The sequence below is a fragment of the Brevundimonas sp. CEF1 genome (genome assembly GCF_051353055.1).
GTDB lineage: Bacteria > Pseudomonadota > Alphaproteobacteria > Caulobacterales > Caulobacteraceae > Brevundimonas.
Window position 1 is genome coordinate 1276650 of the sequence record NZ_CP195593.1, and the last position, 219647, is coordinate 1496296.

The window sequence follows — 219647 nt, forward strand, 5'->3', positions numbered from 1 at the left end:
CGGATTCGTCAGCCTCGGGCTTGCCGCCCGGCGTCGCGGCATTGCGCGCCCGTCCTCGGGATTGCTCGGATGTCATGGTCGTACTCCTGGCCTCCGATACAGACGACCTCCCGGCAGGAATGGTTCCTTTCCACGCGCGAGACCCAGCTTGTGTCGGGGGCCGGTCTCAGCGGCCTTGCTCCCAAATACCGTCTGCTACGACGACCCAGGGGGCGCTCGTCCGTCTGTCGCCCGATACCCTGTACCGCCGGCGCCCCTTCTATCTCCTTCAGGCGGAGCCGGGGGCTTGGCGGCCGGTTTTGTCGCCTGGGTCAAGGCGCAGGCCGACGCCTGCATGGGTAAGGCGTTTTCTGCGAACGCGCCCTTGGGACGGTAGCGGCGGGGCGCATTCAAGCCAGGTGGTCCGCTCGATCCTCCCAACATCGGCCTGATTGACGCTGAGGGCGCCCTGCATCTGAAGGAATCGCAATCCGCCATGATCCTCTCCGGCGACCAACGTCTGCTTGCGACGCTTGCGTTCAGCCCAGGGCGAACAGGTGAACGGGGCGTGCGCCGGGTCTGATCCAGCCCTGGGCCAGGCCGGGCGTCTTCGGACCGGAGGGAAGGAAAGGGCGCTCTGGGGCGCTCCGCTTGGGAGCCCAGGGAGGACTACGCCATGACTTCGCTCGTCACTTTCGACTGCACCATTCCGGCTACGCCCTATGAGGAGGCGGCGGATCTGGACCTGTTGTCGGCTCTCCTGGAGCGGGAGCTGCCGGGATCGGGACGGGACGCCGCCGCCGCCCTGATCACGGACTTCGGGGGCCTGGCGGGGGTGGCGGCCGCGGACGCCGCCGCCCTGGCGCGAACCGGTCTGCCGCCCGGGGCTGTGGCCGGTTTCGCCAGCGTCAGGGCCCTGGCCGTGGCCATGGGCCGGGCCGAGGCCTGCAGGCGGCCCGTCCTCTCGTCCTGGAGCGCGCTCCTGAGCTATCTGCGCATCTCCCTGGCCCATGCCCCGCGAGAACAGTTTCGGGCCCTCTATCTCAACAAGCGCAACATCCTGATCCGCGAAGAGCTGAGGGCTGACGGCACTGTCGATCACGCTCCTGTCTTCAACGCGGGGCCCGCGCGGGTGGAGCGGCTGGGCCGGGTCCCGAGAATCCCGGAAACGGAAGCCTACGTAGACCTGGTCCTGTCCTGCTACCTCGCCCTGGCCGCAGGCCGGGACGTCCGTTCCGCCCGGGACTGCCGCAGCCGGGAGAGACGCCCATGATCCCGGACACAGGACGGGCTTCTCAGGACGAGGGGGTGGAGGATCTTCTGACGCGCAAGGAGGCGTCCGTCTTCCTGGCCGCCATGGGGGTGCGCCTGAAACCGGCCACCCTGGCGCGCCTCTGGTCCGTGGGCGGGAACGGGCCGCCATGCCGTCATGTGAGGTCGCGACCCTACTATCCCCGCGGCCTGTTGCGGGCCTGGGCCCTGGCGCAGATTTCCGAAGTTCGCACGGCTGCGCCGGCGGCCGCCCGGGCGCGTCGCCGTGGCTGACGAAGGGGGGCTCGGCGAGGAGGGCGCCGCCCCCGAGGGGCGTCTGCTGGTCTGGTCCGAGGTCCAGGCCCTGGTCGGCGTTAGCCGGACCACGGCCTGGCGCCTGCAGCAGACAGGGAGTTTTCCGGCCTCTGTCGCCCTCTCGCCCGGACGGGTGGGCTGGTGGGAGAGCGAACTGGAGGCCTGGCGGAAAAACCGCGAAAGACGGCGCTGGCGAAGCCCCGCCGTTCCGCGTCTCACGGGAGCGGGCTGGCGCAGCCGAAAACCCCGGGAGGAGGGTGATCTAGCGAAGCTTGCGCCGGCCACGGCCAAGACGTCGCCGCTAAAATCACGCCGGCCGCGCGGGACGGCCGTCCATCCTGACCAGATCGACTTCGACTTCTGATGCGGACGCCACGGGCTGGAACGGGCGCCGCTTAGCGGCTATGCGACCGGCCTGATGTTGAAGGGGCCAGGCATGCTGAAGCTTTTTCGTCTCGTGGCCCTCGTCGAGGGCGTCACGACGATCACTCTCTTCTTCGTGGCCATGCCGATGAAGCACCTTCTGGGGAATCCCGTCCTGATCCCCTCGACGGGCATGGCGCATGGACTGGCCTTCATCGCCTATGTTCTGGTCATGATCCCGGCCCTGGCGTCCAGCCGCGCCGATGTGTCGGGATGGCTGCGCACCGTCCTGGCCGCCCTTGTGCCGCTGGGAACCTTCATCAACGACAGCTATCTGAAACGGCTTCAGCGCCGTCGGCGCGCGCTCGGCTTCCTCTAGGCCATCTGCGGCCCCGGCTTGCGCCCGGGCGGGTTTCACGGTCACTGACGTCATGGGGAAATATGATCCGCTTCGCGACTACCTGAAGAGGCAGAAGATCGACGCGCTGGAACTGAGTTTCGCCGAGATCGAACTCAGGCTGCGCGCCATGCTTCCCAAGGGCGCGCGTCTTCCCGCGTGGTGGGCTGACGAGGTCGAACCGACGCCTCGCGAGGTGCAGAGGGAAGCCTGGCGAGCAGCCGGCTTCCGAGCCTGCCTCATCGCCGGCAAGGAACGGGTGAGATTTGAGCGTAGACGCTGATCGTCGAGAAGGGTCAGGCGCCCGCGTCCGGGAAGAGGACCCCGCCGGATGGTTCGCGATCGATCCTGCCGAAGAAGGGTTCTTCGGCCACCGGCTCCCGTGACGTCTTGACCGATCCGACCGAGCGATCGCCGTCGAAGACGTAGCCGGTCCGACCGCCGAAGCGGAGGGCTCCGGCCTCCTGCATCGCCGGTCCGTCCTCGACGGCCTCCAGCAGCTTCATCTCGACATCATGCTGATCGTCGCCCTCGATGAAACAGAAGTAGATCATGGGTCCTCCATGGACAGGGCTTGCGAGAGACGGCCGGGGCAGGGCGGGACCGGCCCCGGCGCAGATCAGCGAGCGAAGCGACGGCCGGCTTCGGCGCGCGGTTCATCGATCTGCAAGGCCCGGGCGAAGGGGGCCAGCTGCCAGAGGCCCGAAAGCCCGACAAGAATATAGACGCCGCGGGCGACCGCGGAGCCGTCGCCGAAGAGGGCCGAGACGAGGTTGAAATCGAAGGCGCCGACGAGACCCCAGTTCACGGCGCCGATGATGACCAGGAGAAGGGTGATGAGATTGACGGCTTTCATGGTCTGTCCTCCGGATGATGCCGATCAACCGGCCGGGCCCCCGTCCTTGTTCCGGCGAGACCGGTATCGGTCAGAGACGCCGGCCTGAGCGCGCCGGGCCGCCCGTCCTCGCGAGGCGGTGCGCCTTCTCTTCCGGCCGGCTCGAACCCGAGGGCGAGATCGGGGATTGATGTCATGGGGCCGAACGCCGCAGGAGGCGAAGACCGATGATCAGAAACCAAAAATCCGATGGGGCCGGGCCCCGCAGCGAGAGACGAGGAGGGGCCGAAGAACCCGCCCAGGGCGCTCCGGAGGCCGCTGCTCAGCAAGGCCAGGCCAAGCCGCTCGCGGCTCTGGCCGATGACGGGGCGGACGAACTGCTTATCGACGGTCAGGAGGAGGTGTTCTCCCGAACTGAAATCGAGAGCGGCCGGATCGAACATCATGTCGGCGAGGAGCGCGTCGCTCCAGTGTCGTCTTCCCGACGCACGCCTTCTGAAATAGGAACCCCAGCGCGGGCCATGGTTTGAGATGTCATGCCCCATCCCCTTCAGGTAAAGGACGCCCAGTGGCGCCGACGCGGCCAGGGCGCCAGGCCGATCTTCGACCCCGGCGCGGCCCCGGCCGGCGCCGATGAAGAGGCCGGAGGCGCACGCTCGGCCGCCCCTGCCGAAGATGGTCCTGAGGACCCCTTGCCGACGGAACCGGTACTCCAGCCGGGAGGGCCGCGTCTCACGCCGATCTTCTGGTACGGATGCGCGGCCGCCATCGGCCTGGTCATGGTCGTGGTCGGCCTCCTGAGCCTGTGAACAGGGCGGATCGTAAAAGGCGTCGGCTGTCGGTCGCAGAGGCGTCTGCCCCCCATATCCCCTATGAAAAAGGACCAGCATGCACCGGAATCCCCATGAAGCCTCGGCCAAGGCCGTGCGTAGCAACCGACCGGTCGAGGCCCAGTACGTGCGCCAGGGCCGAAAAGGGTCGCGGATCATGGCGGTCCTCTTGGGAGGTCTGGTGCTTACGGCTGTCGGCTTCGCCGTGGTCTGGGCCTTCTGGGCGGGTCCATTCGCCTCCGCCCCCGTGGATAACGGGACCCAGGTCGAAGACGCTGCGGCCTTCCAGCAGGATGCCTCTGCGACATTGGCCGATAATTCCGCTCGCGCGGGGACTACCGCCGACGAACAGCCGGCGACGTCGACGCCGTCACGCTGACGCCAGGATGCAGAGCTTTATCTTCGAATCGGACGCAGGGCCTGAGGGCAGAAGGATCAGGTGGGAATCGAGCCTTGCCTCGGTGCAGGAAGCCCAGGTGGAGGCGGTGCGCACTCTGGGCGAGCTTCTTCGCGATGACGGAGTCGTTTTCTGGAGCTCGCCCGAGGCGCGGATGACGGTTTCTTCGCCGCAAGGCGAGATTCTTTTCCAGCTGGTGCTGAGCTCGATGGGGACGGCGGCCCTCGCCGCTCTTGTACGGGCCGAGCGACGAGAGGACCCCGACGCCTGTCGCAAGTCCCTGTGGGAAATGCGCGAGATCGCCGCTGCGGCCGCGCTTCAGGATAGTCCCATGTCCGATCAGGAAGCCCTGCGCACGCTGGCCGCCATAGCGGCCTGGGTGCAGGCCGAGGCGCCGACCGACGGCGCGGCCTGCGGGGCTGCGATCGATCTTCTGGTCGATCTCACCGCCGGCGTTGATATAGACGCCCTGGACGACGCCGAGGCCCTGACCCTGTTTCGCCTGATCGAGAAGAGTCTGGTCGTCTGAGGCTCGTGGAGACCGTCAGTTGGCGAGCTCGATCCAGGTCGGAGCGTGATCGCTCGACTTTTCCCAACCTCGGACCTCGCGATCGACACTGGAGGCGCGGAGGCGATCAACCAGGGAGGGGCTGACCAGAAGATGGTCGATACGCAGTCCCGCGTTGCGGGCGTAGGCGTTCCGGAAATAGTCCCAGAAGGTATAGAGGGTCTCCTGCGGGTGGTGCAGCCGCAGGGCGTCCGTCCATCCCTGGTCGAGCAGACGGCTGAACACCTGCCGCGCTTCCGGTCGAAAAAGCGCATCCTCTGTCCAGCGCTCGGGTCTGTAGACGTCCGCCGGGGTCGGGATGATGTTGTAGTCGCCCGCCAGCACCACGGGCGCGCCGGTCTCGATCAGACGGGCGGCATGGGCGATGAAGGCGTCCGCCCAGTCGAGCTTGTAGTCGAAGCGGGGACCGGGCGCTGGATTTCCATTGGGCAGATAAAGGCAGCCGACGAGCACGCCGTTGATCGCCGCTTCGATATAGCGGCTCTGGCCCGGATCGGGGTCGCCCGGGAGGCCCCGGCGTGTCTCGTGGATAGGGAACTGCCTCGCCAGGATGGCGACGCCGTTCCAGCTCTTCTGGCCCAGCCAGATCGCCTCGTAGCCGAGGTCGCCGAGGGCCTGGGCGGGGAAGTTCGCCTGCTGCGCTTTGAGTTCCTGCAGACAGACCACGTCAGGACGGCTTGTTTCCAGCCAGCGCAGCAGTACGGGCAGCCGGCCGTTGATCCCATTGACATTATAGGTGGCGATCCTCACCGCAACTCCGGCCCTGAGAAGAAGTGTCGGCGGCGGTCGGCCGCAGCCGGGATTGGAGAGGCGAAGCACATGGCCTGTAAAGGCGGCTGGCGCGAAAGCCGTTGCGCCCGGAGTCTGTTCGACGCCCCTTCAGGAGCCCCCATCCGGCGGGGCTGAGGCCTGGATGTCCACGCGCAGGATTTCGCGGGCGAACGGGTCCAGAACGACCAGCCCCAAGCTGACAGGCTCCAGCCCGGGAGAGGACTGTTCAGCGAGCATTTCTGCGGCGAAACGAACCCCTTCGCGGTAGGCTACGGCGTCAGAAACGGCCTCATTCTCGAGCACCAGTTCCTTGTCCGATTGGGTGACGATATATCTGTAGAGCGCCATGACAGGCATCTATACGCAGCTACGTGAAGATCGGATGATTTCGGGTCAGTCACCGACACAGGGGCTTATCGCCAGGCTCGAGCAGCGGGACAGGATCAGTCCCGCCGAGCGGATAGCGCTGGAGCAGGCGCTCGACGCACCCGTCCTTCATCGCGCGGGCGAAATGATCCTTCGTGCAGGCGCCCGGACTGCCGATTGCCGTCTGCTTGTTTCGGGGCTCGCCGCCCGCATAAAGGTTTTCAGGAGCGGCGCGCGCTCCATCACCCAGCTTAGCGTTGCCGGAGATTTTCTGGACCTGCACGGCCTGGTCATGAAACAGGTGGACCACGGCGTCCTGGCGCTGACCGACTGCATCACCGCGGCCCTGCCTCACCGCCTTTTGGCGGATATGATCGAGGCCCATCCGCACCTCGGTCGGCTGTTCATGCTGGAGCTGGCCGTCGACGCGGCTATCCAGCGCGAGTGGTTTCACCGACTAGGCCGCCAAGATGCGCTCGGGCGGATGGCTCACCTGCTGTGCGAGCTCGACGCCCGGATCGCTATGGCGGGACTGGGGAACGAGGATGGATTCAGCCTGACCATGACCCAGGAAGATTTCGCCGACTGCCTCGGACTTTCATCGGTGCACGTGAACCGGACACTCGCCGAGTTGCGCTCTCGCGGCCTGGCGTGCTGGCGGGCCGGATGGGTCGAAATCCGTGACCGCGCCGGGCTTGTTTCCCTGGCGGGCTTCGATCCGAACTATCTTCGTCCGGACGCCGCGCCGATCTAGGGGCCGCGGCGGCTCAGTCGGTCTGGGCGATCCTCAGTCTGTGGCCTGGAGCGCCGCCGCGCTGCAGATAGGCCGGCTCGAAATCTGCCAGACCGACCAGCTGTTCCCAGTCGAGGACATGAGCGGACCGGCTCGCCAGTGTCGCCACGGATCGGAGGGCCTTCAGAGTCCGGTTGACGTGAACGGAGGTCATCCCCGTCGCGTCGGCGATCTGGTTCTGGGTCAGAGGGAATTCGAAAGAGTCCGCCCCGGTTTCGCGGACGCCCTGGCGCGTCGCGATTTCGCAGATGAGATGGGCGATACGCCCCACGGCGTCCCGACGACCTATGTTCACGATCCACTGCGACAGGACGGCGGCGTCGACCATGCAGTCCCGCCAGAACGCTTCGGCCAGGGCGGGGTGCCGGGCCGCCGCTGATCGCAGGGCCTGGTGAGGGACTTTGAGTATCTTCGTCCGGCTAAGGGCCTGCAGGGCGGAGGTCGCGCGAGGTTCCACCACGGACTGCAGATTGGCCATGTCGCCGGGAACGTGAAGCGCGGTGATCTGCCGGTCTCCGCGGACGTTCTGGCCGAAACGACCCAGCGCCCCCGTGACGACCAGGCTGGCGAATTCCGTCATCTCGCCCAGGGCGACATGGTCGATGTTCGCCTCCAGCTCGGACGGAAAGGCGGGCAGGTCCAGTACGGCCTGCTGTTCGACGGGCGTGAGCTGGGAGCGAAGGTTGAGACGGTTCAGAAAAACCTGAAGCCCGGCGCGGTTCTGATGAGGCAAACGATCACTCCGCCATGCAGCGGGAGCGTGCGCCCACGGCTGTCGAGGGCTGCGGGCTCTTCTCGACAGTGAGTCACCATGATCTGCGGGAGAAACGGCCGCACTAACCTATGATATAAAACGCCTGCCGGAGGATGGCGGCGGGCGGCAAATCGCCGGAACGTCGAACTTTTCGTCAGAAGCAGGCTCAGGGTGAAAACCAGACCGTCCGGCGCGAAGCCCAGAAGGGTTCCGCCGGAGCGCGACGGCGCCTCCTCATCGCGCCCGATTGCACTCCGGAGCGTGCAGGGATCAAAAGGCGCCCGGCCAAGTTGGGACTTAAGCAGGCAAGGAGACGACAATGCGCGTCGAAGTGTCCGGTACCGGACGCCATGAACCGTCAGCGGAAGTGGACATTTACAGTGGGCAATCACTTCGGGAGGTGAATTGTAATGCGGCTCGGCGACGTGTCAGCCCCTCTTCGGCGCGTCCCGGGCCGCATTTTGCGGGCGAAGGCCTGCGTTCTGGTCGCGGGAGGGCGGTGTTGAGGAAATCGGCTATCGAGCGGGCCTTCGAACTGGCGGATTCGGGTCGCTTCGCAATCCCCAGCGCAATACGAAAGGCCATGATCTCCGAAGGCTATACCCAGTCGGATGTCTTCACCCTCGAGGGTCGTGCGACCTGGACGCAGCTTCGCCGTCGGTGTCTGGCCGCCCGTGAACGGAGCGCGCGCTCCGGCAGCGCCTGCGCCGAGGATTCCAGCAATCCCGGTCGAGGAGCGGCGGCTTCACGGACGTGACGACGGCGCGCGCCCGCAGCGGCCCGCCTTTCGAAGTCGCCCGTCTTCTCAAGGCCAGGGGCGTTGCCTCGCTTCCTGGAAGCCCTTGTCGCTCAGTAAGAGGGCCCGGGCGGATTGTCCGAGAATCTGACCTTCGGCGTGATCCGACGTAGCGGCCGGGTGTCGAGGAGGTCCGGGCCGGTGTTTTCAGCAGGATCCGATACGGTTCGTCATCATGGGCGTCGCATCGCCCTCCATCAGAAGTTCACCCACAATCCTGCCCGTGCTTCTCAGGGCGTCCAGCCTCTCTTCGGCCTGATCCCATTCGCCTGCAGTCAAGCGGCAGGAGAGGGTTCTGCCCAGCCATTCGTAGTCGATGAGGAAGGTCTTGTCGGCCATGATGGTTCTCCCCTGGGGGTGACGGGGGTGGAGCGGTGATGCGTCCGGACCGAAGGCCGGACGCATCCCTGCTTGTCAGCGACGGTTTTCCCAGCCCCGACGGGAAGCCTCGGAATGGCCGCGGGAATCTCCGAACCAGCCGCCATGCCCGCGATCCGAACGTCCCGAGCGATCATCGTCGTCGCGATCTGAACGACCTCTGCTCTCCCAGCCGCGACGCGCCGCTTCGGCATGACCGCGAGAGTCTCCGTACCAGCCGCGGCCGTCGCCATCATCGTCGTCGCGTCCTCGGTAGGACTGCTCATCGCGGTCGCGGTCGCGGTCCGAAGACGAACTGCGCCCGCGCCCGTCGCCGCGGCCGGAGCGGTCGTCGTCGCTCATGAAGCGGCCCTGGTCGTCACGGTCCCGGTCGGAGGAGGCGTTGCGGCCGCGTCCGCCGCCGCCGCGGCCGGAGCGATCGTCGTCGCTCATGAAGCGGCCCTGGTCGTCTCGGTCCCGGTCGAGGGAGGCGTTGCGGCCGCGTCCGCCGCCGCCGCGGCCGGAGCGATCGTCGTCGCTCATGAAGCGGCCCTGGTCGTCACGGTCCCGGTCGGAGGAGGCGTTGCGGCCGCGTCCGCCGCCGTCGCGGCCGGAGCGGTCATCGTCGCTCATGAAGCGGCCCTGGTCGTCACGGTCCCGGTCGGAGGAGGCGTTGCGGCCGCGTCCGCCGCCGCGACCGGAGCGGTCGTCGTCGCTCATGAAACGGCCCCGATCGTCCCGGTCGCGGTCGTCATCGCCGCGCATGGACCGGCGTTCGTCCCAGCCGCGCCGAGCGGCCTGGGCATGACCGCGGGAATCCCCGTACCAGCCCCGACCGTCGCCATCGTCGTCGTCCCGGAAGCTGCGACCCTCGCCACGGCTGCGCGCGGCCATGGAGTGGCCCTCGGAGTCTCCGAACCAGCCGCCGCGACCACGGCCTCGTTCATTGTCGTCCCGGCGGTCGTCGTCGCGAGACCGGGAATAGGATCCACCGCGGCGATCATCATCGTCATCGCTGATGAAACGGCCGCGTTCGTCTCGTTCCGGACCTTGATTTCTGGGCATGCCATGCTCCTGGGTTGGGCGATTTTCGCCTTGAAGTTGATGAAATGACACGAGGTGCGACGGGCGCAGCCGGTCGGCCTCCTTCAACAGCCGACGCTTCCGTTCCAGAAGTCGGCGGCCCAGCGCGGCTGTGTCGACGCCGGCTGACTTCGCCTTGGCGAAGACGCCCGTCCGGGGCGCCTCCTCCTCAGCGACATGGTGTTTGATCTGCTCGGCGAGGACCTTGAACCGGGCGGCCTGGAGCGGATCTTCCTGGCTGCTCGCCAGCAGTTCGATGATGAGGAGCTTGGCGCAATCGTGCTCGACCTGGGCTTCGTCCAGCGCGTCCTCGGTCTCCTGGCCGTTCGCTGCGCGGCAAGCGGGGTAGAAGATCTCTTCTTCGAGCAGGGTATGGAGCGTCAGTTCCGTGCAGGCCTCTTGGATGATCGCGGCCTTGCGCCGGTCGGGGGCGGAATCGAACTCCGCGAACAGGGCCTCTACCCGCCGATGATCAGCCTTGAGCAGGTCGACGGCGTCGGCCTCCGGATCGGATGGGAGCTCCGGGGCCTTGCCGGTCTTGGGGGTTTGACCGGGTTTCCCCTGGTTCGCGGCGGCCGACGACCCGGCTTCCGCCCTGGTTTCGCCGGGAGGGGCCTTGGCGCCTGCAACGGACTTTCCCGACGTCGGGGAGGATGCAGCCGCGGCTGCGGGCGTCGGCGGTTTTGCGGTTGGAGAAGCGGCGTTTTCTTCCGGCGTCTGCATGACGGCTCCTGTCGAAAGGGGACAGGGGGCAAATCGGCCTTGTGGATGCGAGTTCCGGTCATGCCGTCCAGGTCCGAGCCGAAATCGCGAGCGCAGGTTTCAGCCGATCTGCCGGATTCTCTACTGCCCTGCATGCGCGGCTTTGCCGGTGGAATTCCGGTCTGGCGGGCTCAGGCGCCGCAGCTTGACGTTGTTGTTGGCGTCTGCGCTACGGGGTTCTCGTCAGGGCCTCGCGCCCCGAGGCGGCTTCGAAATTATTCGTCGGTCGATGCTCGCCGGAGACCTTATGTCGCATAGGCGTCTCATCAGGACAGGACGTGAAAGCGGGCCGCCGTCCGGGTGCGCCCCAGGTATTGGTTGCGTCCCCTCGAGGCCGGCCGGGTCCGGTGCAACTGTGAGCGCTAGGATCGCGCTGCGCGGGGACCGTTGTCCCTGAAGCGCCATTTCATCAACAGCACGCCGGACGCCATGGCCAGGGCGCAGGCGTTCGCGATCGTCACGGGCCAGGCCTCGGTCATGACGCCGTAGACCACCCAGAGGACGAAGCAGGTGACGGTCAGTCCATAGGTCTTGAGGCTGACGGCCGAGGCGTCCTTCTCCTTCCAGATCTTGACGCCTTGGGGCGCGAAGCTGGTGATGGAGCAGACGGCGGCGGCAGAGCCGACGATATTGGCGACGAGTTCACTCATATGGCCGCAACGTCAGGCGTCATCTGCTGTTCCTTGAGGTTCGGGTGCGCATGCGGCGACGACTAGGACCGGCTCTTGCTCTGGAGCGTGGCTTGCTCCTGCTCGCGCAGCCAGTTGTGCGCCTTGGTGGCCGCCACGGCGCCGTGACCCATGGCCACGCTGATCTGATCCAGGCCTTCCACTAGATCTCCTGCGGCGAAGACGCCCGCGACGCGGCTGTCGAAGACGGTGTCGGAGGTCACGCAGCCGGCCCCGGTGAGAGCGAGCCCGAGCTGCTCGGCCAGGATTGAACGCGGTCTGCATCCCAAGGCCGGGTAGATGACGTCGAACGTCAACGGCGCGCCGGTGACGAGACGGACGGCGATGTCATCGGCGCCGGGCTCTAGAGCGAGAAGGGCGCCGGTTTCCAGCCGGATCCCCGCATCCGCCAGGGCCCGGGCCTCGGCGGAAGAGAGTTCGGGGCGGTCGAGCGGCATGAGGGTGACGTTCTGGGAATACTCCCGCAGGAAGAGGGCTTCAGCCGCGCCATTGGTGTCGCAGCCGATCACCCCTATCCGTTTGCCGATGTGCTCATATCCGTCGCAGACCGGGCAGTAGCGCAGCACGCCCGCCCGGATCGCAGCCTCATGGACGGCTTCGGGCAGATCGACCTGGTTGAGAACCACGCCGGTCGCCAGGACGACGGCGCGGCTCACGCGTGTCGAACCGTCTGCGAGATGAAGGCTGAATCCGCTGGCTACGGCCTCGACAGCCGCCACCTCGGCCTCCTGGATGGTCGCGCCGTATTGAACGGCGTGGCGAGTCATGCGTGCGATCAGATCCGGTCCACGAACGCCCTCAGGAAATCCCGGAGCATTGTGTGTGAGGGGAATGCGCAGGGCCCGGCTCTTGCCGTCGTGCAGCACAAGAACATTCCGGCGGTATCGCGCCAGATAGAGGGCTGCGGTCAGGCCCGCGGGCCCGGCGCCGATGACGACGACATCGGGTTCAGAGGTCGGTTCTGTGTCTGCGGCCATGGTTTCGTTTCGAGGCGATGCCCCGTCCGAACAGATGACGAGGTTCGGCGTTCCATCCCGGCCCTTCCAGGACCGGGGCGACGAAAGCCGTCATCCGGAGGGCGGCCGCAGAGAGCTCAGCGAGCAGAAGCGATCAGGGAGCCGCAGTCTGCGTCCTCGGCCAGGCCGGGATCGATGAAGCCCAGGAGGGCCGCGACCGGACTGACGAGGGTGGCCAGGGCGCCGACCAGACCGCCCTGCGTAGCCACAGCCGAGGCGTCCAAGCCGAGGCGCGGGGAGGCGAGGGGGCCTTTGATCGTGATCGGCGCCCAGACACGCAGGAGGCGCGGCTTCTTGGTTTCGCCGTCGATCCGGAGGTTCATGGTCTCGGCGCCGAGATCGATGGTCCCCGAACCCTGGGCCAGGACCACGTCCGTGTCGATCACAAGGGTGCGAGAGGTTGCGACGCCGCCGGCCACCTTGAAATCCGCAACCGCGCAGCGAATGCCGGACGTGGACTGATCCCCGGAAAGGAGCTTGCCGAGCCCGGCGCCGACATTGATGCCCAGCAGTTCGGCGAAGGCCGATCGCATCTGACCCTGGGGCGCCACCAGGCTGATGGATCCCTTGGAGTTGGCCGCCAGATCGTGGATGGATGCGCCTGGCCCCTCCAGCCTGGCCCGCCCCAGAGCGCGTCCCGTCACCGTCGGGGCTCCCCCGCGCGCTGGGATGATCGACTCCAGGGGATAGCCGCTCAGGCGGAAGTCGACGACGCTGTAGGGAATGGACTTGCGGGCGTCGATGCGGGCCGTACCGTTGAGCTCTCCGCGATTGAAGGCGAAGGCGACGGGCTCGAGCTTCAGGATCCCATCCTTCAGGTCGGCCCCGAGGCTGACCTGCCGGATGTCGAAGGCGTTGGTCTTGACCGTACCGGCGCGGTAGGAGAGCGACCCGTCCATCCCGCGGAGCCGTTCCGTCCGCAGCGGGGCGTCGGGCAGAAGCTTTCCGGGCGCGCCCGAGGTTGCGACCGTCCCCTCGCCGGTGACCTGCGGTCGGGCGCCCAGGACGGCGGCGAGGTCGTCGATGTCCAGGGTGCGCGAGGTCAGTTTCGCGTCGACGCGGCGGCGCTCGCCGATCTTGTTGACTTCCAGGCTTCCGGAAAGGTCGGAAGAGCCGACCCGTCCGCTGACATTCGCAAAGCGGAACAGGGCGCCGTCCCGGCTCAGATCGCCCTTCAGTCTGTAGGGCGGCGTGTTGGGAGTGGTGATCCCGGTCAGGAGATAGATGTCGGCCAGGTCTTGCCCCTCCAACTCCAGCACCGCATTGAAACGCCCGAGGTCGAACGGCCGGGTGACGGCGCCCTCGGCCCTAAGTGTCGAGCCGGCCCCCGCCAGATCGGCGGTGAAGGCATAGGGGCGGTCGCGGCGGATGTTGACGAAGGGGCCGCCCGTGACCCGGAGGGTCAGGGGCGCGCCGTTCATCGTCCCCTTGCCGTCAAGCAGAAAGCCGCTTTCGCCCTCCTCGGGGGAGCGCGCCTCGCGCGCCGCGATCATGGCGTCGAGCTTCATGCCCCGTCGCTGTTCGTCCAGGGTCAGGCGGCCATCCTTGATGACCAGGCGCTGGATGACCGGAAGTTTCGCACCGCGACCGTCGTCGGGCCGCTCGGGGTGCAGGTCCCAGCTTCGGCGACCGTTCCCGTCCACGACAAGATGGACCGCCGGACGGGTCATCACCAGGGAGGACACCTCCACCTGACCCAGGAAGAGCCGTCGCAGCCGGACCGAGACGTCCATTTGTTCGACTTCGGCCGTGTTGCGATCGTTCGCCCAGGCGGGACCGCCGATGCTGAGGCGGCGCACCGTCGCCGAGGGCGTCCAGCTGAACAGCCTGACATCGAGGTCGCCGTTCAGCACGACCTCGCGACCCGTGGAGGCGGAGGCCGCCCGACTGATCGGCCCGCGCAGCCAGTTCCAGTCGAACAACATCAGAAACAGCAGGGAGCCCGCGATCAGTCCAAGACTGATCATGGCCGCGATGATCTCCGCCTTTCCCGGGCGCCGGACGGCCGACCAGACAGGATCCTGATCGAGGACATAGGTCTTGAGCCTGACTGCTCTCGCCCTCAACCCGCGCCTGAGGGAGGCCGCGGCGGAGCGCAGGGTCTGCGGAGCGGATTTGTGGCCTGGTTCGTCGATCAAGGTCGCCTCCGGTGAAGCTGGTCAACGCCTGAGACCGCAAAGGGCGCCATGGGGCGGAGCCTGGGAGGAGGATCGAAGACGATCGCCTTCGTGACGGCGGAACGGGCCGTGCGACACGGACATTAGGTCGGCATGCCCGAGCGCGCCTGATGCAAGCCGCGCGCCTTTAAAGGAAGACCCATGTCCGATCGCCTCGCCATGCAGGATCCGCGCAACCAGTATCCCAAGCCGCCCTTTCCGCGTCAGCCCCAGCCCGAACCCGGCCTGGCGGGCCGGATGATCCCGCAGCCCGACCATGGCGAGGACAGTTATGTGGGGCACGGAAGATTGAAGGGCCGCAGGGCTCTCATTACGGGAGGGGATTCCGGCATCGGGCGGGCGACAGCCATCGCCTATGCGCGCGAAGGCGCTGACGTCGCCATCGGCTATCTGCCGTCTGAGGAGAAGGACGCGCAAGAGGTGGTCGCCTTGATCGAGAAGGCCGGGGTGAAGGCCCTGGCCCTGCCAGGCGACATTCGTGACGAGGCATGGAATGCGACCATGGTCGCCCGGGTGGCGGAGGCCTTCGGCGGTCTGGACATCCTGGTCGTCAACGCCGGTCATCAGCAGTACCGGGAGGATGTGGCCGAGGTCTCGACCGCCGATTTCGACGCCACGATGAGGACCAATCTCTACGCCTTGCACTGGATTTGTCAGGCGGCAGCGCCTCATCTGCCGCCGGGCGCGGCCATCATCACCACCGCCTCGATCCAGGCCTATGAGCCCTCGGACATCCTGCTGGACTACGCGACCACCAAGGCCGGGATCGTCGCCTACACCAAGGCCCTGGCCAAGCAGATGATCGAGAAGGGCGTGCGGGTGAACGCCGTCGCGCCGGGACCCTTCTGGACGGTGCTGCAGCCCAGTGGCGGTCAGCCCCAGGAGAAGGTCGAGCAGTTCGGGGCCCACAGCGCCTTCGGCCGGCCGGGGCAGCCGGTGGAGATCGCGCCGGTCTACGTCCTGCTCGCCTCCCAGGAGGCCAGCTTCGTCACCGGAGAAGTCTGGGGCGTGACCGGCGGGGCCGGCGTCGGCTGAGCCGCGAACGCCGTCCGACCTGGAACGGCAAGGCTTGTTGGATCTTGGAACGAAATGCGCCCTGGCTCTGGGGCGGCGCTCGTGAGGGACGTCGTCCGTCCGTGGCGGCGGACGATTGAGAGGATCTGAAGGATGAAGTCCGCAGACCGCGGGTTGGGTTGGGAGATCGACTATCTGTCGGATCTGGGACGCGCATTCGGCGGCGCCCTGTTGTTCAGTCTCCCCTTGCTGATGACCATGGAGATGTGGGCCCTCGGCGTGTCGGCTGCGCCCGCGCGACGCCTCGCCTTCGTGGTCGCCGCCTTGCCCGTCCTCTACGGCCTGGCTCACTACGCGGGCTTTTCTGCGCGAAGAGGCCTGGTGAACAACAGCCTGGACACCCTTGTGGCGCTCGCCGTCGGGTTCACGACCTCGACGGCGCTTCTGGCCATGTTCAACGTCCTTGACGACTCCTCCCTGACTTCGGCGGTGGGGCAGATTTCGCTTCAGGCGGTCCCGGCCGCCCTCGGCGCCTTTGTCGCCCGTCGGCAGCTTTCAGGGGATGAGGAGGAGGGCGACGAGGACGATGCGTCCTACCCTGGCGAGCTCTTCCTCATGTTCGCCGGCGCCTTGTATTTCGCCATGAACCTGGCGCCGACCGAGGAGATGCGGCTGATCGCCTACCTGACGACTCCGTCAGGCGCCCTGGGGCTGCTGGTGCTGTCCCTGGCGCTTCTGCATGTCATCGTCTTCGAGGCCGGTTTCGCGGGGCAGGAAGAAAAGGAAAGCCCTCTTCGCGCCTTCCTGGACTTCACCCTGCCGGGCTACGCCCTTTGCCTTGCTGCGAGCTTCGCCATGCTGTGGGTGTTCGGCGCTGTAGACGGGCATGGCGCGGGCGCCGTCATGGCCAATGTCGTCGTTCTCGCCTTCCCAGCCGCCTTGGGCGCGGCGGCCGCACGGCTTCTGGTGTGACGATGAAGAACCGGGAGAAGCCCGCTCGCGAAAAGCTGTCACGGCTGCAGTGCGTCTGCGCCTTGATGGGTCTCATCGTCACCGCCGCAGCGATCGCGGTGCTAGCGCGATCCGCCTTCGCCGATCACAGGCCGCCCGACCTGACCGTCCTGCCACAAGCTCTTCGTCCTGTGGGAGCGGGCTGGGCGCTGGAGGTCAAGGTTGTGAACAACGGCGACATAACGGCCGCCGCCGTGGAGATAGAAGGGGAGACGGACGGGGAGAAATCCGGAGCTACGCTCGACTACGTGCCGGGACACGGCGAAAAGCGGGCGACCCTGGTCTTTTCCTCAAGTGGGAAGCCCCAGGCGCAAGTCCGCATCACGGGTTGGAGCGATCCATGACTCTCTATGAGCGCCTGCGAAGAGAGGACGACGCCGCCGGGAACCTTCGGACCTCGCCCGGCGCTGGTTCGATATGCAGATGCTTGGCGCCATTCTTCTTGTCATTCTAGGCGCTGTTCCGGTCGCCACGGGATTGTTCCTGATCAGCCGCGCTTTCAGACGCATCGGACGGGGATGGAGTCCGGGGGAGGGCGCATGAACTTCCTGCTTTTCGCTCTGGGACTCGTCTTCACCGCGGTTGCGGCGGCGGCGATCCGGTGGAGCCGCCGTCATCCGGGAGCGCCTGGGAAGAAGGCCGATGAAACGCCGCCAGACGCCTGACTTGCGAAGCGTTCGACACGGGCGGTCGTGTGGGCGCCCGCTGAGTTAGCAGTCGAATACGATCAGGCCCAAGGCTTAGGAGGTCTCAATGTCCGGAACCGGACACAACCGCTTTTATGTCTACGCCGAAGGCGCAGGCCGAGCCCATGGCCACGTGATCGAGGCCCCGAGCTTTGAGGCCGCGGCGGTCGGGTACGCCGAACTGTTCTTTCCTCCTGTCAACGCCGGGAATGAGGTCCGTCTCTTCGTGACGGATATGGAGGGAGGTCGGGAGCACTGCTTTGTCATCGACCTGGAAGACGGGCAGGCCGAAACCTGCGGCTGAGCCGTCGGCCCGGGTGAGACGCAGGGCAGGGAGCGAAACCCGTTTCATGGTGTTGATTCGGCGCGACGGGCGCGGAGCCCGTCCCGGAGGCTCGAAATGGCGTATCGCCCCACCTGGCAGGGACACCTGCGTCTGTCCCTCGTGACCTGCCCCGTCGCCCTTTACACGGCGACCAGTTCAGGGGGCGAGGTTCATTTCAATCTCATCAATCCCGAGACCAACAATCGTATTCGGATGATCACCACCGACCCGGACACGGGCCCGGTCGAGCGGTCGTCCCTGGTCAAGGGCTATGCCGTCGCCAAGGACGAATACATCCTCCTGACCGATGAGGAGATAAAATCCGTCAAACTGGAGAGCACGAAAACGATCGATATCGAGCGCTTCGTGCCGGAGGAGGAGATCGACCGCCTCTACTGGGATAATCCCTACTACCTCGCGCCGGCCGGAGCCCTGGCGGAGGAGGCCTTCGGCGTTATCCGTGAGGCCATGCGCTCGGAAGGCAAGATCGCTCTGGGGCGCGTGGTCCTGTCGACGCGGGAGCGTCTGCTGGCGCTGGAGCCTCGGGACCAGGGAATCCTCGCCTATTCTCTCCGTACGCGAGGGGAGGTCCGCGCGATGCGCGACGTGTTCGGAGCCATATCGGACAAGGCGCCCGATCCGGCCATGGTCGATATTGCGCGGCGGATCATCGAGCAGAAGGCCGGGCCCTTCGATCCGGACCAGTTTGTCGATCGATACGAGGAGGCGCTGAAGGCTCTGATCGCCTCCAAACAGAAGGGTCATAAGCCTGTTCGCGCCGCCGAGCCGGAGGACACCAATGTCGTGGATCTGATGGCCGCGCTCCGCGCCAGCCTGAAAGGTTCGGGCGCCGAACCTCGCAGGGGCGCGCGGACGGCCAAGCGGCCGGCCGCTTCGGAAAAGGGAAAGAGGGCCACGCCCCGGAGACGGGCGAGCTGAGGTTCGCCGGAACCCTGAGATGCTCGCCGCTCACGACTGACCGAAAGGCGACAGTCGCAACAATCCTTGGCCTAGCTCTTTCCGTTTTGTCGAAAGGGAGCTCGACATGAAGACCTACATCAAGATCGCGGCCGGCCTGACTGTCCTTGGTTTGCTGGCCGCCGCCTGCAGCAGGGACGCCGACCGGCGGGCGCGAGAAGCGTCCGGGGCGGAAGGGGAGCCTGTGGGGGAAGTGGGGACCTTGACTGATGTTCCTGCTGGACCGGGGACGTCAGGATCATCCAGTGAGGCGGTCAACGGGGCGGTTGCGACCGAGGCGCCGGGCTCCCCTGCGCTTCAAGGGTCGGGGACAACCACGCCGTCCCGAAGCACGACGAATCCGAGTCCGCCCGCTGCGACCAGTTCACCTCCGTCTGCTCCGGACTGAGTGAAGCGGCCTCGCTGGATGCCTGGGGCGCCGACCGGGCCTTCGTCGTTCCTTGCTGAAGCGTTCCGGGCAAGCGACGGCAATGCTGCTATGCTTGTTCGTGGCGTATTCGTGCTTGAAACAGCCTGAAACGCCGTTTTGAGCGAGGTTTCCGGCGCCCCCCTAGCGCCCCCCTAACGAGGTCAAACCTCAGACGCCCCAGGTTCACGTCCAGGCGATGGGCTCTATCTTGTTGTAAGATAAGGGGGAAAATGGTGGACGCGACAGGGATTGAACCTGTGACCCCCTCGGTGTGAACGAGGTGCTCTCCCGCTGAGCTACGCGTCCAGCGCAGAACGGCCAAATCAGAAAGGCTTGGGCCGTCGGGAGGCGCGATGTAGCCCGCGATTCCGACGACGGCAAGCCTCTTTGATCAAATACCGGCGGTGCGGACCCCTTCGGGCGTTTCCGTCTCGGGATCGCCGGGCAGCCAGGCGACGTGACCGTTGTAGATGTCCTCGTTCAGGATGCCTTCCTCCTTGGCGACCAGGACGGGGACCAGCATCTGGCCGGTGACGTTGGTGGCCGTGCGCATCATGTCGATGATCCGGTCGATGGCGACGATATAGCCGATGCCTTCCAGCGGAAGGCCCGCCGTCGACAGGGTCAGGGTCAGCATGACGATGGAGGTGCCGGGCACCCCCGCCGTCCCCAGCGACCCCAGAACCGCCGTCAGGCCGATCAGCACGTATTGGGTCAGCGTCAGGTCGATGCTGAAATACTGGGCGATGAAGATTGAGGCGATGGCCGGATAGATGGCCCCGCAGCCGTCCATCTTCACGTTGGCCCCCAAGGGCACGGCGAAGGCGGCATAGGCTTGCGGCACGCCCAGACGCTCGACCGTCTGGCGCAGGGTGATGGGCAGGGTGCCCAGCGAGGATGAGGTGGCGAAGGCCGTCTGCTGGGCCGCAAAGGCCCCGCGGAAGAAGCTGCGGACCTTCAGGCCATGCAGCTTCAGCAGGCCCGAATAGACGATCAGGATGTGGAACAAGCAGGCCGCATAGATGGCGAAGATGAACTTGCCCAGCGGCAGCAGGGCTTCCCAGCCATAGCCGCCGACGACCGAGCCGATCAGGCCGAACACCCCGAACGGCGTCAGTTGGATCACCCAGCGGGTGATGCGGAAGATCAGGGCCGCGCCTTCGTCCACCAGTCTCCGTGCGGTCTGCGCCCGGTCGCCGAGCGCCACCAGGGCCGCGCCCAGCAGGGCGGAGAAGAAGATGATCTGCAGCACCTTGCCCTCGGCCAGAGAGGCGAAGGGGTTGGTGGGGACAACGCCCAGCAGCACCTGCAGCGGCGTCGGGATGACCCGTTCCTTGACCTCGCCCAGCGGCAGGTCGGCCAGGCCGACGCCCGGATTGATGATGTGGCCGAAGGCGAAGCCGACCAGCACCGCCAGCAGGGAGGTGATGGCGAACCAGACCAGGGTCCGCACCCCCAGCCGAACCGCGCCCACGCCTTCGCCCAGCTTGGCGATGGAGCTGGCGATGGTGAACAGCACCAGGGGCGCCACCACCATGCGGATCAGGTTCAGATAGACGTCGCCGATCGGCTGCAACCAGACCACGGCCTGCTCGCGCAGGATCAGGCCGGCGATGATGCCCAGGGCGAAACCGGCGGCGGTGCGCTGCCAGAGCGGGATAGCAAAGAAGCGACGAAACATGACGACCTTTGGCGAGGAACGGTCGGTCTATGTGTTTCCCATGCGCACGGACGGCAACAGGAACGGGCGCAGATGAAGTGTAGAAGTTCTGTCAGTTCGTTTAGTTTTCCTTCTCCCCTTGCGGGAGAAGGTGGCCCGTCAGGGCCGGATGAGGGGTCTCGCTACGGCGGACGAAGGCGGCGAGAACTGAACGTCCCGCAACCCCTCATCCGTCCGGCTTTGCCGTCCACCTTCTCCCGCAAGGGGAGAAGGAAGCTTACCCCGCTATCACCTCGGCCAAGGCCGCCTCGAACCCGTCGTAGTGATCGATCACCACGTCCCCGCCCAGCTCCGCGCGCGGCACGTCGTTGTAGCCGAAGCCGACGACGATGCAGGCCACGCCCGCGTCCTTGGCGGCCTTGGTGTCGGTGGTGCTGTCGCCGACCATGACGCAGCGGGCCGGATCGCCGCCCGCCTTCTGCACCGCCTCACGGATATGGGCCCCGCTGGGCTTGCGGGCCGACACCGCATCCGGTCCGGCGATGAAGGCGAAGTGCCGGGTCAGGTCCAGCGCCTCGATCAGGGCCACCGACAGGTCGGTGCGTTTGTTGGTGGCGACGCACAGGATGGCCCCGCGCGAAGCCAGCCGCTCCAGCGCCGGAACCACGCCGTCAAAAACAGTGCTCTCGTCGGCGATGTGGGCCAGGTAGTCTTCGATGAAGCGCTCGAACAGGCCGGGCGCATGGGCCTCGTCCCAGGCCGCGCCCGCCTCCATGAAGCCGTGACGCAGCAGGGCCATGGCCCCATGCCCGACCAGATGCCGGGCCGAGGACATGGGCACGGGCGGCAACTCATATTGCGCCAGCATCCGGTTCAGCGTGCCGATCAGGTCGGGCGCCGAGTCCACCAATGTCCCGTCCAGATCAAAGGCGATGGTCCAGCCTTGCAGATCGCGTTCAGTGCTCATGTCGTCTCCCGGCTCGCGCAGGCCCCGGCAATGGGCTAGATCGCGCAGGACGACAAGCCGCCGGATCGATTCATGACCGCACTCCACCCTCGCGCCGCCATCATCCTTGCCGCAGGGCAGGGGACGCGGATGAAGTCGCCGCTGCCCAAGGTCCTGCACCCCGTCGGCCAGCGCGCCATGCTGGACCACGCTATCGACGCCGCCGAGGCCCTGGGTTGCGAGCGCATCGTCGTCGTGGTCGGCAGCCATTCCCCCGAGGTCCGCGCCCACGTCGAGAAGCGCCTAGGCGAAGACTCCATCGCCGTTCAGGACCCGCCGCTGGGCACCGGCCACGCCGTCCGCGCCGCCGAGGCCGTGCTGGGCGACTTCATCGGCCACGTGGTCGTGACCTATGGCGATGTGCCCCTTCTGAAGGCCGCCGACATCGAGCCGGTCTTCGCCGATCACCATGAAGGCGTCACCGTCATCGGCTTCGAGGCCCGCGATCCCGGCGCCTATGGCCGTCTGATCCTGCAAGGCGACGACCTGCTGGCCATCACCGAGGCCAAGGAGGCCTCGGCCGAGGTCTTGGCCGTCACCGCCTGCAACTCCGGCGTCATGGCCGCCCCGGTCGGCCTGCTGTTCGACCTGCTGGCCGAGGTGAAGAACGACAACGCCAAGGGCGAATACTACCTGACCGACGTGGTCGAGCTGGCCCGCAAGCGCGGCGCCCCGACCCGCGCCGTCTTTGCGTCCGAGGACTCGGTCATGGGCGTTAACGCCCAGTCCGAACTGGCCCAGGCCGAGGCCCTGTTCCAGTCGACCCAGCGCGAGCACTTCCTGGCGGCGGGCGTCACCATGTCGGCCCCCGAGACCGTCCACTTCGCCTGGGACACGCAGGTCGGCGCCGGCACGACCATCGAGCCGTTCGTGGTCTTCGGCCCCGGCGCGGTGGTGGCCGAGGGCGCGCGTATCGGCAGCTTCAGCCATATCGAGGGCGCCAAGGTCGCTACCGGCGCCGAGGTCGGTCCCTACGCCCGCCTGCGCCCCGGCGCGGACCTGGGCGAGGGCGTCAAGATCGGCAACTTCGTCGAGGTCAAGAACGTCCGCATGGACGCAGGCGCCAAGGCCAACCATCTGGCCTACCTCGGAGACGGCCATGTGGGGGCGAAAGCCAACATCGGCGCGGGCACGATCTTCTGCAACTACGACGGCTTCTTCAAACACCGGACCACGGTGGGCGAGGGGGCCTTCGTCGGCTCCAACTCGTCGCTGGTCGCCCCCGTGAGCATCGGCGCGGGCGCCATGGTCGGCTCCGGCTCGGTGGTGACCAAGGATGTCGCGCCCGGCGATCTGGCCCTGGGCCGTGCCGTACAGACGACGAAGCCGGGCTGGGCCGCCCGCTTCATGGACACGATGCGCGCAAAGAAGGCGGCGAAATCCCAATGAGCGACCAGCAGAAGAAGAACGCCGGCGAAGCCGCCGCCGCCTATGTCGAGGCCGGCATGGTGGTCGGTCTGGGCACCGGCTCCACCGCCGCCTGGTTCGTGAAAGCCTTGGCCGCGCGCAACCTGCCGGACTTGCGGTGCGTGCCGACGTCGGAGCGCACCGCTGATCTCGCCCGCGAACTGGGCCTGACCCTGTCGACGCTGGAGGACACGCCCCGCATCGACCTGACCGTCGACGGCGCAGACGAGATCGGCCCGGGCCTGGCCCTCATCAAGGGCGGCGGCGCGGCCCTGCTGCGCGAGAAGCTGGTGTGGGAGGCGTCTGAACGCTGCATCTGCATCGCCGACGCCGCCAAGGTGGTTCCGGTACTGGGGACCTTCCCCCTGCCGATCGAGGTCGTCGCCTTCGGCCACAAGACCACGGCCAACCGCATCGCCGACGTCCTGGCCGACCACGACATCCCCATGCCCGCCCGCGTCCGTCAGGCCGACCGCGGCCTGATCCGCACCGACGGCGGCAACCTGATCTATGACGCCGCCTGCAAGGTCATCGCGGACCCCGCCCGCCTCGCCGCCGATCTCAAGAGCCTGACCGGCGTGGTCGAACACGGCCTCTTCCTCGACCTCACCGACCTGGCCATCATCGGCACGGATGAGGGTGTCGAGACGATCAATCCCTGAGCTGAACTGTCATCCCGGCCGAAGCCTCGCTGCGCGAGGCGCAGAGCCGGGACCGCCCAAGACGCCGCCGTCAGCATTTCCTGAGGTCCCGGATAGCGGCTGCGCCGCTTCCGGGATGACGGAAGAGGGGGACGTCTTCGCCTTGCCCCCTCGCGCCCCGGCGCCTAAGTCGGGTCAGCGCTGCGGTTCAGCCGCACAGATTTCAGACGATTCAGACGAATTGGACTCACTTTTCGAGTCTGATCCCGGAGCCCCCGATGACCACGACCTACGACTACGACCTCTTCGTCATCGGCGCCGGTTCGGGCGGGGTGCGCGCCGCGCGCCTGACCGCTCTGGGCGGCAAGAAGGTGGCCGTGGCCGAGGAGTATCGCGTCGGCGGCACCTGCGTCATTCGCGGCTGCGTGCCCAAGAAGTTCATGGTCATGGCCTCGGAAGTCAGCCACGCGCTGGAGATCGCCGAGGGCTACGGCTGGTCGTTCGACAACGCCAAGTTCGACTGGCCCACCTTCCTGCAGGCCAAGGACGTCGAGATCGCCCGCCTGTCGGGCATCTACGCCGCCAACCTGGGCAAGGCGGGCGTTGATCTGGTCCACGGCCGCGCCGTGATGAAGGACGCCCACACGGTCGAGCTTCTCGCCAAGGACGGCAGCAAGCTGCAGACCTACACCGCCGAAAAGATCCTGATCGCCACCGGCGGCCGTCCGTGGAAGCCCGAGGACCTGCCGGGCGTCGAGCACGCCATCACGTCCGAAGAAGCCTTCCATCTGCCGGAACTGCCCAAGCGCATCTTGATCGCGGGCGGCGGCTATATCGCGGTCGAGTTCGCGGGCATCTTCGCAGGGCTCGGCGTCGAGACGACCCTGATCTATCGCGGCCCCAACATCCTGCGCGGCTTCGACGACGACGTGCGGGCCCATCTGGCGGGCGAGATCGAGAAGCGCGGCATCAAGGTCATCCTGGGCTGCCAGCATGCCTCGATCGAGAAGACCGAGACGGGCCTGGTCAACCATCTGGGCAACGGCATGACGCTGGAAACCGACGTAGTCATGTTCGCCACCGGCCGCGTGCCCTACGTCAAGGGACTGGGCCTGGAGAAGGCGGGCGTCGAGCTGAACGACGAGGGCGCCATCGCTGTCGATCCCTTCTCCAAGACCTCGGCTGACAACATCTGGGCCATCGGCGACGTCACCGACCGCATGAACCTGACCCCGGTCGCCATCCGCGAGGCCGTCGCCTTCCACGAGACGGTCTACAAGAACAATCCGCAGCACTTTGACTACGAAGCCGTCGCCACCGCCGTCTTCAGCCAGCCGCCGGTTGGCGTGGTCGGCCTGACCGAGGCCGAGGCCCGCCGCGCCTGTCCGGGCGAGGTGGACGTCTATGTGACCCGCTTCCGCCCGATGAAATACGCCTTCACCGGCTCGGACGAGCGGGTGCTGATGAAGCTGGTGGTCGACGCCGACAGCCAGCGCGTCGTCGGCGTTCACATCGTCGGCCCCGAAAGCCCCGAGATGATCCAACTGGCCGCCATCGCCGTGAAGGCTGGCCTGACCAAGGCCCAGTGGGACGCCACCTGCGCCGTCCACCCGACCATGGCCGAGGAACTGGTGACGCTGAAGGAGAAGCAGTCGCCCTCAGCGATGGCGGGATGATTTGCGGGACAGGGCGGCTTGCCAGTCGCCCCGTCCGAGCGCCTTATGCGGCCCAGCTTTCCCGGAGGTCGTCTTATGAAGTCCTGCCTGCTCGCCGCCGCCCTGTCGGCCCTGATGCTCGCCGGTTTGCCGGCCCTGGCCCAGACCGCCGCGCCTGCCGCCTATCAGAGCGCCGTCGCCGACAGCCTGCGCCCCGCCGACGAGGTCGCTCGCGATCCCCTGCGCCATCCGGCTGAAATTCTCGCCTTCGCTCAACTCCAGCCGGGTCAGCGCGTCTCGGACATTCGCCCTGGCGCGGGCTACTTCACGCGTCTGTTCTCTCGCGTGGTGGGCGAGGGCGGTCACGTCTACGCCTTCGTGCCGAACAAGACCGCCGAGCGCGAGAACCCGCGCGCCGACGCCCTGGTCGCCGCCTATCCCAACGTCAGCCGCGTCAACGGCGACCTGGACGCCATGACCTTCGACCAGCCCCTGGACGTGGTCTTCATGAGCCAGGAATACCACGACTTCCACATCCCCCGGTTCGGCGTGGACGTGACCAAGATGAACGCCGACATCTTCAAGGCGCTGAAACCCGGCGGCCTGTTCGTGGTCATCGACCATCAGGCCGCGCCCGGCGCCGGCAACACCGTCGTCGAGACCCTGCACCGCATCGAGGGCGCCCAGCTGCGTCGCGAGGTCGAGGCCGCCGGCTTCGTCTTCGACGGCGAGACCACAGCCGTCGCCAACCCCGCCGACGACCACACGTTGAACGTCTTCGACGAGGCCATTCGCGGCAAGACCGACCAGTTCGTCTATCGCTTCAGAAAGCCGGGTTGAACCGGCTGAAATCACAGGAGGAGTTGCCGTGCGTCCCTTCCTCTCGCTTCTCGTCGTCGCCTCGCTGGCGACGGCCGCGCCCTTGAGCGTCGCTTCGGCCCAGACGGCGCCCGCCGCCTATGAGGCCGCCCTGGCCAGCCCGATCCGCACGACCGAGGACCGGGCGCGCGACGTGGCCCGCCACGCCGCCGAGACCCTTGCCTTCGCCGAGGTGAAGCCGGGTCAGAAGATCGCCGACATGATCATCGGCGGCGGCTACTTCACCCGCCTGTTCTCGGCCGCTGTGGGGTCAGAGGGTCACGTCACCGCCTGGCAACCGGCCGAGTTCATCGGCTTCCAGGCCAGCTATGGCGAGGCCCTGGCCGCCGCCGCCGCCCTGGACAACGCCGACGCCATCAGCTCGCCCATCGGCGCGCCGGAATGGCCCGAGGGTCTGGACCTGGTCTTCACCGCCCAGAACTATCACGACCTGCACCTCAAGCCCTTCGCCACGGACACGGCGGCCAAGGTCAATGCGGCGGCCTTCAAGGCGCTGAAGCCCGGCGGCCTCTATGTCATCGTGGACCATGACGCGGCGACGGGGGCGGGGCCGGGCGCGCCCGACAGCCTGCACCGCATCGAGGTGGATCAGGTCAAGCGCGAGGTCGAGGCGGCGGGCTTTGTCCTGGACGGCTCCAGCGATCTTCTGGCCCGTTCCGACGACCCGCGCACGGCCAATGTCTTCGACCCCTCCATTCGCGGCAAGACCAGCCAGTTCATGCTGCGGTTCAGAAAACCCGCCTGAGACGAAACTGTCGAACAGGTGACTGGCGAAGCGGTCAGGGAGGGGCTAACCCTGCCTCAAAATCCATAAGGGAAACGCCTCAGATGACTCGCATCGCCTTCATCGGTCTCGGCAACATGGGCGGCGGCATGGCCGCCAATCAGGCCAAGGCCGGGCATGACGTGGCCGCCTTCGACCTGTCGCCCGCCGCGCTGGAACGCGCCGCAGAGGCCGGGTGCCGCACCGTCGCCTCGGTCGCCGAGGCCGTGAAGGACGCCGAGATCGTCATCACCATGCTGCCCGCCGGGCCGCACGTTCTCAGCGTCTATTCGGAACAGATCATCGGCGCCGCGCCGTCCAGCGCCCTACTGCTGGATTGCTCGACCATCGACGTGGAGACGGCCCGCAAGGTCGCCGGCCTGGCCAAGGAGGCGGGCTACGCCTTCGCCGACGCCCCCGTCTCGGGCGGCACGGCGGCGGCCGACGCCGGCACCCTGGCCTTCATGGTCGGCTGTGATGAGGCCGACTTCGCTCGCGTCGAACCGGCGCTGGACCCCATGAGCCGCATCACCATCCGCGCGGGCGACCACGGCGCCGGGCAGGCCGCCAAGATCTGCAACAACATGTTGCTGGGCATCTCGATGGTGGGCACCTGCGAGGCCATCGCCCTGGCCGAGAAGCTGGGTCTGGAGCCGGAACGCTTCTTCGAGATCGCCTCCAAGTCCTCGGGCCAGTGCTGGAGCGTCAGCAACTACTACCCCTGGGCCGGCCCGGTTCCGACCGCCCCGTCGAACCGCGACTACGAAGGCGGCTTCGCCACCGCCATGATGCTGAAGGACCTGAAACTGGCCCAGGACGCCGCCGCCAAGGCCGGCGCCACGACCCCGCTCGGGGCCCAGGCCGAGGCCCTCTACGCCCTGTTCAACGGCCTCGGCTACGGCGGCAAGGACTTCTCGGCCATGGTCCAGATGCTGCGCGGTCGTCTGGACACCCTGACTCAATGAGGCTTCACGGGGGGCTTTCGCTACTGGTCGGCCTGGCGGCGATTGGCCTGATGGCCGCCGCTCCGGCCGATCCGCCCTATCGCGTCGCGCCCGGCCTGTTTCAGGCGGAGGCGCCGGATCTGGGCCTGACGCCCGCGCAGGGTACGCAGACCTTCACCGTCTTCGCGCCGAGCGAGGCGACGGATCGGTTCAGCAACGGCGTGGTGCTGACGCCGTTCAAGGGGCGGCTCTACGCCCAGTGGCAGAGCTCGGCGCGGGACGAGGATTCCCCTGACACCTGGGTCGCTTACAGCCTTAGCGACGATGGCGAGACCTGGCGCACGCCCGTCGCCCTGGCCCATGCGGGCGAGGCCGGGGTAATGCGTTCCAGCGGCGGTTGGTGGACCGATGGCGAGACTCTGGTCGCCTACGTCAACGTCTGGCCTGACGGCTTCCAGTCGGGCGCAGGCGGCTATGCCGAATACCGCCTGAGCCGCGACGGCGAGACCTGGAGCGAACCGCGCCGTGTCATGGGCGCCGACGGCCGTCCGGTAGAGGGCGTGATCGAACAGGACCCGCATCTGATCGGCGGACGGCTGATGACCGGTTTCCATATGCGCCCCGGCATGATCGCCGGGCCCTTCTATACCGACGACCCGCTGGGCCTGACGGGCTGGACGCCCGGTCGGATGCAGAACCTGCCGCGCGACGCCAGCGGCGCGGCGGCCGAGCACGAGAAGCGCCTCAGTCGAGAGATCGAACCCAGCCTGTTCCAGCGCGACGATTGCGCCGTCATGGTCTTCCGCGACGAGGAGTTGAGCTTCCGCCAACTGGCGTCCGAAAGCTGCGACCGGGGCGTCAGCTGGACAACGCCGGTCCTGACCGACATGCCCGACGCCCGCGCCAAGCAGAGCGCGGGGAACCTGCCCGACGGGACCGCCTATCTGGTCAATGCGCCCAACACCGATCGTCCGCGCATACCGCTGGCCGTGACCCTGAGCGACGACGGGCGCGTCTTCGACCGCAGCTTCCTGCTGCGCGGGGCAGGGGACCTGCAACCCCTGCGCTACGAAGGCCAGTACAAGCGCCCCGGCTATCATTACCCCAAGAGCATCGTCTGGAACGGCGCGCTCTACGTCGGCTACGCGACCAACAAGGAGGACGTGCAGGTGACGCGGGTTCCGTTGGCGGCGCTGGAGGGGGCGGCGGACTAATGGGCCGGGTCGGTGTGAAAGACGCTCCTGGCTCTTGCACTGCAGTCATCCCGGCCGAAGCGAAGCGGAGAGCCGGGACCCAGGCGTTTAATCTTGGCGCGACGCCGCCTGCCATCCGCCGCCTGGGTCCCGGGTTCGGCTACGCCGCCCGGGATGACGGCGACAAACCGCCCGCGTCGGGTCGGGAGGTCCCGCAGGGCTGACGGTCGCGGGCCACTCAAAGTGAGAACCGTTATCAATTAAGGGGTTGGGACGTTTTGTCCGGCTCCGAACATGGACAACGCTGAACGGCGAGCGCAATTAGGCGCACAAAGCTGTATAAGCGAAAGAACTACCGTCTTGTTCGACTATAAAGCCGCCTTTCAGAACTCGGTGGAGCAGGTCCGCAGCGAAGGTCGCTATCGCGTCTTCGCCGACCTAAAGCGCGTGCGTGGTCAGTTCCCGCAGGCGGTGCGCCGCCGCGAGGACGGTTCCGAGCAGGACGTCGTGGTCTGGTGCTCCAACGACTATCTGGGCATGGGTCAGCATCCGGTGGTTCTGGACGCCATGACGAACGAGATCGAGGCCGTGGGCGCCGGCGCCGGCGGCACGCGCAACATCTCGGGCACCACCCGCTCGGCGGTCGATCTGGAAGCCGAGCTGGCCAGCTGGCACCAGAAGGAAGCGGCCCTGCTGTTCACCTCGGGCTATGTGGCCAATGAGGCGACGCTGTCGACCCTGCAGAAGATCCTGCCGGGCCTGATCATCTTCTCGGACGCGCTGAACCACGCCTCGATGATCGAGGGCATCCGCCACGGCGGCGGTCCGCGCCACATCTTCCGCCACAACGACCTTGAGCATCTTGAGGAACTGCTGGCCGCCGCCCCGCTGGGCGCGCCCAAGCTGGTGGCCTTCGAGAGCGTCTATTCGATGGACGGCGACATCGCCGACATCGCCGGCACCATCGCCTTGGCCAAGAAATACGGCGCCATGACCTATCTGGACGAGGTCCACGCGGTCGGCTTGTACGGCGAAACCGGGGCGGGCGTGGCCGAGCGCGACGGCGTCCTGGACGGCATCGACATCGTCGAATGCACCCTGGGCAAGGCCATCGGCGTCATGGGCGGCTATATCGCCGCCGACGCGGTGATCGTGGATGCGGTGCGCAGCTGGGCCTCGGGCTTCATCTTCACCACCAGCCTGCCGCCCGCCCTGACCGCCGGCGCCCTGGCCTCGGTGCGCCACCTGAAGGCCCATCCGGAACTGCGCGTCGCCCATCAGGAGCGCGCCGAGACCCTGAAACGCCGCCTGCTGGAGGCCGGCATCCCGGTCCTGCCCAGCGTCAGTCACATCGTCCCGGTCCATGTCGGCAACCCGGTTCACTGCAAGCTGATCTCGGACATGCTGCTGGAAGAGCACGGCATCTACGTCCAGCCGATCAACTATCCGACCGTGCCCAAGGGGACCGAGCGCCTGCGCTTCACCCCGTCGCCGAACCATGACGACGGCATGATCGACAAGCTGGTCGACGCGATGGACAAGCTGTTCTCGCACTGCAATGTGGCGCGCCGTCCGGTCGCCGCGTGACGATCGACGCTGAACTCGGCGAGGTCATCGTCGAGTTCGTTCGCAACGGAACCTATGTGAAGTGCTCGGCCGTCCATGTGGCCACGGGCGTCGAGGTCTCGGCCATGGGGCCGGCTCTGGAGCCGCGCGCGGTTGAACGGGTCGCCATCGCCAAACTGAAACGCGCCTTGGCGACCCGTCGCTGACCTTTGGCGTCAGGCCGCCTGACGACGGCGGTGCAGTTTCAGGGCCGCGCCGCTGGCCAGTAGAACGCCCAGCAGGATCATCGCCCATTCCGACAGGGTCGGCACCGGCGCGGGCGGCGCGTGCGGGGTAAGCGACATGGTGACAGCGCTGGCTTGAGCTTGAGAAGCACCCTCGGCCGGGGTGACGGACGTCTGAATGCATCCTGCGCCCGGCGTGTTGGTGGGCGCGTTGCTGACAGTGCCACGCGCTGTGCATCGGGCATTGTTGTCGACCGAAACCGCCGGGTGGATCGAGGTGAAATAGATGGTCGATACGCGGGTTTGAAGGTCGTTCGACGGCGTCATCGAAGCGCTGTAGGGCGCGCCGTTCGTCCGGTCGAACTTGAACTCGAACGCTGTAATGACGCCGCTGGCGTCGGTGCTGACATTGGCGAAGTTGATCACCATGTTGGGATCAAGGGCACCGGCGTTCAGCAGGGTGTAGGTGTTCTGGCCGTCGCTGAGTTGGAAGTCGTCGATCATATGGCCGACGTCGTCGGTCTGCACATTGAGATCGGGGTCTAGCGGGCCGAAGAAGGTGATCGTCCCGCTCAGGCGCTGGCCCGCGCCATAGGTCTTGCACACCCCCACCGGGCAGGCCGTGGAGTTGGTGCTCGCGGTGTAGGGCTCGCTCTGGACATAATAGGTGACCGGGGCGGCAGCCGCCTGGGTCGCCACAAGGCTCAACGCCGCAACGGCGTATCCGATCAACTGCTTCATGGTGGTTCCCCCTGATTTGGCGCTACCTTAAAGCTTGACGTTATCTCGCGCACTCAAATTGTAACATTGGTATCCCTAAGCGCGCGGCCAGGACCCGGCCACTAGATGTTGTGGTGTTCGGCGGCGCGGCCTAGATAGGGGCGCCGTTTTCGCTCCAGCCTTCGGGATGCCCGCCAGTGACCGCCTTCACCCACGACGCATACTTCTCCAAGAGCCTCGCCGACGCCGATCCGGCGATCTTCAAGGGCATCCAGGGCGAACTGGGACGCCAGAAGGAGCAGATCGAGCTGATCGCTTCTGAAAACATCGTCTCGCAGGCTGTGCTGGACGCCCAGGGCTCGGTCCTGACCAACAAGTACGCCGAGGGCTATCCGGGCCGCCGCTACTACGGCGGCTGCGAGTTCGTGGATGTCACCGAGGACCTGGCCCGCGAGCGCGCCAAGGAGCTGTTCGGCGCCGCCTTCGCCAACGTCCAGCCTCACTCGGGCGCCCAGGCCAACCAGGCCGTCTTCTTCACCCTGCTGCAGCCCGGCGACACCTTCCTGGGCATGGACCTGGCCTGCGGCGGTCACCTGACCCACGGTTCGCCCGCCAACCAGTCGGGCAAGTGGTTCCGCCCCGTGACCTACAAGGTGTCCGAAGACACTCATCTGATCGACTATGACCACGTCGCCGAAATGGCCCAGAAGGAGAAGCCCAAGCTGATCCTGGCCGGCGCCTCGGCCTATTCGCGTCACATCGACTTTGCACGCTTCCGAGAGATCGCGGACAGCGTCGGCGCCTATCTGATGGTCGACATGGCCCACTACGCCGGTCTGATCGCCGGCGGCGTCTATCCCGACCCCATCCCGCACGCCCACGTCGTCACCACCACGACGCACAAGACCCTGCGCGGCCCGCGCGGCGGCATGATCCTGTCCAACGACGCGGACCTGGGCAAGAAGATCAACTCGGCCGTCTTCCCCGGCCTGCAGGGCGGCCCGCTGGAGCACGTCATCGCCGCCAAGGCCGTGGCCTTTGGCGAGGCCCTGAAGCCCGAGTTCAAGGGTTATGCCCAACAGGTCGTCAAGAACGCCCAGGCCCTGGCCGGCGTCCTGGTCGAGCGTGGCCTGGCCATCGTCTCGGGGGGCACCGACAGTCACCTGATGCTGGTCGACCTGCGTCCCAAGGGCGTGACCGGCAAGGCCACCGAGCATGAGCTGGAAAAGGCCCTGATGACCTGCAACAAGAACGGCGTGCCGTTCGACACTGCGCCCTTCACTGTCACCTCGGGCGTCCGTCTGGGCACCCCCGCCGGCACCACGCGCGGCTTCGGCGAGGAAGAGTTCAAGCAGATCGGCCACTGGATCGCCGACGTCGTCTCGTCGATGAACGGCGGCGACGAAGCCGATCCGGCCGTCGTCGCGGGCGTCGCCGCCCAGGTGCGCGAACTGACCGCCCGCTTCCCGATCTACCGCTAAGGGAACGACTGGATGAAGTGCCCCTTCTGCGGAAACGCCGACACCCAGGTCAAGGACAGCCGCCCGTCTGACGACGGCGCGGCCATCCGCCGCCGTCGGTCCTGCCCGCAGTGCAACGGGCGCTTCACCACCTTCGAGCGGGTGCAGCTGCGCGAACTGGTCATCCTGAAACGGAACGGCCGCCGCACCCCCTTCGACCGCGACAAGCTGGAACGCTCGCTGGGCATCGCCCTGCGCAAACGTCCGGTCCAGCCGGATCAGGTCGAGCTGCTGGTCAGCCGCATCGTGCGCCAGCTGGAAAGCCTGGGCGAGACCGAGATCCCGTCGCACATTGTCGGCGACTTCATCATGAAGGCGCTGAAGTCGGTCGATGAGGTCGCCTACGTCCGCTACGCCTCGGTCTACAAGGACTTCCGCCACACCGGCGACTTCGCCAAATTCCTGGGCGACGAGGGCTTCGACGAGACCAAGCCCGACGACCCACGCTGATGCGCCCGCGCGTCACCCTGAAGCTGGCCACGTCGCTGGACGGCCGCATCGCCACGGCTACGGGCGAAAGCCAGTGGATCACCGGACCGGAAGCCCGCCAGCAGGGCCACCGCCTGCGCGCGACCCATGACGCCATCCTGGTCGGCGTCGAGACCGTGCTGGCCGACGACCCGGAACTGACCGTGCGTCTTCCTGACTATGCCGGGACGCATCCGCTGCGCGTGGTCCTCGACAGCCGCCTGCGCACGCCCGTGACGGCCAAGGTCGCCAGCGGAAACACCCTGATCCTCACCACAGCCCAGCCCCATGCCATCGGTCAGGCTGAGGTCGTGGCGGTCGCCGCCGCCGACGGCCGTCCCGCCATCGCCGCCGTCTTGGACGCTCTGACGGCGCGCGGCGTCACGTCGCTGCTGATCGAGGGCGGAGGCCGCGTCGCCGCCTCCTTCCTCACGGCGGGCGTGGTGGACGCCATCGAATGGTTCCGCGCCCCGATCCTGCTGGGCGGGGAAGGGCGGCCCTGCGTCGCCTCCCTGGCGCTTGCAAAGCTGGCCGACGCCCCCAAGTTCCGTCGTCTGGGCGTCGAGCCTGTCGGAGATGACCTGTGGGAGCGCTACGCGCGCTTCGACGGCTGATTTCAGACGATTCAGACTATTCAGACTATGTTTTTTGGGTCCGAAGGGACCGGAGTTTCCATGTTCACCGGCATCGTCACCGACATCGGCCGCGTCCGCAGCGTCCGCCAAACCGACCGCGACCGTCGCTATGAGATCGAGACCGTGTGGGACACGGCAAGCATCGACCTCGGCGCCTCCATCAGCCATGCGGGCTGCTGTCTGACCGTCACCGAGAAGGGCGAGGGCTGGTTCGCTGTCGAAGTCTCCGGCGAGACCTTGTCCAAGACCAAGCTGGGCGACTGGGTCGAGGGCGCCCGCGTCAATCTGGAGCGCGCCGCCAAGCTGGGCGACGAGCTGGGCGGCCATATCGTTTCCGGCCACGTCGACGGTCTGGGCGAGGTCGTTTCCATCACGCCGGAGGGCGGATCGCACCGCATCGTGGTCGAGGCGCCGGCGCCTCTGCACCGATTTATCGCGCCGAAAGGCTCAATCACCGTCGATGGGGTTTCCCTGACGGTGAATGGGGTGCAAGAGCGCCGCTTCGACTTGAACATCATTCCGCATACGTGGGATGCGACCACGCTCGGCGGCCTCTCGGTCGGCGACAAGGTCAACCTGGAGATCGACATGCTGGCGCGCTACCTCGCGCGTTGGCAGGAGACCGCATGATGAAACTGGCCGTCCACAATACCGACAGCCCGATCAGCCCGATCGAGGACATTCTCGAGGACGCCCGCAACGGCCGTCCCTACATCCTGGTGGACGCCGAGGATCGCGAGAACGAGGGCGACATCGTCATTCCGGCCCAGTTCGCCACCCCGGACCAGATCAACTTCATGATCCGCTATGCGCGCGGCCTGGTTTGTCTGGCCGTGACTGGTGATCGCGCCCGTCAGCTGCGCCTGCCGCCGATGGCCGCCGACAACCGCGAGAGCATGAAGACCGCCTTCACCGTCTCGATCGAGGCCAAGGAAGGCGTGACCACGGGTATCTCCGCCGCCGACCGTTCGCATACGGTTCAGGTCGCGACCGATCCCACGCGCGGCGTGGACGATATCGTCTCGCCCGGCCACATCTTCCCGCTGGTCGCACGTGACGGCGGCGTTCTGGTTCGCGCGGGCCATACCGAGGCCGCCGTCGACATCAGCCGCATGGCCGGCCTGAACCCGTCCGGCGTGATCTGCGAGATCATCAAGGACGACGGCGAGATGGCGCGGATGCCCGATCTCGTCGCCTTCGCCCAGCTTCATGGACTGAAGATCGGCACCATCGCCGACCTGATCGCCTATCGCCGCCGCACCGAGCGCTTTGTCGAACGCGTGCTGGAAACCCCGTTCGAGAGCGTTCACGGCGGCCCGTTCAAGCTGATCCTCTATCGCAACACCATCGAGGGCGCCGAGCACATCGCCCTGGTGCGCGGCGACGTCGACCCGAGCAAGCCGACCGTGGTGCGGATGCACCAGATCGACTTCGCCGCCGACCTGCTGGGCCATGTCGAGGCGCGTCAGGACTATATTCCGAAGGCCATGCAGGCCCTGACCGTCAATGATGGTCCGGGCGTCGTCGTCTTCCTGCGTGATCCGGGCCTGCACGGCTTGGCCGAGCGTCTAGGCGGCGCCGACAAGCCCGCCGCCGTGGATCGTTCGCTGAAAGCCTATGGCGTCGGAGCCCAGATTCTGCTCGACCTTGGCGTCAAAGACATGATCGTGATGAGCTCGACGCGGCCCAATCCGACGGCGCTGGAAGGCTACGGCCTGCGCATCGTGGGCTGGCGTGATATGGACGGAGAAGACCAATCCTGAACGACCCCACCCGCGTCCTGATCGTCGAGGCGCGTTACTACGACGATCTGGCCGACGCCCTTCTGGAAGGGGCGAAGGACGCCCTGCGCGCGCAAGGCGTGCAGTTCGACGTCGTCACCGTGCCCGGCGCCCTGGAGGTTCCGACCGCCATCGCCCTGGCCGAGGAAGCCGGCCGTTATCCGACCGCGCCGCGCTACGACGGCTATGTCGCCCTGGGCTGCGTCATTCGCGGCGAGACCTATCACTTCGAGATCGTCTCGGATCAGTCGGCCGCCGGCATCATGCACCTGGGCCTCAAGGGCCTGGCCATCGGCAACGGCATCCTGACGACCGAGGATGAAGACCAGACCTGGGCGCGCGCCCGGATGAGCGAAGGCGACAAGGGCGGCGGCGCCGCCCGCGCCTGTCTGGACCTGATTGCGCTGCGCAAGCGCCTGCGCGGAGGACGGGCCTCGTGACCGAGCCGACCAACACCACCCCGGCCACCGTCGCCGAAGTCATGGCCCAACTGGCCGAGGCCGATAAATCCCGCGCCGAGCCGCAACTGACCAGCCGTCAGCGCCGCGCCCGCACAGTCGCCCGTCTGGCCGCCGTCCAGGCCCTCTATCAGATGGAACTGGCGGGCGAGGGCGTCGAAGTCGTCGTCAAGGAATTCCGCAATCACCGCTTCGACGCCGACATTGACGGCGCGCCTCTGGCTGAGGCCGACGAGGATTGGTTCTCGGACATCGTCCACGGTGTGGTCGAGGACCAGCGGGCCATCGATGAGGCCGTCAAGGCGCGTCTGGCCTCCAACTGGCGCATGGAACGCCTCGACGCCACGCTTCGCGCCCTGCTGCGCTGCGGCGCCTGGGAGCTGAAGTCCAAGCCCGACGTGCCGCGTGAAATCGTCATCGACGAGTATGTCGAGCTGGCCAAGGCCTTCTTCGACGAAGCAGAGGCGAAGTTCGTGAACGCGGCGCTGGACGGCGTGGCGCGCGATGCCCGCGATTGACGTCGCTGGCGAATTTGAGACCATCCAGCGGCTTCTGAAGCCGCTGGCGCACCCGGAATGGGCGAGGGGGCTGGCCGACGATGTAGCCGTGCTGCCCTCGCGTCCGGGTCATGATCTGATCCTGACCAAGGACGCCATCGTCGAAGGCGTCCATTTCCTGCCGGACGACCCGCTGGACACGGTGGCGCAGAAGCTGCTGCGGGTGAACCTGTCCGATCTGGCGGCCAAGGGGGCCGAGCCCTTCGGCTATCTGCTGGCCTGCCACTGGTCCGAGCGTTGCGGCTGGCCCGAGCGCGAGGCCTTCGTCGCCGGGCTGCGACGCGACCAGGCCATTTTCGACATTTCCCTGCTGGGCGGCGACACGGTGAAGACGCCGGGTCCCGCCAGCTTCTCCGCCACCCTGATGGGCTGGGCGCCGTCCTCCTCGACCGTCAGTCGGGGCGGAGCGCGGCCGGGCGACCTGATCTTCGTCACCGGCACGATCGGCGACGGCTGGCTGGGGCTTCAGGCGGTGCAGGGCGCTCTGTCGCTGGAGCCTGAGCGCATGGACGCGCTGGAGGCCGCCTATCGCACCCCCATGCCGCGCGTCGAGTTCGCCACGGTCGTGCGCGGCCTGGCCACCGCCAGCGCCGATGTCTCCGACGGCCTGCTGGCCGACGCCGGCCATATCGCCCAGGCCAGCGGCATGGGGCTTGAGCTGGATCTGGAGGTTCTGCCCCTGTCGGCGGCGGCCCAGGCCTGGCTGGACAGCCGGGTCGATCCGCAAGGCGCGCTGGAACTGCTGGCCACCGGCGGCGACGACTACGAGATCATCCTCACCGTCCCGGCGGGGGCCGAGAACGCCTTGCGTCGCGAGGCCGAGCGCCGTCACCTGCGCCTGACCCGCATTGGTCGCGTGGTCGAGGGAAAGGGTGTGATCGTGCGCCATCTGGGACAGGTCATCACTCCGACCCGCGCCGGCTGGACCCACGACTAGGCAACGGAATCCTAACCGGGGCAGGGCAGGGTAAGTCTCATGCAACGTCGCGCCCTGATCCAGGCTGGAGCCTTCCTGACCGCCTCCGCGGTGGCTGGAGCCGCGCAGGCCAACGAAAAGGCTGCGCCAGCCGCCGCCGTCGTCAACATGACCGGGGTCGGCCTGCCGATCATCACCGACGGGCGGGTGCGCAACTACGTCTTCATCGTGCTGAAGCTGCATCTGGGACCGGGTCACACGGTCGAGGCGGTGCGCGCCAAGGAGGCCTGGCTGCGCGACGCCCTGATCAAGGCCGGGCACCGCACGCCCTTCGTCCTGCCCGACACCTGGCTGGCTCTGGATACGGCGGCGCTGAGCGCCAGCCTGATCCGCTCGGCCTCGACGCTGATCGGGCGCGGCGCCGTGACCCGCGTCGAGGTCGTCAGCCAGACCCCGCGCCGCCGCACGGGGATGCAGGGCGTCTAAAGCACAGCTTGAGAAACCGCTGTTGCTTCACGTCGTCGCATTTGCCACTGTTAAGCCGCAATTCCCGGGGGACGTGAGGTTGCGTCCGTAGGCGCACGGGGGGACCGGAAGGCGGTGAGAGGCGCAAAGCCCGTCCGCGCCAAGGATCCGTGTGCTTGTTGCACAAGGGCTTGGAAACGCCATGACGAACTATCTATGGCTGGTCATCGCGGCCGGCGCGCTGGGGGTGCTTTACGGCGCCGTCCAGACCGCCGCCCTGATGAAGGCCGGCACTGGTAACGACAGGATGCGAGAAATCGCGGCGGCGATTCAGGAAGGGGCCTCGGCCTATCTGAAGCGTCAGTATACAACGATTGGTATGGTGGGGGTCGTGATCTTGGTCGCGGCCTTTTTGCTTATCGGGCCCTGGGCTGCGCTCGGGTTCCTGATCGGGGCCGTGCTGTCCGGCGCGGCCGGATTCGCCGGGATGCTGATCTCGGTCCGGGCCAATGTGCGCACGGCCCAGGCGGCGTCCGAGAGCCTGTCGAAGGGGCTGGACCTGGCCTTCCGCTCGGGCGCCATCACGGGCATGTTCGTGGCGGGCGGCGCGCTTCTGGGCGTGTCCGGCTACTACGCCTTCATGACCCACGGCATGGGTTTTGAAAGCACCAGCCGCGCGGTCGTCGACGGCCTGGTGGCCCTGGGCTTCGGCGCCTCGCTGATCTCCATCTTCGCGCGACTGGGCGGCGGCATCTTCACCAAGGGCGCCGACGTGGGCGGCGACATGGTGGGCAAGGTCGAGGCCGGAATCCCCGAGGACGATCCCCGCAACGCCGCCACCATCGCTGACAACGTGGGCGACAACGTCGGCGACTGCGCCGGCATGGCCGCCGACCTGTTCGAGACCTATGCGGTGACGACCGTGGCGACCATGGTCCTGGCGGCCATCTTCTTCCGCAACCAACCCTATGTCGAAGTGATGATGCTGCTGCCGCTGGCGATCTGCGGCATCTGCATCGTGACCTCGATCATCGGGTCGTTATTCGTCCGACTGGGCAAGAGCGGCAACATCATGGGGGCCCTGTATCAGGGGCTGATCGTGACCGGCGTCCTGTCGGTCGTCGCGGTCTGGTGGGTCATCAGCCAACTGGTACCCGGCGCGGTCGAGACGTCCGGCGGTCTGCTGATCCAACCCATGAACCTGTTCTGGTCCGGCGTGGTCGGCCTGCTGGTCACGGCGGCCATCGTGGTCGTCACCGAGTTCTACACAGGCACCGGCTTCCGTCCGGTCAAGTCGGTGGCGAACGCCTCGGTCTCGGGCCACGGGACCAATGTCATCCAGGGTCTGGCCGTCTCTCTGGAATCCACGGCGCTTCCGGCCCTGACCATCATCGTCGGCATCGTCGCGGCCTTCCAGCTGTCGGGCCTGTTCGGCATCGCCATCGCTACCACGACCATGCTGGGCGTGGCGGGGATGATCGTGGCCCTGGACGCCTTTGGTCCGGTCACCGACAATGCGGGCGGCATCGCCGAGATGGCGGGCCTGCCGCCCGAAGTGCGCGTCTCGACCGACGCCTTGGACGCGGTGGGCAACACCACCAAGGCCGTCACCAAGGGCTACGCCATCGGTTCGGCGGGCCTGGGGGCCCTCGTTCTGTTCGCCGCCTATGTGGAAGACCTGAAGCATTTCTCGGCCGAAGCGGCGCCGGGCAGCTTCTTCCACGGCATGGGGGCGGTCGCCTTTGACCTGTCCAACCCCTACGTCGTCGTGGGCCTGCTGTTCGGGGGGCTTCTGCCCTTCCTGTTCGGCGGCATGTCGATGACGGCGGTGGGACGCGCCGCCGAGGCCGTCGTGGCCGAGGTGCGCCGTCAGTTCCGCGAGAACCCCGGTATCATGACCTTCCAGACCAAGCCGGAATACGGCCGGGCGGTGGACATCCTGACCAGCGCAGCCATCCGCGAGATGATCGTGCCCAGCCTGCTGCCGGTGCTGTCGCCGATCGTCCTGTTCGTCGTGGTCCTGTTCATCCAGCCGGACAAGGCCAATGCCTTCGCCGCCCTGGGGGCCATGCTGATGGGGGTGATCGTGACGGGCCTGTTCGTGGCCATCTCGATGACCTCGGGCGGCGGCGCCTGGGACAACGCCAAGAAGCTGATCGAGGAAGGCTTCACCGACAAGAACGGCGTGGTCCACGGCAAGGGCTCGGAGGCGCACAAGGCCGCTGTCACCGGCGACACCGTGGGCGATCCCTATAAGGACACTTCCGGTCCGGCGGTGAACCCGATGATCAAGATCACCAACATCGTGGCTCTGCTGCTGCTGGCGGTCCTGGCCAGCGGGAAGATCGTCTAACGAAAAAGGCCCCGAGGATCGCTCCTCGGGGCCTGATTTCTTCTCACCAGGAGGTTTAGTCCGGGCGGCGCTGGCCGGGGACGTCTTCCTCGGTGCGCGGCAGTTGGCCGCGGCCGACGTTGCCCAGCAGTTGCTCCAGGATGGTTAGCTGGCGGCCGCGGGTCGGCGTCTCGCGCCGCTCCATGGTGATGTCGCGGCCATCGGCGAGGCTGAGGGTGCGAACGGCGGCGACCTTGTCGTCGGCCTTGTTGAAGGTGATCTCGGTCACCGTGCGCTGCGACACCTCAGGCTTGTTGTAGGTGTATCGCTCGGTCATCTGGGTCATGTAATACCAGACAGTGTCGGGCTCGAAGGTCGAGGTCGTCGAGGGCGAGCCGAGACGCGCCAGGACGGTTTCCTTGGTATCGGTGCCGGCCACCACGTCCTGGGGCTTGGCGTCGATCGCCTGGAAGCCCTGTGTGGCGACAACGGGCGCGCAGGCGCCAGCAGCGGCTGCCAGCGCGACGACGGCGAAGATCGGTGTAAATCGGGGCATCAGCGTCCGCCTCAGCATAACAAGGTCTTTGACCTAACCGGCGCTGCGTCCTAGTGCAACGGCGCGGCGAAAAAGGGGCTGTTGCTCATGCTTAGAAATCTCTTCCGACAACGACCCGATGAGCGTCAGGGCGACGCCCTGTATGCCCTGGCGGTCGAACAGGCCCGCCAGCCGGCCTTTTACACCGCCCTGGGCGTGGCAGACCGGATCGACGCCCGCTTCGAGCTCTACACCCTGCACGTCCTGATTCTGTTCCTGCGACTCAAGCAGGACGGCGAGCGCGGCGAGGTCGCGGCTCAGAAGCTGTTCGACGTCTATATCTCGTCGCTGGACCACACCCTGCGCGAACTGGGCGTCGGCGACGTCTCGGTCGGCAAGAAGATGCGCAAGCTGGGCGAGTCCCTGTACGGTCGCATGAGCGCCTATGAAGGCCCGCTGCGCGCCGAGGACGTGGACGCCCTGGCCGCTTCGCTGGCCAAGAATGTCTATGAGAGCGCCGATGCGGCGACCGGACTGGCCTTGGCGCGTTACGCCGTGGCCTCACGTCAGAACCTGACGCAACAATCGTTTGAAGCTGTGTCCAAGGCTCCGGCCTGGGCGGAGATCGCTGCATGACCGACCTGCCTCCCTTGCCCTACAGCGAACCGCTGCGCCTGCATCAGATCGGCGCCGGCCTGGAGCGCCGTCTGACGCCGGACGCCGATGCGCGTAAGCGGATCGCCCGCGCTCTGGACCTTCAGGCGCTGGACGTCTTCGAGGCCGACATCAACCTGGTTCCCACCGTTTCGGGTTGGCGGATGGAGGGGCGGGTCGTCGCTGACGCCGTCCAGACCTGTGGCCTGACGCTGGAGCCTCTGCCGGTTCATGTCGATCGCAAGTTCTCGGTGCAAATGGTCGAGGCGAGCGAGCGCAACGCCGCCGATGAGGACGGCGAAATCGACCTGGAGCTGGACGACGATTCGCCCGATCAGATCGAAGACGGCCGTCTGGACCTGGGTCAGTACGCCGTCGAGCAACTGGCGCTGAGCCTGGACCCGTTCCCGCGCAAGCCGGGCGCGGTCTTCGAGCAGCCCAAGGAACCGGGTGAAATATCGCCTTTCGCTGTGCTGAAGGCCCTGCAATCCAAGGACGATTCCGGCGAAGGTTGACCTAGCGTCGGGCTGGTTGCATCCCAGGGTGCGACATTTGCGTCCTGCATCCCTATATGAAGCGCCGCGACAAGACGGCGACGGAGTCCATTTCCACTTGGCATCCCCAACACTGATCTCGCTTGACGCCATGGGGGGAGACCACGGTCCCTCGGTCGTGGTCGGCGGCGTGAAGGACTATCTCTCGCGGCATGACGGCGAGGGCGTGCGTTTCCTGCTGCATGGCGACGAGGCGGCGATTCGCGCCGAGATGGCGCGATGCGTCCTGTCCGACGCCGTCTGCGACGTGCGCCACACCGACAAGGTCGTGGCGATGGACGAAAAGCCGGCCCAGGCCATGCGCCGGGGCAAGGGCTCCAGCCTGTGGAACGCCATCGAGGCGGTGAAGTCGGGCGAAGCCGGCGCCGCTGTTTCCGCTGGCAACACCGGCGCCCTGATGGCCATTTCCAAGCTGTTGCTGCGCATGGCGGCGCCGGGGCTGGAGCGCCCCGCCATCGTCGCCAGCTGGCCGACGACGCGCGGCTACACCGCTGTTCTGGACGTCGGCGCCAACATCGGCAGTGACGCCAAGCAACTGATCGAGTTCGCCATCATGGGCGAGGCTTTCCAGTCGGCGGTGCATGGCGTGGCCAAGCCGAGCGTCGGCCTGCTGAACGTCGGTTCCGAAGACATGAAGGGCCACGACGAGGTGCGCGAGGCCCACGCCATCCTGCGCGAAGGCGGCATTCCCCTGAACTATCATGGCTTCGTCGAGGGCGACGACATCGCCAAGGGCACGGTGGACGTCATCGTCACCGACGGCTTCACCGGCAATATCGCCCTGAAGACCGCCGAGGGCACGGCCCGCTTTATCTCCAGTTTGCTGAAGGAGGCACTGACCTCGGGTCCGATCGCCAAGCTGGGCGCTCTGATCGCCATGCCGGCGTTGAAGCGCATGGCGGCCAAGATCGACCCCAACGCCATCAACGGCGGGCCTCTGCTGGGCCTGAACGGAATCGTCGTGAAGAGCCACGGCGGCGCCACGCCGCAGGGTTATGGAAACGCCATCCGCATCGCCGTCGATCTGGCGCGCAGCGACTACATGGCCAAGGTCGGGGCCAACCTGGGACGGCTCGCCGCCCTGGAGCAACCCACGCCCGCCGCCGAAACCATCGGGGAGACCCACCAGTGAGCGTCATTCGCAGCGCCGTGACCGGCGTCGGCTCCTTCCTGCCGGAAAAGATTGTCACCAACGCCGACCTGGCCAAGTTCGTCGACACCTCGGACGAGTGGATCGTCGAGCGCACCGGCATCCGTCAGCGCCATCAGGCCCGCGACGACGAGCCGACCAGTGATCTGGCCGTCGAGGCTGCGCGCCGTGCCCTGGCCGACGCGGGCAAGACGGCGGCGGACGTTGACCTGATCATCGTCGCCACCACCACCCCGGATCAGACCTTCCCCGCCACCGCCGCCATCGTGCAGCGCAAGCTGGGCGCGCCGGTCGGCATCGCCTTCGACGTTCAGGCGGTCTGCTCGGGTTTCGTTTACGCCATGAGCGTGGCTGACGGTTTTGTCGCGCGCGGCATGGCCAGGTGCGCCCTGGTCATCGGCGCCGAGGAAATGACCCGGCTGATGGACTGGTCCGACCGGACCACCTGCGTCCTGTTCGGCGATGGCGCCGGCGCCTTTGTGCTGGAACCGCGCGAAGGGCAGGGGATCAAGGCCGATCAGGGCGTTCTAGGCTTTGCGCTACGCTGCGACGGCTCCAAGGGCGACATGCTCTACGTCGACGGCGGCCCGGCCACGACCGGCACGGTTGGCCATCTGAAGATGCTGGGCAACCAGGTCTTCCGCCACGCCGTGGTCAACATCGCGGAAGCCATCGTCGGCGCGACCGAGGCGGCGGGCGTCGAAATCCCCGAGATCGACTGGTTCGTGCCGCACCAGGCCAACCAGCGCATCATCCGCGGGGTTGGCGAACGTCTGGGGCTGGACGAAGACAAGGTCGTCTCGACCGTGGCCCTGCACGCCAACACCTCGGCGGCGTCCATCCCCCTGGCCATGGATGCGGCCATCAAGGACGGGCGCATCAAGCGTGGGGATCTGGTGGTGATCGAGGCCATGGGCGGCGGTCTGACTTGGGGCGCCTGCGCCTTCCGTCTCTGATTTGCATTCAGGGCTTTGATTCGGGGCGACTTTGCCCTTCTATGCGTGCGGATTGACAGCGGAGAGACGCAGTGACGGGACAAGACACCCTGACCCGGGCGGATTTGTGCGAGGCGGTGCATGAAGAGGTGGGGCTTTCCCGCCAGGAATGCTCCGGTCTGGTCGAGCGCACGCTCGAACTGGTGGTCGAATCGCTGGAGCGCGGCGAGACGGTGAAGCTGTCCGGCTTCGGCGTCTTCCAGGTGCGCGAGAAGCGCGCTCGCATGGGGCGTAACCCCAAGACGGGCGAGCCGGCCGCGATCAACCCGCGCCGGGTCATCAGCTTCCGCGCTTCGCAGATCATGAAGAGCCGGGTCCACGACGCGGTCGTCGAGGACTAGTCTAACGTGGCCAAAAGCCCGAACGCCTTTCGCACCATTTCCGAGGCCGCTGACGAAGTCGGCGCGCCCCAGCACGTCCTGCGCTTCTGGGAGACGAAGTTCGACTTCATCGCCCCGGTCAAGCGTGCGGGTGGTCGTCGCTTCTATCGGCCCGAGGACGTCACCGTCTTGAAGGGCGTGCGGCGGCTGCTGCACGACGAGGGGCTGACCATTCGCGGCGTCCAGCGTCTGCACAAGGAGCAGGGGCTGGCCCGTCTGGCCGCCTACGGCGATCCGACGACGGCGCTGGAGATCGACGCCGACGTCGAGCGCGAACCGCTCGCTCCCGTGTCTGCTGCGCCTTTTGAAGCCGCGCGCCTGGGCGCGATTTTGGCCGACCTGGAGTCGGCGAAGGCGCGTCTGGACGCCGTTCTGCGCCGCTGAGGCGAACTTGTTGTTCAAAGAGCGTTTTAGCGTTTGCGGACTGCGGAATCGCCGTCTATACGGAGCGCCTTCGGAGCGTGGCGCAGCCTGGTAGCGCACTTGACTGGGGGTCAAGGGGTCGCAGGTTCGAATCCTGTCGCTCCGACCATTTCCTCAGGGAAATCGGTTGGTTAAAGGGGTCGCTTTCGGGCGGCCCCTTTTGCAATTGGGCGTCTGCGGGCCCGGCGAGCAAGTGTCGGGAATGGCGCGAATGCAGGCCTATTCGTTTGACGGGGCGTCATTCAGAAATCATAGATAATTCAATATTTCTGGAGGTCCCGTGGCGGGTTCAAGGCCTGGTTTTTCCTCGGACAGCATCGCCGACACGCTTGCCGTCCGGATCGTGCGGGGAGAGCTGGCGCCTGACGCCAAGCTGCGCCAGGAGCATGTCGCCGAGGAGTTCAGCGTCAGTCATGTGCCGGTGCGCGAGGCCTTCCTGCGGCTTGTGGCCAGGGGCTTGGCGGTCAGTCGGCCGAACGTCGGGGTGCGGGTCGCGCCGCTTGATCAGGCGACGCAGCGCGAGGTGAAGCTGATGCGCGCGGCCTTGGAGCCGTTGGCGCTGCTGCATTCGGCGCCCAATCTGACGCAGGACGACATAGGGAGGCTGGAAGCCTTGCGGTTGGCCTGCGATCAGGCGGACAACATCTATGACTGGGAGGCGGCCAATCGCGCCTTCCATCTGGGGACCATGGCCGCCTGCGGCATGCCGCGCCTGCTTGAGGAGGTCGGTAATCTACAACTGCACGGCTCGCGCCATATGCTGGCCCAGTACAAGGACCGGTGGAAGCCCCGGCCAGACGCCGATCATCGCGCCCTGATGGCGGCCATCCGAATGCGAGACGTAACGGCGGCGGTCGCCACGTTCGAGCGCCACCTGGCGAGGGCGGTTTAGGCCGGAACTGGCCGCCGCAATCCGTCGCGCGCGGCCCGGGGCGTCCGGGCAGGCGCGACGGTACGGTGGGGTGATCAGGCGGCCTGTTCTTGAGCGCGGTCCTGCATGGTCTTTTGGCAGGCGGCTGCCGCTTCCATGACCTCGGCGCGCTTCAGGTTGAGTTTGTTGAAGAGCAGGGCGTCCTTGTCCTCGTCGGGATTGTCGGCGGTCAACAGGGTGTCGCCGACGAAGATGGAGTTGGCGCCGGCGAAGAAGCACATGGCCTGCAGTTCGTCACTCATCTCTGACCGGCCGGCCGACAGGCGGACATAGGCCTGCGGCATCAGGATGCGGGCCGTGGCGATGGTGCGGACCATTTCGATCGGGTCCAGCGGCGCCATGTCGGCCATCGGCGTGCCCTTCATCGGCATCAGCATGTTGATCGGCACGGATTCTGGCGGCTCTTCCAACTCGGCCAGGGTGCGGAGCATGTCGATGCGGTCATCGGCGGTCTCGCCCATGCCGATGATGCCGCCCGAGCAGACATTGATCCCTGCCGCGCGAACGCGGTCCAGGGTGTTCAGGCGGTCGGCGAAGGTGCGGCTGGTGATGACCTCGGAATAGTAGCGTTCCGAGGTGTCGATGTTGTGGTTGTAGTAGTCGAGGCCTGCGTCCCGCAGCTGGGCCGCCTGGTCGTCGGTCAGCATGCCGAGGGTCATGCAGGTCTCCAGGCCCATGTCCTTGACGCCCCTGACCATGGCCAGGACGCCCGGCATGTCACGCGCCTTGGGAGAGCGCCAGGCCGCGCCCATGCAGTAGCGGGTGGCGCCTGCTGCCTTGGCCTTGCGCGCCTCGTCCAGCACGCGCTGGACCTCCATCATCTTCGACGCAGATAGTTCCGAGTCATAACGCGCCGATTGCGAGCAGTAGGAGCAGTCCTCGGGGCAGCCGCCGGTCTTGATGGACAGCAGCTTCGAGCACTGGATCGTGCTGGGTTCAAAATGGGCGCGGTGCACCGTGTGAGCGCGATGGAGAAGGTCCATGAACGGCATCGTGTAGATCGCGTGCGCGTCAGGCGTATAATTATCTATCATTATGTCTGTCTGCATGAAGATTCTGCGTGTCGCAGGTCAATCATAGATAACAAAATCACGTATTTTAGCATTGTGCATATAAAATATATAATTTGAACTTCCTGAAAAGCTTAGACGGCGGGGCGCTGCGCCGGCTTTCGCAGCGACGGCCTGACGTTTCGTGGGAGACAGCGTCGGCGCTGCGATGCACAAGGCGGCTTGTGGCGGCTGGATCGTCCGACAAAGTGGAGACGGCGCATGCCGCAGGTCAACGACACCGTCCATATCCGACTCTCGATCCGGGGTGTGGCGGGGCCATTCTGGCAGACCAATGCGACCATCGCCTCCGTCAGCGGAACGTCACTCTTGCTTGATGGATTCGATCGGCAGGTGCCGGCGGTGAAGTCGGAACTGAAGGCGGCGGGTCCGGGGCGCTGGACGCTGGACTGGGAGGTCAAGCGCCGACCGTGAGGGAAGAGCGCGCAGCGAACTGGGCTTCCAACTTCAGGCATTAGGGATTGGCGTCTCCATCGCGAGGCTTTCGCGTGTGTGGCGGGTGATGCCGTAGGGGGCATGTCGCGGCTCGCTCGAGCCCTCCATGATCGAGACGCCGGGGGCGGCGCAGGGTGACGGTGGCTCAAGAAAGATGTGATCAGCCTTTGTCGGAACCTTGCCCGCGCCTTCGGGTTGATAGGTTGATCATCGGGTGAAAACCGGATGATTGAGGTCAGAATCATCGTTCAGAGATGGACGAAGCTTGGCCCCCAATGAAAGCCCGACGCGCACCCCGAGAGGGGCAACGCCGGGCTTTCGCTGTATCTGGCCCCCTGGTTAGGCCCTATTCGCCGCCCGGAGCGCGTTCAGCCCAGCGCAGCAATGGGATCAGGGGCAGGCCCCAGCCGATGCCGGCGACCGTGAAGAAGATCAGGTCCAGCCACCAGATGTCCGGCAGCCGGTCGTTGATCGTCACCGCGCCCCAGACCCAGAAGGCAAGGAAGAAGAGGACGCCGATCGCGGCGACGAATCGGCGGGCCCGCGGCGGCATCAGCGCTTGCTCCGGAACAGGAAGAAGGCGACCAGACAGATCACGGCGGCGAGCATCGACCAGACCACCCAGAGCCAGTCGCCCAGCGTGGCCACGGCGAAGACGCGGATGGCCAGGAAGGCCCCGCAGCCGGCGCCGACGGCGGCGACCAGAATGGTCCCGCCCAGGCCGCGACGGCCGGTCAGCAGGTCGGCGATCCAGGCCAGGGCCAGGGCGCCGACGACGGCGATGGCGATATCCGTATATGGCGCCACGGGCGCTCCTTCAGAATGGTGCGACGCTCTGGCGTCGAAAGCGACTCGATCTTGCCGCGCTTGAGGGGCATACCGCCCCGGTCGCCCGGTGGGTTTGGCGACAGTGTATCGGGGCGAACGGCAGGCGTCGAATGAACCGTTTTGTAAATCAAGATCGCAGCCGCGCGGTGGCGTTGTGGCTGTTCTTCAGCGCGGCCATGGTTTTCGCCATGGTGGTCATCGGCGGCGTGACGCGCCTGACGGGCTCGGGCCTGTCGATCACCGAGTGGAAGCCCATCATGGGCGCCATCCCGCCGCTGAACGACGCCCAATGGACCGAGGCCTTCGACAAGTACAAGGCCATTCCGCAGTACGCCCAGGTCAACGCCGGCATGAGCCTGGGCGAGTTCCAGGGCATCTTCTGGTGGGAGTGGCTGCACCGTCTGGTCGGGCGTCTGATCGGCGTGGTCTTCGCGGTTCCTTTCCTGATCTTCCTGCTGCTGCGGCGGATGCCGAAGCGGTTGATCGTGCGTTGCCTGGTCCTGCTGGGCCTGGGCGGGCTGCAGGGCCTGATCGGCTGGTGGATGGTGTCCAGCGGCCTGTCGGAGCGGGTCGATGTGGCCCCAGAGCGTCTGGCGACCCACCTGGGCCTGGCCTTCCTGATCTTCGCCGGTCTGATCTGGACCGGGCTGGAGGCCTGGAGCGGGTCGGACCATTCGCGCTCGCCGCGCGGCTGGACCTGGGGCGCCGGGCTGCTGCTGGCGGCGGTGTTTGTTCAGTGCCTGCTAGGCGGGCTGGTGGCGGGGGCCAAGGCGGGCTTCATCTATACCGACTGGCCGATGATGAACGGGGCGGTCTTCCCGCCGGTCGAGTGGGGCAAGGGGGCGATCGCCTTCCTGCACGATCAGGGCCTGGTGCAGTTCAATCACCGCCTCGGCGCCTATCTGTTGCTGGCGGCGGGGACGGCCTATGCGATCCACGCCTGGCGTTGGCGGCTGGCAGAGGGGCTGGGCGTTTCGGCCTTTGTGCTGGCGGGGATGCTGTGGCTTCAGGCCGGGCTGGGGGTCGTGACGCTGATGCACGCCGTGCCGATCACGCTGGGCGCGCTGCACCAGGCGGTGGCGGCCCTGGTGCTGGGCGCGGCGACGGTCAACCTGTGGCTGGTTCGCCGCTCGCGCCCACGTCTGTTCATGAGCGGACCGCGTTCCACGGGCCTCTGATCGCGAAGGTCAGGCCGGGGTACATGATGTTCACGAACAGGACCTCGCCGTCCGGCGAGAACACGGCCCCGGCGAACTCCGAGTTCCCGGTGAAGACGTTGCGGGCGATGGTGTAGAGGCGGCCGTCGGGCGTCACGCCCTTGATGTGGTTGCGCACCTCGTCGGAATAGTTGTCCTCGCAGACGATCAGGTGGCCCCAGGGGGCGATGCACAGGTTGTCGCCCATGTTCATGGTGCGCAGGTCGGTGCTTTCGACGAACAACTGGATGCGGCCGGGGTTGCGGGCTTCGTCGGCGCCGCCTTCGTCGGGCGAGGGGACGTAGCGCATGATCTGGCCCCGGCGCAGCGGCCCGCCCGAGGTGGCGGTCAGATAGAGTTCGTTTTCGCCCCAGAAGATCCCTTCGCCGCGCGCCACCTTGACGGCGCCCGCCGCATGGCCGCGATGACGCAGGTCGTCCTTGGGCGATTCCACGTCGGTCATGTCGATCCACTCGACCTCGCGCCAGTCGTCGACCGACCAGGCGCGGGCGTCGTGGTTGGAACTGTCGGCGCCGGCCTGCCCCTTGAAGGCCATGGCTTGCAGACGTCCGCCGCGCGCCAGCTGGCCCGGAACGGTCGGGATGAAGCGGTAGAAGAGGCCGTCGCCCTGATCCTCGGTCAGGTAGGCGATGCCGGTGCGGGGGTCGATGCAGACGGCCTCGTGGTCGAAGCGGCCCATGGCCTTCAGCGGCACGGGATCGACCAGACCGGTCGCGTCGGCGGGGACCTCGAACACCCAGCCGTGGGACTTGGCGACGTCGGCGTCGGCGGGGGTCTCGACCGTCTCCTCGCAGGTCAGCCAGGTGCCCCACGGCGTATGGCCGCCGCAGCAGTTGGTCGAGGTGCCGGCGAGGGACAGGTGCTGACGCACGGTCTGGCGGGTCTTCAGGTCATAGATCAGGGTCGTCGTGCCGCCGGGCAGGGGGCGACCGTCCTTGTAGGTGTCGTAGGCCTTGGAGGCGTCCAGCAGGTCGAGGCGCTCATGATGGAAGCCGCCCGGCCCCATGTTTCGGTGAAGCGCCTTGGACCCCTTCAGTTCGTGATTGCGCACTAGGGCAAGCGTGGTGGGCGTCAGGGCGAAACAGCCCATGCCGTCGGGCTGGCCGGGGACCAGCAGGCCGTCGTCCATCGTCTCGCCGCTCTGGGAGATGACCTGATAGGTGAAGCCCTCGGGCAGATCGAGCAGGCCGTTGGGATCGGCCTTCAACGGGCCATAGCCCTCGACCTGATTGACGTAGGTTTCTTCGCCCGCCGATTGGGCGTGGACGTTGCGGGCGAAGCCGGCGAAGGCGAAGGCCGCAGCCCCGGTCGAGATCAGTTGGCGGCGTTGCAGGCGCATGGGGCAGGGACTCCGTTTGACGGTCGAGCTTAGACCGTCTGCGGACGACAGGGGCGATACGGTCGTGTGACGGTTGCGTGGCTGCGACGATTTGGGGCCCCTGTTCCTTCTCCCCTTGCGGGAGAAGGTGGCGGCCGAAGGCCGACGGATGAGGGGTTTTGCCGGCGGTCGCGAGACCCCTCATCCGACCTCTCTCCGCTCGGCCACCTTCTCCCGCAAGGGGAGAAGGAACTTCTTGAGTGCGCTATCGCCCTTCGGGCTGCTTGAGCGCCGGCGTCCGCCTCGCGAAATCGCGGGCGGTGGAAGGGCTGGGCGGGACGCCGGGCCTTCGCCCGGAGTGAGTGAGTAATACCGTTTCGACGAAGACCGACGCCCCGCGCGAAGAGTTGTTCATGAGCTCGGGGCAGGCGCCGGTCTTATCGGCTACCCCCGGCGCCCATGACGGGCAGGCTGCACCGGCGTGCAGTCCTGGAACGGTCCGCGTAACCCCCGCGACCCTGACCGGGACCTCTCTGGCGGACGGGTCGAACGCCCCGTCGCTAGGCCCCTGCGGCGTCTTGATTGAAGTGGGGTCTACCGCCCTTCGGGCTACTTGAGACCCCGAGATTAGCCCGCGTTCGCGCGCTGCCCCCTTCACTCCTGAACCCTCCGCCCGATCCGTCGCCGCCTTCCGCTGGGTGCTCCCTTGCCCGGCGCGCGCGATGGAGGGCGGGAGGTTCGACAAGACCCCCGTTCTCTCCGCTCCCGCCGCCGCTTCGGTTCGCCGGCCGAGCGAGCCCTCCCTTGCGACGGGACGAGGGGGAGCGTGGCATGGGTTGAGGGTGCGGCGAGGAGATGGGGGTTAGCGGCGGGCAATCCCTTTTGTTTTCTGGGATTGGCCGGGGGTGATGTGAAGGCTCAGCCCTTTCACCGCTCATCCCGGCGGACGCCGGGATCCAGTGAGAGCTCCGCGCGCAGCCTTTGCAGCCAAAGGACTGGACCCCGGCGTCCGCCGGGGTGAGCGGGTTTTTTGGGGGCGCAGGGTCGGATGAGGGGGCAGCCGTTTCTTCAAAGCGCGGCGAGACCCCTCATCCGTCGACCTTCGGTCGCCACCTTCTCCCGCAAGGGGAGAAGGATTTTTGTAGCGCTACGCCTAGGGAGGTTTTAGCCGATCTTTACCCGCGTCGCGGCTTCCGGCAGGTCCTCGCCGAAGGCGCGTTGGTAGAACTCGGCGATGGTGGGGCGTTCCAGCTCGTCGCACTTGTTCAGGAAGGTCAGGCGGAAGCTGAGCGCGAGGTCGCCGCCGAAGATGATGGCGTTCTGGGCCCAGGTGATGACCGTGCGCGGCGACATGACGGTCGAGATGTCGCCGTTCATGAAGGCGTTGCGGGTCATGTCGGCGACGCGGACCATGGCGGCGATGCGGCGCTTGCCCTCGGCGTCGTTCCACTCGGGGATCTTGGCGGCGACGATCTCGGCTTCGACGTCGTGGTCGAGGTAGTTCAGCGTCGTGACGATGTTCCAGCGGTCCATCTGACCCTGGTTGATCTGCTGGGTGCCGTGATAGAGGCCCGAGGTGTCGCCCAGGCCGATGGTGTTGGTGGTCGAGAACAGGCGGAACCAGCGGTTCGGACGAATGACGCGGTTCTGATCCAGCAGGGTCAGGCGGCCCTGGGCCTCAAGCACGCGCTGGATGACGAACATGACGTCGGGACGACCCGCGTCGTATTCGTCGAAGACCAGGGCGACCGGGCGTTGCAGGGACCAGGGCAGGATGCCCTCGCGGAACTCGGTGATCTGCTTGCCGTCCTTCAGGACGATGGCGTCCTTGCCGACCAGATCGATACGGCTGATGTGGCTGTCCAGGTTCACGCGGACCAGCGGCCAGTTCAGGCGGGCGGCGACCTGCTCGATGTGGGTCGACTTGCCGGTGCCGTGATAGCCCTGAACCATGACGCGGCGGTCGAAGGCGAAACCGGCGCAGATGGCCAGGGTCGTCTGCGGATCGAAGCGATAGCTCTCGTCGATCTCGGGCACATGGCTGTCGCGCGTGTCGAAGGCGGGCACGACCATGTCTGAATCGACGCCGAACGCCTCCCTGACCGTCACCTTGCGGTGCGGCTCCAGCGTGACCAGGGGATCGGGCGAGGCGTCGAGGGGAGAGGTCATGGCTCCCATCTAGTGCCCTCGCGCGCGCGGCTCAACACGCGCGCGAGGAAACTGAACGCTTATTCCGCCGACAGGGCCACATCGACATTGCCGCGCGTGGCGTTGGAATAGGGGCAGACCTGATGCGCCTTGTGGATCAGGTCATTGATCACCGCCTGATCCAGGCCGTGGTCGGTGACGTGCAGGGTGACGTCCAGGTTGAAGCCTTCGCCACGAGTGTTCTTGCCGAAGCCGACGCCGGCGGCGACCTTGGTGTCGGGGCCGACCGGGGTTCCCGCCTTGCCCGAGACCAGGCGCAGGGCGCCCAGGTAACAGGCGGCGTAGCCGGTGGCGAAAAGCTGCTCGGGGTTGGTGCCGTCGCCGCCCTTGCCGCCCATTTCCGTGGGGACGGACAGGCGCACGTCGATCTTGCCGTCGTCGGTGGCGGAGCGGCCTTCGTCGCGGCCGCCTCCCGAGGCGGTGGCGTGGGCGCGGTACAGGACTTCCATGAGGCGACTCCTTTGTGGATCGAAGGACTCGAATATGGGGCGCAGTCGTTCAGAAACAACGGTTCTGTGATTCGTGTAATCCGCAAGGCGCGTGTTAACAATTTGGCCATCACTTCCGTCGGGGAAGAGGCCATGCAGACGCACGCGCAGTTCTTTTGCTATGTCTATGACGCGCCCGAAGGCACGCCGAACATGTATGCTCTGGATGCGGACAGTTGGCCGGAAGCCGTCAGCGAGACGCGGCGCATGATGCTGGATGACGCGCGCAGCGCCTATGCTGAAATCTGGGACGGGGCGGGCGAGAGCGTCACGCGCATCGACGGGCCGCTGAAGCCGGGCGGCCTGCTGAGAAGCCTCAGGCGTGCCCGGCCTTCTTCAAGACTTTCCAGGCCTTGATGACGCTCTGAAGCTTGGCCTCCGCGCCCCGGTCGCCGCCGTTGGTGTCGGGGTGGAAGCGCTTGAGCATCTCGTGATAGCGGGCCTTGATCGCGGTCTTGTCCGCGCCGGGCTTGAGGCCGAGGTCGGTCAGGGCCGCCAGCTCGATCTTGCCGATGCGATGGACCTCGGCGGCGGCCGGGCCGGCCTGTTCCTGGGTGCGACGACCGAACAGGCCGAAGCTGTCGCGCCATGAGCCGGCGCCCTCGGTGTTGGCCGTGCCCATCTTGGCGGCGAAGGCGGCGGCCTCGCGCGTGTTCTTGCCCGCCTTCATCTCCCAGGTCGGGCGCCCGCCGGTCATGGCCTCGTTTTCCTGGGCCGCGCGGATCTGGCCCTCGCTCATGCCGGCGTAGAAGTTCCAGCCCTTGTTGTACTGGCCGGCGTGCGCCTGGCAGAATTCATAGAAGTCGGCCAGTTGCTCGCGCGACTTCGGCGCCTTGGCCGTCGCCGGGCGCGAGCAGTCCGGCCACTCGCACGTCTTCTCGCCCTGTTTCCGATGGAGGACGTCGGCCTCGGCCTTTTCCTCGTCGGGCTTGGGCGGCTTCACGCGGATGTCGGTGAAGCGAGGCTTGTATTCAAATGACGCGGACATCGCCCCCAGTGTAAGCTCGAATTGGACAGCTTCAAGGAACGACCGATGTCTGATGGCCCCGTGGCGGCACTTATCCGCGAAAAACTGACGGCGGCCTTTGCGCCTCATCGGATCGAGCTGGAGGACGACAGCTGGAAGCACGCCGGTCACCATCATGAAGGGGGCATGGACGCCAAGGACGGCGGCGAGAGCCATTTTCAGCTGACGATCGTGTCCGATGCGTTCGAAGGGCAGGGGCGGGTGGCGCGTCAAAGAGCGATCAACGCGGTCCTGAAGGATGAGCTGGCGGGTCCCGTTCATGCCCTGGCGGTGCGCGCCATGACGGCGGCGGAGGCGGGATAAGGACTGTTCGTGTCAATTTGATACGTACAAAGCCGTATTCACTTCGTCTTAGAACCTTCAACCTAGCGTTCGCCCCGACTGATTTGCAAAGGCGGGGGCTAGCGAATGGTAGGGTCTGACGGGATCAAGGGGTTAGACGGGCAGGCGCCCGGCGAAGCTGCTCAGGCGCTGACCGCGATCCTGCAAACCCACTACCTGCGCTATATGATCATCGTCAGCTGGGCCGTGGGCGTGGTGGCGACGGTCGGCCTGGTCCCCGGACTGCTCTGGTTCGCCGCCACCCTGGCGGCGGGCGCCCTGCGCGGGGAGGTCGAAAAGCGCGTCAGCCAGCGGGTCGGCGCGGGGTGGGGCATGGTCTTCCCCGCCGTGGCGACCGCAACGACGGCGGTCTGGGCCGTGGCGCCCCTGCTGGCCTGGTATTCGCCGTCGCCGTTCGGCCATGAGCTGGCCATCGCCCTGCTGGTCTCGGGCTATGTGCTGGTGTTCGCTCAGCTGCGCAGCTCGCCGCGCCAGGCCATCATGATTTCATCGCCCTATGGAGCCGCAGCGGCGATCATCGCCGTCAGCCTGATCGGCGGGCCGCTGTTCTGGCCGTTCGTGGCCCTGGTGCCGTTTACGGCGGCCAGCCTGTTCGTTCTGGTGACCATGACGATGCTGCGTGAGGATCGCATTCGCGCCTTCCAGGACCATCAGGCCCATCTGATCGAGGAACTGGAGGCGGCGCGCGATAAGGCGGACGCGGCCAATGAGGCCAAGTCCAGCTTCCTCGGGGTCATCTCGCATGAGCTGCGCACGCCGATGAACGGGGTGCTGGGCGCAGCGCAATTGCTGAGCGCGACGCGGCTGGAAGGGACCCAGCGCGAGTATCTGTCGATCATCCGCAACTCGGGCGACAATCTGCTGAGCCTGCTGAACGACATCCTCGACATGACCAAGATCGAAGCCGGCAAGATGAGCTTCGACGTGGTCGATGTGCAGGTGGATGACCTGCACCGTCGGATCACCGGCCCGTTCGAGGCCCAGGCCGAGGCCAAGGGGCTGACCCTGGTGTCGACCTTCGAGGGCGAACTGCCGGCGGTCGTGCGCGGCGATCCGCTGCGGGTCTGCCAGGTGGTGCAGAACCTGCTGTCCAACGCGGTCAAGTTCACCGACCAAGGCGAGATCCGCTACACGGTGCGCGGTCGGCGGATTTCGGATCGGCGGGTCGGCTTCGAGTTCTCGGTCAAGGACAGCGGCTCGGGCATTTCGCGCGACGATCTGGAGCGCCTCTTCCAGCCCTTCACCCAGGTCGACAACTCCTCGACGCGCAAGTTCGGCGGCACGGGCCTGGGCCTGACCATCGCCCAGCGCATGGCGCACATCATGGGCGGGGACATCGCCGTGACCTCTCGTCTGGGCGAGGGCTCGACCTTCACCTTGTCTATCGAGGGCGAGGTGGTCGAATGGAGCCGCGTCGAAGCCGTCGAGGCCGTCGACGCGGATGTCGAGGGCGGCGATCATCTGGATGTGCTGGTGGTCGAGGACCATCCGGTCAACCGCATGATCCTGGAGGCCTGGATGGGGTCGGCCGGGCATCGCACCAGCACTGCCGAGAACGGCCAGCTGGCGGTCGATCTGGCCAGGAATCAGCGGTTTGACCTGATCATCATGGACGTGAACATGCCGGTGATGGACGGCCTGACCGCGACCCGTCTGATCCGCGAGGGCGGGGGCGTGAACAATGACACGCCCATCGTCGTCCTGTCGGCCTCGGCCAGGCACGAGGACCATGAAGCGGGCCTGGCGGCGGGGGCCGACGCCTATCTGAACAAGCCGATTGATTTCCGCAGCCTGGCGGGTCTGATGGTTCAGGTCCCCGGCGGCCGCATGGCCTTGCGCCAGGCCGTGGCTTCGGGTGAGGAGGCGGCGGTCGCGGCCTGACCCGACGCTGTGAACTGACCGCTTGGCGCGCTTTGAGGCGCGCGGCGCCCCGCAGCGGAAAAAGCCTGCCCGCCGGGGCTTCCATTCCCGGGGGCAGACGCTAGACCCAAGGGCATGTCTATCCTGCACGAGACCCTGACCCAGACGGTCGCAGCCGGCGAAAAGCGGCTGACCGTCGACGCCGCCATTCTGGCCAAGCTGGCCGACATGGCCGGCGATCTGGCGATCAATCTGACCATCGCGGCGCTGATCTTCGTCGCCACCCTGTTCATCGCGCGCTGGGCGGCGGGGGTGACGCGGCGCGTGCTGGGGCGGATGCGGGCCTTCCGCCACGATCAGACGGTGCTCAGCTTCGCCGCCCAGGTCGTGCGTGTCGTGGTCATCATCATCGGCATGATCGCCGTGTTGCAGCGCCTGGGCGTGCAGACGACCTCGATCATCGCTGTTCTGGGCGCGGCCTCCCTGGCGGTGGGCCTGGCCCTGCAGGGGACGCTGTCGAACGTGGCGGCGGGGGTCATGCTGCTGGTGCTGCGCCCCTATCGGGTGGGCGAGGTGATCGATGTCGGCGGCGCCTCGGGCACGGTGCAGAAGCTGGACCTGTTCACCACCCAGCTGTCGAACGCCAACAACCACAAGATCGTCATTCCCAACTCCAAGGTCCTGAGCGACGTCATCATCAACCTGACCGGGCAGAAGACGCGGCGCATCGAGATCAAGTTCACGGTCGGCTATGGCGAGAACCTGAAGGACGCCTGCGACGTGATCGCCGGCGTGGCCAAGGCGCACGGCAAGGTGCTGAAGGAGCCGACGCCCTGGACCGGGGTGACGGCCCTGCTGGACAGCTCGGTCGAGGTCACCCTGCACGCCTGGGTCAATGTCGCCGACTGGTGGCAGAGCCAGGCCGATCTGATGCAGGGCGGCAAGGAAGCCCTGGACGCCGCCGGAATCGAGATACCCTTCCCGCATCAGGTCGAAGTGCCGGCCAAGGACGCCCAATTCGCCCGCATCGTCATGGCGCCGGCAGAACAACAGGAAGACTGACGCGTGCGTTACGACTTCGGATCGGACAATACGGCCGGCATGGCGCCCGCCGCGCTGGAAGCGCTGGCGACGGCCAACGGCGGCTTCGCGCGGGCCTATGGCGCCGACGAGGTCACGGCGCGGGCCGCCGATCAGATCCGTCAGCGGCTGGACGCCGACGCCGAGGTGCGCTTCGTCTTCAGCGGGACAGCGGCCAACGCCATTGCGGTCTCCATGCTGGCCCGGCCCTATGAGGCGGTGCTGACCCATCATGCGGCCCATATCTGCACCGACGAGACCGGCGCGCCGGGCTTCTTTGGCCAGGGTGTCGGCCTGATTGGCTTGCCGGGCTATTCGGGCAAGATCGACGGCCTGGCCCTGCGCGCGGCGCTGGAGGAGCCGGTGGTCGGCCATCGCCAGCCGGCGGCGGCGCTGAGCGTCACCCAGGCGACCGAATACGGCGCGGTCTATTCCGAGGAGGAACTGCGCCACCTGATCGAGCCGGCCAAGCTGGCGGGACTGGGCGTCCACATGGACGGAGCGCGGCTGGCCAATGCGGTGGCGGCGGGCTTCGACCTGAAGGACATTCCGCGTCTGGGCGTGGACATTCTGGTGTTCGGCGGGGCCAAGGCGGGCGCCAACTGCGCCGAGGCTCTGGTCATCTTCGACAAGAGCCTGACGCGGCGGATCGACAACCGACTGAAGCAGGCCGGGCAGACGGCGTCCAAGGGGCGGTTCCTGGCGGCGCCGATCCTGGGCCTGCTGGAATCGGGCGCCTGGGAGAGCGGGGCGGCCCACGCCAATCTGATGGCACAGCGTCTGGCCGAGGGCATCGAGGAACGCTCGGCCTTCGTCCTGGCCCATCCGGTCGAGTCCAACGCCGTCTTCGTGCGGATGCCGGAGGAGGCGCATCAGAGGCTGAACGCCCAGGGTTGGGCCTGTTACCAGTTCGACGACGGGTCCGTGCGGTTCGTCTGTTCCTGGGCGACGACCGAGGGCGCGGTGGACGAACTGCTCGAAGCCATCGCGAGCCTGAACTGAATGTCGGTCTCGCTCCGGCAAGGCGCCGCCCATATGCTGGAGCATGACGATGCGCGGTGAACGATCGGGCCGACGGGGCGACTCCACGGTCAAGGCCATGGCCGCCGGACAGGAGCCGGCCAAGCAGGAGGCACCGCCGACCTGGCAGGCGCTGACGGACCTGTTGCGCGTGGTCGGCCGCTCGGGCGCGCCGCAATTGCCGTGGCGGGTCGCTGGGGCCATCGGCCTGACGCTGGCGGGCAAGGGGCTGGGCGTGGCCGCGCCGTTGATCCTGGGCGCGGCGGTCAATCATCTGGCGGCGGGGCAGGGCGCGGCGGCGGCCGTGGGCTGGGGCTTCGCCGCCTTCGCCGTGGGCTGGGCTCTGGTGCGCTTCCTGTCGGCGGCGACGCCGCAGCTGTCGGACGTGGTCTTCGCGCCGGTGCGGGCGGCGGCGCAGCGCCGGACGGCGGCCGAGACCTTTGCTCATGCCCTCAGCCTGTCGCTGGACTTCCACCAGACCAAGCGGTCGGGCGCCCTGTCGCGGACCATGGATCGCGGGTCGCGGGCGGTGGACTTCCTGCTGCGGATTCTGGTGTTCAATCTGGGACCGACCGTGGTCGAGCTGGTGCTGGCGGCGGCGGTGCTGAGCGGCAAATACGACTGGCGTTTCGGCGCCGTGGCGATCGGGGTGGTGGCCGTCTATGCGACCGCGACCTTCGCCATGGCCAACTGGCGCCTGGAGCATCGTCGGGCCATGAACGCCGCCGACAGCGAGGCGGCGGGCCTGTCGGTCGACGCCTTGCTGAACTATGAGACGGTCAAGTCGTTTGGGGCCGAGGGGCGGGCGGCCGAGGCCTATGACCGTTCGCTGTCGACCTATGTGGATGCGGCGCTGAAGGCCAATACCTCGCTGGCGACGCTGAACCTGATCCAGGGCCTGATCATGAACGTCGGCCTGGGCATCATGGCCGTCATGGCCGGGTTCGAGGCGGCGGCGGGCCGGATGGGGCCGGGCGATGTGACGGCGGCGGTGCTGATCATGATTTCGCTCTATGCGCCGCTGAACATCCTGGGCTTCGCCTATCGGGAAATCCGTCAGTCTTTCATCGACATGGAGGAGATGCTGAAGGTGACGCGTCAGGCGCCGCAGGTGGCCGATGCGCCCGACGCCGTCGCCCTGCCGCGACCTGCGGGCGGGTGCGGGGCCGAGGTCGTGTTCGACCATGTGGGCTTCCGCCACGATGCGCGGGCGGCGGGGCTGGACGACGTCAGCTTCGTCACCCCGGCCGGGACGACCACGGCCCTGGTCGGGCCGTCGGGGGCGGGCAAGTCCACCATCGTCAAGCTGGCCCTGCGTCTGCTGGACCCGCAGGAAGGACGCGTGCTGATCGACGGTCGGGACGCCCGGTCGGTGACGCAGGCCTCCTTGCGGGCGGCGGTGGCCCTGGTGCCGCAAGACGTGGCCCTGTTCAACGACAGCATCCGCGCCAACATCGCCTTCGCTCGACCGGACGCCGACGAGGCGGCCATCTGGGCGGCGGCCGAGGCGGCGGAACTGGCCGACTTCATCCGCAACCTGCCCGAAGGCATGGAGACGCGGGTGGGCGAGCGGGGCCTGAAGCTGTCAGGCGGCGAGCGTCAGCGGGTGGGCATCGCCCGCGCCCTGCTGGCGGACCCCTGCATCCTGATCCTGGACGAGGCCACCAGCGCGCTGGACAGCCGCACCGAGGCGGCGATCCAGAAGACGCTGAGGAAGGCGCGGGCGGGCCGCACGACCCTGGTCGTGGCGCACCGTCTGTCGACTGTGGCCGACGCCGAGCAGATACTGGTGCTGAAGGCCGGGCGCATCGTCGAGCGCGGCGCTCACCATGAGCTGGTGGCGCGTCAGGGCGGGGAATACGCCAGCCTGTGGCGCAAGCAGACGCGCGGAGCGAAGAGCCAGGTTCAGTCGGACTGAGTCGCGCCCGGAACCTTGGCCTTCAGCACGTCCTTGAGGCTGGCCAGGACCTGGGTGCGGGCCTCGGCGGCCTCGGCCGGCAGGGACAGCAGCAGGCGCAGGGCCTGGGCGTGGACGGTGACGATGCGCCAGTCGAAGGGCCTGTCCTCGGGCGCGGCGTCGATCAGGTCGCACAGGTTGGCGGCGGCGGCGCACAGGTCCTTGAGTTCGAACGGACCGGCGGCGTCGATCACGGCGCTGGAATGGTCATAGGCCTGATCGAGAACGCGAGACGCCTCTTCGAGCGAGGCGGCTGGTTGAAGCGCCGCCAGAGCCGCGACCTGTTCCTCGATCACCGCCCGACTGCGGGCCTCCATCTCGGCCAGGTTGGCCTTGGCCTGGGCCAGGGCGACGCCGGCGCTGACGCCGCCAGGCTGATCGATCAGGGTCGACAGGCGAGAGCGGCGACGGTTGTGCGTGATGACGGTCATAGTTCGATCGACGCTCTGCGTTGGGCTTCGAATTCCGCCTTGCGCATTTCCTCGGCGCGACGCTCGGGGCCGTCCCAGGGAACCGCATGGAAACGACGATCAGGCCCGAAATAGTCGCCGACTTCAAGGAAGGGCCGGGCGTCGCGGGCGACCCACACGATGCGTTCCAGCAGAACGCCGGCGCTGAACGGCTTGGTGATCAGGAAGTTGGCGCCGCAATCGCGCGCCTCGCTGACCTTGGAGCGACGCACGTGGGCGGCGGTCATGATGACCGGGGCGAAGGCGTTGGGCTCCAGCCCCGAGCGACGCAGCCAGCGCACGAACTCATAGCCGCTCATGCCCGGCATCTCGCAGTCGACCAGGATCAGATCGACCGGATGATCGCGCAGGATGGCGATGGCCTCGGCGGCGCTGGCGCAGGCGTGACGCACCTTGATGCCGAAGCCGAGGATGGCCTGGGCCGTCAGTTCCAGGGCGAAGGGCGAATCGTCGATGACCATGGTCACCGCGCCCGCGAAGTTGAACACCGCGCTTTCGCGCAGGGATTCGCCGACCCCGTTCATGCCGCGCATGAAGAGGCCCCAAGGGTCAGAAGGGGCGAGAAACCGATTCGCATGGCGTCAGCTTCGGCGGCGCGAAGCCGCCGTGCAATGCGTGATCAGCCCAGACGGCCGATGGCGTAGAAGCGATCGGCGCGGGCCTTGCGGATCTGGTCCGCCGACAGCGACGACAGCGCCTTCAGTTCGTCTTCCAGAACGTCGCCGACCGTTTGGATGGCCGTCTCGCGCGCCGTGTGAGCGCCGCCCAGGGGTTCCGGGATGACGCGGTCGACGATCTTCATCGCCAGCAGGTCCGGGCCGGTGATCTTCATGGCGTTGGCCGCGTCCTTGGCGCGCGTGCCGTCGCGCCACAGGATGCCGGCCGCGCCCTCGGGCGAGATGACCGAATAGATGGAGTGTTCCAGCATCAGCACGCGGCTGGCGGCGGCGATGGCGATGGCGCCGCCCGAACCGCCTTCGCCCGTCACCGTGGCGATGGAGGGGACGCCCAGGGTCAGGCCGCGCTCGGTCGAGCGGGCGATGGCCTCGGCCTGACCACGCTCCTCGGCGCCCAGGCCCGGATAGGCGCCGGCGGTGTCGACGAAGGTCAGGACCGGGAGGCCGAACTGCTCAGCCATGTCCATCAGGCGGACGGCCTTGCGATAGCCCTCGGGGCGGGCCATGCCGAAGTTGTGGGTGATGCGGGTCTGGGTGTCGTGACCCTTTTCGTGGCCCATGACCACGACCGGCTGGCCGCGGAAGCGGGCCAGACCGCCCAGGATGGCCTGGTCGTCGCCGAACTGACGGTCGCCGTGCAGTTCTACGAAGTCGGTGAACAGGCCGTCGATGTAGTCGATGAAGTGCGGACGCTGCGGGTGGCGCGCGACCTGGGTGCGCATCCACGGGTCGAGATTGGCGTAGGTCTTCACCCGCAGGGCGTCGGCCTTCTTGCGCAGGGCGGCGATCTCGGTCTCGAACGAGCCGCTGGTCGGGGCCAGATGCGACAGCTCCGCGATCTTGGCTTCCAGCTCGGCGATGGGCTTTTCGAATTCGAGATAGTGCGTGGCCATAAGGCGTCCGTGAGGAGAAGCGCGGTTGGCGCTACGGAAAGCGGCGGAAACTAGTGCGGGGAACGCCCTGGGGCAAGCGGGGTTCAGAAAGCCTTGGGCAGACCGGCCTGTTTGAGCACCGTGTTGGCGGTGTGGCGGCTCTTGGAGCGGGGAACGATCACGGCGTGGACGACGTCGGGATGGCGCCATTTCTCGTGGCTGCCCTTGGCGTTCTCCATGCGTCGCCAGCCGGCGGCATGAAGGAGGGCGGTCAGTTCGGGGTAGAAGTCCTTGGGCATATGTTCAGAGATTGCTGGATACCCGAACGCTCAACGCACGGTCAGGCGGCCAGAACCTCAAAGCCGCCCGAAGCCTCGAAGCGGATCGGGACGGGGCCATGGATGTCGAGGTTCTCAGCCAGAAGCTCGGACGCGAACTGGCGGGCCAGGCTTTCAAACTCGGCCAAGGTCGCGGTTTCGATGACCAGGCCGGGAATGTCGGATTCGCTGCACCAGACCTCGGCTTCCGGGTCCCAGATCGCCTTGACGTAGAAGGTGCGTGCCATCTGCGAACTATGGGCGTTCAGTCGTCCTTCGCCAAGGGGTGCTTGGAATGGACGACCTGGGCCAGGCGGTCGGTGGCGACGTGGGTGTAGATCTGGGTAGTCGATATGTCCGCGTGGCCCAGCAGAGTCTGGACCACGCGCAGGTCGGCGCCGCCTTCCAGCAGGTGGGTGGCGAAGGCGTGGCGCAGGACGTGGGGGCTGACGCGGGCGGGGTCGATATTGGCCGCCAGCGCGGCCTGATCCAGCAGCTGGGCGAAGCGGCGGGGCGTCAGGTGGCCGGTCTTGCCGTGCGAGGGAAAGAGCCAGGCGCTGTCGGGCGTGTTCGGCTTGCGCGCGGCGTCGCGGGCGTCGAGCCAGGCCTTGATCGCCTGGCGCGCGGCGGCGTTGAGGGGGGCCAGACGTTCCTTGCCGCCCTTGCCGCGCACGATCAGATAGGCGGGGTCGCGGCGCACGGCCTCGACCTTGAGCCCCAGCAGTTCGGAAACGCGCAGGCCCGAGGCGTAGGCCATCTCGACCAGGGCGACGAGACGCAGACCCGCCGCGCTGTCGGCGGCGCCGGCGGCGGTCAGCAGGGCTTCGATTTCGTCGCGGCTGAGGGTCTTGGGCAGGCTGCGGCCCTGTTTGGGGGCGTCGATGCGGCGGGAGGGATCGTCGGTGCGCCAGCCCTCGCCAAGCGCAAAGCGATAAAACTGGCGCACGGATGAGCGACGACGGGCGGCGGTGGCGGCGGACAGGCCGCGCCGGGACAGGTCGGCGAACCAGGCCTCGACGGCTTCCTGAGACGCGCCCATCAGGCCGCCGGCGTCGGACAGCCAGGTCTCGGCGTCGGCCAGATCACGGCCATAGGCGGACAGGGTGTGAGGCGAGGCGTCGCGTTCGACCGCCATCATTTCCAGAAAGGCCTCGACCTGGGGCGTCATGCGGCGGGCTCAACAGAGGTGTGGAGCGAGCGGCTGTGTCGTGTAGAGGATAGTGGGACCATGCCTGCCGACGCCTCGCCCGATTCCTCGCCCTTGTCGCCTCACCTGGCGCTCGACCGCACCATAACCCTGGTGGGGCTGATGGGCGTGGGCAAATCGACCGTGGGGCGCAGACTGGCGCAGCGGCTGGGTCTGCCCTTCCATGACGGCGATCACGAGATCGAATCCGCCGCCGGAATGAGCGTCAGCGAAATCTTCGCCAGCCGGGGCGAGGCAGAGTTTCGGGCGGGCGAGGCGCGAATCATGCGCCGCCTGCTGGAGGGGCCGCCCATCGTCCTGGCGACCGGCGGCGGGGCCATGATGAACCCCGAGACGCGGGCCCTGATGAAACAGCACTCGGTCAGCGTCTGGATGCGGGCCGACCTGAAGGTGATCGCCGAACGGGTGCAGCGCCGCGACACCCGGCCCCTGCTGCGCGGGCGCGACCCGCTGGAGGCCCTGAGCCAGTTGGCCGAGGCCCGCTATCCCATCTATGCCGAGGCCGACCTGACGGTGGAGGTGGGCGGCGGCTCGCACGGCCAGGCGGTCGAGGCGATTTATCGAGAACTGCGGCGCCACGCCCGCGAGGAGAGCCAGAAATGACGACGACGATCCCGGTCGGAGGCGAGGGCTTCGCCGCCTATGAGGTCGTGGTCGGGCGTGGACTGCTGGAACAGGCGGGCGCGCGTGTCGCGGCGCTGAAGCCGACGCGGGCCTTCATCGTCAGCGACGAGACGGTGGCGGCCATCCACGGCGAGACGGTGCGGGTCGCGCTGGAAGGCGCGGGGCTGACGACCGGGATCGTCACGGTGCCGGCGGGCGAGGCGTCCAAGTCGTTCGAGCAGCTTGAGGCCGTTCTGGATCGGCTGCTGGCCGAGGGACTGGACCGCAAGAGCCTGGTCGTGGCCCTGGGCGGCGGCGTCGTGGGCGATCTGGCCGGGCTGGCGGCGGCCCTGTTCATGCGCGGCGTCGACTTTGTGCAGGTCCCGACGACCCTGCTGGCCCAGGTGGATTCCTCTGTCGGCGGCAAGACGGCGATCGACACGCCGCGCGGCAAGAACCTGATCGGCGCCTTTCACCAGCCGCGGCTGGTGCTGGCCGACATCGAGGCCCTGGCGACCTTGCCGGTGCGTCAGGTGCGCTCGGGCTGGGCCGAGGTGCTGAAGCACGGCCTGATCTGCGACGCCGCCTTCTTCGACTGGCTGGGCGGAGAGGGGGCCGCGGGCGCCGAGGGCGACCCAGACGCCCTGGAACGGGCGGTGATCCGCTCGGTCGAGATCAAGGCCCAGATCGTCGGCGAGGACGAGAAGGAGGCCGGGCGGCGCGCCCTGCTGAACCTGGGCCACACCTTCGGGCACGCGCTGGAGGCCGAGTTGGGCTTTGGCGACGCCCTGACCCACGGCGAGGCGGTGGCCCTGGGCTGCGCCATGGCGTTCCGGTTCTCGGCGCGTCAGGGGCTGTGCTCGGCGGCTGATGCGGTGAAGGCCGAGGCAGGGATCAAGGCGGCGGGCCTGCCGACGCGGCTGGCGGACGTCGATCAGGTCTTCAGCGTCGAGGCCCTGATCGGGCGAATGGCCGGGGACAAGAAGGCCGAGGGCGGGCGGTTGACGCTGATCCTGGCAAGAGCCATCGGTGATGCGTTTACGGACAAGAACGTGGATGCGGACGCGGTGCGGGCCTTCCTGATCGAGGAAGGCGCGGTGGCGTGAAGCTGAGCCCCGTCGTCCTCGAAGACCGCTTCGTCCGGCTGGAGCCGTTCACGAAGGGGCTGGAGGGCGAGGTGAGGGCGGCGCTGGACTGCGATCCCGAGGCCTGGAACGGCATGGTCAGCGCGGCATGCGGCGAGCATTTCGACGGCTGGTGGACGTCGGCGCTGAAGGCCATGGAGACCGGCTCGCGCATCGCCTTCGCCGTGCGGCGGTTGAGCGACGGGGCGGTGGTCGGCACGACCAGCCTGTATGAGATCAAGCCCGAGCATCGGCGTTGCGAGGTCGGCTCGACCTTCTATCGCCCGGAGGCGCGCGGCGGGCCGGTCAATCCGGCGTGCAAGCGGCTATTGCTGGACTACGCCTTTTCCAGCGGCGCGGTGCGGGTCGAGATCATCACAGACGCCCTGAACGCGGCCAGCGCGGCCGCCATCCGCAAGCTGGGTGCGCGCGACGAAGGCGTCCTGAAGAAGCACAAGATCACCTGGACCGGGCGCGTGCGCGACACGGCGCAGTTCGCGGTTCTGGATGAGGACTGGCCCGAGGTGCGGGCGCGGCTGGATGGACGATTGGCGAAGTTCGCCTAGTCCACCGCCCGGCACTCGGTCGGTTCGCGGCCGTCGGCGGTCCAGGTCGCCTGGACGCCCTTGCCGCGCAGTTCGTAACCGCTGGCGCGATACCAGATGCCGCTAGCGGCGCGTTCCTGGAAGAGATCGACCGCTTCGCCCGAGGAGTTGCGCACCGTCGCCATCTGGCGCGGATTGTCGAAGTCGACCGAGAGGCGTTCGCTGTTGTTGCACAGATAGACGGTGCGGATGACGCGGTTCAGGGCGCGGTCCTGAACCTCGGCGCCGGTGCGTTTGCGGGCGGTCTGGGCCTCGATGGCGCGTTCGCGCACGGCGTCGCCGTCAGTGGGGGCTTCGCGGGGTTCAGGGCCGCAGGCGGCGAGCAGGGCGGTCAGGGCGAGAACGGGGCCGGCGCGAAGGATCAGATGCGGCAAGCGAAGCGCCTCCAAGGTCAAGCTTGGGTTTTCAACGCCCTGCGGCGGCGCGCGTTCCGCGACGCGCCCGGAAGAAGGCGCGCAGGGCCTCGGCGGCCGGCTCGGCCATGACGCCGCCCTCGGTGGCGGGCCGCCAGTGGCAGGTCGGTTGATCGAAGAAACGCCCGCCGTGGATCACCGCGCCGCCCTTGGGATCGTCCGCGCCCCAGACCACCCGACCGATGCGGGCGTGGCTGATGGCGCCCGCGCACATGGCGCAAGGTTCCAGCGTGACATAGAGGGTGAGGTCGGTAAGGCGATAATTCTGCAACTTTGACGCTGCATCTCGCAATGCCACGATCTCGGCATGAGCGGTCGGATCATGGGCCGTTATGGGGCCGTTTTGCCCACGGCCAAGCACTTCGCCGGTCGATTCGTCGACAATTATCGCGCCGACGGGCACTTCGCCAGCTTGCGCCGCCGCTTGCGCCAAGTCGAGCGCCATGCTCATGAACCGCTCATCATGGATCGCCATCCCAAAGACAACGACAAGAAGCCCCGCTCCCGTCAAGACGACGGCCCGCGCGGCCCCCGTAAATTCGCCGACGCGCGCCCGGACAAGGGCGGCTTCGCAGACCGTAAAGGCCCGCCACGCGGCGACCGCAAGGACGATCGCGGCGACAAGCCCTTTGTGAAGGGCGCCGGCAAGGGCGGCCCGAAAACGGCGAAGGAGCCGGCCGCGCCGCTGCGCAGCGAGCGAATCGCCAAGGCCATGGCGCGCGCGGGCATCGCCTCGCGCCGCGAGGTCGAGCGTCTGATCGGCCTGGGCAAGGTGGCGGTGAACGGCCGCATCCTGGACACGCCGGCGACCCTGGTGACGCGCGACGACGTGATCACCGTCAACGGCAAGCCGATGGGCGCGGCCCAGGCCACGCGCGTCTGGCGCTATCACAAGCCGGCCGGTCTGATCACCAGCCACAACGACCCGGCGGGCCGCCCGACCGTGTTCGACGCCCTGCCCAGCGGCCTACCGCGCGTGATCTCGGTCGGACGTCTCGACCTGAACACTGAGGGCCTGCTGCTGCTGACCAACGACGGCGAGCTGAGCCGGGCGCTGGAAATGCCGGACACGGCCCTGGTGCGTCATTACCGCGCCCGCGCACGCGGTCGCATCACCCAGGCTGAGCTGGACAAGCTGAAGACCGGCTGCACCATCGAGGGCGTCCACTACGGCCCGATGGAAGCGACCATCGACAAGGCCAAGGAAAAAGAGGACGGCGAGCGCAGCTCCGCCAACCTGTGGATCAGCGTCTCGATCACCGAGGGCAAGAACCGCGAGGTCCGCAAGGTCCTGGAGTCGGTCGGCCTGACCGTGAACCGTCTGATCCGTCTGGCCTATGGCCCGTTCCAGCTCGGCACCCTGCCGGTCGGCGCGGTCGAGGAAATCGGCCCGCGCGTGATCCGCGAGATGCTGGCCGACCACATCCGGCCCGAGAACCTGCCGACCGGCAACAGCGTCTCGACCCCCGCGCCCATCCCCGGTCGCCGCACCTCCTCGCCCATCGTGACGGGCAAGTCGGGTTCGGCCATGTCGGACCCCTCGCGCAAGCCGAGCCGCGTCCGCGCCGCGACCGAGGCCCAGGCCGACGCGGTCGACCGCCGCGAGCGCCCGGCCAAGAAGGAAGGCTGGGCCAAGACCGGACCCCGGTTCGAGCACACCAAGACCTTCAAGCCGCGCGCCCGGCCTGAAGCCGCTCAGGGCGGCGAGTGGTCGGATCGTCCGCGCCGGCCGTTCAACCGGTCGGAGCCGCAACTGATCGACGACCGTCGCGCGCCCCGCGACGGCGCCAAGGGCGGCTTCAAGCCGCGCGAAGGCGGTTTCAGCGACCGTCCGAAGCGGGACTTCAAGCCCCGTGACGGCGCGCCGCGTTCGGACGGTGATCGTCCGCAACGCGACTTCAAGCCGCGCGAGGGTGGTTTCAGCGATCGTCCGAAACGGGACTTCAAACCCCGCGAGGGCGGTTCGAGCGACCGTCCGCAGCGCGACTTCAAACCGCGTGACGGGGCGCCGCGCTCGGGCGGCAAGCCTGGCGGCTTCGGCGGCAAGCCGGGCGGTTCGCGTCCAGGCGGCGGCAAACCCTTTGGCGGCAAGCCTTCGGGCGGTCGCGGCGGTCCGCGCGACCGAGGCTAAGGTCTGGACGGAGGGCTGACGATGGTCGAGGCCGAGGAGGGCGCGCGTCTGGCGGGCCGGTGCCTGTGCGGGGCGGTGACCTTCACCGCCACGCCGCTGGGCGGGATGCACGCCTGCCACTGCGAGAGCTGCCGTCGGATTTCGGGCGGGGTCTCGCTGAGCGTCAACTGCGGCGACAGCCTCGAGGTCGCCGGCCCTGTGGCGACCTATGACTCGTCGGAATGGGCGGAGCGTCAGTTCTGCCCAGCCTGCGGTTCGGGCCTGTTCTGGCGTCTGAAGGCGGGCGGGATGACCATGGTCTCGGTCCAGGCCTTCGACGATCCCTCGGCCTTCGCCTTCGAGGACGAGATCTACATCGACTCCAAGCCCGCCAACTATGACTTCGCCGGCGACCGCCCGCGCCTGACCGGCGCCGAGGTCGAGGCCCTGTACGCGCCGAACGAGGACTGACATGCGGATTGTCGCCGGAAGCCTGAAGGGGCGCGCCATCCTTGCGCCCGAGGGCCAGAACACGCGTCCGACCTCGGACCGGGCGCGCCAGGCCATCTTCAACGTGCTGGAACACGCTTCCTGGGGCGAGAGCCTGCACGAGATGCGGGTCATGGACATCTACGCCGGGTCGGGCGCCCTGGGCTTTGAGGCCCTGTCGCGCGGCGCGGCCTTCGCCCTGTTCGTCGAGATCGACGACGGCGCGCGCGGCGTGATCCGCGAGAATATGGACGCCTATGGCCTGTTCGGACGGGGACGGGTGCATCGCCGCAGCGCTATCGACCTGGGCGAGCGTCCCGGCTCGGTGGGCGAGGCCTTCGACCTGGCCTTCCTGGACCCGCCCTACGCCAAGGGCCTGGGCGAACAGACGCTGGAGCGGCTGCGTGAAGGTCAATGGCTGAAGCCCGGCGCCATTGTGGTGTTCGAGCGCGGCTCGGACGAGCCGGACATCGACACGCCGGGCTATGAGCGGCTGGACGCGCGCGACTATGGCGCCGCGCGCGTCCTCTTCCTCAGGGTTCTAGAAACCGCGCCCTGAGGTGCGGTTGTCCAACTGACTGCGCAGACGGGTCAGGCCGTCGCGATTGACGACATAGGGGCCGCCGTTTCGCGACTTGATGACGCCCTTGCGCTTCAGGCTGCGCCATTGCGCCAAGTCGCAGCCGTCCAGCACCCAGCCTTCGCGGGTGAAGCAGCGGGCGGCGATGATGCGACCCTGATCGTCGCGTTCCAGCAGGATGCGACCGCCCTGGGCCAGGGCGTGGAGCGTGCGTTGTTCCGCACGGGAGATGTTCATTTCAGATTGTCCGGGACAGGCGTCAGCGTGCGCCCGGCGTCGATCCTTCAGACGCGGGGCGTTACGAGCGGCCTCGGACGGGTTTCAGCGTCCGGGCCTCAGGCCGTGAACACATTCTCAGACATAAACAGTCCCAACAGGTGAGGGGCGAGAGATAGCGAGGCCGTGGCCCGGTTTCAATCGCCCTGGCGCAGCTTCCGGGCCAGGCCGCGCGCGCCGGCGGTGACGTCGGCCCAGGTGACGTCAAAGCCGTCGTCGTCGCCGAAGTAGGGATCGGCGACGGGCTGGCCTTCACGGCCTTCGACGTGGTCCAGCAGCAGGCTGAGGTCAGCGGTCGCGTCGGCCGGGGCGAGGCGGCGCAGGTTTGCGAAGTTGTCCTCGTCGAGGGCGATGATGTGGGTGAAACGGCGGAAGTCGGCGGGCTTCACCTGACGACCGCGCAGGGCGGAGATGTCGACGCCGTTCTTGCGCGCGACGGCCTGGGCGCGCGGATCGGGCGGATCGCCGAGGTGCCAGGAGCCGGTGCCGGCGGAATCGACGATCACATCCAGTCTCAGGCGGCGGGCCTCTTCGCGGAAGGCCGCCTCCGCCAGGGGCGAGCGACAGATGTTGCCGAGGCAGACGAAAAGGACGCTGTAAGTCATGACGTCAGGGTAACTGAACAGTGGGGACTGTGAATGCCCCCTGTGCTCCGCTCATCCCGGCGGACGCCGGGATCCAGTTCTTTGGCCAAGTCTGCAACGGGGAGATTGAAAGCGCTCTGGCACCATTTCTCACTGGATCCCGGCGTCCGCCGGGATGAGCGGGAGGGTGGGTCACCGCCTTCCGAACAGTTTCTCGAGGTCGTTGAGCTTTAGCTCGACATAGGTGGGTCGACCGTGGTTGCACTGGCCGGAGTGGGGCGTGGCCTCCATCTGACGCAGCAGGGCGTTCATTTCGGGGGCGGAAAGGACGCGGCCGGCGCGGACGCTGCCGTGGCAGGCCATGGTGCCGCAGACCTCGGCCATGCGCTCCTTCAGCGACAGGGCGGCGCCGTGTTCGGACAGGTCGTCGGCGATGTCGCGGATCAGGCCCTGAACATCGGTGTCGCCGAGCAGGGCGGGGGTTTCGCGCACCAGAACCGCGCCCGATCCGAAGGCTTCGACGATCAGACCCATCTCGGCCAGTTCCTCGGCCTTGGCGGCGACACGCTCGGCCTCGGCGGGGTCCAGTTCGACCACCTCGGGCGTCAGCAGGGCCTGACGGGTGACGGCGCCGGTCGCCATCTGGGTCTTCATCCGCTCATAGACGAGGCGTTCGTGGGCGGCGTGCTGATCGACCACGACCAGGCCGTCGCGGGTCTGGGCGACGATATAGGTGCCGTGCAGCTGGGCGCGGGCGGCGCCGAGCGGGTAGTCGATCAAGTCGGGCGGCGTCTGGGCGCCGGGTGCGATCTGGCCGGCGTGTTCGGCCTGGATCTCGCCCAGGGTGCGGAAGCTGGGTGCGGCGGCCTCTCCGCTCCAGGTGTGTTCGACGCGAGCCGAGCGTTCGTTGAGGCCCGGCAGGTTCTGGGCGGCGGCGGCTGGTTGCGACCAACCCTGCCAGCCGCTCCAGCCCGGCGCGGCGGCTCCGAACGACTGGGCCGTGGGCGAGGAGGGGCTGTAGAGGGCCTCGCCCGTATGCGGCCGGAAACCGGACAGGGCGTCGGCGGCGACCGTGGTCGAGGCGCGGTGCCCCGCCGCGTGCAGGGCGTGGCGCAGGGCGCCGACGATCAGGCCGCGCACCAGGGCGGGATCGCGGAAGCGAACTTCTGCTTTCGCGGGGTGGACGTTCACGTCGACGTAGAGCGGGTCGATGTCGAGGAACAAGGCCGCAGCCGGGTGCCGATCGCGGGCCAGGAAGTCGGCATAGGCGCCACGTAATGCGCCCTGCAGCAGGCGGTCGCGCACCGGGCGGCCGTTGACGAACAGGAACTGGTGCGCCGCATTGCCGCGCGAATAGGTGGGCAGGCCCGCATAGCCGGACAGACGCACGCCGTCGCGCTCTTGGTCGATCAGTAGGGCGTTGGCCTCGAAATCGCGGCCCAGCAGGGCGCCGAGGCGTTTCAAGCGGCCCTCGAAGCCCGGATGCTCGGCGGGCAGGCGCAGGGTCACCTTGCCGTCCAGCGACAGGGTGAAGGCGACGGCTTCGTGGGCCATGGCCTGACGCTTGATCTCTTCCGAGATGGCCATGGCCTCGGACCGCTCGGACTTCATGAACTTGAGGCGGGCGGGGGTGGCGTAGAAGAGGTCGCGGACCTCGACACGGGCGCCATGCGGGCCGGGGAAGCCGGCGGGGGCGACCGGGCGTTGGTCGCCGCCGTCCACGGTGACGGCCCAGGCGTCGGCCTCTTCGCGGGCTCGCGTCGTGATGGTCAGGCGGGCGACAGAGCCGATGGAGGGCAGGGCCTCGCCGCGGAAGCCGAGGGTGTGGATGCGCAGCAGGTCCACGTCGCCCGCGTCGTCAGGCTCCAGCTTGGAGGTGGCGTGACGTTCGACCGCCAGAGGCAGCTCGTCTTTCGGAATGCCCTTGCCGTCGTCGGCGATCAGGATGCGGGTCAGGCCGCCGCCGTCCGCCTGGATCTCGACGCGCGAGGCCCCCGCATCCAGCGCGTTCTCGACCAGTTCCTTGATGGCGCTGGCGGGGCGTTCGACCACCTCGCCGGCGGCGATGCGGTTGACGGTTTCGGGGGGGAGGCGGCGAATGGGCATGTGAGTCGCAAGATAGGCGGGCGGCGCGCAGGGCGCACCTCAATCCGCATTTTTGCACGAACGGGGCTTGAAGCTCTGTAATCGCAACTTATACTGTTGCAGTCCGAGCGGCGCGCCGACGGACAGAGCAACCGTTTCTGGACCTCGTGTCCAGCCCTGAAGATTGAACGAGGTCCTCCCATGAAGATCAAAGCCGCCATTCTGGCCGTTTCCGCCGCCGCCCTGCTGGCCGCCTGCAGCCCCGCCGCCGACAAGTCGGGTGCGCCCGCCGCTGACGCCGCCTCGACCGCCCCGGTCGAGCTGAAGGCCCCGGCCGGCGTCTATGTCATGGACCCGACCCACGCCTCGCTGCAGTGGTCGATCGGTCACAACACGATTTCCAACTACACGGCCCGCTTCAACAAGTTTGACGCCAAGATCACGCTGGACCCGGCCAACCTGGCCAACAGCTCGGTCGAGGTCAGCATCGACCCGGCCTCGGTCGACGCCAACTATCCGGGCGACTACACCGGCACCCACGCGGGCTCGGGCTTCAAGAGCTGGAGCGAGGACATCGCCAAGAACAAGAACTTCCTGAACGCCGGCGCCTTCCCGCAGATCACCTTCAAGTCGACCAAGGTCGAGCTGACCGGCACGCGCACGGCCAAGGTGACGGGCGACCTGACCTTCCTGGGCGTGACCAAGCCGGTGACCCTGGACGCCACCTTCGGCGGCGAGATCGAGAAGCACCCCTTCATGCAGGTCCCGACCATCGGCTTCGCGGCCGAAGGCAAGTTCAAGCGCTCGGACTTCGGCATGCCGGTCGGTCCGGTGGGCGACGAAACCACCATCCGCTTCGACGGCGAGTTCCTGCAGCAGGTCGCTCCGGCTGCTCCCGCTGCCTGATTTCTGATCCCTCTGCCGTCATCCCGGACAGCCGGCAGGCTGATCCGGGACCCAGGCATCGGATGAGAGCTCGAGGCTTCGGCGCTTGGGCTCTGCCGTCTGGGTCCCGGATCGCGCCTGTGGCGCGTCCGGGATGACGGATTTTCTTTGCGAGTTTGTGATGCCCGCCAGTCGCTACACCCCCGTCGCCATCGCCCTGCATTGGGCCATCGCGATCGCCATCATCGCCATGATCCCGATGGGCTGGTGGATGAGCGAGGCGATCAATGAGCCGGGCAGTCAGGCGCTGGCCTATCGCGTGTTCCAGATTCACAAGTCGGTCGGCTTCCTGATCCTGGCGCTGACGGCCCTGCGGCTGGTCTGGCGGGTGACGCACCGGACGCCGGGGATGCCGGCGGAGATGAAGACCTGGGAGACGTTCGCGGCGCGGGCGACCCATGCGGCCTTTTACGGCCTGATGCTGGCCCTGCCGCTGACGGGCTGGCTCTATGTTTCAGCAGGCTGGGCCGTGGCGACGGATACGCCGCTGGCCGTGGCGACCAGCTGGTTCGGCCTGTTCACCGTGCCGCACCTGCCCTTCATCGGCGAGGCGGCGGCGGGTTTGCGCCGGACCGTGGCCTATCAGGCCATGGGTGCGCACAGCCTGATGGCCTGGGGCGCGGTCGTGCTGATCGCCCTGCACGTCGGGGCGGCGCTGAAGCACCAGTTCATCAATCGCGACGGGGTTCTGGCCCATATGATCCCGGTGCTGAAGCACGGCGAGGGCCGCACCGCGCCGGAACCAAAACCCCTGCTGCGTAGGACCGAGCGTCTGGCAGGGCTGGGCTTTATCGCGGCCCTGGCCGTGGCGGGCGGCATCGCGGCCAAGCCCGCGCCTCTGGCCGAAGGGGCAGGGGCCGAGGTCCATGCTGCGGCGGCGCCCGCTCAGGCCGAGGCGGCGGTCACGCCGGGGACGGCGACGGCCTGGACCATCGATCAGGCGGCCTCGACCATCGAATTCACCGGAACCCACGCGGGCAAGGCCTTCAAGGGGCGGTTTGAGCAGTGGGAGGGCCAGGTCTGGTTCGATCCGGCCGATCTGGCGGGCTCCAAGGCCGTGGTTCTGGTGAAGACCGGCACAGCCAAGACGGGCGACGCGACCCAGGAAGGCAGCCTGACCGGGGCGGAATGGTTCGATCCGAGCGCCTATCCGACCGCGCGGTTCGAGGCGGCGACGTTCAAGGCCCTGGGCGGAAACCGCTATGAGGCGACGGGGACGCTGCGGATCAAGACCGTAAGCGTGCCTGTCGTGCTGCCCTTCACCTTTGACCAGGCGGACGGCGTGGCGACCGTGGCCGGCAGGCTGGAGCTGGACCGCACGGCTCTGGACCTCGGCATGATGTCCGACGCGGGCGGCGACTGGGTGTCCAAGGCGATTGGGGTGGAGATCAGGGTGACGGCGAGGCGGGCTGGCTAAACCCTCTTTCCCTTCCCCTCGATGGGGGAAGGGCAGGGATGGGGGTGTGTGCTCAAGGTTTCTGATGGAGCGCACGAGGCATGTCGTCTCCGGAGCCCAGTTGCAAACGGCTCTGCCGACACCCCCACCCAACCCTCCCCCATCGAGGGGGAGGGCTTGTTGAGTTACGATGATGGCGGAAGAGAAGGTGCTTAGGGGTTTGCCCGACTCCGCGCGGGGCGTTACAGCCTTCGGCTTCTTCCCGAACGTCCGAAGATTGACGCCATGCACGACATCAGAGCCATCCGCGACAACCCCGAAGCCTTCGTCGCCGGCTGGTCGTCGCGCGGGGTGGACGACGCCGCCGACGTCGTGGCCCGCATTCTGGCGCTGGACGTGGACCTGCGCGCCGCCCAGACGACAGGTCAAGAAGCCCTGGCCAAGCGCAACGCCGCCTCCAAGGCCATCGGCGCCGCCATGGGCAAGAAGGACATGGCCGAGGCCGACCGGCTGAAGGCCGAGGTCGAGACGCTGAAGACCGACATCGCCGAGGCGGGCGAGGCCGAAGCCGCCAAGGGCGCCGAACTGCGCGACCTGCTGGCGGGGTTGAAGAACCTGGCCGCCGCCGACGTGCCGGACGGCGAGGACGAAAACGACAATGTCGAAGTCCTGAAGTGCGGCACGCCGCGCACGACCGGCCCGGCCAAGGATCACGCCGACCTGGGCGAGGCCCTGGGCCTGCTGGACTTTGAAGCCGCCGCCAAGATGTCCGGCTCGCGCTTCGCCGTGCTGAAGGGCCAATTGGCGCGTCTGGAACGCGCCATCGGCCAGTTCATGCTGGACCTGCAGACGGACCAGCACGGCTATCTGGAAGTGAACCCGCCGCTGCTGGTCCGCGACAATGCAATGTTTGGCACAGGCCAATTGCCGAAATTCGAAGAGGACCTGTTCAAGACTGGTGACTTCGGCGCCGCATTCAGCGAACTCGCCCGTGAGATTGATGGCGCCGCCAAGCGGCAGAGCGAAGGCGACCTGTTTAGCTATTCGGTGAACGTCCGAGAACAGTTGGACGCTCGCTACCTCATCCCCACCGCCGAAGTCTCCCTGACCAACCTCGTGCGCGAGCAGGTTCTGGGCGAGGACGAGGTGGCGACGCCCATGCGTCTGACGGCCCTGACGCCCTGCTTCCGGGCCGAGGCCGGGTCGGCGGGGCGCGATACGCGCGGCCTGATCCGCCAGCACCAGTTTTCCAAGGTCGAGATGGTCTCCATCTGCCGTCCCGAGGACTCCGAAGCTGAGCATGAGCGCATGACCGGTTGCGCCGAGGCGGTGTTGCAGGCGCTGGAGCTGCCCTATCGCAAGGTGCTGCTGTGCAAGGGCGACATGGGCTTCTCGGCGCAGAAGACCTATGACCTCGAGGTCTGGCTGCCGAGCCAGAACACCTATCGCGAGATCAGCTCCTGCTCGAACTGCGGCGACTTCCAGGCCCGGCGCATGGACGCCCGGTTCAAGCGCGCGGGCGAGAAGAAGACCGAGTTCCTGCACACCCTGAACGGCTCTGGCCTGGCGGTCGGCCGCACCCTGGTTGCGGTGATGGAGAACTATCAGCAGGAGGACGGCTCGATCGCCGTGCCGAACGCGCTGCTGCCCTATATGGGCGGGTTGAAACAGGTTGGCTGATCCTTCTCCTCCTGCGGGAGACGGCGCTCAAGCAGCCGAAGGCGTTAGCGCTGAAAACCCTTCTCCCCTTGGGGGAGAAGGTGGGCCGCGCAGCGGCTCGGATGAGGGGTTGCTCAGACAGAAGATGCTAGTGGCGAGTGCAGACGACATGATTACCGGCCGGGGCGCGACCCCTCATCCGTCTGGCTTCGCCAGCCACCTTCTCCCACAAGGGAAGAAGGGCATCCTTGGTGCGCTATCGCCCTTCGGGCTGCTTGAGCGCGAATGATGCGAATTCTCCTCACCAATGACGACGGCATCGAGGCAGAAGGTCTTGAATGTCTTGAGAAGATTGCTCGCGCCCTGTCGGACGACGTCTGGGTCGTCGCGCCCCAGACCGAGCAGTCGGCCAAGGGGCGCGGGATCACCCTGACCGAGCCGCTGCGGGTCAATCAGCTGGGCGACAAGCGCTTCGCCGTGACCGGCACCCCGACCGACTGCGTCATCCTGGCGGTCAACGATTTGATGCCCGAGAAGCCTGATCTGGTGCTGTCGGGGGTCAATCGCGGCCACAACGTCGGCGAGGACGTCAGCTATTCCGGCACGGTGGCGGGTGCGCTGCAGGGCATGGCCTTCGGCATCCGCTCCATCGCCCTGTCGCAGTCGCTGGAGCGCTTCCACGACGACGTGGTGGCGCATTGGGAGACGGCCGAAGCCTTCGCGCCGGGCATTGTCTCCAAGCTGCTGGAGCAGAAGTGGGAGGACGGCGTGGTCATGAACGTCAACTTCCCCAACCTGCCGCCGGAACTGGTCAAGGCAGTCGAGGTGACCAAGCAGGGCTTCCGCGACATCGGCGAAATGCACGCCATTCGCCGCACCGACCTGCGCGGTCGCGACTACTACTGGATGGCTTTCCGCGGCGCGCCGCAGGAACACGCCGAGGGCACCGACCTGCGAGCCATGGACGAGGGCCGGATCTCGGTCACGCCGCTGCACATCGACCTGACGCACATGCGCAGCGTCAACGACCTGAAGAAGGTGCTGGGCGGCGCCCCGCCCAAGGGACCGCTGGAAAAATGAGCCTGTCGGACGACCGCGCGGGCCGGTTGATCCTGTCGCTGCGGCGCCAGGGGGTGACCGACGCGCGGGTGCTGAAGGCGATGGAATCCATCGACCGGTCGCTGTTCGTCCACGAGAAGTTCCTCGATCAGGCCTGGGAGGACCAGGCCCTGCCGATCGACTGCGCCCAGACGATCAGCCAGCCCTATATCGTCGGCTTGATGACCCAGGCGCTGGACGTCCAGCCGCGCCACCGCGTGCTCGAAATCGGCACCGGCAGCGGCTATCAGTGCGCGGTGCTCAGCCGTCTGGCGCGCTTTGTCTATTCGGTGGAGCGCTACAAGAGCCTGCTGACCGAGGCCGAGCACAAGCTGAAGCTGCTGGGCGTCGACAATGTCTTCACCCGCCACGGCGACGGGGGGCAGGGTTGGCCGGAACAGGCGCCCTTTGACCGGATCATGGTCACGGCGGCCTCGCCGCACGAGCCGACTGAACTGCTGAAGCAGTTGAAGCCCGGCGGCGTGCTGGTCGCGCCGGTGGGGCGAAGTTCGGTGCAGATGTTGAACCGCTATACCGGTCAGGACGACGGCAGCTTCCGCCGCGAAAGCCTGTGCGAAGTCCGGTTCGTGCCCCTGGTCGAGGGGACGGCCAAGGAGGGGTAGGGGCGTCCGTCCTCCTATCTCGTCATCCCGGAAATCGCGTAGCGATTATCCGGGACCGCTCAATGCGCCTGCGTCAGACTTGAAAGCGGTTTCCCATAGATCGGCCCATTGAGGGTTGGTTTGCTCGATGAGGTCGAACTTCCATTGACGACGCCAGCGCTTCAGGCGCTTCTCAAAATGAATGGCTGATTCAGCATCGTCGAAGACCTGATACCAGACTAATTATCGTAAACCCCACTGGCTGGTGAAGCCAGGGTAGGCGCACTCTCTATGTTGCTGGACGCGTCCAAGCAGGTCGGACGTAACGCCGACATAGAGCACGCCGCGCGGCGTGTTGGTCATTATATAGACGGTGAAGACCCTGTCTTCGCGCATGAGGCGGATGGTAGCGCTTCTGGCGGTCCCGGATAAGCCCTGCGGGCTTTCCGGGATGACGAATGACTGTTCGGGTTAACCTTTCCGCCCCACTTTGGCGCCGTTTGGCGGGTTGGCTTGGCGGCGCTTCCGGGGCACACCGGGGGCAGACGCAATTCAAGGTTAAGAAGGAGGGGCGCATGGGCGGCTTCACGGGCTGGATCAGGGCGGCGGTCGTTGTCGGCGGGGCGCTGACGGTTACGGCGTGTTCGACCTATCCGAACGAGCCGCGCTATTCGACGCGTCCCATGCCGACGGGGCAGGGCGCCTATCCGGCGCAGCCGCAACAGCAACCCGGCGCCAACCCCTATTACACCCAGCCGGCGCAGCCGCAGACGCCGCCGCCCGCGTCGCGTCCCTATGAAGAGCAGGGACCGCGCGCGCCGGCCGGCAGCATCGAAGGCGGCGGACTGCCGCCCGCCGGCGGTCCGGCCTATCCTTCGACGGGGGCGCCGGTCACGGTGACGCCGCCGCCGCCCGCGGGTTCGACCAGCATGCCGGGCGCGACCTATGTGATCCAGCAGGGCGACACCATTTCGGGCGTCGGTCGTCGCTTCCAGACGCCGGTGCAGATTCTGATCGACCTGAACGGCCTGGGGCCGCGCGGCGCCATCAGTTCGGGCCAACGCATCATCCTGCCGGACAGCGCGGTGGACACCGGCTCCGATCCCTATGCGACCGGCGCGTCGCCGGTCGGCGTGCGGACGCCGAATAACGGCGTGGCGCCCCCGCCGCCGCCGCCGCCCAGCGGCAACGCCGCCCTGCCGCCCGCGCGTGCGCCCGCTGTGACGTCCTCGACGCCGGCCTCGCCGGTCCAGGGCGCGGCCGTGGGTCAGGCCCTGGCGATGCAATGGCCGGTGCGCGGCGACATCCTGCGTCGCTTCGGCCCGGTGGGCATGGGCGAGCGCAACAACGGCGTCAATATCGGCGCCGCGGCCGGGGCCGAGGTCAAGGCCGCCGCCGCCGGGCGCGTGGCCTATGTCGGCGATGATCTGGTGGGTCAGGGGCTGACGGTCCTGATCGTTCACCGCGACGGCTGGCGCACGGTTTATGGCCATCTGGGCTCGGCCACGGTGCGCGACGGGGCCGAGGTTCGCGCCGGTCAGGCCATCGGCACGGTGGGCCTGACGGCGGGCGACGGCCGTCCCTCGATCCACTTCGAGACGCGCCAGATGCGCGGCGATGATCCGGTTGCGGTTGATCCGCTGAGCGTCCTGCCGCGCTGAAACCGAGCCGCCCGGCGTGTCCGGGCGGCATCGTCTCGGATCAGAGACGTCAGGCCGCGTTGCAAATCGGCACGGCGCGCCCTAGGTTCCGCGCCTCATTTTAATGGGGCCCCCGTTTCGAGGTTGGCCCGGTTCGGGGAGTTTCCATGCCTACTGGTTCCGAAGGCGGCCTGATGGCCATCGTGGTGCAGATCGCGCCGATCGTTGCGATCTTCATCCTGTTCTACTTCCTGATGATCCGTCCGCAGCAGAAGCGGATGAAGGCGCACCAGGCCCTCATCGCCGGCGTCAAGCGTGGCGACGAAGTCGTCCTGTCGAACGGCATGGTCGGCAAGGTGACGCGCGTTGAAGACGCTGAGGCCATGGTCGAGATCTCGCAGGGCGTGAACGTCCGTGTGGTCAAGTCGATGATCGCTGAAGTGCGCAACCGCACCGCCATCGCCGCCAACGACAAGGGCTGAGCGGCTCTCGCCGCTGACGCCCGCCCGAAATAGAGCCCTGACATGATTCAGCTTGCGCGCTGGAAAGTCGTCCTGGTCGTGCTGTCGCTCGTTGTCGGGCTGCTGCTGGCCTTCCCGAGCATGCTCAGCCAGGCGCAGCGCGACGCGCTGCCCGGCTGGCTGCCCAAGAACGGCCTGAACCTGGGCCTCGACCTGCAAGGGGGCTCCTACCTCCTGCTGGAGGTCGATGTGCCGGAGATGCGCAACAAACGCGTCACCAACCTGATGGAAGACGTGCGGGTCGCCCTGCGTGAACAGCAGGTCAACATCGGCGCCATGCAGCGCGAGACGGGCGGCGTGGTCGTGACCATCGCCGATCCCGGTCAGTTCGACACGGCGCTGACGGAGCTGCGCCAGTTGGCCCAGACCGGCGTCGCCGCCAACGGCCAGCCGGATCGCACGGCCACGCGCCTGAGCGGAAACCGCATTCGCTTCGCCTATACGGACGCCACGCTGAACAGCATGGGCGCGACAGCGGTGGATCAGTCCATCGAGGTCGTGCGCCGTCGTCTGGACAGCTCGGGCACCAAGGAAATCGCCATCACACGTCAGGGCGCGGACCGCATCGTGGTCCAGGCCCCGGGCCAGAGCGATCCGGCCGAGCTGGAACGTCTGGTCGGGCGCACCGCCCAACTGACCTTCCAGATGGTGGATACCTCGAGCACGGGCTTGCAGGACGCGGTGGCAGGGCGCGTGCCGCCGGACGCCGAACTGCTGACCGACGATCAGGGCACGCCCTATCTGGTCAAGAAGCGCATCCTGGTCTCGGGTGAAAACCTGACCCGCGCCGGCGTCGGTTCGGACCAGAACGGCCGCCCGGCCATCGACTTCCGCTTTGACGGCCAGGGCGCGCGTCGTTTCGGCGAGGCCACCGCCCAGAACATCGGCAAGCCCTTCGCCATCATCCTGGACGGCAAGGTGATTTCGGCTCCGACCATTCAGGGCGCCATCACCGGCGGGACGGGCCAGATCACCGGCAGCTTCTCGATCCAGTCGGCGTCTGAACTGGTCAACCTGCTGAACGGGGGCGCTCTGCCGGCGCCGCTGAAGGTCGAGGAACGCCGCGTCGTCACCGCCGAGCTGGGCGCCGACGCCGTTCAGGCCGGCATGGTCTCGACCATCATCGGCTTCATCCTGATCTGCGTCTTCATGATCGGCGCCTATGGCTTCCTGTTCGGCGGCGTGTCGGTGCTGGGTTTGGTGCTGAACGGCATCCTGATCATCGCCGCAATGTCGCTGTTCGGCGCGACCCTGACCCTGCCCGGCATCGCCGGTCTGGTGCTGACCTTCGCTGTGGCCGTCGACGCCAACGTGCTGATCTTTGAGCGGATGCGCGACGAAGCGCGGGCTGGTCGTTCGGTCATCGCCTCGATGGACGCCGGTTTCAACAAGGCCATGGGCACGATCGTCGACGCCAACCTGACCACCCTGGTGGCGGCGCTGATCATGTTCATGTTCGGCGCGGGGCCCGTGCGCGGCTTCGCCTGGACGCTGACCATCGGCGTCTTCACCTCCATGTTCTCCTCGGTGATGGTCGCCCAGGTCCTGCTTGGGTACTGGCTCAAAGTCGCCAAGCCCAAAAAACTGCCGATCGCGGAGTGATGGCGATGCGTGGATGGCCCCTCATCAAACTGCTTCCGCAGAAGACGAACTTCCGCTTCGTCAAATATGCGCCCGCCGCAGGCGTGATCTCGATCATCCTGTGCGTGGCGTCGATCGTCGGCTGCTTCTATCCCGGCCTGAACATGGGCATCGACTTCCGGGGCGGCGCCTCGATGGAAGTGTCCAAGCCCGCCGGTCAGGTGCTGGAACTGGATAAGGTTCGCGGCGCCGTCAGCGAACTGGGTCTCGGCGACGTCCAGGTTCAGGGCATCGACAGCGCCGCCAGCGCCATCGTTCGCTTCCAGATTCCCGAGGATGAAGGCCAGAGCGCCGTCGTCGCCCGGGTCGAGAAGGCGATCGACGAGGCTGTCGGCGAGGTGAAATACTCGGGCGTCAGCGTCGTGGGCTCCAAGGTCTCCGGCGAGCTGTTCACCAGCGGCCTTCTGGCCCTGGGCGCGGCCATCGTGCTGATGTTCATCTACATCTGGTTCCGGTTCGAGCCGCAGTTCGGTTTCGGCGCCGTGGCGGGACTGGTGCACGACATGATCCTGACCTTCGGTCTGATCGTCCTGTTCCGGTTCGAGTTCAGCCTGAACACAGTGGCGGCCATTCTGACCGTCATCGGCTATTCGATGAACGACACCGTCGTCGTGTTCGACCGTCTTCGCGAGAACCTGCGCAAGTACAAGACCATGCCCCTGCGCGAGGTCATCGACCTGTCGCTGAACGAGACCCTATCGCGGACCATCATCACCGGCGTCACGGCCGTGGGCGTTCTGGCCGTCCTGGCCATGTTCGGCGGCGAGGCTCTGTTCGGCTTCTCCATCGTGCTGATGATCGGCATCGTGATCGGCACCTATTCGTCGATCTATGTCGGCGCGCCGATCATCCTGCTGTGGGGCGTCAAGCGCGGCGGCTCCATCGACGAAGACGCCAAGCCGATCAAACTCGGCATGGCCAGCCGGCCCTAAGCTCCGGCTACCTGAAAAGGCTCCTCCTTCCCCCCGGCGGGGAGGGAGGAGTAAGGTCACGCTTCCTGATTCCGACCCGGGGAGGGGCGCATGGCCAAACTGCTTTCCAACTTCAGAACGACTTTCCTGCTCAGCATCCTGCTGGCGGGCGTCATGATCTTCGCCTTCGGCCGCATCGCGCCGGGCGGCTTCGATCTCGGCTTTGCCCAGGCGGCCTTCCGCTGGGTCCACGTCGTGGCCGGCATCCTGTGGATCGGCCTGCTCTACTACTTCAACTTCGTGCAGATCCGGGTCATGCCCGCGATCCCGGCCGAGCTGAAGCCCGCCGTCAGCAAGCATATCGCGCCTGAGGCCCTGTTCTGGTTCCGATGGTCGGCGCTGGTGACGGTGTTGGCGGGCATCGCCGTCCTGTTCACGCGCGGTCACGCCTATGCCCATGAAGTCCTGACCTTCGGCCTGGCCGGCGGTCTGAACGCAGGCGACCAGCAGTTCACCCTGATGGGGATCGGCGTCTGGCTGGCCATCATCATGTTCCTGAACGTCTGGGGCGTGATCTGGCCGAACCAGAAGCGGGCCCTGGGCATCATCGCCGTGGATGACGACAGGAAGGCCAAGGCCGCCCGCATCGCCATGCTGGGCAGCCGCACCAACCTCTTGCTGTCGCTGCCGATGCTGACCTCGATGGCCATGTATCAGACTCTGTTCGGCTGAGGCTTGCGCCGCAGGGACTTGAGGTCTTGGCCGCAATGGCCGATGGCCTTGCGCAATGACTGTTGATCTTGATGCCCAGGTCCGCGCCGCCGATCCCGACCGCTGGTTGTCCAGCCGGTTCGTGGCTGACGAACAGGCGCGCGCGGACCTGATCGCCCTCTACGCCCTCGAGGCGGAGCTTCTGGCCATTCCCACCCGCGTCACCCAGCCCATGCTGGCCGAGATGCGCTACACGTGGTGGGCCGAGCAGATGGAGGGCGTCTTCGCCAACACCCCGCGCGTCGGCCATCCCGTGCTGGAGGCCCTGACCGCCGCCGTCGCCCGTCATGGGCTGGAGCGCGCGCCCTTCGACGCCTTGATCGAGGCCCATATCGGCCGCGTGCATGGCGACCCGCACGATCTGGACGCCTTCTATGTCGGCCCCATGCGGGTGGCCGTCCATATACTGGCGGGCGAGGGGCATGAGGCGGCGGTGGCCGAGGCCGGGCGTCTGTGGGCCCTGTCGCAGACCGGGCGCGCGGACGAGGCGAGGGCGCTGCGATCCGTCGCCAACGTCGGACTTCGGACCCTGCCGGCCGCAGCCTTTCCCGCCACGGCCCACGCCGCCCTGGCGGGCTTTGATCACCCCGAGCCGGTCAAGCGGCTGCGTCTGCTGTGGGCGGTGTTGCGCGGGCGCGTCTAGTCGCAGAGGCCGCCGATCAGGCGGGCCAGCAGGGCGTTCAGGGTCTTCTGTTCATCGGTCGAGAGCGGCGCGAGGATGTCTCGCGCCGCTTCTTCGTGATGGGGCATGATGGTTTCGATCAGGTCGAAACCCTTGTCGGTCAGCCGGACCAGGGTGGCGCGGCGGTCGGTGGGGTGAGGGCGACGCTCGACCAGACCGGCCTTTTCCAACCGATCGATGCGGGCGGTCATGCCGCCGGACGACATCATGGCCGCCTCGAACAGGGCGGTCGGCGTCAGGCCTTCGGGCGCACCCGAGCGGCGCAGGGTCGCCAAAGCGTCGAACTCGCCCTGTTGCAGGCCGTAGCGGGCGTAGAGCGGAGCCTGGCGTTCGCGCGCGACCAGGATCGAGGCTTCGTGCAGGCGGCCCAGCGCCTCCATCGGCAGCATGTCCATGTCGGGGCGCTGAACGGCCCATTGGGCGGCGGCGCGAGAGGCTCTGTCGGGCATGGGTTATCTTGACATCGAGATACTTGAGGTCGAGAGAGTAGCGCGATTTTTCAGTGGAGTCCTCTGTCATGACCGCACGGTCCGAAGCCGAGCCGACGCGCGGCGCGTCCTTGCTGCTGCTGGCGGCCATCGGCGCCCTGGCGCTGAACCTGCGGCCGGCGATGGCGGCGGTCGGGCCGCTGTTGGATCTGATCGAGGGCGCGACGGGGATGGATTCCACCGCCGCCAGCCTGCTGACGACCTTGCCGGTGCTGATGATCGGTCTGGGCGCCCTGTCGATCCGGCCCCTGCGTCGGCGGCTGGGCGAGCGGCGCGGCATCCTGCTGGGCGCGTTGCTGATCGGCGGGGCCTGTCTGGTGCGGGCGGTGCTGACGGACACGGCGGGCCTGATCGCCAGCGCGGCGGTTGTCGGTGTGGGCGTGGCGCTTATTCAGGCCCTGGCGCCGGTCGTGATCAAGCGGGCGTTTCCGACGCGGTTCGGCACGGTCATGGCCCTCTACACCACGGGCATCATGAGCGGGGCGGCGGTTGCGGCGGCCACGGCGGCGGGGCTGGCCGAGGCGGTCGGCTGGGCCTGGACGCTGGCGCTGTGGAGCGCGCCTGCCTTTGTCGCGGCGGTTGTCTGGCTGATCGCCGCGCGCGATCCGGCGGCGGAGGAGCCCGACCGGAGCGCCGTCGTCGAGGTGGTGCATCCCGAAATCCCCTTCTGGAAGCAGGGCCGGGCGTGGAGCCTGATCCTGATCATGGGCCTGGGGACCTCGGCCTATACCCTGGTGCTGGCCTGGCTGCCGCCCTTCTATGTCGATCTGGGGCAGGCGCGGGCGACGGCGGGCTATCTGCTCAGCGGCATGACCGGGGCCGAGGTGGCGGCGGGCATTATCGTCTCGCTGGTCATCGGGCGCTTTCCTGACCGGCGCGGGCCGATCCTGACGGCGCTGATTCTGGCCCTGATCGGTCTGGCGGGGTTGATCATCGCGCCGGTGTCGTTGGCGATCCCGGTCGTCGTGGTCATGGGGCTGGGGATCGGGGCGATCTTCCCCCTGACCCTAATTCTGGCGATGGACCAGATCGACGATCCGAGCCGGTCCGGCGACCTGCTCGCCTTCGTCCAGGGCGGGGGCTACATCATCGCCAGCCTGTCGCCGCTGGCCGCCGGCCTGTTGCGCGATCACATGGCCGACCTGACCGGAGCCTGGGTCCTGATGGGCGTCGGCGTCGTGGTTCTGGGCGTGATGACCCTGGCGTTCCGACCGGGCCTGCCCAAGCTGCGTTGAGCCGACCCGGCCTTGTCGTTCAGGCGTCGCGCCAGGCCTTCAGGGCCTCCATGGCGCGGATGCTCTGCAGGCGCTTCTTGGCGCGGCCGCGTTCCTTGGGATGGATGCGCTTGCCGTCCTCGTCGACCTTGGGCGCTTCCAGCGGGGGCAGCAGGCCATAGTTGATGTTCATCGGCTGGAACTTGGAGCCGGCCAGGTGGCCGCCGGTGATGTGCTCGACCAGGGCGCCCATGGCGGTTTCCGGCGGCGGGGCCGACAGGTCGCGACCCAGGGCTTGCGCGGCGGCCAGACGGCCGGTCAGCAGGCCCATGGCGGCGCTTTCGACATAGCCCTCGACGCCCGTCACCTGACCGGCGAAGCGCAGGCGCGGCATGGCCTTCATGCGCAGCTGCTTGTCCAGCAGTTGCGGGCTGTTGAGGTAGGTGTTGCGGTGCAGGCCGCCTAGGCGCGCGAACTGGGCGTTCTGCAACCCCGGGATCATGCGGAAGGTCTCGGCCTGGGCGCCGTGCTTCAGCTTGGTCTGGAAGCCGACCATGTTGAACAGGGTGCCCAGGGCGTTGTCCTGACGCAGTTGGACGATGGCGTAGGACTTGACCTTCGGGTCGCGCGGATTGGTCAGGCCGACGGGCTTCATCGGGCCGTGACGCAGGGTCTCGCGGCCGCGCTCGGCCATAACCTCGATCGGCAGGCAGCCGTCGAAGTAGGGGACGTTCTCCCAGTCCTTGAACTCGGCCTTGGGGCCGCCCAGCAGGGCGTCGATGAAGGCTTCGTACTGCGCCTTGTCCATCGGGCAGTTGACGTAGGCGGCGGCGTCGCCGCCGGGGCCTTCCTTGTCATAGCGCGACTGACGCCAGGCGATGTCGAAGTCGATGCTGTCGGCGTGGATGATGGGGGCGATGGCGTCGAAGAAGCTGAGGCTTTCCTCACCGGTCATCTTGAGGATGGCGTCGGCCAGGGCGGGCGAGGTCAGCGGGCCGGTGGCGACGATGACGTTGTCCCATTCCTCCGGCGGCAGGCCGGCGATTTCCTCGCGCACGATGGTCACGAGCGGGTGGGCTTCCAGCTTGGCCGTCACAGCCTGGGAGAAGCCGTCGCGATCGACGGCCAGGGCGCCGCCCGCCGGGACCTGATGGGCGTCGCCGCATTCCATGATGATGGAGCCGAGCGCGCGCATTTCCGCATGCAGCAGGCCCACGGCGTTGAACTCCCAGTCGTCCGAACGGAAGGAGTTGGAGCAGACCAGCTCGGCCAGACCGTCCGTCTGGTGCGCGTCGGTCTTGATGCCCGGCACGCCGCGCATTTCGTGCAGGATGACGGGCACGCCGGCCTGGGCGATCTGCCAGGCGGCTTCGGAACCGGCGAGGCCGCCGCCGATGACGTGAATGGGCTGGGGAGTGGAAGCTGCGTTCGACATGGCGGCCTTCTAGCCGTCCGAAAGGCTTCCGTCAGCCTGTCATTGCGATGGGGTGGCGGACTGCCTGCGGTCTGGCTTATGACGGCGGCCAAGAGGAGCAGTCATGACCACGGCGTTTTCCATCGGCGAGGCTCTGGCCTCCGGTTTCAAGCTGACGCGGCGCCGGCCCTTGCAGGTCTGGGCCTGGGGCGTTCTGGCGGCGGCGCCGTCGCTGTTGTTCGGCGCGCTGACGCTGCGGTTTTTCGGGGCGATCTCCATCGAGGAACTGGCGGCGCGCGAGCCTTCGGCGAGCGTGATGGCGCAGATGGTCCAGTTTCAGGCCTGGTCCGGCCTGTTGAACCTGCTGCAGGCCCTGATCGCCGTGGTCATTGCCGCCGCCGTTTTTCGGACCGTGTTCTTTCCCGAGCGTCCGGCGCGTTTCGCGGGTTTGAAGGTCGGGATGGACGAGGTGCGTCTCGCCATCATCGGGGTGGCGATGGTGGCCGGCTTCTATGCCGCGGCCATCGTGATCGGCCTGATCGCCTTCGCCATCGGGGTGTCGTTGTGGTTCGTGTCCGAGGCGGCGGCGGTGGCCCTCGGCCTGCTGGTGGCGGCGGCGGCGGGTCTGGCCATCTGGGGCGTGGCGCTGCGCGCCTGTCTGATCGTGCCGGCCAGCGTGGGGTTGAACGATTTCGCCTTTGTCGCCGGCTGGCGGCTGGGCAAGGGGCAGGTGCTGCGGCTTCTGGGATTGAGCCTCGCCATCATCGCCGTCGTGATCGCAATCGAGCTGGCGCTGCTGGCCCTGGCGGCCGTGGTTCTGTTCCTGGTGGCGGGCGTCAATGTCTTCACCGTGGCCGAGATGCTGAAGCACGGCGCGCCGCCGGAGGTGGACTGGCCCGCCTTTGTCGGCTGGGGCCTGGCGGCCTTTGTGCCTCTGTCCTGGCTGCAGGGCTTTCTGGGCACGGTGATGCTGGCGCCCTATGCCGAGGCTTGCCGGTCGCTTCTGGCGCAAGCGCCGCAGGACGAAGCGCGTCCGGTTGCGCTAGGCTGATCAGGAATCGAGGACGACCGCATGACCTTTTCCGCCACTGACTGCGCCTTTGAAGGCTTCCGCCTGACGCGTCGCGCCCCCGTCGCCGTCCTGCTGTGGGCGGCGGCCTACGCTGTCTTCTTCGGCCTGCTGTTCCTGCTGGTCGGGCCGCACTTCGTCACCGTCCTGGCCGTGATCACGGACATCCAGGCGCAGGCGCGGAGCGAGCCGTCATTGGAGGAGATGGAGCGGCTGGGGCAGGCCTATCTCGCCATCGTCGCCTGGGGGGCGCCGTTGGGATTGCTGTTCAGCGCCGTGATCAGCACGGCCATCGCCCGCTCGGTCGTTCGACCCGAGGATCGCAGGTTCGGCTATCTGCGTCTGGGCAAGGATGAACTGCGGGTGCTGGGGGCCAGCCTGATCGTCGCCCTGATCATGTTCGTGGTCTTCATGGCGGGCTTTGCGGTCATCACCCTTGTCGCCGCCGGGGCGGTGGCCGCTCCGGCCCTGTGGCTGGCCGTGGTGCTGGTGTCGCTGGCTCTGGTCGCCTTGATGGCCTGGTTGTCGGTTCGGTTCAGCCTGGTCGTTCCGGCGACCTTTGTGGAGGGGCGGATCGCGGTGAAGTCGGCCTTCGCCATGACCGCAAAGAAGGTGTTCTGGCCGCTGTTCGGGATGGCGATCATCGCTTGGGTCATGGCCATGCTGGTGGGCCTGCTGGGCTCGGCCGTGGCGGCGCCGTTCACCCTGATGGTCGGCGGGAACGAGCGTCTGATCGCGATGCAGGGCGCCGGCGTTCCCAGCCTGCTTAGCGCCCTGGGGCCGATGCTGGCCGTGTCCCTGGTGGTCAACGCCGTGATGACGGCGGCGCAGGTCGTCATCATGTATGCGCCGTTCTCGGCCGCCTATCTGCAGCTCAAGGGGGCGCCGAACGCCTGACCGATCTGGTCAGGCGCTCTTGCGGGCGCGGGGCTTCTTCTGCGCCTCGGCCTTCTGAACTTCGGGCAGGGCGGCCACCCGCGCCTTGCGGCGCTCTTCGTGGCGGTCCAGCACCTCCTTGAGGTATTTGCCGGTCCAGCTGGCGGGGTTGTCGGCCACCTGTTCGGGCGTGCCGAAGGCCACGATCTCGCCGCCGCCGTCGCCGCCCTCGGGACCGAAGTCCAGCAGGTAGTCGGCGACCTTGATGACATCCAGATTGTGCTCGATGACGACGATGGTGTTGCCGTTGTCGACCAGTTCCTGAAGCACCTCCAGCAGCTTGCGGGTGTCCTCGAAATGCAGGCCGGTCGTCGGCTCATCGAGGATGTAGAGGGTCTTGCCGGTGGCGCGGCGGGCCAGTTCCTTGGACAGCTTGACCCGCTGGGCCTCGCCGCCGGACAGGGTGGTGGCCGGCTGGCCGACCTTGACGTAGCCCAGACCCACGCGCTCCAGCGTCAGCATCTTGTCGCGGATCGAGGGCACGGCGTTGAAGAAGCGCGCGGCCTCTTCAACCGTCATGTCCAGAACGTCGGATATGCTCTTGCCCTTGAAGACAATTTCCAAGGTTTCGCGGTTGTAGCGCTTGCCCTTGCAGACGTCGCAGGTGACGTAGACGTCGGGCAGGAAGTGCATCTCGATCTTGATGACGCCGTCGCCCTGACAGGCCTCGCAGCGGCCGCCCTTGACGTTGAAGCTGAAGCGGCCGGGGCCGTAGCCGCGCGCCTTGGACTCGGGCAGGCCGGCATACCAGTCGCGGATCGGGTTGAAGGCGCCGGTATAGGTGGCCGGGTTCGAGCGCGGGGTGCGGCCGATGGGCGACTGGTCGATGTCGATGACCTTGTCGAACTGCTCCAAGCCCTCGATGCGGTCGAAGTTGGCGGGGGCGTCCGAGGCGTTGTGCAGGCGACGCGCGGCGGCCTTGTACAGGGTCTCGATGGTGAAGGTGGACTTGCCGCCGCCGGACACGCCGGTGACGCAGGTGAACAGGCCGACCGGGATCTCGCCGGTGACGTTCTTCAGATTGTTGCCGGTGGCGCCGCTGATCTTCAGCATCCGCTTGCGGTCGACCGGACGGCGGCCCTCGGGCGGCAGTTCGATCTCGCGTGCGCCGGTCAGGTATTGGCCGGTCAGGGAGTTGGGGTTGGCCATGACCTCGGCGGGGGTGCCCTGGGCGCAGATTTCGCCGCCGTGGACGCCGGCGGCCGGCCCCATGTCGATGACGTAGTCGGCGGTCAGGATGGCTTCTTCGTCATGCTCGACCATCAGGACCGAGTTGCCGAGGTCGCGCAGGCCCATCAGGCTTTCCAGCAGGCGGGTGTTGTCGCGCTGGTGCAGGCCGATGGAGGGTTCATCCAGCACATAGAGGACGCCGGTCAGGCCCGAGCCGATCTGCGAGGCCAGGCGGATGCGCTGGCTCTCGCCGCCCGACAGGGTGCCGGAACTGCGCGACAGGCTGAGGTAGTCCAGACCGACGTTGTTGAGGAAGCGCAGCCGGTCGGTGATCTCCTTCAGGATGCGGCGGCCGATCTCGCGCTGCTTGTCCGTCAGGTGGTCGTCCAGGGTGGTGAACCACAGATAGGCCTTGGAGATCGACAGCCAGCTGATCTCGGCGATGTCGGCGACGCCCACCTTGACCGCCAGGGCCTCGGGCTTCAGGCGCTTGCCGCCGCAGACCTCGCAGGGCGTCTCGGACTGGTAGCGGCCCAGCTCCTCGCGGACCCAGGCGCTGTCGGTCTCGCGCCAGCGGCGTTCCAGATTGGGCAGGACGCCCTCGAAGGCCTTGGCGACCTCGTATTTGCGGGCGTTGTCGTCATAGACGAACTTGATCTTCTCGCCGCCCGAGCCGTGCAGGATGACCTTCTGGGCCTGTTCCGGCAGGTCGCGCCAGGCTTGGTCCATCGAGAAGCCGTAGTGCTGGGCCAGCGACTGCAGGGTCTGGGTGTAGAGCGGAGAGGGGCCGCGCGCCCACGGGGCCACGGCCCCCTTGTGCAGGGTCTTGTCGCGGTCGGGGATGACCAGATCGGCGTCAAAGGCCAGCTTGACCCCCAGGCCGTCGCAGGTCGGGCAGGCGCCGAAGGGGTTGTTGAATGAGAAGAGCCGCGGCTCGATCTCGCTGATGGTGAAGCCAGAGACGGGGCAGGCGAACTTCTCGGAGAAGACGATCTTGCGGGGCTCTTCGCCCTCAGCCGCATTGGCCCATTCCGCGGTGGCGATGCCGTCGGCCAGGTTCAGCGCGGTCTGGATGCTGTCGGCGTAGCGCGGCTCAAGACCTGCTTTGGTTACAATGCGATCCACGACGATATCGATGTCGTGCTTGAACTTCTTGTCGAGCGCAGGGGCGTCCTCGATGGCATAGAACTCGCCGTCGATCTTGAGCCGCTGGAAGCCTTGGCGCTGCCACTCGGCCATCTCCTTCTTGTACTCGCCCTTGCGGCCGCGAACGACGGGGGCGAGCAGCAGGATGCGCTCGCCGTCGGGCAGGGCGGTCAGCTTGTCGACCATCTGGCTGACGGTCTGGCTCTCGATCGGCAGACCGGTGGCGGGCGAATAGGGCACGCCGACGCGCGCCCAGAGCAGGCGCATGTAGTCGTGGATTTCAGTGACCGTGCCGACGGTCGAACGCGGGTTCTTGGACGTGGTCTTCTGTTCGATGGAGATGGCGGGCGACAGGCCCTCGATCAGGTCCACGTCCGGCTTGCCCATCAGTTCCAGGAACTGACGAGCATAGGCGCTGAGCGACTCGACGTAGCGACGCTGGCCCTCGGCGTAGATGGTGTCGAACGCCAAGGAGGACTTGCCCGACCCCGACAGCCCGGTCATGACGACCAGCTTCTCGCGCGGAATATCGACGTCCACGCCCTTGAGGTTGTGCTCGCGGGCGCCGCGAACGCGGATGAATTTGTGCTTTTCGGTCATGGAATCCGGGAACGCGGCAGACCCCGGAACGGTCCGAGGCGACGACGCTATATGGGGATCAATTCGCCCGAAACAGCAAGAACAATATGAGAACTTTCGCTCAGTCCTCGGGCGTCCAGGCGGGTTCGGGGTGGCGGTAACGTTCGCCGGGGCCGACCAGGACGCCGTTGGCGTTGGCAACGCCCAGTTCCAGGCTTTCGGCGATGCGGCGAGCGCGGACGATGAAGTGGTCGGCGGCGACGGGCGGGCAGAGGTCGCGGACGGTGGCCTCAAAGATCTGCAGCCAGCGGTCGAAGTGGCGGGCGTCGATAGGCAGGGGCAGGTGTTTGGGCATGGGCCGGCCCTGATAGACGCCGGTGGACAGGGCGACCGAGGACCAGAAGAGCTTCATCTGTTCCAGATGCGGCCCCCAGTCCGAGATGCGCTCAGCGAAGACGGGGCCGATGAAGTCGTCCTCGCGGACGCGGGCGTAGAAGCCTTCGACCAGGGCGTCGATCAGGGCCTCGTCGATGCCGGTCTCGTCCCGGATGCGCTGGACGGCCTCGGCGCGGCGGGCGGCGGCCTCGGCGCGGTCGGGCAGGGGCTTGTCGATGCGGAAGGCGACGGTTCGGTCGGGCGCGGTCATGGGGTGAAGATAGGGGCTCGGCGCCGCATCGCAAAAGCGTCGCAGGAGAATTGGGGTTGCGCTGCGAAAGATCAGCACCCATCCTTCTATTCAGCCAACGTATTTGACGAGGAGGCACGACGATCATGATCAGCGCTCTGGAAATCGGTTTCGCCCTTTCCGCTCCGCTCTTCGTGCTCGCCTATGTCCTCGCTCAACCCAAGCCTCAGCCCGTCCGCATCCGCGCTCGTGACGCTCAACAGCGTCGCCGCCCGCACGCCTGACGGTCACACCCTATTTGAAAATCTGAGCCTCGCCTTCGGGCGTGAGCGCACGGCCGTCGTGGGCCGCAACGGCGTGGGCAAGACCACGCTGCTGCGCCTTGTCGCCGGTCTGTCGGACCCCGTGGAGGGGACGGTGGCGCGCGTTGGAACGGTCGGCTGGCTGGCCCAGACCTATGAGCCGGGGCTGCGCGAGACCGTGGCCGATACCCTGGGGGCGGCAGAGCCTCTGGCCCTGCTGGCGCGGGTGCTGGCGGGTGAGGGCTCGGTCGAGGACATGGCTGAGGCGGACTGGACGCTGGAGGCGCGGCTGGACGCGGCCCTGGCTCAGGTCGGGCTGACGGGGCTGGCGCTGGAACGGCTCACGAAAAGCCTGAGCGGCGGCGAGCAGACGCGGCTGCGGCTGGCGGGGCTGATGCTGACGGGGCCGGACCTGATCGTGCTGGACGAACCGACCAACCATCTGGACGCCGAGGCGAGGGCTTTGGTGGCCCAGGTCGTCGGGCGCTGGCCGGGCGGGGTTCTGACGGTCAGCCACGACCGGGGCCTGCTGCGGCGGATGGACCGGATCGTCGAGCTGTCGAGCCTGGGGGCGCGGACCTATGGCGGCGGCTGGGACCTCTATGTCGAGCGGCGCGAGGCTGAGCGGGCGGCGGCGGAGCGTGATCTGGAAACGGCGGAGCGCGAGGTCGGGCGCGCGGCGCGCGAGGCGCAGACGGCGCTGGAGAAGAAGGCGAAACGCGACAAGGCGGGGCGGGCGCATCGGGTGGGGACGTCCGATCCCAAGATCCTGCTGGACGCCAAGGCGCAGCGGGCCGAGGAGTCCGGGGCGCGCGAGGGGCGGCTGGCCGAGCGCCGCCGCGCCGAGGTCGAGGCGCGACTGACGGAGGCGCGCGAGCGGGTCGAGCGGGCGCGATTGTTGTCCGTGCCGATGCCGTCGACGGGGCTGGCGGCGGGCAAGGCCGTGCTGGCGCTGGACGGCGTTGAGTGGCGCAGTGCCGAGGGGCGGCTGATCGTTGGGCCCATGTCGCTGCGACTGACGGGGCCGGAGCGGGTGGCGATCACAGGGGCGAACGGAGCGGGCAAGACGACGCTGCTAAAGCTGATCGCGGGCGAACTGGAGCCGACGGCGGGGCGGATCGAACGGCCTGTGACGGCGGCCCTGTTGGATCAGACGGCGGCGATCCTGAAGCCCGAGGAGACCTTGATCGAGGCCTGGCGGCGGTTGAACCCGGAAGGGACGCCGAATGACGCCCATGCGGCCCTGGCGCGATTCCTGTTCCGCAACACGGCGGCGCACAGGACGGTGGGGACCCTGTCGGGCGGCGAGCGGCTGAGGGCGGCGCTGGCCTGTGTGATGACGGGGGCGAAGCCGCCGCAGCTTCTGATTCTGGACGAACCGACCAACCATCTGGATCTGGACTCGATCGCGGCCATCGAGGCGGCGCTGGCGGTCTATGACGGGGCGCTGGTGATCGTCAGCCATGATCGGGACTTCATGGACAATGTCGGGGTGGGGCGGGAGGTGAGGCTGGAGCGGGCGGATCTCCGCGAGCGACGTGTCAAAGACCGTCCCTAGTGTGGCGCGGACGGCGGCCCAGGCTGGAGGAAGGGGGCGAGATTTTCGCAATCCCTGAAATTCATTGGGATTGGCGCGTCGGAATAGGTCAACTCCAGGCTTCGACCACGCCTTGGCGGCGGGCGCGGGCGGCGACGGGGCCGGTCGTGACGGGTTCGGCCTCGGCGCGGCCGAAAAGCCAGCCCTGGCCGTAGTTGACGCCGAGGTCCTGGACCGCGCGCGCGGCGTCTTCGGTCTCGATCATCTCAGCGATGGTGGTCATGCCCAGCGAGCCGCACAGTTCGACGAGATGGCCGATCAGGGTGCGGGTGCGGGCGTCGCGGTCGATGTCGCGCACGAAGGCCCCGTCGATCTTGACCGCATCGACGGAGAGCCCGCGCAGGTAGTCGAAGGCGGCGGACCCGGCGCCGAAGTCGTCGATGCAGACCCTGATCCCCGCGTCGCGCAGGGCGCTGAGGCGACGGTTGGCGGCGGCGATGTCGGCCAGGGCGGCGGTTTCGGTGACTTCCACGATCAGGCGGCGGCGGTTGTCGGGCTCGGACGCGGTCATGCGCAGCAGGGCGGCGACATAGGCGTCGTTGGCGAGCGACGCGCCGGAGACGTTGATGGCGATCTTGAGCAGGCCCGAGCCGGGCTGACGCAGGCGATGGACGATCTTCTCGGCCACAGCCAGGTCGAAGCTCTCGATCAGGGCCAGTTCCTCGGCCATGCGGATGGCCGAGGCGGGGCCGCCGCTCTGGCCGAAGCGGGCCAGGGCCTCGAAGTGATGCACGGCCCGCGTCTTCAGGTCGACGATGGGCTGATAGAAGAGGGCGAACTCGCGGTCGCGCACGATGCCGCGGAAGCGGTCGGCGTCTTTCAGCGTGCGCGACAGGGAGTCGGCGAAGCTGAGCTCGGGCTGGGCGTTGTTGTCCTTCAGGCAGCCCTCGATGGCGAAACGCATGGCGCGCAGGGCGCACAGGGCGTCGGAACCGACGGCGACTTCGTTGGTGCGGGAGGTCAGGGTCAGGCCCTCGGCCAGACCGGCCTCGCGAACCTCGGCCTCCAGGTCGCGGCCGTCGTCGGCCGGCTTGATCAGGGCATAGCGGCTGGCGGTCAGCTGGCCGGCGCTGACGCCGTCGTGCGAGGCCTGTTGCAGGCGCGCGCCGATGCGGGCGGCGACGCGTTCGTTGGCGGCGTCATTGGCGGCGCTGAGACCCTGAACCTCGATAAAGGCCATGGCCAGACGTTGCAGGGCGGCTCCGGTCTTGCCGTTCAGACCCTCGCGGGCCAGGGCCAGGAAGCCCTCGGCGTCAGCCAGGGGGAGAGCGGCGGCCTCTTCGAGCACGAAGGGCTCGCCCTGCCAGGTCAGGGCGCAGGACACGGCCGGGGCCAAATCCGGCAGGACAAAGGCGCGGAACAGGGCGCGCCGCACGCGCCCGTCGCCGCAGTCGGCAAGAATTTCCAGCGGCAGGCTGCGTGCGCCGCCGCTCAGGCCGCCAAGCGCCGCCTGGCCCGCCGCGCGGCTGGAGTAGGACAGAAGGTCGACGAAGGGGCGGCCGATCCAGGTCGCCGTCGACTGGTTCGCCGTCGGTCCCGCGCCCAGGGCGAAGGTGATCTGAGCCTTGTCGTCCACCTCGATCAGGGCGTCGGCGGCGGCGAAGGCCAGACCAAGAAGGCGGGATTTCAGGCTCATGCGACGACCATGCGGGGCAGGCCGTTAAGAAAGGGCTGTGACGGCGTCAGGCGACGGCAGGGCTAGGCCTTGCGGTTCAGGGCCACGGCGCGACCGTCACCCTCGGTGGCGCGGCCCGAGGCGCCGTAGCCGACGCCCTGGGCGCGGGCGCCCGCGACCTCGGCGGCGATGGTGCGGACCAGGCCTTCGGAGACCTGGCGGGCGGCGTCGACGGTCGAGGCGTGCTCGGCCAGGACGACCTCAAACGCCTGGGTCGCGGTGATCAGGGCGTCGCGAAGATCGGCGGGAATGACCGTCAGGAAGGCGGGGGCGGCCTTGGCCTGGGCCGACTCGCGGCGATAGAGGTTAGCCAGGTCCTGGGTCTCGGCCATGCCGGCGGCGACGTCCTGGGCGCGATGGGCGCGGAAGGCGTCGCGCTCGGCGCCGAGGCGCTCGGTGAGGGCCTGGGTCAGGTTGATCAGCTGCTGGGCGCGAAGGGTGGAGGTTTCGACGTCGGCGGTCACGCGGACTGCTCCTGCATCTTGAGCATTTCGGACATGACGGTGTCGGCCAGGCCGATGCCGCCGGCCTTGACGGTCTGTTTGGCCATGGCGTCGAGCAGGAAGCTGCGCCAGGTTTCCTCGCTGCTGCCGCCGCCGAAGGGGCCGTCGGTCTCCAGGCCCTCGAACATGGGCTTGAACATCTGGGACAGGAAGCTGGCCTCGAAGTCCTGGGCGGTCTTGCGCATTTGCTCGGGCGACTGGCCGCGATGGAGCGACGGGCTGAGCGGGTTCAGGGCGTTGGCGGCGACGGGCAGGGCGTCCATTACATGACCTCGATGTCGGCTTGCAGGGCGCCGGCGGCCTTGATGGCCTGCAGGATGCTGATCATGTCGCGCGGGCTGACGCCCAGGGCGTTCAGGCCATTGACCAGGGTCGAGAGCGAGGTTCCGCCGTTGACGATGCGCATCTGACGGCCGGTTTCTTCCTCGATCGAGACGTTGGATTGCGGCACCACGACGGTCTGGCCGCCGCGGCTGAAGGGCTCGGGTTGGCTGACCATGGGGTTTTCCTGAACCGAGACGGTCAGGTTGCCCTGGGCGATGGCGACGGTGGAGATGCGCACCGCGTCGCCCATGACGATGACGCCGTTGACCTCGTCGATGATGACCTTGGCCGGGGCGTCGACGCGGACCGGCAGGTTCTCGACCTGGCTGACGAAGCCGGCCATGCCCATGGTCTGGGGCGCGCGGATGGCGACCACGGTGCCGTTCTCGGCGAAGGCGCTGTTGGGATAGGACTGGTTGATGGCGGCGGCGACGCGCTGAGCCGTGGTGAAGTCGGGGTTGCGCAGGGTCAGGCGCACGATGGGCATGGCCGACAGGTCGAAGCCGGTCTCGCGCTCGACCACGCCGCCCGAGGCGATGCGGCCGGCGGTCGGCACGCCGCGCGTCACCGAGGAGCCGGAACCGCCCGAGGCCGAGACGGCGCCGGTCTGGACCGAGCCTTGCGCCACCGCATAGATCTCGCCGTCAGCGCCCTGCAGGGCCGTGACCAGAAGCGTGCCGCCCAGCAGGCTCTTGGCGTCGCCCATGGCCGAGACGGCGACGTCCAGGCGCGAGCCCGGCGTGGCGAAGGGCGGCAGGTCGGCGGTGATCATGACCGCCGCGACGTTCTTGGTGTTCAGGTTGGCGCCGCGGATGTTGACGCCCTGGCGCTCCATCATCCCTTCCAGCGACTGGCGGGTGAAGGGGGAGTTGCGAAGGCTGTCGCCCGTGCCGTTCAGGCCGACCACCAGGCCGTAGCCGACCAGCTGGTTGGTGCGGACGCCCTCGACCGAGACGATGTCCTTGATGCGCGACTGGGCCTCGGCCGCGTTCGGCGTCGTCGCCAGAATCAGGGCGGCGGAAGCGGAGGCGAGGAGGGCGGTGAGCAACTTCTGCATACGACAGACGTCCTGTTGAGGCGTTCGTGATTAACCATGCGAACTTCGTGCCGGTAGAAATGTCGTTTAATTTCAGTGGTCGGTTGGGGCTGCGCGGCGCCTTGGCGGCAGAATCTGCCGGGGCGTTAACCAAGCGGTGACGCTCGTGGTCGATGGTCCAGGCTGATCGGGAGCATGGATCATGAAGGTCACCGGCCCCTCGGGCGCTACATCGACGCAAGGCTCGCGCCCCACGAAGGCGGCGGGCGGTTTCAGTCTGCCGGCCAGCGGGGCGGCCTCGGGGCCGGCCTCGGCCGCCGCGACCGCTTCGGCGTCGAGCGTGGCGGGCGTGTCGGCGCTGATGGCCCTGCAGGGGGTGGAGGATGCTGTCGAGCGGCGGCGTCGGGCGATTCGGCGCGGGGGCGGTCTGCTGGACCGCCTGGACGAGCTGAAACTGGCCATGCTGAACGGCCAGGACGGGGCGCCGGCGCTGGAGCGGCTGGCGCGCAGCCTGCGCGAGGAGCGGCCGGATGACGCCGATCCCGGCCTGAAGGGCGTTCTGGATCAGATTGACCTGCGCGCGGCCGTGGAAATGGCCAAGGCGGAAGCGGCCAGGGCGCGCGTCTAGAAGGCTCTGGAAATGCTGGCGAAATGTCAGGTTTCCAGCGGTAAGTGAGGGCAATTTGCCACACTGACCCGACGTTAATGCAGCTTAACAAGAACGCAGACTCGCGAACGCCATTGCCGCGACTCTCCGCCTTGCCTATACGGCCCATGCGCCGCAGGGGGGCGCAGACAACTTGAGCGTGAGTGCGATGAACGCATTAGCGTCTGTGATCGAGGAGGGTTCGGTCATGTACCGTCCCACCGACGACGAGCCGTTTATGAACGAGCGGCAGCTGGCCTATTTCAAGGCCAAGCTCCTGGCGTGGAAGGATGACATCCTCCGCGAATCCAAGGGCACTGTCGTAAATCTGAAAGCCGAAACCGAGAACCACCCGGATCTGGTGGACCGGGCCTCGTCGGAATCCGACCGGGCGCTGGAGCTTCGGACCCGCGACCGGCAACGCAAGCTGATCTCCAAGATCGAGGATGCGCTGCGTCGGATCGAGGACGGCTCCTACGGTTACTGCGAGGACACCGGCGAACCGATCGGCCTGGGTCGACTGGAAGCCCGCCCGACGGCGACCCTGTCGGTCGAGGCCCAGGAACGGCACGAGCGCCGCGAACGGGTTCACCGCGACGACTGAGCGGCTGTCGCCGGCAAGGTGACGAAAAGTTCGGGAAAAGTCCCTGATTGAGCCATGTTGCGCTGCAATATGGGGTGGATCGGCACGATTTTACTGTCGATGTGCTTAATCTACCAAGGATGTTTCATGACCCGTTTTCTCGTCTCCCTGTCGGCTGTCAGCCTGCTGGCCCTCGGCGCCTGCGCCCAGACCAATACGCCGAAGCCGGTGAGCCCGGGGGCTGATCAGGTCATCGAGAAGACCGTCTTCGTCGCGGCCGAGACCCAGCCCTGCACCGCCGGGGTGGCGCGCACCACCTGCCTGCAGGTGCGCGAGACCGCCGATCAGCCCTGGACGCTGCACTATTTCGGCTATGAGGGCTTCCAGCATCAGCCGGGCGTGGAATACCGCCTGCGCGTTCGCGGCACGCCCGTCGCCAATCCGCCGGCCGACGCCTCGTCGATGCATTGGTCGCTGATCGAGATTCTGGACCAGAAACCCAAGCGCTGATTGGGATTCGGACGGCGCGTCTCTTGACTTCGGTCGAGACGTGATCGACCTAGACCCCTGTCGGAACGGCGTCGCATCCTGCGGGGTGCGACGCCTTTTCGGCGTTTTCAGAGACTGGACGCTCTGCCCGGATCGCCAAGGTTCGCGGCGGGCCGCCCGGCCGCCTTCGCTTTCAGGCTCGCAGGATCCTCATGTCCGTCAAGGTTCGTTTCGCCCCGTCGCCCACGGGTAAGCTGCACGTCGGCAATGTCCGCACCGCTCTGGTGAACTGGCTGTTCGCCAAGGGGCAGGGCGGCTCGTTCGTTCTGCGCATCGACGACACCGACCTGGCCCGTTCGACCCAGGAATACGAGGACGGCATCGAGACCGACCTGACCTGGCTGGGCCTGGTCTGGGACGAGCGTTACAACCAGTCCAAGCGGTTCGACCGCTATGAGGAGGCCGCCGCGCGGCTGAAGGCCTCGGGCCGTCTCTACGCCTGCTATGAGACGTCTGAGGAACTGGATCGTCGCCGCAAGGTGCAGTTGTCGCGGGGCCTGCCGCCCATCTATGACCGCGCCGCCCTGCTGCTGACCGAGGCCGAGAAGGCCGCCTATGAGGCCGAGGGCCGTCGTCCGCACTGGCGCTTCAAGCTGGAAGGCAAGCGCGTCGCCTGGGAAGACCTGGCGCGCGGTCACGCCGAGGTGGACACCGCCTCGATGTCGGACCCGGTGCTGATCCGTGAGGACGGCCTGTTCCTCTATACGCTGCCGTCGGTCGTCGACGACATCGACATGGACATCACCCACATCATCCGCGGCGAGGACCACGTCACCAACACCGGCGCCCAGATCGAGATCTTCGAGGCCCTGGACGCCAAGGTTCCGGGCTTCGCCCACATGCCGCTGCTGGTCGGCGCGGACGGCACGGCCCTGTCCAAGCGTCTGGGCTCGCTGTCGATCAGCGACATGCGCGATCAGGGCTATGAGCCGATCGCCATCACCAGCCACCTGGGCAAGATCGGCACCTCGGACAATCTGGAGATCGCGTCTTCGGTCGAGGCCCTGGGCCAGGCCTTCGCCTTCTCCAAGATGGGCCGCTCGCCGGCGCGTTACGACACCGCCGATCTGGACCGCCTGAACGCCCAGGCCCTGCACGGTCTGACCTATGCCGAGGCGCAGCCGCGTCTGGCGGCGCTGGGCGTCGATCTGGGCGAGGGCTTCTGGGAAGCCGTGAAGCCCAACCTGACCAAGTTCGCCGACGTGGCCGAGATGGCCAAGATCGTCACCGGCCCGGTGACGCCGGTGATCGAGGACGGCGCCTTCGCCGCCGCGGCGCTGGAGGTTCTGCCGGAGGTCATCGACGCGGGCGCCTGGTCGGCCTGGACGACGGCGGTGAAGGAGAAGACCGGGGCCAAGGGCAAGGGCCTGTTCATGCCGCTGCGTCTGGCCCTGACCGGACAGGCGCACGGCCCGGACATGGCGGCCATGGCGCCCCTGATCGGCCGTGACGCCATCGTGCGTCGCCTGAAGGGCGAGGCGGGCTGAGCCTTCGTTTCAATCGGATACAAGAAAGGCCGCCTTCGTAAGAAGGCGGCCTTTTTCGTTTCAGCTTCAGCCTGGAAGGCTGGATCAGCCGGCGTTGCAGGTCGCCAGGGCCTGCTCGTCCAGGGCTTCGCCCTTGTAGCTGAAGGCCGTGACCGGGCCGAGCTTGGCGACCACGCGGCGGCAGGCGCGGGCGGCGGGCTGGTTGGTTCCGCCCGAGGCGGTGCAGGACGCGCCTTCGCAGCGCCAGGCGGCGCCGTCGACGATGACGCGACCGGCCGGGGCCTTGGCGGCGTCGGCCAGGGTCAGGCTGGTGGCCGGGGCGTCGGCGAAGGCAGGAGTGGCCGCGAACAGAAGGGCGGCGGCGAGAAGAGCACGCATGGACAGGTCTCCGGTATGGGTAGGGCGCTCGCCCTTATGACGCCATAGTCCGTTTTCTTTTGAAACTGTCAATGCGGTTTCAGGATAACGGATCGACGTTTAGTGACCCACGTTTACTTACCGACGATCATGTTTCAAGTGCGGCGTATTCTCCGCCAATTTCATGGCGGCGACGGCTTCCTCGACCGTGTCGACGCTGATGTAGGCCTCCAGGAAGCTGGCCGGGGTCATGCCTTCGCGCACGCTGTGGCGGATCAGGGCGAAGTAGTTTTCCCAGAAGCCGTTCAGGTTCAAGAAGATGACCGGCTTGGCGTGCAGGTCCAACCGCTTCCACGACAGCAGTTCGATGGCTTCTTCCAGGGTGCCGATGCCGCCCGGCGCCACGACGAAGACGTCAGATTGATCGTACATCAGCTGCTTGCGCTCGTGCATCGAGGTGACGACCACGGTCTCGACGTCGTCGAACAGGCGTTCGCGGCTGCGCAGGAAGGCCGGCATGATGCCGACCACGCGACCGCCGGCCTCGTGCGCCGCGCGGGCGGAGGCGCCCATCAGGCCCACGCCGCCGCCGCCATAGACCAGACGCCAGCCCGCCTCGGCCGTCGCCTTGCCGAAGGCGCTGGCGGCCTGGACGTACTGCGGATCAGCCCCGTCGGACGAACCGCAGAACAGGCAGACCGAGCGGCCGTCGAAGGGGGCGATGGTGGCGGGCGGCAAAGACATGGGGCCTCGATACAGGAAGGAAGACAGGGCGGCGTCGGCCGCGCTATCTGAGGGAAACAGGCATATCGCTACGCGGGTCAGGATGAAACGTCGGATTGTCGTCGCAGGGATCGGCGCTGCATTGCTTCTGGCCGGGTGCGGGGAGGCGACGGAGGGCGTCAAGGGCGAGGAGGCCCGCCAGGACGGCGGCTGGACGGCCTCGCCGCGCATCCGCGTCGTGGAGCGCCAGGGCGATGGCGTGGTGGTGCGCGGCGAAGCGTCGCCGGGCGCCCGCGTCGTCCTGCGCGGCGGTCAGGACCTGGCCTTTGCGGTGGGCGCCGACAATGCGGGACGATTCGAGCTGCATGTCGGCCAACTGCCCGACGCCGTCATCATGACCCCCGAGGTTCAGATCGGTCAGTTTCCGGCGTTCGGCCCCGAGCGGCTTCTGCTGGCGGGCGAGGGCGCGCCCCTGGCGGCCTTGCTGGTCGAAGGCGGGGCCAGCCGGCGCCTGTCCAGAGGGCCGGTGCTGGATTCGGTGGATGGAGACGGCCGAGGACTGGCGGCGTCCGGCCGCGCTACGCCGGGCGGCCAGGTCAGGATCGTCGTGGACGGCGGGGGCGAGGTCACGGCCAGCGCGGATTCCGCCGGCCGCTGGGTCGCGGCCTTGCCGGGCCTTTCGGATCGCTCGGCCTCTATCGTCGTCGGCGGGACGAGCTTCTCCTATCCAGGGCCGGGGCCGGCGGAGGTCGATACGTCAGGCCGCATCGAACGGTCGGGCGAGGGGTGGCGGGTGACGCGCAGCCTGTCAGGGCGCGCGCGGCAGACGAGCTGGTTTCCGGACGCATAGACGTCTCGAAATGACACATTTAACCTTTGATTAACCAAACAAGTCGATCAACAGGTCTGTCTTCATTCTTCGAGGACACCCACCATCACCGAACGACTTCAGCCCGACGCGCCATGCGTCGGGCTTTTTTCTGTCCGCAGGGCGGGGCCTGGGATCAGTCGTTGCGGGCCAGGAAGCGGGGCAGGAGGCCGGCCACGACCTTGCGCCCGGCGTCGTCGGGCTGATCCAGCATGTTGCGCAGGGGCGGGCCGATCAGGGCCTCGCCAAAGGCGCTGAGGGCGATGAAGAGCACGGCCGAGCCGATCCGCTCGCGCGCCTCGCCGTCATCGCCCATTTTTTCAGCGATGGCTTCGACCAGATCGCCCACGGCGGCGCGGACGGGCTCCAGATGCGACAGGTCGCCGGACAGGGCGATCCAGGCCGCCAGTCGGCCGGCGCCGCCTTCGGCGAAGGCGTCGAACACGGCGTTGACCAATTCCAGCGGGGCGCCCTCGTCGGTGCGCAGGCGCGCGACGGCCGTGTCGAGCGCCTTGCCGAGGTCCGCCACCATCGACCCCATCAACGCCGATTGAAGGCCGGCGGCCGAGCCGAAGTGGTGGATCAGGTTGGCGTGCGTGACGCCGATGTCCGCCGCGACCGCCGAAAGGGTCACCGCATTGGGGCCGCCCGACAGCAGCAGGGCGCGGGCGGCGTCCACGGCCTCGCGACGGGCCTCTTCAGGCGAGCGGCGACGGCGACGCGGTTTTTCGATCGAGGCAATTGACATATCTGTAAATGACATTCATGTAGATAGTTAGTCGTCTTAGGCTTCCCCGAAGGAACCCGCAAGTGCAAGTCGCCTCAACCCTTCCCGCTTTCGAGCTTTCCGTCGCGCGGCGTCAACCGTCGCAGGTAGGCGCCCATCGCGTGCAACCGATCCGTGCGCTGCGCGCCATGCGCCGCCTGGTGGCCGACAAGGATGACACCGAACAGGTGTTCGAGATCATGAACGCCCTGTCCGGGCGCTCGCCCGAATGGGGCTATGGCCGGTTGCTGAAGACGCCGGAAGGCGGGCTTCAGGCCTATCGCCGCCTGGAGCTGGCCGACCGGCTGCAGGACCGGGCCTGGCTGGACCAGTTCGCGCCGGGATCGGTGGGGGCGGCCTATCGCGACTTCATCGACGCCCAGAACTTCTCGGCCTACGGCCTGGCCGATGAGAGCCGCAAGGTGGCCGACAGCGAGATCGAGGCGGCCCACCCGCGCGCCTGGTTCGCGCGGCGCATGCGCGACGTGCATGACATCTGGCACGTGCTGACCGGCTATCAGGCCGATGCTCTGGGCGAGGCCTGCCTGGTGGCGTTTTCCCTGCCGCAGACGCGCAGCGCGGGCTTCGGCCTGATCGCCTCCAGCATCGCGGTTCAGTTCATGCGGGCGCGCACCGGCTATCCATGCGCGCGGGCGGTGTTTCAGGCCTGGCGTGACGGCCGCCGCGCCGCCTGGCTGCCGGGCGAGGACTATGAGCGGCTGTTCGCCGAGCCGTTGGACGTGGCGCGGCGCCGTCTGAAAATCCCGACGCCGACCCTCTATCAGCGCGTCCCGCCGTCGGTGCGCAACGCCTATCAGGGCGGCAAGGGGTGAGGCGGGGCCTGTGGGCGTCGGCGGCCTGTCTGGCGGCGATCATCGCCTCGCCCGCCGTGGCGCAGGACGAGGCCCTGCTGGGGCGCTGGCGCACGCCGGCCCAGAACGGGGTGGTCGTCATCGAGCGCTGCGGCGCCGGTCTGTGCGCCAAGGTGGCGGACGCCGCCGCCCTGAGGGCCGACCCGGACCAGCGGGACGTGCGCAACCGCGACCCGGCGCTGCGTTCGCGTCCGATCAAGGGGCTGACGGTGGTGCGGGCGGCGTCGGGCGGGCCGAGGGTCTGGAGCGCGGGGCCTCTCTACGACCCGGACAGCGGGCAGGGGGCGGCGACGGGGACGCTGACCCTGGTCGAGGCTGACCGGCTGGCGGTGCGGGGCTGCATCGCGCGGATGCTGTGCCGGACCCAGACCTGGACGCGGGCGCGCTGAGCGCAACCCGGCCTGACGGACGACGCTTGTAATCGAGAGAGGCCGTCGGGGGGACCGTGTCGGCCGTGAGGAAAGAACCATGCTGATCTGGATTGGCGCGCTGGCCCTCGGGGCCTTCATCCTGACCTTCGTGCAGGCGCGGATGGCGGCGTGGACGCTGGCCGTCGCCGCCTGGATCGCGGCGGGCTGGGGCGCGCAGGTGATCGCGCCGACGACGGCGGGGATCATGGCGGCGGTGCTTGCCCCGATCTTGTTGTTGCTGAGCGTTCCGCCTCTGCGTCGCGCCATCCTGTCGCGCCCGGCCATGGCGGGCTTCCGCCAGATCATGCCCAAGATGAGTCCGACCGAGCAGGCGGCGGTTGAGGCGGGCAACGTCTGGTGGGACGCCGAGCTGTTCGCGGGTCGGCCGGACTGGAAGCGGCTGCTGGCCACGCCCGCGCCGGGGCTGACGGCCGAGGAGCAGGCCTTCCTCGACCATGAGACTGAACACCTGTGCGATCTGGCCAACGACTGGGAGACCACCTCGGTCTGGCAGGACCTGTCGCCCGAGGCCTGGGCCTACGCCAAGGACAAGGGCTTCCTGGGGATGATCATTCCCAAGGCCTACGGCGGCCTGGGCTTCTCGGCCTATGGCCACAGCCAGGTGATCCAGAAGCTGTCGACGCGCTGCTCGGCGGCGGCGGTCTCGGTCATGGTGCCCAACTCGCTCGGCCCGGCGGAGCTGTTGCTGCACTACGGCACGGAAGACCAGAAGAACCACTATCTGCCGCGCCTGGCGCGCGGCGAGGAAATCCCCTGCTTCGCCCTGACAAACCCCTATGCGGGGTCCGACGCGGCCTCGATCACCGACACAGGCGTGGTCTGCAAGGGGATGTGGAAGGGCGAGGAGACCCTGGGTTTCCGCATTAGTTGGCGCAAGCGCTACATCACCCTGGCCCCCGTCGCGACGGTGCTGGGGCTGGCTTTCCGGGCGACCGATCCCGATGGTCTGCTGGGCGGGGAAGCCGAGCCGGGCATCACCTGCGTCCTGATTCCGCGCGACCATCCGGGGGTGAAGATCGGGCGGCGCCACTGGCCGCTGAACGCGGTCTTCCAGAACGGCCCGACCAGCGGCGACGACGTCTTTGTGCCGATGGAGATGGTGATCGGCGGGCGCGAGCAGGTCGGCAACGGCTGGCGGATGCTGATGGAGTGTCTGGCCGCGGGCCGGGCCATCTCCCTGCCGTCGTCCAATGTCGGCATGTCCAAGCTGGCCGTGGGCATGGTCGGCGCCTACGTCGCCATCCGTCGCCAGTTCAACCAGCCCATCGGCGCCTTCGAGGGCGTGCAGGAGGCTCTGGCCCGGATGGCGGGCCATCTCTACGCCTCGGACTCGGTGCGGCGTCTGGCGGCGGCGGCGCTGGATCAAGGGGAGAAGCCCTCGGTCGTCTCGGCCATCGCCAAATATCATGTCACCGAGCGCGCCCGCATCGTCATCAACGAGGGCATGGACGTGGTCGGCGGCAAGGGCGTCTGCATGGGGCCGGGCAATTTCCTGGCCCGCGCCTATCAGCAGATCCCGGTCGCCATCACCGTCGAGGGCGCCAACATCATGACGCGGACCCTGATCATCTATGGTCAGGGCGCCATCCGCTGCCATCCCTATGTCCTGACGCTGATGCGGTCGGCGGGGGACGACGAGATCAAGGCGTTCGACGTGGCCCTGTTCGGCTATGTCGGCTTCCTGTTCCGCAACATGGCGCGGGCCTTCGCTTTCAGCCTGACCGGCGGGCAGTTGATCGCCGCGCCGTGGAATGCGGCGCCGCAGCTGAGGCGCTACTACCGGTCGGCCACCCGCTTCTCGACCCTGCTGGCCCTGGCCTCGGATCTGTCGATGGCCACCGTCGGCGGCGCCTTGAAGCGCAAGGGTGCGATGACCGGGCGGATGGGCGACATCCTGTCCCAGCTCTTCATCCTGTCCAGCGTGCTGAAGCGGTTCGAGGACGAGGGCCGACCGGCCGAGGACCTGCCCTTCGTCCACTGGGCGGCGCAGGACGCCCTGGCGCGGGCCGGGACGGCGTGGCGCGACCTGCTGGCCAATCATCCGAACCGGGGCGCTGCCTTGTTCCTGAAGCTGGTCGGGGCGCCGTTCGGGCTGCGGACGCCAGGGCCGAACGACGCCTGCGCCGCCGCTGTGGCCGGATTGATCCAGAGGCATGGACCGGCGCGGGACCGCCTGACCGCCGGGTCCTGGTCGGCGCGGATCGAGGTCGATCCCATCGCCGCGACCATCGTCGCCTTTGACCTCTATCCGCAGGTCGAGGCCATCGAGCGGCGTTTGAAGGACGCCATTCGCGCCGGCCGTATCGCCCGCGCGCCGCAGAACCTGACCCTGCTGAACGCCTGGGCCGTCGAGGCGGAGGGGCTGGACCTGATCAGCGCCAAGGAACGCGCGGTCATCGCCCGCTTCGCGACCTATGCCGATCAGGCGATCCAGGTGGACGACTTCCCCGCCGACTTCGACATGGCCGCCGGGATGGAGCGGCGTCAGGCGGCCGAGGCCGCGCTCCGCAAGACGACGACGAAGAAGGCCGCCTGATGAGCGACCGGTATCTGGATTTCGCCAACTCCGGCGTCGGCGGCTGGCTGACGGGGGCCCTGGGCCTGCCGCGTCCCGCGCCGCTGCAACGTCGCGCCGAGGAGGGGTCGGGCCTGGTCGGGCCTCTGCTGCTCGGGCCTGCCCATGGCGAAGAGGGGGGCGGGCGCATGGCGGCGACGCTGGAGCGTCTGGCTGCGGCCTCTAGGCAAAAGGTCCATGCCGAATGGTCGCCGGACGTGCGCTATGGCGGGCTGGTGTTCGACGCCTCGGACTGCGCCGACGCATGCGCAGCTCAGGGCCTCTATCGCTTCTTCCATCAGGCGATCCGTTCGGTGGCCCAGCATGGGCGGATCGTGGTGGTCGGAACTCCGCCCGAGCTGATGGCCGACGCCGAGGGCGAGGCGATCCAGCGCGGGCTGGAGGGCTTTGTCAGATCTCTGGCCAAGGAGGCGCGGCGGAGCATCGCCGTGCATGTGCTCTATGTGACACCGGGGGCGGAGGGTGCTGCGGAAAGCACGCTGGCCTTCCTGCTGTCGCCGCGCTCGGCCTATGTCTCGGGCCAGCCGATCCGCGTCGGCGCGCCGGTCGCGACGGCGGAAACGGGGGCGGGGCACAGGGGACGACGCGTGTTGGTCACCGGCGCCTCGCGCGGCATAGGCGAGGCGATCACCCGCCTGTTCGTCGCCGAGGGCGCGCAGGTCGTCGCCCTGGACGTGGCCGGGGCCGCGGAGGGGCTGTCGGCCCTGTCGGCGGAACTCGGCGTCGAGGCGTTGGCGCTGGACATCACGGCGCCCGATGCGGCCGAGGTCCTGTTGGCTGATGCGGGCGCGCGCGGCGGCTACGACGTGGTGATCCATAATGCGGGCATCACCCGCGACCGCACCATCGCCCGCATGGAGCCGCGCGAGTGGGACAGCGTCATGGCGGTCAATCTGACGGCGCCCCTGGCCATCACCCGCGCCCTGGTCGAGGGCGGGGGGATTCGCGCCAACGGTCGGATCATCGCAGTCTCCTCGTTGAGCGGGATCGCCGGCAACATGGGGCAGAGCAACTACGCCCTGTCGAAAGCCGCCTGGATCGGGGCGGTGCGGCGGCTGGCGCCGCAACTGGCGGGGCAGGGGCTCACCATTAACGCCGTGGCCCCCGGCTTCATCGAGACCCAGATGACCGCCGCCATCCCCTTCGCCATTCGCGAGGCGGGACGGCGGATGAACAGCATGGGGCAGGGCGGGCGTCCGGTCGATGTGGCCGAGACCATCGCCTGGCTGGCCGATCCGGCGTCGGGCGGGGTCAATGGACAGGTGGTGCGCGTCTGCGGTCAGAGCCTGCTGGGCGCATGACGGCGGCGGTCGAGCGGTTCGACGCGCCGCTGTCGGGCGCGGCTGTGGTCGGCGGGGCCCTCAATGGCATGATGCGGGGGATGCTGCGGGCCGAGGGAGGCGAGGCGGTGCTGCCGCGCCGGGTGCTGCAGCGCGAGGTCGGGCTGGGGGCCGAGGCCGTTGGCGCCTATGCCCGGCTGTGCGGCTTTGCGCCGGAACAGGGCGTGCCGATCACCGCACCGCACATCCTGGCCTTCCCGTTACAGATGCGGATCATGCTGGGGGCGGACTTTCCCTATCCGGCCATGGGGCTGGTGCATCTGCACAACCGCATCCGCCAGCAGGCCCGGCTGAACATCGGCGACCGGCTGACGCTGACGGCGCGGGCGGGCCGGTTCCTGAGCCACGACAAGGGGCAGGCCTTTACGCTGGAGACCACGGCGGTGCGCGACGGCGTGACGGTGTGGGAGGGAACGAGCGTCTATCTGCGGCTGGGGCGTCCCGGTCAGGGCGATCCGGCGCCGGTGCTGACGGGGGACGAGGCCGACCGGCTGGTCGAGGCCTGGACGGCTCCGGCTGATCTGGGCCGCCGCTATGCGCGGGTTTCGGGCGACGCCAATCCAATCCACACCTCAGCCCTGGGGGCGCGGCTGTTCGGGTTTCGCCGGGCCATTGCGCATGGGATGTGGACCAAGGCGCGGGCCGTGGCCGCCCTGTCGCCGCCGACGCCGTTGGACGCCGCCGAGGTCGAGGCGGCCTTTCGTGCGCCGCTGTTCCTGCCGGGACAGGCGGGGCTCTACGTGGGACCGAGCGGCGCGAGCCGTGATTTCGAGGTGCGCGACGCCAAAGGGGCGCGCGCCCATCTGCGGGGTCGCTTGACCCTTTCGCCTGAGGATAGTCTTGCATGCTGACCGCTTCCGCGCCGCGTCGGGTCGCCATTCTGGGCGGCAACCGCATCCCTTTCGCGCGGTCGAACACCGCCTATGCCGAGGCTTCCAATCAGGAGATGCTGACGGCGGCGCTGCAAGGTCTGGCCGACCGCTACGACCTGCACGGCCTGCGGCTGGGCGAGGTGGCGGCGGGGGCGGTGCTGAAGCTGTCGCGCGACATCGCCCTGACGCGCGAGAGTTTGCTGGACACCACCATCGGTCACGACACCCCGACCTATGACGTGACCCAGGCCTGCGGCACGGGGCTGGAGGCGGCCATTCTGGTGGCCAACAAGATCGCCCTGGGCCAGATCGAGGTGGGCGTCGCCGGCGGGGTGGACACCACCTCGGACGCGCCCATCGGGCTGAATGAGAAGTTCCGCAAGGCCTTGCTGGCGGCCAACCGCGAGAAGACCACAGGCGGGCGGATCAAGGCCCTTCTGGGCGCCGGTCTGACCGCCCCCTTCAAGCCCGAGCCGCCGCGCAACGCCGAGCCGCGCACCGGCCTGTCGATGGGCGAGAGCTGCGAGGTGATGGCCAAGCGCTGGGCTATCTCGCGCGAGTATCAGGACGCCCTGGCCGTGGCCAGCCACCGCAAGGCCGCCGCCGCCTGGGAGGCCGGGCTGTTCGACGATCTGGTCACGCCCTTCCGGGGGCTGAAGCGCGACAACAACCTGAGGCCCGACATCGACCCGGCGAGGCTGGCGACGATGAAGCCGGTGTTCGACCGCGCCAACGGCACGCTGACGGCGGCCAATTCGACGCCCCTGACCGACGGGGCCTCGACCGTGCTGCTGGCGAGCGAGGACTGGGCGAAGGCGCGGGGGCTGCCGGTTCTGGCCTATCTGCGCACCGGCGAGACGGCGGCGGTGGACTTCGTCAAGGGCGACGAGGGGCTGCTGATGGCGCCCGCCTACGCCGTGCCGCGGATGCTGGCCAAACTCGGTCTGACGCTTCAGGAATTCGACCTTTACGAAATCCACGAGGCCTTTGCGGCCCAAGTCCTGTGCACGCTGAAGGCGTGGCAGGACGAGGACTACGCCCGCACCCGTCTGGGGCTGGATCGCGCGCCGGGGGCCATCGACATGAGCCGGCTGAACGTCAACGGCGGCTCGCTGGCGGCGGGGCATCCCTTTGCGGCGACCGGCGGGCGCATCCTGGCCAATCTGGCCACCATGATCAACCGGCGCGGCGGCGGGCGCGGCCTGATCTCGATCTGTGCGGCCGGCGGTCAGGGCGTGGTCGCGGTGGTGGAGAAATGAGCGGGACGAACGCCCTCAGCCTCGCCGCCGCGGCCGAGGCCGACCGGCTGTGGGCCGAACGCTTCTGGACGAAGCAATATCGTCCGGGGGTCCCGCCGCGCATCGAGGACGAACTGGCGCGCTGGACCTCGGTGCAGCAGATGTTCGAGGCGGACTCGCGCCGCTTCGCCGAGCGGCCGGGCTATGTCAGCCTCGGCACGGCCCTGACCTATGGCCAGGTGCTGGCGGCGGCCAAGGCCTTTGGGGCCTGGCTGCAGTCGGTGGGAATCCAGCCAGGCGACCGGGTGGCGCTGATGATGCCCAATGGTCTGCAGTATCCGACGGCCCTGTTCGGGGTGCTGTTCGCCGGAGCGGTGGTGGTCAACGTCAATCCGCTCTACACGCCGCGCGAACTGCATCACCAGCTGAAGGACAGCGGCGCGGTCGCCATCGTGGTGATGGACATGTTCGCCAGGACGCTGGAGCTGGCGCGCGAGGGGACGGAGGTCCGCCACGTCGTGGTGACGTCGATGGGCGACATGATGCCGGGTCTGAAGGGCGTCGCCGTCAGCGCCATGATGCGCCATGTGCAGAAGCTGGTTCCGGCCTACCATTTGCCGGGCGCGCATCGCTGGAAGTCGCTGATGCGTCGGGCGCGGCGGCTGACCCTGAAACCGGTCGAGACCAGGCCGGAGGACATCGCCTTCCTGCAATATACCGGGGGCACGTCGGGGGTGGCCAAGGGGGCCATGCTGACCCACCGCAACATCCTGGCGAACACGATCCAGGGGCGGGTCTGGATCCTAGATCAGATCGATCAGAACGCGCCGCTGGGCAATGTCACCATGCTGCCGCTCTATCATATCTTCTCCCTGACGGCGAACCTGATGATGTTCACCGGGGCGGGGGGCAGGAACATCCTGATCGCCAATCCGCGCGATGCGAAGCGGGTGGAATGGATACTCAGGAAGGAGCGTTTCGTCGGCATGACGGGGCTGAACACCCTGTTCTCCAGCCTGTTGAAGACCGAGGCGTTCCGCAACCGCGACTTCTCGGATCTGAAGCTGACCATCGCCGGGGGCATGGCGACGCAGAAGGTGGTGGCCGAGGAGTGGGAGGCGGTGACGGGCGCGCCGCTGGTTGACGGCTATGGCCTGACTGAGACCTCGCCGGTGGTCTGTATCGGGCGGGTCGATCTGGAGCATCCCGAGACCATGGGATTTGACGGGACCGTCGGCTTGCCGGTGCCCTCGACCGAGGTTCGGATGCGCCGCGACAATGGAACATGGGCCGGGATCGACGAGCCGGGCGAACTGTGCGTGCGCGGACCGCAAGTCATGCTGGGTTACTGGAAGCGGCCGGACGAGACGGCCAAGGTTATTTCAGCGGACGGCTGGCTGGCGACCGGCGACGTCGGCGTGATGCAGGCGGACGGCCGGGTGCGGCTGGTGGATCGGATCAAGGACATGATCCTGGTCTCGGGCTTCAACGTCTATCCGGGCGAGATCGAGGACGTGGTGGCCAGCCATCCTCTGGTCGAGGAGGTGGCGGCGGTCGGCGTGCCTGACCCGGTGCAGGGCGAGAAGATCAAGATCGTCGTCGTACCGCGTTCGCCCGAGCTCACGGCGGAGATGCTGATCGCCCACTGTCGGGCGCAGCTGACCGCCTACAAGACGCCGCGCCTGGTCGAGTTCCGCAGCGAACCCCTGCCCAAGACGCCGGTAGGCAAGGTGCTGCGCCGCGAGCTGCGCTGACGTCTAGGCGGTTTCCGTTGTCGCCTGAGGCGAGCGCTTGCGCGTGATCAGCAGGCCGAAGACCGCCGCGAGGGGAAACATCAGCACGCCATAGACGGCGGCGGGCAGGGACATGTCCGGGACCATCAGCACCGACTGGGCGATGACAATGGCCAGGGTGGCGTTGTGCAGGCCGACCTCGAAGGCGCTGGCGATCGCCTGTTCGCGGTTGATGCGGAATAGACGCGGCACGATGAAGCCTATGCCCAGGCTGAGGACGCAGAAGCTGACGACGATGCCGGCCAGGGCGATGAAGTCGTCCTTCAGCACGGCGAAGTTGGACACGACCGCCCCGGCGATCACCAGGGTCAGGATGACGACCGAGGCCAGGCGCACCGGCTTGTCCATGGCGCGGGCGAAACCGGGCCTGAGCCCGCGCACCAGCATCCCCAGGCAGACGGGGGCCAGGACGATCATGAAGACCTCGATGGTCTTCTTCAGTTGCAGGCCCACGGTCATGTCGCCGGGCTGGAACCAGGCGATCGACAGGTTGACGATGACCGGCAGGGTCAGGACGGCGATGACCGAGTTGATCGCCGTCAGGCTGATATTCAGGGCCACGTCGCCCCGGAACAGGTGGCTGTAGAGATTGGCCGTGGTCCCGCCGGGCGAGGCCGCCAGCAACATCATGCCGACCGCCAGAACCGGCGGCAGACGGAACAGCAGCACCAGGCCGAAACAGACGGCGGGCAGAAGCAGCAGTTGGCAGGCGAGGGCGACGGCCACCGCCTTGGGCCGCTTGCCGATGCGGGCGAAGTCGCCGGGCGTGAGGTCCAGCCCCAGGCCGAACATGATGACGCCCAGCGCGACCGGCAGGCCGATCATGGCCAGAGGTGAATCCATGGTCTTTTCCTCCCCCGAGAAACCTCAGACCCGACCGGCGAGCGCGCGTCCCGCCGCCCGGCCCGAGAAGATGCACCCGCCCAGGAAGGTGCCTTCCAGGGCATTGTAACCATGCAATCCGCCGCCGCCGAAGCCCGCAGCCTCGCCTGCGGCGTATAGTCCCTCGAACGGCGTGCCGTCGGCCTTCAGCACCTGGCTCGACAGATCGGTCTGAAGCCCGCCCAGGGACTTGCGCGTCAGGACATGCAGCCTGACCCCGATCAGCGGCCCGGCCCTGGGGTCCAGCAGCCGGTGCGGCGTCGCCGTGCGCGCCAGCCGGTCGCCCAGATAGCGGCGGCTGTTGTGGATGCTCATGATCTGGAAATCCTTGGCGTAGGGATTGTCCATCTGGGCGTCGCGATCCTCGACCTGACGACGGATCAAGGCCGGGTCCAGCAAGGGCCGCTCGGTCAGGGCGTTCATCCGGGCGACCAGGGTGTCCAGATCATCGGCGACGACGAAGTCCGCGCCCTGTCGCTTGAAGGCGTCCACCGCAGGCGGCGCGCCCTTGCCCAGGCGCGACATCAGAACCTTGAGCCACTTGCGCTCGGTGATGTCGAGGTTCTGCTCCGACCCCGAAAGGGCGAACTCCTTCTCGAGGATTTTCTGGCTGACGATGAACCAGGAGTGGTCGTGTTCGGCCAGATCCGGCGTGGTGCGCAGATGCTTCAGCGTGGCCATGGTGTCGTGGCCGGGCAGGGCGGGCGAGGGCAGCCGCCGCCCCAGAGCGTCCAGCCACAGCGGCGACGGGCCGGGCAGGATGCGGATGGCGTGCCGGGGCCAGATCGGGGCCCAGTTCTGCACCCCCTCGACGTAGTGCCACATGCGGTCGCGGTTCACGAGCCGGCCTCCGGCCTCGCCCGCGATGTCCAGCATGCGCCCGTCGACATAGGCGGGGACGCCGGTGATCATCGACTTCGGCGGCGAACCCAGCCGCTCGGGCCAGAAGCGTCGCACCTTGTCATGGTCGCCGCCGATGCCGCCAGACGCCAGGACGACGGCGCTGGCCCTGAGGATGAAGTCGCCGACCACGTCACGGCTTGATGGGGCGCCGCGCAGCGCCGTGTCCGGGGCCAGGATCGCTCCCGTCACCCCGACGATGCGCCCACCCTCGACCAGCAGCTGATCGACCCGGCGCCGGTGGTGAAAGGTGAGGCGTCCGTCCCCAGCCGCCGCCCGCGCGCGATCAGCAAAGGGTTCCGACACCCCGGTCCCCGTGCCCCAGGCGACGTGGAAGCGCGGCACGGAATTGCCGTGCCCGAAGGCCTGGCCGCCGCCGCGCTCCGCCCATCCGACCATGGGGGTCAGGCTGACGCCATGCTGTTTCAGCCAGGACCGCTTCTCGCCGGCGGCGAACGCGACATAGGCACGGGCCCATTGGATCGCCCATTCGTCCTCGGCCAGCGGCCCGTCCAGACGGTCCCAGCTCGCGCTGCCCCGCCAGTCGCGCCAAGCCAGATCGAAGCTGTCGCGCACGCCCAGCTTTCGCTGCTCAGGGGAGTTGACCAGAAACAGGCCGCCGAACGACCAGAAGGCCTGGCCGCCGAGGTTGGCCGGGTTTTCCTGATCCACCAGGGCCACGCGCTTTCCAGCCTGCACCAGCTCATTGGCGGCGACCAGACCGGCCAATCCTCCGCCCACCACGATGACGTCCGCGTCCATATCCATCCCCGTCTAGATCGATAATTGACTAACACAATTGTCAATATGAAACGAGAGTTTCTTTGGCGAACATATCTGTCAATATGTATTGACAGATAGGTGAGTAGCATGATCGTCTGGACCTAACCGCTGCCGGCGCCGCCCCGGTCAGTGGAACGAAACTGGCGGCGTGGAAACGTTTGCGACCCGTTGGGGAACGGGGCGCTCCCTGGGGAGGGGTTTAGATGACGGCATCGGTCGTTCATGCGCGCTTGGCCGCGACTGTATCCATTCTTGCATTGACCATGGCGACGCCGGCCCTGGCCCAGACCGCGCCGGACAGCGGAGCCACGACGGTCGAGGACATCATTGTCACGGCCCAGAAGCGCGAGGAATCGATCCAGGACGTGCCGATCGCGGTCTCGGCCTTCTCCGCCGAGACTTTGGATGCGATGAAGATCGAGGGCGGCTCTGAGTTGCTGAGGGCGGTTCCGAACGTCAGCTTCTCCAAAAACAACTTCAGCATGTATAATTTCTCGATCCGCGGGATCGGGACGAAGGCGATTTCAGCGTCAAGTGATCCGGCGGTCGCCGTCAGCTTCAACAATAGCCCTATGATCCGCAACCGACTGTTCGAGTCGGAATACATGGACGTGAACCGGGTTGAGGTCCTGCGCGGACCGCAAGGCACGCTTTACGGGCGTAACGCCACGGCGGGCGTGGTCAACATGATTCCGAACTTGCCTGGTCCCGATTTTGAGGCCTTGCTCAAGGCTGAAACGGGCAATTATGGCACTGTGCGGGGGCAGGCGATGGTCAACATCCCCCTCGCTGAAAACTTCTGGGTGCGTGGCGCGGCGTCAATGACCAAGCGCGACGGCTTTGACTACAATACTTTCACAGAGTCACATGTGAATGGACGGGATCTCTATTCCACCCGCCTTTCAGCGGCGTGGGAGCCGAATGACAGGTTCAACGCCACCCTGATCTGGGAGCACTTCGGCGAGGACGATAATCGGTCGAGGACGGGCAAGAACCTGTGTACGCGGGATGAGGGACCCGCCCGGGTTGGAAACGTCGATATCCCGACCCTGGCTGACCGGGGGCGGATGAGTCAGGGCTGCTTGCCTGGCTCTCTGTATGATGACGCTGCCTATGGCGTTCCCAACGGCTTGGGGCTTTCCCAGATGTTGATCTTGAGTGGCATCGGGATCGGCTATCAACACCCGGATCTTGGCGGCGCTCCTGTATATGCATCACCTGCAGGAATAGACCCTTATGAAGGTCTGGCTCAATCTCGAAATCTTCGTGAAATATCGACCAGCTACAATCCAAAATTCGTCGCCGATAATGATATATTCCAGCTAAATTTGCGCTTCGATATTAGTGATAATATCACTCTGTATTCTCAAACTCTTTATACAGAAGATAGTTATTGGTCGACGCAGGACTATAATAGATACATCACAAATAACGTTTTCAACAGTACTGATAATCTTTACGGTATTTTTGGAGATCCTCTTGAGTCCGTCGCTCTGCGTGGTGGATTTTATAACGATCCGCAGTTGGGTCTGTCGTCGCGTATGGAATCGGCAGATCTGAGCCGCTCAGAGAATAGCCAGTTCTACCAAGAGTTCAGAATTCAATCTGTAGGAAATGAATTTTTCAACTATAGCATTGGTGCAAATTATACGAAATTTAAAACAAAAGACGACTATTTCGTATTCAATAATGTGTTCTCATTCCTTGCTGAATATTTCTACAATCGAGTTCCTAATTTCGAGAATGAATCTCTTATTACGCGCGGATGTATTGACGGCTCCAATGGCGAGTGTGTTGGGGTTGATTACTCTGACTTATCGAACCTTAATGGTGATGGTCACAACTATTTTAGAAGTAAGAATGAATCGGTAACGAAATCATTTGCCTTGTTCGGGGAGGGTTATTTCGACCTGAGCCCTGTTCATAAGCTAACAATTGGATTGCGCTACACGGACGATAAAAAGGTATTTACGCCATATCCGAGCCAGCTTCTTTTGGGGAGCGATGATAGCTTGGGTTACGGTAGCGTCACGGGTGGCAACGTCGTATCCGGATACCCGGCTATGCCGGATATTGTTCAAAATTGGCAGGCCTTGACGGGACGAGCAGTCTTTGACTGGAAGTTGAACGAGAACAGCCTGCTCTACGCCTCCTACAGTCGAGGATATAAGGGGGGCGGGGCGAATCCTCCCAGGGCCGATTTAAATGAGTCCGTGGTTCAGTATCAGCCCCTGGGTGAAACGTTCGAGCCTGAGTACGTCAATGCATTTGAGGTTGGTCTCAAGTACCAAAATTCAAGCGGCAGCTTCAGGTTTAATACAACAGCATTCTATTATGACTATTCTGACTATCAGATTTCTCAAATTGTCGATAGAATTTCGTTCAACGAGAATTTTGATGCTTCAGCCTATGGTCTTGAGTTTGAAACGATTTGGCGGCCGATTGATCGGTTGAGGGTGGACGCCAATGTGGGTCTTCTCAAAACGCGCATTGCTGATGGCGAGAGCTCCATTGATGTGATGAACCGAACCCAGGGCAATCCTGATTGGGTTGTTTTGCGTCCCTGGATTCAGGTTCCTTCGAACTGCATAGCGCCGAAGGCTCACGTCGAAACCATCTTCTCGTCCTTCCTGGGGACGTTGTTCTCGCCTTATGCGCTGTCTGCTCTTTGCGGCGGGAGCAGCCGGAATGGATCTTATGATCCCGCCTTCCCCTCTACATTCCCGTTCTGGCAGTACCTCGGAATTACCTACAATCCCTTTGAGGATGCGCCCAATGGAGGGCGCGGCTTTGCGGCCGATCTGAGCGGAAATGAATTCCCCAACTCTCCTCGCGTCACGGCCAGTGTCGGCGTTCAATACGAGTTTAATGTCGGTGCATGGGAGGTGGTGCCAAGGATTGATTATTATCGTCAATCATCGAGTTATTTCAGAGTTTACAACTCTGAATACGATCGAATTCGGGCTTGGGATAACCTTAACATCTCTCTTACCTTAGAGAATCCTGAAAAAAATCTTGTTATTCAGGCGTATGTCAAGAATGTTCTAGACGAAACTTCTATCGTTGACGCATTTACCAATAGCGATGACTCAATGTTAACAACAAATGTCTTCACGACTGATCCACGGCTAATTGGTTTGAGTCTATCAGCAAGATTCTAAATTTGTTTCTTGCAATCTTGGGTTATTGTTTTATGTTGATTGTGCAATCTTAATTGGTTGTTTTTGTTAAATGCTAGGAGGGTAAGATGAAAAATCTGGTCTGCGCGTTTGGCGCGCTTACTGTTTTTGCTATTGTGCCTGCTTCTGCTTCAGCTCAAACTTTTACACCTAATAATTTTACTAGTAATATTTCTGGCACGGCTGCTTTGTCTCATACCGTATCGCTTAGCTGTACTATTGCAGCAGGTGATATTAAGGTGCAAACTAAGGCGACATCTAGCAATGCTTCGCAAAGTGTGAGTGGCGTCACTCGTCCGTTTGCCCCTCTTATTCCTTGCGGCGCGGTAAGTGTTCCGTCGTACGCGCCCTGGAAGGTTGAGGTTCTGTCGGGTTCGGGTGGGACCTATTCTGCTCGTATCTTCGTCAGTGCTCTGACCATTTCCGGATCTCTCTGCGAGGGTTGGGTCAATGGCACTTTCACCAATGGTTCGCCGTCGAAGTTCATCGGTAGCGGCACGATCCCGGTCGTTAGCGGGTCCACCAGCCCGCCGAACTGCACGGTTTCGGTCAACCTGAACGTGCCGGGCATTACGGCTACTCCGTAGGCCATCGCTCGAAGGAGGTGCAGTCAAGCATGGCTTGGCTGCACCTCTTTTAATTCTAACGCAGTCCGTCGTGAGGTTTTCAGAAGCTGATGCGCCGCATAGGGTTCATGGCATTGCTTGGGTTGAGCGCGGTTACTACTTTCGGAAACGATTGGAATTTCTGTGGAGCGTACGTTGATTAGGTCGTTCATGGTCGCCGTTATGTAGCGATTGTGCGGCATGAGCTGTTATCTAATCATCAAGCATAGCCTGTATGTCACTTGCGCGGAGACGTATTAGTCGTGCTTTTAGTGGATAGTGTTTGCAAATCCTATGTGCTTGGCGAAGCGCCCGTTCTTGATGGGGTATCATTAAGACTTGAAGCTGGAACCTTGGCTGCTTTGGTTGGGCCGTCGGGTTCTGGGAAAAGCACGCTTCTCAATTTAATAGGTCTTCTGGATGAAGCTGATAGCGGTCAGATACTCGTCGATGACCGGTTAGTCTCTGCTCTCAACGCTACCGACGCGGCTCGCCTTCGCAATGAACTGATCGGTTTCGTTTTTCAGTCCTTTCATCTGCTGTCACGCCTGACGGCTTGGGAGAACGTGGCCTTGCCGCTGTTTCATCGCGGCGTGGGGCGAGCCGAGCGCAAGGCGCGGGCCTTGAACATACTCGAGCGTGTCGGCCTCTCTGATCGAGTTGATCATCGACCGGAGCAGATGTCGGGCGGTCAGCGTCAGCGAGTGGCCATCGCGCGCGCTCTTGTGGGGGAGCCGCGCCTGATCCTGGCGGACGAACCGACGGGAAACCTGGACAGCGTGACGGGGTTGCAGGTCATGGATCTGCTGCGCGCGCTGAATGGCGACCTGGGCGTCACCATTCTGATGGTCACGCACGACCGTGACATGGCCAAGCTTTGCGATAGGGTGATCGAAATCCGCGATGGACGGGTTCTGCCGCTGGGGGAGGCGGGGTGAAGGGCAGGGGCGTCGGTCTGGCTGAGTTGGCGCTGGAAGCGTTGGCCAATCTGCGCGGCCAGGGCCGCCGTTCCGTTCTGGCGCTTCTGGGCGTCGTCATTGGTTCGGCGTCCATCGTCGCCCTGATGAACATCGCCCATATTGCGCAGTTGGAAGCGATGAAGAGCTTTCGACAGACAGGCGTGGAGGTCCTGTCCGTGCAGAGCGAGGGGGCTGGAACCTTTGATCCTCTGTTGACCGAGGCCCTAGTGCGCCAGGATCAGTTCGCCGTCATGGCGGCTCCCTTCGCGGTGACGAGCCTGGACGCCTTCGCGGGAGAAAAGGCCAGCAGCGTGATGGCAGTGGGGGTGACGCCCGCCATTGTCGACATGGCCGGTCTGACGATTTCCGCCGGGCGGATGCTGCGTGAAGTGGATGACTGCAGCTCTGTCGCGGTCCTGGGGCAGAAGGTGACTGTGGACTTGTCGGTCCCCGGTGCGGCTGTCGGGCCGGGCAGCGTGGTTCACCTGGGAGCTTATGGTTTTACCGTTGTGGGGACGCTGACCGCCGTGCCGCCGCAGGCGCTCAGCCCTATTCAGTTCGATAGCGCCGTGCTCATTCCTCTGGCCTGCGCCCGTCGAATTCTTCCGGGCGACGGCGCCACGGGCGCGATGATCCGACTTCGACCCGAGGCGGATACGGCCGCCGCTGTGGCACGCTATACGGCCGCCCTTTCAACGCCCCAGGCGCCCGTCCGCGTGCAGGACGCCAAGACCATGATTGAGGCCATGAAGAAGCAGATGGCCATGCTGGGGGGCATCCTGGTGGCGATCGGCTCTATCTCGCTTCTGGTCGGTGGGGTGGGAGTCATGAACGTCATGCTGATGACGGTCATGGAGCGCCGGCGCGAAATCGGCCTTCGCGCCGCCATTGGCGCGACGCCTGGCGAGATCCGCATGATGTTTCTGATCGAGGCTGTGGTTCTGGCTCTGGGCGGCGGGCTGCTGGGCGATGGGCTGGGGGTTGGGATGACCTGGTTGGCGACCCTGTTTCTGCCCTTTGACTTTGCAGTGAGTTGGACGGTCCTGTTGCTGGGAGCGGGGGTGGCGACAGGCGTCGGGCTGGTGTTCGGTCTCTATCCCGCCATCGCCGCATCGCGCATTCAACCGATAGAGGCTCTGCGTGGGGGGTAGAATTCTGTTGTGGCTCGGCCTGTCGAGCGTCGTGGCGGTCGTGGCGGTCGTGGCGGTCGTGGCGACTGAAGCCCGATCGCAGGCTATGCCCAGGCCAGTTTCACCTGTGGTTCTGCCGTCGGGGACGCCCGTTCCGACGGGCGCGGCGCTGGAGCTGACGCTGGATGAGGCCGTCGCCTTGGCTTTGCGCTACAATCGCGACATTCGTTCAGCCTACCTGCAGCGGGTGGTCCAGCGCTTTGATCTGCGCGTGGCCGAGCGGGCCTTTGTACCGCAAGGAGCAATCGGCCTTGAGGTGGTGCAGCGTCGTAACGATGGTAAGGCTCAGGGCGAGGCCATCATCAGTCCTTCGGCGTCATGGCGCACGCCGCTGGGAGGAACGGTCGAGTTTGTTTGGGCGCAGGCCGATCCGCTGACCGACGACGGTTTTTCCTATGAGACGGCGGGCGTCAGTCTGAATCAGCCCTTGCTGCGCGGAGCCGGTCTGGCAGTCAACATGGCCCCCGTCCGCATCGCTCGTCTGCAGGAAGAGATCAATCGCCTGCAGTTAGAGGCCACGGTCGCCGGCACCGTCAGCACTGTCATCACCTCTTATCGTGGTTTGATCCAGACGCAGGAGCAGGTGCGTTTGGCCGAAGAATCTCTGGAAAGAACTCGCGCTCTGCTCGAAACCAATCGGGCCTTGATCGCGGCGGGGCGGATGGCCGAGTCGGACATCGTCCAGACCGAGTCCGGCGTCGCCAATCAGGAAGTCGCCGTCCTTCAGGCCCGCCAGCAGGTGGTTTCGGCCCAACTGGGGCTTCTGCAGTTGTTGGCTCTCAACTCCCGAACCAATGTCGTGGCGGTTGAGCCGATGACGGCGACGCGCGTCGAGGTCGATCAGAACAGTGCGCTAGCCGCGGCGTTTGCTTCGCGTATTGATCTTCTGGCGCAACGCAAGTCGCTGGAGCAGATGCGTCAGGCGTTGATCGTGGCGCGCAATCAACGGCTCTGGGATGTGTCGCTGCAGGCCTCGGCTGCGCGGGACGACGGTCCTCGCTTCTTTGACCAATTCCGTGAAACGGACACGAGGGTCGGGCTGCGGCTGAATATTCCGATAGGCGACCTGTCACGACGTCAGAACTGGCTTGCGGCAGAGACGGGAATGCAGACCGCCGAACTGGCGTTTGAAGAACTGAAACAGTCGGTGGAAAGCCAGGTGCTGGACGCCGTTCAGTCGGTCGAGGCCAACTGGCTTCAGGTGGAGGCGGCGCGGCGTGCGCGAGCCCTGTCCGAACGGGCGCTTGAGATCGGCCAGGAACGCCTGCGCTTTGGCAGGGCCTCGAACTTCGAGGTTCTGTCCTTGCAGGCCGACCTGCGAGCTGCCGATGTTCAGCAGTTGTCGGCCAACATCGCCTATCTCAACGCGCTGACGGCGCTTGATCAGCAAATCGGGAGCACGCTCGAGACATGGCGCATTTCCTTGAACGACTAGCCGGCCTGCCGCGGCGACGGTGGCTCTACGCCGGCGTGGCGGTCGTCCTCGGCGGCGGCTTCTTGCTCGGCATGACGCAGGGTGGGGACAAGGATGCGGGCGAGGCGCAGGCCGAACAAAGCATGGTGGTGCAGCCGGCGCCTTTCGTCGTGTCGGCCAACTTCACCGGGCGGATCGCTCCGGGAGATCGGATCGATCTGACCGCGCCGTTCGACGCCGTGGCGCTGCGGGTGAATTTCGCCTACGGCGATCAGGTCGAGGCTGGGCAGGTGTTGATCGAGTTGGACCCCGCCGACGTCAGTCGCAGCCGGGCGGAAGCCGAGAGCGCCTGGCTGAAGGCCGAGGAAGAGGCGCGCAGGATGGAGAACTGGGAGCAGGGGCCGGAGATGCGTCGGGCTGCTCGCGCCGTCATCGCCGCCGAAGACGATTTGAGCGATCTTGAGACCAAGCTGGCGGAAACCAAGGCCCTGTTTGATCGCGGTCTGGTGCCGCGCAGCGAATACGACAGCCTGCTGCAGCAGCGCCGCCAGCGCCAGACCAATCTGGCCGTGGCGCGCGAAGATCGGGTTGAGACCGCGCGTCGCGGTCAGGGCGGCGATCGTCGCATCGCCCTCTTGCAGCGAGAGGCGGCGCGGTCGCGTTACGCCTCGGTCGGTGGCGCCGAAGGTGCGGTTATTCGGACGCCAGAGGCCGGGGTCGTCGTGCGGCCCGATCAGGGGGGCGAAACGGGCGATCAGGGCGTCCATGCCGGCGGGCGTGTCTCCAAGGGGCAGTTGCTTGGCGTTATCGCCAGCGCGGGCGGTCTGGACGTGGTCTTCACCCTGGACGAGTCCGACCTGAATGCGGTCACGCCCGGCCAGAAGGCCGTGGTTACAGGGCCGGGCTTCGGCGGGCAGGTGCTGAGCGGCGTCGTGACGGGCGTGGCTGGGGAGGCTGATGCGACGCCAGGGTCAGGCAAGGCCAGTTTTGCGGCGCGTGTCCGCCTGGACCCGCTGTCCGAAGCCGCGGCGCGCAATGTCCGCATCGGCATGACCGCCAATATCGCCGTCGTCGCCTATGAGAACCCTTCGACGATGATCGTCCCGCCCCTGGCTGTTCAGGGCGCTGCGCCGGAGGCCTGGGTGATGGCGCAGTCGACGGGCGAAGCCCAACCGCGGCGTCGCGTGATCGGCCTGGGACGGGTCGGTCCGGACGGGGTGGAGGTCCTGTCCGGTCTCAAGCCCGGAGACCGGGTGTTCTGGACCGTGCCGCCGCAGAGCTAGGGCTGGGCCTAGGCCGTCAGGATGTCGGCGGCGTCCGGGTGGCGCTGGGCCAGGTTGTCGCGCCAGCACCATCGTCATCCGCCCGACGCACGGCGCGCCGGATTTCTGGAGGGGCGATCATGGATTGCTTCAGAAGACTGGATCAGCTCATGGCGAGTTCCTTTCACAGCCATGAAAGCGTGACTGATCCTAATCGGACGATACTGTCTTGCCGGTTCGGCATAAGGCGAGCCTAAGGGCGGCTTTATGCGCGCCTTATGCGCGGCGGCGCTTTCCGCATGGCCCGCTTAGGCCCTCAAGGCGTCTCTTCCGGCTCTCACTGAGCTGGAGGCTTTCGGCATGGCCGATGTGATCTATCTGGCGATCGGCGGCGGGGCCTTTCTGGTCTTCGCCGCCCTCGCTGCTGCGTTGAAGAGGTTGTGACATGGTGCTGAACGTCCTGTGGGGCGCCGGCGCCCTGGTCATCGCCGGCTATATGGTCGCGGCCCTGCTGCGCCCTGAGCGGTTCTGAGCGGAGCCGCCTTCTCATGAATATCCAAGGATGGGCGGAAATCGCCCTGACCCTCGGTCTGGCCGTCATGCTCGGCTGGCCGATCGGCGTCTATATGTCGCGCGTCTGGAACGGCGAGCGCACCTGGCTGGACCCGGTGCTGAAGCCGGTCGAGGGCCTGTTCTACCGCGCCGCCGGGGTCGATCCGGGCCGCAGCCAGGGCTGGCTGGGCTATGTCGGCGCCCTGCTGGCTTTCAACCTGGCGGGCTTCCTGCTGCTGTATGGCCTGCTGCGTCTGCAGGGCGTTCTGCCGATGAACCCGCAGGGGTTTGACGGCGTCAGCCCGCACCTGGCCTTCAACACCGCCGTCAGCTTCGTCACCAACACCAACTGGCAGAGCTATGGCGGGGAGGCGACGATGTCGACCTTCACCCAGATGGTCGGCCTGACGGTGCAGAACTTCGTCTCGGCGGCGACCGGGGCGACGATCGCGGCGGCCCTGGCCCGCGCCTTTATCGCCAGCCGCGGCGAGGGCGTCGGCAACTTCTGGGCCGACCTGACGCGCACCAGCCTCTATGTCCTGCTGCCCATCGCCTTCATCGTGGCCGTGGCTCTGGCCGGGCTCGGCGTGGTGCAGTCGCTGGCGGCCTCGGCCCAGGCGACGACATTGGAAGGCGGCCAACAGACGATCAGCCTGTTCCCGACCGCCAGCCAGTTGGCGATCAAGCAACTGGGCATCAACGGCGGCGGCGTGTTCAACGTCAACTCGGCCCACCCGCTGGAAAACCCCACGCCCCTGACCAATCTGATCACGGCGATCAGCATCAATGTCCTGGGCTGGGCGGCCTTCTTCGCCTTTGGCCGCAGCGTCCTGGCCAAGAAGGACGTGCGCGCCCTGGTGGTGGCGGCGGTCATCCTGCTGGGCGGCGCGGCCTCGGCGCTCTACGTCATTGAAACCCAGCCGGCTCCGGCCGCCATCGCCGCCAGCGTCGATACGTCGGTCGGGAATATGGAGGGCAAGGAGGTCCGCTTCGGCGTGCCGTCCTCGGTCGCCTGGGCGGCCCAGACGACCGGCGCCTCGAACGGCTCGGTCAACTCCATGCACGCCAGCTACATGCCGCTGGGCGGGGCTGTGACCATGTTCCTGATGCAACTGGGCGAGATCCTGCCTGGCGGGATCGGGTCGGGCGTCGCCGTCATGGTGTTGATGGCCATGCTGTCGGTCTTCGTGGCGGGCCTGATGGTCGGTCGCACGCCCGAATACCTGGGCAAGAAGATCGAGGCGCGCGAGATCCAGTTCGCCATGCTGTCGGTGCTGGTGGTGCCCCTGTCGGTGCTGGGCTTCTCGGCCGTCGCCGCCGTCCTGCCCGAGGCCCTGGCCGGCCTCCTGAACAAGGGGCCGCACGGCCTGTCCGAGGTCCTATACGCCTATACCTCGGCGACCGGGAACAACGGCTCGGCCTTTGCCGGTCTGACCGCCAACGCGCCCTGGTGGAACACCACCCTGGGTCTGGCCATGCTGCTGGGCCGGTTCGTTCCTGCCGTCGCGGTTCTGGCCGTCGCCGGCGCCCTGGTCGCCAAGCCCAGGCTGGCGCCCTCGACCGGCACCCTGCCCACGCATGGTCCGCTCTTCGTCGGCCTGCTGATCGGGGTGATCCTGATTCTCGGCGGTCTGCAGTTCTTCCCCGCCCTCTCGCTGGGTCCGATCGTGGAGCATTTCGACATGCTCCAGGTCGTGGCCCGGTTCTGATCGGATAATCCCATGACTCAAGTCACGCTCGATCCATCGAGCCCTCGGTCTTCGCCCGTCGCGGGCGGACTGACCGGGGCCATGCTCGGCCGGGCCCTCGGCGACGCCGTCGTCAAGCTGAACCCGACCAAGCTTCTCAGGAACCCGGTGATCTTCGCCACCTGGATCGTCGCCCTGCTGGCGACCGCTTCGGCGGTCGTGGCGGCGGCCAGCGGCCAGGCGGCGGGCTTCGCCGTCCAGCTGGCCCTGTGGCTGTGGGCCACGGTCCTGTTCGCCAACGTGGCGGAAAGCATCGCCGAAGGGCGCGGCAAGGCGGCGGCGGACTCCTTGCGCGCCACCCGTGTCACCACCAAGGCCAAGCTGATCGTCGACCCCAAGACCGGCACCGTGGTCCCGACCCCGGCGGGTGAGCTGGAGATCGGCTCCATCGTCCTGGTCGAAGCCGGCGACGTCATCCCTTCGGACGGAGAGATCATCGAGGGCGTCGCCTCGGTCAATGAGGCCGCCATCACCGGCGAAAGCGCGCCCGTCATCCGCGAAAGCGGCGGCGACCGCTCCGCCGTCACGGGCGGCACCACGGTCGTCTCTGACTGGATCAAGGTGCGCATCACCTCGGCTCCCGGCGCGACCTTCCTCGACCGCATGATCGCCATGGTCGAGGGCGCGGACCGTCGCAAGACGCCGAACGAACTGGCCCTGTCGGTCCTGCTGGCCGGCCTGACCCTGATCTTCCTGATCGCGGTCGCGGCCCTGCTGGGCCTGGGCGCCTATTCGGGCATCAAGCTGGACCCCATCGTCCTGGGCGCCCTGTTCATCACGCTCATTCCGACGACAATTGGCGGCCTCCTTTCGGCGGTCGGCATCGCCGGCATGGACCGGCTGCTGAAGGTGAACGTTCTGGCCACCTCGGGCCGTGCGGTGGAGGCGGCAGGCGACGTCGACACCCTGCTGCTCGACAAGACTGGCACCATCACCTTCGGCAACCGCATGGCCACCGAAGTCATCACCGTGCCGGGCGTTCGTCCCGAGGCGGCGATGCGGGCGGCTGTCATGGCCTCGCTGGCCGATGAGACGCCGGAAGGTCGCTCCATCGTCGAACTGGGCCGCAACGCCGGTGTGACGGGCGACCTACCTGTCGGCGCCAGGATTATTCCGTTCAGCGCCGTGACCCGCCAGTCGGGCCTCGAGGCTGACGGCCAGTCGTGGCGCAAGGGGGCGGTCGACGCCGTGCTGAAATCCCTGGGCGTGGACGAAGCCGCCGCGCCCGCCGAGTTCCGCGCCGCCGTGGACCGGATCGCCCGCTCGGGCGGCACGCCCCTGGCCGTGGTCGAGAACGACGTCCTGGTCGGGGTCATCCACCTGAAGGACGTGGTCAAGCCGGGCGTCAAGGCGCGCTTCGCCGATCTGCGCCGCATGGGCCTGCGCACCGTCATGATCACCGGCGATAACCCGGTGACGGCGGCGGCCATCGCGTCCGAGGCCGGGGTCGACGACTTCCTGGCCGAGGCCACGCCCGAGGACAAGATGCGCCTGATCAAGGCGGAGCAGGCCAAGGGCCGTCTGGTCGCCATGTGCGGCGACGGGGCCAATGACGCGCCGGCTCTGGCTCAAGCCGATGTCGGCGTGGCCATGCAGACCGGCGCCCAGGCCGCCCGCGAGGCCGGTAACATGGTTGATCTCGACAGCGACCCGACCAAGGTCATCGAGATCGTCGAGGTCGGCAAGCAACTGCTGATCACGCGCGGCGCCCTGACCACCTTCTCCATCGCCAACGACGTGGCCAAGTATTTCGCCATCATCCCGGCCATGTTCGTGGTCGGCCTTCCGTCGCTGGCGGCGCTGAACGTGATGAAGCTGTCCAGCCCGGAAAGCGCCATCCTGTCGGCGGTCATCTTCAACGCCCTGGTCATCATCGCCCTGATCCCGCTGGCGCTGCGCGGCGTGAAATACCGCGCCGTAGGGGCCGGGAAACTGCTGGGCCGCAACCTGCTGATCTACGGCCTGGGCGGTCTGATTGCCCCCTTCGTCGGCATCAAGCTTATCGACATCGTCATCTCCGCCCTCGGCCTGGCTTGAAGCCGGCCCTGAGCGACCAAGGAAACCACTATGCGTAAACCCAACTTCCCCAAGGCCTCCGGCTCCAATGATGCTCTATTCGGCGGCGCCTGCCTGGCGGCCATCATCGCGCTGGGCCTGTGCAGCAGCCCGGTCAAGGCCGAGGACAAGGTCGGACCCGACGTCGCCTTCAACGTCGCCGTGGCCTCCGACTACGTCTTCCGGGGAGTCAGCCAGACCGAGAGCGATTCGGCGATTTCGGCCGGGATCGATGTGACCCAGGGCCTGTTCTACGCCGGGGCCTGGGCCGGCAATGTCTCCTTTGCGGGGGACGCCGACACCGACGCCGAGATCGACCTCTACGCCGGGGTCCGGCCCGAGTTCGGCGGCTTCAACTGGGACTTCGGCCTGGTCAGCTATTTCTACGCCGGCCAGCCGGACGGTGCTGATTATGACTATGTAGAGCTGAAGGCTGCGACCTCGCGCGCTGTCGGCCCGGCGACCCTTGGCGCGGCGATCTACTATTCGCCCGACTTCTTCGGCGCGGCCGAGGACGAGGCCGCCTATGCCGAGATCAATGGCGCGATCAGCCCGGCGGACAGGTGGACGCTTTCGGCGGCGGTGGGGCGTCAGTGGGTGTCGTCCGACTTTGACTACACCACCTGGAACCTGGGAGCGGCCTATCAGCTGACCGAACATCTGGCGCTGGATGTCCGCTATTTCGACACCGACGAACACGACTTCGGCTCGGCCTATGACAGCCGCGCCGTGGTCAGCGTGAAGGCGACCTTCTGATGCTGAACCACATCCGCCCGGCGATCGTGATGATCGCCCTGTTCACCGGCGTTCTGGGCGTCGCCTATCCGTTCGCGGTGACGGGCGTGGCTCAGGCCGCCTTCCACGATCAGGCCGACGGCAGTCTGGTTCGCGACAAGGCGGGCCAGGTGGTCGGTTCTGCCCTGGTGGGCCAAGCCTTCGCTCAGCCCGGCTATCTGCATCCGCGCCCCTCGGCGGCGGGCGACGGCTATGACGCCTCGGCCTCGTCCGGGTCGAACCTCGGCCCGCTGAACCCGGACCTGATCGCCCGGGTCAAGACGGACGCGGACGCGCTGCGGACCGAAACGGGGGCGACGGTCATCCCCGCAGACGCCGTGACGACCTCGGCCTCGGGCCTCGACCCGCATATCTCTCCGGCTTACGCTGAGCTTCAGGTCGCCCGCATCGCCAGCGCGCGCGGGGTAGGGGAGGCGCAGGTGCGCGAGGTGATCCGAGAGCATGAGGAGGGCCGCACCTTTGGCGTGCTGGGCCAGCCGCGCGTCAATGTGCTGCTGACCAATATGGCGCTCGACGCCCGCTTCCCGCGTCCTGCGGAGGGCTGATGGCGACGCCCATCGTCCCGACGGACAAGACCCTGGCCGCCCCGCGCAAGCGTGGGCGGCTGAAGGTTTTTCTGGGCATGTCGCCCGGCGTCGGCAAGACCTATGAGATGCTGCGCGCCGCGCGCCGTCGTAAAGCGGAAGGCGAGGATGTGGTGGTCGGCGTGGTCGAGACCCACGGCCGCAAGGAGACCATGAGCCTGCTGCGCGGGCTGGAGGTCATGGCCCGCAACCCCATCGCCTATCGCGAGCGCACCCTGCTGGAGTTCGACCTCGACGGCGCCGTGGCGCGCCGTCCTGGCCTGCTGCTGGTCGACGAATACGCCCACTCCAACGCGCCTGGTTCGCGACACCCCAAGCGCTGGCAGGATGTGGAGGAGATCCTCGACACCGGGATCGACGTCTGGACCACCCTGAACGTCCAGCATCTGGAAAGCCTGTCCGACGTAGTGCTGCGCATCACCGGGGTGCGCCAGCGCGAGAGCGTGCCGGACAGCGCCCTGTCGCGCGCCGACGACATCGAGGTGGTGGACATCACCCCCGAGGAACTGCGCAAGCGTCTGGCCGAGGGCAAGGTCTATGTGCCCGAGACGGCGCGGCTGGCCTCGGACAACTTCTTCAAGGTCGAGAACCTGACGGCCTTGCGCGAACTGGCCCTGCGCCGCGCGGCCCAGACGGTGGACGACCAACTGACCGCCCGCCTGCGCGAGCAGGGCATGACGGGGCCGTGGGCGGCGGGCGAGCGGATTCTGGTGCTGATCGCGGGCGACGCCCTGGCCGGGCCACTGGTCCGCGCCGGGCGGCGGCTGTCCGACATGATGATGGACGCCCCCTGGACCGTGGCACACGTCGACCGACCCTCGGGCGCACGGCACGGCGTCGGCTCGGCGGGCAAGCTGTCGGACGCGCTGAAGCTGGCCGAGCAACTGGGCGGGCGAACCGTGGTGTTGTCCGGTGACGACGTGGTGCGGGCCGTCATGGATCACGCCCATCGGAACAATGTCACCCAGATCGTTCTGGCCAAGGGCCGCGACAGCCGCCTGTCCGAATGGCTGGGCCGGTCGCTGGCGGCCGAACTGCTGCGTCAGGCGCGCGGCGTGGCCGTTCACGTCATCACCGACGGGGCCGATCTGGAGGAGAAGACGCCGCGCGAGCCGCGTCTGCGTCTGACCGGCGGCTGGCGCGGCTATGCGGTCGGCGCCGCCTGCGTCGTGGCGGCGACAGGTCTCGCCCTGTTGCTGGACCGTACGTTCGAGCGCGTCGATCTGGGCGTCATCTACCTGTCGGCGGTGCTGGCGGCGGGAGTGCTGTACGGCCTGCGACCGGCGCTGGCGGCGGCCACGCTTGCCTTCCTGACCTACAACTTCCTGTTCCTGCAACCGAAATACAGTTTCGCTATCGGCTCTCCCACCGACGTCCTGACCTTGATCGTCTTCTGGGCCGTGGCCCTGACGACAGGCTTTCTGGCAGGCCGGGTGCGCGAGCAGGCGCGGGCGGCGCAAGGGCGGGCCTCGGCGGTCTCGGCCCTGTTGGCCGCCAGCCAGCGTCTGACCGGCGTCGGCGACCGCGCAGCCGCCGCGCGCATCCTGGCCGAACAAACCGCCGCCGCCGCGGGCGCCGGGGCCGTGGTCCTGCTGCCCGTGGACGACGAACTGACCCTGATCGCGGGGGCGCCGGGCAAGCCGGAACTGGGCGCCGAGGCCATGGCCGCCGCGCGCTGGGCATGGGAGAAGGGCGAACCGGCGGGCCACGGCACCGGCACCCTGCCGCAGGCGCGCTGGACCTTCCGCCCCCTGCAGGGCGTGCGCGACCGGGCGGGCGTGGCGGGGATCGAGGCGGCGGCCCTGTCGCCCGGCTCGGACGAGGAAAAACTGGCGCTCGCCCTATTGGATCAGGGGGCGGTCGCGGTCGAGCGCGCCGATCTGGCCGGGCAGGCGGTCGAGACCGAGACCCTGCGGCGCACCGACCGTTTCAGAGGCGCGCTAATGAACTCGGTCAGCCATGACCTGAGGACGCCCCTGTCGACGGTCCTGGGGGCCTCCACCACCCTGATCGACCTGGGCGACAAGCTGAAACCCGCCGTGCGCGGCGACCTGCTGCTGTCGATCCGAGAGGAGGCTGAGCGGCTCAGCCGCTATGTCGGCGACCTGCTGGACATGACCCGGCTGGAGGGCGGCGGGCTGAACATCCGCGCCGACTGGGTCGATGTGCGCGACGTGTTGAACGCGGCGGGCAAGCGGGTGGCGCGGCGTCTGGGGGAGCGCAGGATGACGCGCGACTTCCCGGCCCAGCTCAGTCTGGTCATGGTCGATCAGGGGCTGCTGGAACAGGCGCTGGTCAACATCCTGGAAAACGCCATCGCCTACAGCCCCGACGGCTCGACCGTCGAACTGGCCGCCTATGAAGATCGCGGCGCAGTCGTCATCTCCATCGAGGACGAGGGCGTGGGCATCCCCACCGCCGAGCTAGAACGGGTGTTCGACAAGTTCCGCCGCATGGAGGAACCCTCGGACCGCACCAAGGGCGCCGGTCTGGGGCTGGCCATCGCCAAGGGCTTCGTCGAGGCCATGAACGGCCGCATCGCCGCCGCCAGCCCGATCCAGGACGGAAAAGGCACCCGCATCCTGATCAGCCTGCCCAAGGCCGTCGTCACCCACCCGAGCCTGCTCTAAGGTCCGCCGATGGCCGCCATCCGCCCCCAGATTCTCGTGATCGATGACGAGCCGCAGATCCACCGCTTCCTGTCCCCGGCGCTGGACGCCGCCGGCTATGAACCGCGCCGCGCCGACAGCGGGCAGGAGGGCCTGCGCGGCATCGCCCTGTGGAGCCCCGACGCCGTGGTGCTGGATCTCGGTCTGCCCGACATGGATGGCAAGGACGTGCTGGCCCGCGCGCGTGAGTTCTATGCCGGCCCCATCATCATCCTGTCGGCGCGTGACAAGGAGGCCGAGAAGATCGCGGCCCTGGACCTGGGCGCCAACGACTATGTCGAAAAGCCCTTCGGCGTCGGCGAACTGCTGGCCCGCGTGCGCGCCAATCTGCGACAGGCCGCCCCGCGCGCCGAGATGCAGGGGCCGCTGACAGCGGGCGACGTGGTCATCGATCTGGAGCGCCGCCTGATCACCCGCGCGGGTGAGGCCGTGCGCGTGACGCCCAAGGAGTACGACGTCCTGGGCCATCTTGCCCGGAACGCCGGAAAGGTGGTCGGCCACCGAGACCTGCTGACCGCCGTCTGGGGCAAGGCTCACGCCGACGACACCCAGTATCTGCGCGTCGTCATTGGCCAACTCCGCCAGAAGCTGGAGGCCGACCCCGCCCAGCCGCGTCTGATCGCCACCGAGCCAGGGGTCGGTTATCGCCTGGTGGATTGATCCACGCCTCAAGGCGCGACGACGTCTAGCGGGCTAGAGGACGGCTTTTAGTCGGGTTGTCATTGTCTGCTTATGGTGGACAGCCAATGTCTCCTCTGGCGCATTGCGGTCCCTCTTTCGCGACTGATCTGGCTCGGACCGCGGGAGGTAGAGGGGGCATTGATCCTCTTTTGGGACGGGCCTAGCGTCGGGCTCCCAACGGAGTGCGGTCATGTCCATTCGCGGCCCCTGCGACGCCGGTCAGGTGCAGGGTGCCCGTGCGCCCGTCCAGTCTCTCACCGCCGCCCGCAAGCGCTGGGTTCTGATCGCCACGGTTCTGGGGTCCAGCCTGACCTTCATCGACGGCTCAGCTCTCGGCGTGGCCCTGCCGGCCATCCAGCGAGATCTTGGCGCCGGCCCGGCGGCCGTCCAGTGGATTTCCAACGCCTATCTGCTGACGCTCGGCGCGCTGGTGCTCATCGGCGGCGCGGCGGGCGACCGGTTCGGACGCCGCCGGGTCTTCCTGATCGGTGTGGCCGTCTTCGCCCTGGCCTCCATCGTCTGCGGTCTGGCGCCGACCGTTGAGGTATTGATCGGAGGCCGGGCCTTGCAGGGCGTTGGAGCGGCGCTGCTGACGCCTGGAGCGCTGGCCCTCATCGGTTCGACCTTCCCGCCGGAGGAACGCGGCAAGGCGTTCGGCGCCTGGGCGGGCGCCGGCGCCCTGTTCGGGATGGTCGGGCCGCTGATCGGCGGCTGGCTGTCAGACCACGCGGACTGGCGCCTTATCTTCTGGATCAATGTCCCGCTGGCGGCTCTGACGATGGTTGTCGCCTGGCGCGCCATACCCGAGAGCCGGGATAGCGACGCCCGTGGGCTCGACTGGCGCGGCGCTCTCCTGGCCATGACGGGCCTTTCCGCCCTGACGTGGAGTCTGACCGCCGCGCCGGATCGAGGCTGGGGCGATCACGCCGTCATCATCGGACTTGTCTGTGGAGGCGGAGCCTTTGCCGGGTTCCTGCTGGCCGAGATGCGCGAACGCTATCCCATGATGCCGCTTACCCTGTTCCGGTCGCCGGTCTTCAGCGGCATGAACCTGTTGACCCTGCTGCTCTATTTCGCGCTGGGCGGGGCGATGTTCTTCCTGCCCTTCGACCTGATCCGGGTCCAGGGTTTCAGCGCTACGATGGCGGGGGCGGCCATGTTGCCCTTTGCGGTGATCATGGGGCTCTTCTCGGGACTGGCGGGGCGCCTCGCCGACCGATTTGGGGCGCGGTTGTCGCTGGCTTTCGGCCCTTTTCTCGCGGGGATCGGTCTGGGCTTGCTTGCCCTGCCTGGGCCAGGCGCGGGCTATATTGATGGGCCTTTAGCGGGAATGACCGTGCTGGCGATCGGCATGACGCTCGCGGTTGGGCCGCTGACGGCGGCGGTCATGGGGGCGGTCGAGCCGGCGCGGGCCGGGGTGGCGTCCGGCGTGAACAACGCCGTGGCGCGCATAGCGGGTCTGCTGGCCGTCGCCCTGTTGGGCGCGCTTTTGTCTTCAGTGTTCGTCGACCGCGTGGGCGGCCCTGAGGCCCGGACGCTGCTCGGAGAGGTGATGGCGGGCGGAACCTACCATTCAGGCGCCGCCGAAGCCTTCCACGCCTCTTTCCGCGTCGTGATGTTGACCTGTGCGGTTTGCGCGGTAGCGGCCGGAATTGTCGGAGGCCTCACTGGGCCGAGGCGACGCTAGTGTTGGTTGGTGGAGCGGACAGCAGAGGCTGACCGGATCAATAAGTCTTGGTGGCGAGAGTTCGGCGTGCCTACAGTTTGGCTGCTCGACGGGCGCGAGCCTGACGTCCAGCAGCGTTCGCTCGGGTGGCCTTGTAGGCTGAAACCGGCTGAATGCGCTGCAAAGGACCGACAGGCGGGATCTGCCTAGTGGGTCATTTGGTGGGTATTAAAGGGAGAGTTTTATAAAACGCCTATAGTCAGCGCTTTAATGCCCCCGAGTGGCTCCGCGGGTAGAGGCTGGAAATAGTTTTCCATATCGTGTCGCCGAGGTGCGGTTGGTTCCGCGAAAACTGCTTCAATACAATGTGTTGTGTTTTTCATTTCGTTTCGAGCCGTTTCGGCGCGTTTCTACAAGCTTTTGTCTGGTGGATGGGAAGCTGGATGGGAAGGAGGGCTGTGGAAATGAAATGAGGAGCCACTAGAATCAGGTTTCCGGATTGATTTGCGGGGGGCGTGTTCATGGCTTTGAAGGTCAACAAGCTCACGGATCGAAGTGTCCGAGGCTTCAAGAGCAAGGGCTACTATTCCGACGGCGACGGTCTCTATCTCGTCGTCTCCGGGACCGGCGGACGCAGCTGGATCTATCGCTATCGTTCGGGTGGGGCACGAAGGGACCTGGGACTGGGTTCTTTCCTCGACGTCTCCCTGGTTGACGCCCGGCTCGCCCGTGACGCCGCGAAACGGGCCGTTGCGGCAGGGCGGGATCCTCTTGAGTGCGGTCAGTCCGCCCCCATTCCCGCGCCCGTGGCGCCTATGGATCCGCCCCGGCCGGTTCGGGTCGAAGGGCGGCCGACGCTGTTGGCGTGCTGGAAGGACTATGTGGCGGCCCAGGAAGGCGGCTGGCGGGGCCGAAAGACCAAGGCGGGCTGGATGCGCTCGATCGAGCGTCATGCCGCGGCCATCAAGAACAGGCCGATCGATGAGATCGACGTCGAGGCTGTGTTGTCCGTCGTTCAGCCCATGTGGCTGACCAAGGCCGAATCCGCGGGCAAGTTGCGCGAGCGGCTGGAGCGCGTGCTGGACTACGCTCGGGTCATGAAGCTGCGCACCGGAGAAAACCCGGCCCTGTGGAAGGGCAATCTGAACCACCTGTTGCCGCCGCGTCCCCGGCTGCAGCGCGGGCATATGCCGGCCATGCCCTATGTTCAGATACCGGCCTTCATGAAGCGTCTGGCAGACAGTCAGGGAATGTCGGCTCGGGCGCTGGAGTTCACCATCCTCACGGCGTCGCGGGAGACCATGACGCTTGAGGCGACCTGGGGCGAGATCCGGGACGACGTCTGGGAGCTCGACAAGAGCCGTATGAAGGAGCGGGCCTTTCGCCAGCCCCTGTCAGTCGGCGCCCTGGCCGTGCTGGAGGCGATCCGACCCGCGCGGGTCAGACCCAATCAACTGATCTTCCCGGGCCCCAAGGGCGGGGTGATGTCCAACATGGCGATGGACATGCTGTTGCGGGACCTGGCGTCGGGCTGCACGCCTCATGGCATGCGTTCGACCTTCCGGGACTGGGCGGGGGACGAGACGCATTACGCCCGGGAGGTCATCGAGGAATGCCTCGCCCACGCCGTCGGCGACGAAACCGAGCGGGCCTACAGACGTAGCGACGCCTTGCGAAAGCGACGGGAGGTCATGCAGGCTTGGTCGGCCTACTGCCTGCCTGGGTCGGTCTCGAGCGGAGCCTGAGCCTCAGCGTCCGGCGCCACGATCTCCAGCCAGTTGAGAATCAGGGCGGCGGGGGAGGCGGAGCGCCGCACGTCGAACTCCTCCTGGCCGCCGATCTGGACGCGGCAGACGGTGAAGGCCTCCCTATGGGACCGGCTGTTGTCCGTGAGGATGGAGGCGTCGGCGACATCGACGGCCAGCTTGATCGCCTGCTGAGTCCTGGGGAAACGGCGTCGTAAGACGCCTTCCTCGATCCCGTGGCCGCCGCTGCTCACGCGCGTCTGGACGCGCAGGATGGATAGTTCGGGATTGGCCAAGCCGACGAAGAACAGCAGCACGAAGTAGCCTGCCGCCTGCATGTCTCGGACTAGGTCGACTTTGGACAGGATCCGGCCGTCTTCCTGCGGTTCCCAGTAGGAGAAGACCGTCTCCATGGCGAAGGGCACCTGAGCGGCCATCGCGTGACCCGCGAAGGCGTTGACGCCCTGCTGGGCCACGCTCATCCAGCCGCGATCCGTGTCACGAAGCTCAGCGGCCCACGCCGCGAGGAATCCATCGTCGCCGGCCTCGGGAAGAATGGACAGCATCATCCGGTCAGCATTGATCAGCGGAATCCGCAGAGTGTCGGCCAGGGACCGGCGCCACATGGTGGACTTACCCGAGCCATTGTGCCCCGCCAGGATGATGGCGAGCGGTTTTTCTGTCTGCATCTGGGCGGCGAGAATGGCGTCTACCGCGACGCGGAGGCTGGTCAACCCGTGACCTTGAAGGTCCCGTTCTCCAGCACGCCGCGCTCCGTCTTGCCGTTCAGTTCGCGAATGAAGACGCCGGGACGGTCAGGGTCGGCGGAATAGAGCGGAACATCCTTGCGGGCGTAGAGACGGACGCCAGGGCGCATCAGTCGCTTCTTGGCGCGTTCAAGCGCTTCGCTGCTCATCGCCACATTGCGTTTGACATCGGCGGACGCGGGTTTGGGAGCGATAACCGTCACGCCGCTGAAGGTGACCTTGGAGCTCGCGCCCTTGGTCGCGCGCCGGGAAACCACAGAGCCGCGTTTCTGGACCGATTTCGAGGGCGTCGCGAAGGAATTGGCCATGGAGGGAAGATAGCCCGAGCTGACCGGCTTCGCCAGTGACGTGAACATGAACCGGTTGATCCAACGTTCAATCGCGGAACCTCCGCGTTTGCGGGAGAGTTTGCTAGCGGTCTTCGGAACGCCTTGGGTCTTGGTTTCTGTCGCGGTGAAGCCGCGGGGTGTTTCAAGCCGAGCTGTTCCACAGGGCCGGTCTTTTCCAAAGCGACGGGCGCCGTTATAGGCGCAGGCGTTCAAGGACCGGCGGCTCGATGCGCCGAAGAACGGGAGCAGGCTGAAACATGGCCAAATATGACCCGCTTGTTCGGTATCTGCGTCGTCAGAAGGCGCTTGAGGTTGAACTGAGCTTTCGCGACATCGAACGCATCTTGGGCGGCCTCCTGCCCAAGGCCTCGGCCAATCCGCAATGGTGGCTAGTCGATGGCGCCGCCTTGGCGCCGCCTCAACAGCGAGCGTTCGCCGAGGCGGGCTACAAGCCGGAGCTGGATTTCCACCTGGAGCGCGTCCGTTTCATCAAGTCTCTCGCGCCGGCCGCTGCGTCAGGGCGTGAAGACCAGGCTACGAGCTTTCACAGCTGATCGCGAAAGAGGCTTGGTGCGGCTGGAGGACACCCTCGTCTCCGTCCTGGATCGCTGGGCCGCACGACCGTCGAGGACTATCGGGTGTTGGACGCCTTGCGTGAGACGTCTCAGCCAGAGGACGCCGTCTCGGCGCCTTGAGCATGACCTGAGGGACCGGAGGCCTCGCTTGGGCGCGAAACGCCGGCGTCCCCGTGAGCCGCGCCGGGCGGGCCGTGATAGTGGCGTACAGGGTTCAGGTCGTCGCGCACGACGTAGAGAAAGCCAGAGCCTCCGAGCCAGAGCAGGCTGAACAGAAGGGTCAGGGTGAGTCCCGGACGGGCGCGTGGTGCGAGCCGCAGACCGGCCAGGGCGAGTAGGGGAAGGCCGACGCCATAGACCACGTGCACCGGCCATCCGAGCGTGCTGAAGCAGAAGATGGCGAAGGTGAGAACAGCGCCGGCGCTCATGAAACTCGCCGTCAGGACAGCGAGCCCGTCGAGAAGCGGATTCGCCCGGGGCGGCGGCAGCCGCCTGCCACGACGCTTGCCGGGCCGGCCTTCCCTCCATCGAACGGTGCGCGCCATGTCAGGCGCCGCTCTTCGGCGCCGGCTGAGTTTCGCGTCGCGCCAGCCAGAGGCGCATTCGCAGGATTTCCGTGTCGCGCGCCCGGATGAGGTCCTGGGCCAGCCCACGGGCGTCCTTGTCAGAGCCGTGCTGCAACTGGATCCGGGCCAGGGCGATTTCGCCCTCATGATGAGCGATCATGGCGCGCATGAAATCGACGTCGGCGTCGCCGGTCCAGCGGATGTCAGTGGCCTGGTGAAGATGTTCATTAGCCTCCTTGAAGGAGCGGGTCGAGGGCGTGTCTCCCGGGGCGTCGGCATGGCCAGCGTGCTCGTCGATCGGCTGGACGGCCGCAGCCGCCGGACGATCGGCCGAGGATTGACGCGACATCATGCCGAACAGAAAGGCTGCAGCCGCCAGGAAGGCTGCGATGAGGGTAAGCCAGCTAAGGCGTTTCATGGGCTTTATACCGGATAGGATGCGGGCGCCTGTCGATCGCGGTAGGCGAGCAGGCGCAGCGCGTTGAACACCACCAGGAGGGTGGAGCCTTCGTGCAGGGCGACGGCCGGGCCGATGCCGAGACCGAGGATGGTGGCCGGTACGAGGAAGGCGACCACGCCGAGGCTAACGAACAGGTTCTGGCGGATGACGGTTCGGGTGCGACGGCTCAGACCGACCGTGAAGGGGAGATTGGACAGATCATCGGCCATGAGGGCCACGTCGGCGGTTTCCAGAGCGACGTCGGAGCCCGCCGCGCCCATGGCCACGCCGACCGTGGCCGTGGCCATGGCGGGGGCGTCGTTGACCCCGTCGCCGACCATGGCGACCTTGGTCTCGGCGCGGAGGCGCTTGATCGCCTCGACCTTGTCGTCGGGCATGAGGTCGCCCCAGGCCTCCGTCAACCCGACCTGGCCGGCGATGGCTTCGGCCGCCTCCTGGTGGTCGCCCGAGATCATGATCATGCGCCGGACGCCTAGAGATCTCAGTCTTGTCAGGGCGTCGCGCGCGGCCGCACGCGGCGTGTCCAGCAGGCCGATCACGCCGAGATCGCGTTCGCCCTGGCGCACCACCATCAGGGTGCGGCCCTGGGCGCGAAGGCGATCGACCGCCTTGGTCGCCTGGGCGCCGAGAACCGGCACGCCGTCCGATCCGAACATCTCGGGCTTGCCGATCTGGACCGTGACGCCCTCGAGCTCGGCGGCGACGCCCTTGCCGGTCAGGCTCTGCAGGCTTGAAGCGGCAGGGACGGCGGCGCCGTCGAGACGCGCCGCGCCGTCCCGGGCGATCGCTTCGGCCAGGGGGTGGTCGCTGAGCCGTTCCACGGCGACCGCCACCGTCAGCAGGGCGCGTTCGTCGGCCCCGTCGACGGGGATGACGTCGGTGATCCGCGGGCGGCCTTCCGTCAGGGTGCCGGTCTTGTCGAAGGCGATGGCGTCGACGGCGCCGAGGTTCTCAAGCGGCGCGCCGCCCTTGATCAGGACGCCGGCGCGGGCGGCGCGGGCGACGCCCGACAGGACGGCGCTCGGCGTGGCGATGGCCAGGGCGCAGGGGCTGGCGGCCACCAGGACCGCCATGGCGCGGTAGAAGCTGTCGCGGAAGGGTTCGTCGACCACCACCCAGGCGAAGAGCAGGATGAAGGCCAGGCCCAGGACGAGGGGAACGAAGACGCGCTCGAACCGGTCGGTGAACCTCTGTGTCGGCGACTTCTGGGTCTCCGCCTCGCTGACCATGCGCACGACCTTGGCCAGGGTGGTGTCGCTGGACTTGCGGGTGGTCTCGATCTCGATGGCGCCGGCGCCGTTGATTGTACCTGCGAAGACGGCGGATGCGGCGAGGATGGAGGCGGGGCGGGCCCGGGCCTCGGCGAGATCGTCGACCGGCTGCTTGTCGACCGGCATGCTCTCCCCGGTGACCGGGGCCTGATTGACGCTGGTGGCGCCCTTGATGACGAAGCCATCGGCGGGCAGGCGTTCATTGGGCCTGACCACCACCACCTCGCCGACCTCGAGCGCCTCAACGGGTATTTCGATCACCTCGCCGTCACGCCGCACCCGGGCTGTGCGCGGGGCCAGTTCCGCCAGGGCTTCGATGGCGCGCTTGGCCCGGCCCATGGCGTAGTGCTCGAGGGCGTGGCCGAGGCTGAAGAGGAAGAGGAGCAGGGCGCCTTCCGCCCAGGCGCCGAGCGCGGCCGCGCCCGCCGCCGCCACCAGCATCAGGGTGTCGATCTCGAAGCGCTTGCGTCTGAGGTTGTCGATCGCCTCACGCACAGTGAAGAATCCGCCCAGGCCGTAGGCGCAGAGAAAGAGCGCGAGCGGGATCCAGCCCGGCAAGCCCGAGGCCAGTTTTTCCAGGGCGAAGCCGAGACCGAGGGCGCCGCCGGCGGCGAGGGCGAAGATCAGTTCGGTGTTGGCGCCGAAAATCCCTCCATGGGCGTGATCATGGTCGGCGTGATCCTCTTTCCCGTGGCCGTGGCCGTGGCCGTGGTCGTGGCCAGCGTGGTCGCCGGCGGCATGTTCAGACCTGGCCGAGAAGGGCTGAAGGGAGAAGGCGAGGCCGTGGCCGGCGAGCGTTTTCATCAACTGGTCGCGGGTGGTCCGGTTCTGGTCGAACTCGACGCGGACCGCGCCGGCGGCGTCTAGCCCGACCTCGAGGACGCCGGGCTCGGCCTTGAGATCGGTCTCGAGCGAACGGGCGTGCCGCGCGTGGCGCACGCCTTGGGTCCAGCCAACCAGGTGGCCGAAGCGCTGGCTGATCTCGGCTCCGGCCTGGAGCGCTTTGCGGCGCACCTCGTCCGGCGACAGGAGCTCGGGGTCGTAGTGCAGGCAGAGCTGGGGCCCGGAAGGGGATTCCGCGACATGGACCTGGGACAGGCCCGGAGCGCCAGACAGGCGTTTGACGAGCCGTTCCACGCAGGCGTCCGAGGCATCAGGCGCTTCGGGGAGAAGAACCGGTATGTCGAGTCTGACGGTACTAGGCATGCTTGAACTCCTCGGATGAGGGAGAGGGGGCTGAAGGCGAGGGCGGCGACTCCGCCTGAACGTCGCGCTCGTGCGAAGCGAGGCGAACGGCGGCGCCCGCAAGGAAGGCGAGCGCCGCAAGAAGAGCGGCGAGAGAGGTCACAAGACGCTGGCGATCCATGCTTCGCCTTAGGGAAGTTGGAAGATGACGCTGAACCAGCCGAACTGTTGGAGGCCCTCCAGAAGTTCAAACAGGGGCAGGGCCAGGAGAAAGACGAGGCCGTCTCTCAGGGTGCGAAGGAAGAAGGCGGGGCGGACCGTAAGTTCCGCCTCATCGCGCCACAGTCGGAGATCCGGAAGGAAACGCGGCGTCCGGAGGCGGTAACGTTCATAGGTCGCGCCGAAGGCGCCGGCGAGGAAGCGCTCCTCCCTTTCGACGACCGCCCGGAAGACCCCCCAGCAGGCCAGGGCGAACACCAGGCCGATGGTCAGGCTGCCTGACATGGCGCCGACGCCGAAGGCGCCGATGAAGCTGAAGACGTAGAGCGGATTGCGGCAGAGGGAATAGGGGCCGTTGGAGACGATTTCCTGTTTCTTGCGCCCCCCAATGTAGAGGGAGCACCAGGCGCGGCCGAAGATGCAGATCATGATGGCGATGAGGCCGAGATGTTCGACGGGGTGTTCAAATTCGGGGCGGGCCTTGACCAGCGGCGTCCAGGCCAGGAGGGCGAAAAGGCCCGCCAGGATGAAGAGCTTGCGCCATTTCTGGACGCCCTGGATGTCGATAGGGACGGCGGAGCCTTCACGCCCGTGCTGTTTGGGAGGATTCACGAGATTGTTCCTTCAACGGCGACGCTGCTCGCGTCGCGGAGGATGTCCATTCCGCCTTTGAAGGCGAGGCCTGCCGCTCGATTTGGCCAGGCCTGACTCAGGGCCGTGACCAGTCCGCCGGCGACGAGCATGCCGCCGTTCGAGGCGAAGTCATTGACGCTGAAGGTCTGCGCCGCCTCCAGGTTGACGTCGTCGCCGTCCTGACGCTTGAGCAGGACAAGGCAGATCAGGTTCACGACCGCCGATATGACGGCGAGACCCATCATGGTCCAGCCGACCGGTTCGGTCCCTACGATCCAGCGCCGTCCTACGGCCAGCAGGACGCCGGCGGCGAAGATCAACAGCATGATCCCCGACAGCCGGGCGGCGCAGGTCTTCCAAAACATCGTCCGGCCGATGGCCAGGATGCTTATCATATAAACCGCGGCGTTGGAGCCGTTGTCGAGCGGGTTGGCGAGGAGGGCGCTGGAGTCGGCGAACAGGCCGCCGACTCCGAGACCCACGAACAGGAGGACGTTGAGCGCCAGAACGACGACAAGCGTGCGACGTTGAAGCGTATCCTGTTCCCGGGATCCGCCCATCAGTCCTCGATCCCTTCCGCCTTGCGATGTTTGACGGCCTTGGCCGCGAAGGTCGGCAGCACCAGCAGCGTCAAGGCCGTGGCCGTCAGAAGACCGCCGATGACCACGGTGGCCAGAGGCTTCTGCACCTCGGCCCCGGCTCCGTGCGCCAGCGCCATTGGGATGAAGCCGACGATGGCCACCAGGGCCGTCGTCAGCACCGCCCGCAGGCGGCTGAAGGCGCCGAAGAGGGCGGCGTCGTGCGGGTTCTGACCCGCCTGCAGCCGCTCGCGAATGGCCTGCATCAGGACCAGACCGTTAAGGGTCGCGACGCCGGACACAGCGATGAAGCCGACCGCCGCCGAGACCGAGAAAGGCATGCCCCTGAGCAACAGGGCCAGCGCCCCGCCGACCAGGGCCAGGGGAACACAGGCGAAGACCAGTCCCGCCTCAGCGAAGGAGCCCAGCGCCATGAACAGCAGGATGCCGATCAGGACGAAAACCACCGGGATGACCAGGCCGAGCCGCTGTTCGGCTCGCTTCAGGTTCTCGAACTGCCCGCCCCATTTGAGCGAATAGCCGGTCGGCAGCTTGACCTGGGCGCCGACCCTGTCCTGGGCGTCCCCGACAAAGCCGCCCAGATCGCGGCCGCGGACGTTGGCCTGGACCACCATGCGGCGACTGCCGTCGTTGCGGCTGATCTGGTTCTGGCCCTCGGCCACCTGGATGCGGGCGATCGAAGACAGGGGCACCGTCAGACCGGTCGCCGTGGTGACGGGCAGGGCGGCGAGGGCGGCGGGGTTGTTCCGCTGCGTATCGTCAAGACGGACCACGACGTCGAAACGACGGTCCCCCTCGAAGATTTGTCCTGCCTCGGCGCCGCCGATCGCGGCCGAGACCGCTTCCGACACGTCTGCAGCCGCTAGGCCGTAGTTGGCGGCGGCGAAGCGGTCGACGCTGACCGTCAGGGTCGGCAGGCCGGACGCCTGCTCCACCCGCACGTCGGCCGAGCCAGGCGTGTCGCGCAGGGCGTTGGCCACCTGATCCGCCGTCTTCTGAAGCTGGGCGAAGTCGTCGCCATAGACCATGACCGCCAGATCGGTGCGAACGCCTGAGATCAGCTCGTTGAAGCGCAGTTCGATCGGCTGGCTGAACTCGAAAGCGTTGCCCAACTGGGTCGAGGCGGCCTTCTCTATGCGGGCGATCAGCTCTTCCTTCGGCAAGCGCGGATCGGGCCATTCCTTGCGCTTCTTCAGCACGATGACGGCGTCGGAGATGTTCGGCGGCATGGGGTCCACCGCCGCCTCGGCCGTGCCGGTGCGCGAGAAGACGGTCTTCACCTCGGGCTGGGCCTTGATGGCTCGCTCCAGCGCCATCTGCATGGCGAGGGATTGCTCCAGCGAGGCCGAGGGCACGCGCAGCGCCTGCATGGCGATGTCGCCTTCGTCCAGCGTCGGGATGAACTCGCGTCCCAGCAGGGTGAAGGCCAGGGCGCCGATCAGCAGGGCGCCGAAGGCCGAGCACAGCACCGTCTTCGGATGCGCGACGGCGGCGCGGATGGCCGGTTCGATCCAGCGGCGCGCATGGCGCAGCAGGAAGGTCTCATGCTCTTCCGCCTCGCCGTTCTCATCGACATGGACGGTCTTGGGCTCCTTGACCAGCAGGGCGGTCATGGCCGGGACGAAGGTGAAGGAGAAGATGAAGGCGCCGACCAGGGCCAGCATGACTGTGGCGCCCATGGGGATGAAGGTCTTGCCCTCGACCCCTTCCAGCATCAGCAGGGGGGTGAAGACCAGCAGGATGATCAGCTGGCCGAAGGCGGCGGGCTTGACCATCTGGCGCGCGGCGTTGGCGGCGACGCCCAGACGTTCGTGGCGGGTCAGGGCGCGGCCCACATCCGCTCGGCGCTGGCTGAGCATGAGCAGGGTGTTCTCGACCACCACCACGGCGCCGTCGACCAGAAGGCCGAAGTCCAGGGCGCCGAGGCTCATCAGGTTCCCGCTGATGCCGAAGCGGTTCATGCCGATGACCGCGAACAGGAAGCTGATCGGGATCATCAGGGCCGTGATCGTCGCCGCGCGGATGTTCCCCAGCAGCAGGAACAGCACGACGATGACCAGCAGGGCGCCTTCGGTCAGGTTCTTGGCCACCGTCTTGATGGTGGAGTTGACCAGGGCGCTGCGGTTCAGCACCGGCTCGGCCACGATGTCGGGCGGCAGGCTGGCGCTGATCTGCTCCAGCCGCTCGGCGGCGGCCTGAGCCACGGTGCGGCTGTTCTCGCCCGCAAGCATCAGGGCCGTACCGATGACCGCTTCATGGCCGTCGCGGCTGGCCCCGCCCAGACGCGGCGCCTGGCCGATTTCGACCACCGCCACGTCGGCGACGCGCACGACCAGGCCGTTGCGATTGACCACGGGCGCCTGGGCCAGATCCTCGACCGTCTGGGCCAGGGCGTCTGTACGCACGGTCAGGGCCTCGCCGGCCCGCTGCACGTATCCGGCGCCCGCCTGGGTGTTGGCGCGATCCAGGGCCTGGATTAGGTCGCCCAAGCCCAAGCCATAGCCGGCAAGCCGCGCCGGATCAGGGCGGACGGCGTACTCCTTCACATAGCCGCCGTTGACGTCGACGCCCGCCAGACCGGGCGCGGTCCGCATCCGGGGCGCGATGATCCAGTCCTGCACGGTGCGCAGATAGGTGGCGCGCGCCTGGGGCGTGTCGAGCCGCTCGCCTTCAGGCGTCAGATAGGCGCCGTCGGGTTGCCAGCCGGGGCGGCCCGCCCGCGCCGTCTTGGCGTCGAAGGGCTTGAGGTCGACCGTCCACATCAGGACTTCGCCCAGACCGGTGGTGATGGGCGACAGGGCCGGTTCGACGCCCTCGGGCAGGTTCTCGCGCGCCTGAGCCATCCGCTCGGCCACCTGCTGGCGGGCGAAGTAGATGTCGGTGGCGTCGCTGAAGATGACGGTGACCTGGCTGAAGCCGTTGCGGGTCAGGGAGCGGGTGCTCTGTATCCCCGGAATGCCCGCCATCGCCGTTTCCAGCGGGTAGGTGACCTGACGCTCCATCTGTTCGGGGGCCAGGGCCGGGGCCACGGTGTTGATCTGCACCTGCCGGTTGGTGATGTCCGGCACGGCGTCGATCGGCAGCTTGGTCAGTTGGAACAGGCCCCAGGCCGCGACCAGGGTCGTGGCGAGAACGATGAACCAGCGGAAGCGGACGGACGCCTCGATGATCGCTTTGAACATGATCGTCCTCCCTTAGTGGCCGTGCTCGGCTTCGCCCTTGGCCAGTTCGGCCTTGAGCAGGAAGGCGTTGGCCGCCGCGACGCGTTCGGTTCCGGTCAGGCCGCGCAGGATCTCGGTGGAGCCGCCGGCCTGACGTCCGGCCAGCACGGGCTGAGCGCGGAAACCGTGATCATTTCGGACGAAAACCACTGTGGTGCCGTCGACCGTCTGCACTGCTTCGGACGGCACGGTCAGGGCGCCGCCGGAAGGATTTCCGGTGACGACAGCGCCGGTGACGGGCGAACCCGCCGGCGGCAGGCCGCCGCCGTCCGGACGGGCGCGGATCACGGTCGCGCCGCTGTCCTGCAGGCCGGCGTCGGCCGCAACCCCGACCACCAGGGCGTCGAACTCGCCCTGAGGGCCGGTAACGCGCATGCGCGAGCCGACGCGGACCTGGGCCGCCAGTTGCGGCGGTGCGTTGAAGACCAGCTCGACGCGGGCCGGATTTGTCACCTCGGCGACCACGCCGCCCTGGGCGACGAAGCCGCCCGGGCCGACCTGGACATTGGTGACGACGCCCGAGATGGGACTGACGACGCTCATTCGTCCCGAGGCGTTGGGCGAACCGGCCGCCGTCGCGCGCGCCCGCGCGGCGCGGGCCATGGCCTCGGCGCTGGCGGCCTGGGCCTGGGAGGCCTCGACCTCCTGACGGGCGACGACGCCCTGGTCGGCGAGGTTGCGGTTGCGCTGGAAGGCCTGACGAGCCGCCGTCGCCGCCGCCGAGGCGGCGTCGATATCGGCGCGCAAGGCGGCGCCTTCGCCGCTGACGAGGCTGATCAGGGGTTGGCCCGCACGGACCGTCTGGCCCGGCGCCACCAGCACCCGCTCGACCGTGCCGCCGACCATGGCGCCGACGGCGGCCCGGGCGTCTGTCATGGCCTCGACCCGGCCGGACAGACGGGTTTCTCCGCCCCCGCCGCGCGAGACGGCGACGATCGAGATGCCGGCCGCCTTGAGCTGTTCGGCGCTGAGCTCGACGACGCCCTCGGGGGTCTCGCCTTCGTCGGCGTGGCCCGCTTCGCCCTCGGCCTGGTCAGCGGCCTTCGCCGGAGCGGCCTCTTCCGCCGGCGTCGCAGATGGTTTCTGCAGGGCCATATAGAGGCCCCCGCCGCCCAGAATGACCAGGGCGGCGACACCGCCGATCAGCAGGGTCTTGTTGGATGTCTTGGAGCGCATCAGGAGTTTCCTTGGAACGGGGCGCGGCCTTCCAGGCGCGCCAGATCGATTTCGGCGCGGACGCGCGATAGGCGAGCGTCGACGGCGGCGGCGCGAGCGTTGATCAGGGCGGTGCGGCTGACCCGCAGTTCGAGTTGGGAGATGCGCCCGGCATCGGCGCCGAGTCGCGACAGGCGATAGGCCTCCTCGGCCGCCTTCACTCCTGCATCGGCCGCCGAGACGCGGCTGCCGGAGGAGGCAAGGCGGGCCATCGCGGCTGATCGGTCTGCATGGGCGTCCTGCCGCGCCTGGAGAACGCGGGCCTCCGCTGCGCGGAACTCAGCCTGGGCCGCATCAATATTGCCACGGTTCCTGTTGAACAGGGGCAGGGGCAGGCTGAGACCGACGGTCAGGGCGGTCTCGTCCTCCAAGCCGTACCGTGTCACGCCGACGCTGGCGGTGACGTCTGGACGGCCGTCGATGCGCTCGACCTGGATGCGGCGCTCGGCGGCCGTGGCCTCCGATTCAGCCACCCGAACCGTCGGGGCGCTGTCGACCGGCGTCGGTTGGACGCTGACCGCGGCGTCGAGCAGGCTGGCGTCGATCGAGGTGGCCGGAGCGGGCAGCATGGCGACAGCAGTCAGGCGGGCGAGGGCGGCCTGGCGTTCGGCCAGGGCTTCGTCCAGACTGGCCCGGGCGGCGGCGGCTTCGCTCTCGGCCTGGACCCCCCGCAGGAGAGGCTCGCGCCCTTCCTCGACCAAAGCCAGGGCGGCGCGAGCGTCCGCCAGGGCCAGGGAAAGGCCTTCCTCGGCCAATTGGGTTCGGCGCTGGGCCGCCTCGGCCTCAGCATAGGTCAGGGCTAGGCGGCCGCCGGCGTCAATGAGGGCTAGGTCGCGCCGAAGAGCCGCTGATCCTGCCTCGGCCCGGGCGACGTTCACCCGCGCGGGCCTGCGCCCCCACAGCTCGAGATCCTGACTGAATGAGAGGCCTAGATCAGCTGCGCCGAAACCAGAATAGGGACCCGAGCCGCCGACATTCTCGGCGGTGAGGGAAAGATTGGGATTGGGGCGAACGCGGGCCTGTCGAACACGGGCTTCGGCGGCGTCGACCAAGGCGAACGCTTCGGATGCGGCCGGCGTCTGGTCCAGGCGGGCCAGGAGTTCGGCGTAGGAGGGTGCAGGCTCGGCCCAGGTCGGCCCGGCCGCAAGGGAGGCGAGCACGACCAGCGCGCAGCCGGTCGCGAGGCGCGGCCGACGACGAATTGTCGGAGACATGTTTGAATTTCCAGAATTAATTCAGAAGGAGGGCGCGCGATGGCGCAGGCTTCTGATCAGGCTCTGGGGGGGCGCTTGAGACCGTTGGGGGCGAAGGACACGGTCGTGTCATCGCCGGGGATGACACGCGGCGACGCCGCATGGGGCGCCGTCACATCGATTTCGGGGATGGCATGACGCTCGCTGGCCGTATGGTGGCAATGGCCGTGGGCGCAGGCCCCAGATTCGACGCCCTCGCCGCCATGCGTATCACTGGGATGAGGATTGAGCACCTGCTCGAGAGCGGGGATCTCGGGGGTGCAGGCTGCGGCGTCGGTCGCCGGAATCACGGCGAAAACGGCGATGACCAGGGTCAGCGCCGCAAAAATTCTCGCCAATCTGATCATCGACCAAGGCATCAAAGCCTAGCTAATAACGTCAAACGCCAATGGCAATCTGTTATAAGGTTCGCCCTGAAACGCAGAGCGCCGTCTAAAGACACAGCACGTTGCTTGCTGCAGCGGCGTCGCGCCCGGCTATAGCGCGGCCTTATCCTTCTTCTCATTGGTTTTGCGATGTTTTGTCACCGCGGGTCTGGGCGTCGGGTCTGTTCCGGATCATGAGGGCCGATCCGTAGTCCCGGGGATCGCGCGAGACATAGGCCGTCGCCGACGTACCGGAGTGATCCTGAGAAGACGGGCCGCCCAGGGCGAGCAGCGCCGCCTCCCAGGGGCGGTCAGGACTGTAGCAGGGGCAAATAGGATACAGCCCAGAAACAGACAGGCGGGGACCAGGAACCCGATCATGACTGGAGGGTGATCTGATCTGCTCCGAGCGCCGGCCGTGGGACGTCGATCGAGAGAGCAAGGGCGGTAGCGGGCGCCTTAGCGAATATGCCAGCCTTGAACGGGTGGCCGAACTGGCCGCGTTCATCGCCGAGCATGGCGCGCTTGGCGCGGAATTGCTCGACTACTATTGCGGCGACGTGGACGAGGGCGTGATCGCCCGCCTTGAAAACCAAAGCATTCGACCAGAACGCGCGCCGCTTCCCATCACCGATACGGCTACAAATCGCATTTCCATCCCTGCGGCGCCGTCGAGGCCAACGGCGGCGATCTGTAGCGCAGATCGTCGCATGGCTGGACGAGAAGGCGACAAAGCCAGAGTGGCGACGCCATGTCGAAGCCACCCGACAAGGCGAATTATTCTGAACGGAAGAGGCCACGTTACCACGCGGTCCTTTCCGTTTCCGCCCCAAAACCTCGGAGCCCCTCCCGATAAGATGGGATAGGAAAGATAAGAATGTCACTGGCGCGCAAGCGCGCCAGTGGTTTAAGAAACCGCCAAAACGCCAATATTGGCTATGCGTTTTGGCTAATCTGTAAACTGGTTCTGGCGGGGAGCCGCTATTTGCACCCTTGCCTACAAGGCATCACTGATGCCTAGCAAGTGTCTGCCAAGGTACAGCGCAACAAACAGAGCGCCTATGCCTAGCACCACCGAACCAGACACATAGAGGAATGCTTGCAAAACATGCCCACGTTCCCACAGGAGCGCCGCCTCAAGCGAGAATGTCGAGAACGTGGTGAAACCGCCTACGACGCCAGTAGTCAGAAACAGTCGCCACTGCTGGCTCATTCCGAACTTGAATGCGAACAGCTCAACCAACAGCCCCATGACGAATGAGCCGAGGACGTTAATCGCCATCGTACCGAACGGAAACTCCTCGCCCCATGTTTTTGCGGCCAGGAGATTGACGCCGTGGCGCATCGCGCCTCCGATACCCGATCCTAGAAAAACAATCAAAAATCCCATTTTGCCTCCATTGTGTTGTGAGGCGCGCGGGTTTCGCTCAATGGGTGGGAAAGGTCATATGCTCCCGCCATTGCGCGGCCAAGCGGCCTCTCGCATAGCAGGAGCTATCAGCCTTGCGGCGGTTATCGGGGAGCTCCATCCCCATCAACACTGATTATACGCCCAAAAGGATACGCAAGCTATCCCTTAAAGAGCCGCGTGAGCACGCCGCCCTTGCTGTCTCCATCCCAAAATCCCGAAGCCTCACCAAATCAAAGTGAAATCGTGGCGAAAGGCGGCGCAGACGCGCTAGACATCGGTATCGAACGCGCCTGCCCGTCAGATCAGGCAGCGCCAAAGCTCGGTTCGTTTAGCGCTAAGATTAGCACATTAGTGCAAAGCTCCCTGAAAATCGGTGAAAATACAGTGCCTTGGGCTAGTCGCTATCTGAGTCAAAATCAGAGACGGCTTGAAAGCGGGCGGATCGCTCGGATCGCCGGACCCGGGCGCTCGTGAGGTGGTCAAGACGGGAGCGCATGACGAATTGAGATCAAGGCGCTTCGTAATCGTGTGCTATGCTGGGGCTTTGAACACTACGCGCGTCTTCGACCCGGGACGCCGACTTTGGCGTCGGGACAACAGGTCAGCCTTGATATCGGTAAAGAGGGCCTCGCCCAGTTGGCCCCGACCCTGGCTAGAGGCTTTGATCGGGGCTGAGGGCAAACACCTGAAGGCGCAACGGCGCTGCCAAGGCAGGCTTATGGACGCCCATCCCAATCCATCCCCGGGAGGATGGAAACGGCTGCCAGATCGATGACGGCCCGACCTTTACGAGCTTTGTCCGCGGGGGGACCGGTGCATTGGAAGAAGAGTTCGATAGCGCGACCGCAAAACTCGCAATGACCGTCACAACAGTCTCGCATCAGGAGCGCCACCAGATCAGACAGGGCGGGGAAGACGGCGTTGTGAATTATTGATCGGCCGTTCCGGCGGCTGGCGATGAGGCCTGCCGCCTCCAAACGGCAGAGATGGAAGGAAACGCGCGAAGCCGGAGCATTGCCCATGCGCCTCGCCCCTTCCTTGAGATAGTTCAGGTCATGCCTCATGTATCAGGCGAGAACTGATGGTGGCGGCCTGATGCAAAACCGCCTGCCGGCCTGAATGGGAGGGGGGGAAGACCCTGCAATCGGGGACTACAGCTGCGGCGGGAAGGGCAGTTCGAACTCGGACCGTTCGGGCGCGACGCCGAAGGTGGCTTCGCCGTCACGGCCAGCGTACCGCCCCAGTAAGGTCGAGTAGGTGTAGAAGCGGATTTTCCGGGTGTCGGTGTCGAACGCCATGAACCTCAGCCAGCCCGCGCCTCCGTTGGCCGAACCCGCCGTACCGTCCGGCCCGACAGTATTGCCCTGGTAGTCCTGGATCAGCTGATAGACCGGATGCCCGGCGTCGTTGAGGTCGATCCGAAGGTTCTCGCCATTGGACACGCCGTCCACCGGGCGGGTGTAGTTGTGTCCGCTCAGGACCATGAAGATCATGGCGTTCTTGCGAATGAAACGATCCCAGACCTGGTCGGGGCCGAGGTTGTCGGCGCCCGGGAAATAGCTGTCGTAGCCGTTTGATCGCTCCTGCGCGTCAGGGCGCAGCCATTCGTGGGTGGTGATCATGACGGGAAGGCCGGGATGGGCGTCGATCACGCCCTGGGCCCAGGCCAGCGCGGATTGCGGGGGCTCCATCTCCAGCGACAGGTGCAGGTACGTCCGTCCGCCGCCGTTGAAGGTCTGATAGCTGTTCAGTCCATTTTCCGACGCGCCTCCGTACCAGGCCTTGCCGGCGAAATGGCGCGAGGTCGGTCCGAAATAGAGGCTCCATGTGCGGCCGCCAGCCAGCGGCTTGGAGGCGCCGGGGCCATCCTGGGTCCACCAGGAATAGTTGTCGTAATCGTGGTTGCCCGGAACCATGCCGAACGGCAGGCCGCTGCGGCTGAGGATCGAGATGGCGCGGTTGGCGATGTCCCATTCCTCGCGCGTGTCGAAGAACTGGTATTCACCCTCGGCGTCGGGGATCGCCCGACGGAACTGCCCGTCGCCATGCTGGACGATGTCGCCGACGAAGGTGACGAAGGCCAGGTTCTTGTCCTGCCGCGTATCGACCAGATAGCGCATCTGCTGGTCAAAGGTATCGGCGCCGCGTGGTTGCGGCAGGGTGATGTCGGCATAGTTCTGGGTGTCTGAAACGACGGCGACGGTGAAGATCTCGGACCTGGCCGGAACTGCAGGCGCAAGCAGCGCCCCGCCCAGCGACAAGGCGAGAGCCACGCTCGCGCCGATCCGTTTGAACATGTCCATGAGTCTGCCCCGAGCCTACGTGTTCGGACGCCCATAGCGATGCTGTGTGACGTTTTTCCTCCGGACGTCCGGAGCGTCGCAACTGATATGGATTTGTCGTGCAACCGACATCAGGCGGTGACGCTTGAGCGTCATCAGCCGCCTGTGAACCAGCAGACAGATACATTGATCGGCGCGGATATTCCGTCGTCAGGCCTTGCGTCCGAGGACGGATTCGGGGGGCTGACACGCAGGCTTCGCGGACCGCTGTTTCACTTCTTCCTGCGCCGGTCCGGGTCGCCGGCCGACGCCGAGGAAATGGTGCAGGACCTGTTCGTCCGGTTGTTGCGCCGCGCCGATCTGCTCAGCCTTGAAAACGTCGACGGCTATGTGTTCGAGGCGGCGGCCAACATGGTGCGGGACCGGGGACGCTATGAACAGGCCCGGGGGCAGGGACGGCATGTCGGGATCGACGACCTGGTCGCGCAGAGCGAGGCGCCCGGCGCCGAGCAGATCGTCGCGGGGAAGCAGCGGCTGAAAAGAATGCTGGCGGCTCTGAACGCCCTGCCGCCTCGCGCGCGCCAGGTGGTGATCCTGCGGCGGTTCGAGAACCTGACCTACCTGCAGATCGCGAGGCGGTTGGGCATATCCGTGAGCGCGGTCGAGAAGCATATGGCGCGCGCGATGGCGGCCTTGCGGCTGGATCTGGTCGAGGGGGATCGCTGATGTCCTCTCTCCTCCCTGAGCCGAGCAACGACGATCACGCCGACCTGGCCGCCTTCTGGTTCGCGCGGATGAACAGCGGCGATCCGACTCCTATGGAGGATGAGGCCGCGTTCCGACGGTGGTTGAACGAAGACCCCGACAACGCCCGGGCCTATCGCGGCTGCCAGCAGGCCTGGCGCCTGCTGGAGCTGGACGCCGGCGAGGCGCAGATGCTGGCGCTGCGAGCGGCCGCCCTGGGGCCCGGCGCCCGCCGCCTAACGCGACGACGCGCCTTGTTCGGCCTGACCGGCGGGGCCGTTGCGGCGTCATGCGGCGGGGTGTGGGTGATGACGGCGTCGTCGCCGGCCCGGGCGCTGATCTCGACGGAGGCGGGCCAGAGGCTGACCGCGCCGTTGCCGGACGGGTCGGAGGTGACCCTGGCGCCGTCCTCTCGGCTGCGCCTCGACTATGGCGCCGATCGTCGTTCGGCGGTGCTCGAGGCCGGCCAGGCCTACTTCCACATCCTGCCGGACGCCGAGCCCTTCGTCCTGCGCGTCGGCGACCGCCTTGTGACGACCGCACAGGGTCGGTTCCAGGCGACCCATGCGGATCTACGGCCGGAGGTGATCGTCGAGGAAGGGCGGTTGCGGTTGGTGGAAAGAGGCGGCGCAGGCGCGCATCTGTTCCTGACGGCGGGGCAGGGCGGACAGGCGCTGGGTGGCGAACTGCGAGCCGCGCCCGTCGATGTCGAGGCCGCGACGGCCTGGCGGATGGGGCGACTGGTCGTGCGCGATCGGCCGCTTCGCGAGGTGGTCGAGAGCTTCAATCGCTACGCCTCGGAACGACTGACGTTGACGGACGCGGCGGCTGGCGAGGTGCGCATATCCGGCTCCTTCCGTTACGACGGAGGGCAGGAGTTCGTCATGGCTCTGGCGCGCGGGTTCGACCTGTCCGTGCAGAGGACGGCGGACGGGGAATGGCGCATCGGAACGCCCGGGAAATCGTCTGACGCGGCGGCTACGCTTTGATGAAATTTCCACGACGGGGTGGGGGTCTGCAGGGCGCCTTTCGTTTCTGAGGGGGAGCCGCCGACGAGCGGCCGACCAGTTTTCAGGGGCTCCCATGTTCATTTCCAAGCCGCGCGCCGGCGCCTTCAAGCGCATGCTTCTGGCCTGCTCGGCCGTCGCCGCGGTCGCAGCGGCGACGCCGGTTCTGGCCCAGTCGCCGAACGGCGGCGCAGTCGTCTCCTTCGCCATTGAAGGCCAGTCGATGGAGGAGGGGCTGACGACCCTGGCCCGCACCGCCGACGTGCAGGTGCTGTTCGCGCCGGAAGCCGTGCGCGGCCGTCGCGCCAACCGCGTGGTCGGCGTCTTGGCGCCCGCCGAGGCGCTGCGCCGCATGGTGGAGGGTACGGGCCTGATCGTGACGCCGGTCGGGGCGCGCACCTTTTCTGTTGCAGTCGACCGCGCTGACGCCGGAACCGGAGACGTCACGGCCATCGAGGACGTGATCGTCACGGCCCAGAAGCGCGCCCAGCGAATCCAGGACGTGCCGCTGGCCGTCACGGTGCTGGACGGCGACGACGCCCAGCGCCGCGGCATAGACAGCGTGACCGGTTTGGTGGACGAGGTTCCGGGCGTCTCGGTCAACTACGCCTTCGGCGGCACCAACTACGGCCTGATCAGCATTCGAGGCATCGGCGGCGCCGATGACTACAAGCCCAACGGCAACCCCTCGGTCGCCCTTCATGTCGATGGCGTCTACCAGACCTCCAACGCCTATCTGGGCATGCCCCTGTTCGACCTGGACCGGGTCGAGATCCTGAAGGGACCGCAGGGCACCCTTTATGGACGCAACACCACGGCGGGCGTGATCAACGCCATCATCAAGGGGCCGGGCGAGGTGGTCGAGGGCGGCGGACGTCTCGAGATCGGCAGCCATGACTACACCGCCATGGAGGCCGCTGTCGGCGGGCCGCTGAGCGACAAGATCGGCGTGCGTCTGGCCGTCCTGGCCGAGCAGGGCGGGGGCTTCATGACCGGCGTGGGCGCGGGCGATCTGGCCGGCTATCGCCCGGTCATCGGCGGGGTCGTCCAGAGCCAGGTTCCGGCCATCGTCGATCCGGGCCGTCGCGAAGGCTTCGGCGACAAGGACCTGTTCGCCGGCCGGGCCACGGTCGCCTTCGACTTCACGCCGGACACCAACCTGACCGTGAAGCTGTTCGGCAGCCGCGACCGGGGCGACACGCGCCAGTACGACCGCATCTCGGCGGCGCTGGACAGCAACATCGCCAACGCTGGCGAGAACGACGACCCCTACGAGTTCTATTCGTCCGAATATCCGACCCAGAGCATCGACATCTACGGCGTGTCGGCCGCGCTGGCGCATCGGTTTGCTGACAACCTGAACCTGGCCGTGATCGGCAACGTCCAGGGCACGACCCGTTCGGTCCGGGGCAACGGCGACGGTTCGCCCTATCCGGCCTCGCGTTTCGACGCCGACGAGACGCTGAGCCAGGCGTCGCTGGAAATGCGCCTCAGCGACGACACCGGCGGCCGCCTGGACTGGATCGCGGGCGTCTTCTACGTCTCGGACGACATCGACTTCGACACCCACTGGACCAGCTATACGGCCCGGACCAAGTACGACAACCTGCACAAGCAGACCCGCAACAGCTTCGCCGTCTTCGGCCAGGCGGACTATGACCTGACCGACAAGCTGACCCTGTCGGGCGGCCTGCGCTACACGCGAGACGAGGCGACCTTCAGCGGTCGCAACGATGACCTGAACCCCTGGGGCATCTCGACCTTCACCACCACCTTCGCAACGACCAACCCCTTCATCTGGGACCGCGCTTTCGAGGACGACAATGTCTCGGGCCGGGTCACGGCCAGGTACGCCTTCACTCCGAACCTGAACGTCTTCGTCTCGGCGGGGACAGGCTATCGCGGCGGCGGCTTCGACGGCACCTCCATCTTCACCCAGGCCGAGACCCTGCCGTTCGAGTCCGAGACCGTCATCGCCTACGAGACCGGGCTGCGCTGGACGACAGCCCGCCTGCGCCTCTCGCTGGACGCCTTCAGCTACAGGTTCAAGGAGCTGCAGGCGACGACCCGCCTGGCCAACGACACCAATGGTCGCGCCAACGTCGGCGAGGCCGAGAGCAAGGGCGTGGAGTTCGCCGTCAACGCCCTGCTGTTCGAAGGGGCGAACCAGACGCTGGACCTGGATGTGGCGGCGGCCTTCCTGGACACCGAGATCATCTCCTTCAGCTCGGCGCGCGTGGCCGAGGTGCTGTCGACGGTCGGGGATCCCCTCCCGGGCGCGCCGGACGTGACGGCCACCGCCTCGCTGAACCACGGGCTGATGCTGGCCAACGGCTGGCGCCTGGACACACGGCTGTCGGTTTCGCACCACGGCGAGGAAAGCAACCGCCTGAACGCCGCGCCGGGCAATACGGCTGAGGCCTACACCCTGCTGAACGCACGGGTGGAACTGGAGAGCGCGGCCAACTGGGCGGTCTACGCCTATGGCCGCAACATCACCGACGAGGTCTACTTCCCGGAGCTGAACGGCGCGTCGCGGCTGGTCGGCGCCCCGGCGACCTATGGCGTGGGGCTGCGCTACAGCTTCTGAGGGTCCAATTGCGCCGTCGCTCTCACGTCAAGGCGACGGCGCATGCCGGGGGATGACCGAACAGTTCATATTGCTGCATTCTCGCTCGCGCGGCTGGAGGGTCGGTGATGTCGATGGGATGGAAGTCGGTCGCCGGCACCGTCGCTCTAGCGCTGATCGCCATGGCGCGGGGGGGCGTGGGGCGGGGGCGCCTGGGTGCAGAAACGCGATGCGCCGCCCTCGCTGCATGCCATCGTTTACCGCGATCTGGCGCTTGACGCCGATCAAGGCGTCCGTATCGAGGCTATTGAGGCGCGCTTCGCGCCCCGGCGGATCGCACTCGAGGCCCGCGTCCAGGCCGCGAATCGAGAATTGGCCGCCGCCATTTCCGCCAGCGACGGGGATGTGAGCGTCGTGCGGCCCGCCGTCGATCACTTCCATGACGCCATAGGGGAGCTTCAGCAGGCGACCATCACGCACATTTCCGAAATGAGAATGGTGAGACGCCGGTTCAGGCGGATCGGTTCGACGGGAAGCTGGTTGTCGCGATTCTCGCCGAGGGCGCATGAGCGTCGGTGACCCATAAGAGCCTTGAAGCCCGCGCCGCCCGCCGGCGCCGCTCGACAGCGCCGAGGCGTTGAGGGTGGGGAGGGCGCGCCTGCGCCTGATGACAGTCTCGCGACGCGGGAACTGCTCTCGGCCCTTGACCGTTCAGTCGTGGCCCTGCCTCCGAAATTGAAGGAGCCGCTGCTGCTGACGGCTATGGACGGCCTGAGTTAGGCGCAGGCCGCCGCGATTCTGGGCGTCTCGATCAAGACCGTCGAGACGCGCGTGGCCAGGGCGCGTCGCAGTCTTGCGGCCAGTCTGTCCAGGCTTCGGGACGTCTGAGGCGGACTTGGCCATCCGTCACGCCGGAATGGCGGTGCGGCGAAGGGTGCGGCGCCCTGTCGCGAGGGGCGCGGCTTTTTCTTGCGTAAATTTGATAAAAGGCTCGCGAGGCGGGCATAATCCAGGCGGAGTAGAGCATGAGGCTTCATAGACGGGCCCTCTTTGGCGGCGCGGCGGGGCTGTGGGCGGCTCAGGGGCTGATGCCGGCATGGGCGCAGTCGGGGTCGCGGGGACTCGCGCCGACGCTGCCGACCCTTGAAGGGCCAGAGGTTCGCCTCAGCGTCGGCCATTCGCCGTTCACCGTCGGCGGGCGCACCGGTCATGCCGTCACTGTCAATGGAACCGTGCCTGCGCCGCTGGTGCGGCTGCGCGAAGGGCAGAACGTCCGGCTGATGGTGACCAACACCCTGGACGAGGACACATCCATCCACTGGCATGGCCTGTTGCTGCCGTTCCAGATGGACGGTGTGCCGGGCATCAGCTTTCCCGGCATCCGCCCGCGCGAAACCTTTGTCTATGAGTTTCCGGTGATCCAGTCGGGGACCTACTGGTATCATTCGCATTCCGGCCTTCAGGAGGCGATGGGCCATTACGGGCCCCTGGTCATCGACCCGGCCGGGACCGATCCCGCGGCCTATGACCGCGAACATGTGCTGGTGCTGGCGGACTGGAGCTTCATGCATCCGCACCAGATCCTGGATAAGCTGAAGAAAAGCCCCGGCTATTTCAACCAGCAGCGCACCACCCTGGCGGGCCTGCTGTCCGGTGAGGACGGCGTCAGCCCGGCTGATCGGCGCATGTGGGGATCGATGCGCATGGATCCGCGTGACATCTCGGACGTCACCGGGACGACCTACACCTATCTGATCAACGGCCATGGCCCGCAGGAGAACTGGACGGGTCTGTTCCGGCCGGGAGAGCGGGTGCGGCTGCGCGTCATCAACGCCTCGGCTATGACCATCTTCAACGTGCGCATTCCGGGTCTGGCCATGACGGTGGTCAATGCCGACGGCGAGAATGTGCGGCCGGTCGAGACGGACGAGTTCCAGATTTCAGTGGCCGAGACCTATGACGTCATCGTCCAGCCGACCGAGGACCGCGCCTATACCATCGTCTCCGAAGCGGTCGACCGTTCGGGCATGGGGCGGGCGACACTGGCCCCCCGTATGGGCATGACGGCGGAGGTTCCCCCCCTCCGGCAGGTGCCGACCCTGACCATGCGCGACATGGGCATGGGAAGCATGGCCGGGATGGATCACAGCGGCATGGACATGGGCGGCATGGACCACAGCGGCATGGACATGAGCGGCATGGATCATTCCGCCATGGCGCAGGACGGCATGGGACAGGCCGCGCCCATGGATCATGGAAACATGGGCCATGACATGCGCAATCCCGACAATGCGCCGGCCAATATGGCGGTGGGCGTCGGGGTGGACATGGTGGCGCCGTCGCCCGCCAACCGTCTGGCTGAACGGCCCATGGGGCTGGAGAACGAACCGCATCGCGTGCTGGTCTATACCGATCTGGTGTCCCTGACGCCGAACAAGGATCAGCGGCCCCCGGCGCGTTCGATGGAAATCCACCTGACCGGCAATATGGAGCGGTTCATGTGGGGTTTCGACGGTCGAAAATTCTCTGAACTGGTCGAGCCTATCCGCTTCGAGCGCGACGAGCGCGTGCGGGTGACGCTGGTGAACGACACCATGATGTCCCACCCGATCCATCTGCATGGCCACTTCTTTGAACTGGTGACGGGCGGGCCGGCCGGGCATCAGCCGTTGAAGCACACGGTCAATGTCGCGCCCGGCTCCAAGGTCACTTTTGACCTGACCGCCGATGCGCCGGGCGACTGGGCCTTCCACTGCCACATGCTGATGCACATGCATGCGGGCATGTTCAACGTCGTGACCGTGCGACCCCTCGATGGAGACGCCGCATGATCCGGCTCGCGATCGGTCTTCTGCCTCTGATGGCCGCCGCAGGGACGGTTTCGGCTCAGGATCACAGTCAGCACCCGTCCGCCCAGAACGCGCCGCAGACCCCTGCGGCCACCGTAAGCGACCCACATGCAGGTCACGACATGAGCGCCATGACGTCTCAAGCCGCGGACCCTCATGCGGGGCACGACATGAGCGCGGCCCAGCGCCCGGCCCAGACTCCGGCTCAGACGCAGACCCCGGCTCCGACGCAGGCCGATCCGCACGCCGGCCACGACATGAGCGCCATGGCGCCTCAGGCTGCGGACCCGCATGCGGGTCACGACATGAGTTCCATGACGCCTCAGGCCGGGAACCCACATGCAGGCCACGATATGAGCGCCATGTCTCAGGCTGGTTCTCAGGCCAGTTCTCAGGCCGATCCGCATGCGGGTCACGACATGAGCGGCATGACCAGCATGGGGCCGCCCGATGTGCCGACCAGCGCCAATGACGCCGGACGTCCGCCTGTCCCGCCGCCGCCGGCTGCGGCGCTGTCGGGTCCGCGCCATGCGGCGGACGCCATCTTCGGCGAGGCGGCGATGTCGAGCGCGCGCGAGGTTCTGGTGCGCGAGAATGGCGATATTCGCACCACGGCCGTGGTCATTGATCGGCTTGAGGCCGGTTTCGGCGACGGAAACGAAAACTGGGCGTGGGATGTCGGCGGCTGGACCGGGGGCGACATCAACCGCTTCTGGTGGAAGTCAGAGGGCGGCGGCGACTTCGGCGGCGATGGCGAGGTCGAGGGTGAAGTCCAGGCGCTTTACAGTCGGGCTGTCGCGCCCTTCTGGGATGTCCAGGCGGGCGTGCGTCAGGACTTCCGCGAGGGTGGAGAAGACACGACCCATCTGGTGTTGGGCATCCAGGGACTGGCGCCCTATTGGTTCGAGGTCGACGGTGCGGCCTTTCTGTCGACCGAGGGCGACCTGACCGCACGTTTCGAGGCGGAGTATGACCAGCGCATCACCCAGAAGCTGATCCTGCAGCCGCGTGTGGAGGTCGAGGCGTCGGCTTCGGACATTCCTGAACTGCAACTGGCGTCAGGTCTGACCCATGTTTCGGCCGGAGTGCGCCTTCGCTACGAGTTCAAAAAGGAATTCGCCCCCTATGTCGGGGTCGAATGGAGCAGCGATCTGGGCGGCACCGCCGACCTGACGCGCGCCATGGGCGGGGAGCCCGAGCACACCCGGGTGGTCGTTGGTGTGCGTGCGTGGTTCTAAGGAGAAAAGACATGCGTAAATCCACCCTGCTGGCCGCTGTCGCGGCTGTTTTCATCGCCACGCCGGTTCTGGCCCAGCAACAGGGCCACGCCGGTCACGGCGACCATGGCTCTGCGCCGCGCGCCCAGGCTTCGGCGGCGACGCCGAGCGGCGTCGTCACCGTCCCGGCGGACGGGGCCATGCTGAATGGCTCGCCGCAGCGTTTCTCGGCGACTTTCCCTCAGCCGATGACCTTGCGCAGCGTCACCATCACGCCGCAGGGCCGTGCGGCCATTCAGGCGCCGGTGACGGCGGCGGCGGCGTCCAGGCAGGTCTCGACGGCCCTGCCGCGTCTCGCGGCGGGCAACTACACCCTGAACTGGACCGCTCAGGGCGCTGATGGGCAAGCCGTGAACGGCGCCGTGCGTTTCATGGTTCACTGACCCCCTGAGGCGAGCGATGACGCCGGATGATCCCGGCGTCATCGCCATTGCCTGACCGCCGCCATGACGACCGGGCGGCGCCTTCAGGAATTGCCTGTCCGTCCCGACGTCCGGCGCGGTTTGCCGCCGCGACGGACGCGCCACTGCACGAAATCGCGCTCTAGCCTGATCCAGAGCAGCACGAAGCCGGACAGGACGACGACGAGCGACAGGGCGCTGGCGGCGATGAGCAGCGGGTGGTTGAAGTTCTCGCCTGTCTTGAAGTCCAGAATGTGCAGGCGCCAGAAGAAGTCGTACAGACGCCAGACGGCGGACCGGCGCGTTATGACCTCGCCGGTGTCGGGCGAGACGTAGAAACGGGTTTTTTCCCGGTCATTGAAATCGACACGCCAGAGCGGACCCGTGCGACCTGTCTCGCGCTTGGCGTCGTTGAGCCGCGTCGCCGCGACGGCCTGGGCCCCGCCGCGATAAACAGCCGTCGCCAGTCGCCGGGCCTCGTCTGCTTCCAGCGGTGCAAACGTCTGACCCGTGCGCGCGTCCAGGGTGATCGGCGCGCCTTCCGTCGGTGTCAGCAGCCAGGCGGGGCCGCGCGGCGTCGATTTAAGCTCGGCGCGCGTCGGCGTCAGATTCCGCTCGGCGACGACCGCGTCGAGGGCGCGTATGCCGGTCAGGTCCAGCGCCTGGGGCTGCGCCGTCCGCACCCTGTGCTCGCCACGGACAGTCTCGATCGGAATGGCGGTCATGACCAGACCGCCGCCGACCCAGAACAGTATCTGCAAACCGACCAGAACCGCGATCCATTTGTGGATCTGGGCGGAAAGACGAAGCAGCTTCATTCGCTTGGAGCCACAGCGACCGGCGTCGTCAGACAGGAGAGGCCCGGACAGGCAAAGTCAGGACAGGCAAGGGTAGGGCAGGCGCGGCTGGTCAAGATTGATCTCCCCCTTGAGACTCGGTTGTCTGACCGACGCCGCGTTTCACCTTAACGCCGGAAAAGGCGGCGGCAAGATCGGCGCAGGGGGCTGTTCAAAGCCGTCGGCGGCGGAGCTAGCGACGCAGGTTCGTGCGGGCCAGTTCGACCACTTCGTCGCCACGTCCGTTGATGATCGCCCGCAGCATATAGAGGCTGAAGCCCTTGGCCTGTTCAAGCTGGATCTTCGGCGGCATCACCAGTTCCTGCTTGGCCGTCACCACGTCGACCAGCGCCGGGCCGGGGTGGGCGAAGGCTTCCATGAGCGCCGCATCGACATCGTCGGACGCCTCGACCCGGATGCCCTTGACCCCCATGGCGCGGGCCATGGCGGCGAAATCGGGGTTTTTCAGGTCGGTGCCGGTGTCCAGATAGCCGCCCGCCTTCATCTCCATGGCCACAAAGCCCAGAGAGCCGTTGTTATAGACCACCACCTTCACCGGCAGGTCGAGCTGCGACAGTGTGATGAAGTCGCCCATCATCATGGTGAAGCCGCCGTCTCCGGACAGGGAAACGACCTGGCGGTCGGGCGCGGCGGCCTGGGCGCCGATCCCCTGCAGCATGGCGTTGGCCATGGAGCCGTGGTTGAACGAGCCGAGCAGCCGCCGCCGCCCGTTCATCGTCAGATAGCGCGCCGCCCAGACGGTCGGGGTGCCGACATCGGCGGTGAAGATGGCGTCCTTGGCCGCGATCTCGTCGATGCGGCGGGTCAGATACTGGGGATGGATGGGGCGTCCCCGGACGGACGGGGTCGCAAGGTCGTCGAGCGCCTGACGCGCTGAGGCGTAGTGCTTTAGGGCCCGGTCGAGGAAGTCGCGGTCAGGTCTCGCCTTCAACCGGGGCAGGAGCGCCGTCAGGGTCTCGCCGACGTCGCCGACCAGACCCAGTGTGAGGGGGGCGCGCCGGCCCAGGGCGCCCGGATCGCGATCAACCTGAAGTATTCGCGCCTCCTTCGGATAGAAGGCGCGATACGGGAAGTCGGAGCCGAGCATCAGGACGGTGTCGCTGGACATCAGTGCGTGATAGCCGGACGAGAAGCCGATCAGACCTGTCATGCCCAGGTCGAAGGGATTGTCCCATTCGACATGCTCCTTGCCGCGCAGGGCGTGGACGATCGGAGCCTTCAGCCGCTCGGCCAGCTCGATCAGGGCGTCATGATGACCGGCGCACCCGCTGCCCGCGAGAATGGTGACGGCCTGGCTCTGATCCAGCAGGGCGGCGAAGCGATCCATCTCGTCCTCGGGAGGGAGAATCCGGGGCGGGCGGGGCGCCGTATAGCGGGGCGTTGCGGATACCGGCGACGGGGCCAGCGCCACATCACCCGGCAACACGAGGACGGCGACGCCCTTCTGTCCGATCGCAACGTTCAGGGCGCGGTGAAGCATTTCGGGAAGCTGGGCCGGATTGGAAATCAGCTCGACGAAATCCGCGCACTCCCGGAACAGCTCCTGGGGATGGGTTTCCTGAAAATAATTCAGGCCGATCTCGGAGGAGGGAATGTGGGCGGCGATGGCGAGCACCGGCACATGGTTGCGCTTGCAGTCGAACAGACCGTTGATCAGGTGCAGGTTGCCAGGGCCGCAACTGCCGGCGCAGACGGCCAGTTCCCCGGTGATCGCCGCTTCAGCCCCCGCTGCGAAGGCGGCTGTTTCCTCATGGCGCACCGACATCCAGTCGATCCGGCCCATGCGGCGCAGACTGTCGTTCAGTCCGTTCAGGCTGTCGCCGGTCACCCCCCATATGCGGGTCACGCCTGCGTCGGCGAGGGTTTCGGCGATAAGGTCGGCGACGGTTTCGGTCATTTCGAACTCCTCTGGCTGGCGATCCTGGCCAAACCTTGTGACGATCCCGCGACCGGATCGGACAGGGGGCGAGCGTCGCCGCCCGGGAGGCGGGATCTCTTCATGCGCGGAGGAGATCCCTGCCCGATACGGCTCAGGCGACAGGTGTCGAGGGGTAGCCGGCTTCGGCGAGCGCGGACTGGACCTGGGCTTGGTTCGAAACGGTGTCGACCGTGACCTCGCGTCGCTCGGTGGAGGTGTCGACCCGGGCGTCGGGGTCCAGGGCCAGGATGGCCTTCGTGACGCCGCTGGCGCAGCCTCCGCAGGCCATTTTCGGAATGCTGAGATGGATCATGGCGATCTCCTTGGGTTTGCAGGAAAACCACGGTCCGGCTTCCAACAGTGGCAATGTCAAGCCTCCGCCGGAATGATAATTCCGGGCTTGACCTTGCCACTGTTGAAAGGCCCATCCTGCCTGCGAAGGGCTGGTCAGCCGAGGCGTTCCCGGGCGCGGCGCCGGAATCGGTCCGTCCGCTCACTGAAGGGAGGCTTCGATGCCCAAGGGTTCCGACATTCTGGTCAGCGCGCTCGAAAACGAGGGCGTTGAACGCATCTTCGGCGTGCCGGGCGAGGAAAACCTCGATCTTGTGGAATCCCTGCGCAATTCAAAGATTGAACTGGTCCTGACCCGGCATGAGCAGGCCGCAGCCTTCATGGCCGCCACCTATGGCCGCCTGACCGGCAAGCCGGGGGTGTGTCTGGCGACGCTTGGTCCCGGCGCCCTGAACTTTTCGACCGGCGCCGCCTATGCCCATCTGGGGGCCATGCCGATGATCCTGATCACCGGCCAGAAGGCGATCATGACGGCCAAACAGGCGCGCTTCCAGATCGTGGACGTCATCGCCTCCATGCGCCCCCTGACCAAGATGACCCGGCAGATTCTGAGCGCCGCCAGCATCCCGACCGTGGTGCGCGACGCTTTCCGCGTGGCCATGGAGGAGCGCCCGGGTCCGGTGCATCTTGAACTGCCCGAGGACGTGGCGTCCGAGACGGCGGATGTCGCGCCCATTCCCATTCACGCCCTGGAACGGCCTGTCGCCACCGAGGCCGCCCTTGATCGGGCAGCCGGGATGATCCTGGCGGCGCAGCGCCCTTTGGTCATGATCGGCGCCGGGGGCAATCGTCCGCGACTGGTCGAACCGCTGTCCGCCTTTGTTCGCGCGACGGGCCTGCCCTTCTTCAACACCCAGATGGGCAAGGGCGCCGTGGATGGCGGCTCGAACCTCTACATGGGCACGGCGGCCCTGTCCGAAGGCGACTATGTGCATGAGGCGATCGGACTGGCTGACCTGATCATCGCCATCGGCCATGATACGGTCGAGAAGCCGCCGTTCCTGATGCGCGACGCCGGGGGGCCGAAGGTGCTGCATGTCGGGGTCCAGTCGGCGACGGTGGAGCAGGTCTATCATCCGGATGCCGAGGTGATCGGCGATATCGGGGCGACGGCCTCGGGGCTGGCCCGGCGCCTGTCGGGGCGACTGGCGCCCCAGACACGGATGCTGGAACTGCGCCAGAGCATCTTGGCGCGCATTGCAGACCGGGCGGACGAGGATCGCTTCCCGGTCACGCCACAGCGCCTGGTGCGCGATGTCCGCGCCGTCATGCCGGACGACGGGATCGTCTGTCTGGACAACGGCATGTACAAGATCTGGTTCGCCCGGAACTACCGGACCCATGTGGCCAACACCCTCCTGCTCGACAATGCACTGGCGACCATGGGGGCGGGTCTGCCGTCGGCGATGATGGCGGCGATGCTGCATCCCGACCGGCGGGTCATGGCGGTGTGCGGCGACGGCGGGTTCATGATGAACTCCCAGGAGATGGAGACGGCCGTCCGTCTGGGCCTCGATCTCGTCGTCCTGGTCCTCAACGACGGGGCCTATGGCATGATCCGCTGGAAGCAGGCGGTCGACGATTTTCCGGATTTCGGCATGACCTTCGGCAATCCGGACTTCGTGCGCTACGCCGAGGCCTACGGCGCCAAGGGCTCCCGCGTGACGTCGGCGGCGGATCTTGGCCCTGTGCTGGAGGCCGCGTTCGCCGGCGGCGGCGTTCACCTGGTGGACTGCGCCATCGACTACTCCGAGAACACCCGGGTGCTGGTCGATGAGCTGAAGACCCGGGCGTCGGCGATCGACCTGTCCTGAGCGTGCCGGAGAATATTATGCTGCAGATCGTACAACCCTACGACCAGGCCCTCATCGCCGGGATTGAGACTGACGACGCGGCGGCGCTGGAGCGAAAGTTGCAGACCGCCCGCGATCTCTTCACGCACCGTGACCGGTGGCTGAAACCGCATGAGCGGGTGGCCGTCCTTCGGCGACTGGCCCAACTGATGGAGGCGCGACGGGAGCATTTCGCGATGCAAATCGCGCGCGAGGGCGGAAAGCCGCTGGCCGACGCCCGGATCGAGGCCGTTCGCGCCATCGACGGGGTCCGGAACGCCGCCGACGAGCTCAGGACCTTCTCCGGACGCGAGATCCCCATGGGCCTGTCGCCCGCATCGGACGACCGCTGGGCCTTCACGACTCGGGAGCCGATCGGGGTGGTGGCCGCGATCTCGGCCTTCAACCATCCCCTGAACCTGATCGTGCACCAGATCGTGCCCGCAATCGCCGCCGGTTGTCCGGTCATTGTGAAGCCGGCCGAGGCTACGCCCCTGTCCTGCCTGGATCTCGTCGCCCTCGTCCGGGAGGCGGGCCTGCCGGAAGCCTGGTGCCAGACCCTGATCACCGCGGACACCGCGCTTGCCGAAAGGCTCGCCACGGATCCGCGCATCGCCTTTCTCAGCTTCATCGGCTCGGCCCGCGTGGGATGGTATCTGCATTCACGCCTGGCGCCCGGCGTGCGTTCCGCGCTGGAACACGGCGGCGCGGCGCCGGCCATCGTCGATCGTAGCGCGGATCTTGACGCCCTGATCGAGCCTGTCGTGAAAGGCGCCTTCTATCATGCCGGGCAGGTCTGTGTGTCGACCCAGCGGCTCTATGTGCATGACGTGGTCTTCGAGGCCGTCGCGGAGCGACTGGTCGCCCGCGTGGCGGCTCTGCGCACGGGCGATCCGACGCGGGAGGACACCGAGGTCGGCCCGCTGATCCGGGGGCGTGAGGCTGATCGGGTGGCGGCCTGGATCGAAGAGGCGGTCGCGGGCGGCGCCCGTCTGGCCATCGGGGGAGGGCGCCTGTCGCCGACAACCCTGGAGCCAGCGGTGCTGCTCGATCCGCCCGCCGAGGCCCGGATTTCGCGCGAGGAGGTGTTCGGGCCCGTGCTGGCTCTCTACCGCTACCAGGATCTAGACGAGGCGATCTCGCGCGCCAACGCTCTGCCGACGGCCTTCCAGGCCAGTGTCTTCGCTCGCGACATCGGTGTCGCGCTCAGGGCGGCGGACCGGCTGGACGCCTCGGCGGTCATGGTCAACGATCCGACCACCTTCCGGACCGACTGGATGCCCTTCGCCGGGCGTCGGACCTCCGGGTACGGGACCGGCGGGATCGGTTACACCCTGCGGGATATGACGCAGGAGAAGATGGTCGTGCTCCGCCGGGGTTGAGACCTGACGGTCGTTGCGGATGAGGGCGGCCTTGACGCATGGGGCCGAAAGGATTGTCGATGCGGGAAGGCCTGCATCCAGAAGGATCGGAGATGGACATGGCGTCGGCGAAGCATGATGAGGGCGACGGGCACGACCACGGCGAGGTGGTGACGGCGGATAACGAGCGGCGCATCCGCTTCGTCCTGATCTTCACCGCCGGTTACGCCGCCATTCAGGCCATCGGCGGGTGGATGTCCGGCTCTTTGGCCCTGATCGCGGACTCCGGCCACATGGTGTCGGACGCCGCCGCCCTGCTGCTGGCGCTGATCGCCTATCGGGTGGCGCGCCGTCCCGTCGATGGCGTGCGGACCTATGGCTATCACCGCGTGCGGGTGCTGGCGGCGCTGGCCAATGGCGCATCGCTGCTGCTGCTGGTGGCCTGGATCACCTGGGAGGCCGTCAACCGCATCAACCAGCCGGTCGAGGTCATGGCCGGGCCGATGTTGATTGTCGCGACCATCGGTCTGGTGGTGAATCTGGTCGGGGCCTGGATCCTGTCGCGCGGCCGCAAGGGCGACAGCAATCTGCGCGGCGCCCTGCTGCACGTGGTCGGCGACCTGTTGGGCTCGGTCGGGGCGATCGCGGCGGCGATCGGCATCATGCTGACGGGCTGGACGCTGCTTGATCCGCTGCTGTCGGTTCTGGTGGCGCTGCTGGTCGTGCGCTCGGCCTGGTCGCTGGTGAAGGAATCGCTGCGGGTTCTGTTGCAGGCGGTGCCGCGCGGACTGGACGCGCGCAAGGCCGAGACGGATCTGGCGACCCTGCCCGAGATCGAGGAAGCGGGCCATTTCCATGCCTGGACCCTGACCGACGAAACCGTGGTGGCCACCATCCATGTCACGCCTGCGCCGGGGATCGATCCGATCACCCTGCCGGCCCTTGTGGCGAACTGGCTGAAAACCCATCACGCCATTGATCACGTCACCGTTCAGGTTGACGCCCCCGGCGCCTTGCGGCGACCCGCGCCGATCTGAGCCTGTTTTTCGGGCCGTGTTCGGCCGACAGCGAACTGGTTCCAAGGGGCGCTGACTGACAGTCCGTCCCCTGGGGCCGATCAATTCCGTCAGGAGATGACCATGAAGACAGTCACGATCGGGGAGGTCGCCTTCAACAACAGTCGGGCGATGGTGTTGATCGGCGGGGTCAATGTGCTGGAAAGCCGCGATCTGGCCATGACCGTGGCCGAGGCGATGAAGGCGCAGACGCAGCGACTGGGCGTGCCTTTTGTGTTCAAGGGCTCTTTCGACAAGGCCAACCGGTCCTCGAACCGATCCTATCGCGGTCCGGGTCTTGAAGCCGGGCTGCGCATTCTTCAGGAGGTTCGCAGCGAATTCGCGGTTCCCGTTCTGACCGACGTGCATTGGCCGGAGCAGGCTGCGGCGGTCGCGGAGGTCTGCGACATCCTTCAGCTTCCGGCTTTTCTGGCGCGCCAGACCGATCTGATCGAGGCGCTGGCGCGCACCGGACGCGCGATCAACGTCAAGAAGCCCCAGTTCATGAGCCCGCAGCAAATCGCCCATGTGGTCGAGAAATTCGACGATTTCGGCGCCCCGGATGTCATCCTGTGCGAGCGCGGCAGTTCTTTCGGCTATGACAATCTCGTCGTGGACATGCTGGGTTTCGGCGTGATGAAGGCGGTCACTGGCGGGGCGCCGATCGTCTTTGACGCCACCCACGCCCTGCAGACGCGCGCCCCCGGCGCCGCCCAGTCGGGCGGGCGGCGTGAACAGGTGCTGGAACTGGCCCGCTCGGGGCTGGCCCTGGGACTGGCGGGTCTGTTTCTGGAGGCGCACCCCGACCCGGACCGGGCGCTCTGCGACGGCCCCAGCGCCCTGCCGCTGGACCGGTTGGGCGCGGTGCTGGAGCAGATCAAGGCGGTGGACGATCTGGTCAAGAGTTTCGATCCCGTCGACCTGACCTGAAGCCGGGCGTCTCGCAGGCGCGCTACGATCAGACGCGGCATGTGCGAATGGCGTTGACAGATAACATATGAATACGTATTCATATGTTATCTGTTTTCAGCGGGCGCTGCTCCATGTCTCATTCTCATCACGACCACTCACACGACCACGACCATTCTCACGCGCCGACCGTGACGCGCGACAATGAACGCAAGGTCCTGCTTTCCTTCAGCCTGATCTTCACCTTCATGATCGTCGAGGTGATCGGCGGTCTGGCGTCCGGCTCGCTGGCTCTGCTGGCGGATGCCGGCCACATGCTGACCGACGCCATCGCGCTGGCGCTGGCCTATCTGGCGTTCCGCTTCGGACGCCGCATGGCCGATTCCAAGCGCACCTTCGGTTATATGCGCTTCGAGGTCGTCGCCGGTTTCGTCAATGCGGTGACGTTGTTCGCCATCGTCGGCTGGATCCTGTTTGAGGCGTGGAACCGCTTCAAGGAACCGCATGCCGTTCTGGCCGGCCCGATGTTCTGGGTGGCCGTGGCGGGCCTGCTGGTCAACATCCTGGTGTTCTGGATCCTGACCCGCGGCGACACCGAACACGTCAACATCAAGGGCGCGGCCCTGCATGTGATGGGCGATCTGCTTGGCTCGGTCGGTGCTGTCGCCGCCGCGATCATCATCTCCCTGACGGGCTGGACGCCGATCGACCCGATCCTGTCGGTGCTGGTTTCGCTGCTGATCCTGCGCAGCGCCTGGAAGCTGCTGGGCAAGTCGCTGCACATCCTGCTGGAAGGCGCGCCTGACAACGCCGCGCCTGATGCGGTGACGGCTCACCTGAAGGCCAAGGTGCCGGGTCTGGCCGAGGTCAGCCACGTCCACGTCTGGCAGATCACGTCAGGCCGCACCCTGGCGACCCTGCATGTGCGTCCGGAATCCGACGCTCAGGCGCGGGCCGTGGCGATCGCTGTTGAGCGGGAGTTGAAGTCCAGGTTCAGTATTGAGCATCCCACCGTCGCCGTGGACTGGAACGATGGGTCCGTGGTGTGCAGCCTGTCGTCGCCGCCGGTCAATGACCATGATGCCCACGATCGCTCTGGCCACGATCACTCTGGTCATGACCATTCGGATCACGACCATTCGGGCCATGATCATGGAGATCATGACCACGCCGGTCACGATCACGAGCCAAAGTCCGCAGCGGGGGCGCGCAGGGCGCACGCCCACTGAGGCAGGTGATCCGGCGCCGGGCGACCGGCGCCGGACAGGCTATGTGCGGAGGCTCGTGGATGAGCTTCCGCTCAGTGCCCCATGGTCATCGGCTTGACGAGCATCCAGATCGCCATGCCGACCATCATCAGGTTTTCCGACAGCGAGACGAAACCCAGCGGCACCTTGCTGTCGCCGCCGACGCAGGCGCATTTCAGTTCACGCTTGTCGATATAGACCGCCTTGAACACCGATGCGGCGCCCACGCCGCCGATGAACAGGGCGACCGGGATCGAAACCCACATCAGCGCCCCGGCCAGCATCAGCACACCCGCCAGTGCTTCGGCGAAGGGATAGATCGTCCCATAGGGAACCCAGCGCTTGGCCAGCAGATCATAGTTCAGGAACATGGTGGCGAAGGCGTCCACGTCCTTGAGCTTCTGCAGGGCCAGAAGACACATGGCGATGGCGATGAACCATTCGACGACACGCACCGACATCAGTTCGCCATAGGCGGCCCAGCCCGCCGCGAGGGCCATCAGCACGGCCATGGCGAACAGGGCGATGACGGGCGTATAGGTGACTTCGTCCTTGTCGCGCACTCGCTTGCCGAAGAAGCGCCGCAGGTCGTCGTAGCCGCCGATCCGCTGGCCGTCGATGAAGGTCTGGGGCGTGGTCTGGACGCCGTGTTCGGCCTTGAAGGCGTCGGTTTCCTCACGCGAGGCGAGGTGGTGATCCTGCACCGCATAGCCCTGGCTCTTGAGCAGGTGCAGCGCCTTCAGGCCATAGGGGCAGGTGTGGCCCGGCATGACCATTCGGTAAATTTCGGCGCGTTTGGCGGGTGAGGCCATGGTTCCCTCCGGGTTCTAGAGTTTCGCTTTGGCGAACAACTCCGCCAGTTCGGTGAATTTTTCGCGCTGCTGAGCGGCGTCGCCTGACGCAATCGCGTCCTCGACACAGGACGCGGCGTGCGATTTGAGAATCTGGGTTTCGACACGGGCCAGGGCCGCGCGGGCGGCATGGACCTGATAAAGGATATCGATGCAGTAACGGCCGTCCTCCACCATCTGGCTGACGCCGCGAACCTGACCGGAAATCCGGTTCAGGGCGGAGCGGATTGATTTGACGTCTCTGGCCTGCATGTGTCTACCATACCCTGGCTAGGTATCGTGCAAAGCACCGATTTGTTCCCGCCCGGCCTCCCTCCCGAAGGTCTTCATGACTGATCAGTCGATCGCCCGCCGAAACATGGCCGTCCTCACCGCCGCCCAAGCATTGGGCGGCGCCAGCCCGCCGATCGTGATGTCCTTAGGCGGTCTGGTGGGGCAGCACCTGGCCGCCGATCCCGCCTGGGTCACGTTTCCAGTCAGTCTGTTCGGCGTCGGCCTCGCGCCTATGATCTGGCGCAGAGGCGGCATCAGGAAGGCGAGGACAGTTCGCTGTCGGTTCTGGACGCCCAGCGCACCCTTTATGGATCGGAACAGGCGCTGCTGCGCGCCCGTCTGGCCCGGCTGAGCAATCTGACGACCCTCTACAAGGCGCTGGGCGGCGGCTGGACCGAACAGACGCAGACAGGCGGTCGCACTTGATTGGAGCGACGCCCTGTCTCACGATACATGAACAGGTGAAGACATCGCCATATGTTTAATGATGCGGGGGAGCGTACGCCATGTCGGAACGGGCCAGCGACGAAAAGGTGCCAGCGCTGGATACGCGCCAACTGTCGGCTCTTGCAGAGACCTTTCGTCTGCTGGGCGATCCGACCCGTCTGAGAATCCTCATGTTCTGTCTGAATGGCCCGAAGCCTGTCAAGCAGATCGCCGACAGCCTGGACCTGTCCCAGACCCTCGTCAGCCACCATCTCAGGCTTCTGCGCGGGGCGCGCTTGGTCCGGGGAGAACGTTCCTCGCGGCAGGTTTTCTACGAGGTGGCCGATCATCATGTCAGTCATGTGCTGATCGACATGCTTCACCACATCAATGAGGATGAGGACGCCTGAAGACGACGGCGGCGATTGGGCGCTGTTCGGAAAAGGGTTCAGGCGCACCAGGGACTGGTGCGCCTGCCATGGCGTTCTCGAAGGTTTCTGTCCGATGACGCCAACTCCACCCCCACATCGGGGGAGGGAACGGCGGCGAAGGGGCGGCCTTTACCGGTTCCGGGTATCGAGCCAGGACTGCATCATGGCGATCTCCGCCTCTTGGGCGGTGATGACGGACTCGGCGAGCCGGCGAACCTCCGGATCCCGTCCATGTTCCAGCGCGACGCGGGCCATGTCGATGGCCCCCTGATGGTGTGGAATCATTCCCTTCATGAAATCGACGTCGGCGTCGCCGGTGAAATCGATGGTCATGTCGGCGTGCATCCGGTCGTTGGCTTCCTGATAGGCGCGCACGGCAGGATTGCCGGAAGGGACGGGGGCGGGGTGATTGGCGTGGCTGTTCTGGGTCATGGCGTGTTCCGAATCTCCTTTGACGATCTGGGACTGGGCATAGGCGAGACCGCTGGCGGCCAGGGCGACGCCGGCGATGAAGATGACGGTGAGAGCCTTCGCTTGCATGTCGGAAGAGCTCAGAGGGGCCGGGCGGTGTATCCGTCGTCCGCCAGCGCCTGCTGGATGGCGTCGGCGTCGGCGGTGGTGGTCACCGAGATGGTGCGCGACACCGTATCGGCCTCGAGACGGGCGTTCGGATCCACCGTGGCGATGGCCTGGGTGATGTGCTTCACGCACGAGCCGCAGGTCATGTTTTCGACGTGGAACTGCATGGGAAAAGTCCTTTCGCATCGGTTGGTGAGAGATGAAATGCCCCTTGCCATCGTTGGAAGGTCAAGGATGGTCGCGACTTTTTTTGGGGAGTTGACATTCCAACAATGGGAAGCCCCATCATCCCTGCGAACTCTAGTCACCCGTGTGAGGATCGCGCGATGAACGCCCCCTATGCGCCGACGAAAACCGTCGGCTCCCCGTTGAGTCTGCCGATCGAAGGCATGACCTGCGCGTCCTGCGTCGGCCGCGTCGAACGCGCCATCAGCAAGGCGCCGGGCGTGGCCGCGGTCAGCGTCAACCTCGCCACGGAGCGGGCCGACATCCAGGCGAGCGGACCGATCCAGATGGCAGACCTCGTCAAGGCTGTGGAATCGGCCGGTTACACCGTTCCGGCCGCCAGCGTCGAACTGGCGATTGAGGGCATGACCTGCGCGTCCTGCGTCGGGCGGGTCGAAAAGGCGCTGAAGGCGACGCCGGGCGTGGTGAGCGCCAGCGTGAACCTGGCCACAGAACGGGCCACGATCCAGGGGGCGGCGGACGTGTCGGCCCTGATCGCCGCCGTGGCTGGCGCGGGCTATACGGCGCGTCCGCTGAGCGACGCTGCGGATGCGGGCGAAGAAGCGGCCGAGCGCAAGGACGCCGAACGCGCCGCCCTGAAGCGTGATCTGATCATCGCCGCCGCTCTGAGCCTTCCGGTCTTCCTGCTGGAGATGGGGTCGCACCTCATTCCGGGCGTCCATGCGATGATCGCAGGGACCATCGGCATGCAGGCCAGTTGGTATCTGCAGTTTGCCCTGACCACGCTGGTGCTGGCCGTGCCGGGCGCGCGTTTCTACAAGAAGGGTCTGCCCGCCCTGGGGCGTCTGGCGCCGGACATGAACTCGCTGGTGTCTGTCGGCACCCTGGCGGCCTATGCCTATTCCCTGGTGGCGACCTTCGCTCCGGCGCTACTGCCGGCGGGAACGGTCAATGTCTATTACGAGGCGGCCGCCGTCATCGTCACCCTGGTCCTGCTGGGGCGCTTCCTTGAGGCCCAGGCCAAGGGCCGCACTTCCGAGGCCATCAAGCGTCTGGTCGGGCTTCAGGCCAAGACCGCGCGCGTGCGCCGCGACGGCATGATGGTCGAAATCGCCATCACCGAGGTGGCGGCTGGCGATCTGGTCGAGGTCCGTCCCGGCGAGCGCGTTCCGGTCGACGGCGAAGTCGTCGAGGGCGAAAGCTATGTCGATGAATCCATGATCACCGGCGAGCCGGTCCCTGTGGCCAAGACTTCGGGCGCAGCTCTGGTGGGCGGCACTGTCAATCAGAAGGGCGCCCTGGTGTTCCGCGCCACGGCGGTCGGCGACGGCACCATGCTGTCCCAGATCATTCGCATGGTCGAACAGGCCCAGGGCTCCAAGCTGCCGATCCAGGCGCTGGTCGACAAGGTGACGATGTGGTTCGTTCCGGCGGTCATGGCTGTTGCCGCCCTGACCTTCCTGGTCTGGCTGGTGTTCGGTCCGTCGCCTGCGCTCACCTTCGCCCTGGTCAATGCGGTGGCTGTGCTGATCATCGCCTGCCCGTGCGCCATGGGTCTGGCGACGCCGACCTCCATCATGGTCGGCACCGGTCGCGGCGCCGAACTGGGCGTGCTGTTCCGCAAGGGCGAGGCGCTGCAACTGCTCAAGGACGCCAAGGTCGTGGCCGTCGACAAGACCGGCACCCTGACGGAAGGTCGTCCCGCCCTGACGGACCTGCAGATTGAACCCGGCATGGAGCGCGCCCGCGTTCTGGCTCTGGTGGCTGCGGTCGAGGCCAAGTCCGAACACCCCATCGCCCGCGCCATTGTCGAGGCCGCCGAGGCCGAGGGTCTGACGCTGCCGCTGGTTTCGGCCTTTGAGTCCGTTACGGGACGTGGCGTGACCGCGACGGTGGACGGCGAGGCCGTGCAGATCGGTTCGGATCGCTACATGGGCGAACTGGGACTGGACGTGGGCGTCTTCGCCGCCGCCGCTGGCCGCATGGGCGATGAGGGCAAGACGCCGCTCTACGCCGCCATCGGCGGACGTCTGGCGGCGATCATCGCGGTGGCCGATCCGATCAAGGCCAGCACTCCGGCAGCCATCGCCGCCCTGCACGGACTGGGCCTGAAGGTGGCGATGATCACCGGCGACAACCGCCGCACCGCCGCCGCCATCGCCCGCCAATTGGGCATCGACGAAGTCGTGGCCGAGGTGTTGCCGGACGGCAAGGTCGAGGCGGTCCGCCGTCTCAAGGGCGAGCATGGCCGGGTCGCCTTCGTCGGCGACGGCATCAATGACGCCCCCGCGCTGGCGGAATCGGATGTGGGCCTGGCGGTCGGCAACGGCACGGATATCGCCATCGAGGCGGCCGATGTGGTGTTGATGTCGGGCAGCCTGAAGGGCGTGGCCACGGCCATCGCCCTGTCGCGGGCCACCATCGGCAACATCCGCCAGAACCTGTTCTGGGCCTTCGTCTATAACGCCGCGCTCATCCCTGTCGCCGCCGGCGTGCTGTATCCTGTGTGGGGTGTCTTGCTGTCGCCCGTGTTCGCGGCGGGCGCCATGGCCATGTCCAGCGTGTTCGTGCTTGGCAACGCCCTGCGGCTGCGTGGCTTCCGGTCGCCGCAGGGCGGCGAGGGCGATGGCGCGGGACGGCTTGGGTGAATAGGAGAGATCAGTATGAATATCGGTCAGGCAGCTAAGGCTTCCGGCGTATCCGCCAAGATGATCCGCTACTATGAGCAGACCGGACTGATCCCGGTGGCGGACAGAAAGGAGTCGGGCTATCGCGACTATTCGGACGCGGACGTGCACCGGTTCCGGTTCATCCGGCGCGCCCGCGACCTCGGTTTTTCCGTCGCTGAGATTCAGGACCTGCTGAGTCTGTGGAACGACCGGTCGCGTCAAAGTGCTGATGTAAAACGCATCGCCAGCGCGCATATCGCGGTGCTCAATGCGCGAATCGCCAGCCTCAGGCAGATGTCGGAAACCCTGCAGACGCTGATCGCCTGTTGCGCGGGCGATAATCGCCCCGACTGTCCGATCCTAATGGATCTGGAAGAAACCTCGGAAGCGCCGCCGACCGGTGTCCGGTCGGCCGGCGGGGTCGGTCAACTGAAGTCGCGCGTCTGAGCGATGACGGGGGTCGGATGATATGCATCCGACCCCCGCGCCGGGTCAGGCGTCGACCTTGATCACCCCGCGCCGGATCTGGTCGAGCTCGATCGATTCGAACAGGGCCTGGAAGTTGCCGTTGCCGAACCCTTCGTTGCCCTTGCGCTGGATGATTTCGAAGAAGATGGGTCCGAACAGATTCTCGGTGAATATCTGCAGCAGAATGCCTTCCTCGCCGACGTTTCCGTCGATGAGGATGCGGTTCGCCTTCAGCCGCTCCAGATCCTCGCCGTGGCCGGGCACCCGCTTGTCGACCAGTTCGTAATAGGTCTCGATCGTGTCCTGCAATCGTACGCCACGGGCGCGCAGGGCTTCGACGGTTTCGTAGATGTTATCCGTGGTCATGGCCAGGTGCTGGATGCCCTCGCCGTTGTATTCACGGATAAACTCCTCGATCTGGGACTGGTCGTCCTCGCTCTCGTTCAGCGGAATGCGGATGGCCTTGTCCGGCGCGATCATCGCCTGGGAGATGAGGCTGGTGGCCTGGCCCTTGATGTTGAAATACTTCTGCTCCTCGAAGCCGAAAATCTGGTTGTAGAAGCCGGACCAGGTCCGCATCTGGCCCCGACGGACGTTGTGGGTGAGGTGATCCAGGATATCGAGGCCGACGCTGTTTGCGGCCTCGGCCTCGCGCCATCCGTCGATCTCGGTCCAATCGTCGTACAGCGACCCGGCTGCGCCGTGGTGGTCGACGAGATAGAGGTAGGAGCCGCCGATGCCTTCCAGCACCATGGCGTCAGCGCCGAGCGCGCCGGCGGCGGCGTCGGCGGCGCGCGCACCGCGCGACAGGGCCAGATCATAGGCCTGGCGAGCGTTGGCCACGCGGAAGGCCATACCGCTGGCTGAAGGCCCGTGCAGCGCCCGGAACGCAGCCGCCTGTCCGGTCGCTTCGCTGTTGACGAGCAGATTGGTGCGCCCCTGCTTGTAGCGAACCACCGCCTTCGTCGGGTGACGGTGTGTGGCGACGAAGCCGAGGCGTTCGATCAAGGTGGTCATCGCCTCGGGATCGGGGCTGGTGAATTCCACGAATTCGAAGCCGTCCAGACCAATGGGGTTCTCGGGGGTGATGCTCATGGGGGTGTCTCCGGCATTCTTTGACGGCGCGCCTGTGACAGATGGCGCAGGCGCGCGCGAGGGAGGTGAGGCCAGAGCTCGCGAGGAGGCTGCGCCATCGTGGTCATTGTAGACCGGATAGGCGAGGATCGCCTTTCAAAGCGGCTCGAATTTGAGCGTGATATGAAATCCAATTCCAGAATGGACGAGTTCATGAAAGAAAGAGTGCTGGATGATGTCGATCGTCGGCTGTTGCGCGCCTTGCAGGGCGACGCCGGCCTGAGCCATGTGGCCCTGGCGGAGCTCGCCGGATCGTCTCCGGCGTCGTGCTGGCGCCGGATCCGGGCGCTGGAAGAGGCGGGAATTCTGAAGGGAGCCGTGCGACTGGTCGATGCCGAAAGGGTCGGCCGGGGCGTGAACGTGATGTGCCAGGTCAGGATGCGGTCGCACGCCCCGGCAGACAGGACCGCCTTCGAGGCCTACCTCGCCACCCGGCCGGACGTCATGGAGGCCCATTCCATGTCCGGGGAATGGGACTACCTTCTGCGGATCGTGGCCGCAGACGTCGCCGGTTACGAACGCTTCCTGATGTGCGATCTGCTGAACCATCCGAATGTGGCGACCGCCGCCTCCCACTTCGCGCTCAGCCAGGTGAAATACACCACCGCCGTGCCGCTCTAGGCGGATCGCATGGATCGACACGGCCGGAATCCCGCGATCTGCGCTTGAAACATGATATATGAATATGTATTCAGGTATTAACTTATAGCCTTGGCGGTCGGGTTCCCAGATCGGCCCTGGCCAGCGGAGCATGGATGATGAAAGACGACTATTACGACCTTGGCGACTTCCGTCGCGATGTGACGACCACCTCGCCACAGGCGCAACTCTGGTTTGATCGGGGGCTGGCCTGGGCCTACTGCTTCAATCCCGAGGAAGCGGTCCGCTGCTTCGAAAAGGCGCTCGACTACGATCCCGACTGCGCCATGGCGCACTGGGGCGTCGCCTTCGGCACGGGCCCGAACTACAACAAGGCTTGGCGGCTTTTCGACGCCGAGGACATGCAGAAGGCCGTGACGATCGGCCGTGGCGCGCTTGAACGCGCTCGCGAAGCGGTCGCCCGCAACGGCACCGCCTTCGAAAAGGCCCTGATCGCGGCGCTTGGACCACGCTTTCCCGAACAGGCGACCCGCGACCCGGAGGAATTCGATCGCCTGAACCGCGCCTACGCGGACGCCATGCGGGTCTTTTATCAGCAGTTCTCTGACGACATCGACGCGGCGGCGCTGTTCGGGGACGCCTTGATCTGTCTCAGTCCGCGGGCTCTGTGGGATCTCGATACGGGAGAACCGATCGGACCGGGCACGCTGGAGGCCCGGGCGGTGATCGAGGACGCCCTGCCGCGTCCCGGGGGCGACCGGCATCCGGTCCTGAACCATCTCTATATCCACCTGATGGAGATGTCGCCGTGGCCCGAGATCGCGCTTCCGGCCGCCGACCGTCTGCGTCGCCTGTCGCGGGACGGCGCCCATCTGGCGCATATGTCCACCCACATCGACAACGCCTGCGGCGACTGGCGCCGGGTGATCGATTCCAACCTCGATGCGGTCGAGGCGGATGAACGCTATTTCGGTCACGAGACCGAAGTCGGCGCCTGGTACAACGTCTATCGCGTCCACAACCTGATGGTCGGCGCCTATGGCGCGATGATGGCGGGCCGTTCGCGTGAGGCATTGTTCATGGCGAACCGGCTGAAGGAAGTCCTGACGCCGCAACTGCTCGGCATCCAGAGTCCGCCGATGGCGGATTTGCTCGAGGCGCACGGCACCACGCTTCCGCATGTTCTCATTCGCTTCGGGCGCTGGCAGGACATCCTCGATTTGGAATTTCCGACGGACCGCGAACTTTATTGTTCGACCACGGCGATGATCCACTATGCCCGCGGCATCGCTTTCGCGGCCCTGCGGCGCGTGCCGGAAGCCGAGGCGGAACGGGAGAAATTCATCGACGCCGTCGCCGCGGTGCCGGACAGCCGTTTCAACTCCATTCCCGTGCCGGAGCTCCAGGCGCTCGCTATTGCGCGCAAGATGCTCGACGGGGAACTGGAATACAGGAAGGGAAATATCGAGGAGGCGTTCTCGCTGTTGCGCGAGGCGATCGCCCTCGAGGACACGCTGCCCTACAGCGACCCTCCGGCCTGGCTGCAGCCCGTCCGCCACGCCTATTGCGCCCTGCTGACCGAGCAGGGGCGGCACGCCGAAGCTGCCGAACAGCACAGGATCGACCTCGGGCTGGAGCGCAAGCTGGGCAGGCGGCGGATCCGACCGAACAACGTCTGGAGCCTGCACGGCCTCTACGAGTGTCTGACGAAACTCGGCCGGCACGACGAGGCCCGGGAGATCGTCCTCCAGCGCGACATCGCCGTGGCTTCGGCCGACATCAAGATCGCCGCAGCCTGTTTCTGTCGCCTGAGCGCCTTTGAGAACGAGGCCGACTGACGGGACCGGATGCTCGACCGGCCTGACCGTGCCGGCGCCGTCCGGGCCTGGCGCGCTGCGTGCGATGTCCGGATCACCTGCGTCTTCCTCTGATCCGTCACGGGCTTGCCGGACGCCGCCGGCGGGCTGGGGAGCCTTGCTCGTCGGCGATTGGAGGAGGCGATGAAGGGAAGCAGGATGTGGAACGGGACTCGCCTGGTCGCCGCCTCGCGCACCGCGCTGACGACGCCGATCCTCTCGGTCACGCTCGTTCTGCTTCTGTCGGCGAGCTGGCTGCTCGTCGGCTACCTCGTTTCGGGCGTGTCGCCGCTGCTGGTGGCCGCCGGCCGCACAGGGGCCAGCTTCATCGTCTTTGCCGCGATCGTGCTGTTTTCCGCTCGGAGCCGTTCCGAGGCGCGGATTGCGGCGCGACGCGGCGGAACAGTCGCTCTGCTCGGACTGCTGGGCTTCTTCCTCTACTATGCCGGAACCATGCTCGGCGCGGCGTTCATCGGCCCCTCCCGCACCGGTCTGATCATCTCGCTTCTGCCGAGCCTCACATTCGTGATCGGCGCCGTCGCCTTTGGGGAACGGGTCACCCGCAACAAGGTGCTGGGAGCCTGTCTCGCCCTGGGCGGCGCGCTGGCCTATGCGATCTCAGACATGCCCGCAAGCGAGGGTCATGCCGGGGCGGAGGGGCTGCACCTCATCGGCGGCGCCCTGCTCGTGTTCGGCGGAACAGCGTCCTACGCCCTCTATGGCTACGTCTTCCGCGCGCGCATGGCGGACCTGTCCGCCTTCTCGGCCTTGCCGGCCATTACCGGGGCCGGCGCCGCCATGCTGGCCGTGACGGTCGTTCTCTTCGTCCCGCTCGTCGGCGTCGCGCCTTCAGACTGGGCCGCCATCGCAGGTCTGGGCGCGGGGCTGACGGCGCCGGTCTTCCTCATCCTGCACAGGCTCATCCTGCGGAAGGGGGCGCTCTTCACAGCCTCGCTGATGCTGGCGGTGCCGTTCCTCGTCCGCATGGGGGAGTGGGGGCTCGGCTGGGAAGCCGCGCCGGGCGCATTCAGCCTGCTGTTGCTGCTGGTCTGCGCCGGCGGCGTCTGGCTGACCCTCCGGGACGGCCGACAGAGACCGAGGCGGCCGCCTGATGTGAAGCCCGACGACGCGTCGCTTGACCCTGCCGCGGCGGAACACTGTAGGCTGGGCCGCATCATCCCGAGCGGCCCGCGCCGATTGGACCCATGAATGGAGAACATGCGAATGAGCGGAGACAAGGAGTTCGAGTTCGGACTGGGGGACGGGCGCAGGATCGTCGGCGTGATCGAGCGGCCGCAGGCGACGCTGCGAGGCTGGGCCATCGTCGCGCATTGCTTCAGCTGTGGTCAGGACGGTCTGGCCGCGGTGCGGCTGTCTCGGGCGCTGGCGCGAAGCGGGGTAGGCGTCCTGCGTTTCAACTTCGCCGGGGCGGGTGATCGGGACGGCCAGGTCGCTGACGCGAGCTTCGCCGCCGACGTGCAGGATCTGATCGCGGCCAGCGGAGCCATGGAAGCGGCCGGCATGACGCCGAATCTTCTGGTCGGTCACAGCCTGGGCGGCCTGGCGGTGCTGGCCGCCGCCGAACATCTGCCCCAGGTGCGGGCCATCGCCACCATAGGGGCGCCCGCCGACGCGGCCCATGTACTGACCCATGTGTCAGAAGAGGATCTGAAGCGGATCGAAAGCGAAGGGGAGGCCGAGGTGACGCTCGGCGGTCGACCGTACCGGATCGGCCAGAGCTTCGTCGACGACGTCAGGACCCACTCGCCTCTGGATGCCGTCAGCCGTCTGAAACGCGCGCTGCTGGTGATGCATGCGCCGCTGGACGAGGTCGTCAGCATCGACAACGCTTCCGCCATATTCGTGGCGGCCAGACATCCCAAGAGCTTCATTTCCCTGGACGACGCCGATCACCTGCTCACCCGCCAGACGGACGCCGACTATGTCGCCGGCGTCATCGCCTGCTGGGCGTCGCGCTACCTTCCGGCGCTCGAGCCCGACCTGACGGGAGACGAGGGCGACTTGGCTGGCGTCCTCGTCGAGGAGACGGGCGGCGGCGCCTATCAGACCCGGGTTCGCGCCGGGCCTCATGCCTTCCTCGCCGACGAACCGGTGAGCCTGGGCGGCCTGGGCAGTGGTCCATCGCCGTTCGAACTCGTTTCGGCGGGTCTGGGCGCCTGCAGTGTGATGACCATGCGTATGTACGCCGCCCGGAAGGGATGGCCGCTGAAACGGGCCGCCGTTCGCGTCGTGCACTCGAAACGGCGGGACCAGACGCCGGCCGACGTCTTCAAACGCGCCATCACCCTTGAAGGCGCGCTGGACGAGACGCAGCGCGCCCGGTTGCTGGAGATGGCGGACCGCTGCCCTGTCGATCTGATGCTCGTCCGGGGCGCGGAGGTTGAGACCGAACTGCTCCCCGCCGCCTGAACGGTTTCGGCCGGGTGTGCGCCGAGTGCCGGTCGCCCGGCCACACCCGCCGAAAGTCACCCCCCGTTATGACGGCCGTACACCCGGGTCCGACCATCGGCGAGCAACAGCAGGGAGACGTAGGGCTCACGTCCGGCGGATTCCATCCCAGGCGAGCCGGCGGGCATGCCGGGAACCACCAGGGCGCGCCCAGCGGGCGCCTCCCTGATCAGCCGATCGATATCGGCGGCCGGCACATGACCCTCGATGGCGTAGCGGCCGACGACGCCGGTATGGCAGGAGGCGAGCCTGTCCGGCACCCCGTGGCGCGCCCGGACGGGGGCGAGGTCCTCGACATCGATGACACGGGCCGTCCAGCCGGCCTGGCGCAGATGACCGACCCAAAGGCCGCAGCAACCGCACCAGGGCGTCTTGTAGACCGTGATGTTTCGTCGCGTCTGGGCCATCGCTCCGGATCCGACGACGACGCCACAAAGCACCAGCCCGCCAGACAGAATGCTGCGACGGCTGGGGGAGGGTGAAAACATGCCGATCCTTCACAGATACTTGGTGATGTCGCGAAATTCGGCCAAGGCGGCCCGCGACTGTTCAGGCGCGCCCGCCGCAGCCTGCGCCAGGCAATGATCCACATGGTCATGGATCAGGGTCCTCTTGGCCGCTGCGACCGCCTTCTCGATGGCCTGAAGCTGCTGGGCGAGGTCGAGGCAGGCCCGGCCGTCCTCCATCATCTGGACGACGGACCGCAGATGGCCCTCGGCGCGCTTGAGGCGCTTGATGACTTCCGGATGCGAAGCATGAGAGATGTGTGCCATGAGTTTGACCTATCCCCCTGGTAGGGATAGGTCAAATGGCGAAAACGCCCGCATTGGAAGGTCCGTGATGTTCTCGCCCCTGAGGAACGCCGCCTATCGCCGCCTGTTCATCGCCCAGGTGGCGGCCTTGCTGGGGACCGGCATGGCGACCGTGGCCCTGGGGCTGCTGGCGCATGATCTGGCAGGCGCCAGCGCCGGTGAAATCCTCGGCGTGGCCTTGGCGATCAAGATGATCGCCTATGTCGGCGCGGCGCCCTTCTCCAGCGCCCTGGCGTCGAGACTGCCGCGCAAGACCCTGCTGGTTTCGCTGGACGTGATGCGGGCCGGCGTCGCGGCCTCGCTGCCCTTCGTCTCCGAGGCTTGGCAGGTCTACGGGCTGATGACCGTCCTCTATGTCGCCTCGGCGGCCTTCACCCCGGCTTTTCAGGCCATGATCCCCGACCTGCTGGAGGATGAGGGCGAGTACACCAAGGCCCTGTCCCTGTCCCGGCTGGCGGCCGATCTGGAAAGCGTCGCCAGCCCCGTGCTGGCGGCGGTGCTGTTGGCCGTCATCAGCTATCACAACCTCTTCGTCGGGACGGCGCTGGGCTTCATCCTGTCGGCGGGCTTCGTCGTAACGGCGGTCCTGCCCAAGTTGTCGGCGTCGCAGAGCCTGCCGTTCCTGCGTCGTCTGACCGGGGGCGTGAAGCTGTTCGCCCTGACGCCGCGCCTGCGCGGCTTGCTGGCGATCAGCCTGGCGACGGCGGCGGGCGGCGCCATGGTCTTCGTCAACACCGTGGTCCTGGTGCAGTCGAACTTCGGCCTGTCGCAGCAGGCGACTGCCTGGGCCCTGGCGGCGTTCGGCGGCGGGTCGATGACGGCGGCCGTGTTTCTGCCGAAGACGTTGGAGCGGGTGACGGACCGCAGCGCCATGGTGTCGGGCGCAGTCCTGATGACGGCGGTGCTGATCGCAGGGGCCCTGTTCGCCCACAGCTATCCGATGCTGATCGGTCTGTGGATCGTCATGGGCTTTGGCTACTCCCTGACCATCACCCCTGCGGGTCGCGCCCTGCGTCGATCATCGACGGCGGTCGAGCGACCGGCCCTGTTCGCCGCCCAGTTCGCCCTGTCGCACGTCTGTTGGTTGATCGCCTATCCGGTCGCGGGGCTGGTGTCGGCCGAAGCCAATCCTCAGGCGGCCTTCGTCGTTCTGGCGGGACTTTGCGGTCTCGGCGCCTTGCTGGCGCTCGTCCTCTGGCCTGCGCATGATCCGCTGAACCTGCTGCACGATCACCTCGATATGGAGCCGGATCACGCGCACCTGGACGAGGGAATGCGCCCCGATGCGGCAGGCGTAGCGCACGCCCACCCTGTAATGATTGATGACAATCACCGCCGGTGGCCGAAGCGGCGGTGAGGCGATGCGCCTGGAAATTGGACGGCCGCTTGACCGAATGTGATGTTATCTTATAACATTTTATGGAGTCTTTCTGTCCGAGGTTTTCATGCGCGCCGCTTTCCGCCTCATGGCTTCGTCCCGCAAGGACATAGCGCCGCTGCCGGGTCGTAACCTGCGTCTCGGCATGGCCTATCAAATCTAAGTGCGACGGATGATTCAGGCCGCTGCAAGCCAAGGCGCAAAGGGCAGATCGGGCGACGGAAGGGCTGGCGACATCCTGGCCATGCTTCTGTCTCTGGTCTGCTTCCTTCATTGTCTGGCGGCGACGATCGCCGTTGGCGCGCTTTCGCTCTCTGGAGCCTGGGTGGAAACGGAAGCGCTGCATTGGGGGTTGGCCTTCGCCGCCACGGGCCTGTCAGGTTGGACCTTGTTTCGTCAGGTCAGGCATGACTGTACGCGGACGGTGAGGGCACTGGCGATGGCTGGCGCGGGCTTCCTGTTTCTGGGAGCCGCCGAGGTTCCGAGCCCTTTGTGGGGAACCGTCATCACTGTGACAGGAGGCGCTGTATTGATCCTCGCGCACGGCCTGAACTGGCGCTCCCGCCAAAGAGCTGCTTGCTGCGCGCGCTGAGGCGCGATCAGGTCACGAGTTAAGTGCGATGACTGTCGCCGACCAACCGAAGGCCTAGGCAGGCGATCTGGGACGCTTCCGCGTGAGGTCCTTGTTAACCTGCACGTTCAGGCCTGGCTTCGCCGCCGCCTGATCGGGTGGCGGCGAAGAGGGACTAGGCCTACACGACCCGCTTGATCTCCGTATAGGCGCCCTCGGTCTTGAGGGTGATGGTCACGGGCTGGCCGGTGCGGTTGCGCCAGAACCAGCCGTGGCTGCCGGTGAAAGCTGCTGTCAGGACACCTTCTTCACGAGGGGACGAACCCTTGCCATAGGCATGATAGGAAACACCGGGCCGGTCAGCATGGGTGTCGAAATTGATCTTCCCGCCGCTGCTCGTCCAGGTAAACCGCGCGGTGGCGCCTTCCTCCATGACCAGTTTGATCTCGGCGCCCTGGTCGGGTTGCAGCGTCAGGATCGTTTCGTCGGTGCGCACGGCGCCGGGCGCGACGACCGTCGGAGCCGCAGGGGGAGCGGCGTTCGGCCCGGACGTCTGCGCCTGTGCGATGGCGGGCGCGGAAGCGGCGGCCGAGGCTGCGGGGGCAGCATCCACGGCGGCTGCGTCGGCCGCAGCGTCCGCTTCGGCTTCCTTGGCGAGTTGCTGCTTGATGCGGCCCATTTCGGTCAGGCCGAACACCGAGCCGATGCGGGTGGGATCGACGCCGTATTCGGCGGGCAGAACGACCGTGATCAGGAGCGCCGAGGCTGTGACGGCGGCGACGCCGGTCGACTTCAACAGGTGGCCCGTGGACGGCAGGTCGGCTTTGGATGGGCGGTTTGCGTTGTACATGAGGGTGTCTCCGGTCACATGACGAAGAAGCCGACGAGCTGATAGCCCGTCAGAATGAAGCCGAGCGTCATCAGCACGACGTTGGTGAGGTAGGCGTGCTTCCAGAAGCCGTCCGTGCGGCGCCAGAATCCCATCAGGATGAGGATGCCGCCCAGGGCGAGCAGTTGGCCCAGCTCGACGCCGATGTTGAAGGCGATCAGGTTGCCGATCAGTCCCTCGGAGGAAAGCTGGAAGTCCTGCAGCTTGGTGGCGAGACCAAAGCCGTGGAACAGGCCGAAGATCATCGTGGCCGCCTTGGTGGAGGGCTGGAAGCCGAACCACCTCCGGTAGGCCCCCATGTTGTCCAGGGCCTTGTAGACGACCGACAGGCCGATGATGGCGTCGACCAGATAGCTGGAGACGCTGATGTTCGTCAGGACGCCCAGCAGCAAGGTCGATGAGTGGCCGATGGCGAACAGCGTCACATAGATGCCGATGTCCTTCATCCGGTAGAGGAAGAAGATGACGCCGAACAGGAAGAGCAGGTGGTCGTAGCCGGTGACCATGTGCTTGGCCCCCAGGTAGACGAAGGGCCAGAACAGGAAACCCGAGGTCTCCTGGATATAGCCCTTGTCGCCTTCGGCGACGCCGTGGGCGAGGACCTGGCTCAGTAGGCCCTCAAGGAAGAGGAAGCCGACCACGAGGACCGCCAGGGTCCAGGGTGATCGAAGCCACGACAGACGGTCGCGGCAGGGTGCGGAAGTCATGGGCATCCTTGCGATGGGAGTGAAGGTGCGACGTCCGCCGTCATCGGCGGATGTCGGTGATGCGTTGAGGCGCTGACGAGCGGCCGCCCCGTTCCGGGGCGGCCGACCGCTTCAGAGCCTGCGGCGGCGACGGAAGGGGAGGTGGTCCAGCCAGGCGGGCCTGGGCCGATCGCCCGGGGCGTCGCGTCCGTGGACCAGGCTGTAGAGAGCCGGGAGCACGAGCAGGGTCAGGATGGTCGAAGAGACGATCCCGCCGATGACCACGGTGGCCAGCGGACGCTGGACCTCCGCCCCGGCGCCGACGTTGACCGCCATGGGGACGAAGCCGAGGCTGGCGACCAGGGCGGTCATCAGCACCGGGCGCAGGCGCGTCAGCGCCCCTTCCCGGATGGCCTGGCCCACGGGCCTGCCCTCTTCGATCAGACCCCGGATGAAACTGACCATGACGACGCCGTTCAGCACGGCCACGCCCGACAGGGCGATGAAGCCGACGCCGGCCGAGATCGACAACGGCAGCCCCCGCAGCGCTAGCGCCGCCACCCCGCCGGTCAGCGCCAGGGGCACGCCGGAGAAGACGATGGCGCTATCCCGCCAGGAGCGGAACAGAGCGAACAGCAGGCCGAAGATCAGCAGCAGGACCGCCGGAACGACCAACTGCAACCGCTTGGCCGCCGAGATCAGTTGCTCGAAGGTCCCGCCGTAGGAGACCCAGTAGCCGGCGGGCAGGTCGACTTCCTGATCCACCCGCTCTCGCACCTCGCCAACGAAGGAGCCGAGGTCGCGATTGCGGACGTTGGCCGTCACGACGATGCGACGCTTTCCGTCTTCGCGACTGATCTGGTTCGGGCCGGTCTCCAGCGTGATCGTCGCGATCTCGCTGAGCGGCACGAAGCCTCGCGGCTGGCCGTTTGCACCCGGAAGCGGCGCCTGAATGCGGCCGATGGCGGCGGTGTTGCGGCGCAGGTCTTCCGGCAGGCGCACGACAATGTCGAAGCGTCGGTCGCCCTCGAAGATCTGCCCCGCCGTCGCCCCGCCCATCGAGGTGGAGATGACTGACTGAACATCGGCGATGCTCAGACCCAGGCGCGCGATGGCGTCCCGGTTCGGGGTGATCTGCAGCATGGGCAGGCCGGTGACCTGCTCGGACTGCGGATCGGCGGCGCCGGGTACGGCGCCGACGATTTCCTCGATCTGGGAGCCGAGTTGCACGAGTTGATCCAGGTCGTCGCCATGGACCTTGATGGCGACGTCGGCCCGGACGCCGGACAGCAGTTCGTTGAACCGCATCTGGATGGGCTGGGTGAACTCGTATTTGCTGCCCGGCACAGCGTTCACCGCCTCTTCCATCTCGCGAACGAGTTGGAGCTTCGGTTTGCGGGGATCGGGCCAGTCCTTGCGGTCCTTCAGCAGGATGAAGGTGTCCGCGACCGAAGGCGGCACAGGGTCGGTGGCGACCGCCGCCGTGCCGATCTTGGCCACGACCCGTTCGACCTCCGGGAACTTCGCCAGACGGGCTTCGAGAGCGGTCTGCATCTCGATGGCCTGGGTCAGGCTCGTGCCCGGAATGCGCAGGGCGTGCATGGCGATGTCGCCTTCGTCCAGGTTCGGCACGAACTCCGACCCCATGCGTGAGGCGATCAGGGCCGCGCCCACGACAAGGGCCACGGCCACGGCGACCATGGCGATGCGCATCCTCAGGGCGAAGTCGAGCGCCGGTTGATAGCCGGTGCGCGCCCAGCGCATCAGGAAACTGTCCTTCTCCTGCACCTTGCCGGTGACGAACATCGCCACCGCCGCCGGCACGAAGGTCAGGGACAGCACCAGGGCGGCGGTCAGGGCGATGACCACGGTGATGGCCATGGGATGGAAGGTTTTGCCCTCGACCCCGTCCAGGGCGAAGATCGGCACATAGACCAGGGTGATGATCAGGACGCCGAACAGGGACGGCCGGATCACTTCACTGGACGCGCGCGCCGCCAGGGAGAAGCGCTCGTCACGGGTCAGCAGACGCCCCTGCCGATGTTGGGCCTCGGCGAAGCGCCGCAGGCAGTTCTCGACGATGATGACGGCGCCGTCGACGATCAGGCCGAAGTCCAGCGCGCCCAGGCTCATCAGATTGCCCGACACCCCGGTTCGCACCATGCCGGTGATGGTCATCATCATGGTGATGGGGATGACCGCCGCCGTGATCAGGGCCGCGCGGAAGTTCCCAAGCAACAGGAACAGCACCACGATCACGAGCAGGGCGCCCTCAAGCAGGTTCTTCTCGACCGTCCTGATGGCCCGCTCGACCAGGTCGGTGCGGTCATAGACGGGCGATGCGACCACGCCATCCGGCAGGGCCTTGGCTGCTTCCTCCAGTCGGGCCGCCGCCGCCTGGGCGACGACACGGCTGTTCTCACCGGCCAGCATCAGGACGGTCGCCAGGACCGTCTCCTTGCCGTTTTCCGTCGCCGCGCCTGTGCGAAGCTGTTCGCCCAGGCCGACTTCGGCGACTTCGGCGATCCGGACAGGAACGCCGCCGCGCGTGGTGATGACGATGTTGGACAGATCCTGCGCCGTCGAGGCCTGACCCGGCACGCGGATCAGCCATTGCTCGCCGTAGCGTTCGACATAGCCGGCGCCGACATTAGCGTTGTTGCGCTCCAGCGCCGAAACGACCTCGTCCATGGTGACGCCGAAGGCGGCGAGCCGTTCAGGACGGGGCGTGACGTGGTACTGGCGCTCGTAGCCGCCGATGGTGTTGACCTCGGTGACGCCGGGCGTGTTGCGCATCTGCGGACGGATGACCCAGTCCTGCAGGGTGCGAAGATCCTCAGGCGAGTAAGGCGCACCATCGGCCTTGCGGGCGCCCGGCCTGGCCTCGATCGTGTACATGAAGATTTCGCCCAGACCCGTGGCGATCGGCCCCAGTTCAGGCGACAGGCCTGACGGAAGCTGGCCGCGCGCGGTCTGAAGCCGCTCGTTGACCAGTTGCCGCGCCCGGTAGATGTCGGTCCCGTCTTCGAACACGACCGTCACCTGGCTCAGGCCGTAGCGCGAGACGGACCGGGTGTAGGACAGGCCCGGCACGCCGGCGACGGCGTTTTCGACCGGGAAGGTGATGCGTTGTTCGGCCTCAAGCGGCGAATAGCCGGGCGCCTCCGTATTGATCTGGATCTGGACGTTGGTGATGTCGGGCGTGGCGTCGATCGGCAGCTTCTGGAAACTCCAGACGCCGATGACGGCCGCCACGAGGACGAGCGCCAGCACGACCCAGCGATGCCGGATCGACAGGCTGATGATGCGTTCAAGCATGGTGACGCATCCCCCTAGTGGTCGTGGCTCGCGCCGGACTTGTCGATGTCCGCGCGAATGAGGAAGGCGCCGTCGACGACATAGGTCGCGCCGGGCTCGATGCCGCCCAGAACCTCGGTCCATTCTTCGGTGCGACGGCCCAGGTCGAGCATGCGCACCTCATAGGTGTCGCCGACCTTGGCGTAGACCACAGTGAAGTCGCGGAACGGCTGCAGCGCCTTGGTGCGCACCGCCAGCGGCGCCTCGCCCTGGCCGACCTGGACCAGACCCGAAACCCCGAGGCCGGGCCGCCAGACACCGCCCTGGTAGGGCAATTCGACATGGGCCACGAGGGTCTGGCTGAGCACGTCGTCGGCCGGCAGGATCGCCTTGATGACGCCGCTGGCCGTATGCTCGCCCGCCTGGCTCTTGATCTCGACCCTTTGCCCAACGCGCACGCGCTCTGCGTCGCGTGGATAGAGGACGAACTCGGCATGAAGGCGGGTCGGGTCGCCGATCGTCAGCATGGGGGCGCCGCCGCCGGTGATGGAGCCGGGGTTGACGGTCTTGGCGGTAATCACGCCCGAGATGGGCGCGGTGACCGAATAGGTCTGGAGGCTTTCACTCGACTCCACGCGGGCGACGACCTGCCCGCGCGAGACGCGTTGACCCAGTTCAACGGTCATCGACATGACCCGGCCCGGATAGCGGGCGTGGACCTCGGCCTGGCCTTCCGGCGTGATCTCGACGCGGCCGCTGAGCGGCAGGCTCTCGCCGAGAACGGCGGGGCCGACCTGCTGGGTGGTGACGCCGCCGGCCTGGGCCGCATCGGCGCTGATGACCGTCCGGCCCTCATAGGACGGATAGGTCCAGGCCGAGCGCTTGCCCGCACGAACGGCGCTGACCGCGACGTCGAACGAGTGCGGCTCAGACACGACGCCCGGACTGGCCAGATAGTCGTTCTCGGGCGTGAAGACGAAGCGATCCACCTTCGGCCCCAGGCGGGTCAGAGCGATGTTCGCTTGCACCTGTCCGGGATCGAACGGCTTGTCGTTGAGGTAGGGATAGAGGCGGAACAATGGTTCCGGCCCTTCCTCATAGATGGTCACCTCGATGGCGAAGTCGCCGTCGCGAAGCAGGCGGCCGTTGTGCGGTCCGCGTTCGTAATCGGCGGCGGCCGCCGCTTCGCCTTCGGGTTTGGCGGCCTTGTCGCCGCCGCCGCAGGCGGCCAGCGTCAGGGCGACGGCGGCCAGGACGCAGCCGAGCGCAGTCGCGGAAGTGCGTGACGTCTTCATGGTTGTGTCTCCAGGCCGAGCAGGTCGGCGTGCGCGCCGGTCAGGCGGTCGAGCCGCGCGCGGTCGTTGTGGAAGGTCTGCAGCACCGCGGCACGACGGGCCTTGGCCTGCAACAAGGCCGCATGGGCGCTCATCACGTCGTTGTAGGTGAAGCCGCCGCGCGCGAAGCCCTCGCGGACCAGGACGACGGCGCGTTCAGCCTGAGGCTGGGTTTCTTCGGCGATTCGCCGCGCTTCATTGGCGCGGGCCAGAAGCTGCACCTGAAGGCGGGCGATTTCCCGCTCGCGCTCAAGGCGCAGGGCGTTTTGATCGGCCCGTGCCGCCAGTCCATCGGCGCGGGCGCGATCGATGGCGCCTTGGTTGCGGTCATATCGCTGCAGCGGCATGGACCCGCCGAAGACCAGAGCCGCCTCATTGTCCCAGATATGCCGAACGCCGATGCTGACCGTGGGGTCAGGCACAGCGCGCGCCTGCTCCAGGCGAACCTGGGCGTCGGCGATGGCCTGACGGGCGCGGAAGGCTTCAAGGTCCGCTTGCGCCACCGCCCCTGCGGCGACCCACGCGGCGCTCGTGTCCTCAAAGTCGGAGGAGCCCATGCGGAAGTCGGCGACGCCGTCCCAGAACTTGGCCAGGACGATGCGGGCGACGCGAACGGCGATCTCTGCCTGATCGAAGTCGATCTGGGCCTGGGCCAGTTCGGCCTCGGCGCGCGCCCCTGCGAACAACGGATCACGGGCCGCGTTCACGCGACGCTGGACTTCCCTCTGGAAGCCTTCAGCAAGCGAAAGCCGCTCCCGCGCGATATCCAACTGGGCTTCGGCCGCCATGGCGTCGACCCAGGCGCGCTGCACCAGTTCGAGGCGATCCAGTTGCGCGATCTGGGCCTGGGCCGTGATCAGCAGGCCTTCGCTTTGCGCCAGGCCGGTGCGGGCGGATCGATCGCCGCCCCTCTCCAGCTTCTGTTCATAGGTCAGCGTGGTTTCTGTTCGCCCCAGAATGTCGCCTCCGCCCAGGGTGGGCAGGTTTTCGACCATCAGACCCAGGGTCGGATTGGGACGAAGGCCGGCCTGGCGAACCCCGGCCTCGACGCCGCGCAGGCGCGCGTCGAGACCCGGTCGCGCCGGATCGGCGGCGACGGCGCGCCGCAGCGCGCCTTCAAGGGTGAGCGCCGGACCAGAGGCGGCTTCAGCAGAAGCCGGCGACTGGGCGAGCGCGATGGCGGGCGGCGGCCAGGCCGCCGCCAGGGCGAGGGCGAGGGCGGATACGGCCGCGCCTCGCCCTCGCCATCCGGCAACGCCGGATTGGGAAGGTTTCAAGGGATGTCTCCAACAGGACGCGCACGGCCGCAAGGCCGCGCAGGATCAGCTTTTCAGGCGATCAGGCGTTCTGTCTGGGGGGCTGGAGCGGCGCGTCGAGAACAGCGCCGGGCGGCAAGGCGTCGCGCGCCGGGCCAAGGTCAATGGGCTTATACAGTTGGCTGGCGGCGGGATGGACCGGCGCGGCCAGGGCGACATGAATATCGCCGCCATTGTGGTGATGATGAGTGAAGGGCGTCCCGCCGCTGTCGACGGCCATGTCGATCGACATGGCCTGATCGGAGACAGGGCCGTCATCGGCCGTCTCATGGGCGTGTCCATGGTCATGATGGTGATCATGATCATGGGCCAGATCGGCCGCGTCCTCATAGGAGACGCCGGGGAACTGAAGGCCGTGCTCGATACGATGCTGGCTGTTCACCACGCCATGCATCTGCACCGCGACCATTACGGTTACGCCGAGGCAGACGCAGAGGAGGCGGAGCAGGCGTGGCAAATCGAAATTCTCCGATAGATTCCCGTTACGGTGAAAGCCTCGTCAATGCAACGGCGTGGATGTCGCGATTTCTGCAAGGCCTATCGCCCGCCTTCGCGACCGCCATCGGCCCTTAGCAGGTCGCCCAGGCCGCGACCGTTCAGGCGGCAGCGGGCGATGACGCGATCATGGACGATCACGCGGCCGTTTCGTCCCCTGACCGCCGTGCATGCGACGGGACGGTCGAGGGCAAGGCGGATCAGTCTGCGCCTCGCCTCCTGTCCGGCGCGGCTGCCCAGTTCCGGCGCGTTGAAATCCGCCAGCCTCACCTCGATCCAGGTCGCCGGGTCCGAAGATCGCCCGACGCAAAGGCCGTCGCCGTCGCCGACATATCGGACCGATCCCGAGAAGGTCGCGCCGGCGCGCGAGGGCAGGGGCGCCTCGCACGGGTCGGCCAGCGCCGTGGTCGGCGCCAGGAGGAAGCTGGCCAGAATCAAGCTGGCGGGGATCACGAACCTGAGCATGGCCGAAGGGTGATCTGATCCGCTCCGAGCGCCAAGCCTGCGGGGCGTCGATCGGAAAGGAAGGGCGGAGGCGGGCGCCTTCCGGGAGGAGGCGGACAGCAGCGAGGACTTCGCCATGCGGCCTGCGCCCAGGTTTGAAATCGTTCCCCCAGGCGTGCGCCTAGCGGACGCCTATGGCCCGCCGCTCGATGGAATGGCGGAGGGAGATCTGCTCGCCCTTTGGCTACGCCGGCGCGGCGCCGCCAGGGACGCCCGCCTCGCGGCCGGACGCCTGCTCGAACGGTTCGGGGGCCTGGCGGCGATCGTCGCGGCGGACGCGCCGGAACTGGCGCGCACGCCGGGGGTGGACGCCGCCTTCGTCGCCGACCTCAAGGTGCTGCGTGAGCTCTGCGTGCGGCTGGTTCGGTCCGAAGTGGGGGAGCGGCCCCGGATCTCTTCCTGGACGGCGCTTCTGGCCTATGTCCGGGTCGCCCTGGCTCATGAACCGCGAGAACAATTCCGGGCCCTCTTCCTGGACAAGCGCAACGCCCTGCTGCGCGACGAGTTCGTCGCCCATGGGACCGTGGATCATGCGCCCGTCTACAACGCCGGTCCCGGCCGGGTCGCTCGCCTCGGCCGCATTCCGGAGATCGCCGAGACCCGCGCCTATGTCGCCACGGTCGTGGACTGCTACCTCGCCCTGACGGCGGGCCGGCGTCTGACGAGTTCGCGGCAATGCGCGTCGGTTGAGGGCGGGCGATGATCCCCGATCGCGACATCGACGAGGTGGAGGCCACGCTGGCGGACGGCGACGAGGATCTCCTGACGCGGGCGGAGGCCTCCGCCTTTCTCGGCCTGTTCGGAATCCGGATGAAGCCGGCGACCCTGGCCCGCCTGTGGTCCACGGGGAATGACGGTCCGCCGTGTCGGCATGTCCGCTCGAAACCCCACTATCCGCGCGGCCTGCTTCGGGACTGGGCCAGGTCCCAGATCACTGAGGTCAGGACCGGGGCGCCGGCCGCTGCAAGAGGGCGTCGTCGTGGTTGAACGCCGGACCTTTGATCCAGAAGGCGATCATCCTGAGGCAGGCGGGAAGGAAGATCGTCTGCTTCCATGGAAGCAGGTGAAGGACGTGGTCGGGTTGAGCCGGTCGACGGCGTGGCGGCTTCAGCGAATCGGAGACTTCCCCGAGCCGGTCCGGATATCGCTCAACCGGGTAGGGTGGTGGGAAAGCGAACTCACGGCCTGGAAGGAAAGTCGCAAATCCCGCAAGCCGCTGAGGCCGAGATTCCTTTCGGCGCCGCGAGCGCCTCGGCTGATTGAAACAGCGCGCTCGTCGCGCACGCCGCCGGATTTCACGCCGAAGTCGACAGCGACTGCGACTGCGGCGCCATCATCTCACGCAGGTAGTTCGGCGCGACGGCGTCGAGGTACAGCCAAGGCGTCGAGCAACCAGATTGACTTCGGATTCTAGGACCGTGAGCCATGAACGGGCTTCAGGTCAGGCCGATGACGCGGAGGGACGGAAAACCAGTCCCTCGGTCGTCGTCGCCACCCAGATATCTCCTTCAGGAGCGGTGCATCTGAAGACGACGGCTCTTTCTCCAAGCCAGAGGACACGAGCATCACAGGGCACGCCCTCCTGCTTCTCAATGCTTGCCCCGCTCATGAAGCCCGAGGCAGCGAAAAGCTTGGGAGCTTCTGTGAAGGCCAGTGTGAGCCATACGGCTGCCGGAGCGAAAACGACCACGGTGGCGGCCTTGGCCATGTGCGGGATCTTCTCGAAATCGTGACGGTTGAGAAAGGGGTGCATGGCGCAGCCCAGAGCGATCAGAGTGGCGACGAATTTTACGCCGAAGCCGCCGAAGCCGTTCGGGATCCAGAACACGGCGCTGGCCGCCACGACGCCCGCCAGGGCATAGGGGCGTATCGGCATGGGCATCTTTTTCAGGATCGGGTCGAGCAGCGTGCCCGGGATGAAGGCGAACATGAACAGGGCGACCAACAGAATGCCCAGGATGACGCCGGGGACGATGGTGTCCCCCGGCGTGACCAATTGAGCCACCGACAGCCCCCATATCCCGAACACCGAGTTCAGGAAGACGATGACGGCAAGAAAGCCGAGCACCGTCGCGACCGGGAGGGTGTGAAGCGCAAGATCGCGCCAATATATGAAGCCCCGTTGGGGCGGCTGAGGTTGGCTCATCGGTATTCCAGGAATTGCTGAAAAGGTCGCCGCGGCGACGTGCGACGGAGGGGCGAGGCGATCGAAACGATCACTTCTGCTGGGAAGAGCGGCTCGCCTTCAGGAGGGCTTGAAGCGCCACGTGGTCGCGACGCCAGAGGCGACCGGTGAGCGAACAGGCGAGGGCGCGGGCCTCCTCAAAGCCGCCCGGGGCGAAGCTGTCGGCGGGCTCGCCGAGTTGTTGTTCGTCGAGAGCGAAAAGCAGCGGCGCATGTGCATTGCTCGCAAGGGCGCGCGCGAGGCGCGTCTTGCGATCCGTGATCGGAGCCTTGGCCGCCAAGGCGTGGTAGGCGTCGGCATAGAGCCAGAAGGCCGTCGTATCCTCAGCCTGTGTGATTCGCAGGGCGGTGAAATCCTCGAACCGTCCGGCGATGAGAAGAGCGGGCGCCAGGGCGTATCGAGCGCCGATCCGGTCATCGACATCGAGTGCGAGCACCTGGCGCAACTGGGCTAAGGCTTCGTCATGTTCGTCGTTTTCCAGCGCGCACAGCGCATAGCCGACGCAAGCCCAGAGATAGGGGCGGGCGTAGAGGTTGTCTCCCAGCCTTCCTGCGTCAGATTCGATTCGGTCGCCGGCGTCGCGTCGTGTGATTTCGCGCGCCGCCAGCCAGGCGGCGAGCGCTTCGGGGCTGCTCTGGTGCATGGCCGCCGCCGCCGCGCTGTAGCTGTCGGATAGCGAGGGGGCGGCTCTAATGGCTTGGATCGCCAGGGCCAGGCGCTCGCGCGGCGGAGCCAGGTCCACTTCCTCAAGAAGGGCGCAGGCGAATTCGCGGGCGTCGTCTTCATGATCGTTCGACATCAGGCGGGCGTTCCGGACGTAGCGCGACGCGAAGCCCTGGAAGGTCGCCCCATCTGATTGGGAGCCTTCAGGTGTGTCCCCGCCGTGGGATCAGCCGCGAGGACGGCGATCGCCTGCTCGATGACCATGCTGCGGGTTCCGAGCGCCTGGCCTGTTTGCGGATGGCGCTCAATGCCGTCGCTGCGGCCGCCGCGCCCGTCCCAGGTGGTTCGATGTGTGTCGATCCATTTCCCTGCGTCTGGGCCCTGGCGCGAGGCTTCGCGACGAATCACGGCCCCGACGAAGACGGGGCGGCCGTCGTCGATGACGACATCATACTCCACGACGCTGGGCACTCGAACGCGAACGACACGACGATCCATGAAACCTCTCCTGATCCTTGGGGTAACCGTGAAGCTTGGATACGTCAGGATCGGTCGGAAGTTCAGAGGAGCGGCTCATTTGTCTGTCTGCCATGCCGGCCGTCATGCGCACGGCAATGAGGGCTTTCGAACGCGCGAAAGCCTGAAAAGCGGTGCAAAGCCGTGCAAGTCGACGTCAGCGCGAGAACGACTGCCGTGGCTGCTGGATGGGAAGGTGGATGGGAAGCCCTGTGGGCTAAATATTAAGCCTAGCGATTTCATGGGCTTAATGCCCCCGAGTGGCTCCGCGGGTAGGATTCGAACCTACGACCAGCCGATTAACAGTCGGCTGCTCTACCACTGAGCTACCGCGGAACGTCCCCTCGGGGGAGGCCGCTGTATAGCAACGCCTTTTTGATTCATGCAACGGGCAAATTGCAGAAAACGCCGAAATTTATTCCGAGGGGTGCGCTAGAAGGTCGGACATGAATTTGATCCCCGTTTCCGATGCCGCTGATCTTCGAATTTCTGCCTTTAGAGATGTGAAGGAGCGCGACCTGACCGGCCGTCAGGGGCTGTTCGTGGCGGAAGGGGAGGTGGTGCTGCGCGTGCTGGCTTCGGGGGCGTCGCGTTGCGCGCCGGCGGCGGTCCTGATCGCGGAGAAGCGGTTGGAGGCGCTGCGCGACATTCTGGAACGTCTGCCGGAGGATGTGCCGGTCCATACCGCGCCGCAGGACGTGCTGGACGGGATCGCGGGGTTTCATCTGCATCGTGGCATTCTGGCCTTGGGCCGCAAGCCGGAGCCGCTCGATCTTGCGGCCTTTCTGGACGGCTTGCCGGAGCACGCCGTGGTGGTCGGGGCCTGCGGCATCGGCAACCACGACAATATGGGCGGCCTGTTTCGCAATGCGGCGGCGTTCGGGGCGGCGGGCCTGTTGCTGGATGCGACCTGCTGCGATCCCTTCTATCGCAAAGCGATCCGGGTTTCGGTCGGGGCGGTGCTGCGGACGTCTTTTGTGGAGGGCGTGACGGCTGAGGCTATGGTCGAGGCGTTGGAGGCACGGGGGTTCGAGGTTCTGGCCCTGACCCCGTCGGCGCTCGAGACGCTGTCCCAGCTGAAGCCCGCGCGGCGCACGGCGATTCTGTTGGGATCGGAGGGGCCGGGCCTGCCGGCCGAGGTGATCGCGCGCTGTCGGCCGCTGGCGATCCGCATGTCAGGGGGCTTTGATTCCCTGAATGTCGCCACGACCAGCGCCGTGGCGCTGCATCACCTGACGACAGGGGCGCTTTAGCGCCCCCCCTGGGCGGGGAGGGAGTGGATTGTAAGATTAGCTCGCGATGGAGGCCTGACCGGGAATCGAACCCGGGTGCAAGGATTTGCAGTCCTCTGCGTCACCACTCCGCCATCAGGCCATTGCGTCACCCAAATGAGTGACCCGAACCATCGCGAGGGGCGTCAGCTATCAGATCGGATTGTCGGCTGCAACGCGCGGACCTATAAGCGCCGCAGATTTTTCGCTTACGCCGACCCTAAGGACCCTGGAACCATGGATTTCGCCGCTGCACGCAAGGTCATGCTGGACTCGCAAGTCCGGGTGAACGACGTCACGGATCGCGACCTGCAGGCTGCTTTCGGCGCTGTCGAGCGCGAGCGATTCTGCGCCGCCGACCGCGCCTTCTCGGCCTATGCCGACATTGAGCCGGAAATCGCCGGAGACCGTCGCCTGATGTTGCCGCGCGATCTGGGCAAGCTGATGCAGGCGCTGGACGCCCGCGCGGGTGAAGTGGCCCTGGTCCTGGCCGGTCCCTACGCCGCCGCCGTTCTGGCGCGCATGGGCCTGACGGTCACGGCCCAGGAATCGGACGCCGCCGTGTTCGAGGTGACGGGCGCGGCCCTGGCCGACGAAGGCGTTTCGACCGTGGTCGCGCCGCTGAGCCAGCCGCAGGGCGAGGGCTATGACCTGATCGTCAGCGAGGCCGCCGTGCCGACGCGTCCTGAATCCTGGATCGCGGCCCTGCGTCCCGGCGGCCGTCTGGCCGTGGTCGAGCGCGCCGGTCCGATCGGCAAGGCCGTCCTCTATGTGCGCGGTCGCGAAGGCGTGTCGCGTCGTGAACTGTTCGACTGCGCCCCGCCGGTTCTGACGGAACTGATTCCCGCTCCGGCCTTCGCGCTCTAAAGCGTCAGGACGGCGCGACGGAGACGCGCGTCGGCTGCGTGAAAAAAACTTAACTGGCGCAGGGCGGGCAGAGCCTCCAACTACGCCATTCAGGCATTACGGGGCGCGCCGTCGGGGGCGTCAGGCAGGAATAGGTTCATGTTGAAACGCTCGCGCGCGCTGGCTTCGGTCGCTCTGATCACCCTCGCCATGGGAGCCGGCGCGGCTCCGGCCGGGGCTGAGACCCTGCAGGAAGCGATCGGCCTGGCCTATCGCACCAACCCGACGCTGCTGGCCCAGCGGGCGAACCAGCGGGCGCTGGACGAGACCATTGTCCAGGCCCGTTCGGGCCTGCGCCCGACCATCAGCGCCTCGGCCGGCGTTGACTACAGCCGCGTGGACACCGACGCTCTCGGCGTGGTCGAAACCGACGGCGCCACGGCCAGCATCAGCCTGTCGCAGAACATCTGGACGGCGGGCCGCACCGCGCGCGGCATCGACGCCGCTGAAGCCAATGTCCGCGCCGGTCGCGAAAACCTGCGCGAAGTCGAGCAGCAGGTGATGACCTCGGTCATTCAGGCCTATGCCGATGTCGTTCGCGACATGGAGATCCTGCGCATCCGTCAGGAGAACATCACCGTCCTGCGCCGTCAGCTGGACGAATCCAACGCCCGTTTCGAGGTCGGCGAGATCACCCGCACCGACGTCGCCCAGTCGGAAGCCCGCCTGGCCCAGTCGGACGCCGATCTGGCCAACGCCCAGGCGCAACTGTCGGTGTCGCGCGCGGCCTATGCCGCCGTGGTCGGCCAGGCGCCGGCCAATATGGCCGCTCTGCCGGTCCTGCCGGGCCTGCCGAATGATTTCGACGCCGCCTTGGATGTGGCCCTGGTCGAGAATCCGGGCGTTTTGGCTGCGACCTATGCCCTGCAAGCCGCCGAAGCCAATGTGGCCGCGGCGCGGTCTGAGTATCTGCCGTCGGCGCGCCTGTCGGCCTCCTACGGCGGCACGGCCAACGATCTGTCCGGCTTTGATCTGACGGATCGCACGGCCTTCACCGCCGGCGCCTCTGTTTCGGTGCCGCTGTTCACCGGCGGCCTGACGCGGTCGCGGGTGGCCCAGGCGCTGGAACGCGCCAACGCCGCCCAGATCACCGTCGAGGGCGAGCGTCGCGGCGTGTTGCAGAGCGTCAGCTCGGCCTATGCCCAGACCGTCGCCGCCAAGTCGACGCTGCTGGCCGGCGAGCAAGCCGTCCGCGCCGCCTCGGTCGCGGCCGAGGGCGTGCGTCAGGAGGCCCAGGTGGGTCTGCGCACCACGCTGGACGTGCTGAACCAGGAACTGGAACTGCGCTCGGCCCAGGTGACCCTGGCCAGCGCCCATCGCAATCAGTACGTGGCCCAGGCCCAACTGCTGGCCGCCATGGGCCGTCTGGGCGGACCCAACCTGGACGCATCGATCGACGCCTATGACGCCGAGGACAACTACAACGCGGTGCGCAACCGCGGCGGCCTGCCGTGGGACGGCGTGGTCGAGACGCTGGATCGCGTCGCTTCGCCGACGATCACGCCGGCCGCCGACGTCGAGGACGCGCCGATCGACACCCAGCTGAAGAGCGAAATCGTCCGCACCGCCCCCGGCAATTGAGCCGGGGATTAGCCTGACAGGCGAAAACGTCCGTTGATTCCGGCGGGCGTTGGTGCGACGACAGAGGCAAGGGGAGGGCGAGTCTGTTTGTCCGGCCCTGATCGTCGCGCGCCGCCCGGCGCCTGTCGGCGGTCCCACCAGGTTCAGCCCCGCTCGCCCAAGGTTCTGCCATGACCGACCAGACCGCCCAAGAACCGACGATGGAAGAGATTCTGGCGTCGATTCGCCGGATCATCTCCGAAGACGACGCCCCGGCTGAAAGCGCCGCCGCGCCGGAGCCGGTCGCCGAGCTGGCGCCGGAACCCGTGGTCGAGGCCGCGCCCCTGGTCGAGGAAGCGGCGCCCGTCGAGGACGAGGTGCTGGAACTGACCGAGCGTTACGAAGCGCCCGCTGCCGAGTCGATCGGCGATCTGGATGTGGCCGACGTGGCGCCGTTCCCGGCCGCCCAGCCCGAGCCGGCGCCTGCGCCGGCCGCGGCGCCTGATTATGATTCCCTGGTCGGCGAAAGCGCCGCCGCCAGCGCCGCCTCGGCCTTCGCCGGTCTGGCCGCCACCTTCCAGAAGCCGGAAGCGCCGGTCGCCGCGCCGCAGGACATGCCCTTCGTCAGCGGCAATACGGTCGAGGCCATGGTCCAGGCCATGCTGCGCCCGATGCTGAAGGATTGGCTGGACGCCAACCTGCCGGCCATCGTCGAGGCCCAGGTACGCAAGGAAGTAGAACGCATCGCCCGCAACGCCGGCTAGCCCTTCGCTTCACCAGACACTAAGTCATTGAGGGCGGCTCCGGCGGAGCCGCCCTTTCGCTTTTTCAGAAACCCAACCCTCATGCAGCGACGCACCGCGTGCGGAGCGGTAGGGACCTAAAGAGAATAAAATGCTCGAGAAGACTTTCGAACCCCAGGCCGCCGAACCGCGCCTCTACGCCCAGTGGGAAGAGAGCGGCCTGTTCGCGCCGCGCGCCGCCAAGCCGACGGACGGCGCTGCCGACGCCTATTCGATCGTCATTCCGCCGCCGAACGTGACGGGCTCGCTGCATATCGGCCACGCGCTGAACAATACGCTGCAGGACATCCTGGCCCGCTATCACCGGATGAAGGGCAAGGCCGTGCTGTGGCTGCCCGGCACCGACCACGCGGGCATCGCCACCCAGATGGTGGTTGAGCGGCAACTGGCCGCCGCCGGCAATATCGGACGCCGCGACATGGGCCGCGACGCCTTTGTCGAAAAGGTGTGGGAATGGAAGGCGGAATCGGGCGGCACCATCGTGCGCCAGCTGCGCCGTCTGGGCTCGTCCTGCGACTGGTCGCGCGAGCGCTTCACCCTGGACGAAGGGCTGAACGCCGCCGTCCGCAAGGTCTTCGTCAAGCTGCATCAGGACGGCCTGATCTATCGCGACAAGCGCCTGGTGAACTGGGACCCGCATTTCCAGACCGCCATTTCGGACTTGGAGGTCGAACAGCGCGAGCAGGACGGCCACTACTGGCACTTCGCCTATCCGCTGGCCGACGGCGTCACCTATGAGCACCCAATTGCCTTCGACGAGGACGGCAAGGCGACCGAGTTCGAGACGCGCGGCTTCATCGTCGTGGCCACGACGCGGCCTGAAACCATGCTGGGCGACACCGGCGTGGCGGTTCACCCGGAGGACGAGCGTTACAAGGGTCTGGTCGGCAAGGCCGTGATCCTGCCGATCACCGGCCGTCGCATCCCCATCGTCGCCGACGACTACGCCGATCCGACCAAGGGGTCTGGCGCGGTGAAGATCACTCCGGCGCACGACTTCAACGACTTCGGCGTCGGCAAGCGCGCCGGTCTGGCCGCGCTGAACGTGATGGACGCCTTCGCGCGCATCACCAACGACGACGTCCCGGAAATCCCCGCCGACCTGGTCGGTCTGGACCGCTTCGCCGCGCGCAAGGCCATTGTCGCCCGCGCCGAGGAAGAGAACTGGCTGCGCGAGATCGAGAAGACCAAGCACGTCGTCCCGCACGGCGATCGCTCGGGCGTGGTCATCGAGCCGTGGCTGACGGACCAGTGGTACGTTGACGCCCACACCCTGGCCCAGCCCGCGCTGAAGGCGGTCGAGGACGGCGCGACCGTCTTCGAGCCGAAAAGCTATGAGAAAATCTATTTCGAGTGGCTGCGTAACATCGAGCCGTGGTGCATTTCGCGCCAGCTGTGGTGGGGCCACCGTATCCCGGCCTGGTATGGCCCGAACGGCGAGATCTATGTCGCCGAGACGGAAGAGGACGCGCGCGAACAGGCGATGTCGGACTATGATTCCGAGGTCGTGCTGACGCAGGACGAGGACGTTCTGGACACCTGGTTCAGCTCGGCCCTGTGGCCCTTCTCGACCATGGGCTGGCCCGAGAAGACCGAGGATCTGGAGCGCTTCTATCCGACCAGCGATCTGGTGACGGCGGCGGACATCATCTTCTTCTGGGTCGCCCGGATGATGATGATGGGCCTGCACTTCATGGACGGCGAAGTCCCGTTCAAGCGCGTCATCATCAATGGTCTGGTCCGCGACGAGAAGGGCCAGAAGATGTCGAAGTCCAAGGGCAATGTCATCGACCCCTTGGGCATCATCGACGAGCTGGGCGCCGACCCCCTGCGCTTCACCATGGCCATCCTGTCGGGCACGCGCGACATCAAGCTGTCGAAGCAGCGCATTGAAGGTTATCGCAATTTCGGCACCAAGCTGTGGAACGCCGCACGCTTCAGCCAGATGAACGAGGCCAAGCGCGTCGAGGACTTTGACCCGGCGACGGTCGAGCAGACCATCAACCGCTGGATCCGCGGCGAACTGACCAAGGCCGAGCGCCAGGTGTCCGAGGCCATCGAGGGCGGTCGTTTCGACGACGCGGCGGGCGCTTTGTATCGCTTCGTCTGGAACGTCTTCTGCGACTGGTATCTGGAACTGGCCAAGCCGGTCTTCAACGGCGCCGATGAAGCCGCCAAGGCCGAGACGCGGGCCATGACCGCCTGGACCCTCGACCAGACGCTGAAGCTGCTGCACCCGGTCATGCCTTTCATCACCGAAGAGCTGTGGGCCGAACTGGGCAAGGAAGGTCCGACCCGCGACGGCCTGCTGATGGCCGCTGAATGGCCGGTGCTGCCGGACGCCTTTATCGACGCCACGGCCGAGGCCGAGATCGGCTGGCTGGTTGATCTGGTCGGTGAAATCCGCGCCCTGCGGGCCGAGATGAACGTGCCGCCGTCGGCCAAGCCGCCGCTGGCCTTTGTCGCGCCCGACGTCGTGACCGCCGAGCGCGTCGCGCGTCACCGTGACCTGCTGCTGACCCTGGGTCGCGTGTCGGAAATCGCTGTGGTCGAGGCCGCGCCCGCAGGGGCCGTGACCTTCGTCTCGGGTGGGACGACGGCGGCGCTGTCGCTGGCCGGGATCATCGATCTGACCGCCGAACGCGCGCGTCTGGAGAAGGAGATCGCGGTCTTCGAGAGCGACATCGGCCACGTGAACAAGAAGCTGGGCAACCCCAACTTCGTGTCGCGCGCCGCGCCGGAAGTGGTCGACGAGCAGCGCGCCAAGCTGGCCGAGGCCGAAGAGGGCAAGGTCAAGCTGCAGGCCGCGCTGGCGCGTCTGGACGCGATGGCCGGGGCGTGAGGAAGGTCCGTCTGGATCAGCTTCTGGTCACGCGCGGCCTGGCCGAAAGCCGGGCCAAGGCCAAGGCGGCGGTCGAGGCGGGCGGCGTCACTGTCGATGGCGCGCCCGCCAAGGCGGCCTCGCAGGCGGTCAATGAGGACGCCGAGATCGGCTATGCCGCCGCCCATCGCTGGGTCGGGCGCGGGGCGCTGAAGCTGGAACGGGCGCTGGACCTGTGGCCGGTGGCGGTCGAGGGGCGGGTCGTGCTGGACGTGGGCGCCTCGACGGGCGGCTTCACCGAGGTCTGTCTGGATCGCGGCGCGGCCAAGGTCTTCGCCGTGGATGTGGGCTTTGGCCAGATGCACCCCAAGGTCGCGGCTGACCCGCGCGTGACCAATCTGGAGCGGACGGACGCGCGCGAGCTGACGCCTGAGATCATCCCGGAGGCGCCGTCGTTGGTCGTCTGCGACGCCAGCTTCATCGGTCTGTCGAAGGTGCTGCCGGCGGCGCTGGATCTGGCGGCGCCGGACGCGGACCTGATCACCCTGGTCAAGCCGCAGTTCGAGGGGGCTGGGCCCAAGGACGCGGGCAAGAAGGGCGTGGTCAAGGACCCCGAGGCCCATGCGGCGGCGGTCGAGGGCGTGCGCGCCTGGCTGGAAAGCGTCGGCTGGACCGTGCGGGAAACGGCGGAAAGTCCGATCACCGGCGGCGACGGCAACATCGAGTTCCTGATGTGGGCGCGCCGGACCTAGCCCATAGGTTTAGAGGGCCGCCGGATAACCGGCGGCCCTCTTCACGTCGTCGATCGACAGGGGGGCTGAAACTTAATCGACGACGCGATAGCGGCCGTTCTGGTCGGGGCAGGTGCGCACGTAGCGCGTCTCGCTGCGACCGTCGGGCAGACGGATGACGCTCTCGGCGAGGCGGCATTCGTCGGTGTTCTGATAGCGATAATCCGGCGCGGGCTGGGCGTAGCCGCGGTCGTAATCGTCGTTGTACTCGCGATAGTCCCGGCCATAGCCGTCGTCGTAGCGACGGTCGTAGCCACGATTGTCGTAGCCATAGGCCGGCGGGACATAGGTTCCGCCGTAGGACGAGTTGTAGCTGGACGAACGATAACGGCTGTCGCAGTTGGCGGAGCTGTTGCCCACGCCGGCGCCGATGGCTGCGCCGAGCACGCCGCCCAGGACGCTGCCTTCGGTGCGGCGGCCACGCGCCGCCAACTGCGATCCGGCCACGGCGCCGATGGTGGCGCCGAGCACGCCGCCCGTCGTCGTCCGGCTCCGCTGATCGCCGACGCAGGGGTCGTTGTAGCGACCCTGCGAACCGTAGTTGTTGTAGGCGGGCGGATAGCCGTAGCCATAGGTCTGGGCGCTGACGACGCCCGGAACCATGAGCGAACCGGTCACGGCGAGGGCGGCGACAGCGGCGGCGGATGCCTTTTTGGACAGATGACCGATCATCGTTCGTGTTCCTGTGACAGATCCCGAAGCTGAACGGCTTCGCTGCGCTGTCTGTTGCATCCAGAAATAGGGGGGCGAAGCTGAACGGCTTTTGATCGGCCTGTTCATCTTCGTTCAGGTTTCAGATTCGGCGCGGGACCGGGTAGAAGCCGCGCCATGACGCAAACGCTGACCATCGCCCGCATGGGCCACCAGGGCGACGGGATCGCCGAAACGCCCCAGGGCCTTGTCTTTGTGCCGGGCGCCCTGCCGGGCGAAGTGATCTCGGCCGAGGTGAAGGACGGACGGGTCGAGGCGTTCGACCTGATCGAAGCCAGTCCCGACCGCCGCCCGATCCATTCCGAGACCTATGCCGAATGCGGCGTCGCCCCCCTGCAGCACTGGGCGGACGAGCCCTATCTGGCGTGGAAGCGCGAGGTGGTGATCCAGACCCTGGCGCGCGAGGGCATCGAGACCGAGGTCGAGGCGACCGTGGCCGTGCCGCAGGCCAGCCGCCGTCGTCTGGCTCTGCATGCGCGCAGCGGACCGGGCGGGCGGGTCCTGCTGGGGTTCAAGGCGCGGCGCTCGTGGCGGCTGGTCGAGCTGACGGATTGCCCGGTGTCCGATCCGGCGCTGACGGCGGCCCTGCCGGCGTTGGCCAAGGTGGCGGCGCCCTTCCTGGGGCACCCGAAATCGGCGCCGACCCTGCATGTGACCCTGACCGACACCGGTTTGGATGTGGACGTCACGGGCGTCGAGAAGAAGTCGGGCGGACTGACGGCGGACGTGACGGCGCGGGCCATCGCGGCGGCGGCCGAGGCCGGTCTGGCGCGGTTGAGCCTGGACGGCGACACCCTGGTGATGGCGCGCCAGCCGCGCATCACCTTTGGCCGGGCGACCGTGCCCCTGCCGCCCGCAGCCTTCCTGCAGGCCGCGCCTGTAGCCGAGGCCGCCATGGTCAGCCGGGCGGTGGAGGCGGTGAGGGGAGCCAAGAAGGTCGCCGACCTGTTCTGCGGGGCCGGGACCTTCACCTTCCCTCTGGCCGAGGTGGCCAGCGTGATCGCGGCGGATTCGTCGGCGGCTTCGATTGCGGCGCTGAAGGCGGGCGTGGCCACGGCCCAGGGTCTGAAGACCATCGAGGCCCAGGCGCGCGACCTGTTCCGCCGCCCGCTGTCGCCCTATGACCTGAAGGGCTGCGAGGCTGTGGTGATCGACCCGCCGCGCGCGGGCGCCCTGGAACAGACCCAGCAACTGCCGGGGACCAAGGCCAGTCTGGTCGTGGGCGTGTCGTGCAACCCGCAGACCTTCGCTCGCGACGCCCGAATCCTGATCGACGGCGGCTTCCGGCTGGAGAAGGTCACGCCGATCGACCAGTTCCTGTGGTCGACCCATGTCGAACTGGTCGGGATCTTCCGGCGCTAGGACGCGAGGTCGAACAGGTCCATCTGGGGGCGCATGTCGGGCGGGACGCGGAACCGGGTCACGTCGAGCGGCGTGCGAGGGGCGTCCAGCCCGTAGCGCTTGATCGCCGCCTTGAAGCGCGTGGCGATCAGGTCGGCGACGGGGCCGGTTCCCTTCATGCGCTGGGCCCAGTCCGGGTCGTAATCCTTGCCCCCGCGCGTCTGGCGGATCAGGGACATGACGCGGGCTGCGCGCTCGGGGCGGGCGTCTACCAGCCACTCGCGAAACAGGTCCTTGATCTCCAGCGGCAGGCGCAGGGTCACATACATGGCCGAGGTCGCGCCCGCCTTCTGCGCCGCCTCGAGTATGGCTTCCATCTCATGGTCGTTCAGGCCCGGGATGACCGGTGCGAAGCCGACGCCGACGGGACAGCCCGCGTCGGCCAGACGACTGATGGCCTCCAGTCGTTTGGCGGGCGTTGAGGCGCGCGGCTCCATCGCCCGCGCCAGACCCCGGTCGAGCGTGGTGATGGATACGAAGGCCGAGGCCAGACCTTCGCGTCCCATCGCGCCCAGAATGTCGGCGTCACGGGCGATCAGCACCGACTTGGTGATGATGCTGAACGGCTGATGGAACCGCTGCATGACCTGCAGGATCGAGCGGGTGGACTGCGTCTCGCGCTCGACCGGCTGATAGGGGTCGGTGTTGCCGCCTATGTGGATGCGTTTGCAGACGTATCGGGACTTGGCGAGTTCCTGTTCCAGCAGACTCGCCGCGTGGGGCTTGAAGAAGATCCGGCTCTCGAAATCCAGACCCGGGGATAGGCCCATCCAGGCATGGGACGGACGGGCGTAGCAGTAGATGCAGCCATGTTCGCAGCCCTTGTAAGGGTTGATGGAGCGATCGAAGCCGACGTCGGGACTCGTATTCCTGGCGATGATGGTGCGCGCGTGTTCCGGCGAGAGGGTGGTGCGCAGCGGCGCGGCCGCTTCGTCCTGATCCGTCCAGCCGTCGTCGAATTCCTCGCGCCGGTCGGCTTCATACCGGCCCGAGTCGTTGGAGCGTGCGCCGCGTCCTTTCATCGCCGTTCTCATAGCGAGAGGATGGCACAGGGCTGGAACAAATCAAGAACAAAAATGCGAACGTCTAGTGGTCGGGTCGGGCGAGTACTTCCAGGACCGGACGCGCCTGGTCTTCGGCCTCCCCCAGTTCGAAGGATGGCTGCGGAATACCGAAGGCGCGCAGGGCCAGAGCAATGGACTCAGCTCGGCGGCCTTGCAGGCTGGCGGCGGACGGTTCGGGCAGGCCGATCACCTTAAAGGCGGCTCCGGGGCATTCTTCCATCGCCCACGCTGGCCACTCCATCGAAACTGAAGGCCGCAAGGACGCGGCCTCGTCCTTGAAGTAGAGAGCGAGAATGCCGTTCGTGCAGGGGTTCCTTTGAGCAGAGGCGGTCATAGCGATGGGAGGCTTTGTCGCGCATCCGGCCAAGGTCAGGACCGAGAAAAGCAGGGCGAGGAGACGCATTTCGTGATCCTTGCGAGGCGGCGGGACGGTGGCGAGCTTGGCATGGTTTGGAGCGTAAGGGGAACCGTGTTCCGCGAGGGCTGCGGCGTCCCTGTCCAGCGGATAAGCGACCCCGCATCCGTCTCGCTTTGCGAGCCACCTTCTCCCGCAAGTGGAGAAGGAAGGAATTGCGGGCGTGAGGATCGGGTATTTTAATACCGTTTGACATAAATCGTTTTAAATCAATCGCATGGGATAAATTAGTGTCACTATCGGGTGTTGACCTGCTGTGGATGACCCTCTATCAGCACGCCTTCCGCTCTTCCCGGCTACGGGATGAGCCGCACCGTTCGTCTTTCAGGACCCTCAATATGCTGAAGAGCACTACGGCTTCGCTGAAGCCGGCAGAGGTCGAAAAGAAGTGGATCCACATCGACGCCGAAGGCGTCGTGGTGGGCCGCCTCGCGACCTTCATCGCCAACCGTCTGCGCGGCAAGCACCTGCCGACCTACACCCCGCACGTTGACTGCGGCGACTACGTCGTCGTCACCAACGTCGACAAGGTGGTGTTCACCGGCAAGAAGAACACCGACAAGGTTTACTATCGCCACACCGGTCACCCGGGCGGCATCAAGCAGACGACCCCGGAGAAGGTTCTGGGCGGTCGCTTCCCCGAGCGCGTGCTCGAGAAGGCCGTCGAGCGCATGCTGCCGAAGGAAAGCCCGCTGGCCCGCAAGCAGATGACGCACCTGCGTCTGTTCGCCGGCGCCGCGCACGACCACGAAGCCCAACAGCCGCAGACCATCGACTTCAAGTCGGCCTCGGCCAAGAACACCCGGAGCGTCTGAGCATGACCGACGTGACTGCTGAAGCCACCGGCTTCGACGCCCTGAAGGCCCTGGGCACCGTTGAAAACGACGCCCCGGTCTATGTCCAGAAGCTGGACGCCCAAGGCCGCGCCTACTCGACCGGCAAGCGCAAGAACGCGATCGCTCGCGTCTGGGTCAAGCCGGGCACCGGCAAGATCACCATCAACGGCAAGGACCAGGAAGTTTACTTCGCCCGTCCGGTGCTGCGCATGATGATCGCCCAGCCGCTGACCGTTTCGGACCGCGCCACGCAATACGATGTGGTCTGCACCGTCGAAGGTTCGGGTCTGTCGGGTCAAGCCGGCGCCATCCGCCACGGCCTGTCGCACGCTCTGACTCACTTTGAGCCGGAACTGCGCAAGGTCCTGAAGCCGCACGGCTTCCTGACCCGCGACAGCCGCGTCGTCGAGCGTAAGAAGTACGGCCGCGCCAAGGCTCGCCGCAGCTTCCAGTTCTCGAAGCGCTAATCGCTTTCAGGCGATTTGGATTTGGGGCGCTTCGGGGAAACCCGGAGCGCCCTTTTTCTTTGTCTGGGCCCACATCACGTGGATGTGAAGTCGGAAATTCAAGGGCGTGAGACTTCGCCGTGTTTCGCTTCTTTCCGCTGCTTCGTGTTCCCGTCCGCTTCTTTCCGCTTCTTTCCGCTTCTTTCAGTTCTAAAAATCAGCGGGCCGGTTAACGACGAGGTGGGCGGGCTGTCAGGTGCTCTTGACGGACAATCCGTTTTTGGACCCTACTACCCGAAGGGATTGCACATCAGTTCGCTAATGCGGAGATGTGCCCGGTGTTCAGGCAAAAGATGACGAAAAAGGAAGCGGCCCATTCGGTGTCGTTCAAGGCATTTGGCCTGAGCATTGACGGCAATGGGCTGGGCGGCGTCATCGTCGTTCCGGTGATCCTGTTAATCGTAGTGCTGGCTGGAACGTCCATCGCGGGCGGCGCTGCGTGGCTTGCCCGATTGTTCCCAAACTCTACCCCTATTAGTGAGACGCGCCCGGACGGTTCCGGCTCTAAGGACTTGAGCAGTTGACCCACACCATCTTCATCGACGGCGAGGCCGGTACCACGGGGCTGGAGATCCGCGAGCGTCTGGAGGCGCGTAGGGATCTGGAGCTGATCCTGCTGGGCGAGCGTCGGCGCGACGTGGAGGCGCGGCGCGAGGCGCTGAACAGCGCCGATGCGGTCATCCTGTGCCTGCCCGATGATGCGGCCAAGGAAGCCGTGTCGATGATCGAGAACTCCAGCGTGCGGGTCATCGACGCCTCGACGGCTTACCGCGTCGATCCGGCCTGGACCTATGGCTTCGCCGAGATGGATGCGGGTCAGCGCGCGGCCATCGCCGCCTCGACGCGGGTGTCGAACCCCGGCTGCTATCCGACCGGCTTCATCGGCCTGATGCGGCCGCTGGTGCGGGCAGGGCTGGTCCCGGCTGGCCATCCGGTCACGGTCAATGCGGTCTCGGGCTATTCCGGCGGCGGCAAGGCCATGATCGCTGAATTCGAAGCCGAGGGCGCGTCGACCGCCTTCCGCGCCTATGGTCTGACGCTGAAGCACAAGCATGTGCCGGAGATGACCCTGCACACCGGCCTGTCGCGTAACGTCCTGTTCGCGCCCGCCGTGGGCGCCTATCGCCAGGGGATGCTGGTCGAGGTGCCGCTGCATCTGTCGGCCTTGCCGGAAACGCCCTCGGTCGAGCGGCTGCACGGCGCTCTGGTCGAGGCCTATGAAGGGCAGCGCTTCGTCGAGGTCGCCGATCTGGACGAGACCGAGGCCATGAGCGGCATCGAGCCGGAGGCCCTGAACGGCACCAACCGGATGCGTCTGCATGTCTTTGGCGACCGGGGCGGGGAGCAGGCGCGTCTGGTCGCCATGCTCGATAACCTGGGCAAGGGCGCCTCGGGCGCGGCGGTGCAGAACCTCAACATCATGCTGGGTCTGGACGAGGCGACCGGCCTGGTCTGAAACTAAACCGGCCCTGCCGCCGTATAAGGGGGCATGGACGCCGTATTTGATCGAAGGTCCGTGGTGCTGGGCGGCGTCGCCGTCGCCCTGTCGGGCTGTGCGCCCGAGGCGGCGGACGCGTCGGAAGGGCAGTGGGCGTCTTCGCCCTTTCGGCGGATCAGCGATGCGGAATGGAAGCGGCGGCTGGGCGAGGCCTCGTGGCGCGTGCTGCGGCATGAGGGAACGGAGCAGCCGTTCAGCAGCCCCCTGAACGACGAGCATCGGCGCGGCGTCTTTGTCTGCAAGGGCTGCGCCCTGCCGCTGTTCCAATCGGTGTGGAAGTTCGACAGCGGCACCGGCTGGCCCAGCTTCACGCGGGTCATGCAGGACAATACCGGGACCAAGACCGACCGCCTGATCGGCATAGCCCGGACCGAATACCACTGCGCCCGCTGTCTGGGGCATCAGGGGCATCTGTTCATGGACGGGCCGCCGCCGACCGGGCGGCGCTATTGCAACAACGGCGTGGCGCTGAGGTTTCAGCCCGCCTGAGGCGGCTCAGGGGACGAGGCGCGGGGCCAGGTCCGGCGCGACGGGGATCAGGTCGCGCGTGACCAGAGCGGCGATGACGGCTGCGCCTTCGGGGCCCAGGTGGGTGTAGTCGAAGTCCTCGACATGATGACCGTGAGGCAGCGGGGGCGGCGTTGCGGCCGGCGGCGTCGGCGGGGTGTTTCCGGCGCGCAAATCCGCCTCGAAGGACGGCGGAGGCGAGCCTGGCGACAGGCGGGCGGCCTCCATCGCGCCGAGGCGCTGGACAAGGTCGGCGCTGCTGGCGTTCAGATCGATCAGAGGCGTGTCGGTCTCGGCGGCGACGGCGCGGACCGCGTCGGCCCAGGGGGCGAGCGTATTCTGAAGCCGGCCGTCCTTGAAGTGGCGGCGGGCGAGGGGCGTCAACAGAACAGGGCGGGCGCCGCGAGCGCGGGCCTCGGCCACATAGGCGCGCAGGTTGGCGGGAAACTCGGTCGCCAGGTCGGTGGAGCTGCGTTTGCCGGGCTGGTCGTTGTGGCCGAACTGGATCAGCACCCAGACCGACTGATAGCCGGGCGTCGTCATCTCGTTTAGCGCCAGATCCCATGAGCCTTCGGCGCGATAGGTCGAGGTGCTGCGCCCCTGACGGCCCATGTTGACGCAGGCCAGGGCCGACAGGACGTGGCGGTCGCAAAAGGCGCCGCCCCAGCCGCTGCCGACCGCCATGGTGGAGTCGCCGACGAGAATGATCTTGTCGGCCTGGATGGGCTTGTCCTGGGCCGAGGCCGCGTCGGCGGTCAGCAGGAGGCCGGCCAGGGCGCCGACGATAGGCGCCTTCATCCCGCCCGACGGGCCTTGAGAGCGGATTCCACCGTCACGCCGAACCAGATCGAGCCGATGACGATCAGCAGGCCGTAGTCGAAGCCGGGGAAGAAGACCGGGATGGCGGCGGCCAGGATTAGCAGCAGGGGGAAGAGGCTGGCCCAGACGGCGGTCGAGGCGGCCTCGGGATGGATCATCGGCGGACGCTGCGTGCCCATGCGCTTGGCCAGCACGCCGTTCAGCACCACGAACATGATGCTGCACAACACCGCCATCAGGACATACTTCAGCGTATTGCCGGGCTCGCCGAACAGGCTGGCGGTGGCGACCAGAAGGGCGAGTGGGACGGCGGTGGCCAGGGCCAGCAGCAGGTTGGGTTCGATACGCTTCAAGACTTCACTTTCACATAGGCGCCGGGGGCCGGTTCAAGGGGCTTGAGCGGGCCGGTCTTGGGGTCACGGGCGGGGATCTGATCGCCCGATCTTTCACGCAGCCAGGCGGCCCAGTGGGTCCACCAACTGCCGGGATGCTGTTGTGCGCCCGCTTGCCATTCCGCGAGCGTCTCGGGAAGGGCGGGGTTGGTCCAGTGCTGGTATTTGTTGGCGGCGGGCGGGTTGATGACCCCGGCGATGTGGCCCGAACCGGCCAGGGTGTAGGTCACCGGGCCGCCGAAAAGCCGCGCCGAGCGATAGACCGAGTTCATCGGGGCGATGTGGTCCTCGCGGCTGGCCAGGAAGTAGAGGGGCGTCCTGACGGTGGCCAGGTCGATGGGCTGGCCGCCGATCTCGAACTGGCCCTGGGCCAGGGCGTTTTGGCCATACATCTGGCGCAGGTAGTCGAGGTGCAGGCGTTTGGGCATCCGCGTCTGGTCAGCGTTCCAGAACAGAAGGTCGAAGGCCGGCGGCGCCTTGCCCATCAGGTAGTTGGACACGAAGAAGGACCAGATCAGGTCGTTGGCGCGCAGGGCGTTGAAGGTGTCGGCCATGGCGGCGCCGGGCAGGACGCCACCGGCGGCGTCCATCTGTTGCTCGATCTCGGCCAGCCAGTGCTCGTCGGTGAACAGCAGCAGGTCGCCGGCCTCGGCGAAGTCGTGCTGGGCCGCGAAGAAGGTGGCGGAGGCGACGCGCGTGTCCTTGTTGGCCGCCATGTGGGCCAGGGCCGAGCCGAGCAGGGTGCCGCCGATGCAGTAGCCGACGGCGTTCAGCTGTTTCTGGCTGGTCTGCTCCAGGGTCTTTTCGACGGCGCGATAGACGCCCTTGTGCAGGTATTCCTCGAAGCCGAACCCGGCCTTGTCCTGATCCGGGTTGACCCAGGAGCAGACGAAGACGGTGAAGCCCTGGGCCGACAGCCAGCGGATCAGCGAGTTCGCCGGCTGCAGGTCCATGATGTAGAACTTGTTGATCCACGGCGGGAAGATCAGCAGCGGGACGGCGTGCTGGGCGTCGGTGGCGGCGTCGAACTGGATCAGTTCGAACAGCTCGTCGCGCCAGACCACCTGGCCGGGGGCGGTGGCGACGTTTTCACCCACCTTGAACTGACCATAGTCGGCCTGGCTGATTTTGAGCTTGCCGTTGCCGCGTTCCAGGTCGGCGGCGAAGTTCTGCACGCCCTTGACCAGGGACTCGCCGCCGGTGTCCGCCAGGGCCTTCAGCGCCGCCGGGTTGGAGGCCAGGAAGTTGGAGGGCGAGAAGGCGTCGGTCAGCAGCTTGGTGAAGAACTCGGCCTTGCGCTTCACCCGCGGATCGACGTCGTCGACGCTTGCGACCAGGCCGTTCATCCAGTCCGAGGTGACCAGATAGGACTGACGCATGACGTCGAAGACGGGGTTCTCGCTCCAGGCCGGGTCGCGGAAACGTTTGTCGGTCGAGGGGGCGGGGGCGACCTCCTCGCCCATGGCGCGCCGGGCGGTCGTGGACCACAGATCCATATAGCGGCCGAACAGGTCGGCTTGGGCCTGGAACAGCTTTTCGGGGCGGGCGGCCAGGCTGGTCATGACCGAGGTCATGGCCGGGGCCACGTTGAACGGATCGGGCGAAAGGGCGGCGGGGCGGTCGGCCTGCGACAGCGCCGCCTCGGCGATGGCCGACTGGGCCGTCATGGCGGCCTTGGCCAGGTTCAGCGACAGGGTTTCCAGCAACTGCCGCTGATCGGCGCCGAAGGCGAAGGGATCGGCGGCCTCGGGCTGAGGCGGCGGGGGCGTCTGGGTCTGTGCGGTAGGCGATCCGGCGGCGGCCTCGGGCGGGGGCGCGGCCTTCTTGGCGCGCGGTTTAGCCGAGGTCGGGCGCCCCGATTTGCGCGGCGCCGCTGCGGCGGGCAGCGGGGCGGGGGGAGCCTTGGTCGGGCGCTTGGCCATGGGCGAACCTCCGGTAACCGGCGCGCGCAAGGTCGCGAGCCTTCCTCCGGGCGCGATGATGGCATATGACCGGGGTCGAGATGAACGTGTTCCTGTCGAAAAAGACGATCCTGCCGGCGATGACCGGCCTGCTGTTGCTGACCGGCGGCTGCGTCGGCTCGTTCGACCCGCAGACGGATATGACCTCGCCCGTCGCGCCAAGGGTGCAGGAACTGGTGGACGCGCACCGGCAATACCCGCGCTGGGCCGATTTCCCGGCCACGCCGACGGACCTGCCGCAGCCGGCCCAGATCGCTGCGAACGTCGGCGCGCTGAATGCTGACAGCTCCAGGCTGGCGACCCAGGTGGCCGGCATCGACTGGACGATGGACAGCGACCCGACGGCCTTTGTCGAATCGATCCAGCAACGCTTTGATCCGGCCCGCATGGCCCCGATCGGCGCCCAGACGCCGCAGGAGGTCGAAGCCTTCGCCGAGGCCTTGCGTCGTCGCGCCGCCGCGCCGCCGCCGATCGACCGCCCGCGCCCCTGACCGTCGTCGCGTCGCCTGGCCGACAGAATCCCGGAATGATGGCCGGGCTGACAAGGATTCCTCATGGCTGACGGTGGAAACAGTCCCGCCTTCCTCGGCGTTTCGCGCTCGCTGTCGGGCCGCGCCTGGCGACAGCGTCCGGCCGAGGCGGCGACCATCCGCGCCCATATGCAGGCCCTGGATCTGGACGAGCCCATGGCGCGGGCCCTGGCGGCGCGCGGGGTGGCGGCGGATCAGGGGCAGAACTTCCTGACCCCGACGCTGCGGGCCCTGTTCCCCGATCCGTCCAGCTTCATGGACATGGATACGGCGGCGACCGCCATCATCGACGCATTGCAGGCGGGCAGCAGCATCCATGTCTTCGCCGACTATGACGTGGACGGCGCGTCCAGCGCGGCCCTGCTGGTGCGCTGGTTCCGCACCCTGGGCGCGGACCTGCCCATCTATGTGCCCGACCGTTTGACCGAGGGCTATGGCCCCAGCGCGCGAGCGTTCGACACGCTGAAGGCGCGGGGCGCAGACCTGGTCATCACCGTCGACTGCGGGGCGGCGGCCAATGAGGCGGTGGCCCATGCCGCCGCCATCGGGCTGAAGGTCGTGGTCATCGACCACCACATGATGCGCGAGGAGCCGCCGGCCTGTCTGGCCGTGGTCAATCCGAACCGACCGGGCTGCACTTCGGGCCAGGGCAATCTGGCGGCGGCGGGGGTGGTCTTCGTCCTTCTGGCGGCGCTGAACCGCGAGGCGCGGGCAAGGGGGCTGTTTGAGGGCAAGCGCGAACCCGACATCCGCCAATGGCTGGATCTGGCCGCCATGGGCGCCATCTGCGACGTGACCGGCCTGACGGGTTTCAACCGGGCCCTGACCAGTCTGGGCCTGAAGGTCATGTCGGACTGGAAGAACCCGGGGCTGAAGGCCCTGTTGGCCGCCGCCGGGGCCGAGCCGGGGCCGGCCAAGTCCAATCACGCGGGCTTCATCCTGGGGCCGCGCATCAATGCGGGCGGACGGATCGGCAAGTCGGATCTGGGAGCGCGCCTGCTGTCCACCGACGACGTCGACGAGGCGAAGATGTTGGCCCAGGAACTGGATGGCCTGAACATCGCCCGGCGCGAGGTCGAGGCCCAAGTGACGGAACAGGCGGTGCGCCGCGTCGAGGCCACAGGCGCGCACAACGACGATTCTGCGATGGTCGTGATCGCGGGCGAGGACTGGCATCCCGGCGTGGTCGGCATCGTGGCCGGGCGTCTGCGTGAACGCTGGAGGAAGCCG

General features: G+C 66.9%; 225 protein-coding genes, 4 tRNA genes and 1 riboswitch (2 of these 230 cut by a window edge). Of the genes, 141 read left to right on the forward strand and 88 right to left on the reverse strand.

All coding sequences use genetic code 11. From position 1 onward, the window contains the following. Positions 1-76, reverse strand: the beginning of a protein-coding gene (locus tag ACR9FL_RS06610; RefSeq protein WP_312063193.1) for a hypothetical protein. Its footprint begins 161 nt before the window's first position; the window shows 76 of its 237 coding nt (coding positions 1-76); its start codon is at positions 74-76; its stop codon lies beyond the left edge, outside the window. A 579-nt stretch (positions 77-655) separates the two neighbouring features. On the opposite strand from ACR9FL_RS06610, the gene ACR9FL_RS06615 reads away from it, so the two are divergent. The 5 genes from ACR9FL_RS06615 to ACR9FL_RS06635 all read left to right on the forward strand — a co-directional run bounded on the left by ACR9FL_RS06615 (position 656) and on the right by ACR9FL_RS06635 (position 2588). Further along, positions 656-1252, forward strand: coding sequence for a JAB domain-containing protein (locus ACR9FL_RS06615; RefSeq protein WP_436357791.1), 597 nt, complete (start codon positions 656-658; stop codon positions 1250-1252). Then, positions 1249-1524 (forward strand): hypothetical protein, encoded by a 276-nt coding sequence (locus tag ACR9FL_RS06620; RefSeq protein WP_436357792.1) that lies wholly within the window; start codon positions 1249-1251, stop codon positions 1522-1524. The genes ACR9FL_RS06615 and ACR9FL_RS06620 overlap by 4 nt, the downstream gene beginning before the upstream one ends. Continuing rightward, positions 1517-1909, forward strand: coding sequence for a helix-turn-helix transcriptional regulator (locus ACR9FL_RS06625; RefSeq protein WP_436357793.1), 393 nt, complete (start codon positions 1517-1519; stop codon positions 1907-1909). The genes ACR9FL_RS06620 and ACR9FL_RS06625 overlap by 8 nt, the downstream gene beginning before the upstream one ends. Before the next feature lie 72 nt (positions 1910-1981). After that, positions 1982-2287, forward strand: coding sequence for a DUF3817 domain-containing protein (locus ACR9FL_RS06630; RefSeq protein WP_436357794.1), 306 nt, complete (start codon positions 1982-1984; stop codon positions 2285-2287). A 52-nt stretch (positions 2288-2339) separates the two neighbouring features. Then, positions 2340-2588: a DUF7662 domain-containing protein gene (locus ACR9FL_RS06635; protein WP_436357795.1), complete on the forward strand. Its 249-nt coding sequence runs from the start codon at positions 2340-2342 to the stop codon at positions 2586-2588. Between the two features lie 13 nt (positions 2589-2601). On the opposite strand, the gene ACR9FL_RS06640 is transcribed toward ACR9FL_RS06635, so the two are convergent. Both ACR9FL_RS06640 and ACR9FL_RS06645 read right to left on the reverse strand, forming a co-directional pair. After that, complete coding sequence (locus tag ACR9FL_RS06640) at positions 2602-2859, reverse strand: hypothetical protein (RefSeq protein WP_436357796.1); 258 nt, start codon at positions 2857-2859, stop codon at positions 2602-2604. Between the two features lie 65 nt (positions 2860-2924). Continuing rightward, the gene (locus tag ACR9FL_RS06645) at positions 2925-3161 is read right to left on the reverse strand and encodes a DUF378 domain-containing protein (RefSeq protein WP_436357797.1); all 237 of its coding nucleotides are present in this window, start codon (positions 3159-3161) and stop codon (positions 2925-2927) included. A gap of 206 nt (positions 3162-3367) precedes the next feature. Here ACR9FL_RS06645 and ACR9FL_RS06650 point away from each other — a divergent pair, with 206 nt between their 5' ends. The 4 genes from ACR9FL_RS06650 to ACR9FL_RS06665 all read left to right on the forward strand — a co-directional run bounded on the left by ACR9FL_RS06650 (position 3368) and on the right by ACR9FL_RS06665 (position 4896). Further along, positions 3368-3670 carry a hypothetical protein gene (locus ACR9FL_RS06650; protein ID WP_436357798.1) on the forward strand — a complete coding sequence of 101 codons (303 nt, stop codon included), beginning with the start codon at positions 3368-3370 and terminating at the stop codon, positions 3668-3670. Positions 3671-3676: 6 nt separating this feature from the next. After that, positions 3677-3949: a hypothetical protein gene (locus tag ACR9FL_RS06655; RefSeq protein WP_436357799.1), complete on the forward strand. Its 273-nt coding sequence runs from the start codon at positions 3677-3679 to the stop codon at positions 3947-3949. A 79-nt stretch (positions 3950-4028) separates the two neighbouring features. Further along, entirely contained in the window at positions 4029-4349 is a 321-nt protein-coding gene (locus ACR9FL_RS06660; protein ID WP_436357800.1) for a hypothetical protein, read from the forward strand. Positions 4350-4431: 82 nt separating this feature from the next. Further along, a complete protein-coding gene (locus tag ACR9FL_RS06665) occupies positions 4432-4896 on the forward strand; it encodes a hypothetical protein (protein WP_436357801.1) in 465 nt (154 codons plus the stop codon). Positions 4897-4911: 15 nt separating this feature from the next. On the opposite strand, the gene xth is transcribed toward ACR9FL_RS06665, so the two are convergent. Both xth and ACR9FL_RS06675 read right to left on the reverse strand, forming a co-directional pair. Beyond that, on the reverse strand, positions 4912-5685 hold the full coding sequence (xth, locus tag ACR9FL_RS06670; RefSeq protein ID WP_436357802.1) for an exodeoxyribonuclease III: 774 nt from the start codon (positions 5683-5685) through the stop codon (positions 4912-4914). 129 nt (positions 5686-5814) lie between these two features. After that, positions 5815-6054 (reverse strand): hypothetical protein, encoded by a 240-nt coding sequence (locus tag ACR9FL_RS06675; protein WP_436357803.1) that lies wholly within the window; start codon positions 6052-6054, stop codon positions 5815-5817. On the opposite strand from ACR9FL_RS06675, the gene ACR9FL_RS06680 reads away from it, so the two are divergent. Beyond that, entirely contained in the window at positions 6053-6826 is a 774-nt protein-coding gene (locus ACR9FL_RS06680) for a Crp/Fnr family transcriptional regulator (RefSeq protein WP_436357804.1), read from the forward strand. The genes ACR9FL_RS06675 and ACR9FL_RS06680 overlap by 2 nt on opposite strands. 13 nt (positions 6827-6839) lie before the next feature. Here ACR9FL_RS06680 and ACR9FL_RS06685 read toward each other — a convergent pair whose 3' ends face one another. From ACR9FL_RS06685 to ACR9FL_RS06710, 6 genes are all read right to left on the reverse strand, one after another. Beyond that, the gene (locus ACR9FL_RS06685) at positions 6840-7598 is read right to left on the reverse strand and encodes a Crp/Fnr family transcriptional regulator (RefSeq protein ID WP_436357805.1); all 759 of its coding nucleotides are present in this window, start codon (positions 7596-7598) and stop codon (positions 6840-6842) included. 964 nt (positions 7599-8562) lie between these two features. Beyond that, positions 8563-8754: a hypothetical protein gene (locus ACR9FL_RS06690; RefSeq protein ID WP_436357806.1), complete on the reverse strand. Its 192-nt coding sequence runs from the start codon at positions 8752-8754 to the stop codon at positions 8563-8565. A gap of 75 nt (positions 8755-8829) precedes the next feature. Beyond that, positions 8830-10578 (reverse strand): hemerythrin domain-containing protein, encoded by a 1749-nt coding sequence (locus tag ACR9FL_RS06695; RefSeq protein WP_436357807.1) that lies wholly within the window; start codon positions 10576-10578, stop codon positions 8830-8832. A gap of 401 nt (positions 10579-10979) precedes the next feature. Beyond that, a complete protein-coding gene (locus tag ACR9FL_RS06700) occupies positions 10980-11267 on the reverse strand; it encodes a SemiSWEET family sugar transporter (RefSeq protein ID WP_436357808.1) in 288 nt (95 codons plus the stop codon). Positions 11268-11329: 62 nt separating this feature from the next. After that, positions 11330-12283 (reverse strand): NAD(P)/FAD-dependent oxidoreductase, encoded by a 954-nt coding sequence (locus ACR9FL_RS06705; RefSeq protein WP_436357809.1) that lies wholly within the window; start codon positions 12281-12283, stop codon positions 11330-11332. Positions 12284-12399: 116 nt separating this feature from the next. Next, on the reverse strand, positions 12400-14289 hold the full coding sequence (locus tag ACR9FL_RS06710) for an AsmA family protein (RefSeq protein ID WP_436357810.1): 1890 nt from the start codon (positions 14287-14289) through the stop codon (positions 12400-12402). 351 nt (positions 14290-14640) lie between these two features. Here ACR9FL_RS06710 and ACR9FL_RS06715 point away from each other — a divergent pair, with 351 nt between their 5' ends. From ACR9FL_RS06715 to ACR9FL_RS06735, 5 genes are all read left to right on the forward strand, one after another. Then, complete coding sequence (locus ACR9FL_RS06715; protein WP_436357811.1) at positions 14641-15534, forward strand: SDR family oxidoreductase; 894 nt, start codon at positions 14641-14643, stop codon at positions 15532-15534. Positions 15535-15666: 132 nt separating this feature from the next. Beyond that, positions 15667-16485 (forward strand): TIGR02587 family membrane protein, encoded by an 819-nt coding sequence (locus tag ACR9FL_RS06720; protein WP_436357812.1) that lies wholly within the window; start codon positions 15667-15669, stop codon positions 16483-16485. A gap of 2 nt (positions 16486-16487) precedes the next feature. Beyond that, positions 16488-16868, forward strand: coding sequence for a hypothetical protein (locus ACR9FL_RS06725; protein WP_436357813.1), 381 nt, complete (start codon positions 16488-16490; stop codon positions 16866-16868). Between the two features lie 409 nt (positions 16869-17277). Next, positions 17278-17514, forward strand: coding sequence for a DUF5961 family protein (locus ACR9FL_RS06730; protein WP_436357814.1), 237 nt, complete (start codon positions 17278-17280; stop codon positions 17512-17514). Positions 17515-17610: 96 nt separating this feature from the next. After that, positions 17611-18474, forward strand: a complete 864-nt coding sequence (locus ACR9FL_RS06735) for a Ku protein (RefSeq protein WP_313105922.1) — start codon at positions 17611-17613, stop codon at positions 18472-18474. Between the two features lie 679 nt (positions 18475-19153). Here ACR9FL_RS06735 and ACR9FL_RS06740 read toward each other — a convergent pair. The 3 genes from ACR9FL_RS06740 to ACR9FL_RS06750 all read right to left on the reverse strand — a co-directional run bounded on the left by ACR9FL_RS06740 (position 19154) and on the right by ACR9FL_RS06750 (position 21549). Continuing rightward, positions 19154-19228: transfer RNA gene (locus ACR9FL_RS06740), tRNA-Val, on the reverse strand. Positions 19229-19313: 85 nt separating this feature from the next. Then, on the reverse strand, positions 19314-20603 hold the full coding sequence (locus ACR9FL_RS06745) for a dicarboxylate/amino acid:cation symporter (protein ID WP_436357815.1): 1290 nt from the start codon (positions 20601-20603) through the stop codon (positions 19314-19316). Positions 20604-20859: 256 nt separating this feature from the next. Then, the gene (locus ACR9FL_RS06750) at positions 20860-21549 is read right to left on the reverse strand and encodes an HAD-IA family hydrolase (protein ID WP_436357816.1); all 690 of its coding nucleotides are present in this window, start codon (positions 21547-21549) and stop codon (positions 20860-20862) included. A gap of 72 nt (positions 21550-21621) precedes the next feature. Here ACR9FL_RS06750 and glmU point away from each other — a divergent pair, with 72 nt between their 5' ends. From glmU to ACR9FL_RS06795, 9 genes are all read left to right on the forward strand, one after another. Further along, complete coding sequence (gene glmU, locus ACR9FL_RS06755) at positions 21622-22977, forward strand: bifunctional UDP-N-acetylglucosamine diphosphorylase/glucosamine-1-phosphate N-acetyltransferase GlmU (protein ID WP_436357817.1); 1356 nt, start codon at positions 21622-21624, stop codon at positions 22975-22977. Further along, positions 22974-23657, forward strand: a complete 684-nt coding sequence (gene rpiA, locus ACR9FL_RS06760; RefSeq protein ID WP_436357818.1) for a ribose-5-phosphate isomerase RpiA — start codon at positions 22974-22976, stop codon at positions 23655-23657. The genes glmU and rpiA overlap by 4 nt, the downstream gene beginning before the upstream one ends. Before the next feature lie 257 nt (positions 23658-23914). Next, positions 23915-25312, forward strand: a complete 1398-nt coding sequence (gor, locus tag ACR9FL_RS06765; RefSeq protein ID WP_436357819.1) for a glutathione-disulfide reductase — start codon at positions 23915-23917, stop codon at positions 25310-25312. A gap of 75 nt (positions 25313-25387) precedes the next feature. Then, entirely contained in the window at positions 25388-26131 is a 744-nt protein-coding gene (locus tag ACR9FL_RS06770; RefSeq protein WP_436357820.1) for a class I SAM-dependent methyltransferase, read from the forward strand. 28 nt (positions 26132-26159) lie between these two features. After that, the gene (locus ACR9FL_RS06775) at positions 26160-26915 is read left to right on the forward strand and encodes a class I SAM-dependent methyltransferase (RefSeq protein WP_436357821.1); all 756 of its coding nucleotides are present in this window, start codon (positions 26160-26162) and stop codon (positions 26913-26915) included. Then, positions 26912-27898 (forward strand): 3-hydroxyisobutyrate dehydrogenase, encoded by a 987-nt coding sequence (gene mmsB / locus ACR9FL_RS06780; RefSeq protein ID WP_436358127.1) that lies wholly within the window; start codon positions 26912-26914, stop codon positions 27896-27898. The genes ACR9FL_RS06775 and mmsB overlap by 4 nt, the downstream gene beginning before the upstream one ends. Further along, on the forward strand, positions 27895-29091 hold the full coding sequence (locus tag ACR9FL_RS06785) for a sialidase family protein (protein WP_296171887.1): 1197 nt from the start codon (positions 27895-27897) through the stop codon (positions 29089-29091). The genes mmsB and ACR9FL_RS06785 overlap by 4 nt, the downstream gene beginning before the upstream one ends. Positions 29092-29430: 339 nt before the next feature. After that, positions 29431-30657 carry a 5-aminolevulinate synthase gene (hemA, locus tag ACR9FL_RS06790; protein ID WP_436357822.1) on the forward strand — a complete coding sequence of 409 codons (1227 nt, stop codon included), beginning with the start codon at positions 29431-29433 and terminating at the stop codon, positions 30655-30657. Then, positions 30654-30842, forward strand: coding sequence for a DUF6898 family protein (locus ACR9FL_RS06795; RefSeq protein WP_436357823.1), 189 nt, complete (start codon positions 30654-30656; stop codon positions 30840-30842). Before hemA ends, ACR9FL_RS06795 begins: the two co-directional genes overlap by 4 nt. A 9-nt stretch (positions 30843-30851) precedes the next feature. Here ACR9FL_RS06795 and ACR9FL_RS06800 read toward each other — a convergent pair whose 3' ends face one another. Continuing rightward, positions 30852-31601 (reverse strand): IPTL-CTERM sorting domain-containing protein, encoded by a 750-nt coding sequence (locus tag ACR9FL_RS06800; protein ID WP_436357824.1) that lies wholly within the window; start codon positions 31599-31601, stop codon positions 30852-30854. 176 nt (positions 31602-31777) lie between these two features. Here ACR9FL_RS06800 and glyA point away from each other — a divergent pair, with 176 nt between their 5' ends. The 10 genes from glyA to ACR9FL_RS06850 all read left to right on the forward strand — a co-directional run bounded on the left by glyA (position 31778) and on the right by ACR9FL_RS06850 (position 40733). Then, positions 31778-33061 carry a serine hydroxymethyltransferase gene (gene glyA, locus ACR9FL_RS06805; RefSeq protein ID WP_436357825.1) on the forward strand — a complete coding sequence of 428 codons (1284 nt, stop codon included), beginning with the start codon at positions 31778-31780 and terminating at the stop codon, positions 33059-33061. A gap of 12 nt (positions 33062-33073) precedes the next feature. Beyond that, on the forward strand, positions 33074-33550 hold the full coding sequence (gene nrdR / locus ACR9FL_RS06810) for a transcriptional regulator NrdR (protein ID WP_292083034.1): 477 nt from the start codon (positions 33074-33076) through the stop codon (positions 33548-33550). After that, entirely contained in the window at positions 33550-34182 is a 633-nt protein-coding gene (ribD, locus tag ACR9FL_RS06815) for a bifunctional diaminohydroxyphosphoribosylaminopyrimidine deaminase/5-amino-6-(5-phosphoribosylamino)uracil reductase RibD (protein ID WP_436357826.1), read from the forward strand. Before nrdR ends, ribD begins: the two co-directional genes overlap by 1 nt. Positions 34183-34242: 60 nt before the next feature. Then, entirely contained in the window at positions 34243-34833 is a 591-nt protein-coding gene (locus ACR9FL_RS06820) for a riboflavin synthase (protein WP_436357827.1), read from the forward strand. Beyond that, complete coding sequence (gene ribB, locus ACR9FL_RS06825) at positions 34830-35966, forward strand: 3,4-dihydroxy-2-butanone-4-phosphate synthase (protein WP_436357828.1); 1137 nt, start codon at positions 34830-34832, stop codon at positions 35964-35966. Before ACR9FL_RS06820 ends, ribB begins: the two co-directional genes overlap by 4 nt. Further along, complete coding sequence (ribH, locus tag ACR9FL_RS06830) at positions 35960-36424, forward strand: 6,7-dimethyl-8-ribityllumazine synthase (protein WP_436358128.1); 465 nt, start codon at positions 35960-35962, stop codon at positions 36422-36424. Before ribB ends, ribH begins: the two co-directional genes overlap by 7 nt. Before the next feature lie 41 nt (positions 36425-36465). Beyond that, positions 36466-36960, forward strand: a complete 495-nt coding sequence (gene nusB / locus ACR9FL_RS06835) for a transcription antitermination factor NusB (RefSeq protein WP_436358129.1) — start codon at positions 36466-36468, stop codon at positions 36958-36960. Continuing rightward, on the forward strand, positions 36947-37936 hold the full coding sequence (gene thiL / locus ACR9FL_RS06840) for a thiamine-phosphate kinase (RefSeq protein ID WP_436357829.1): 990 nt from the start codon (positions 36947-36949) through the stop codon (positions 37934-37936). The genes nusB and thiL overlap by 14 nt, the downstream gene beginning before the upstream one ends. Before the next feature lie 39 nt (positions 37937-37975). Beyond that, positions 37976-38401, forward strand: a complete 426-nt coding sequence (locus tag ACR9FL_RS06845) for a hypothetical protein (protein ID WP_436357830.1) — start codon at positions 37976-37978, stop codon at positions 38399-38401. A gap of 181 nt (positions 38402-38582) precedes the next feature. Further along, positions 38583-40733: a sodium-translocating pyrophosphatase gene (locus tag ACR9FL_RS06850; RefSeq protein ID WP_436357831.1), complete on the forward strand. Its 2151-nt coding sequence runs from the start codon at positions 38583-38585 to the stop codon at positions 40731-40733. Between the two features lie 55 nt (positions 40734-40788). Here the strand turns inward: ACR9FL_RS06850 and ACR9FL_RS06855 are convergent, their stop codons facing one another. Next, positions 40789-41268 (reverse strand): outer membrane protein assembly factor BamE, encoded by a 480-nt coding sequence (locus ACR9FL_RS06855; protein ID WP_436357832.1) that lies wholly within the window; start codon positions 41266-41268, stop codon positions 40789-40791. 87 nt (positions 41269-41355) lie between these two features. On the opposite strand from ACR9FL_RS06855, the gene ACR9FL_RS06860 reads away from it, so the two are divergent. The 8 genes from ACR9FL_RS06860 (at position 41356) to ACR9FL_RS06895 (ending at position 46295) form a co-directional block, all read left to right on the forward strand. After that, positions 41356-41883 (forward strand): ubiquinol-cytochrome C chaperone family protein, encoded by a 528-nt coding sequence (locus ACR9FL_RS06860; RefSeq protein WP_296171870.1) that lies wholly within the window; start codon positions 41356-41358, stop codon positions 41881-41883. Beyond that, a complete protein-coding gene (locus ACR9FL_RS06865; protein ID WP_436357833.1) occupies positions 41880-42416 on the forward strand; it encodes a YceD family protein in 537 nt (178 codons plus the stop codon). Before ACR9FL_RS06860 ends, ACR9FL_RS06865 begins: the two co-directional genes overlap by 4 nt. 130 nt (positions 42417-42546) lie before the next feature. After that, positions 42547-43587 (forward strand): phosphate acyltransferase PlsX, encoded by a 1041-nt coding sequence (plsX, locus tag ACR9FL_RS06870; protein ID WP_436357834.1) that lies wholly within the window; start codon positions 42547-42549, stop codon positions 43585-43587. Further along, positions 43584-44561: a beta-ketoacyl-ACP synthase III gene (locus ACR9FL_RS06875; protein ID WP_436357835.1), complete on the forward strand. Its 978-nt coding sequence runs from the start codon at positions 43584-43586 to the stop codon at positions 44559-44561. Before plsX ends, ACR9FL_RS06875 begins: the two co-directional genes overlap by 4 nt. Before the next feature lie 71 nt (positions 44562-44632). Further along, positions 44633-44941 carry an integration host factor subunit alpha gene (locus ACR9FL_RS06880; protein ID WP_105562122.1) on the forward strand — a complete coding sequence of 103 codons (309 nt, stop codon included), beginning with the start codon at positions 44633-44635 and terminating at the stop codon, positions 44939-44941. A 6-nt stretch (positions 44942-44947) separates the two neighbouring features. Next, positions 44948-45364: a MerR family transcriptional regulator gene (locus ACR9FL_RS06885; protein ID WP_296171859.1), complete on the forward strand. Its 417-nt coding sequence runs from the start codon at positions 44948-44950 to the stop codon at positions 45362-45364. 71 nt (positions 45365-45435) lie between these two features. Beyond that, positions 45436-45512 (forward strand) — tRNA-Pro (locus tag ACR9FL_RS06890). A gap of 171 nt (positions 45513-45683) precedes the next feature. Continuing rightward, on the forward strand, positions 45684-46295 hold the full coding sequence (locus ACR9FL_RS06895) for a GntR family transcriptional regulator (RefSeq protein WP_436357836.1): 612 nt from the start codon (positions 45684-45686) through the stop codon (positions 46293-46295). A gap of 74 nt (positions 46296-46369) precedes the next feature. Here ACR9FL_RS06895 and bioB read toward each other — a convergent pair whose 3' ends face one another. After that, the gene (gene bioB, locus ACR9FL_RS06900) at positions 46370-47317 is read right to left on the reverse strand and encodes a biotin synthase BioB (RefSeq protein WP_436357837.1); all 948 of its coding nucleotides are present in this window, start codon (positions 47315-47317) and stop codon (positions 46370-46372) included. Positions 47318-47605: 288 nt separating this feature from the next. Here bioB and ACR9FL_RS06905 point away from each other — a divergent pair, with 288 nt between their 5' ends. After that, positions 47606-47818 carry a hypothetical protein gene (locus tag ACR9FL_RS06905; RefSeq protein WP_296171852.1) on the forward strand — a complete coding sequence of 71 codons (213 nt, stop codon included), beginning with the start codon at positions 47606-47608 and terminating at the stop codon, positions 47816-47818. 367 nt (positions 47819-48185) lie between these two features. Here ACR9FL_RS06905 and ACR9FL_RS06910 read toward each other — a convergent pair whose 3' ends face one another. Then, positions 48186-48392 (reverse strand): DUF2842 domain-containing protein, encoded by a 207-nt coding sequence (locus ACR9FL_RS06910; RefSeq protein ID WP_296171849.1) that lies wholly within the window; start codon positions 48390-48392, stop codon positions 48186-48188. Next, positions 48392-48646 carry a transglycosylase gene (locus tag ACR9FL_RS06915; protein WP_105562180.1) on the reverse strand — a complete coding sequence of 85 codons (255 nt, stop codon included), beginning with the start codon at positions 48644-48646 and terminating at the stop codon, positions 48392-48394. The genes ACR9FL_RS06910 and ACR9FL_RS06915 overlap by 1 nt, the downstream gene beginning before the upstream one ends. Positions 48647-48777: 131 nt before the next feature. Between ACR9FL_RS06915 and ACR9FL_RS06920 the strand changes: the two genes are divergently transcribed. Then, positions 48778-49845 (forward strand): COX15/CtaA family protein, encoded by a 1068-nt coding sequence (locus tag ACR9FL_RS06920; RefSeq protein ID WP_436357838.1) that lies wholly within the window; start codon positions 48778-48780, stop codon positions 49843-49845. Here ACR9FL_RS06920 and ACR9FL_RS06925 read toward each other — a convergent pair. The 3 genes from ACR9FL_RS06925 to ACR9FL_RS06935 all read right to left on the reverse strand — a co-directional run bounded on the left by ACR9FL_RS06925 (position 49814) and on the right by ACR9FL_RS06935 (position 53859). After that, positions 49814-51223, reverse strand: a complete 1410-nt coding sequence (locus ACR9FL_RS06925; protein ID WP_436357839.1) for an alkaline phosphatase PhoX — start codon at positions 51221-51223, stop codon at positions 49814-49816. The two genes, ACR9FL_RS06920 and ACR9FL_RS06925, sit on opposite strands and share 32 nt — an antisense overlap. 1143 nt (positions 51224-52366) lie before the next feature. Further along, positions 52367-53371, reverse strand: coding sequence for a cobaltochelatase subunit CobS (gene cobS, locus ACR9FL_RS06930; protein ID WP_292083017.1), 1005 nt, complete (start codon positions 53369-53371; stop codon positions 52367-52369). A gap of 59 nt (positions 53372-53430) precedes the next feature. Further along, entirely contained in the window at positions 53431-53859 is a 429-nt protein-coding gene (locus ACR9FL_RS06935; protein WP_296176635.1) for an organic hydroperoxide resistance protein, read from the reverse strand. A 12-nt stretch (positions 53860-53871) separates the two neighbouring features. On the opposite strand from ACR9FL_RS06935, the gene ACR9FL_RS06940 reads away from it, so the two are divergent. Continuing rightward, positions 53872-54255, forward strand: a complete 384-nt coding sequence (locus ACR9FL_RS06940) for a hypothetical protein (RefSeq protein ID WP_436357840.1) — start codon at positions 53872-53874, stop codon at positions 54253-54255. On the opposite strand, the gene ACR9FL_RS06945 is transcribed toward ACR9FL_RS06940, so the two are convergent. After that, the gene (locus tag ACR9FL_RS06945; RefSeq protein ID WP_296176639.1) at positions 54215-54886 is read right to left on the reverse strand and encodes a J domain-containing protein; all 672 of its coding nucleotides are present in this window, start codon (positions 54884-54886) and stop codon (positions 54215-54217) included. The two genes, ACR9FL_RS06940 and ACR9FL_RS06945, sit on opposite strands and share 41 nt — an antisense overlap. Before the next feature lie 45 nt (positions 54887-54931). Here ACR9FL_RS06945 and ACR9FL_RS06950 point away from each other — a divergent pair, with 45 nt between their 5' ends. The 5 genes from ACR9FL_RS06950 (at position 54932) to ACR9FL_RS06970 (ending at position 61145) form a co-directional block, all read left to right on the forward strand. Continuing rightward, on the forward strand, positions 54932-55228 hold the full coding sequence (locus ACR9FL_RS06950) for a BolA family protein (RefSeq protein ID WP_296176641.1): 297 nt from the start codon (positions 54932-54934) through the stop codon (positions 55226-55228). 105 nt (positions 55229-55333) lie between these two features. After that, entirely contained in the window at positions 55334-57148 is a 1815-nt protein-coding gene (locus ACR9FL_RS06955; RefSeq protein ID WP_296176643.1) for an ATP-binding protein, read from the forward strand. A 114-nt stretch (positions 57149-57262) separates the two neighbouring features. Beyond that, on the forward strand, positions 57263-58189 hold the full coding sequence (locus ACR9FL_RS06960; RefSeq protein WP_296176646.1) for a mechanosensitive ion channel family protein: 927 nt from the start codon (positions 57263-57265) through the stop codon (positions 58187-58189). Positions 58190-58192: 3 nt separating this feature from the next. After that, a complete protein-coding gene (locus ACR9FL_RS06965; protein ID WP_436357841.1) occupies positions 58193-59209 on the forward strand; it encodes a threonine aldolase family protein in 1017 nt (338 codons plus the stop codon). A gap of 49 nt (positions 59210-59258) precedes the next feature. Next, positions 59259-61145: an ABCB family ABC transporter ATP-binding protein/permease gene (locus ACR9FL_RS06970; protein WP_436357842.1), complete on the forward strand. Its 1887-nt coding sequence runs from the start codon at positions 59259-59261 to the stop codon at positions 61143-61145. Here ACR9FL_RS06970 and ACR9FL_RS06975 read toward each other — a convergent pair. The 6 genes from ACR9FL_RS06975 to ACR9FL_RS07000 form a co-directional block, all read right to left on the reverse strand. Then, positions 61133-61615, reverse strand: a complete 483-nt coding sequence (locus ACR9FL_RS06975; protein WP_436357843.1) for a chemotaxis protein CheE — start codon at positions 61613-61615, stop codon at positions 61133-61135. The genes ACR9FL_RS06970 and ACR9FL_RS06975 overlap by 13 nt on opposite strands. Further along, positions 61612-62187 carry a response regulator gene (locus ACR9FL_RS06980; RefSeq protein WP_296176654.1) on the reverse strand — a complete coding sequence of 192 codons (576 nt, stop codon included), beginning with the start codon at positions 62185-62187 and terminating at the stop codon, positions 61612-61614. The genes ACR9FL_RS06975 and ACR9FL_RS06980 overlap by 4 nt, the downstream gene beginning before the upstream one ends. Before the next feature lie 86 nt (positions 62188-62273). Then, positions 62274-63224, reverse strand: coding sequence for an acetyl-CoA carboxylase carboxyltransferase subunit alpha (locus ACR9FL_RS06985; RefSeq protein WP_296176655.1), 951 nt, complete (start codon positions 63222-63224; stop codon positions 62274-62276). A gap of 83 nt (positions 63225-63307) precedes the next feature. Beyond that, on the reverse strand, positions 63308-63502 hold the full coding sequence (locus ACR9FL_RS06990; RefSeq protein ID WP_436357844.1) for a type II toxin-antitoxin system HicA family toxin: 195 nt from the start codon (positions 63500-63502) through the stop codon (positions 63308-63310). A 41-nt stretch (positions 63503-63543) separates the two neighbouring features. Beyond that, positions 63544-63768: a DUF1902 domain-containing protein gene (locus tag ACR9FL_RS06995; protein ID WP_313632678.1), complete on the reverse strand. Its 225-nt coding sequence runs from the start codon at positions 63766-63768 to the stop codon at positions 63544-63546. Positions 63769-63785: 17 nt separating this feature from the next. Beyond that, positions 63786-64688 carry a site-specific tyrosine recombinase XerD gene (locus ACR9FL_RS07000; protein WP_296176658.1) on the reverse strand — a complete coding sequence of 301 codons (903 nt, stop codon included), beginning with the start codon at positions 64686-64688 and terminating at the stop codon, positions 63786-63788. 33 nt (positions 64689-64721) lie between these two features. Between ACR9FL_RS07000 and ACR9FL_RS07005 the strand changes: the two genes are divergently transcribed. Genes ACR9FL_RS07005 through ACR9FL_RS07015 form a run of 3 tightly spaced genes read left to right on the forward strand, consistent with a single transcriptional unit; the run spans position 64722 to position 67020 of the window. Next, complete coding sequence (locus tag ACR9FL_RS07005; RefSeq protein ID WP_436358130.1) at positions 64722-65330, forward strand: shikimate kinase; 609 nt, start codon at positions 64722-64724, stop codon at positions 65328-65330. Further along, entirely contained in the window at positions 65327-66436 is a 1110-nt protein-coding gene (aroB, locus tag ACR9FL_RS07010) for a 3-dehydroquinate synthase (protein WP_436357845.1), read from the forward strand. Before ACR9FL_RS07005 ends, aroB begins: the two co-directional genes overlap by 4 nt. Next, entirely contained in the window at positions 66433-67020 is a 588-nt protein-coding gene (locus ACR9FL_RS07015; RefSeq protein ID WP_436357846.1) for a GNAT family N-acetyltransferase, read from the forward strand. Before aroB ends, ACR9FL_RS07015 begins: the two co-directional genes overlap by 4 nt. Here the strand turns inward: ACR9FL_RS07015 and ACR9FL_RS07020 are convergent. Then, positions 67017-67433 carry an MliC family protein gene (locus ACR9FL_RS07020; protein WP_296176666.1) on the reverse strand — a complete coding sequence of 139 codons (417 nt, stop codon included), beginning with the start codon at positions 67431-67433 and terminating at the stop codon, positions 67017-67019. The two genes, ACR9FL_RS07015 and ACR9FL_RS07020, sit on opposite strands and share 4 nt — an antisense overlap. Before the next feature lie 31 nt (positions 67434-67464). Next, entirely contained in the window at positions 67465-67923 is a 459-nt protein-coding gene (gene tadA / locus ACR9FL_RS07025) for a tRNA adenosine(34) deaminase TadA (protein WP_296176671.1), read from the reverse strand. Between the two features lie 12 nt (positions 67924-67935). Between tadA and ACR9FL_RS07030 the strand changes: the two genes are divergently transcribed. The 3 genes from ACR9FL_RS07030 to rsmD are packed head-to-tail and all read left to right on the forward strand — an operon-like array spanning position 67936 to position 70630. Continuing rightward, positions 67936-69603 carry a pseudouridine synthase gene (locus ACR9FL_RS07030; RefSeq protein ID WP_436357847.1) on the forward strand — a complete coding sequence of 556 codons (1668 nt, stop codon included), beginning with the start codon at positions 67936-67938 and terminating at the stop codon, positions 69601-69603. 21 nt (positions 69604-69624) lie between these two features. Then, on the forward strand, positions 69625-70053 hold the full coding sequence (locus ACR9FL_RS07035; RefSeq protein ID WP_296176977.1) for a GFA family protein: 429 nt from the start codon (positions 69625-69627) through the stop codon (positions 70051-70053). 1 nt (position 70054) lies between these two features. Continuing rightward, positions 70055-70630 carry a 16S rRNA (guanine(966)-N(2))-methyltransferase RsmD gene (gene rsmD, locus ACR9FL_RS07040; protein ID WP_296176980.1) on the forward strand — a complete coding sequence of 192 codons (576 nt, stop codon included), beginning with the start codon at positions 70055-70057 and terminating at the stop codon, positions 70628-70630. Here rsmD and ACR9FL_RS07045 read toward each other — a convergent pair. The 3 genes from ACR9FL_RS07045 to mutL all read right to left on the reverse strand — a co-directional run bounded on the left by ACR9FL_RS07045 (position 70613) and on the right by mutL (position 73617). After that, positions 70613-70888: a YjhX family toxin gene (locus tag ACR9FL_RS07045; RefSeq protein ID WP_296176983.1), complete on the reverse strand. Its 276-nt coding sequence runs from the start codon at positions 70886-70888 to the stop codon at positions 70613-70615. The two genes, rsmD and ACR9FL_RS07045, sit on opposite strands and share 18 nt — an antisense overlap. Before the next feature lie 176 nt (positions 70889-71064). Then, positions 71065-71532, reverse strand: a complete 468-nt coding sequence (locus tag ACR9FL_RS07050; RefSeq protein ID WP_436357848.1) for a low molecular weight protein-tyrosine-phosphatase — start codon at positions 71530-71532, stop codon at positions 71065-71067. Between the two features lie 171 nt (positions 71533-71703). Then, on the reverse strand, positions 71704-73617 hold the full coding sequence (mutL, locus tag ACR9FL_RS07055; protein WP_296176989.1) for a DNA mismatch repair endonuclease MutL: 1914 nt from the start codon (positions 73615-73617) through the stop codon (positions 71704-71706). A gap of 180 nt (positions 73618-73797) precedes the next feature. Between mutL and ACR9FL_RS07060 the strand changes: the two genes are divergently transcribed. The 5 genes from ACR9FL_RS07060 (at position 73798) to ACR9FL_RS07080 (ending at position 79317) form a co-directional block, all read left to right on the forward strand. Further along, on the forward strand, positions 73798-74502 hold the full coding sequence (locus ACR9FL_RS07060; protein WP_296176994.1) for a YceI family protein: 705 nt from the start codon (positions 73798-73800) through the stop codon (positions 74500-74502). A 133-nt stretch (positions 74503-74635) separates the two neighbouring features. Continuing rightward, entirely contained in the window at positions 74636-75958 is a 1323-nt protein-coding gene (locus ACR9FL_RS07065; protein ID WP_436357849.1) for a YceI family protein, read from the forward strand. A 264-nt stretch (positions 75959-76222) separates the two neighbouring features. Continuing rightward, on the forward strand, positions 76223-77617 hold the full coding sequence (serS, locus tag ACR9FL_RS07070) for a serine--tRNA ligase (protein ID WP_296176999.1): 1395 nt from the start codon (positions 76223-76225) through the stop codon (positions 77615-77617). Positions 77618-77884: 267 nt separating this feature from the next. Then, positions 77885-78676, forward strand: coding sequence for a 5'/3'-nucleotidase SurE (surE, locus tag ACR9FL_RS07075; RefSeq protein ID WP_296177001.1), 792 nt, complete (start codon positions 77885-77887; stop codon positions 78674-78676). Continuing rightward, positions 78673-79317: a protein-L-isoaspartate(D-aspartate) O-methyltransferase gene (locus ACR9FL_RS07080; protein ID WP_312062550.1), complete on the forward strand. Its 645-nt coding sequence runs from the start codon at positions 78673-78675 to the stop codon at positions 79315-79317. Before surE ends, ACR9FL_RS07080 begins: the two co-directional genes overlap by 4 nt. A 222-nt stretch (positions 79318-79539) precedes the next feature. On the opposite strand, the gene ACR9FL_RS07085 is transcribed toward ACR9FL_RS07080, so the two are convergent. Beyond that, positions 79540-79692, reverse strand: a complete 153-nt coding sequence (locus ACR9FL_RS07085) for a GIY-YIG nuclease family protein (RefSeq protein ID WP_436357850.1) — start codon at positions 79690-79692, stop codon at positions 79540-79542. A gap of 179 nt (positions 79693-79871) precedes the next feature. On the opposite strand from ACR9FL_RS07085, the gene ACR9FL_RS07090 reads away from it, so the two are divergent. The 6 genes from ACR9FL_RS07090 to ACR9FL_RS07115 all read left to right on the forward strand — a co-directional run bounded on the left by ACR9FL_RS07090 (position 79872) and on the right by ACR9FL_RS07115 (position 85423). After that, positions 79872-80957 (forward strand): peptidoglycan DD-metalloendopeptidase family protein, encoded by a 1086-nt coding sequence (locus ACR9FL_RS07090; protein WP_436357851.1) that lies wholly within the window; start codon positions 79872-79874, stop codon positions 80955-80957. Positions 80958-81103: 146 nt separating this feature from the next. Beyond that, on the forward strand, positions 81104-81418 hold the full coding sequence (gene yajC / locus ACR9FL_RS07095) for a preprotein translocase subunit YajC (RefSeq protein WP_105562350.1): 315 nt from the start codon (positions 81104-81106) through the stop codon (positions 81416-81418). Positions 81419-81460: 42 nt separating this feature from the next. Then, a complete protein-coding gene (secD, locus tag ACR9FL_RS07100) occupies positions 81461-83059 on the forward strand; it encodes a protein translocase subunit SecD (RefSeq protein ID WP_296177010.1) in 1599 nt (532 codons plus the stop codon). Continuing rightward, positions 83059-84030 (forward strand): protein translocase subunit SecF, encoded by a 972-nt coding sequence (gene secF, locus ACR9FL_RS07105; protein ID WP_436357852.1) that lies wholly within the window; start codon positions 83059-83061, stop codon positions 84028-84030. Before secD ends, secF begins: the two co-directional genes overlap by 1 nt. 90 nt (positions 84031-84120) lie before the next feature. Continuing rightward, on the forward strand, positions 84121-84741 hold the full coding sequence (locus tag ACR9FL_RS07110; RefSeq protein ID WP_436357853.1) for a hypothetical protein: 621 nt from the start codon (positions 84121-84123) through the stop codon (positions 84739-84741). Between the two features lie 55 nt (positions 84742-84796). Next, complete coding sequence (locus tag ACR9FL_RS07115) at positions 84797-85423, forward strand: squalene/phytoene synthase family protein (RefSeq protein WP_436357854.1); 627 nt, start codon at positions 84797-84799, stop codon at positions 85421-85423. Here ACR9FL_RS07115 and ACR9FL_RS07120 read toward each other — a convergent pair. Further along, positions 85420-85911, reverse strand: coding sequence for a MarR family winged helix-turn-helix transcriptional regulator (locus ACR9FL_RS07120; RefSeq protein WP_436357855.1), 492 nt, complete (start codon positions 85909-85911; stop codon positions 85420-85422). The genes ACR9FL_RS07115 and ACR9FL_RS07120 overlap by 4 nt on opposite strands. Before the next feature lie 68 nt (positions 85912-85979). Between ACR9FL_RS07120 and ACR9FL_RS07125 the strand changes: the two genes are divergently transcribed. Continuing rightward, a complete protein-coding gene (locus tag ACR9FL_RS07125; RefSeq protein WP_296173497.1) occupies positions 85980-87185 on the forward strand; it encodes an MFS transporter in 1206 nt (401 codons plus the stop codon). 19 nt (positions 87186-87204) lie between these two features. Here ACR9FL_RS07125 and trmFO read toward each other — a convergent pair whose 3' ends face one another. Then, entirely contained in the window at positions 87205-88599 is a 1395-nt protein-coding gene (trmFO, locus tag ACR9FL_RS07130) for a methylenetetrahydrofolate--tRNA-(uracil(54)-C(5))-methyltransferase (FADH(2)-oxidizing) TrmFO (protein ID WP_296173496.1), read from the reverse strand. A 103-nt stretch (positions 88600-88702) separates the two neighbouring features. Here trmFO and ACR9FL_RS07135 point away from each other — a divergent pair, with 103 nt between their 5' ends. Together ACR9FL_RS07135 and ACR9FL_RS07140 are read left to right on the forward strand one after the other, a co-directional pair. Beyond that, on the forward strand, positions 88703-89629 hold the full coding sequence (locus ACR9FL_RS07135; RefSeq protein WP_296173494.1) for a hypothetical protein: 927 nt from the start codon (positions 88703-88705) through the stop codon (positions 89627-89629). 21 nt (positions 89630-89650) lie between these two features. Then, positions 89651-90544, forward strand: coding sequence for a hypothetical protein (locus tag ACR9FL_RS07140; RefSeq protein WP_296173492.1), 894 nt, complete (start codon positions 89651-89653; stop codon positions 90542-90544). 9 nt (positions 90545-90553) lie between these two features. Here ACR9FL_RS07140 and uvrA read toward each other — a convergent pair whose 3' ends face one another. Then, complete coding sequence (gene uvrA, locus ACR9FL_RS07145) at positions 90554-93499, reverse strand: excinuclease ABC subunit UvrA (protein WP_436357856.1); 2946 nt, start codon at positions 93497-93499, stop codon at positions 90554-90556. 100 nt (positions 93500-93599) lie between these two features. Continuing rightward, positions 93600-94124 carry a group III truncated hemoglobin gene (locus ACR9FL_RS07150; protein ID WP_436357857.1) on the reverse strand — a complete coding sequence of 175 codons (525 nt, stop codon included), beginning with the start codon at positions 94122-94124 and terminating at the stop codon, positions 93600-93602. 125 nt (positions 94125-94249) lie between these two features. Here ACR9FL_RS07150 and ACR9FL_RS07155 point away from each other — a divergent pair, with 125 nt between their 5' ends. Both ACR9FL_RS07155 and ACR9FL_RS07160 read left to right on the forward strand, forming a co-directional pair. After that, positions 94250-94387, forward strand: a complete 138-nt coding sequence (locus tag ACR9FL_RS07155; RefSeq protein WP_292037440.1) for a hypothetical protein — start codon at positions 94250-94252, stop codon at positions 94385-94387. Then, positions 94353-95963: an ABC-F family ATP-binding cassette domain-containing protein gene (locus tag ACR9FL_RS07160; protein ID WP_436357858.1), complete on the forward strand. Its 1611-nt coding sequence runs from the start codon at positions 94353-94355 to the stop codon at positions 95961-95963. The genes ACR9FL_RS07155 and ACR9FL_RS07160 overlap by 35 nt, the downstream gene beginning before the upstream one ends. 88 nt (positions 95964-96051) lie before the next feature. Here the strand turns inward: ACR9FL_RS07160 and ACR9FL_RS07165 are convergent, their stop codons facing one another. The 4 genes from ACR9FL_RS07165 to ACR9FL_RS07180 all read right to left on the reverse strand — a co-directional run bounded on the left by ACR9FL_RS07165 (position 96052) and on the right by ACR9FL_RS07180 (position 99561). After that, complete coding sequence (locus tag ACR9FL_RS07165; RefSeq protein WP_436357859.1) at positions 96052-97638, reverse strand: EAL domain-containing protein; 1587 nt, start codon at positions 97636-97638, stop codon at positions 96052-96054. A gap of 62 nt (positions 97639-97700) precedes the next feature. Next, complete coding sequence (locus ACR9FL_RS07170; protein ID WP_436357860.1) at positions 97701-98141, reverse strand: flagellar basal-body protein FlbY; 441 nt, start codon at positions 98139-98141, stop codon at positions 97701-97703. Then, positions 98138-98443: a rod-binding protein gene (locus ACR9FL_RS07175; protein WP_436357861.1), complete on the reverse strand. Its 306-nt coding sequence runs from the start codon at positions 98441-98443 to the stop codon at positions 98138-98140. Before ACR9FL_RS07175 ends, ACR9FL_RS07170 begins: the two co-directional genes overlap by 4 nt. Next, complete coding sequence (locus ACR9FL_RS07180) at positions 98443-99561, reverse strand: flagellar basal body P-ring protein FlgI (protein ID WP_436357862.1); 1119 nt, start codon at positions 99559-99561, stop codon at positions 98443-98445. Before ACR9FL_RS07180 ends, ACR9FL_RS07175 begins: the two co-directional genes overlap by 1 nt. 181 nt (positions 99562-99742) lie before the next feature. Between ACR9FL_RS07180 and ACR9FL_RS07185 the strand changes: the two genes are divergently transcribed. From ACR9FL_RS07185 to gltX, 4 genes are all read left to right on the forward strand, one after another. Continuing rightward, positions 99743-100168, forward strand: coding sequence for a flagellar assembly protein FliX (locus ACR9FL_RS07185; RefSeq protein ID WP_296173472.1), 426 nt, complete (start codon positions 99743-99745; stop codon positions 100166-100168). A 226-nt stretch (positions 100169-100394) separates the two neighbouring features. After that, positions 100395-100790, forward strand: coding sequence for an RNA polymerase-binding protein DksA (dksA, locus tag ACR9FL_RS07190; protein ID WP_369831535.1), 396 nt, complete (start codon positions 100395-100397; stop codon positions 100788-100790). A 126-nt stretch (positions 100791-100916) separates the two neighbouring features. Next, positions 100917-101279: a DUF4377 domain-containing protein gene (locus tag ACR9FL_RS07195; protein WP_436357863.1), complete on the forward strand. Its 363-nt coding sequence runs from the start codon at positions 100917-100919 to the stop codon at positions 101277-101279. Positions 101280-101470: 191 nt separating this feature from the next. Beyond that, positions 101471-102805, forward strand: coding sequence for a glutamate--tRNA ligase (gene gltX, locus ACR9FL_RS07200; RefSeq protein WP_436357864.1), 1335 nt, complete (start codon positions 101471-101473; stop codon positions 102803-102805). 84 nt (positions 102806-102889) lie between these two features. On the opposite strand, the gene ACR9FL_RS07205 is transcribed toward gltX, so the two are convergent. Together ACR9FL_RS07205 and ACR9FL_RS07210 are read right to left on the reverse strand one after the other, a co-directional pair. Next, on the reverse strand, positions 102890-103183 hold the full coding sequence (locus ACR9FL_RS07205) for a CC_3452 family protein (RefSeq protein ID WP_296173467.1): 294 nt from the start codon (positions 103181-103183) through the stop codon (positions 102890-102892). Between the two features lie 117 nt (positions 103184-103300). Next, positions 103301-103906 (reverse strand): TIGR00730 family Rossman fold protein, encoded by a 606-nt coding sequence (locus ACR9FL_RS07210; protein ID WP_296173465.1) that lies wholly within the window; start codon positions 103904-103906, stop codon positions 103301-103303. A gap of 82 nt (positions 103907-103988) precedes the next feature. Between ACR9FL_RS07210 and ACR9FL_RS07215 the strand changes: the two genes are divergently transcribed. Continuing rightward, positions 103989-104735, forward strand: coding sequence for a hypothetical protein (locus ACR9FL_RS07215; RefSeq protein ID WP_436357865.1), 747 nt, complete (start codon positions 103989-103991; stop codon positions 104733-104735). 154 nt (positions 104736-104889) lie between these two features. Here the strand turns inward: ACR9FL_RS07215 and ACR9FL_RS07220 are convergent, their stop codons facing one another. Next, complete coding sequence (locus ACR9FL_RS07220) at positions 104890-105501, reverse strand: TetR/AcrR family transcriptional regulator (protein WP_296173459.1); 612 nt, start codon at positions 105499-105501, stop codon at positions 104890-104892. 140 nt (positions 105502-105641) lie between these two features. Here ACR9FL_RS07220 and ACR9FL_RS07225 point away from each other — a divergent pair, with 140 nt between their 5' ends. From ACR9FL_RS07225 to ACR9FL_RS07255, 7 genes are all read left to right on the forward strand, one after another. Continuing rightward, on the forward strand, positions 105642-106352 hold the full coding sequence (locus tag ACR9FL_RS07225; protein ID WP_296173457.1) for a Coq4 family protein: 711 nt from the start codon (positions 105642-105644) through the stop codon (positions 106350-106352). Next, the gene (locus tag ACR9FL_RS07230) at positions 106349-106780 is read left to right on the forward strand and encodes a DUF2147 domain-containing protein (protein WP_296173455.1); all 432 of its coding nucleotides are present in this window, start codon (positions 106349-106351) and stop codon (positions 106778-106780) included. The genes ACR9FL_RS07225 and ACR9FL_RS07230 overlap by 4 nt, the downstream gene beginning before the upstream one ends. A gap of 79 nt (positions 106781-106859) precedes the next feature. Further along, positions 106860-109358 (forward strand): acyl-CoA dehydrogenase, encoded by a 2499-nt coding sequence (locus tag ACR9FL_RS07235; RefSeq protein WP_296173453.1) that lies wholly within the window; start codon positions 106860-106862, stop codon positions 109356-109358. Next, positions 109358-110698, forward strand: a complete 1341-nt coding sequence (locus ACR9FL_RS07240) for a 3-oxoacyl-ACP reductase (protein ID WP_436357866.1) — start codon at positions 109358-109360, stop codon at positions 110696-110698. The genes ACR9FL_RS07235 and ACR9FL_RS07240 overlap by 1 nt, the downstream gene beginning before the upstream one ends. After that, the gene (locus tag ACR9FL_RS07245) at positions 110695-111588 is read left to right on the forward strand and encodes a MaoC family dehydratase (RefSeq protein ID WP_436357867.1); all 894 of its coding nucleotides are present in this window, start codon (positions 110695-110697) and stop codon (positions 111586-111588) included. Before ACR9FL_RS07240 ends, ACR9FL_RS07245 begins: the two co-directional genes overlap by 4 nt. After that, positions 111582-112868: an acetyl-CoA C-acetyltransferase gene (locus ACR9FL_RS07250; protein ID WP_436357868.1), complete on the forward strand. Its 1287-nt coding sequence runs from the start codon at positions 111582-111584 to the stop codon at positions 112866-112868. Before ACR9FL_RS07245 ends, ACR9FL_RS07250 begins: the two co-directional genes overlap by 7 nt. Next, positions 112865-114601, forward strand: coding sequence for an AMP-binding protein (locus ACR9FL_RS07255; protein WP_436357869.1), 1737 nt, complete (start codon positions 112865-112867; stop codon positions 114599-114601). The genes ACR9FL_RS07250 and ACR9FL_RS07255 overlap by 4 nt, the downstream gene beginning before the upstream one ends. Positions 114602-114604: 3 nt before the next feature. On the opposite strand, the gene ACR9FL_RS07260 is transcribed toward ACR9FL_RS07255, so the two are convergent. Both ACR9FL_RS07260 and ACR9FL_RS07265 read right to left on the reverse strand, forming a co-directional pair. Continuing rightward, entirely contained in the window at positions 114605-115483 is an 879-nt protein-coding gene (locus ACR9FL_RS07260; protein ID WP_436357870.1) for a bile acid:sodium symporter family protein, read from the reverse strand. A gap of 24 nt (positions 115484-115507) precedes the next feature. After that, the gene (locus ACR9FL_RS07265) at positions 115508-117184 is read right to left on the reverse strand and encodes an FAD-binding dehydrogenase (protein ID WP_436357871.1); all 1677 of its coding nucleotides are present in this window, start codon (positions 117182-117184) and stop codon (positions 115508-115510) included. A gap of 224 nt (positions 117185-117408) precedes the next feature. Here ACR9FL_RS07265 and ACR9FL_RS07270 point away from each other — a divergent pair, with 224 nt between their 5' ends. The 15 genes from ACR9FL_RS07270 (at position 117409) to ACR9FL_RS07340 (ending at position 138309) form a co-directional block, all read left to right on the forward strand. Then, positions 117409-120366 (forward strand): TonB-dependent receptor, encoded by a 2958-nt coding sequence (locus ACR9FL_RS07270; RefSeq protein WP_436357872.1) that lies wholly within the window; start codon positions 117409-117411, stop codon positions 120364-120366. Positions 120367-120452: 86 nt separating this feature from the next. Continuing rightward, entirely contained in the window at positions 120453-120971 is a 519-nt protein-coding gene (locus ACR9FL_RS07275; protein ID WP_296173432.1) for a hypothetical protein, read from the forward strand. 371 nt (positions 120972-121342) lie between these two features. After that, positions 121343-121927, forward strand: coding sequence for an ABC transporter ATP-binding protein (locus tag ACR9FL_RS07280; protein WP_436357873.1), 585 nt, complete (start codon positions 121343-121345; stop codon positions 121925-121927). After that, positions 121924-123099: an ABC transporter permease gene (locus ACR9FL_RS07285; RefSeq protein ID WP_436357874.1), complete on the forward strand. Its 1176-nt coding sequence runs from the start codon at positions 121924-121926 to the stop codon at positions 123097-123099. Before ACR9FL_RS07280 ends, ACR9FL_RS07285 begins: the two co-directional genes overlap by 4 nt. 58 nt (positions 123100-123157) lie before the next feature. Continuing rightward, positions 123158-124573 carry a TolC family protein gene (locus tag ACR9FL_RS07290; protein WP_436358131.1) on the forward strand — a complete coding sequence of 472 codons (1416 nt, stop codon included), beginning with the start codon at positions 123158-123160 and terminating at the stop codon, positions 124571-124573. After that, positions 124549-125835 (forward strand): efflux RND transporter periplasmic adaptor subunit, encoded by a 1287-nt coding sequence (locus tag ACR9FL_RS07295; protein ID WP_436357875.1) that lies wholly within the window; start codon positions 124549-124551, stop codon positions 125833-125835. Before ACR9FL_RS07290 ends, ACR9FL_RS07295 begins: the two co-directional genes overlap by 25 nt. A gap of 424 nt (positions 125836-126259) precedes the next feature. Beyond that, the gene (locus tag ACR9FL_RS07300; RefSeq protein ID WP_366871977.1) at positions 126260-126346 is read left to right on the forward strand and encodes a potassium-transporting ATPase subunit F; all 87 of its coding nucleotides are present in this window, start codon (positions 126260-126262) and stop codon (positions 126344-126346) included. Between the two features lie 16 nt (positions 126347-126362). After that, on the forward strand, positions 126363-128075 hold the full coding sequence (kdpA, locus tag ACR9FL_RS07305; RefSeq protein ID WP_436357876.1) for a potassium-transporting ATPase subunit KdpA: 1713 nt from the start codon (positions 126363-126365) through the stop codon (positions 128073-128075). A 12-nt stretch (positions 128076-128087) separates the two neighbouring features. Then, positions 128088-130151: a potassium-transporting ATPase subunit KdpB gene (gene kdpB / locus ACR9FL_RS07310; protein WP_436357877.1), complete on the forward strand. Its 2064-nt coding sequence runs from the start codon at positions 128088-128090 to the stop codon at positions 130149-130151. Positions 130152-130181: 30 nt separating this feature from the next. Beyond that, complete coding sequence (locus tag ACR9FL_RS07315) at positions 130182-130925, forward strand: TorF family putative porin (RefSeq protein ID WP_436357878.1); 744 nt, start codon at positions 130182-130184, stop codon at positions 130923-130925. Next, entirely contained in the window at positions 130925-131509 is a 585-nt protein-coding gene (kdpC, locus tag ACR9FL_RS07320; protein ID WP_436357879.1) for a potassium-transporting ATPase subunit KdpC, read from the forward strand. Before ACR9FL_RS07315 ends, kdpC begins: the two co-directional genes overlap by 1 nt. Beyond that, positions 131509-134178, forward strand: a complete 2670-nt coding sequence (locus ACR9FL_RS07325; protein ID WP_436357880.1) for a DUF4118 domain-containing protein — start codon at positions 131509-131511, stop codon at positions 134176-134178. Before kdpC ends, ACR9FL_RS07325 begins: the two co-directional genes overlap by 1 nt. Before the next feature lie 9 nt (positions 134179-134187). Beyond that, the gene (locus ACR9FL_RS07330; RefSeq protein ID WP_436357881.1) at positions 134188-134877 is read left to right on the forward strand and encodes a response regulator; all 690 of its coding nucleotides are present in this window, start codon (positions 134188-134190) and stop codon (positions 134875-134877) included. Positions 134878-135088: 211 nt separating this feature from the next. Then, positions 135089-136585, forward strand: a complete 1497-nt coding sequence (locus ACR9FL_RS07335) for an MFS transporter (protein WP_436357882.1) — start codon at positions 135089-135091, stop codon at positions 136583-136585. Between the two features lie 500 nt (positions 136586-137085). Further along, a complete protein-coding gene (locus ACR9FL_RS07340) occupies positions 137086-138309 on the forward strand; it encodes a tyrosine-type recombinase/integrase (protein ID WP_436357883.1) in 1224 nt (407 codons plus the stop codon). Here the strand turns inward: ACR9FL_RS07340 and ACR9FL_RS07345 are convergent. Both ACR9FL_RS07345 and ACR9FL_RS07350 read right to left on the reverse strand, forming a co-directional pair. After that, positions 138273-139043, reverse strand: a complete 771-nt coding sequence (locus ACR9FL_RS07345; RefSeq protein ID WP_436357884.1) for a hypothetical protein — start codon at positions 139041-139043, stop codon at positions 138273-138275. The two genes, ACR9FL_RS07340 and ACR9FL_RS07345, sit on opposite strands and share 37 nt — an antisense overlap. Further along, entirely contained in the window at positions 139040-139618 is a 579-nt protein-coding gene (locus tag ACR9FL_RS07350; protein WP_436357885.1) for a hypothetical protein, read from the reverse strand. The genes ACR9FL_RS07345 and ACR9FL_RS07350 overlap by 4 nt, the downstream gene beginning before the upstream one ends. A gap of 44 nt (positions 139619-139662) precedes the next feature. Here ACR9FL_RS07350 and ACR9FL_RS07355 point away from each other — a divergent pair, with 44 nt between their 5' ends. Continuing rightward, on the forward strand, positions 139663-139959 hold the full coding sequence (locus ACR9FL_RS07355) for a DUF7662 domain-containing protein (protein ID WP_184273027.1): 297 nt from the start codon (positions 139663-139665) through the stop codon (positions 139957-139959). Positions 139960-140069: 110 nt separating this feature from the next. On the opposite strand, the gene ACR9FL_RS07360 is transcribed toward ACR9FL_RS07355, so the two are convergent. From ACR9FL_RS07360 to ACR9FL_RS07410, 11 genes are all read right to left on the reverse strand, one after another. Continuing rightward, a complete protein-coding gene (locus ACR9FL_RS07360) occupies positions 140070-140408 on the reverse strand; it encodes a hypothetical protein (protein ID WP_184273029.1) in 339 nt (112 codons plus the stop codon). 118 nt (positions 140409-140526) lie between these two features. Next, complete coding sequence (locus tag ACR9FL_RS07365; RefSeq protein ID WP_436357886.1) at positions 140527-140964, reverse strand: DUF305 domain-containing protein; 438 nt, start codon at positions 140962-140964, stop codon at positions 140527-140529. Positions 140965-140969: 5 nt separating this feature from the next. Next, positions 140970-143414 (reverse strand): heavy metal translocating P-type ATPase, encoded by a 2445-nt coding sequence (locus ACR9FL_RS07370; RefSeq protein ID WP_436357887.1) that lies wholly within the window; start codon positions 143412-143414, stop codon positions 140970-140972. A 237-nt stretch (positions 143415-143651) separates the two neighbouring features. Next, entirely contained in the window at positions 143652-144293 is a 642-nt protein-coding gene (locus ACR9FL_RS07375) for a methyltransferase family protein (RefSeq protein WP_436357888.1), read from the reverse strand. After that, complete coding sequence (locus ACR9FL_RS07380; RefSeq protein WP_436357889.1) at positions 144290-144874, reverse strand: cation transporter; 585 nt, start codon at positions 144872-144874, stop codon at positions 144290-144292. The genes ACR9FL_RS07375 and ACR9FL_RS07380 overlap by 4 nt, the downstream gene beginning before the upstream one ends. Then, positions 144874-148095: an efflux RND transporter permease subunit gene (locus tag ACR9FL_RS07385; protein ID WP_436357890.1), complete on the reverse strand. Its 3222-nt coding sequence runs from the start codon at positions 148093-148095 to the stop codon at positions 144874-144876. Before ACR9FL_RS07385 ends, ACR9FL_RS07380 begins: the two co-directional genes overlap by 1 nt. A 12-nt stretch (positions 148096-148107) precedes the next feature. After that, the gene (locus ACR9FL_RS07390) at positions 148108-149310 is read right to left on the reverse strand and encodes an efflux RND transporter periplasmic adaptor subunit (protein ID WP_396490293.1); all 1203 of its coding nucleotides are present in this window, start codon (positions 149308-149310) and stop codon (positions 148108-148110) included. Continuing rightward, positions 149310-150563, reverse strand: a complete 1254-nt coding sequence (locus ACR9FL_RS07395) for a TolC family protein (RefSeq protein WP_184273051.1) — start codon at positions 150561-150563, stop codon at positions 149310-149312. The genes ACR9FL_RS07390 and ACR9FL_RS07395 overlap by 1 nt, the downstream gene beginning before the upstream one ends. 56 nt (positions 150564-150619) lie before the next feature. After that, positions 150620-150949: a hypothetical protein gene (locus ACR9FL_RS07400; protein WP_184273054.1), complete on the reverse strand. Its 330-nt coding sequence runs from the start codon at positions 150947-150949 to the stop codon at positions 150620-150622. Between the two features lie 1015 nt (positions 150950-151964). Beyond that, positions 151965-152357 (reverse strand): fluoride efflux transporter CrcB, encoded by a 393-nt coding sequence (gene crcB, locus ACR9FL_RS07405; RefSeq protein WP_396490296.1) that lies wholly within the window; start codon positions 152355-152357, stop codon positions 151965-151967. A gap of 91 nt (positions 152358-152448) precedes the next feature. Continuing rightward, a riboswitch (Fluoride riboswitch) is annotated at positions 152449-152509 on the reverse strand. A 1020-nt stretch (positions 152510-153529) separates the two neighbouring features. Then, positions 153530-154681 carry a metallophosphoesterase gene (locus tag ACR9FL_RS07410; protein ID WP_313425379.1) on the reverse strand — a complete coding sequence of 384 codons (1152 nt, stop codon included), beginning with the start codon at positions 154679-154681 and terminating at the stop codon, positions 153530-153532. Between the two features lie 165 nt (positions 154682-154846). On the opposite strand from ACR9FL_RS07410, the gene ACR9FL_RS07415 reads away from it, so the two are divergent. The 8 genes from ACR9FL_RS07415 (at position 154847) to ACR9FL_RS07450 (ending at position 163489) form a co-directional block, all read left to right on the forward strand. Next, a complete protein-coding gene (locus ACR9FL_RS07415; protein ID WP_260398566.1) occupies positions 154847-155386 on the forward strand; it encodes an RNA polymerase sigma factor in 540 nt (179 codons plus the stop codon). Further along, positions 155386-156393, forward strand: coding sequence for a FecR family protein (locus tag ACR9FL_RS07420; RefSeq protein WP_184273065.1), 1008 nt, complete (start codon positions 155386-155388; stop codon positions 156391-156393). The genes ACR9FL_RS07415 and ACR9FL_RS07420 overlap by 1 nt, the downstream gene beginning before the upstream one ends. A gap of 94 nt (positions 156394-156487) precedes the next feature. Continuing rightward, positions 156488-159001, forward strand: a complete 2514-nt coding sequence (locus ACR9FL_RS07425) for a TonB-dependent receptor domain-containing protein (RefSeq protein WP_436357891.1) — start codon at positions 156488-156490, stop codon at positions 158999-159001. Between the two features lie 195 nt (positions 159002-159196). Beyond that, positions 159197-159559: a periplasmic heavy metal sensor gene (locus ACR9FL_RS07430; protein ID WP_248118031.1), complete on the forward strand. Its 363-nt coding sequence runs from the start codon at positions 159197-159199 to the stop codon at positions 159557-159559. Positions 159560-159790: 231 nt separating this feature from the next. Then, positions 159791-159868 carry a hypothetical protein gene (locus ACR9FL_RS07435; protein WP_436358132.1) on the forward strand — a complete coding sequence of 26 codons (78 nt, stop codon included), beginning with the start codon at positions 159791-159793 and terminating at the stop codon, positions 159866-159868. A gap of 137 nt (positions 159869-160005) precedes the next feature. Beyond that, positions 160006-161811, forward strand: coding sequence for a copper resistance system multicopper oxidase (locus ACR9FL_RS07440; protein WP_436357892.1), 1806 nt, complete (start codon positions 160006-160008; stop codon positions 161809-161811). After that, on the forward strand, positions 161808-163067 hold the full coding sequence (locus ACR9FL_RS07445) for a copper resistance protein B (protein ID WP_248118027.1): 1260 nt from the start codon (positions 161808-161810) through the stop codon (positions 163065-163067). Before ACR9FL_RS07440 ends, ACR9FL_RS07445 begins: the two co-directional genes overlap by 4 nt. An 11-nt stretch (positions 163068-163078) precedes the next feature. Beyond that, entirely contained in the window at positions 163079-163489 is a 411-nt protein-coding gene (locus tag ACR9FL_RS07450) for a copper resistance CopC family protein (RefSeq protein ID WP_184273077.1), read from the forward strand. Between the two features lie 83 nt (positions 163490-163572). Here ACR9FL_RS07450 and ACR9FL_RS07455 read toward each other — a convergent pair whose 3' ends face one another. From ACR9FL_RS07455 to ACR9FL_RS07465, 3 genes are all read right to left on the reverse strand, one after another. Next, entirely contained in the window at positions 163573-164325 is a 753-nt protein-coding gene (locus ACR9FL_RS07455) for a PepSY domain-containing protein (protein WP_184273080.1), read from the reverse strand. Positions 164326-164536: 211 nt separating this feature from the next. Continuing rightward, positions 164537-166261, reverse strand: coding sequence for a ubiquinone-dependent pyruvate dehydrogenase (gene poxB, locus ACR9FL_RS07460; protein WP_436357893.1), 1725 nt, complete (start codon positions 166259-166261; stop codon positions 164537-164539). 133 nt (positions 166262-166394) lie between these two features. Continuing rightward, a complete protein-coding gene (locus tag ACR9FL_RS07465; protein WP_184273086.1) occupies positions 166395-166595 on the reverse strand; it encodes a heavy-metal-associated domain-containing protein in 201 nt (66 codons plus the stop codon). A 199-nt stretch (positions 166596-166794) separates the two neighbouring features. Between ACR9FL_RS07465 and ACR9FL_RS07470 the strand changes: the two genes are divergently transcribed. From ACR9FL_RS07470 to ACR9FL_RS07490, 5 genes are all read left to right on the forward strand, one after another. Continuing rightward, the gene (locus ACR9FL_RS07470; protein WP_184273089.1) at positions 166795-168447 is read left to right on the forward strand and encodes an acetolactate synthase large subunit; all 1653 of its coding nucleotides are present in this window, start codon (positions 166795-166797) and stop codon (positions 168445-168447) included. Between the two features lie 17 nt (positions 168448-168464). After that, positions 168465-169847 carry an aldehyde dehydrogenase family protein gene (locus ACR9FL_RS07475; protein ID WP_184273092.1) on the forward strand — a complete coding sequence of 461 codons (1383 nt, stop codon included), beginning with the start codon at positions 168465-168467 and terminating at the stop codon, positions 169845-169847. A gap of 98 nt (positions 169848-169945) precedes the next feature. Beyond that, positions 169946-170863, forward strand: a complete 918-nt coding sequence (locus ACR9FL_RS07480) for a cation diffusion facilitator family transporter (protein ID WP_184273095.1) — start codon at positions 169946-169948, stop codon at positions 170861-170863. Positions 170864-170965: 102 nt separating this feature from the next. Beyond that, on the forward strand, positions 170966-171811 hold the full coding sequence (gene kdsA, locus ACR9FL_RS07485) for a 3-deoxy-8-phosphooctulonate synthase (protein ID WP_312165671.1): 846 nt from the start codon (positions 170966-170968) through the stop codon (positions 171809-171811). Positions 171812-171924: 113 nt separating this feature from the next. Then, positions 171925-173019 carry a cation diffusion facilitator family transporter gene (locus ACR9FL_RS07490; RefSeq protein WP_312165673.1) on the forward strand — a complete coding sequence of 365 codons (1095 nt, stop codon included), beginning with the start codon at positions 171925-171927 and terminating at the stop codon, positions 173017-173019. Positions 173020-173090: 71 nt separating this feature from the next. Here ACR9FL_RS07490 and ACR9FL_RS07495 read toward each other — a convergent pair whose 3' ends face one another. Further along, the gene (locus ACR9FL_RS07495) at positions 173091-173849 is read right to left on the reverse strand and encodes a glutaredoxin family protein (protein WP_312165675.1); all 759 of its coding nucleotides are present in this window, start codon (positions 173847-173849) and stop codon (positions 173091-173093) included. Positions 173850-173864: 15 nt separating this feature from the next. Beyond that, positions 173865-174140 carry a metal-sensitive transcriptional regulator gene (locus ACR9FL_RS07500; protein ID WP_248118018.1) on the reverse strand — a complete coding sequence of 92 codons (276 nt, stop codon included), beginning with the start codon at positions 174138-174140 and terminating at the stop codon, positions 173865-173867. A gap of 258 nt (positions 174141-174398) precedes the next feature. Between ACR9FL_RS07500 and ACR9FL_RS07505 the strand changes: the two genes are divergently transcribed. Both ACR9FL_RS07505 and ACR9FL_RS07510 read left to right on the forward strand, forming a co-directional pair. After that, on the forward strand, positions 174399-174587 hold the full coding sequence (locus tag ACR9FL_RS07505) for a TolC family protein (protein ID WP_312165678.1): 189 nt from the start codon (positions 174399-174401) through the stop codon (positions 174585-174587). A gap of 80 nt (positions 174588-174667) precedes the next feature. Next, on the forward strand, positions 174668-174997 hold the full coding sequence (locus ACR9FL_RS07510) for an ArsR/SmtB family transcription factor (protein ID WP_184273123.1): 330 nt from the start codon (positions 174668-174670) through the stop codon (positions 174995-174997). Positions 174998-175147: 150 nt separating this feature from the next. Here ACR9FL_RS07510 and copM read toward each other — a convergent pair whose 3' ends face one another. After that, positions 175148-175558 carry a CopM family metallochaperone gene (copM, locus tag ACR9FL_RS07515; RefSeq protein ID WP_184273126.1) on the reverse strand — a complete coding sequence of 137 codons (411 nt, stop codon included), beginning with the start codon at positions 175556-175558 and terminating at the stop codon, positions 175148-175150. Positions 175559-175569: 11 nt separating this feature from the next. Continuing rightward, on the reverse strand, positions 175570-175764 hold the full coding sequence (locus tag ACR9FL_RS07520; RefSeq protein ID WP_184273131.1) for a heavy-metal-associated domain-containing protein: 195 nt from the start codon (positions 175762-175764) through the stop codon (positions 175570-175572). A 159-nt stretch (positions 175765-175923) separates the two neighbouring features. On the opposite strand from ACR9FL_RS07520, the gene ACR9FL_RS07525 reads away from it, so the two are divergent. Both ACR9FL_RS07525 and cueR read left to right on the forward strand, forming a co-directional pair. After that, positions 175924-178431, forward strand: a complete 2508-nt coding sequence (locus ACR9FL_RS07525) for a heavy metal translocating P-type ATPase (RefSeq protein WP_224762239.1) — start codon at positions 175924-175926, stop codon at positions 178429-178431. 15 nt (positions 178432-178446) lie between these two features. Continuing rightward, positions 178447-178899, forward strand: a complete 453-nt coding sequence (gene cueR, locus ACR9FL_RS07530; RefSeq protein ID WP_184273134.1) for a Cu(I)-responsive transcriptional regulator — start codon at positions 178447-178449, stop codon at positions 178897-178899. A gap of 45 nt (positions 178900-178944) precedes the next feature. Here the strand turns inward: cueR and hppD are convergent, their stop codons facing one another. Next, the gene (gene hppD / locus ACR9FL_RS07535) at positions 178945-180015 is read right to left on the reverse strand and encodes a 4-hydroxyphenylpyruvate dioxygenase (protein ID WP_436357894.1); all 1071 of its coding nucleotides are present in this window, start codon (positions 180013-180015) and stop codon (positions 178945-178947) included. A 99-nt stretch (positions 180016-180114) separates the two neighbouring features. Here hppD and ACR9FL_RS07540 point away from each other — a divergent pair, with 99 nt between their 5' ends. The 4 genes from ACR9FL_RS07540 (at position 180115) to ACR9FL_RS07555 (ending at position 184940) form a co-directional block, all read left to right on the forward strand. After that, complete coding sequence (locus tag ACR9FL_RS07540) at positions 180115-180675, forward strand: Lrp/AsnC family transcriptional regulator (protein WP_221415961.1); 561 nt, start codon at positions 180115-180117, stop codon at positions 180673-180675. 137 nt (positions 180676-180812) lie between these two features. Next, positions 180813-182492 (forward strand): tetratricopeptide repeat protein, encoded by a 1680-nt coding sequence (locus ACR9FL_RS07545; protein ID WP_313424574.1) that lies wholly within the window; start codon positions 180813-180815, stop codon positions 182490-182492. Positions 182493-182597: 105 nt separating this feature from the next. Then, on the forward strand, positions 182598-183719 hold the full coding sequence (locus ACR9FL_RS07550) for a DMT family transporter (RefSeq protein WP_248118008.1): 1122 nt from the start codon (positions 182598-182600) through the stop codon (positions 183717-183719). A gap of 15 nt (positions 183720-183734) precedes the next feature. Further along, positions 183735-184940, forward strand: coding sequence for a bifunctional alpha/beta hydrolase/OsmC family protein (locus tag ACR9FL_RS07555; protein WP_248118006.1), 1206 nt, complete (start codon positions 183735-183737; stop codon positions 184938-184940). A gap of 56 nt (positions 184941-184996) precedes the next feature. Here ACR9FL_RS07555 and ACR9FL_RS07560 read toward each other — a convergent pair whose 3' ends face one another. Continuing rightward, positions 184997-185386: a DUF411 domain-containing protein gene (locus ACR9FL_RS07560; protein ID WP_221415962.1), complete on the reverse strand. Its 390-nt coding sequence runs from the start codon at positions 185384-185386 to the stop codon at positions 184997-184999. Positions 185387-185476: 90 nt separating this feature from the next. Continuing rightward, on the reverse strand, positions 185477-185752 hold the full coding sequence (locus ACR9FL_RS07565; protein WP_184273152.1) for a metal-sensing transcriptional repressor: 276 nt from the start codon (positions 185750-185752) through the stop codon (positions 185477-185479). 67 nt (positions 185753-185819) lie between these two features. Here ACR9FL_RS07565 and ACR9FL_RS07570 point away from each other — a divergent pair, with 67 nt between their 5' ends. Together ACR9FL_RS07570 and ACR9FL_RS07575 are read left to right on the forward strand one after the other, a co-directional pair. Beyond that, positions 185820-187148, forward strand: coding sequence for an MFS transporter (locus ACR9FL_RS07570; protein WP_312165599.1), 1329 nt, complete (start codon positions 185820-185822; stop codon positions 187146-187148). A gap of 193 nt (positions 187149-187341) precedes the next feature. Then, positions 187342-187761: a MerC domain-containing protein gene (locus tag ACR9FL_RS07575; RefSeq protein ID WP_312165596.1), complete on the forward strand. Its 420-nt coding sequence runs from the start codon at positions 187342-187344 to the stop codon at positions 187759-187761. 160 nt (positions 187762-187921) lie between these two features. Here ACR9FL_RS07575 and ACR9FL_RS07580 read toward each other — a convergent pair whose 3' ends face one another. From ACR9FL_RS07580 to ACR9FL_RS07600, 5 genes are all read right to left on the reverse strand, one after another. Next, positions 187922-188590, reverse strand: a complete 669-nt coding sequence (locus ACR9FL_RS07580; protein ID WP_184273162.1) for a transmembrane anchor protein — start codon at positions 188588-188590, stop codon at positions 187922-187924. A gap of 14 nt (positions 188591-188604) precedes the next feature. After that, a complete protein-coding gene (locus ACR9FL_RS07585; protein ID WP_191558759.1) occupies positions 188605-189336 on the reverse strand; it encodes a HupE/UreJ family protein in 732 nt (243 codons plus the stop codon). Positions 189337-189447: 111 nt separating this feature from the next. After that, positions 189448-192633 (reverse strand): efflux RND transporter permease subunit, encoded by a 3186-nt coding sequence (locus ACR9FL_RS07590; protein ID WP_312165592.1) that lies wholly within the window; start codon positions 192631-192633, stop codon positions 189448-189450. Between the two features lie 14 nt (positions 192634-192647). Further along, complete coding sequence (locus ACR9FL_RS07595) at positions 192648-193907, reverse strand: efflux RND transporter periplasmic adaptor subunit (RefSeq protein WP_312165590.1); 1260 nt, start codon at positions 193905-193907, stop codon at positions 192648-192650. Then, complete coding sequence (locus ACR9FL_RS07600; protein ID WP_312165587.1) at positions 193904-195223, reverse strand: TolC family protein; 1320 nt, start codon at positions 195221-195223, stop codon at positions 193904-193906. Before ACR9FL_RS07600 ends, ACR9FL_RS07595 begins: the two co-directional genes overlap by 4 nt. Before the next feature lie 196 nt (positions 195224-195419). Between ACR9FL_RS07600 and ACR9FL_RS07605 the strand changes: the two genes are divergently transcribed. Then, positions 195420-195737 (forward strand): hypothetical protein, encoded by a 318-nt coding sequence (locus tag ACR9FL_RS07605; protein WP_221415963.1) that lies wholly within the window; start codon positions 195420-195422, stop codon positions 195735-195737. A gap of 62 nt (positions 195738-195799) precedes the next feature. Here the strand turns inward: ACR9FL_RS07605 and ACR9FL_RS07610 are convergent, their stop codons facing one another. After that, the gene (locus tag ACR9FL_RS07610) at positions 195800-196222 is read right to left on the reverse strand and encodes a thermonuclease family protein (RefSeq protein ID WP_312165583.1); all 423 of its coding nucleotides are present in this window, start codon (positions 196220-196222) and stop codon (positions 195800-195802) included. Between the two features lie 115 nt (positions 196223-196337). Here ACR9FL_RS07610 and ACR9FL_RS07615 point away from each other — a divergent pair, with 115 nt between their 5' ends. Genes ACR9FL_RS07615 through ACR9FL_RS07625 form a run of 3 tightly spaced genes read left to right on the forward strand, consistent with a single transcriptional unit; the run spans position 196338 to position 197675 of the window. Beyond that, a complete protein-coding gene (locus tag ACR9FL_RS07615) occupies positions 196338-196964 on the forward strand; it encodes a JAB domain-containing protein (RefSeq protein WP_436357895.1) in 627 nt (208 codons plus the stop codon). After that, on the forward strand, positions 196961-197248 hold the full coding sequence (locus tag ACR9FL_RS07620; protein ID WP_184273263.1) for a hypothetical protein: 288 nt from the start codon (positions 196961-196963) through the stop codon (positions 197246-197248). The genes ACR9FL_RS07615 and ACR9FL_RS07620 overlap by 4 nt, the downstream gene beginning before the upstream one ends. After that, positions 197133-197675: a helix-turn-helix transcriptional regulator gene (locus ACR9FL_RS07625; protein ID WP_436357896.1), complete on the forward strand. Its 543-nt coding sequence runs from the start codon at positions 197133-197135 to the stop codon at positions 197673-197675. Before ACR9FL_RS07620 ends, ACR9FL_RS07625 begins: the two co-directional genes overlap by 116 nt. Positions 197676-197702: 27 nt before the next feature. On the opposite strand, the gene ACR9FL_RS07630 is transcribed toward ACR9FL_RS07625, so the two are convergent. From ACR9FL_RS07630 to ACR9FL_RS07645, 4 genes are all read right to left on the reverse strand, one after another. Continuing rightward, positions 197703-198407, reverse strand: a complete 705-nt coding sequence (locus ACR9FL_RS07630) for a hypothetical protein (RefSeq protein ID WP_436357897.1) — start codon at positions 198405-198407, stop codon at positions 197703-197705. 70 nt (positions 198408-198477) lie between these two features. Next, positions 198478-199245 carry a hypothetical protein gene (locus tag ACR9FL_RS07635; protein WP_436357898.1) on the reverse strand — a complete coding sequence of 256 codons (768 nt, stop codon included), beginning with the start codon at positions 199243-199245 and terminating at the stop codon, positions 198478-198480. Continuing rightward, positions 199245-199607, reverse strand: a complete 363-nt coding sequence (locus ACR9FL_RS07640; RefSeq protein ID WP_184273275.1) for a hypothetical protein — start codon at positions 199605-199607, stop codon at positions 199245-199247. The genes ACR9FL_RS07635 and ACR9FL_RS07640 overlap by 1 nt, the downstream gene beginning before the upstream one ends. Positions 199608-199886: 279 nt before the next feature. After that, a tRNA-Asn gene (locus ACR9FL_RS07645) sits at positions 199887-199961 on the reverse strand. A gap of 110 nt (positions 199962-200071) precedes the next feature. Between ACR9FL_RS07645 and ACR9FL_RS07650 the strand changes: the two genes are divergently transcribed. Continuing rightward, entirely contained in the window at positions 200072-200878 is an 807-nt protein-coding gene (locus ACR9FL_RS07650; RefSeq protein WP_436357899.1) for a TrmH family RNA methyltransferase, read from the forward strand. A gap of 47 nt (positions 200879-200925) precedes the next feature. Here the strand turns inward: ACR9FL_RS07650 and ACR9FL_RS07655 are convergent. Next, positions 200926-200999: transfer RNA gene (locus ACR9FL_RS07655), tRNA-Cys, on the reverse strand. Between the two features lie 134 nt (positions 201000-201133). On the opposite strand from ACR9FL_RS07655, the gene ACR9FL_RS07660 reads away from it, so the two are divergent. From ACR9FL_RS07660 to ACR9FL_RS07680, 5 genes are all read left to right on the forward strand, one after another. Then, positions 201134-201763, forward strand: coding sequence for a protein-L-isoaspartate O-methyltransferase family protein (locus tag ACR9FL_RS07660; RefSeq protein ID WP_436357900.1), 630 nt, complete (start codon positions 201134-201136; stop codon positions 201761-201763). A gap of 138 nt (positions 201764-201901) precedes the next feature. Beyond that, the gene (locus tag ACR9FL_RS07665) at positions 201902-203383 is read left to right on the forward strand and encodes a TolC family outer membrane protein (protein ID WP_436357901.1); all 1482 of its coding nucleotides are present in this window, start codon (positions 201902-201904) and stop codon (positions 203381-203383) included. A 170-nt stretch (positions 203384-203553) separates the two neighbouring features. Next, positions 203554-204126: a DUF2497 domain-containing protein gene (locus ACR9FL_RS07670; protein ID WP_436357902.1), complete on the forward strand. Its 573-nt coding sequence runs from the start codon at positions 203554-203556 to the stop codon at positions 204124-204126. A 130-nt stretch (positions 204127-204256) separates the two neighbouring features. Beyond that, positions 204257-207007, forward strand: coding sequence for a valine--tRNA ligase (locus ACR9FL_RS07675; RefSeq protein WP_436357903.1), 2751 nt, complete (start codon positions 204257-204259; stop codon positions 207005-207007). Next, a complete protein-coding gene (locus tag ACR9FL_RS07680) occupies positions 207004-207738 on the forward strand; it encodes a TlyA family RNA methyltransferase (protein ID WP_436357904.1) in 735 nt (244 codons plus the stop codon). The genes ACR9FL_RS07675 and ACR9FL_RS07680 overlap by 4 nt, the downstream gene beginning before the upstream one ends. 72 nt (positions 207739-207810) lie before the next feature. On the opposite strand, the gene ACR9FL_RS07685 is transcribed toward ACR9FL_RS07680, so the two are convergent. After that, positions 207811-208449 carry a glycine zipper 2TM domain-containing protein gene (locus ACR9FL_RS07685; RefSeq protein ID WP_436357905.1) on the reverse strand — a complete coding sequence of 213 codons (639 nt, stop codon included), beginning with the start codon at positions 208447-208449 and terminating at the stop codon, positions 207811-207813. Between the two features lie 156 nt (positions 208450-208605). Between ACR9FL_RS07685 and ACR9FL_RS07690 the strand changes: the two genes are divergently transcribed. After that, complete coding sequence (locus tag ACR9FL_RS07690; protein ID WP_436357906.1) at positions 208606-209850, forward strand: class I SAM-dependent RNA methyltransferase; 1245 nt, start codon at positions 208606-208608, stop codon at positions 209848-209850. On the opposite strand, the gene ACR9FL_RS07695 is transcribed toward ACR9FL_RS07690, so the two are convergent. Together ACR9FL_RS07695 and ACR9FL_RS07700 are read right to left on the reverse strand one after the other, a co-directional pair. Continuing rightward, positions 209847-210923: a PA0069 family radical SAM protein gene (locus ACR9FL_RS07695; RefSeq protein WP_436357907.1), complete on the reverse strand. Its 1077-nt coding sequence runs from the start codon at positions 210921-210923 to the stop codon at positions 209847-209849. The two genes, ACR9FL_RS07690 and ACR9FL_RS07695, sit on opposite strands and share 4 nt — an antisense overlap. 52 nt (positions 210924-210975) lie before the next feature. Next, positions 210976-211356: a hypothetical protein gene (locus ACR9FL_RS07700; RefSeq protein ID WP_436357908.1), complete on the reverse strand. Its 381-nt coding sequence runs from the start codon at positions 211354-211356 to the stop codon at positions 210976-210978. Positions 211357-211709: 353 nt separating this feature from the next. Between ACR9FL_RS07700 and rplM the strand changes: the two genes are divergently transcribed. From rplM to msrB, 5 genes are all read left to right on the forward strand, one after another. Further along, positions 211710-212183 carry a 50S ribosomal protein L13 gene (gene rplM / locus ACR9FL_RS07705; protein ID WP_296172256.1) on the forward strand — a complete coding sequence of 158 codons (474 nt, stop codon included), beginning with the start codon at positions 211710-211712 and terminating at the stop codon, positions 212181-212183. A gap of 2 nt (positions 212184-212185) precedes the next feature. Continuing rightward, on the forward strand, positions 212186-212671 hold the full coding sequence (gene rpsI, locus ACR9FL_RS07710) for a 30S ribosomal protein S9 (RefSeq protein ID WP_296172199.1): 486 nt from the start codon (positions 212186-212188) through the stop codon (positions 212669-212671). 317 nt (positions 212672-212988) lie between these two features. Continuing rightward, positions 212989-213234 carry a hypothetical protein gene (locus ACR9FL_RS07715; protein ID WP_436357909.1) on the forward strand — a complete coding sequence of 82 codons (246 nt, stop codon included), beginning with the start codon at positions 212989-212991 and terminating at the stop codon, positions 213232-213234. Then, on the forward strand, positions 213231-214166 hold the full coding sequence (gene argC, locus ACR9FL_RS07720; protein ID WP_436357910.1) for an N-acetyl-gamma-glutamyl-phosphate reductase: 936 nt from the start codon (positions 213231-213233) through the stop codon (positions 214164-214166). Before ACR9FL_RS07715 ends, argC begins: the two co-directional genes overlap by 4 nt. Before the next feature lie 33 nt (positions 214167-214199). Further along, the gene (gene msrB / locus ACR9FL_RS07725) at positions 214200-214697 is read left to right on the forward strand and encodes a peptide-methionine (R)-S-oxide reductase MsrB (RefSeq protein ID WP_436357911.1); all 498 of its coding nucleotides are present in this window, start codon (positions 214200-214202) and stop codon (positions 214695-214697) included. Between the two features lie 6 nt (positions 214698-214703). On the opposite strand, the gene ACR9FL_RS07730 is transcribed toward msrB, so the two are convergent. From ACR9FL_RS07730 to phaC, 3 genes are read right to left on the reverse strand one after another with little or no spacing between them, the layout of a single operon-like run. Next, positions 214704-215513 (reverse strand): rhamnogalacturonan acetylesterase, encoded by an 810-nt coding sequence (locus ACR9FL_RS07730; protein WP_436357912.1) that lies wholly within the window; start codon positions 215511-215513, stop codon positions 214704-214706. Continuing rightward, the gene (locus ACR9FL_RS07735; RefSeq protein WP_436357913.1) at positions 215510-215887 is read right to left on the reverse strand and encodes a hypothetical protein; all 378 of its coding nucleotides are present in this window, start codon (positions 215885-215887) and stop codon (positions 215510-215512) included. The genes ACR9FL_RS07730 and ACR9FL_RS07735 overlap by 4 nt, the downstream gene beginning before the upstream one ends. Continuing rightward, complete coding sequence (gene phaC / locus ACR9FL_RS07740) at positions 215884-217848, reverse strand: class I poly(R)-hydroxyalkanoic acid synthase (protein ID WP_436357914.1); 1965 nt, start codon at positions 217846-217848, stop codon at positions 215884-215886. Before phaC ends, ACR9FL_RS07735 begins: the two co-directional genes overlap by 4 nt. A 65-nt stretch (positions 217849-217913) precedes the next feature. Between phaC and ACR9FL_RS07745 the strand changes: the two genes are divergently transcribed. Together ACR9FL_RS07745 and recJ are read left to right on the forward strand one after the other, a co-directional pair. After that, positions 217914-218378, forward strand: a complete 465-nt coding sequence (locus ACR9FL_RS07745; protein ID WP_296172207.1) for a hypothetical protein — start codon at positions 217914-217916, stop codon at positions 218376-218378. A 63-nt stretch (positions 218379-218441) separates the two neighbouring features. Further along, positions 218442-219647: the 5' portion of a single-stranded-DNA-specific exonuclease RecJ gene (gene recJ / locus ACR9FL_RS07750; RefSeq protein WP_436357915.1), read on the forward strand. 597 nt of this gene lie beyond the right edge of the window; the window shows 1206 of its 1803 coding nt (coding positions 1-1206); its start codon is at positions 218442-218444; the stop codon falls past the right edge of the window.

Bases quoted from the DNA above. Each gene is read 5' to 3' on its own strand.
- ACR9FL_RS06615 (WP_436357791.1), top strand. From the start codon at position 656: ATGACTTCGCTCGTCACTTTCGACTGCACCATTCCGGCTACGCCCTAT.
- ACR9FL_RS06620 (WP_436357792.1), top strand. From the start codon at position 1,249: ATGATCCCGGACACAGGACGGGCTTCTCAGGACGAGGGGGTGGAGGAT.
- ACR9FL_RS06630 (WP_436357794.1), top strand. From the start codon at position 1,982: ATGCTGAAGCTTTTTCGTCTCGTGGCCCTCGTCGAGGGCGTCACGACG.
- ACR9FL_RS06635 (WP_436357795.1), top strand. From the start codon at position 2,340: ATGGGGAAATATGATCCGCTTCGCGACTACCTGAAGAGGCAGAAGATC.
- ACR9FL_RS06640 (WP_436357796.1), bottom strand. From the start codon at position 2,859: ATGATCTACTTCTGTTTCATCGAGGGCGACGATCAGCATGATGTCGAG.
- ACR9FL_RS06645 (WP_436357797.1), bottom strand. From the start codon at position 3,161: ATGAAAGCCGTCAATCTCATCACCCTTCTCCTGGTCATCATCGGCGCC.
- ACR9FL_RS06650 (WP_436357798.1), top strand. From the start codon at position 3,368: ATGATCAGAAACCAAAAATCCGATGGGGCCGGGCCCCGCAGCGAGAGA.
- ACR9FL_RS06655 (WP_436357799.1), top strand. From the start codon at position 3,677: ATGCCCCATCCCCTTCAGGTAAAGGACGCCCAGTGGCGCCGACGCGGC.
- ACR9FL_RS06660 (WP_436357800.1), top strand. From the start codon at position 4,029: ATGCACCGGAATCCCCATGAAGCCTCGGCCAAGGCCGTGCGTAGCAAC.
- ACR9FL_RS06680 (WP_436357804.1), top strand. From the start codon at position 6,053: ATGACAGGCATCTATACGCAGCTACGTGAAGATCGGATGATTTCGGGT.
- ACR9FL_RS06675 (WP_436357803.1), bottom strand. From the start codon at position 6,054: ATGGCGCTCTACAGATATATCGTCACCCAATCGGACAAGGAACTGGTG.
- ACR9FL_RS06690 (WP_436357806.1), bottom strand. From the start codon at position 8,754: ATGGCCGACAAGACCTTCCTCATCGACTACGAATGGCTGGGCAGAACC.
- ACR9FL_RS06695 (WP_436357807.1), bottom strand. From the start codon at position 10,578: ATGCAGACGCCGGAAGAAAACGCCGCTTCTCCAACCGCAAAACCGCCG.
- ACR9FL_RS06700 (WP_436357808.1), bottom strand. From the start codon at position 11,267: ATGAGTGAACTCGTCGCCAATATCGTCGGCTCTGCCGCCGCCGTCTGC.
- ACR9FL_RS06705 (WP_436357809.1), bottom strand. From the start codon at position 12,283: ATGGCCGCAGACACAGAACCGACCTCTGAACCCGATGTCGTCGTCATC.
- ACR9FL_RS06710 (WP_436357810.1), bottom strand. From the start codon at position 14,289: ATGATCAGTCTTGGACTGATCGCGGGCTCCCTGCTGTTTCTGATGTTG.
- ACR9FL_RS06715 (WP_436357811.1), top strand. From the start codon at position 14,641: ATGTCCGATCGCCTCGCCATGCAGGATCCGCGCAACCAGTATCCCAAG.
- ACR9FL_RS06720 (WP_436357812.1), top strand. From the start codon at position 15,667: ATGAAGTCCGCAGACCGCGGGTTGGGTTGGGAGATCGACTATCTGTCG.
- ACR9FL_RS06725 (WP_436357813.1), top strand. From the start codon at position 16,488: ATGAAGAACCGGGAGAAGCCCGCTCGCGAAAAGCTGTCACGGCTGCAG.
- ACR9FL_RS06730 (WP_436357814.1), top strand. From the start codon at position 17,278: ATGTCCGGAACCGGACACAACCGCTTTTATGTCTACGCCGAAGGCGCA.
- ACR9FL_RS06735 (WP_313105922.1), top strand. From the start codon at position 17,611: ATGGCGTATCGCCCCACCTGGCAGGGACACCTGCGTCTGTCCCTCGTG.
- ACR9FL_RS06745 (WP_436357815.1), bottom strand. From the start codon at position 20,603: ATGTTTCGTCGCTTCTTTGCTATCCCGCTCTGGCAGCGCACCGCCGCC.
- ACR9FL_RS06750 (WP_436357816.1), bottom strand. From the start codon at position 21,549: ATGAGCACTGAACGCGATCTGCAAGGCTGGACCATCGCCTTTGATCTG.
- glmU (WP_436357817.1), top strand. From the start codon at position 21,622: ATGACCGCACTCCACCCTCGCGCCGCCATCATCCTTGCCGCAGGGCAG.
- rpiA (WP_436357818.1), top strand. From the start codon at position 22,974: ATGAGCGACCAGCAGAAGAAGAACGCCGGCGAAGCCGCCGCCGCCTAT.
- gor (WP_436357819.1), top strand. From the start codon at position 23,915: ATGACCACGACCTACGACTACGACCTCTTCGTCATCGGCGCCGGTTCG.
- ACR9FL_RS06770 (WP_436357820.1), top strand. From the start codon at position 25,388: ATGAAGTCCTGCCTGCTCGCCGCCGCCCTGTCGGCCCTGATGCTCGCC.
- ACR9FL_RS06785 (WP_296171887.1), top strand. From the start codon at position 27,895: ATGAGGCTTCACGGGGGGCTTTCGCTACTGGTCGGCCTGGCGGCGATT.
- ACR9FL_RS06800 (WP_436357824.1), bottom strand. From the start codon at position 31,601: ATGAAGCAGTTGATCGGATACGCCGTTGCGGCGTTGAGCCTTGTGGCG.
- nrdR (WP_292083034.1), top strand. From the start codon at position 33,074: ATGAAGTGCCCCTTCTGCGGAAACGCCGACACCCAGGTCAAGGACAGC.
- ribD (WP_436357826.1), top strand. From the start codon at position 33,550: ATGCGCCCGCGCGTCACCCTGAAGCTGGCCACGTCGCTGGACGGCCGC.
- ACR9FL_RS06820 (WP_436357827.1), top strand. From the start codon at position 34,243: ATGTTCACCGGCATCGTCACCGACATCGGCCGCGTCCGCAGCGTCCGC.
- ribB (WP_436357828.1), top strand. From the start codon at position 34,830: ATGATGAAACTGGCCGTCCACAATACCGACAGCCCGATCAGCCCGATC.
- nusB (WP_436358129.1), top strand. From the start codon at position 36,466: ATGGCCCAACTGGCCGAGGCCGATAAATCCCGCGCCGAGCCGCAACTG.
- thiL (WP_436357829.1), top strand. From the start codon at position 36,947: ATGCCCGCGATTGACGTCGCTGGCGAATTTGAGACCATCCAGCGGCTT.
- ACR9FL_RS06845 (WP_436357830.1), top strand. From the start codon at position 37,976: ATGCAACGTCGCGCCCTGATCCAGGCTGGAGCCTTCCTGACCGCCTCC.
- ACR9FL_RS06850 (WP_436357831.1), top strand. From the start codon at position 38,583: ATGACGAACTATCTATGGCTGGTCATCGCGGCCGGCGCGCTGGGGGTG.
- ACR9FL_RS06855 (WP_436357832.1), bottom strand. From the start codon at position 41,268: ATGCCCCGATTTACACCGATCTTCGCCGTCGTCGCGCTGGCAGCCGCT.
- ACR9FL_RS06860 (WP_296171870.1), top strand. From the start codon at position 41,356: ATGCTTAGAAATCTCTTCCGACAACGACCCGATGAGCGTCAGGGCGAC.
- ACR9FL_RS06865 (WP_436357833.1), top strand. From the start codon at position 41,880: ATGACCGACCTGCCTCCCTTGCCCTACAGCGAACCGCTGCGCCTGCAT.
- plsX (WP_436357834.1), top strand. From the start codon at position 42,547: ATGGGGGGAGACCACGGTCCCTCGGTCGTGGTCGGCGGCGTGAAGGAC.
- bioB (WP_436357837.1), bottom strand. From the start codon at position 47,317: ATGGACCTTCTCCATCGCGCTCACACGGTGCACCGCGCCCATTTTGAA.
- ACR9FL_RS06905 (WP_296171852.1), top strand. From the start codon at position 47,606: ATGCCGCAGGTCAACGACACCGTCCATATCCGACTCTCGATCCGGGGT.
- ACR9FL_RS06910 (WP_296171849.1), bottom strand. From the start codon at position 48,392: ATGCCGCCGCGGGCCCGCCGATTCGTCGCCGCGATCGGCGTCCTCTTC.
- ACR9FL_RS06920 (WP_436357838.1), top strand. From the start codon at position 48,778: ATGAACCGTTTTGTAAATCAAGATCGCAGCCGCGCGGTGGCGTTGTGG.
- ACR9FL_RS06925 (WP_436357839.1), bottom strand. From the start codon at position 51,223: ATGCGCCTGCAACGCCGCCAACTGATCTCGACCGGGGCTGCGGCCTTC.
- cobS (WP_292083017.1), bottom strand. From the start codon at position 53,371: ATGACCTCTCCCCTCGACGCCTCGCCCGATCCCCTGGTCACGCTGGAG.
- ACR9FL_RS06935 (WP_296176635.1), bottom strand. From the start codon at position 53,859: ATGGAAGTCCTGTACCGCGCCCACGCCACCGCCTCGGGAGGCGGCCGC.
- ACR9FL_RS06945 (WP_296176639.1), bottom strand. From the start codon at position 54,886: ATGTCCGCGTCATTTGAATACAAGCCTCGCTTCACCGACATCCGCGTG.
- ACR9FL_RS06950 (WP_296176641.1), top strand. From the start codon at position 54,932: ATGTCTGATGGCCCCGTGGCGGCACTTATCCGCGAAAAACTGACGGCG.
- ACR9FL_RS06955 (WP_296176643.1), top strand. From the start codon at position 55,334: ATGGTAGGGTCTGACGGGATCAAGGGGTTAGACGGGCAGGCGCCCGGC.
- ACR9FL_RS06960 (WP_296176646.1), top strand. From the start codon at position 57,263: ATGTCTATCCTGCACGAGACCCTGACCCAGACGGTCGCAGCCGGCGAA.
- ACR9FL_RS06970 (WP_436357842.1), top strand. From the start codon at position 59,259: ATGCGCGGTGAACGATCGGGCCGACGGGGCGACTCCACGGTCAAGGCC.
- ACR9FL_RS06975 (WP_436357843.1), bottom strand. From the start codon at position 61,615: ATGACCGTCATCACGCACAACCGTCGCCGCTCTCGCCTGTCGACCCTG.
- ACR9FL_RS06980 (WP_296176654.1), bottom strand. From the start codon at position 62,187: ATGCGCGGCATGAACGGGGTCGGCGAATCCCTGCGCGAAAGCGCGGTG.
- ACR9FL_RS06985 (WP_296176655.1), bottom strand. From the start codon at position 63,224: ATGGCCACGCACTATCTCGAATTCGAAAAGCCCATCGCCGAGCTGGAA.
- ACR9FL_RS06990 (WP_436357844.1), bottom strand. From the start codon at position 63,502: ATGCCCAAGGACTTCTACCCCGAACTGACCGCCCTCCTTCATGCCGCC.
- ACR9FL_RS06995 (WP_313632678.1), bottom strand. From the start codon at position 63,768: ATGGCACGCACCTTCTACGTCAAGGCGATCTGGGACCCGGAAGCCGAG.
- ACR9FL_RS07000 (WP_296176658.1), bottom strand. From the start codon at position 64,688: ATGACGCCCCAGGTCGAGGCCTTTCTGGAAATGATGGCGGTCGAACGC.
- aroB (WP_436357845.1), top strand. From the start codon at position 65,327: ATGACGACGACGATCCCGGTCGGAGGCGAGGGCTTCGCCGCCTATGAG.
- tadA (WP_296176671.1), bottom strand. From the start codon at position 67,923: ATGAGCATGGCGCTCGACTTGGCGCAAGCGGCGGCGCAAGCTGGCGAA.
- ACR9FL_RS07030 (WP_436357847.1), top strand. From the start codon at position 67,936: ATGGATCGCCATCCCAAAGACAACGACAAGAAGCCCCGCTCCCGTCAA.
- ACR9FL_RS07035 (WP_296176977.1), top strand. From the start codon at position 69,625: ATGGTCGAGGCCGAGGAGGGCGCGCGTCTGGCGGGCCGGTGCCTGTGC.
- rsmD (WP_296176980.1), top strand. From the start codon at position 70,055: ATGCGGATTGTCGCCGGAAGCCTGAAGGGGCGCGCCATCCTTGCGCCC.
- ACR9FL_RS07045 (WP_296176983.1), bottom strand. From the start codon at position 70,888: ATGAACATCTCCCGTGCGGAACAACGCACGCTCCACGCCCTGGCCCAG.
- ACR9FL_RS07050 (WP_436357848.1), bottom strand. From the start codon at position 71,532: ATGACTTACAGCGTCCTTTTCGTCTGCCTCGGCAACATCTGTCGCTCG.
- mutL (WP_296176989.1), bottom strand. From the start codon at position 73,617: ATGCCCATTCGCCGCCTCCCCCCCGAAACCGTCAACCGCATCGCCGCC.
- ACR9FL_RS07060 (WP_296176994.1), top strand. From the start codon at position 73,798: ATGAAGATCAAAGCCGCCATTCTGGCCGTTTCCGCCGCCGCCCTGCTG.
- ACR9FL_RS07065 (WP_436357849.1), top strand. From the start codon at position 74,636: ATGACGGATTTTCTTTGCGAGTTTGTGATGCCCGCCAGTCGCTACACC.
- serS (WP_296176999.1), top strand. From the start codon at position 76,223: ATGCACGACATCAGAGCCATCCGCGACAACCCCGAAGCCTTCGTCGCC.
- surE (WP_296177001.1), top strand. From the start codon at position 77,885: ATGCGAATTCTCCTCACCAATGACGACGGCATCGAGGCAGAAGGTCTT.
- ACR9FL_RS07080 (WP_312062550.1), top strand. From the start codon at position 78,673: ATGAGCCTGTCGGACGACCGCGCGGGCCGGTTGATCCTGTCGCTGCGG.
- ACR9FL_RS07085 (WP_436357850.1), bottom strand. From the start codon at position 79,692: ATGCGCGAAGACAGGGTCTTCACCGTCTATATAATGACCAACACGCCG.
- ACR9FL_RS07090 (WP_436357851.1), top strand. From the start codon at position 79,872: ATGGGCGGCTTCACGGGCTGGATCAGGGCGGCGGTCGTTGTCGGCGGG.
- yajC (WP_105562350.1), top strand. From the start codon at position 81,104: ATGCCTACTGGTTCCGAAGGCGGCCTGATGGCCATCGTGGTGCAGATC.
- secD (WP_296177010.1), top strand. From the start codon at position 81,461: ATGATTCAGCTTGCGCGCTGGAAAGTCGTCCTGGTCGTGCTGTCGCTC.
- secF (WP_436357852.1), top strand. From the start codon at position 83,059: ATGGCGATGCGTGGATGGCCCCTCATCAAACTGCTTCCGCAGAAGACG.
- ACR9FL_RS07110 (WP_436357853.1), top strand. From the start codon at position 84,121: ATGGCCAAACTGCTTTCCAACTTCAGAACGACTTTCCTGCTCAGCATC.
- ACR9FL_RS07115 (WP_436357854.1), top strand. From the start codon at position 84,797: ATGACTGTTGATCTTGATGCCCAGGTCCGCGCCGCCGATCCCGACCGC.
- ACR9FL_RS07120 (WP_436357855.1), bottom strand. From the start codon at position 85,911: ATGCCCGACAGAGCCTCTCGCGCCGCCGCCCAATGGGCCGTTCAGCGC.
- ACR9FL_RS07125 (WP_296173497.1), top strand. From the start codon at position 85,980: ATGACCGCACGGTCCGAAGCCGAGCCGACGCGCGGCGCGTCCTTGCTG.
- trmFO (WP_296173496.1), bottom strand. From the start codon at position 88,599: ATGTCGAACGCAGCTTCCACTCCCCAGCCCATTCACGTCATCGGCGGC.
- ACR9FL_RS07135 (WP_296173494.1), top strand. From the start codon at position 88,703: ATGACCACGGCGTTTTCCATCGGCGAGGCTCTGGCCTCCGGTTTCAAG.
- ACR9FL_RS07140 (WP_296173492.1), top strand. From the start codon at position 89,651: ATGACCTTTTCCGCCACTGACTGCGCCTTTGAAGGCTTCCGCCTGACG.
- uvrA (WP_436357856.1), bottom strand. From the start codon at position 93,499: ATGACCGAAAAGCACAAATTCATCCGCGTTCGCGGCGCCCGCGAGCAC.
- ACR9FL_RS07150 (WP_436357857.1), bottom strand. From the start codon at position 94,124: ATGACCGCGCCCGACCGAACCGTCGCCTTCCGCATCGACAAGCCCCTG.
- ACR9FL_RS07155 (WP_292037440.1), top strand. From the start codon at position 94,250: ATGATCAGCGCTCTGGAAATCGGTTTCGCCCTTTCCGCTCCGCTCTTC.
- ACR9FL_RS07165 (WP_436357859.1), bottom strand. From the start codon at position 97,638: ATGAGCCTGAAATCCCGCCTTCTTGGTCTGGCCTTCGCCGCCGCCGAC.
- ACR9FL_RS07175 (WP_436357861.1), bottom strand. From the start codon at position 98,443: ATGGACGCCCTGCCCGTCGCCGCCAACGCCCTGAACCCGCTCAGCCCG.
- ACR9FL_RS07180 (WP_436357862.1), bottom strand. From the start codon at position 99,561: ATGCAGAAGTTGCTCACCGCCCTCCTCGCCTCCGCTTCCGCCGCCCTG.
- ACR9FL_RS07185 (WP_296173472.1), top strand. From the start codon at position 99,743: ATGAAGGTCACCGGCCCCTCGGGCGCTACATCGACGCAAGGCTCGCGC.
- dksA (WP_369831535.1), top strand. From the start codon at position 100,395: ATGTACCGTCCCACCGACGACGAGCCGTTTATGAACGAGCGGCAGCTG.
- ACR9FL_RS07195 (WP_436357863.1), top strand. From the start codon at position 100,917: ATGACCCGTTTTCTCGTCTCCCTGTCGGCTGTCAGCCTGCTGGCCCTC.
- gltX (WP_436357864.1), top strand. From the start codon at position 101,471: ATGTCCGTCAAGGTTCGTTTCGCCCCGTCGCCCACGGGTAAGCTGCAC.
- ACR9FL_RS07205 (WP_296173467.1), bottom strand. From the start codon at position 103,183: ATGCGTGCTCTTCTCGCCGCCGCCCTTCTGTTCGCGGCCACTCCTGCC.
- ACR9FL_RS07210 (WP_296173465.1), bottom strand. From the start codon at position 103,906: ATGTCTTTGCCGCCCGCCACCATCGCCCCCTTCGACGGCCGCTCGGTC.
- ACR9FL_RS07215 (WP_436357865.1), top strand. From the start codon at position 103,989: ATGAAACGTCGGATTGTCGTCGCAGGGATCGGCGCTGCATTGCTTCTG.
- ACR9FL_RS07220 (WP_296173459.1), bottom strand. From the start codon at position 105,501: ATGTCAATTGCCTCGATCGAAAAACCGCGTCGCCGTCGCCGCTCGCCT.
- ACR9FL_RS07235 (WP_296173453.1), top strand. From the start codon at position 106,860: ATGCTGATCTGGATTGGCGCGCTGGCCCTCGGGGCCTTCATCCTGACC.
- ACR9FL_RS07240 (WP_436357866.1), top strand. From the start codon at position 109,358: ATGAGCGACCGGTATCTGGATTTCGCCAACTCCGGCGTCGGCGGCTGG.
- ACR9FL_RS07245 (WP_436357867.1), top strand. From the start codon at position 110,695: ATGACGGCGGCGGTCGAGCGGTTCGACGCGCCGCTGTCGGGCGCGGCT.
- ACR9FL_RS07250 (WP_436357868.1), top strand. From the start codon at position 111,582: ATGCTGACCGCTTCCGCGCCGCGTCGGGTCGCCATTCTGGGCGGCAAC.
- ACR9FL_RS07255 (WP_436357869.1), top strand. From the start codon at position 112,865: ATGAGCGGGACGAACGCCCTCAGCCTCGCCGCCGCGGCCGAGGCCGAC.
- ACR9FL_RS07260 (WP_436357870.1), bottom strand. From the start codon at position 115,483: ATGGATTCACCTCTGGCCATGATCGGCCTGCCGGTCGCGCTGGGCGTC.
- ACR9FL_RS07265 (WP_436357871.1), bottom strand. From the start codon at position 117,184: ATGGACGCGGACGTCATCGTGGTGGGCGGAGGATTGGCCGGTCTGGTC.
- ACR9FL_RS07270 (WP_436357872.1), top strand. From the start codon at position 117,409: ATGACGGCATCGGTCGTTCATGCGCGCTTGGCCGCGACTGTATCCATT.
- ACR9FL_RS07275 (WP_296173432.1), top strand. From the start codon at position 120,453: ATGAAAAATCTGGTCTGCGCGTTTGGCGCGCTTACTGTTTTTGCTATT.
- ACR9FL_RS07295 (WP_436357875.1), top strand. From the start codon at position 124,549: ATGGCGCATTTCCTTGAACGACTAGCCGGCCTGCCGCGGCGACGGTGG.
- ACR9FL_RS07300 (WP_366871977.1), top strand. From the start codon at position 126,260: ATGGTGCTGAACGTCCTGTGGGGCGCCGGCGCCCTGGTCATCGCCGGC.
- kdpA (WP_436357876.1), top strand. From the start codon at position 126,363: ATGAATATCCAAGGATGGGCGGAAATCGCCCTGACCCTCGGTCTGGCC.
- kdpB (WP_436357877.1), top strand. From the start codon at position 128,088: ATGACTCAAGTCACGCTCGATCCATCGAGCCCTCGGTCTTCGCCCGTC.
- ACR9FL_RS07315 (WP_436357878.1), top strand. From the start codon at position 130,182: ATGCGTAAACCCAACTTCCCCAAGGCCTCCGGCTCCAATGATGCTCTA.
- kdpC (WP_436357879.1), top strand. From the start codon at position 130,925: ATGCTGAACCACATCCGCCCGGCGATCGTGATGATCGCCCTGTTCACC.
- ACR9FL_RS07325 (WP_436357880.1), top strand. From the start codon at position 131,509: ATGGCGACGCCCATCGTCCCGACGGACAAGACCCTGGCCGCCCCGCGC.
- ACR9FL_RS07330 (WP_436357881.1), top strand. From the start codon at position 134,188: ATGGCCGCCATCCGCCCCCAGATTCTCGTGATCGATGACGAGCCGCAG.
- ACR9FL_RS07335 (WP_436357882.1), top strand. From the start codon at position 135,089: ATGTCCATTCGCGGCCCCTGCGACGCCGGTCAGGTGCAGGGTGCCCGT.
- ACR9FL_RS07340 (WP_436357883.1), top strand. From the start codon at position 137,086: ATGGCTTTGAAGGTCAACAAGCTCACGGATCGAAGTGTCCGAGGCTTC.
- ACR9FL_RS07355 (WP_184273027.1), top strand. From the start codon at position 139,663: ATGGCCAAATATGACCCGCTTGTTCGGTATCTGCGTCGTCAGAAGGCG.
- ACR9FL_RS07360 (WP_184273029.1), bottom strand. From the start codon at position 140,408: ATGAGCGCCGGCGCTGTTCTCACCTTCGCCATCTTCTGCTTCAGCACG.
- ACR9FL_RS07365 (WP_436357886.1), bottom strand. From the start codon at position 140,964: ATGAAACGCCTTAGCTGGCTTACCCTCATCGCAGCCTTCCTGGCGGCT.
- ACR9FL_RS07380 (WP_436357889.1), bottom strand. From the start codon at position 144,874: ATGGGCGGATCCCGGGAACAGGATACGCTTCAACGTCGCACGCTTGTC.
- ACR9FL_RS07385 (WP_436357890.1), bottom strand. From the start codon at position 148,095: ATGTTCAAAGCGATCATCGAGGCGTCCGTCCGCTTCCGCTGGTTCATC.
- ACR9FL_RS07390 (WP_396490293.1), bottom strand. From the start codon at position 149,310: ATGCGCTCCAAGACATCCAACAAGACCCTGCTGATCGGCGGTGTCGCC.
- ACR9FL_RS07395 (WP_184273051.1), bottom strand. From the start codon at position 150,563: ATGTCTCCGACAATTCGTCGTCGGCCGCGCCTCGCGACCGGCTGCGCG.
- ACR9FL_RS07400 (WP_184273054.1), bottom strand. From the start codon at position 150,949: ATGATCAGATTGGCGAGAATTTTTGCGGCGCTGACCCTGGTCATCGCC.
- crcB (WP_396490296.1), bottom strand. From the start codon at position 152,357: ATGGGATTTTTGATTGTTTTTCTAGGATCGGGTATCGGAGGCGCGATG.
- ACR9FL_RS07410 (WP_313425379.1), bottom strand. From the start codon at position 154,681: ATGGACATGTTCAAACGGATCGGCGCGAGCGTGGCTCTCGCCTTGTCG.
- ACR9FL_RS07420 (WP_184273065.1), top strand. From the start codon at position 155,386: ATGTCCTCTCTCCTCCCTGAGCCGAGCAACGACGATCACGCCGACCTG.
- ACR9FL_RS07425 (WP_436357891.1), top strand. From the start codon at position 156,488: ATGTTCATTTCCAAGCCGCGCGCCGGCGCCTTCAAGCGCATGCTTCTG.
- ACR9FL_RS07440 (WP_436357892.1), top strand. From the start codon at position 160,006: ATGAGGCTTCATAGACGGGCCCTCTTTGGCGGCGCGGCGGGGCTGTGG.
- ACR9FL_RS07445 (WP_248118027.1), top strand. From the start codon at position 161,808: ATGATCCGGCTCGCGATCGGTCTTCTGCCTCTGATGGCCGCCGCAGGG.
- ACR9FL_RS07450 (WP_184273077.1), top strand. From the start codon at position 163,079: ATGCGTAAATCCACCCTGCTGGCCGCTGTCGCGGCTGTTTTCATCGCC.
- ACR9FL_RS07455 (WP_184273080.1), bottom strand. From the start codon at position 164,325: ATGAAGCTGCTTCGTCTTTCCGCCCAGATCCACAAATGGATCGCGGTT.
- poxB (WP_436357893.1), bottom strand. From the start codon at position 166,261: ATGACCGAAACCGTCGCCGACCTTATCGCCGAAACCCTCGCCGACGCA.
- ACR9FL_RS07465 (WP_184273086.1), bottom strand. From the start codon at position 166,595: ATGATCCATCTCAGCATTCCGAAAATGGCCTGCGGAGGCTGCGCCAGC.
- ACR9FL_RS07470 (WP_184273089.1), top strand. From the start codon at position 166,795: ATGCCCAAGGGTTCCGACATTCTGGTCAGCGCGCTCGAAAACGAGGGC.
- ACR9FL_RS07475 (WP_184273092.1), top strand. From the start codon at position 168,465: ATGCTGCAGATCGTACAACCCTACGACCAGGCCCTCATCGCCGGGATT.
- ACR9FL_RS07480 (WP_184273095.1), top strand. From the start codon at position 169,946: ATGGCGTCGGCGAAGCATGATGAGGGCGACGGGCACGACCACGGCGAG.
- kdsA (WP_312165671.1), top strand. From the start codon at position 170,966: ATGAAGACAGTCACGATCGGGGAGGTCGCCTTCAACAACAGTCGGGCG.
- ACR9FL_RS07490 (WP_312165673.1), top strand. From the start codon at position 171,925: ATGTCTCATTCTCATCACGACCACTCACACGACCACGACCATTCTCAC.
- ACR9FL_RS07495 (WP_312165675.1), bottom strand. From the start codon at position 173,849: ATGGCCTCACCCGCCAAACGCGCCGAAATTTACCGAATGGTCATGCCG.
- ACR9FL_RS07500 (WP_248118018.1), bottom strand. From the start codon at position 174,140: ATGCAGGCCAGAGACGTCAAATCAATCCGCTCCGCCCTGAACCGGATT.
- ACR9FL_RS07510 (WP_184273123.1), top strand. From the start codon at position 174,668: ATGTCGGAACGGGCCAGCGACGAAAAGGTGCCAGCGCTGGATACGCGC.
- copM (WP_184273126.1), bottom strand. From the start codon at position 175,558: ATGCAAGCGAAGGCTCTCACCGTCATCTTCATCGCCGGCGTCGCCCTG.
- ACR9FL_RS07520 (WP_184273131.1), bottom strand. From the start codon at position 175,764: ATGCAGTTCCACGTCGAAAACATGACCTGCGGCTCGTGCGTGAAGCAC.
- ACR9FL_RS07525 (WP_224762239.1), top strand. From the start codon at position 175,924: ATGAACGCCCCCTATGCGCCGACGAAAACCGTCGGCTCCCCGTTGAGT.
- cueR (WP_184273134.1), top strand. From the start codon at position 178,447: ATGAATATCGGTCAGGCAGCTAAGGCTTCCGGCGTATCCGCCAAGATG.
- hppD (WP_436357894.1), bottom strand. From the start codon at position 180,015: ATGAGCATCACCCCCGAGAACCCCATTGGTCTGGACGGCTTCGAATTC.
- ACR9FL_RS07545 (WP_313424574.1), top strand. From the start codon at position 180,813: ATGAAAGACGACTATTACGACCTTGGCGACTTCCGTCGCGATGTGACG.
- ACR9FL_RS07555 (WP_248118006.1), top strand. From the start codon at position 183,735: ATGAGCGGAGACAAGGAGTTCGAGTTCGGACTGGGGGACGGGCGCAGG.
- ACR9FL_RS07560 (WP_221415962.1), bottom strand. From the start codon at position 185,386: ATGGCCCAGACGCGACGAAACATCACGGTCTACAAGACGCCCTGGTGC.
- ACR9FL_RS07565 (WP_184273152.1), bottom strand. From the start codon at position 185,752: ATGGCACACATCTCTCATGCTTCGCATCCGGAAGTCATCAAGCGCCTC.
- ACR9FL_RS07570 (WP_312165599.1), top strand. From the start codon at position 185,820: ATGTTCTCGCCCCTGAGGAACGCCGCCTATCGCCGCCTGTTCATCGCC.
- ACR9FL_RS07575 (WP_312165596.1), top strand. From the start codon at position 187,342: ATGATTCAGGCCGCTGCAAGCCAAGGCGCAAAGGGCAGATCGGGCGAC.
- ACR9FL_RS07580 (WP_184273162.1), bottom strand. From the start codon at position 188,590: ATGTACAACGCAAACCGCCCATCCAAAGCCGACCTGCCGTCCACGGGC.
- ACR9FL_RS07585 (WP_191558759.1), bottom strand. From the start codon at position 189,336: ATGACTTCCGCACCCTGCCGCGACCGTCTGTCGTGGCTTCGATCACCC.
- ACR9FL_RS07590 (WP_312165592.1), bottom strand. From the start codon at position 192,633: ATGCTTGAACGCATCATCAGCCTGTCGATCCGGCATCGCTGGGTCGTG.
- ACR9FL_RS07595 (WP_312165590.1), bottom strand. From the start codon at position 193,907: ATGAAGACGTCACGCACTTCCGCGACTGCGCTCGGCTGCGTCCTGGCC.
- ACR9FL_RS07605 (WP_221415963.1), top strand. From the start codon at position 195,420: ATGAATATCGCCGCCATTGTGGTGATGATGAGTGAAGGGCGTCCCGCC.
- ACR9FL_RS07610 (WP_312165583.1), bottom strand. From the start codon at position 196,222: ATGCTCAGGTTCGTGATCCCCGCCAGCTTGATTCTGGCCAGCTTCCTC.
- ACR9FL_RS07615 (WP_436357895.1), top strand. From the start codon at position 196,338: ATGCGGCCTGCGCCCAGGTTTGAAATCGTTCCCCCAGGCGTGCGCCTA.
- ACR9FL_RS07620 (WP_184273263.1), top strand. From the start codon at position 196,961: ATGATCCCCGATCGCGACATCGACGAGGTGGAGGCCACGCTGGCGGAC.
- ACR9FL_RS07625 (WP_436357896.1), top strand. From the start codon at position 197,133: ATGTCCGCTCGAAACCCCACTATCCGCGCGGCCTGCTTCGGGACTGGG.
- ACR9FL_RS07630 (WP_436357897.1), bottom strand. From the start codon at position 198,407: ATGAGCCAACCTCAGCCGCCCCAACGGGGCTTCATATATTGGCGCGAT.
- ACR9FL_RS07635 (WP_436357898.1), bottom strand. From the start codon at position 199,245: ATGTCGAACGATCATGAAGACGACGCCCGCGAATTCGCCTGCGCCCTT.
- ACR9FL_RS07640 (WP_184273275.1), bottom strand. From the start codon at position 199,607: ATGGATCGTCGTGTCGTTCGCGTTCGAGTGCCCAGCGTCGTGGAGTAT.
- ACR9FL_RS07650 (WP_436357899.1), top strand. From the start codon at position 200,072: ATGAATTTGATCCCCGTTTCCGATGCCGCTGATCTTCGAATTTCTGCC.
- ACR9FL_RS07660 (WP_436357900.1), top strand. From the start codon at position 201,134: ATGGATTTCGCCGCTGCACGCAAGGTCATGCTGGACTCGCAAGTCCGG.
- ACR9FL_RS07665 (WP_436357901.1), top strand. From the start codon at position 201,902: ATGTTGAAACGCTCGCGCGCGCTGGCTTCGGTCGCTCTGATCACCCTC.
- ACR9FL_RS07670 (WP_436357902.1), top strand. From the start codon at position 203,554: ATGACCGACCAGACCGCCCAAGAACCGACGATGGAAGAGATTCTGGCG.
- ACR9FL_RS07675 (WP_436357903.1), top strand. From the start codon at position 204,257: ATGCTCGAGAAGACTTTCGAACCCCAGGCCGCCGAACCGCGCCTCTAC.
- ACR9FL_RS07685 (WP_436357905.1), bottom strand. From the start codon at position 208,449: ATGATCGGTCATCTGTCCAAAAAGGCATCCGCCGCCGCTGTCGCCGCC.
- ACR9FL_RS07690 (WP_436357906.1), top strand. From the start codon at position 208,606: ATGACGCAAACGCTGACCATCGCCCGCATGGGCCACCAGGGCGACGGG.
- ACR9FL_RS07695 (WP_436357907.1), bottom strand. From the start codon at position 210,923: ATGAGAACGGCGATGAAAGGACGCGGCGCACGCTCCAACGACTCGGGC.
- ACR9FL_RS07700 (WP_436357908.1), bottom strand. From the start codon at position 211,356: ATGCGTCTCCTCGCCCTGCTTTTCTCGGTCCTGACCTTGGCCGGATGC.
- rpsI (WP_296172199.1), top strand. From the start codon at position 212,186: ATGACCGACGTGACTGCTGAAGCCACCGGCTTCGACGCCCTGAAGGCC.
- msrB (WP_436357911.1), top strand. From the start codon at position 214,200: ATGGACGCCGTATTTGATCGAAGGTCCGTGGTGCTGGGCGGCGTCGCC.
- ACR9FL_RS07730 (WP_436357912.1), bottom strand. From the start codon at position 215,513: ATGAAGGCGCCTATCGTCGGCGCCCTGGCCGGCCTCCTGCTGACCGCC.
- phaC (WP_436357914.1), bottom strand. From the start codon at position 217,848: ATGGCCAAGCGCCCGACCAAGGCTCCCCCCGCCCCGCTGCCCGCCGCA.
- ACR9FL_RS07745 (WP_296172207.1), top strand. From the start codon at position 217,914: ATGACCGGGGTCGAGATGAACGTGTTCCTGTCGAAAAAGACGATCCTG.